This window comes from Rhizobium leguminosarum bv. trifolii WSM2297 (assembly GCF_000271845.1).
In genome coordinates, this window is the sequence record NZ_JH719395.1 from 3211813 (window position 1) to 3435507 (window position 223695).

A 223695-nucleotide genomic window follows, 5' to 3' on the forward strand; every position below is an offset into this window, starting at 1 on the left:
CCGCATGCCGTTGGCGTCGCGCGGCGCCACCGTCACATGGGTGAAATGCAGCGGCGCTCCGGAATAGGCCGGCTCTGCGGAAAAGCCGGAAAAGCCGCCCGCAAGCCCGAAGACGAGCACGGCGAGCGCCAGCACCAAGCCTGCGAAGCTCCGCATCGAAGCGCGCTGCAGGAAAGCTTCCACGTCGCGCAGAACAGTTGCCATCGCCGGCGCCTGCTGCGGCGGCGCTGCCTTTGCTTGAGCCGCGCGCCTGCGGTTGTCGTTATAGGTTCTTGCAGAAAATTCCGTCGGTCGGACTTTGCCGAGCGTTACGAATTCGGCGTCGGAAATATCGGCGGGACGCGCCGCCCGGTACTGGCGGGCGGCAGGTTCCGGCGGCAGGAAATCATAGGCCTGGCCCGGCGTCCGGCGGCTGAAGGAGGATGCTTCCATGGTGGCTGCCTCGCAGATGTCCACATGGTTTCGCTGCCAGGGGGAATCTTGGCATTGAAACGAATCCTCCTCAGTCGTAAATTTTAATGGTTAATGCTTCGCAAAGATCGCCATCAAACGGGCGTCTTTCCAGCAAAATTTACCGGCTGTTAACGGTGTTGGTTAACAAGTCACACGGTGAAACCAAGAACAGACTGAGCTGCCCGTTGATCCATTTCGAGAATGTCGGTTTGCGCTATGGCATGGGCCCGGAAATCCTCCGGGACCTGACCTTCGACATTCCGAAGAAATCTTTTCAATTCCTGACGGGCCCATCGGGCGCCGGCAAGACGTCGCTGCTGCGGCTGCTCTTCATGTCGCTGCAGCCGACACGCGGCCTGATCCGCATGTTCGGGCGTGACATTTCCGAAATCCCCCGTCCCGAACTGCCGCTGCTGCGCCGCCGCGTCGGCATCGTCTTCCAGGATTTTCGCCTCCTCGACCATCTGACGACCTATGAGAATGTTGCTTTGCCCTTACGCGTGCGCGGCAAGGATGAGAGTTCCTACAAGACCGACGTCTTGGAACTGTTAAAATGGGTCGGCCTCGGCGAACGCATCAATGTGCTGCCGCCGGTGCTCTCCGGCGGCGAGAAGCAGCGCGCCGCGATCGCCCGGGCGCTGATGGACCGGCCGGAAGTGCTGCTTGCCGACGAACCGACGGGCAATGTCGATCCGCCGATGGCCAAGCGCCTGCTCAATCTTTTCCTCGAGCTGAACCGCCTCGGCACGGCCGTTGTCATCGCCACGCATGACCTGGCGCTGATGGAACAGGTGGAGGCCCGCCGCATGATCCTCTCGGGGGGGCATCTCGATATCTATGACTGAGCCCCCATCCAGAAACCCGGGCAAGGCGCCCGATAAGGCCGAGCAGAAGCGGCCGGAAATGCGCGTGCGTCCGACCGCGCCGATCCTGCCGCCTTCCAACATCCAGGGCAGTGCGTTGATGGTGGTGATATCGATCATGGCCTTCCTCGCTTGCCTGACGCTCGGCGGCGTCAGCATGGTGCGCTCGACGGCCGCAAGCTGGGAGAGTCAGATCTCCCGTGAGATCACCATCCAGATCAAGCCGGACGACAATCTCGACATGGAAAAGGCGCTGACCCAGGCGCGCGACCTGGCGCTGACCTTCGTCGGCACCAAGAGCGGCCAGATCGTCGACGAGGCAGCGACCGCCCGCCTGCTCGAACCCTGGCTCGGCCCCGGTCTCGATCTCAAGGATCTGCCCGTTCCCCGCCTCGTCATCATTACCATCGACGAGAGCAATCCACCGGATTTCGATTCCATGCGGGCACTGCTGAAAGACAGCATCCCGCAGGCCACCCTCGACGATCACCGCACCTGGGTCGACCGACTGGTGTCCATGGCGCACACGACCGTCATGATCGGCACGGGCATCCTGCTCCTGGTCTTCTCGGCGATGGTGCTCACCGTCGTCTTCGCCACGCGCGGCGCGCTGTCGGGCAACCGCCACATTGTCGAAGTGCTGCATTTCGTCGGCGCCGAAAGCTCCTTCGTCGCCACCGAATTCCAGAAGCATTTCCTGAAGATCAGCCTCAAGGGCTCGGCGATCGGCAGCGCCCTTGCCTCTCTCTTCTTCGCCACCGCCGGTTTCTGGCAGAGCCGCACGCTGGCCACCCCGGAAACGGACCAGGCCACCGCGCTCTTCGGCACCTTCTCCGTCGGCGTGCTTGGTTATGCCGGCATCTTCGCAACGATGATCGTCGTCGCCCTTCTGACCACCTTCACCGCGCGCCTGACCGTCATGCGGACGATCTATGAAATCGATACATTGCGCTCGGACCCGACACGCACCGACGGCATTGCGAGTTGATCGTGACCATGCCGTTTTGTTGTGAAAGCGTCTGTTCCGCGCCGCAATCAGCGTATAGTCACGATTCATGACCATGGGCGATACCACACCCAACCCTTTTCATCAGGACCCGGGGCTTGACCGCCCGGCGGCTTTGCCGCCGCGGCGCGGGCTGATCCGCCGCCTGTTGCGCTGGGGCGGCTTTGCCTGCGTGTTGGCAATGGCGCTGGTGTTCGGCGGCTTCCTGCGGTTTGCCGATTCCGTCACGACGCTGAAGCCTCCGGCCGAGCCGAAGGCGGATGCGATCGTGGTGCTGACCGGAGGCTACCAACGCATCGATCAGGCCGTGGAGCTGCTACAGAAGGGCGCCGGCAAACGGCTGTTGATCTCCGGCGTCCACCCGACGACGACACCGAGGCAGATCCGCAAGATGACGCAGGGTTCGGCCGATCTCTTCTCCTGCTGCGTCGATATCGGCCACGACGCCATCGACACGATCGGTAATGCCGAGGAAGCCTCCAACTGGATCCACGCCAACGGCTACAGGAGCGTCATCGTCGTCACCAACAATTACCATATGCCGCGGAGCCTCGCCGAGCTCTCCTATGTCGACCCCGACATCGAGTTCATCGCGTATCCCGTGGTCAATTCGGATTTGAAGAGCCGCAACTGGTTCACCGACCCGAATGCGATGCGCGTCATGCTTGCCGAATATGCAAAGGTGCTGCTGGCCGGCGCCCGCAATATCACCGGCTTCGGCCGCCACACCGGGCTGCGCTCGACAGCGGCGGCCGGCCAGGACTGAAGCTTTTACATCGAGGCGTCATCAAACGCTTTTTATGACGGCCAATATCGTGTAGGCCGGTCGCGTGAGCATGCCTCGGGAAAGTTTCATGATCGCCCTGCGTTCCGTCCTCTTCAACACGATCTTCTACGCCAACCTCATCATCCGGATGATCGTGCTCTCGCCATATTATTTCCTGGCGCCGCGCCTGACCGCCTATGCGATCCCGAAGAACTGGGCGCGCTCCAACCACTGGCTGATGCGGGTGATCGTCGGCACGACCTTCGAGATCGAGGGTCTGGAGAACCTGCCTGACGGCAGCTACATCCTGGCGCCGAAGCACCAGTCCTTCTGGGATACCTATGCGCTGCTGCCCTGGCTGAAAGACCCGGTCTACATCCTGAAGCGCGAGTTGATGTGGATTCCGCTGTTCGGCTGGTATGCGAAGAAGCAGCGGGTGATCCCCGTCGATCGCGGCGCCCGCGGCAAGGTGATGGTGGAGGTGTTGAAGCGCACAAAGGAAGAGCTTTCGACCGGCCGCCAGCTGATCATCTATCCCGAGGGCACCCGCCGTCCGCCGGGCGCCGAGCCGGTCTATAAATACGGCATCGCCCGCATGTACCGCGATCTCGCCATTCCCGTGGTGCCGATCGTCATGCATCCCGGTCTGTTCTGGCCGCGCCGGAGCATTCGTCGTTATCCCGGCCATTTCAAGGTGAGGATCCTGCCGCCGATCATGCCGGGAATGGATCCGGACGCATTTTTCGCCCACCTGATCGAGATTTCGGAACGGGCAAGCGACGAGCTTCTGCTCGAAACCGTCGAGGCAAACCCGCATCTGCCGCTGCCGCCGACAGCTGTGGAAAGGCTGGCGGAACTGCGCAAGCTCAAGGCGGCGACCGCCTAAATCAAGCCGCGCGCAGCCGCTCCACTTCGTCGACGACCTGCTCCAGCCAATGGTCGCGAATGCCCATCTGCTTCAGATGCGTCAGCGTGTTGAAGACATAGGCATCGTTCGGGCCCGACTGGCCCTTGGCTTCGTTCACCACCCGTGCCGCGGAAAGCGCGTCGAGCGTACCGGCATATTGCTCATGGTCGCGATCAGCAATGTAGGTAACCGCCTCCATCCGCCGCCGGCCGGCAAGCTGCAGCTGCACGCGGCGCTCCAGGTAGACATTGGTCACCAGCTCGCGGGCGCGGAGATAATCGATCACCTCATCCCATTTTTCCGGGGAAATGCGGAAAGCCATGCCGCGGCAGGCACCGCCCCTGTCGAGACCGAGAACCAGACCCGGATTGTCGCGCGTGCCGCGATGGACGAAGGAGCGGACGCAGAGCGAGCGCCTGTAGCCGTAGATCAGAGCCTCTGCCCGCTCCATAAACTCGAAGCCCGGATTCCACATCAGCGAACCGTAGCCAAACACCCAAAATTCGTCCATATCGCACGCCAGACCGGAATCACATTTGCGATTCACCATTGGAGAACATCATGGCAGCGTCAAGCCAATCCGGCAGCAGCCAATCCGGCAGCGGCAAGAAATTCTGGCTGCTGGGCGGCGGCATCCTCCTGGTGATCGCGCTTTATACCGGCGGCTGGTTCTATGCGGCCTCGGCGTTGAAGACCACGGTGCTGAAGGCGATCGCGCCGCGCGACCAGGCCGGCGTCAGCGGCGAATGCTCCAATATCGAATTCCGCGGCTATCCCTTCCGCATCGGCCTGTTCTGCTCCAAGGTGGATGTCGACGACAATGTCAACGGCGTCTCCGCCACCTTCGGCGCGCTGCGCTCGGCAGCCCAGGTCTACGCACCCGGCAATATCGTCTGGGAACTCGATTCGCCGGCTGAGATCCGCACCAGCAACGGCCTTTCGATCTCGGCGCAATGGACGAACCTGCAGGCGAGTCTGGCGACCAAACTGCGGGGCATCGATCGCAGCTCGACCGCCATCGAGGGTCTGAAGGCGACGGCCGTCTCCTCCTACACCGGCCAGACCATCAGCTTCGATGCGGCTCGCACCGAGATCCATCTGCGCCAGAACGGAGGCGATCTGGACGGCGCGATCTCCGTGCAGGATGCGAATACGGCGATTAAGGACTGGCCGCAGATCTTCCCGAAATTCTCTGCCAGCATCGATCTGACCATCGCCGGCAAAGCAGGCTTGATCGACGGCAGCGATCCAAGCGGCCTCAACGGCGCCAGCGGCGAACTGCGCCGCATCGTCGCCGACATCGGCGACGGCAAGGTCATGACGCTGACCGGCCCCTTCTCCTTCGACGAGCAGGGGCTCCTCTCGGGAAAATTCAAGCTGGAGATCGAACAGCTCGGCCCCTGGGGCCACAGCCTAAAACAGGCCTTCCCGGATATCGCCTCGACCGTCAACACCGCGACGAAGCTGTTGCAGTCGCTGGCCGGCGGCAAGGACAAGGTCTCGGTCGATCTCGTCGTCGATCGCGGCAACGCCACCGTCAGCGGCTTCATCCCGCTCGGCCGGATTCCACCGATCTGACCCTCTCGCCTTTCAGGCTAAGCGCTTGATGAAAAAGACTTCCGGCACCGATTGCAGGCCGGGCAGCTCGATCGCGCCGGTGTCGGAAAATCCGTTGCGGCGATGCCAGTCCTGCGGCCGGCTCTCGTCGCATTCGCTTGAGGTCATCAGCAGGCGGGCGCCCTCGCGGCGCATCGCCTCTTCCCAAGCGAGAAACAGTGCCGTCCCGACACCCGCCCGCCGGTGGCCGGGCAGGACGCGAATCATTTCCATATAGGGAACCCTGCCCCAGAAGCGGGAGAAGCGCAGGAAGCCGACGATTTCGCCGGCCTGCCTGGCGATGAGATATTCGCCAAGCGCCACGCATCGCGATACCCATGCCTTGCCGGCACTGGCATCCTCGCGAACCAGCCAGTCGATATCGGCTTGGCTCGCGTTTGCCACCTCCACCATCTCAGCGGCTACTTCTTGTCCAGCGCGTGGGGACGACCGAAATCCGGTGCGTCGACATCCTGGCCGGCTTGGACGATCGAGCGGCGAATGGCGCGCGTGCGGGTGAAAAGTTCGAAGATCTTATCGCCCTCGCCCCAGCGGATCGCCCGCTGCAGATAGGCGAGATCCTCCGAGAAGCGCGCCAGCATTTCGAGGATCGCATCGCGATTGTGCAGGCAGACGTCGCGCCACATGGTCGGGTCTGAGGCCGCAAGTCGGGTAAAGTCGCGAAAACCGGAGGCCGAATATTTGATGACCTCGGACTCCGTCACCGTCTCGAGATCGTCGGCGGTGCCGACAATATTGTAGGCGATGATATGCGGCAGGTGCGAGACGATCGCCAGCACCTTGTCATGATGCTCCGCATCCATCTCGTCGACCTTCGAGCCGAGCGCTTCCCAGAAGCCGCGCAGCCGCTTCATCGCCGCCTCGTCGGTGCCTGCGACCGGCGTAAAGATGCACCAGCGGCCTTCGAAGAGACCGGGGAAGCCGGCATCCGGGCCGGATTTTTCCGTACCTGCCAGCGGATGGCCGGGAATGAAATGCACGCCGGCGGGAATATGCGGCAGCATCTGCGCAATGACCGAAGCCTTGGTGGAGCCGACATCGGTGACAATAGCCCCGGGCTTCAGGCTTGCTGCTATCTCTTTGGCTACACTTTCCGATGCGCCGACCGGCACCGAGACGATCACCAGATCCGCATCCCTGACGGCATCGGCCGAAGAGGTCGTGTAGCGGTCGCCGAGACCGAGTTCTTCGGCACGTTTCAGCGTATCGGGGCTCCGTGTGGCAACGACGATCTCTCTTGCCAGGCCGAGCCGGCGGATGTCGTAGGCAAGCGAAGAGCCGATCAGACCGATGCCGATCAGCGCGATACGATCGAACTGCACGTTCATACCTTGCGTCCCATGAATTCGCTGAGTGCGGCGATGACGCCGCGGTTGGCCTCTTCGGGGCCGACGCTCATGCGCAGCGCATTGGAAAACCCATAGCTGCGCACGGCGCGCAGGATGTAGCCGCGGCTCGTCAGCAGATCGTCGGCATCGGCGGCGCGCTTGCCGTCGATATCGGGAAAATGGATGAGGACGAAATTGGCGACCGACGGCGTCACCTTCAGGCCGATCGCCTCAAGCGCCTGGGTCAGCGTCTCCACCCACATCTGGTTGAAGGAGACGGCCTGCTGGACGAAGGCCTGGTCGCGGATGGCCGCGGCACCGGCGGCGATTGCCGCCGCGTTCAAATTGAAGGGCCCGCGTACGCGGTTCACCGCGTCGACGATCTCGGCGGGCGCATACATCCAGCCGACGCGCAGCGCCGCAAGTCCGTAGGCCTTCGAGAAGGTGCGGGTCATCACCACATTGGCATTCGAGGACACGACCTCGATGCCGGCTTCATAATCGTTGCGGCGCACATATTCGGCGTAAGCCGCATCGAGCACCAGGACGACATGTTTCGGCAACCCGGCCTGCAGGCGGCGGATCTCGCTGACCGGGACATAGGTGCCTGTCGGATTGCCGGGATTGGCGATGAAGACGATCTTCGTCTTCTCCGTCACCGCGGCAAGGATCGCATCGACATCGACGGTATGGTCCTTTTCCCTGACGACGACCGGCGTCGCGCCGGCGCCCTGGATCTGGATCTTGTAGACCAGGAAACCGTGCTCGGTGATGATGCCCTCGTCGCCGGCGCCGAGATAGACATGGCAGAGCAGGCCGAGCAGCTCGTCGGAGCCGTTGCCGCAGAGGATGTTTGCCGGGTTGAGTCCGTGCACGGCGGCAATCGCCTCGCGCAGTTCCACCGACTGCCCGTCGGGATAACGCCCGAGATCGTTGGCAGCCGCCTTGCAGGCTTCGATCGCCTTCGGGCTGGCGCCGAGCGGCGTTTCGTTGGACGAAAGCTTGTAGACGCGGGCAACCCCCGGCGCATGTTCCTTGCCCGGCACATAGGATGCGATATCGAGAATACCGGGACGCGGAACAGGCTTGCTCATCTCAACGCTCATGGGTCGACCTTGGAATTGCCGGAAATGACCACGTCGCATTAAAGCGGAATGCCGTTCTTGTCGAGAGCAGGCAACGGCGTCAGCGGTTGCGTGTGGTCGGCACGCCATGGGGGGCCAGAACCGGCACGAAGACGCGGCGGGAGGCGCGGGCGGCGACCGGCAGCCCTTGATAGAGCCGCTTCTGCGCCTCGACGATGATGACGCCCGAGAAGGCCGGCCACAGCGTCCGGCCGATCCGCTCGAAGGCGCGGCGAAGCCGCAGGATGGTCCTGAGCTTCGAGGGCGGGAAGAACAGCGCTTCGGCGGTCGCGCCCGGGGTGAAATTCGTCTCGCGCAGCAGATGCGTCAGCTGACCGCGGGAATAGGGCCGGCCCGAGCCGAAGGGCGTATGTTCCATCCGCGCCCAGACACCGCGCCGGTTAGGCACGACGATGACAAGCCGTCCGCCCGGCGCCAGCACCCGCCACAGCTCTTTCAGCGTTTCGCGCGGGCTTTCGGCAAATTCCAGCGAATGCACCATCAGCACCCGGTCGATCGACGAATCCGGCAGCGGCAATTCCTCGTCGAACACAAGTGTCGTCGACGACAGCGAGCCCATCGGCCAGTTCACCGCGCCCTGCCCGGCCGGCATGAAGGCAAAGGTGCGCTCGGTGTCGGCCTGGAAACGGTCGAGGAAGGGCACGGCATAACCGAGGCCGACCAGCCGCTCCTGCGGCAGCCGCACCCAGAGCGACGACAACGCCATGGCGATCGACTGCTCGGCAAGACGCCCGAGCTCGGAGTGGTAGAACTGGCGTAGGTCGACGATATCGGCGTGCATTGCGATAAATGTTATCAGCGGGCGGTTGGACTTCAAGGCCGGACCCTCTACATTTCCGCGAGACTCGCATGACAAGGGATTATTGCACGATGAAACCTTTGGAATTGGACGTTTTTCTCTGCCGCACCGACAATTTCGGCGTTCTCGTCCACGACCCGGAAACAGGATCTACCGCAGCGATCGACGCGCCGGAGGAGGCGCCGATCCTGGAAGCGGCGACACGCCGCGGCTGGAAGATCACCCATATCTTTACCACCCATCACCACACCGACCATGTCGCCGGCAATCTGGCGCTGAAGGAGCAGTTCGGCTGCGAGATCATCGGCCCGATCAACGAGGCCATTGCCATTCCCGGCCTCGACCGGACGATGGCCGATGGCGACAGCTTCCTGTTCGGCGATCACACGATCAACGTCATTGAAACACCAGGCCATACCGCCGGCCACATCTGCTATCACTTCGTCGACGACAAGCTGCTCTTTGCCGCCGACACGCTGTTTGCGCTCGGCTGCGGCCGGCTGTTCGAACGCCCGGCCGCCGACATGTGGCACTCGCTGCAGAAACTTGCGGTGCTGCCCGACGAAACCGCCGTCTATTTCGGCCACGAATATACGCTGTCCAACGCCCGCTTCGCGCTGACGGTCGATCCCGGCAATGAACGGCTGAAGAGCCGTGCGACCGAGATCGAGACCTTGCGCGCCGATGGCAAATTCACCATTCCGACGACGCTGGGGCTGGAAAAGGAAACCAACCCGTTCCTGCGCGCCGCCGATCCGGCGATCCGCCGCAATCTGCTTATGGAAGGCAAGACCAACGAGGAAGTCTTTGCCGAGATCCGCAAGCGCAAGGACAATTTCTGATGTCTGCCGAGGACATCATCCGCGAACTCGGCATGCAGCCGCATCCGGAAGGCGGCTGGTATGCTGAGACCTTTCGCGACACGGCGGGCGGAGAACGCGGCCATTCGACGGCGATCTATTACCTCCTGACCAAGGGACAGCGCTCGCACTGGCATCGCGTCCATGATGCGGTGGAGGTCTGGCATTATTATGCCGGCGCACCGCTCTCGCTGCATCGCTCCGAAGACGGAACGGCAAGCGAGACCCTGACACTTGGAACCGACCTGGCGGCCGGCGAGCGGCCGCAGGCGATCATCCCGGCCAATTGCTGGCAAGCGGCCGAAAGTCTCGGCGATTTCACCCTGGTGGGCTGCACCGTTTCACCCGGCTTCGAATTTTCGAGCTTCGAGATGGCGCCATCCGGCTGGACGCCCGGAAACTGAGATCATTCCGCCGCAACCGGCGGCTGGATCTTGCGGCGGAACATATCCCGGGCGGCCAGCACCGCCCCGCCGGTGACGAGCAGGCAGGCGAGAGCGATGCGCCAGCTCGGCTCGGCAAAGCCGAACAGCGTCAGGATCAGCGTCGAAAGCAGCGGTGCGGCATAACTGGCGGCGCCGAGGATCTGGATATCGCCGTTCTTGACGCCGTGGTCCCAGGCGTAGAAGGCAGCGCCGACCGGCAGCAGCCCGAGCCCGATGACGGCGAACCATTCGAAACCGGTTGCCGGCCAGACGGTTTTCTCCAGGCCGAGATGGCAGACGAGCGACAGGATCGAGGTCGCAAGGCAGAAGCCGGTGACGACATCGGTGGAGACGGCGTCGAAACGGCGGGTCAGCAGCGAATAACCGGACCAGGTGAAGGCGCAGAGCAAGGCGGCGCCATAACCGACGGCATAGGCGCCGTTGAAATCGATGCCGTTGCGGGCGACGATCAGGAAGGTGCCGCAAAGCCCGGCGAGCGCGCCGGTAACATGATACCAGCGCAGCCGTTCACCGGGCAGCAGCGCCGAGCCGACGACAATCAGCAGCGGCCAGAGATAGGCGATCAGCCCCGCCTCCACCGCCGGGGCGTTCCGGAGCGCGGTGAAATACAGGAAATGATAGCCGAACAGCCCGGCAATGCCGGTCAGCCAGACCTTGGCCGGCTGCTTCAGCAGCGCCAGGCGCGATGGGTTGAGGAACAGCACGGCGAGGCCGGGAAGGCTGCCGATCGCAAAGCAGACGGCCGAAAGCTGGAACGGCGGCATTTTGCCGGAGGCGGCCGTGAACAGCGCCAGGAACGACCACATCAGGATGGCGGCAAAACCGATCAATGTCGCACGAAGTTTCACCCGTCCCCCTTTGACGGAGGCATGAACTCCGTCAGCTGCTGCCGTATTTGACGGCGGTGATCGTCACCATCCCATATTCGGTGGGAATGCGCACATAGACGGGAGCGTATACATTTGCCGCATCCGACTTGGCAAACCAGATTTCCATCCGGTCGCTCTTGCTGAGATAGACGATGTCCTTGCGGCCCTTCTTGTAGCCCGAGCGCGGCACGAAGCGCACGCCGCAGACGACCGCCTTGCCCTTGAAGCCGTTGGTCGAAAAATCCTCGTCGCCCTTCGGCGACAGCACCAGATCCATGCGCGTCTCGCCGTCGAAGATCGGCAGCGTCTGCGAGCAGACCTTGGTGTCGCCGGTGAAGACCAGGCCGGAGATCGGATCGAGCACCGAGCGCATGTCGCGTGGCGTCACGTCGATCCAGTTCTTCGGACGTTTCGGCTGCGGTGTCGTCGTCGACGAAATAATGTTGCCGTCGCGGTAGCTGACCTCGTAGACACGGGCCTTCTTGCCGCTCTTATAGTAGAGCGAATACTTCTGCGCCTGCAGCTTGTCGTTGCGCACGACGCCGCTGACGCTGGTCTTGGCCGAAATCGTCGTGATCAGATCGGCAAGACCGGCCGAGTTGATGCTGCCGGCAATATTGTAGCTGTGATCGTCCTCGATCTTCGTCAGGAACGCGGCGCGCGCGATCGGCAGGCCGGCGAGCGTCACCTTATATTCCGTCCGATGCTGGATTTCGGCCGCCGATGCCGGTATGGCAAGCAGCGCGGTGATGGCCGAAATGAAAATCCGTCTGCCCGAATGAGCCATGAATGAAGCCTTGTCTTGCCGCGCGCCGGCAGCTCTTGCTCAGCGCTCTATACTCCTGCCGTGAAGCGAAGAAAACAGCAGCTTTTTGACAGAATTGCGGGAAAGCCCAAGGTTTGGCTTGACGCGCGCAGCCTGTCTGACTATAGAACCGCAACTTTCCAATCATGCCCGTTGGATTGCGCGCCTGGTTTTGACCGGGATGGCAATTCGATGGCCCGACCAAAACAAGAATAGGTGTTCCATGTCCCGCGTGTGCGAATTGACCGGCAAGGCCGTCCTGACTGGTAACAATGTCAGCCATGCCAACAACAAGACCAAGCGCCGGTTCCTGCCGAACCTGTGCCAGGTCACGCTGATTTCCGACGCTCTCAACCAGCGTTACCGTCTGCGCGTTTCGGCTGCTGCCCTGCGCTCGGTCGAGCATCGCGGCGGCCTCGATGCCTTCCTGATCAAGGCAAACGAAACGGAACTGTCGATGCGCGCACGCCTGCTGCGTCGTCAGATCGTCAAGAAGACCGCAGAAGCGGCTGTTGCTGCCTAAGCTTCCGCCCTTCTTTCATACGGCTTCGAAAGGCTTGCACGGATAATACCGGTCAAGCCTTTTGCTTTGCCTGAGCACTCCAACTGGTGGCATCTCCCAGGATAAAAAAATGCTGAAGACCCGCTACACCATCGCCTATGTCGCACTGATGACGCTCGTCGTCGTCGCCTCCAACTTCCTCGTCCAGTTTCCGCTGAACGCCGAAGTCGCCGGCATCAACCTTGCCGACATCCTGACCTGGGGCGCCTTTTCCTATCCGGTCGCCTTCCTGATCACCGATCTGACCAACCGCCAGTTCGGCCCGCAGGCAGCCCGCAAGGTCGTCCTTGCCGGCTTCGTCGTCGGCGTGACGCTGTCCTTCTTCACCTCGGCGCCGCGCATCGCCATTGCTTCCGGCTCGGCCTATCTCGCCGGCCAGCTGCTCGATATCGCCGTCTTCAACCGCCTTCGCCGCCAGGCCTGGTGGCGCGCCCCGCTCGTCGGCTCGCTGATCGGCTCGGCGCTCGATACGGTGATGTTCTTCTCGCTGTCCTTCGCGGCGTTTTTCGTCTTCCTCGGCCCGAACGAGCCCTTCGCGCTGGAAGCAGCCCCCGTCCTCGGCGTCTTGACCACTGAGGCGCCGCGCTGGATCTCCTGGGCGATCGGCGATTTCGCCGTCAAGATGATCGTCGGCCTCGTCATGCTGCTGCCCTATGGCGCGTTGATGAACGTGCTGCGGCCGATGCAGGCCGCCCGCGCCAGCTGAGCAACGAACTATGACCGACGCCGCCGGACCGCCCCGGCGGCGATCGCAGGATGCAGAAGAACCTCTGCAGCCAGATCGTCGATCTCTCGTGATGAATCGAGCCGCAACACCGGCGATGTCTGCATTTCCAGCCATTGCTCATGCGCGGCAAGACTGCGGCGTTCGGGACCTGCCGTATCGTAGCTTGCCGCCCATTCCAGGAATTGCCCGCTTTTCACTTCCATGTCGCCGCCGGGTCCTATCCTGTTTCCATAGCGGGCAAGCTCCCGGGCACGGATCCGCGCCATGCGAAGCTCCGGCTCGATCCTGAGGAACACGATCAGATCGTAGAGCGGCTCGAGCGGCCTGCCCCATTTCAGCGCCGATCCGGAAAGAACCCAGCCACCCGACCGGCCCGTCTCCTCGAGCAGCAGCCGGATGCGTTCGTCGGCATCCCTCGGCGTCGTGAACGGCGGATCGGTCGGCAGCCAGAAAAAGTCGTCGGTATCCAGATGGGCGATATCGAGCTTTTCGGCAAGCACGAGGCCGAGCGATGTCGTGCCGGAACCGGACGCGCCCATGACATGGATATGCACCATGATTCCCTCCGATAGCGGCGACAGGACACAGGCTCAAGCCGGCCGGCTGCGGCGCGTTCCGTCGATAGCCGAAGCATATGACGTCAGTCTGACGCCGCCTGCCTCACCCTCTCGGAAAGCCGGAATTCCAGCATCAGATTGCGCTGCAGGATCGAGTGGTTGTCGTCCGACACCAGAATGATATGGGTGGTGCCGTCGGCAGCCTGGAACGTGTCGAGCCCTTCCATATTGTCGATCTGCGAATTGAAATTGCCCTCGAGCAAGAGTTCGCCGTCGACGACGGCTCCCGGCCTGATATCGGCGCCCTTGATGCGCCGAAGCCGCATGCCGATACCTTCGGCCATGTTGAAGCGCCGCTCCAGCAGCAGCAGATCGCCGTTCGGCAGGAAGGCGCCGTCGGTAGCGTCGAAGCTGCCGTCGCGCGCGACCGCAAACCGCCCCTTCAGCGGCCCGCTCAGAATGGCCGCCAACCGGTTGCCGTCGCGATCGAGACCGCGCTCGGAGACGATGACGACGCCGCCCTTGAGCGGGCTGGATGCCGGCGCCACGGCGATGGTCTCAATGCCGCGGTTGTCGCTCAGCATCTTGCGCGGGATGAGGATCGGCAAAGTGGCGATCGCTCCCGATTGGGCAAAGCCCGGATCGGGATAGACATCGACGCGATGGTCCTGCTCGAAGGAGACCAGGATCCTGTCGCCATCAAACGCCAGGCCCTCGGCGTCCATATGCCCCTTGCCCTCGAAGCTGCGCCCGGCGCTGTTCTTCATTGGGGTGATCTCGACATTGGAAAGGCCGGAAAGCCTGCCCTTGACGTCGCGCTCGATACTGCCGGTCAGCCATTGGCCGGTGTCGAGCACCACGACGAAATGTTTCTGGTCCTGCCGGAAACGGATGGAGGAGAGCGAACCGAACAGCGCTTTGCTGGAAACCATCTCCAGCCCGCCGAGAAATTCCAGCGAACCGAAGCTCGTCTCCGAAGAGCCGATCCTGAAATCAGAGATTTGCCGGCTAATGACCGGCACGTCGCCCGCCCAAGAAGGGCACGCGCCGGCTGCGATGCAGAGGGCGAGCGACGCCGCACGGCAGAGGCGCTTGCCTATCATTCCCGTTTCCCTGGAGCAGCGTCAACCGGCACGGCGGAGCCGGCCGCCGCGCGGCTGTGAGGCTTGGTCTTCGAACAGCGAGGCAAGCTGCTCGGTCATCGCGCCGGCCAGTTCGTCGGCATCGACGATCGTCACGGCGCGGCGATAGTAACGCGTCACGTCGTGACCGATGCCGATTGCCAGCAGTTCCACCGGCGAGCGCGTCTCGATCTGTTCGATGACGGCGCGCAGGTGGCGCTCGAGATAATTGCCCGGATTGACCGACAGCGTCGAATCGTCGACCGGCGCCCCGTCCGAGATCATCATCAGGATGCGGCGCTGCTCGCGGCGTGCGAGCAGGCGGTTATGCGCCCAGATCAGCGCTTCGCCATCGATATTTTCCTTGAGCAAGCCCTCGCGCATCATCAGCCCGAGATTGGCGCGGGCCCGCCGCCACGGCGCGTCGGCCGACTTGTAGATGATGTGGCGCAGATCGTTGAGGCGGCCCGGCGTCTGCGGCTTGCCGCCGGCCAGCCAGCTCTCACGCGCCTGTCCGCCCTTCCAGGCCTTGGTGGTGAAGCCGAGGATCTCGACCTTGACGCCGCAGCGCTCCAGGGTGCGGGCAAGAATATCGGCGCAGGTAGCGGCAACGGTGATCGGCCGACCGCGCATCGAGCCGGAATTGTCGATGAGCAGGGTGACGACGGTGTCGCGGAACTGCGTGTCGCGCTCCATCTTGAAGGACAGCGCCTGCATCGGATCGATGATGATGCGCTGCAGCCGGGCGGGATCGAGATAACCTTCTTCCAGGTCGAAATCCCAGGAGCGGTTCTGCTGCGCCATCAGGCGGCGCTGCAGCCGGTTGGCAAGGCGGCCGACCGCGCCCTGCAGATGGGCCAGCTGCTTGTCGAGGAAGGCGCGCAGGCGCTCCAGTTCGGCGGCATCGCAGAGTTCCTCGGCGGTGATGATCTCGTCGAACTCCTCGGTGAAGACGTGATAATCAACCTTCTCGTTGAAATCGGCAAAAGGCGTGTTCGGACGGCGGGTCTCGCCCGGCGTTTCCGAATCGTCCTCACCCTCTTCCATCATGTCGTCGTCGGAGATTTCGGCGCCTTCGGTCTCGCCGTCTTCCATCTGCTCGTCGGCGACTTCGCTGTCCTCGACGGGGGCGGCATCGGTGCCGGCATCCTCGTCGACCTCGTCCTGATCCTGCTCGTCGCCGCTCGGCTGATCGTCCTGATCCGACTGGTCGTCATTGTCGGCGTCGCTGTCGTCGTCGCCGTATTCCTCGGCCATTTCCATGGCCGACAGCATGTTGCGGATGACCTTGGCGAAGGCCTGCTGGTCGTTGATCGCGCCCGACAGATTGTCGAGCTCGGCGCCGGCCTTGTCCTCGATGAAGTCGCGCCAGAGGTCGAGCACCTTGCCGGCGGTTTCAGGCGGGCGCTGGCCGGTCAGCTTCTCGCGCACCATCATCGCCACGGCTTCGCCGACCGGCGCGTCTTCCTGGCGCTCGATGCCGGTGAAATTCGCCTTGGAATATTTCTCTTCCGTCATGGAGCGCAGATTCGACGCCATGCCCTCCATGCGCAGCGCGCCGATCGATTCGACGCGCGCCTGCTCGACGACATCGAAGATCGCCCGGGCATCCGAGCCCTGCGGCGCCATCGTCGCATGCATCTTCTCGTCATGGCAGGCAAGGCGCAGCGCCATGGAATCGCCGAGCCCGCGGGTGACCGCCAGCTCATGCGCCGTCGGCCGCTTGGAAAGCTCCGGCAGCCGGATGCGTTCGCCGGTCATCCCCGGCCGTTCATTGGCGAAGGTCACCTCGACATCGCCGTCGCCGGCGATCGAGCGCACGCAGCCGGATATCGCCCGGCGCAATGGCTCGACGTCGACGGGCGCGCCGGGCTTTGCTTTCGAATTGTCACCGCGAGCTGCCATGATCGGTCGGGCCTCAGGCTCCGAGAACGATATTGGCGGCACTTTCCTTCAGCTCGACGCCGAAGGCCCGCTGATAATGCTCGGCGACCAGCGGACGCTCCAGTTCGTCGCACTTGTTGAGGAAGGTGACGCGGAAGGCGAAGGCGAGATCGCCGAAGATCTCGGCGTTCTCGGCCCAGGTGATGACCGTACGCGGGCTCATCACCGTGGAGAGATCACCATTCATGAAGGCGGCGCGTGTCAGGTCGGCGACGCGCACCATCTTCGAGACGGTCTCGCGGCCTTCCCGATCCTTGCCGAAGCTCTTCACCTTGGCAGCGACGATGTTCACTTCATGATCATGCGGCAGATAGTTCAGCGTCGTCACGATCGACCAGCGGTCCATCTGTGCCTGGTTGATCTGCTGCGTGCCGTGATAGAGGCCGGTGGTATCGCCGAGGCCGATCGTATTGGCGGTCGCAAACAGGCGGAAGGCCGGGTGCGGCCGGATGACGCGGCTCTGATCGAGCAGCGTCAGGCGGCCGGAGGATTCCAGCACGCGCTGGATGACGAACATCACGTCGGGGCGGCCGGCATCATATTCGTCGAAGACCAGCGCGACATTGTGCTGATAGGCCCAGGGCAGGATGCCGTCCTTGAATTCGGTGACCTGCAGCCCGTCCTTGACGACGATCGCATCCTTGCCGACGAGATCGATACGGCTGACATGGCTGTCGAGGTTGATGCGCACGCAGGGCCAGTTGAGGCGCGCCGCCACCTGCTCGATATGCGAGGACTTGCCGGTGCCGTGATAGCCGGAGATCATCACGCGGCGGTTATGGGCGAAGCCTGCAAGAATGGCGAGCGTCGTGTCGCGGTCGAACAGGTAGTCGGTGTCGAGGTCCGGCACATAGGCGTCGCCCTTGCTGTAGGCGGGAACGCGGATGTCGGAATCGATACCGAAGGCCTCGCGGACCGAAACGGTGGTATCGGGCAGTTCTGAAATATCGAGGTCGATCTTGCTCATCATGTCTCCAAGGCGGGTGATGCCACCCGGCCATACTGTCTCAGGCCATGTCGCAACCGTGACGCCGCGATTTTATTCCGCGCCCGTCCAGGTCGGAACGTCGGCGATGCTTCTCCGGGACTGAAACGAAACCTCGGCGGGATAATGACCGCGTGCGAGCATTCTTGAAGAGTCCCGGACAAGAAACGCCGCGTCCGGAAGGTCGGCGGAGGCGATGTCGGGAAAACGCACAAATATGAGCCGCGTTTGCCTGCGGCCTCAGCCGATTTGGACCATACCCGATTGAAGCCCAAGAGCAAGGACGGGAACTAACAAAAACCGTTCTGCTTCAACAATTGATAGGCCTGGATCACGGCGCGGAAACGCTCCTCCGAGCCGCGGTCGCCGCCATTGGCATCCGGATGGTGCTTCTTGACCAGTTCCTTGTAGCGGCTCTTGATCTCCGCCGACGTCGCATTGGCGTCGAGGCCCATCGTATCGAAGGCTTTGGTTTCCAGCGATTTCAATTTGCGCGCCTGGGGAAAACGCGGCCCGCTGCCCTTGCCGCCTTCCTTGACGAAGCCGAAGGGATCGCGAACGCGGGTATAGGCGCCGGAGCGTATCTCCGAATGCAGCGGACTGTCCTTCGCCGACTTGTTGACGCCGACGGTCCAGGTCGGCCGGTGGCCGGTGATCGCCTCTTTCTGGTAGCGGGCGATCTCGCCGTCCGAAAGACCGGAGAAATAATTGTAGCCCTTGTTGTAGTCCTTGACGTGCTCGAAGCAGAACAAAAAGAACTGGCCTTCCGCATTGCGTCCGACAGGAGCGCGATGCGAGCCTTTCTTGTCACAGCCGTCCCATTGACAGGTAGGCGGGGCCTGCTCTGTCTCCTGCTCGCGTTTGCGGCGTGTTCGGATGCGATCGAAATATTTGGAATCAAGTCTCATGGCGGCGCTAATTATGAAGCTGTCGCGAGGCGACAACAAGAATTGACAAACGGGTTTGTTGCTGGCTTGGTGGGAACCCTTTTCGCGAAGCAGCAAGACCGGACAATGACCCTGCGAACCCGCATCGAAGAAAAACTAGTCGAAGCCTTCGCGCCGGAGCGCGTGAGCGTCATCGACGAAAGCCATCTGCATGCCGGCCATCAGCCCGATATCACCGGCACGGGTGAAACCCATATGCGGGTGAGGATCGTCTCGGCCAAATTCGCCGGCATGTCGCGGCTGGCGCGCCACCGGGCGATCACCGACCTGTTGAAACCGGAACTCGATGCCGGCCTGCATGCGCTGGCCGTCGAACCGGCAGCACCTGACGAACCGACCCGCTGGTAGCACGGCCTATATGGAGATTGATCGGCCGCAATCCAAGGCGGTTCAGCCCGGTTTTGCGCCGTCTTCCCCGGCGGGGCGGATGCGCAGCTTGGTAATGCGGTTCTTTTCCCGTTTCATGACGACGAAACGTTTGCCATAAAAGGTGAAGGCCTGACGCTCTTCCGGGATGGTCATCGATTCATGGATGACCAGGCCGGCAATCGTCGTCGCCTCCTCGTCGGGCAGGTTCCAGTCGAGCGCGCGGTTGAGGTCACGGATCGGCACGCCGCCGTCGACGACGACCGAACCGTCGGCCTCCTGGCGCACGCCCTGGATCTCGATATCGTGCTCGTCGGAAATATCGCCGACGATTTCCTCGAGAATATCCTCCAGCGTGACGATGCCCTGCACCTCGCCATATTCGTCGACGACGACGGCGAAATGCTGCTTGCGCCGCAGGAAGGCGTTGAGCTGATCTTCGAGGTTGGTGCTGTCGGGCACGAACCACGGCTTCTGCGCGATCTTGACGATATCGAGGTTCTGCGGCTCCATGTTCGGCTCGGCAAGCGCCCGCAGCAGATCCTTGGCGTGGACGACGCCGATGATGTTGTCGATCGTGCCGCGCCACAAGGGCATGCGCGTATAGGGGCTTTCGAGAATGGCGCGCACCACCGCCTCGGGCGGATCGTCGGCGTTGATCGCCCGCATCGCCGTGCGATGGACCATGATGTCGGAGAGTTCGAGTTCGCCGAGATCGAGGACGCCGCCGAGGCGGTCGCGGTCGGCCTTCACCACCGATCCCTCGCGGTGCAACAGGTCGACGGCGCCGCGCAGCTCCTCATGCGCCGTCAGCATCGATACCTCGCGCGAGAGGTTGATGCCGAACAGCGCCAGGATCCGGCGGACGATCGCATTGACGAAGGAGGAAACCGGGCCGACGACGAGAACGAAGAGCCTGACCGGAACGGCGACGGCAAGCGCGAAGCGGTCGGGTGTCGAAATCGCCCAGCTCTTCGGCAGCACTTCGGCGAAGATGACCAGGATGACGGTCATCGCCAGGGTCGCCAGCGCCACGCCGGAACTGCCGAACAGGCCGAGGAACAGGCTGGTGGCGATCGAGGAGGACAGGATATTGGCAAGATTGTTGCCGATCAGCAGCGCGCCGATCAGCCGGTCGCGGCGCTCGATCAGCTGCCGGACGAGGCCGGCGCGTTCGTCGCCGTTGACCTCAAGCGTATGGATGCGGCTGCGCGACACGGCGGTCAGCGCCGTCTCCGAGCCGGAAAAGAAGGCGGACATCAGCACCAGCGCCGTGATCGAAAGGATCTCCGGCCAGTATGTCGCAAGAAATGCCAGAGCGCCTTCGATCGTCGTCAAGGATGTTTTTCCCGGAGAAAGCTGATCACTTCGGAGGCCGGAACGTCGTCGGCGACGAAGGACTGACCGATGCCGCGCGTCAGGATGAAGGTGAGCTTGCCGCTCTTGACCTTCTTGTCCTGGGCAATCGCATCCATCAGCGTTTCGGCCGGCGGCAACTCGCCTGGAATGTCGGACATGCGGGTCGGCAGGCCGACTTCCTGCAGATGCCGTTCGACGCGGCGCGCATCGTCGGGGCTTGCCAGGTTCATCCGCGCCGAGAATTCGTGTGCCAGCACCATGCCGATCGAAACGCCTTCGCCATGCACGAGGCGGGAGCTGTCATAGGCGGTCGCCGCCTCCAGCGCATGGCCGAACGTATGGCCGAGATTGAGCAGCGCCCGCTGGCCGTTCTCGCGCTCGTCGGCAACGACGACATCGGCCTTCGCCTGGCAGCTGGCGGCAATCGCTTCGATGCGGGCCGAGCCGCCCGTGAAAACCGCCTTCCAGTTGGCTTCCAGCCAGGCGAAGAAATCCGGCTTGTCGATCAGCCCGTATTTGACGACCTCGGCGTAACCGGCGCGGAATTCGCGTTCGCTGAGCGTATTCAAGACATCCGTATCGGCCAGAACCAGATCCGGCTGGTGGAAGACGCCGATCAGGTTCTTGCCATGGCGGGAATTGATGCCGGTCTTGCCGCCGACGGAGGAATCGACCTGCGACAGCAGCGAGGTCGGCACCTGCACGAAGCGCACGCCACGGCGCACGATGCCAGCCGCAAATCCGGAGAGATCGCCGATAACGCCGCCGCCGAGCGCGATGACGCAATCGTTACGCTCGACGCGGGCTTCGAGCACCTTGTCGCAGGCGGTCATCAGATGTTCGAAGCTCTTGGTCTTCTCGCCGGCCGGCAGCACGACCGCAGCCGAGGCGATGCCCGCTTCCTCAAGACTTGCAACAAGCGCCTTGAGATAGAGCGGCGCAACATTTTCGTCGGTGATAACAGCCGCCTTGCGGCCCTTGAGGCGGGAGGCGATTTCGGCGCCGGCCTGCGCGATCAGCCCCGGCCCGATCAGGATGTCATAGGCGCGCTCGCCGAGCGGCACATGCACGGTCTGGACTGATGAGGCGGAGGGTATCGCATTCATGACGCTGCATTTTCCTTCTGAGCTTCGATCACCGCTTTCAGCACCTCGTCGGCCATGATTTCCTTGCGCACGTCGCGCGACAGCACGGTGAGATCGGCCTGCGCATAGATCGGGTAGCGCGCATTCATCAGGCCTTCGAGCGTCTGTTTCGGATTTTCGGTCTTGAGCAAGGGCCGCGTGTCGCGCTTGTTGACCCGCTCCCAGAGCACGTCCAGATCCGCCTTCAGCCAGACGGAGACGCCGCCCTTCCTGATATGCCTGCGCGTCCGTTCGTTGATGAAGGCGCCGCCGCCGGTCGAGACGACCCGCGGCCCGCCCTTGAGGAGCCGCTTCATCACCCGCGTTTCCAGCGCCCGGAATTCCTCCTCGCCATAGGCCGCGAAAAGTTCGGCGATCGTCATGCGCGAAACGCGCTCTATTTCGTGGTCGCTGTCGATGAAGGGAATGCCGAGCTGGCTGGCGACGATGCGGCCGACGGCGGATTTTCCCGCTCCCATCAGCCCGACGAGGATCAGATTGCGTGAACCGAGCGCGGCGCGAGCTCTGTCTCTCAGGCTGTCAGCAACGGTCAGCAGTGGTTCACTCATCGGTCCATTCACACTTTGTTTGCAAACCGTATCGACAAATGCAGGTAGAGCGTCAAGTCGCGGACAAGGGAATCATGGCTTGAATACCGCTTCTTGCACTTGCAGATACGCTTCTTATAACAGAAGCAGAGCATGAAGGAGTTGCCGGATGCCGACCCTGTTCCGTTTTCTGTTCGTCTGCGCGATCCTCGCCGGGACGGTCTACGGAGCGATGTGGGCGCTTGTGACCTTCGTCGAGCCGCAGCCGCGTGACGTGACGATCCGTATTCCGTCCGAGCGGGTCAATCCGCCGGCGACGGGCACGATCGACACGACCAGGAAGTGACCGCCATGGTGGATCTTAGCCGCGTCCATGTGGAATCCTTCCTGGAGATGATGAGCGCCGAGCGCGGCGCGGCCGTCAACACGCTGCAATCCTATGAGCGCGACCTCGACGATATCCATTCGTTCCTGACCGGGCGCAGCGTGCGGCTGACCGAAGCCGCCTCCGCCGATCTGGCCGCCTATCTCGCCTCGCTCGCCCGAAAGGGTTTCAAACCCTCCTCGCAGGCGCGCCGGCTGGCGGCCATGCGGCAGTTTTACAAGTTCCTCTACGCCGAGGGCCTGAGGACCGACGACCCCACAGGCATTCTCGATGCGCCGAAGAAAGGCCGGCCGCTGCCGAAGACGATGGGCGTCGAGGAGGTCGGCAAGCTGCTTTCGCAGGCTGAGGCCGAGGCAGGCAATACGGCGCCGGGCCAGCTGCAGCGCCTGCGCATGCTGGCGCTGCTGGAGCTGCTCTACGCCACCGGCATGCGTGTCAGCGAACTGGTTTCGCTTCCCGCCCGCGTGCTCGACCAGGAAGGCCGTTTCCTGATGATCCGCGGCAAGGGCAACAAGGAACGGCTGGTGCCGCTGTCGCAATCGGCGATATCGGCGCTGAAATCCTACGGGCGCCTGCTGGCGGCGGAAAAAGCCGCGGCCAAGGAGCCGCGGGAAAGCCCCTGGCTGTTTCCCGCCGCCTCGAAGGAGGGCTATCTGCCGCGCCAGGTTTTCGCCCGCGACCTGAAGAACCTGGCGATCCGCGCCGGCCTGACACCGTCGATGATCTCGCCGCATGTCATGCGCCACGCCTTTGCCAGCCACCTGCTGGCCAATGGCGCCGATCTGCGCGTCGTGCAGGAACTCCTCGGCCATTCGGACATTTCGACCACACAGATTTACACGCATGTCCTCGAAGAGAGGCTGCAGCAGCTCGTCCAGACGCATCACCCCCTTGCCAAACAGGCGAAAAAGCACGAATAGGACCGGCGACAAGGGGCGGAGCCAGGAAAACGCCCCGTGGCACAAGGAACGGAAACGCACCTCATGCACAATTATCTCGACTTCGAAAAGCCGATCTCCGACCTCGAAGGCAAGATTATCGAGCTGAAGAAGCTCGCAACGGAAGACGAGAGCATCGACACCACCGATGAGATCGGCAGGCTGGAAGTTCGCGTCCGCGAGGCGATCGTCGAAATCTATTCCAAGCTCAATCCCTGGCAGAAGACCCAGGTCGCCCGCCATCCGCAGCGCCCGCATTTCGTCGACTACGCCAAGACGTTGTTCCAGGAATTCACGCCGCTCGCCGGCGACCGCAAATTTTCCGAGGACGCCGCGATCCAGGCGGGCCTTGCCCGCTTTCGCGGCCAGCCCGTCGCCGTCGTCGGCCAGGAAAAGGGCAACGATACCAAGACCCGCCTGAAGCACAATTTCGGCAGCCCCCGCCCGGAAGGATACCGCAAGGCGATCCGCATCCTCGAAATGGCCGATCGTTTCGGCCTGCCGGTGATTTCGCTGGTGGATACGGCAGGCGCCTATCCCGGCGTCGGCGCCGAAGAGCGCGGCCAGGCCGAGGCGATCGCCCGCTCGACGGAAATGTGCCTCGGCATCAAGGTTCCGCTGGTTTCCGTCGTCATCGGCGAAGGCGGCTCGGGCGGCGCCATCGCCATCGCCACCGGCAACAAGGTCTATATGCTCGAGCATTCGATCTACAGCGTCATCTCGCCGGAAGGGGCCGCCTCCATCCTCTGGCGCGATTCCACCCGTGCCCGGGAAGCGGCGACCAACATGAAGATCACCGCCGAAGACCTGAAATCGCTCGGCGTCATCGACGGCATCATTTCCGAGCCGCTCGGCGGCGCGCATCGCGACCCCGACAGCGTCATCGCCGCGACCGGCGACGTGATCGCCAATGCGCTCGGCGAAATGGCCTCCCGTTCCGGCGAGCAGCTGCGCAACGAGCGCCGCCAGAAATTCCTCAATATGGGCCGCAATCTCTAGAAGCCGAAAATCGCTCACAGTTTTCGGCCCCATATCCGAGACAAGTTCGGCTTTCATCGATTGGGGCCAAATCTTGGCCACATTGATATTATCTGTAACATTCGCGCTTGCGGGGATGTTCAGGGCACGTCATAGGCTGGTAAGGATTTGTAAAGTATAAGCCGCCTATGATTCCGTCTGATGCCCGAACTCCATAGGCGGACCGGGTCGCATTATCTTTATGGGCTAGTTTGGATGCGCATACGTTATTTTGCCTATGTTTCCCTCATGGCGCTGGCTCTGACCGGCTGCAATGACGCGTTGGAAACCGCGCAGGTCGATCTCTCCAAGGTCAAGAACAAGGTCGAGCAGCCGCTTCCCTCGCATATTCTCACCGCCATGGCCGCCAAGGGCATGGACCGCAATTCGCCGATCATGATCCGCATCTTCAAGGAAGAAGGTGCCATGGAGATCTGGAAGGCGAAGACCGACAACCGTTTCGACAAGATCGCCGATTACAAGATCTGCGCCTGGTCCGGCCGTCTCGGCCCCAAGGTAAAGACCGGCGACCGGCAGGCGCCGGAAGGTTTCTACGACCTGACGCGCGCCAACCTGAACCCCAACTCGAAATATTATCTGGCGATCAACACCGGCTTCCCGAACCGCTACGACGCGGTGAACGGCCGCTCCGGCTCGGATCTGATGATCCACGGCGCCTGCTCGTCCTCCGGCTGCTATTCGATGACCGACCAGCAGGTGCTTGAAATTTACGCCTTCGCCCGCGACGCCTTCAAGGGCGGCCAGGCGACGGTGCAGCTGCAGGCCTTCCCCTTCCGCATGACGGCGGAAAACATGGTCAAGCATCGCCTCGACACGAACTACGACTTCTGGAAGATGCTGAAAGTCGGCTACGACAATTTCGAAGTGACGAAGCGCCCGCCCGAGGTGAATGTCTGCGAGAAGAAATACGTCTTCAACCAGCAGGCAAGCGATGGCGGCGCCTTCAATGCCGGCGGCAAATGCCCGGCCATGTCGACACCGCCGGCGCTGACGGCAGCCCTTGCCTCCTACGGCAAGACCTATGATGCCGACTATGCCAAGGCGATGAGCAAATTCGACGGCATGGCCTGGTACGACCCGTCCGAAGCCGAGCGCAAGGCCGTCGTTGCCAAGACGCGCAAGGGCCGCGAACTGGCTTATGCCCCGACCGGCACCTCGCTGGAAGCAGGCCGCATGGTCAAGGTCGCCGAACTCGAAGACCTGATGGCCAAACGCACCGCCCAGGGCCTCGCCGCCAAGACCGCGCCGGGCGCCACGCCGGCAGCAGCTCCTGCCCAGCCGCAGGCAGCGGCGGAGCCGCAGGCAGTGGCAGTCGCTGCCGCGACCCCGGCGGCCGTGCCGGTGCCGACGCCGAACCCGCTGGCCTATACGGCGCCAGAGCCGCAGGAAACGGCGGAAGCCGCGGCAAAGAAGCCGTTCTGGAAATTCTGGGCGCGGAACTGAACGGCTTGAACCCCGTTCTCTACGATCTCCGCGGCCTGAAATGCCCCTTCCCCGTGATCAAGACGCGCAAGAAGCTTGCCGCCATGGCAAGCGGCACCCTCATTCGCGTCGACACCACCGACCCGCTGGCGGTGATCGACATGCCGCATTTCTGCAATGAGGACGGCCACGAACTGATCGAGACCGAAAAGACCGAAACCGGCCACCGCTTCCTGATCCGAAAGGGCTAAAGCTCTTTGTTTTTGCGCATGTCATTATCCCGGAACCGCTACACACTTCCCGGCGACATGCTTTAAATTCGCATTCCCGGAATGGCGAGCGGATTGTCGGCGAGCGCTGCGCGATCCGGCCTGTCGATGCGCGGCTTGCCGAGAAAGGCGTCGAAAAGATCCTTCACGAAGGCTTCGGGCAGATCCCTGGTGATCAGCACCATGCGCGTGCGCCGGTCTTGCGGATCCGGCCAGGCGGGAAGCCGCACCGGCGGATGGAAGATGCTTTGCACACCGTGCAGCACCAGCGGCCGGTTCGGGCGGTCGGAGACGGAAACGATCGCCTTCATCCTCAGCAGCTTCTCGCCATGGGCCGAACGCAGGAGATCGATGAACATGTCGAGCGCCATCGGATCGATCGGCTTCTCCTCGATGATCGAGAAAGAGCGGATCGAGGCATCGTGACGGTTGACGTCGTGCGCGTCCTGGTGGCCATGAGCGTGATGATCATGATGGTGGTGGCCGTGATGATGGCCATCATGATCGTGATCGTGGCCATGGCCACCATGATCGTGATGATGATGCGCCTCGTGGGCGTCCTCGTCGTGCAGCCAGCGGCCGACATCGGCGATCTTGGTCGTGGGATCATAGAGCCCGTTGACCAGCACCGCGGCACTGCCCGCCTCGGCGCTGTCGGCATCCATCATCGCCGCGCGCGGATTGAGCGCCCGCAGGCGCTTTTCCAAAGCATCCGTCCCGCCGGCCATCGCCTTTTTCGAGACGATCAGCCGGTCGGCGACCGCTGCCTGTTTGCGCGCTTCCTCGTGATTGTCGAGCGTCTGCAGCCCGTTCACCGCATCGATCACGGTGACGACGCCGTCGAGCTCGAAATTCGTGGCAATGACGGGATTGCCCATGATCGCCTGCATGACCGGTGCGGGATCGGCAAGGCCGGTCGTTTCGATGACGACGCGCTTCACCGGCTTGACGCGGCCTGTCTGCACGGCATCCATGAGGTTCGCCAGCGTATCCACCAGCTCGCCGCGCACGGTGCAGCAGAGGCAGCCGTCGGAGAGTTCGATGATCGAATCGCCTGAACTTTCGACCAGCAGATGATCGATGCCGACATCGCCGAATTCGTTGATGATGACGGCCGCATCCTTCATCACCGGATCTTTGAGGATGCGGTTGAGCAGCGTCGATTTGCCGGCGCCGAGAAAGCCGGTCAGAATGGTGACCGGAATCCTGTCGTTAAGCGCGCTCATGTCATTTGACCTTGAAACTTAAAAGGATGTCGGGCGCGGCATCGGCACCGGCACGTTGGCGATCCCTCCCGCCGTATCGCCGGTTGCCACCTTTTCCGGCTGTGCCGCCGGCTGCGGATCCTGACCGGGAATGAGGCCGGCAAAGACGAAGCGCGGATCGTGGTCCATTTCCAGGATATAGGGCGACTGCACCCGCATGCGGCCGACCTCGTCGCGCGTTTCGCTGCGCACCTTGGCGCCCTTGGCGCTGCAGATGTCGGCGGAGATGTCGGTCACCTGGTCCTGTCCCTGCCCGTAGGGCTTCAGCGAACCCAGCGTTTCACTGCCGGGAAATTGGGTGGTGAAGCCCTTCTGCAGAAGGTTCGCCGTTGCGTCGGCGCGCGCCGCAAGGCTCTCGGTGCCGAGCACGACGGAGACGAGGGTGCGGCCGTTGCGGGTTGCCGAACCGATCTGGTTGAAGCCCGAGGCGCAGATGAAGCCGGTCTTCATGCCGTCGGCGCCGGCGAAGCGGCCGATCAGCATATTGAGGCTCGGCACGTTCTGCTGGCCGTTGGTGAAACCTTCAAGCGCGAAATAGCCGGCATATTGCGGAAAATCGCGGCGCAGCGCCACCGTCAGCACCGCAAGATCGCGGGCCGTCGTATACTGCCCCTTACCCGGCAGGCCGTTCGGATTGACGAAATGCGAGTCCGTCATGCCGAGCTTCAGCGCCTCGCCGTTCATCCGGGTGACGAAACCTTCCTGCGTGCCGCCGATGGCTTCGGCGACCGCAACGGCAATGTCGTTGGCCGATTTCACCATCAGGATCTTCAGGGCGCTGTCGAGCGTCAGCTTCTGTCCCGGCTTGAAATACATCTTGGCGGCCGGCTGCGCGGCGGCGCGCTTGCTCATGACAATCGGGGTATCGAGGCTGATCTGGCCGGCGCGGATCGCGTCGAACACGGTATAGACGGTCATCAGCTTGGTCAGCGAGGCCGGATACCATTTGCGGAAGGCTTCGTCATGTTCGAGCACGCGGCCGGTCTGCACATCGACGAGAATATGCGGATTGGCCTGGGCAAGCGAAACGGAGGCCAGAAAAACGGCAGTCGCCGCTGATACGAAAGAAAGCGGCCGCATGGCAGCAAACAAACGGAAGTGGCTCGTCGACACGGTTCGTCCTTCAGATATCAGGAAAATCTCGAAATCTTCCCCTATTTAGCCTATATGGCTATGACATGGCAAAGGTCATTGACTAAGTAATTTCCAAAAGCCTCACAGCCCAGCCTCAACACCCTTGTGATGCGATGAAGATTGCCGGGATTTCATAACAGGAACGTCAGTATGCCGATTTTGAACAGAGCCGCGGAATTGCAGGACGAGGTCGCCGAATGGCGCCGCCACATCCATGCCCGGCCCGAGCTGCTTTTCGCGGTGGAAAACACCGCCGCCTTCGTCGCTGAAAAACTCAAGGAATTCGGCGTCGACGAGATCGTCACCGGCATCGGCCGCACCGGCGTCGTCGGCCTGATCAAGGGCAAGGGCGAAGGCCGCCGCACCGTCGGCCTGCGCGCCGACATGGACGCCCTGCCGCTCACCGAAATCACCGGAAAACCCTGGGCCTCGAAGACGCCGGGCAAGATGCATGCCTGCGGCCATGACGGCCACACCGCCATGCTGCTCGGCGCCGCGAAATATCTGGCCGAGACCCGCAATTTCAACGGCAATGTCGCCGTCATCTTCCAGCCCGCCGAAGAAGGCGGCGGCGGCGGCAACCTGATGGTCAAGGACGGCATGATGGAGCGCTTCGACATCGAAGAGGTCTACGGCATGCACAACCTGCCGGGCCTGCCCGTCGGGCAGTTCGCCACCCGCAAGGGCGCCATCATGGCGGCGACCGATGAATTCACCGTCACCATCAAGGGCCGCGGCGGCCACGCCGCCCAGCCGCACCGGACGATCGACCCGATCGCCATCGGCGCCCAGATCGTCGCCAACCTGCAGATGATCGCCTCGCGCACCGCCGATCCGCTCAGCTCGGTCGTCGTCTCGGTGACCAAGTTCAATGCCGGTTTTGCCCATAACGTCATTCCGAACGATGCGACTTTCGCCGGCACCGTCCGCACCCTCGACCCCGAGGTGCGCACGCTGGCCGAGACGCGGTTCCGACAGATCGTCGAGGGCCTGGTTGCCGCCCACGGCGCCGAAGCCGAGATCAGCTTCCACCGCAACTATCCCGTCACCGTCAACCATCCCGACGAGACCGAGCATGCGGTGGCCACCGCCGCCGCCATTGCCGGCGAGGCCAACGTCAATGCGGAGATCGACCCGATGATGGGCGGCGAGGACTTTTCCTACATGCTGAACGCCCGCCCCGGCGCCTTCATCTTCATCGGCAACGGCGACAGTGCCGGCCTGCACAACCCGGCCTATGACTTCAACGACGAAGCCATCACCCACGGCATCTCCTACTGGGTCCGCCTCGCCGAACAACGGCTCGGCCTCTGACAACAATTAAGGCTTGGCTTCGCGCCAAGCCTTTTGTATGCATGGCTTTAGTGGTCCCGTAGCTCAGCAGGATAGAGCACCAGATTCCTAATCTGGGGGTCACGCGTTCGAATCGCGTCGGGATCACCATTTATTTTCAAATACTTAAGGTGCTTCGTGAAGGCACTGAAACAATGAAAACGCGGCTCGGGCTAACGTCGGGCTTACTAAATTGAATTCTCGTCGCGACCATTCGGCCCCGCCAGCAAGTTTCGAGCGCTTCGGGAGGCGATGGATGCAAAGGTTCCGGAGCTATCGACTATAGCGCCGGGAACATTTCGACGGCCGAAGCCCGCGATTCGATCATCGAACGGCAAATGCACGCGGCCGATGTATTGCGCCTCTTTCACCGCGCTCTCGGCGATGCTTCCCGTTATGCTGAAGGGCGGCGCCGGACTATTGATTACCTTATGGAAATTTATAAGCTGCCCTCATTCCGAGAGCGGTTTGAGGACGCTCCATGGGGCATCCAGCATGAGGAGCATCCGATGATCCACGAATTGCGCATCTATACATGTCTGCCGGAGAGGCTGCCGGCACTGCAACAGCGTTTCGAGACCGCGACGCTGGCGATCTGGGAACGCCTCGGCATCCGTTCACTCGGCTTCTGGACGACGATGATCGGTTCTTCCAGCAACGATCTGACCTACCTGATCGAATGGCGTTCGCTGGCAGAGCGCGAGCAGAAATGGGCCGAGTTCATCGCCGATCCGGAGTGGCAGGAAGCGAAGGCGAAGAGCGAGGCGGATGGGCCCATCGTGGCCAACATCGTCAGTTCGCTGTTGAAGCCGACTCGCTTCTACCGCGGCTTTTCCAAACCGTCGGAAAACGGTTACGGCCGGCCCGAGACACCATGACGATGCCCGACATGTCCACCCCCTCGAAGACGCCGCCGATCGGATCGCGGATGTTTCTCGTGCTGATCTGCAGATCATGCTTCGCCGCGCGGCGCTGCTGTTGCGGAACTCGGGATCGATCGCCTTCGACGAGGACATCGAAGAAGCTCTGCGGGATCTTTCCGGCGACTTCGGCAAGACGCGCAACGATACCGTTAGGTTCATCGTCCGGGAGTGGATGGAGAAGAACACCTACCTGCCGGTGCACGTGCTCGATGAGGATGGCGCTGTTGATGGAAATGCATAGAACAGCCGGTTTTTGCGCTGCCGTAGCTCAGCGCGTCGAGTCTTTGCAGTGCGGAGGAGCATAACTTCAATGACACCAGAAGAAAGAACGATTTTGAAGGCTCTGGCTCACATGTGTCTTCAATACATGGACGACGGCGCGGAAGGCCTAGTTCACAAGTCAATGAGCGCCGGCGAAAGTGCGGTCGAAGTGTTGGCATCCTACGGCTTGGTCAAGCCGGAGCCAGGTGGCGGGTTCTGGACCGATGAAGGTTTGCGTCTGCTGGACGACGAATGGGCATCGGATCGTGCGAGTTTCCTGCAGCGCATGTCAAAGCCCTGAAAGCCTTGCTAATCGGCTCGGATGGCCCCGCTAACCGTGCAAGAGAGGTCGTTACTCGATCGTGCGTAAGGTATTGTTCGCGGCATTAGCCATCATAATCTTCTTCCCTGTACTGCTTTTTGTCGCATTTCCGGTCGAGTATCTCCGGGAGTTCGGACAATATGAGCAATCTCAATCTCTTAATCGGATGGCGGTCCCTATCGCCATATTCTATATTCGGCATGATATAAGATATGCTTGCGGCAACGAGACGTACTTCAGAAATTACAATGCTATGAACTTCTTCGATGATCTGCCGCTTTCGCGGGAAGACGAGCTCAGGCTTCAGTCACAAGACAAGATTGCGCGCCTCTTTTTAAGTGACGCGGTGTACGACGAGAACGAGTACCTCGACTCGCTTCGCACCGTGACGGCTTATAATTTGGTCGTGGCCTCCAAATGCTTGCGGAAGCCGGCGTCCTGAAAGCCTCAACTGGCGATCGGGCCAACCTTTGATAACCTGATACCGGCAGCTTCTCTCCGCGCCTCGACCAAAATGCTAGAGCGTCCAGCGAAAGGCGGTGAGACGTGAGTGATATTACGGTAGACAGCATGAAGGCGCGAACCACTGAGAGTGACTTCTATTCAAATCTCTCAACAGACGATCCGCCGTCCGAATTTCTTCAAATCATCGGAAGCATCACGATCCGGTGGAGCATGATCGAGTCTATTCTGACCGAGCGTTTAATTCTTGAGTCACGCGTGGAGGATGGAATTGGAAACTTCTTGGTGGCACCGATGGATGGCACGACGAGATTTCAAAGGCTCATCTCGATTCTAAAGTTTAGAAATGACCCGGCTTGGCAAAACTACAGCGCAGTCTTTAAGGCCTGTGGAGGAGCAAAATCGATGAGAAACATCTTCGCTCATTGGGGTTATATGGGCTTTGATGAAGAAACTGATCACGTCTTTTTCTTTAACAATAACGCTCCATCCGTAAGTGACGATGGTAAATTTTCCGTTCCGACCAAAGCGTACTCGTTACAGGCTCTGCGCCGTCTCGATTACGCTTCGAAAGCGATCTTGCACGTCATCCGATATGGGACACCTCCCGCCGACCTTGATCAAAGCTCAGTAGACAGCTTAGCCGCGGAGGATGGCGCCGACTGAATCGCAAACCTAATTCGGTCAACAATGTTCAGTCGTCGTGGACAGTGAGGCCTTAAAAGACGCAACTTCCCATCATGCGTCCACGCCCGGTATTCGATCTCAGCAACAAGCTCCGGGCGGACGAACACCGCATTTCGCTTCCTGTCGGTATCGACAGCGGGCTTGCCGGCGATCCGCTTCGGCCGCTGGCGAACAATAAGATTGTCTTGCTGCCGCCGCAGCCTACGCTGATTTGAGCAGGTGAAGCCAAGTTTGCAATTGCGAGAGTAGGGCTCAAACGGACGGACGTGATCAACCTATGTGGATCAGCAGTCTGCGCTCGCCGCCGTCAACTCACCCGACGAACGCCCTTCGGTCTCCGCACAACCCGCCGCGCACCCAATCCCAACAGCGCCGCCACAACCCAGCCACCGATAAAACCGATCGCGCCCCAGACAAGCCCTGCAAAGCTGACCGGCACGCCCGGCACAAAATCCCGCCAGGTATTGGCGAAAACGACGTCGTCCGGCTCCCGCAACAAGACGAAGGGCTTGGCGACGGGGGCGGCGGTGCCGAGTTTCAGTTGCTGCGACAGCAGCGTTTCGTAGCGCGTGATCGTGCTCTGCATCGACACGCCGCGGTCGCGCAGGAAATCGTCGGAGGATTGCGCATAGGTGTTCAGCGCCTGCTGGCGGTCGAGATGGTGGTCGGCTGCCTGGGTGTTGAAGTCCTCGACGATGACGCGCAATTCGTCGATCGCGCCGCCGATCCGCTGGCGGTATTGCTGCGCAAATTCCGGCGCCTGCGAAAAAACCGTACCGCCGGCAAGGCCGGCGACGATGGCGATGATCCTTGCAATCGGTCCCATTCTCGATGCCTCCGGCTCTCCTCAGCGCCAAGCGCGTTGCGATCTTTCAGATAGGCTGGTCGCGCTTCAGATCTTTGTTCTACGCATGTCGTTATCGCAAAACCGCGGACACTTTTGCACGACATGATTTAACGATCCGCAGCCGCAAAGGTTTCTCTTCGACACAATCGGTAATGCTATGTGATTGAACCGACAGCGCTTCCAGCGAGTTGCTCCCGTGAACAACTGAGAAAGAGAGGCTTGTCATGAAACAGATTATCATTGCCTGCACACTCGCTGCCGCATCCATTTTTTCCGCCGTGCCGTCCCAGGCGGCCAGCGTCACCATCACCACGGATGACGCCCGCCCCTACTATCGTGATGCGGAACGGCCCTATTACCATGCGGAGCGGCCCTATTACCGCGAGCGTATGCGGGCGCGCCACGTGTCCCGCGACTGCTTCACCAAGACGGAAAAAATCCGCCGCCACGGCCACACGGTCATCAAGGAAACCAGGGTCTGCCGATAAGCGATCCACCCACGAAGCCCGGCCGATCAGCCGGGCTTTTCATTTGATTGGGGGATGCGGAACTTCGGCCATATCGGCCGCGTTATGGGCGAAAGGAGAAGCGTCATGCGTATCAAGCTCAGTCTTTTGGCAATCGCCTATGTCGCCGTCAGCGCGGTGCTGCTCACCATCGCCTATCACCCGCAGGGATCGGGTGCCATGCAGAAAACCGATCGCCTGGCCGGTTCGTCCTTCCTGGTCGAACGTTTCGCCGGTTGATCGGCTGAGCGTTGGATTGAGAGACGCGAAAGCGCCCCCGTCAATGCCGCTCATTGATCGGAGGACCGCCGAGCAGTATCCGGTTCTGCACCGAATGCACGCCTTCGACGGCCATGGCAACCGCGGTCGCCCGCTCGATCTCGCCGACGGTGCCGACCGTACCGGTCAGCACGATCTGATCATTTTCCATCGTCACTTCGACATCGGCCGCATCGATGCCGCCGGCAATTGCCAGGGCATTGGCGACGGCCGCTTCGACCGATGCGCGATTGGAAATTTCCGCTTCCATCTCGGGCTCGAGCCCGTGAAATGTCTGTTCCTTGAAAACCATGATATTTTTTCTCCATAGCACCTGGGCGTCAAACCTGGGGAAGAAACGCCCGTCGGCTGGATTTGGTTTCAGGCCCGCTACCAATTGAGGCGATAGCGCAGATTGACGCTGCCGGCCTCAGCTGGTGAAAACGGATTGCTCACCGAGGCATCGAGATTGAGGTTCGGCAGGATCGCCTGGTTGACGGCAACCGAACTCGAAAAATCGCCGCTGGTATTGCTGATGCCGGCCCCCGCCGAAAGCGACGTTCCCGTCCAGGGATGGATCAGCTTTAGCGCCTGCGACGCCGTCACCGAGGCCTGTTTGATATCGACCGCGTCATATTGGACACTGATCGACCGGCTCGATTGCATGTCGAGCGAATCCGACAGAATCCAGCTGCGCGAGCGGCTGAGCGTCAGCGCGCCGCTGCCGCGCAGCGTATCGACACTGATCCTTGCGCCCCGCTGCGATTGGCCTGCCGGCGTGACGTTGGTCCTGACGATCCTGCCCCAGAGCATGGCCTGCTCGGAATCGGGCAGCGGCGCCCCGCCTGTGGTCGAGGCCAGCGCAATATCGGCACCAGCGCTGGTTTCCCATTCGGCCGGCAGGCGAAAACCCATCGTCGCCTTGTAGGAGCGGTCGGAGAGTTTTGCCGGGGACCAGATCACCAGGTCATCGGCCTTTGCAGCTGACGTAAGCGACGGCAGGACCGCCAAAAGAAAGCATGCTGTTTTGAATATCGTCATGAAATCCAACTTTTTGACCGGGCACAGGGCTGCAGCGCCGAAACCGCAACGACACGTATGAATGCGCTCGCAGCGAACGCGATGAGGGATCGCGGCCAAGCCGTCTATCCCGGTTTCATCCTCGATTTTCATGTTTGGCCGAAGGCCGCCGGGCACCTCAGTGCCTGTTCCTCGATGGACGCCGCGGCGCCCCGAATTGCCTCTGCGACCGTGAACGGCGCGGCGAATTTCGAATCCGCCAGCAACATGACAAGGATCACATCCAGCCGCGGCTCTGTAAACCCCTTGAGGGAGGAAATCTGCTGCACCGCACACTTGCCGCCCCCTGCAAAGCCTAGTAGAGCCTGAGCCTACAAGGGAAATTTTCGCGAAATTGCAGATAATGACCGGCAAAACCGCGCCGCGGCGCCTCAGCATCTTCGGCTCGACCGGCTCGATCGGCCGGAACACGCTCAATGTCGTCGATCATCTGGGCGGACGGGAGAACTTCGAAATCTCGGTGCTGACCGGCAACGGCAATGTCGAATTGCTGGCCAAGCAGGCGAAAGCCTCTAGCGCTGGGATGGCGGTGACGGCAAACGACCGGCATTACGAATCGCTCAAAAGCGCACTGTCCGGCAGCGGCATTGCGGTCGCCTCCGGAAAATCCGGCCTGATGGAAGCAGCCGACCGCGAAGCCGACTGGGTGATGGCGGCGATCGTCGGCACGGCCGGCCTGGCGCCGACGCTGGCCGCAGCCAAGCGCGGCGCCGATATCGCCCTTGCCAACAAGGAATGCCTGGTCTCGGCCGGCGATCTGTTCATCGCAGCGATCCGCAAGGGCGGCGGCCGTCTGCTCCCCGTCGATAGCGAACACAATGCGATTTTCCAGGTGCTGGAGGAAAACCAGCGCCATGCCATCGAGCGGGTTGTGCTGACGGCCTCGGGCGGCCCGTTCCGCACCGCTTCGCGGCAAGAAATGGCCGGGGTGACGGTGGAAACCGCGCGCGCCCATCCGAACTGGTCGATGGGATTGAAGATCTCGATCGACAGCGCCTCGATGTTCAACAAGGCGCTGGAGATGATCGAAGCCCGGCATCTGTTCGGCCTGACGCCCGAACAGATCGAGGTCATCATCCATCCGCAATCGATCATCCATTCGATGGTCGGCTATACCGACGGTTCGGTGCTGGCTCAGCTCGGCGCGCCGGATATGCGCACCGCGATCGGCTATGCCCTGTCCTTTCCGCTCCGGCCGAACCTGCCGATCGAGCGGCTGGATTTCGCCAAGCTCGCCAGGCTCGATTTCGAGGCGCCGGACGAAGTTCGGTTTCCGGCATTGCGGCTCGCCCGCCTGGCGATGACGCGCGGCGGTGTTCAAGGCGCGGTGCTGAACGGCGCCAAGGAAGTGGCGCTCGAAGCCTTCATCGAGGGGCGGCTGCCCTTCCTCGCCATGGCCGAGATCACCGAAAGGGTCATGGACGATCTGGCCGGCCTGCCGCCGGCAGCCGGGATGGACGATGTCTTTGCCGCCGACATCGAGGCCCGGCAGCGAGCTGCGGCGCTGATGAAACTGGACCTCGCCAGCTGAACCGCTTGGCGGTGATAGCGAGATCAGCGGTTACCGCAATCGGTTCCCGCCTTCGTCGAACAACCGGCAATCCGACGGCTCGAATAACAGGCTGACCTCTTCGCCCGCCGCGATGCTGATCGGTGAGCGGTGTTCGACGGTCAGCGACTGGCCATCAGCAAGCTGGCAGTAGAGATACTGCGTTCCCCCGAGATATTCCGAGAAATCGACCTTGGCCGTCAGCTTGCCCGACCGATCGGGCGCCACCTTCAGATGCTCCGGCCGCAGACCGAGCGTCACCGCGCCTCCGGCCGGCCGGGCCGTGCTGATCAAGGCGGTTTCGATGCGGGCGCCGGCGACCTCGACCGATCCCCCCTCGCCCCAGCGGGCATTCAGCAGGTTCATCCTCGGCGAGCCGATGAAACCGGCCACGAAGGTATTGGCAGGATCTTCGTAGATCTGCCGCGGCGTTCCGGCCTGCTCGACCCGGCCGTCGCGCAGCACGACGATCTTGTCGGCAAGCGTCATCGCCTCGGTCTGGTCGTGGGTGACATAGATCATCGTGTTGCCGAGCTCGCGGTGCAGGCGGGCGATCTCGATGCGCATCGACACCCGCAATTCCGCATCGAGATTGGACAGCGGCTCGTCGAACAGAAAGACATCGGGCTTGCGCACGATCGCCCGGCCGATCGCCACGCGCTGGCGTTGGCCGCCGGACAGCTGGCCGGGCCGCCGGTCGAGAAGATGGTCGATCTTCAGGATCGCCGACGCCGCCTTCACCCGTGTCTCGATCTCGGCGGCATGGGTGCGCGCCATCTTCAGCCCGAAGGCCAGATTGTCGCGCACGCTCATATGCGGATAGAGCGCATAGGACTGGAAGACCATGGCGATGCCGCGCTCGGAAGGGTCAAGATCGGTGACCATGCGGCCCTTGATCTCAACCTCGCCGTCGGTGACGTCTTCAAGGCCGGCGATCATGCGAAGCAGCGTCGATTTTCCGCAGCCGGACGGGCCGACGAAGACGACGAATTCGCCCTCTTCGATCGTCAGGTCGATCCCATGGACCACCTGCAGATTGCCATAGCTTTTTCGCACGTCCTGGAGCACGACGCTCTTGTTAGCCATACCGTTCGTCATCCCCAAACGACCTACTTGTCCGCCTGGACCCAGACGAGCATCTCTCCGGGCGCGCGGTTGTCCCAGAGATGATAGGGCACGAAACGCGCCGTGGCGACCTGCCTTTCAGCCGGCGCCTGGCGATAAAGCGGCGTTCCCCAGTTCGACGTCTCCTCGCGCTCGACCTTGAGATCGAGGGCAACGGCATCGTTGAGATCCTTCAGCACGACGGTCTCGGCGGCTGGGAGTTCGCGGGGCAGGACGATGGCGTTGAGGTCGGCGCCATTGTCCGTCGTCTCGACGCAGTAGACCAGCGGGCCGCGCATCAAGGCGACGCGGCCGGCATCCTGGCGCACCTTCGGATTGGCATATTGCGGGCGCAGCGAAAGCGGCAGGTGGAGAGCGACGCTATCGCCGTCGGCCCATTGGCGATCGATCCGGGCATATCCGTCGCGCATGGTGGCAGCGAGATCGAGCTTTTCTCCATTGACGCTGAGGGTGGCACCCTCCGCCCAATCGGGAATGCGCAGCGACAGCGCAAATCTTGCCGGCTTTTCCAGCCTGGTGGTAAAGGCGACCGCGCCGTCCCACGGATAGTTGGTCACCTGCTGCAGTTCCACTTCAGCGCCGTTGGCAAGCTTCAGCCGGGTGGTGCTTTCGCCATAGAGATGCACGGCGATTTCGTCGTCGGCAACGGCATACATGTAGGAGCCGATCGACGTCACCAGCCGGGCGATATTCGGCGGGCAGCAGGGGCAATGGTGCCATTTCCAGCGGTGGTGCTTGCCGGCGCTTTCGAGCGGATTGTCGTAGAAGAAGGTCTTGCCGTCGGTGGAAAGGCCGGGCAGCGCGCCGTTATAAAGCGCCTGTTCCATGATGTCGGCATAGCGCCGGTCCGGGCCGCGGCCGAGCATGCGGCTCGCCCAGAACACCAGGCCGACCGAGGCGCAGGTCTCGGCATAGGCCGTATCATTGGGCAGATCGTAATAGTCGGTGAAGCCTTCATTGGAGGCCGCCGGGCCGATGCCGCCGGTGATGTACATCTGCTTGGTGGTCAGATCATCCCAGAGCGTTTCCAGCGCTGCCGTCAGGCTGTCGTCCTTGTATTCGGTGGCGATGTCGGCCATGCCGGAATAGAGGTACATGGCGCGCACGGCATGGCCGACGACCTTGGTCTGCTCGCGCACCGGCTGGTGTGCCTGGCCATATTCATAGGTCTTCTGATGGAAATCGGCAGCGCTCCGGCCGTCGCGAGCCGCCTCGGCCGTGAAGAAGTGCGGCTCGGTGCCGCGCTCGTCGATGAAGAATTTCGACAGGTCGAGATATTTCTTCTCGCCGGTGACGCGGGCGAGCTTGACCAGCGCCAGCTCGACCTCCTCATGGCCGCAATAGCCGGGGAGCTGGCCTTCGCCATGGCCGAACATGGTGATCATGTAATCGGCAAAGCGGCTCATAATATCGAGCAGCTTGCGTTTGCCGGTCGCCTGGTAATAGGCAACCGCCGCTTCCATCAGATGGCCGGCGCAATAAAGCTCGTGATGATCGCGCAGGTTGGTCCAGCGGCGGGCGGGCTCGACGCGCTGGAACCAGGCATTGAGATAACCGTCCTTATCCTGCAGCCTCTCATACATGTCGATGATCTCATCGGCGCGCGCCTCCAGCTTCGGATTCGGCCGGCGATAGAGCGAATAGGCGATGGTCTCGATCGACTTGCCGAGGTCGGAATCCCAGAACATCTGCGTCGTCCCGCCCCAGGGCTGAATCGGAATGACGACGCCGGGGCTCGGCTGGTTGACGTCGATCGCCTTCAGCATGCCGGCCTCGACGCAGCGGTCGAGCAGGGTCTCGGCGGTGGAATTGCAGACGGCGTCCTGCCATTTGCCCCAGAAGCCGCCGAGCTCCACATCGGGAACGGCGACGGGGCGAAACTGGCGGTCGTTGCTTGATTTGGTCATGGGCTCGATTTTCCCTCGGTTATTTCACCGCGCCGGCCATCAGCCCGCGCATGTAGTAGCGTTGCAGGAGCAGGAAGACGATCAGGCAAGGGATCGTCATGACGACGACGCCGGCCTGTACCGCTCCCCAGTTGATGGCGCCGAGCCGTCCGGCGCGAACCGCCGTCATCAGCACCGGCAATGTGTATTTCTCATTGCTGGAGAGCAGCACCAGGGCGGCCAGAAACTCGTTCCAGGCATTGAGGAAGGCAAAGATCGCCACCGTCGCCACGCCTGGAAGCACCAGCGGCAGCAGCACGCGGGCCAGAAGCCGGAGGTCGCGCGCACCGTCGATGCGTGCGGCCTCTTCGATCTCCTTCGGCACCGCATCGAAGGCGTTGCGCATCATGAAAACCGAGAAGGGCAGCTGCAGCGTCACATAGACCAGCGTCAGCCCGAGCAGCGAATTGTTGAGGCCGAGCTTTGCCAGGATGATGAAGAGCGGCGTCAGGATCGACTGGAACGGGATCATCAGCGTGGCGATGATCAGCACGAAAAGCGCATTCTTCATCGGGAAGCGGTAGCGCGAGAAGCCGTAACCGGCGAGCAGGCTGACGGTGACGGTCAGCACCACGGTGGCGACCGAGACGAACAGCGAATTGATCATGTGCCGCCAGATGCCGGCGCCGAACGTATCGAGCAGCGCATAGGAATCGATGCTGACGCCCGAGGTCGGCCATGGCGGCAAGGGCGGCAGACTGGCCTCGGTGCCATGCCGGAAGGAGGACAGCAGCGTGATCGCGAAGGGCGCCAGGAAGAAGATCGAGATGGCGATGCCGGTGAGGTGATAGGCGGACTTCGTCCGGATGGCTTTGCGGGCGCGGCGTTGCCGTGAGGTGCTCATGAACGTTCCTCCCCGACGCGCAGCAGCCAGAGCTGCACGATGCTGATCGCCATCAGGATGGCGAGCAGCACGATCGAGAGTGCCGCGCCGTAACCGAGATTGAACGACACGAAGGACTGGTTGAAGATGTAGTAGACCACCGAGATCATCTTGTTCTGCGGGCCGCCCGAGGTCATGATGTAGAACTGGTCGAAGGCGAGGATCGAGCCGGTGACCGAGACGATCAGCGCCAGGGCGATCGTCTTGCGCATCAGCGGCAGCGTCAGATGCCGGAAACGCTGCCAGCGGCCGGCGCCGTCGATGCGGGCGGCCTCCGTCAGTTCGGACGGAATGGCCTGCAGCCCGGTGAGAAGAATGATCATGGTGAAGCCGGCGATCTTCCAGACGACCATCACCACGATCGTCAAAAAGGCGGTGTCGAAGGTCGCCAGCAAATTGGGGCTCTTTTCGACAAGACCGAGCGCTTTCAGGGCCGGGCCGATGAAGCCGCTATCGACATTGGCAAGCCAGACCCAGAGCAGCGAGGCGGTGGCAAGGCCGACGACGACGGGCAGGAAGATGATGGTGCGATAGGCGCCGACGAACTGCCGCTCCTTCTCGACGAAGATGGCGAGCGGAAAGGCAATGGCGAAGATGGCGATGGTGACGATGACGGTATAATAGGCGGTGAAATTCAGCGCCGTCACGAAGCGGCTGTCGTTGACCATGCGATAATAATTATTCAAGCCGATCCAGCGCGACGCCCCCATCAGCGGCCAGTTGTGCAGGCTCATCCATCCGGTGAACAGAACCGGCATGATGAAGAAGACGATGACCAGCGCCATGGCCGGCGCGATATAGGCAAGGCCGCGCCAGTTCGATTGGCGCCGTCGCCTGCGCCGAGGCAATAGAATCTCTGAACCGGAACCGGTCATCGAAACGCTCCGCATCTGTCGGTTGGGATTGGCCGGGAAGCTGCCACCGCTCCCCGGCCGCGGCCGGGAGAGAGTTATTGGCCGCTATCGATGATCGATTGCATTTCCGACTGGGCGCTCGAAAAGGCGCCGTCGACATCGTCGCCGAAGATCGCGGCGTTGGTGAAGCTCGCCCACGGACCGTTGGCGCTGTTGATCAGGTCGTTGAACTGCAGCGTATAGGGCGTCTTGGCGACACTGATCGCCTTGAGGCCGACCTGCATGCGCGGATCGAGACCTTCCAGCACCTTATCGGCAATATCGCCGCGCGTCGGCAGGCTGCCGTATTTCGCCATGATCTTCTGGCCGTCCTCCGAATAGACATATTCGAGGAAGCCCTTCACCGCGTCGATCTTCTTGGTGCCCTTGGTGATGACGAAATTGTCGCCGCCGGCAAAGGACGAAGGCTTGCCGTCGACGCCGGGGATGAGCGTCACGCCGAAGTTGATGTCGGGATGCTCGGTCACCAGCGTGCCGATGGCAAAGGCGCCGAGGCTCTGCTGGCCGATCTTGCCATTGGTGAAGGTCAGGAAGTTGGCGCCGGTGTCGCTGGCCGCACCCGCCGGCACCAGGTCCTTCTTGACCATGTTGCGGTAGATGTCGACGGCCTTGCGCATCTGCGGCGTATCAAGCGTCGCCTTCTTGCCGTCGGCCGACAGGATGTCGGCGCCGGCACCCCAGGTGAGCGGCGTGAAGGTGAAGATCATGCAGCCACCGCAGCCGCCGCCGGAGAAATAGAAGCCGTAGGTGTCGTCACCCAAAGCCCGGATCTTCTCGGCATTGGCGGTGATTTCGTCCCAGCTGACCGGCGCCTTATCGGGGTCGAGACCGGCCTTCTTGTAGAGATCCTTGTTCCAGGCAAAGACCGAGGTTTCCACCGAGAGCGGCAGGCCGTAGATCTTGTCCTGATAGGTGCCGAGGCGGACATGCGAGGGCGACAGCGAGTTGAAATAGGGCAGCGATTTCGCCCAGTCCGTCAGGTCTTCCAGCTGGCCGGCCGCAGCAAAGGCGGGGTTATAGATCAGATCCATCGACAGGGCGTCGGGCGCCTGTCCGCCGGCGATCGCCGTTGCGTATTTCTGCACCAGTTCGGAGAACGGCACCTCGGTCATCACGACCTTGTTCTCATGGCTGGAATTATAGGCTTCGACGACCTTCTTGAAGGCATCGCCGATGCCCGAACGAACCCACATTTCGACATTTTCAGCCGCCGACGCAGCCGAAAACAGACATAAGGTAGCGATGCTGGTCGCCGCCAATAGACGCTTGATCATGACACTCCTCCCGATATGGCGCATCTCCCTGCGCCCTTGCTCATTCCCTTGGTCTCACTCCGTGGGGGCATTGCCCCCGCATGACTGCCGGACGATCAGCCGGCACGGCAATTTCCTGACACCCGGCTCGACAGGCCGTCCTTCCGCAAGCGCCAGCACCGTCAATCCGGCCTGGCGCCCGAGCTCCTTCAACTCCATATCCACCGTCGTCAGCGGCGGCCGCGTCTGGGCGGCGACAATCTCCCAATTGTCGAAGCCGATCACGGAAACGTCCTGCGGCACCTTGACGCCGCGCTCGCGCAGCGCATCGACCGCGCCGCGAGCGATCTGGTCATTGCCGCAGAACAGCGCATCGGGTTTTTCTCCCGGCCGCTTCCAAAGCTGTTCGACTGCCTCATGGCCCCAGCTTTCCGACCAGACGCCGTAAAGCACCGGTTCGCGGTGGCCTGCCACCTCGTGATAGGCGCCGGCCCGCTCCCGCACCGAAAAGAAATCCTCCGGCCCGGTGATATGCGCAATCCGCCGCCGCCCGGCCTTCGCCAGCCATTCCACTGCCAGTCTCGCACCCTGCTCGTCGTCAGACCGAAAGGTAACGCTGTTCTGCGTCCCCTCGGTGAAGGCGTAGACCACAGGCACATGCAAGTTCGACAGATCGACGGGCAGACGCCTGTCCAGCCGCTTTCCCGTGGCGATGATGCCGTCGACCTGCTTGTCGAGCATCGCATCGACATGGATCTGGGCGAGCGCCGGATCGTCTTCGATGGCGCAGAGGAAAACCGAAACCCCATGATCGACGAGCGCGTCCGAAATACCTGCCATCACCGGCAGCGTGAAACGGCCGTAAGTGTCGTTGGTCAGCAGCCCGATGGTGAAGCTGCGCTTGCTGAGAAGACCTCTCGCCAAGGCATTCGGCCGATAACCGATTTCGCCGGCGATCCGCTTCACCCGCTCGCGCGTTTCCGCGCCCATCCGGCCGGTGTCGTTGAGCGCCTTCGACGCGGTCGAGATGCTCACCGCGGCAGCCGCCGCCACCTCATGGATGGTGATCCTGCCTCTTTTTCCTCCCGATATGTTCAGACCGTCCTCCTTCTGAAGTGGCTTGAGAAAAGCTTTTACCAACTGCGATGTCAAGTGAGAAAAGGTTTTCTCATGCAATTGGCAGGACAGGCCGGGGAGAGGAAGCTTCTAGCCAGCAAGGTGCGGAGAACCGGTCCGCATCGGCCGGATCGGATTACCACCGACACCGGTCGCAAGGACCGGCGCAGCTTCTCACAGCGCCAACGGCGGATGCTCTTGTTGGCGCGATGGGGGATTGTGGTGGGGTGTTGCGCAAGCAAAACCGATCGCGATCAGAACCTCCGGCGGAGGTCCTGATCGCGGCTTGAACCCAAGCGATCATCGAAAAATCAGGCGACGTGCCTTGCCAGCGCGCAGCGCGACCAGAGCGAATGCAGCGCCTCGACCAGATGGGCGATATCGGCATCGGAATGCAGCGGCGTCGGGGTGATGCGCAGGCGCTCGGTCTTCTTCGGCACTGTCGGATAATTGATCGGCTGGACGTAGACGCCGCAATTATCGAGCAGCAGATCGGAGATCCACTTGCATTTGGCGGCATCGCCGACCAGCACCGGCACGATATGGCTCGGATTGGGCACATGCGGAATGCCGCGCTGGTCGAGCAGCGCCCGCAGCTTGCGCACCCGGTCCTGATGCCTGGCGCGCTCGAACTGGCTGACCTTCAGGTGCTGGATCGAGGCGACCGCCCCGGCGGCAAGCGCCGGCGGCAGCGCCGTGGTGAAGATGAAGCCGGAGGCGAACGAGCGAATGAAGTCGCAAAGCGAAGCCGACGCGGCGATATAGCCGCCCATCACCCCGAAAGCCTTGCCAAGCGTGCCTTCAATGACCGTCAGCCGGTGCATCAGCCCCTCGCGCTCGGCAATGCCGCCGCCGCGCGGGCCGTACATGCCGACCGCATGCACTTCGTCGAGATAGGTCATCGCGCCGTATTTGTCGGCGAGGTCGCAGATTTCCTTGATCGGGGCGATATCGCCGTCCATCGAATAGACGCTCTCGAAAGCGATCAGCTTCGGCGCCCTCGGATCGGCGGCAGCAAGCTTGGCTTCGAGATCGGCGACGTCATTGTGCTTCCAGATCACCTTGCCGCACTTGGCATGACGGATGCCCTCGATCATCGAGGCATGGTTCAGCGCGTCGGAGAAGATGATCAGGCCGGGGATCTTGGCGCCGAGCGTGCCGAGGGCTGCCCAGTTGGAGACATAGCCCGAGGTGAAGATCAGTGCTGCTTCCTTGGCGTGCAGATCGGCAAGCTCACGCTCGAGCATGACGTGATAGTGGGTGGTGCCAGAAATATTCCGGGTGCCTCCCGCACCCGCGCCACAGTGGTCGATGGCGTTTTTCATCGCCTCGATCACCTTCGGGTTCTGGCCCATGCCGAGATAGTCGTTGGAGCACCAGACCGTGACTTCCTTTTCGCCATCGGCCGTATGGCGCGTCGCGCGCGGGAAATTGCCGCGATGACGCTCTAGATCGGCAAAAACGCGGTAACGGCCCTCGGCATGAAGCCCGTCCAGTTCGTTTTTGAAAAACGCTTCGAAATCCATCATCTGCTCCAGTATCGCGCGGCCGTTCTTGCCGACCGGACGTCCGCGCGTCAATGCTTACCCTTTGCTTTAACATCAACTGCGGCAAAAGGCCCAGTTTTTTGAATGATTCCAGAGAAAAAATCTGCGCGCCGCGATCATGGAATTGATGCCGCAAAACGCCGCCGGGTTTGCGATCCTGGCGAGGACGGCGATGGCCGATATCGCAAAAAAATCGGCGCAGCAGTGGACAACCCTTTCTTCCGACATAGTTTTCGCTCTAGCCTGACAAAAAACAAAAGGGACGGCCCTTGCCCGCTGGGCAACAACCTCGGAGAGAAAAATGAAGAAAGCTGTCATACTCGCACTGATCGGCCTGTCGATCGCAAGCTGCACCCCGACTCAGCAGGGCGCCGGCATCGGCGCTGCATCAGGTGCGGTCATCGGCGGCGCAGTGACCGGCAACGTCCGTGGCGCAGCCGTTGGCGCCGCTATCGGCGGCGTGTCCGGCGCCCTCATCGGCAGCGTCGCCGAACAGCCCGGCCAGTGCTACTATCGCGACCGCTACGGCCGCCGCTATATCGATACCTGCCCGCGCTGACATCGCCGGCAAACCGATACATCCAGGAAATCCCGGACACACCTCCGGGATTTTTTGTGCTAAATTAGTGCGCTGGCAATTTAAAATGGTACACCCCGCGCGATTTTGCCGCTAAGCTGTTCACGGCTGGGCAACGAAGCTTCATTGTAGACGTAACCAAAAGCGGCGTATGCGGATTAGAGGGACAGGCCCGAAAACAGGTATTGCGTATCGGCGAACAGGCACCATGATGGTGGTCGCAGCGGCAGCTGCGTTCTCACCGGTCCTGATCGGCGACGCTTACGCCTTCAAGCTTTTCGGCATCACCATCTTCGGCAAGGACGAGGACGAAAGTCAGCAGGTGCCCGATCCGGTGCGCTATAAGGTCGAGCTCAAAGCCGATACCGCCGATCCCGACCTGAAAGAAGCGCTGCAAAACAGCTCCCGCCTGCTCAGCGACCAGAAGCAGCCGGTTTCCGGCGATCTCGGCGTCGTCGTCAAGGCGCGCGACGATCGCGAGCGGCTGATCGCCGCCTTGTATGAAAAGGCCCGCTACGGCGGCGTGGTGACGATCACCATCGACGGCAAGGATATCGACGCCCTGCCGCCCAATCCGACATTCGACCGCTCCGGGCCGGTCCCCGTCACAGTCGACATAACCCCCGGTCCGATCTTCAAGGTCAGGGAGGTCCAGTTCGGCGGCGATGCCGCAAACCACAATCCCGCCGATTACGATCTCGCCCCAGGCGCCGAGGCCGGCTCGCTTGCCATCATCAAGGCCGGCGACAAGATCGTCGAGCAGTTGAAGAGCGAGGGCCGGCCGTTCGCCAAGCTCACCGAACGCAAGGTGGTCGCCGACCACAGGAGCGATACCGTCGATATCGTCCTTGCTGCCGAAGGTGGTCCGGTCGCCCCGATCGGCGATGTCGGCGTCACCGGCGAAAAGACCGTCAAGCCCGCTTTCATCCAGCGTTATTCCCGGCTGGACAAGGGCGAAGCCTACTCGCCGGAAGCGCTGAAGAAAGCCGGCGAGCGGCTTCGCGCCCTCGGCGTGTTTTCGAGCGTCACCATTCACGAAGGCGATGCGCTGGCCCCGGATGGCACGCTGCCGATGACGATCGAGGTGTCCGAAGGCAAGCAGCGCTATTTCGGCGTCGGCGCGCAATATTCCACAACCGACGGCTTCGGCGTTCAGGGCTATTGGGGCCATCGCAACCTGTTCGGCGAAGCCGAAACGCTCAGGATCGAGGGCTCGGTGTCGCGGCTTGGCGAAACCACCGATATCGGCAGTCTCGATTATTCCGCCGGCATCCTCTTCACCAAGCCCGGAGCCTTCTTCCCCGCCGCCACCCTGAAGGCCGGCATCGTCGCCAAGACCGAAAACCCGGATGCCTATAATGCGACGCTCGTCACCGCCTCGCTCGGCCTCTCCTACGAATTGACCGACCGGGACACCGTCTCGGCAAGCGGCGAGGTCAGCTGGGAGCGCGACGACGACGCCTTCGGCACCAACGACTATCTGACCTTCACCCTGCCGCTGCAATATGACCGCGACGCCCGCGACGACAAGTTCAACCCGACCGAAGGCTATCGCGCGACATTTTCGGCAAAGCCGGGTTACGAGATCTTCAACGCCACGCCCTATGCCGCCTTCCAGGGCTCGATCTCCGGCTATTTGCCGTTCGGCGCCGAGGCCGGCGTGGTGCTGGCCGGCAAGGTCGCCGCCGGTGTGCTGATCGGCGGCGATGGCATCGAGAACATTCCCGCCACGCAGCGCTTCTTTGCCGGCGGCGGCGGCTCCGTGCGCGGCTACAGCTATCAGGAAATCTCGCCCTATAACGACAATGGCGACCCCACCGGCGGCCGCTCCTATGTCACCGGTTCGCTGGAGGCCCGCATCAAGATCACCGATACGATCGGCGTCGTCCCCTTCCTCGATGTCGGCACCGTATCGGACAGCACTTTTCCCGGCTTTTCCGATATCCGCGCCGGTGCCGGCGCCGGAATACGATATGCCACACCTTTCGGCCCGCTGCGGCTTGATTTTGCCGTGCCGCTGAACAAGTACGAAGATGGCACAGATTATGGAATCTACGCCGGCATCGGCCAGTCCTTCTAGAAGGGCCGATGCCGATTTGTGCGCCATTATGAAAACGGGGTAGTGTCCGCGCCGATGCAAACGCTGGCAAAAATCATCAACTGGTTCCTGCGGCTCACCGCCTATGGCGTGGGCGCCATCTTGATTCTTGCCGTCATGGCACTGGCGATCTTCGGCTTCACCGCCTTTGGCGCCCGCATCGTCACCGAAAAGATAGCCTCGACGCTTTCCAACCGCGACATGACGATTACGGTGCGTGAACCGCAAGGTCTTTTGACCGGCGGGCTTCGCGCCGCCGACATCACCGTCTCCGACACCAGGGGCGTGTTTGCGGAAATTCATGGGCTGGCCATCGACTGGAATCCGCTGGCGCTGCTGACCGGAACCTTCCACGCCAAGCGCTTCGAGATCGAAGCCATCAACGTGCTGCGCAAGCCGGTGCGCACCCTGCCCTCGCGGCCCAAAGCAGACGATGCCGGCGGCTTCGCTCTTCCGATCAAGGTCGATATCGACCGTGTGGCGTTGCCCGATATCAAACTGGCCGAACCCTTCGCCGGCCGCGCCTTCGCGCTCGCCGCCGAAGGCAGCCTGTCGGCGAACCGCGATGGCGGCGAGGCAATCGTCAATGTCCGCCGTCATGCCGTTCCGGATGCACGGCTCGCCGCCGATATCGCCTATGCGCCGGCCGAAAACCGGCTGCGGCTGAAGGCGCAGCTTTCCGAGCCGAAGGGCGGGCTGCTGGCAGGCTTTCTCGGCCTGCCCGACAATCCCGCCGTCAACATCGATCTCGACGGTCAGGGGCCGATATCCGACTGGCGGGGCAAAGTGCAGGCCGCTCTCGACGGCCAGCAACGCGCCGCAATCGAGGCCCGGCATCAGATCAGCACAGACGGATTGCACCACCTCGACCTCAAGGGCGGCGGCGACCTGAGCTCGTTGCTTCCCTCGGCATTCCGGCCGCTTTTTGCCGGCCAGACCAATATCGATCTTGCCACCACGTTCGACGATCACGGCAAGATCGATATCCAGACCGGCAATATCGCCACCGGCAGCGTCGTCATCGCCGCCTCAGGCACGCTCGATCCGGCCGGCAATAACAGCCTGAACGCCAACCTGCTCGGCACCTCCGGCCCTGTCGATTTCCGCTGGCCGCTCGCCGAAGGCGAAGCTCGCTTTTTGATTTCCGGTCTCAACCTGGCACTGACGGGAGATGCGCGGGCGGCGCGGCTGAATGTCAGCGGCTCGCTCGACACCGCAACCCTGCCGCAGGGCAATATCGGCAATATCAAGCTGACGGCAAAGAGTGATGCCTTCAATCTCGCCGCCCGTTCCGGCAGCGTCCAGCTGCGTCTCGTTGCCGGCGACATGACCTTTACGGAGCCGAACCTCAATCGCGCCGTCCAGGGCCCGGTCACGATCGCCTCGCCTCTGCAGATAACGCCCGGCAGCATCGGCTTCAACGGCACCACCGTCGAAAGCGCCAATATCAACGGCGGCCTCAACGGTTCCTACCGGCTGACCGACCAGGCGCTGACCGGCAACGTCAAGCTCACCGTCGCGCCGGCAGCCCTGCCGGTTGCGGTCTCAGGCAGGTTCGACGGACCGATCGCGCTCGAGAGCCAGCTGACCGGCACCATCCCGTCGAAATTCGCACTGTCCAACCTCGTCTTGAACTCCGGCACGCTTGAGGCCGCCGGCAATGTCGCCCTCGACGGCTCGAAGTTGAATGCCGATCTCTCCGGCCGGCTGCCCGACATCGGCAAACTCATGACCGGCGCCAGCGGTGGGGCCGGCTACGCGTTGAGAGTTGGCGGCGAACTGCCGGCAATCTCGGTGACGGCCAATCTCAAGGCCCCCCGCCTTGAGATGGCCGACCGCGTGCTCGGCAATCTCAATATCGACCTGTCAGGTCTTGCCGATCCCAAGGCGCCGCAGGGCAAGATCGCCGCCACCGGCACGATCGATGGCCAGCCGATTGGCATCAACGGCGACATCCGCTCTGAAGACGGCAAGATCAGCATTCCGGCGCTGACCGCCGATATCGGCGGCAACCGGCTGACCGGCAATCTGCATTTTTCGCCGGCCCTGGAGCCGACTGGCGCCCTGACCTTCGACTTCCCCAATATCGGCCTGCTCGCGGCCCTCGGCGGTCAAAAGGCCGAGGGCGATCTGAAGGGGTCGCTCGGCGTCGAGAGCGACAGCGGCAAAATCGCCCTCAAGCTGCTGGCATCGGGCGCCTCGATCCGCCGCGATACACTTGCGATCGTCAAGCCGGATATCGATTTGACGGTCAGCGACCTCCGCGCCCTTGCGGCAAACGGGACAGTCAAGGCCGACGCGGTGGCGGCCGGAGAAAACAGGCTCGCCGGCCTTTCGCTCGGCTTCACCAAGCAGCAGAATCAGACCGATTTCGATCTGAATGCCGCCTATGACGGCAATCCGGTAGTGGCGGCTGGCAATGTCGCGGCGGCAGGCGGCGTGATCGACCTCAACCTCGATCGCTTCTCGGCAAGCCCCCGCAATATCCCGGTCGAGCTTGCCGCACCGACAAAGGTCGCCATCGGCGGCGGTGCCGCCAGTCTGGACGGGCTGACGCTGAAGACCGGCACCGGCTCTGTGAGCGTCACCGGTTCCGCCGGCGAGACGCTGAAGCTCAATGCCGACATCCACGAACTGCCGGCGGCGCTGGCCAATGGTTTCGTGCCGAACCTTTCCGCCGGCGGCACGATCTCCGGAACGATTGCCGTCACCGGAACGCCGGCAGCACCCGTCGCCGATTTCAAGCTCGACTGGAAGGATGCGACGACGGGTCAGACCAAGGGCGCCGGCCTGGCGCCACTCGGCATCACCGCCGGCGGCAAATTCGCCGACAACAAGCTCGATTTCGACACGACGATCGGCAGTGACGACGGCCTGTCGCTCAAAGCCGCCGGCAATGTCGGTCTCGCCGACCCGAAGACGCCGGTCCTCGATGTCAACGCCGATATCGTCAATCTGCCCGCCCGCATCGCCAATGGTTTCGTTGCCGATCTGGCCGCTGAAGGCATTGTTTCCGGAAAGGTCTCGGCGACCGGGCCCGTTTCCGCTCCGATCGCCAATTTCGATCTCGATTGGAAAGGTGCTGCGACCAGCCACACGAAACGGGCCGGCCTTGCGGATCTCGCCGTGAAGGCGTCGGGAAAATTCGCCGACAGCAAGCTCGATTTCGACACGGCGATATCAGGCGCCGACAAGCTGTCGCTGAAGGCAAACGGCAATGTCGCCATATCAGGTACGACAATCGGCAAAGCCAATGTCGATGCAGTGCTGGCGAATGTTCCGGCGGGTATCGCAAACAATTTCGTCGCCGATCTCGCCGCCGAGGGCACGATCTCCGGAAAGCTTTCGGCCGCAGGTTCCCTTGCCGCTCCGACCGCCAATTTCGACCTCGATTGGAAAAACGCGGCGACGAGCCATACGAAGCGTGCCGGCCTTGCCGCTGTCGATCTGACTGCATCGGGAAAATTTGCCGACAACAAGCTTGATTTCAACGCGGCGGCCAGCGGTGACGAAGGTCTCTCGCTGAAAAGCGTGGGCAATGTCGCCATATCGGGGACGACGGTCGAGAACCTCAAGGTCGATGCAACGCTGGCAAATATTCCAGCAAGGCTGGCAAACGGCTTCGTTGCCGATCTTGCAGCCGAAGGCATGATTTCCGGGACGGTTTCGGCAAGCGGTTCACTTTCGGCTCCAACCGCGGATTTCGATCTCGACTGGAAAGACGCCGCGACGAGCCACACGAAACGTGCCGGCCTTGCGGGCCTCGACGTGAGCGCATCGGGAAAATTCGCCGACAACAAGCTTGATTTCAATGCGGCAGCGGGCGGCGACAAAGGCCTGTCGTTGAAAGCCGATGGCAACGTCGCCCTCGCCGGCACGACGATCGACAGCATCAAGGTCGATGCAGAGATCGCCAAGGTTCCGGCCAGTCTCGCCAATGCCTTTGTCCCTGAACTGGCGGCAGAGGGCACGATTTCGGGCACGCTTTCCGCCGCCGGCAAAATCGCCGCACCGGCAGCCGAGTTCAAACTCGCCTGGACGGACGCCGCAACCAGCCACACAAGAACGGCTCATCTCTCCGGCCTCGCGCTTGCCGCATCGGGTCATTTGGCCGACAACCGGCTCGATTTCGATGCCGATCTCGGCGGCGAGAATGGCCTCTCGCTGAAAGCCGCGGGCAATGTCGCCATGTCAGGCACGTCGGTCCAGAACCTCGACGTCAAGGCCGATCTCACCAACCTGCCTGCCGCCCTTGCCAACGGCTTCGTCCCCGGTCTTGCCGCCGAGGGCACGGTGTCGGGAACGGCATCCGCCTCTGGCGCGCTGCCCAAACCGGCTGTCGATTTCAAGCTCGACTGGAAGAACGCTGCCACCGCCCAGACCAAAAGCAGCGGCCTTTCGGGCCTGAGTGCCGCGGCATCCGGAAAATACGCCAATGACAGGGTCGACTTCGACGCCAACCTGACCGGCAAGGACGGCGTGCTGGCCAAGGCGACCGGCGGCGTCACCATCGCCGGAACCGCTATCCGCGACCTTTCGGTCAATGCCGACATTCCCGCACTGCCGGCCAATATCGCCAATGCCTTCGTTCCCGGTCTCGGCGCTGAGGGCACGCTTTCGGCAAGCGCCGTCACCTCGGGAACGCCGACAGATCCGATCGTCGATTTCAAGCTCGACTGGAAGGATGCCGCAACCAGCCACACCAAGGCTGCCGGCCTCTCCCGCCTGGCGCTGGCAGCGACGGGAAAATACGCAAGCGACCGGCTCGATTTCGATGCCAATCTCAGCGGCGGCGGCGGCATAGCGCTGAAAGCCGCCGGCAATCTTTCGCTCGCCGGCACCTCGATCCGCGCGGTCGACGTCACGGCAAATGCCGCCAATGTCCCGGCTGCGATCGCCAACGGCTTTGTTCCGGGCCTTGCAGCCGAGGGCGCGGTCTCGGCGACCGCAAAGGCCACCGGCGCGCTGTCGGCGCCCTCGGTCGATTTCAAGGTCGACTGGAAGAACGCCGCAACCAGCCAGACAAAAGGCGCCGGCCTTGCGCCGTTCACCATCGGCGCAACAGGCAAACTTGCCGCAAACAAGCTGACCGTCGACACCAGCCTTGCCGGCGATGCCGGCATGTCGCTGAAGGGCGGCGGCAGCGTGGTGATCACAGGCAATCGCGCCCTCGACATGCACTTTAGCGGCAATCTTCCCTTCGCCGTGCTCGGCGCTCCGCTCGCGCAGCAGGGCCTCGTCGCCGACGGCGTCGCCACCGTCAACCTGCAGGTTGGCGGAACGGCCGCAGCACCCGTCATCAACGGCACCGTCTCGACCAATGGCGCGAAGCTCGTCGACGTCCGGCGCAATCTCGCCGTCAACAATCTTACGGCGGCCGTGACCTTCAACGGCAGCCAGGCCGTGATATCGCGCCTCAGCGGCAATCTCGGCGGCGGTGGCACGATTTCGGCGAGCGGCGCCATCGGCATCCAGCCGGCCGGCGGCTTTCCCGCCGATATTTCGATCAAGCTCGACAAGGCGGTCTATGTCGATGGAACGCTTGTCGTCTCCACGGTCAACGGCACGCTCGGTCTGCGCGGGCCGATCATGAATTCGACGTTGAGCGGCAAGCTTCGGCTGGACAAGACCTCGATCACCGTCCCGGAAAAATTGCCGACCTCGCTCAGGGAAATCGACATCCGCCACAAGAATGCGCCGCGAGCGGTGCTTGCGCAGTTGCGCGACGACGGCGAGCGAAAACCCGGCGAGAAATCCTCGACGATGACCCTCGATCTCGAAATCGACGCGCCTTCGCATATCTTCGCACGCGGCCGCGGTATCGATGCCGAGCTCGGCGGTAAGGTGACGATCCGCGGAACGGCGGCTGCACCCATCGTGACCGGCGGTTTTACCATGCGCCGCGGCCGCCTGACCATTCTCAACCGCCGTCTGGATTTTACCGACAAGAGCCGGATCACCTTTGCCGGCGACCTGACCCCGGCCCTCGATATGGAAGCAACCTCGGCCTCAGGCTCGACGACGCTGACCGTTGACGTCGCGGGCCTCGCCACCGACCCGGCAATCACCTTCTCCTCCTCGCCGCAGCTGCCGCAGGACGAGGTGCTGGCGCAGCTGATCTTCGGCCAGTCGATGTCAAAACTTTCGCCGGTGCAGATCGCCCAGCTCGCCGACGCCGTCAGCCAGCTGGCCGGCAACCGCTCGACCTCGCTTTTCGAAGGCCTGCGCAATCAGCTCGGCGTCGACGATCTCGATATCAGCACCGATTCCAAGGGCCAGACGAGCGTCAGCGTCGGCCGTTATCTCAACGACCGCACCTATTTCGAATTGCAGCAGGGCGGTGCGGCCGGCGCCAAGGCGATCATCAACCTCGACGTCGGCCGCGGCGTCAAGCTGCGCGGCGCGGCCGGCGGCAACGGTGCGGGCGAAGCAGGCATCGTCTACGAACGGGAATATTGAGCCGGCTTAGCGTAATGAAGGCTGCCCTCACCAGGGGACGTGCCCCGCGAGAGGTTGGCAGGGAACCGAGAGGGTGCGGCATATCCCCTTCGCCCCGCGAGCGGGGAGAAGGTGGCGGCAGGCGGATGAGGGGCTGATCTCGCCGGTCGCTTCGGCCGGAGATCGTCTGACAATGCGTTTAAAAACCCGTCTTGCTGGTCTTGAGCAGAATGTTGCTCTCGGTCGAGTTGATGCCGTTGATCAGCCGGATACGGCGCAGTGTCTCGTCGAAAGAGGCAAGGTCGCGATCCTCGAGTTCGGCGACGAAATCCCATTTGCCGTTGGTGCTGTGCAGGGCGCGGACCTGCGGCAGGCCGCGCAGCTGATCGGCCACCCTGTCGGCGAGTTTGCCGAGCACCTCGATCATGACGATGGCGCGCACGCCGGCGGACCGGGTCTCATGACCGGTGCGGATGGTGAAGCCGACGATGGTGCCGCCGGCGACCAGCCGGTCGATCCGGGCGGCAACCGTTGCCCGCGACGCGCCCGTCATCGCTGCAAGCGAGGAAACGGAAATCCGGGCATTGTGGCGAAGTGCACTCAGAAGTTCGGAATCGAGATCGTCCACGCTGATCACTTTGTCAAAATAGATTTATCAATTTGCGCAATCATAATCCATTTCTGACACTTTTCCATCTTTTTGCCGCCAGCGCTTTATCCCACTATCGGCCGAAACAGGCCTGAACACGGAGCCATCGAATGAATGCCCAATCGCGATCTCTCACCCTCATCGGCGCGCCGCTGGAAGAAGGCTCCGGCCGCAGGGGCGCTGCCATGGGACCCGCGGCCCTGCGCATCGCCGGCGTCGACCAGACGCTGATCGAGCTCGGCCATGACGTCGCCGATATCGGCGATCTCAGGATCGTGCCGGCGATGGACCTGCCAAACCACCCGAAAGCCCATAATCTGAGGATCGTTGGCGCCTTCACCCGTGCGCTGGAAAGCAGCGTCCATGACGTCGCCGACTCTGGCCGTTTCCCGCTGATTCTCGGTGGCGACCATAGCCTTTCCATGGGCACCGTCTCCGGCATGGCCCGTTATGCCGCCGGCAAAGGCCGGCCGCTTTTTGTGCTCTGGCTCGACGCCCATGCCGATTTCAACTCCCCGGCCACCTCGCCCTCCGGCAATATTCACGGCATGCCCGTCGCCTTTTTCTGCGGCGAGGCGGAGTTCGCCGAGATCCTGCCGAAAGACCGCCCCTTCGTCGATCCGAAGAATGTCTTCCAGGTCGGCATCCGTTCGGTTGATGCGCGCGAGCGCGAGGAAATCCACGAACACGGAGTCAACGTCTTCGATATGCGCGCGATCGACGAGCAGGGCATCGGCGCCATCATGCGGGAGATCCTCGATGCCGTCGCCAAGGCGAACGGGCTGCTGCATGTCAGCCTCGACCTCGATTTCCTCGATCCCGAAATTGCCCCCGGCGTCGGCACGACGGTGCCCGGCGGCGCCACCTTCCGCGAGGCGCATCTGGTGATGGAAATGCTGTCCGACAGCGGCCTCGTTTCGTCGCTCGATCTCGTCGAACTCAATCCGTTTCTCGACGATCGCGGCAAGAGTGCCCGCGTCCTGGTGGAGCTGACGGCAAGCCTATTCGGCCGCCGTATCTTCGATCGCCCGACACGTGCCGCATAAAAGGCACGCGCCGCCTGGAACTCATACTTTTCGGCCATGATCTAGAGGGGAAGAACCATGAACACTTCGGAAAAACTGATCGCCACCGAACAGCGTCTCGGCGCCAACAACTACAAGCCGCTCGACGTGGTGCTGACGCGCGGCGAAGGTGTTCATGTCTGGGATACCGACGGCAATCGTTACCTCGATTGCCTCTCGGCCTATTCCGCCGTCAACCAGGGCCATTGTCACCCAAAAATCCTCGCCGCCATGGTCGAGCAGGCGGGCAGGCTGACGCTCACCTCCCGCGCCTTCCGCAACGACCAGCTCGCCTACCTCTATGAAGAGCTCGCCGCTCTCACCGGATCACACAAGATCCTGCCGATGAATTCCGGCGCCGAAGCGGTGGAGACCGCCATCAAGGCGGTGCGCAAATGGGGATACGAGGTGAAGGGCGTGCCGGAAGGCCAGGCCGAGATCATCGTCTGCGCCGATAATTTCCACGGCCGGACGCTGAGCATCATCAGCTTCTCCACCGATCCCGACGCCCGCACCGGCTTCGGCCCTTACACTTCGGGCTTCCGCACCATTCCCTTCGGCGATGCCGAGGCCTTCGAGGCCGCCATCAACGCCAATACGGTCGCCGCGCTGATCGAGCCGATCCAGGGGGAAGCCGGCGTCATCATCCCGCCGGCAGGATATTTCACCCGCATCCGCGAGCTCTGCACTGATAACAACGTCACCCTCATCCTCGACGAGATTCAGACCGGTCTCGGCCGCACCGGCAAGCTGCTGGCGGAGGAACATGAAGGCATCGAGGCCGATGTGACGCTGATCGGCAAGGCGCTGTCCGGCGGCTTCTATCCCGTCTCGGCGGTGCTTTCCAATTCGGCGGTACTGGGGGTGCTGAAACCCGGCCAGCATGGCTCCACCTTTGGCGGCAATCCGCTCGCCTGCGCGGTGGCGCGCGCAGCACTCAAGGTGCTGACGGAAGAGGGCATGATCGACAACGCCGCAGCGATGGGCGACTATTTCCTCGAAGGCCTGAGATCGATCCGCTCGAACATCGTCAAGGACGTGCGCGGCCGCGGCCTGATGCTGGCTGTCGAACTGGAACCCGAAGCCGGCGGCGCGCGGCAATATTGTCATGCGCTGAAGGAACGCGGCCTGCTCGCCAAGGATACGCACGACCATACGATTCGCCTCGCGCCGCCGCTGGTGATCACCAGGGAGCAGGTCGATTGGGCAGTCTCGCAGATTGAAAAGACGATAAGCTGAAGCAAACCGAGACCTGAAAACCTTCGCAAAGCCGTTTCCGATTTAGATTTGGGCAACACTCTTCCGTTAATGTCTTCGCTAACCGTAACGATGCTACGCCGAAAGCAAAGCCATCGCGTGGTATGAAGGCAAAGCTCGTCCGCGCCAATGGTGGCGCGCCCGCTTCTGCCCTGGCTTACGACAGTTGGGAAGAATTCTATGACCACGATCAATTCCACTAGCTTCAGCGGCGATACGCTCGAGATCATTGCCTTCCGCCTGCATGATCAGGAATTCTGCGTCAAGACCACGACCATCCGCGAAATCCGCGGCTGGGCACCGTCGACGCCGATCCCGCATGCGCCGGCCGATGTCATCGGCGTCATGAACCTGCGCGGCTCCGTCATCCCGATCATCGACCTTGCCTATAAGCTCGGCATGAAGAGCACCGTTGCCAACGAACGCAGTGCCATTGTCGTCGCCGAAGTTCACAGCATGGTCATCGGCATGCTCGTCGACCGCGTCTCGGATATTCTGACCATCTCCTCCAGCCAGGTTCAGCCGGTGCCCGAAGTGACCGCCTCCTTCGACCGCGCCTATTGCGAAGGCATCATCGCTTCGGAAAATGGCATGATCTGCTTCCTGAACCTTGCCAAGATGTTCAAGGAAAACGAGACGGATGAACTGGCGGCCTGATCGCGCCGATACAACTCAATAGTGGAAAACCGCCCGTTTGGGCGGTTTTTTATTGCAGTACCAAAAGTACAACCGATGCAATTGTTATTTTTCAGCCATACCAACATATTATTAGCGATCGCTTTTATACTGATTGTTAACTGCGCTCGGTCAAATTGCTTGCGAAGCATTGGGGATGACGCGTTTTCCGATAGGCAAGGAATAGCAACCGGTTAGCGGATTGCATTCTCGGCCTCGGCATTCCTCGCCCGACCGGCTTCGCCTTTACCAGGCCGAATGCAGCGAAAGCTGTTCATCTCAAAGGGGGCGGGAATGTTTGGTCTATCACCTGATTCAAGATATATCCTCGATGCGATCTCCAAATCGCAGGCGATCATCGAATTCGATCTTAAGGGAAATATCCTCACGGCGAACGAGAATTTCTGCAAGGCGCTCGGTTATCGCCTGAACGAGATCGTCGGCAAACATCACAGCATGTTCTGCGAGTCGGCCTATACGGCGACCCCGGAATATCGTGCCTTCTGGGCCCGCCTCGGACGCGGCGAATATGATGCCGGCGCTTATAAGCGCCTCGCCAAAGGCAACAGAGAAATATGGATCCAGGCGTCCTATATCCCGTCTCAAAGGGCGGGAAGCCATTCAAGGTGGTAAAATTTGCCGCCGATATCACTGCTGCGAAGAAGCAGGCGGTCGAGGATGCCGGAAAGCTGGAGGCGATCTCGCGCTCGCAGGCAGTGATCGAATTCACCCCGAACGGCGAGATCCTGACCGCCAACGAGAATTTCTGCCAGGCCATGGGATATTCCCTGGCTGAGATTGCCGGCAAGCATCACAGGATGTTCTGCGATCCCGCCTATGTCAGCACCGAGGATTACAGCAACTTCTGGCGGCGTCTCGCCGCCGGCGAATACATCGCCAACGAATTCGTCCGCTTCGGCAAGGGCGGCCGTGAAATCTGGATCCAGGCGGCCTATAACCCGATCGTCGATGCCGACGGCAACGTCTACAAGGTCGTGAAGTTCGCAACCGACGTCACCCCGCGGATGAGCGCGATTTCCCAACTCGGGGGCGCGCTGCGCCTTCTCTCGGAGGGCGATCTGACGAAGACCGTGGATACACCCTTCGTTCCCTCGATGGAGCAGTTGCGCCACGATTTCAACACCACCATCCAGGGTCTTGCCGAGACGATGAAGACAATCGGCGAGAATGGCGGCGCGATCGCCGCCGGCTCGCGCGAGATTGGTGCATCGGCCGATTCCTTCTCCAAGCGAACGGAACAGCAAGCCGCGTCCGTGGAGGAGACGGCAGCAGCGCTCGAAGAGATCACCACCACGGTCAACGATTCCAGCCGCCGCGCCGACGAGGCAGGCCGCCTCGTCGCCAAGACCAAGCAAGGCGCCGAACAATCCGGCACGGTGGTCCGCAATGCCGTGGCGGCGATGGACCAGATCGAACAATCGTCACGCGAGATCACCAACATCATCGGCGTCATCGACGACATTGCCTTCCAGACCAACCTGTTGGCGCTGAATGCCGGTGTCGAGGCGGCGCGTGCCGGTGAAGCCGGCAAGGGTTTTGCCGTTGTCGCCCAGGAAGTGCGTGAACTCGCTCAGCGCTCCGCCAAGGCCGCCAAGGAGATCAAGGCGCTGATCAACACCTCGAGCGAGCTCGTCAAGAACGGCGTCGGCCTCGTCGGCCAGACCGGCAAGGCACTCGAGGAGATTGTCGTCCAGGTCGGCGATATCAACGGCAATGTCGTCGCCATCGTCGAAGCGTCGAAGGAACAGGCAACCGGCCTCAAGGAGATCAACCAGGCGGTCAACTCACTGGATCAGGCAACCCAGCAGAATGCCGCAATGGTCGAGGAAAGCACCGCCGCCAGCCATAAGCTTGCGATGGAAGCCGAAGCGCTGCGCGTCCTCCTGTCGAGGTTCCGCCTGCCGGGCGAAGTCCACAGCAGGCACGAAGTAAAACAAGGCTCGCCGGCGCTGCATCTCGTTTCCAGGGTGGCAAGGGCGCAGGGCGCGGCCGCGGCTGGCGCCAAAAGCTGGGAAGAGTTCTGACCCTGTCTTCCGTTCCCGGCGTAAGACGACAGCGTTTTAAAATAACAACAGCACGAAACAGGGATAGGCGCGCCGCATGAGGTTCATGCGGCGCGCTTTGATATGTCAGCCGAACAGCGCGAAGGTCGCCTGCAGAATGCCGACGACGGCCCAGGCAAGCATCGCCTTGGCGTCCAGCGCGGCGACCTCGTTGTCGGACATGAACCCCTTGTCCGGAAGCGGCCCGATCAGCGCATTGGCAACGGGGCCGAGCGGCAGCATGCCGGCGAGGATATACATAGTGCCGGTATGGAGGCTCGGACCGGACGCAACGCCGGCATGATTACCGGACCTGGTTTGCCTCCGCTTCCCGTTTGCGGATCATGGGAGCGGCCTGAAGGACGAGAGCATCCAGACCGTTTTCCTCCTTCTCGAGAATTTCGAACAATTGCCGCCGCATCCGCGGCTCCCAGAATTTGTTGATATGGTTGGCGACCCCCTCCACAGCCTCGCTTGCCGGCTGGCTCTTGAAGAAGGTGGCGATCTGGTTTGCCATGTAGACGAGTTTTGTCTTGGTATCATGCGACATCGGCAATGCTTCCGGGCGAGATGCGGTGCGGGTGGGTGAAAATCTCGAAATCCTCGCCGCGCACCAGCGCGACGAGTGTCATGCCGGCCGCTTCGGCCGTGCGGATCGCTAGAGCCGTCGGCGCTGAAATGGCAATGAGCACCGGGCTGCCGAGGATCGCCGCCTTCTGCACCATCTCGACAGACAGCCGACTGGTGACGACAACGGCGCCGTGTCCGCCACTTTCGCCGGCGCCGATGACGGCGCCGCAGAGCTTGTCCAGCGCATTGTGCCGGCCGACATCTTCGCGCACGGCAATCAGTCCGCTGCCGGGAAGATAAAACCCGGCGCCATGCACCGCCCGCGTCTCCCGATGCAGCGGCTGCGCCTCGTTCAGCAACGATACGGCCCCGACGATATCGGCATGCGACAGCGACAGCGGCGATGCCGAGACATCGGGCACCGGCCGCACCGCCTGCTCGATCGATTCGATGCCGCAGAGCCCGCAGCCAACCGGGCCCGCCATGCTGCGGCGGCGCGCCCGCAGCCGATCGGCGACGTCGTCGACCAGACTGACCTGCACGTCGATGCCCTGCTCACCCTCGACGATCTCGATGCCTGCGACCTCCGCCCGCTCGGTAACGATGCCTTCGGTCAGACTGAAGCCGACGGCAAAATCCTCGAGGTCAGCAGGTGTCGCCATCATCACGGCATGGGTACTGCCGCCATAGGAAAAAGCGATCGGCACTTCCTCCGGCACGATGCGCGAACCGCTATGCATGATGCCGTTGCGGCGGGCAGTTTCGGGTGCGCGGGCGCTGGTGGGGAAGATCATAATGCAAGCTCCCCCTTCTCCCCAGCGGGGAGAAGTGCTGAGCGAAGCGAGGCGATGAGGGGGGCGAGCGACGGTAGGAGCGAGCGAACCGAGCGTAAGCGAGGTGCATTGCCATTTGCAGCACCGTCCCCCTCATCCGCCCTACGGGCACCCAACGGGGTAGAGCCACTGGTCTCGACCCGTCCTTCGGACCCCCGCTGGGGAGAAGGGGGCGAGGCACCGCCACGAAGAACGGAATATCGTTCCCCCATCCTCACTCCGCTGCTTCGAGCTTGCTGGCGATGCGGCGTGATTGCCGCGCCTGCTCGTCATATTCGCGCTGCCATTCGCTCGGCCCGTTGGAGGGCGAGACCTGCACCGCCGTCACCTTGTATTCCGGGCAGTTCGTCGCCCAGTCGGAAAAGTCGGTGGTGATGACATTCGCCTGCGTATTGGGATGATGGAAGGTGGTATAGACGACACCCGGCGCGACGCGATCGGTGATCAGTGCCCTCAACGTCGTGTCGCCGGAGCGGCTGACGAGCTTCACCCAGTCGCCATCGCGAATGCCGCGCTGTTCGGCATCGTGCGCATGGATTTCCAGCCGGTCCTCCGCATGCCAGGTGACATTCTCGGTCCGCCGCGTCTGCGCCCCGACATTGTACTGGCTGAGGATACGGCCGGTGGTGAGCAGCAGCGGGAAGCGCGGACCGGTGCGCTCGTCGGTCGCCACATATTCGGTGCGGATGAACTTGCCCTTGCCGCGCACGAAACCGTTGATATGCATGATCGGCGAGCCGAGCGGGTTCTTTTCGTTGCAGGGCCACTGCACCGAACCCATCTTGTCGAGATAGTCGTAGGAGACCATCGCGAAACTGGGCGTCGTCATGGCGATCTCGTCCATTATCTCCGACGGATGGGCATAATTCCAATTAAGCCCCATGGCCTGGGCAAGTTTCTGCGTCACTTCCCAGTCGCCATAGCCGTTGCGCGGCGACATTACCTTGCGCACGCGGTTGATGCGGCGTTCGGCATTGGTGAAGGTGCCGTCCTTCTCGAGGAAGGTCGAGCCCGGCAGGAAGACATGGGCGTAGTTGGCGGTCTCGTTGAGGAACAAGTCCTGCACGACGACGCATTCCATCGCCGCAAGCCCGGCCGCGACATGTTTGGTATCCGGATCGGACTGGAGAATGTCCTCGCCCTGGACGTAGAGGCCCTTGAAGGAGCCGTCGACCGCCGCATCCAGCATGTTCGGAATGCGCAGGCCCGGCTCGTTGTCGAGCTTCACGCCCCAGAGCTTTTCGAAGATGTCGCGCGTCGCATCGTCGGAAATGTGCCGGTAGCCCGGCAGTTCGTGCGGGAAGGAGCCCATGTCGCAGGAGCCCTGCACATTGTTCTGGCCGCGCAACGGGTTCACGCCGACGCCCGGACGACCGATATTGCCGGTCGCCATCGCCAGATTGGCGATCGCGATGACCGTGGTCGAGCCCTGGCTGTGTTCGGTGACGCCGAGGCCGTAGTAGATTGCACCGTTGCCGCCCTTGGCATAGAGCCGTGCCGCACCACGCAGATCCGCCGCCGGCACGCCGGTGAAAATCTCCGTTTCTTCGGGACTGTGCTGCGGCTCAGCGACGAAAGCGGCCCAATCTTCGAATTCCGACCAGTCGCAGCGCTCGCGGATGAAGGTCTCGTCATAGAGCCCTTCGGTGACAAGCACATGCGCCAGCGCCGTCATGACGGCGACATTGGTGCCGGGCTTCAGCGGCAGGTGGTAGGAGGCCTCGATATGCGGCGACCGGACGATATCGGTGCGGCGCGGATCGATGACGATGAGCTTGGCGCCCTGGCGCAGCCGCTTCTTCAGCCGCGAGGCGAACACCGGATGCCCGTCGGTCGGATTGGCGCCGATGATGACGACGACATCGGATTGTTCGACGCTGTCGAAATTCTGCGTGCCGGCCGACGTGCCGAACGTCTGGCCGAGGCCGTAGCCTGTCGGCGAATGACAGACGCGGGCGCAGGTGTCGACATTGTTGTTGCCGAAGCCGGCACGGACCAGCTTCTGCACCAGGTAGGTTTCTTCATTGGTGCAGCGCGACGAGGTGATGCCGCCGACCGCCTCACGACCATATTGATACTGGATGCGGCGAAACTCCGACGCAACATGCGCGAAGGCCTCGTCCCAACTCACCTCGCGCCAGGGATCGCTGACCTTTTCGCGGATCATCGGGTTGAGGATGCGGTCCTTATGGGTGGAGTAACCGTAAGCAAAGCGGCCCTTGACGCAGGAATGGCCGCGATTGGCCTGGCCTTCCTTCCAAGGCACCATGCGCACCAGCTCCTCGCCGCGCATTTCCGCCTTGAAGGAACAGCCGACGCCGCAATAGGCGCAGGTGGTGACGGCCGAATGCTCGGGCTGACCGATCTCTATCACCGACTTCTCCGTCAGCGTCGCCGTCGGGCAAGCCTGGACGCAGGCGCCGCAGGAGACGCATTCGGAATCGATGAAGCTTTCGTGCGCACCCGCTGAAACGCGCGAGCCGAAACCACGGCCCTCGATCGTCAGCGCGAAAGTGCCCTGGACTTCCTCGCAGGCGCGCACGCAACGCGAACAGACGATGCACTTGGAGGAATCAAAGGTGAAATAGGGATTTGACTCGTCCTTCGGCGTCCATTGCAGATTGATGTCGCCGTTGTTGCGCGCCCTGACGTGGTTATCGCCATCATAGCCGTAGCGCACATCGCGCAGACCGACGGCGCCCGCCATATCCTGCAATTCGCAATCGCCGTTGGCAGCACAGGTCAGACAGTCGAGCGGATGGTCGGAAATATAGAGTTCCATCACGCCGCGGCGGATATCTTTCAGCCGTCCCGTCTGCGTGTACACCACCATGTTAGCGGCCACCGGCGTCGTGCAGGAGGCCGGCGTACCATTGCGGCCCTCGATCTCGACAAGGCAGAGCCGGCAGGAGCCGAAGGCGTCGATCATGTCGCTGGCGCAGAGCTTCGGCACCGTGATGCCGGCCTCCATCGACGCGCGCATGATCGACGTACCCTCAGGCACACTGATCTGCTGCCCATCGATGGTGAGCGTCACCATCGTTTCCGACGTCGAAGCGGGAGTGCCGTAGTCGATTTCATGGATGAGAGACAAGGTCGGCCTCCTGTATGGAAATAGAATTGAGCAGGTCAGGGCGGCGTTCGAGGCTCCCCCCCTCTGGCCTGCCGGCCATCTCCCCCACAAGCGGGGAGATCACAAGCGGCTCGCGCGTCCTGCCCATTTGGCGTTTCGCCGCGCTGACACGCGAATTGTCTGGGGAAACCAGCGCGCCCAGCCAATCTCCCCACCTGTGGGGGAGATGGCCGGCAGGCCAGAGGGAGGCTGGCGCGTGGAGAGTCATCACTCAGCCGCCTCCACCAGAGGTGCCGGCGAAAAATCTTCCGGGAAATGCGTCATGGCGCTCATCACCGGATAGGGCGTGAAACCGCCCAGCGCGCAGAGCGAGCCGAATTTCATCGTGTTGCAGAGATCGGCGAGCAGCGCCCGGTTCTTCTCCGGCTCGATGCCATTCGCGATCTTGTCGGCCGTCTCGACGCCGCGCGTCGAGCCGATGCGGCAGGGCGTGCACTTGCCACAGCTTTCGACGGCGCAGAATTCCATGGCGAAACGCGCCTGCTTCAGCATATCGGCGGTATCGTCGAAGATGACGATGCCGGCATGGCCGATCAGCCCGTCTTTGGCGGCGAAAGCTTCATAGTCGAACGGCGTGTCGAACAGCGCCCGCGGGAAATAGGCGCCGAGCGGCCCGCCGACCTGCACGGCCTTGACCGGCCGTCCAGTCGCCGTGCCGCCGCCGATCCTGTCGACAATATCGCCGAGCGAAAGACCGAAAGCGGTTTCGTAGAGACCGCCATATCGGACATTGCCGGCGATCTGCAGCGGAATGGTGCCGCGCGAGCGGCCCATGCCGAAATCGCGATAGAAGGCGGCGCCCTTCTGCATGATCACCGGCACCGAGGCGAGCGAGATCACGTTGTTGATGACGGTCGGACAGTCGAACAGCCCCTTATGCGCCGGCAGCGGCGGCTTGGCGCGCACGACGCCGCGCTTGCCTTCGAGGCTGTTCAGCAGAGCCGTTTCCTCGCCGCAGACATAGGCGCCGGCGCCGGTGCGCACCTCCATATCGAAGGCGCGGCCCGAGCCGAGCACCGATAGTCCGAGGATGCCTGCCTGCCTGGCGATGCCGATGGCCGCGGTCATCGCCGCAATCGCATGCGGATATTCCGAGCGCGTATAAACGAAACCCTTCGTCGCACCGGTCGCAAGTCCAGCGATCGCCATGCCCTCGACCAGCACAAAGGGATCGCCCTCCATGATCATCCGGTCGGCAAAGGTGCCGCTGTCGCCCTCGTCGGCGTTGCAGACGATATATTTGCGGTCGCCGCTAGCATCGAGAACGGTCTTCCACTTGATGCCTGTGGGGAAACCCGCACCGCCGCGGCCGCGCAGGCCGGAATCGGTGACTTCCTTGACAACTTCGGCGGATGTCATCGACACGGCGCGGCGAAGTCCGGCCAGACCGCCATGCGCCTCGTAATCGGCAAGCGAAAGCGGATCGGTGATGCCGCAGCGGGCGAAGGTCAGGCGGGTCTGTTCTTTCAGGAACGGGAGGTCTTCAACCTCCCCGAGACAGAGCGGGTGTTCGCCGCCATTGATGACCCCGGCGTCGAACAGCGCAGGTACATCTCTTGTCTTAACCGGTCCGTAGCCGATGCGCTTGCCGGCAATCTCGACCTCAACAAGCGGTTCCAGCCAGAACATTCCGCGCGAGCCGTTGCGCACGATCTCGGCATCGAGGCCGCGGGCGGCGATCTCCTGGGCAATCGCCATTGCCACCTTTTCGGCCCCGAGCGCCAGCGCAGCGGCATCGCGCGGAACATATATTCTGATCGTCATCGGCGTGCCTCCGCAACCAGTTCCGCCGCCAGCTCATCGTCGACCCGGCCATAGACCTCGCCGTCGAGCATCGCCGACGGGGCGCAGGCGCAGAGCCCGAGACAGTAGACCGGCTCCAGCGTCACGCTGCCATCGAGCGTCGTCTGGTGAAAATCGATGCCGAGCAGCGTCTTAATTCGCTCGGCCAGCGCATCGCCGCCCATCGACTGACAGGCTTCAGCGCGACAGAGCTTCAGCACGTGCCGCCCGGTCGGGTGGTCGCGGTAATCGTGATAGAAAGTCACCACGCCATGCACCTCGGCGCGGGAGAGGTTCAATTCCTCGGCGATCACAGGCAGGGCTTCCGCCGGCAAATAGCCGAATTCTTCCTGAACTTCGTGCAGAATGGGAAGCAGCGGCCCTTCGAGAAAGCGAAGATCGGCAATGATGGCACGAGTGCGCGCTGTGATATCGCCTTCGGCGATATGAATGGTCATAAGGCAGCCCTCCCAGCCGCTTGCTCGTTTACAGGAAATGGCAGGCTCCCCAGGCACGCACCATTCCATACACAGCATCTCAGGGAAGCCGCCGGCAATCAATAAAGCTATCCTGTGGATCGATAGGTTTTTTCTATCAGAGTTCTTCATCCCGCACCAGCACCCGCGCTTCGTGCAGCAAGGCCGAGACCAGCGGCGTAAAGGGTTCGCGGTAAGGCGCGACAAGACCGACCAGATGATGGGCCTCCGGCTCAACGATCGGTATCATCCGGATTTCCACCGGAAAACCAAAGGATTTCGCGACGTTGCGCGGCATAATGCTCGCCCAGCGGCCGGTCCTGACATGCGAGAACAGCACGATCATCGAATTGGATTCGAGCGTCGGATGCACCGTGGCGCCGGCTTCCGTCAGATGGCGGTTGATGATGCGGCGGTTCTGCATGTCGGCGGTCAATAGACAAAGCCGAAGATCGCCGACCTCCTTCCAGGTCACATTGTCGCGATCGGACAGCGGGCTGCCCGCAGCGGTAATCAGATGATAACGCTCGGCATAGAGGGGGACGCTGGTGACACGGCCGAGCGGCTCGTTTTCGAGATAGGTGATGCCGGCATCGATTTCGAGATTCTCAAGCATGCTCAGCACCTGCAGCGAATTGCGCGAGACGATCGAGAAGGTGACGCCGGGGTGCCGTTCCTGAAAGGGCGTGGTGATGCGCGACAGCATGGCGAGCGCCGTCGGAATGGCGGCAAGGCGAATGTGGCCGGAAAGGCCGCGGCGCGCGGCGCGCATCTCCTCACGCATGGTGCGGGCATCGCCGACGATACGCCGGGCCCATTCCAGTACGCGCTGCCCCTCCGGCGTCAGCCCCTGGAACCGCGAGCCGCGCTGCACCAGCATGACCCCCAATTGATCTTCGAGCTGCCGGATGGCGGCCGAAAGCGTTGGTTGCGAAATCCCGCATTCCTCCGCGGCACGGCCGAAATGCTTTTCATTGGCAAGGGCGATGAAGAATTCAAGTTTATCGATCATCCGGTCTCCCGCGACATTTCGCGTCCGGCCTTATCTTCGACGTAGCGGCCGTGCTCCGCAAGGGCGGCTCGCTAAAGCGCATCACGTAAGGCAAACTAATGCGACGCGCTTGAAGTCTTCGTTTCCAGCATGTCCTTATCGCAAAACCCGCCGCACGCTTTTGCGCGACGGGCTTCAACAGTTTTCTGCAATCGGAAAAAGATCGAACAGTGTTTCGAGGAAGGCAAGCACGCTGACATTGCCGATACTGTAATAAACCAGCCTGCCTTGGCGGCGCGTATTGACCAGGCCTTCGAGCCTCAAACGCGCAAGCTGCTGCGAAACCATCGCCTGCTGTATGCCAAGGATATTTTCGATTTCACCGACCGTCCGCTCCTCTTTTGCCAGTATGCAGAGGATCAGCAGCCGGGTGTGATGCGCCAAAGCTTTCAGCAGATCGCTCGCTTCATGGGCTTTTCCAGCGAGTATGTGCAAGTCCTGGCCGGTCATCCCCGGCTCCGGTTTAGGCAACGGCATTCGACATCTCGGAAGGGAAGCGGTGTAGTCGACCGGAACAATAGCATATTCGCAGAGGCGAGTTGATCAATAGTGATGAAATGCCAAAAAAGGTCCAAGTAAATCAGCAGATAAGCTGTCCGCCATTGATCTCGATCACCTGGCCGGTAATGTATCCCGAAAGTAAGGGAGCCGCCAGGAACAGATAGGCGGGAGCGCAGTCCTCCGCCGTGCCGAGCCGCTGCAGCGGGATGGATTTCCGGGTCTGCTCCAGCTTTTCTTTGGAGGAATAACGCTCGTGGAAATCCGTCTCGATCGTTCCCGGCGAGACGCAGTTGACGCGGATGCCATCCGGGGCAAGCTCGCGGGCAAGCGCCTTGGAATAGGTCGCAACGAAGGCTTTCGAGGCCGAATAGATCGACGAGCCGGGGCTGCCGCCGGTCAGCGCCGAAATCGAGACGGTGTTGACGATGGCAGCACCCTCGGCCGCCTTCAATGCCGACAGCAATGCGCGCGTCAGCGCCACCACCGACGTCTGGTTCAACCGTATGACCGCCTCATATTCCGCGTCGGTCAGCGTGGCAGCGGGAAAACGGCCAAGCATGGTGCCGGCATTGTTGACGAGCACGTGGACCCTGTCGAAGAAAGCGAGAACATCTTCGGCAAATTGCGCCGCCCCGCCCGCGGCGGAGAAATCGGCATGCAGCAGCAGCGCCCGTCTTTCCGATTCGGCCGTCAGCAGGAAATCCGGCAGGTCCCGCCCCGGCTTGCGCCCGGTATGGACGATGACCTTCGCGCCGCAATCCAGAAACTGCCGAGCGACTTCGAGGCCGATGCCGCGGCCGGCGCCGGTGACGACGACATTGCGATTTTCGAACAGTCTGGGATGAAACACGAAGCCGCCCTCTTAGAGCATGAGGCCGAAAAGTGTGAGCGGTTTTCGGACGACGTCATGCTCTAGCTCTAGAATTTAGAAGAGGATTCAGATTTTAGGCCGACACGGCCTAAAATCATCCTGTTCTAGCGGACAGTGCCGCCGGTTGCGTCACTCGCCCTTACATATGAGCGCGCCAGCCGAAAGAAAGGCAGGCATCGATCTTTCTGCGGAAAGCCAGGACGAAACAACCAGCTAGTTTTCGGTCTCCAGCAGCCGCGCACCCGGCCCTTCCTTGCCGAGCCGGTCGCAGGGATTGCGCAGCGGACAGCTTTCGATCGACAGGCAGCCGCAGCCGATGCAGCCGGTCAGGCGATCGCGCAGCGAACTGAGCCGGCTGATCCGCGCGTCGAGATCGTCCTTCCATCGTGCCGACAACGTCTGCCAATCGGCGACCGTCGGCGTGCGCCCCTGCGGCAGGGACTGGAATGCCGCCTGGATTTCCGCAAGCGGAATGCCGACACGCTGCGCCACCTTGATGATGCCGAGGCGGCGAAGCACATCGCGCCCATAGCGGCGCTGGTTGCCGCGGGAGCGGATGCTCGAGATCAAACCTTTGGTCTCGTAAAAATGCAGCGCCGAAACGGCAAGACCGCTGCGCTCGGCCACTTCGCCGACAGTCAGGAGCTTGCCGAGCGGGGCTGCCGGAATTGTATCCATCGCCTCTTGACCTCAATATTGGTTGAGGTTTTATACCCTTTGCTCCTGCAGTCGTAAAGCCCGATCGGGCGCTTTCCGGCGCTCGCGCCCCTTACGCCGATATTGCCGCCTGAGGCAGCAAGCTGCGGTCCCGTTCCCGGCAGGTACGGGCCCACCGAGGAACACCCGAGCGGGATCCCGCTCGGGTGTTTCCCTCACATCGGCTCTATTCCGGCCGCGCGGACGGCTTGGTAATTTTGCGGTTGCGGGAAGAAAACCCGGGTGATAGTTTCCGCCGAAATAACAGGGGAGCTCCGTATCGCCGGGGCTGAGATGTGAGGCGCAAGCCTCTGGACCCTTCAAAGCTGATCTGGGTAATGCCAGCGGAGCGAGGTTCAGATGTTCTCAGGCGCACAAGTGTCACTCTATCCGATGTCCGGCAATTTCGTCGGCATCATTCTCGATGCCGTCAAGACACTCGATCCCTATCGCGACCGGCTGCGCATCGAGACCGACGACATCTCCACCCTGCTGGTCGGCCCGCCCGATGTCCTCTTCGCCGCCATGCTCGACCTCTTTGTCGCCGCCGCAAAGACCGGCGAGCACTGCGTTTTGTCCGCCGCGGTTTCACGCGGCTGCCCCGGCGAGCCCGACGACGCCATCTGCGGCGTCAACCCCTCCCACGGCCAGGCCGACCCGCTTACCGGGCGGATTACAGCCGCGCTTGCCGCCGTTGAAACCACGGCAGAAACCGGACAGCCGGCGGCGGCGCAATTCTCGCTCTACGTGATGGGAACCGGCAGCCATATGGACGAGATCTATGGCTGCATCGATTTCCTGAAGCGCTCCGGCACCTTCGACCGCGCCAAGAATTTCTGCACCCGGCTGGGAGGCGATGCCGGCGCCGTCTTCGCAACCATTCGTGAGGCCTTCTATCGCTTCGGCGACCCGGACGGGCACGTGACCCTCGACATCACGGTGTCGGCCAATAGCCCAACGAAAGCCTGAAATCGAACGCTGATGACACCGTCGCAACCATCGGATTCGCGCCTTGCCGCGCTCCGCGCCGCTCTTTACCGGGGCCTGCCCGCTTTGATCGCGGGCTGCGCCTTTTTGGCGGCATGGGAACTCTATGTCGATCTTTCCGGGATCAAACCTTCCATCCTGCCGGCGCCTTCGCGCATCGTCATCCAGGGCTGGCTGAACCGCGACGCGCTGATATCAAACACCTGGCCGACGCTCGGCGCGACACTCGGCGGCTTTGCGCTGTCGCTGGCCTTCGCCTTCGTCTCATCGATCCTGATGGATTTCATGCCCTTCATGCGCCGGGCATTGCTGCCGATCTTCATCGCCAGCCAGACCCTGCCGCTGGTGGCGATCGCGCCGCTCGTCGTCCTCTGGTTCGGTTTCGGCCTGTTGCCGAAGATCCTGCTGGTGGCGCTCGTCACCTTCTTCCCGCTGCTCGTCGCCCTGCTGCAGGGCTATGAATCGACCGACCGCGACATCGCCGAATTGCTGCATTCGATGAAGGCGAGCCGCTGGCGGATTTTCCACCTGGCACGGCTTCCCTCGGCGCTGCCCTATTTCTTCGCCGGCCTCAGGATCTCGATCACCTATGCCGTCGTCGGCGCGATCTTTGCCGAATATGCCGGCGCCGCCCGCGGCCTCGGCATTTATATTCTCAACGCCAAGAACAATTTCCGCCCCGATCTCGTGCTCGCCGCCGTCGTCGTCAGTGCCGTGCTGACGCTCTGCCTCTTCGGGCTGACGCTATTGATCCAGCGCGTGGTGATGCCCTGGCAACCATCCGGGGAGCGGCGCCGATGAGCGATGCTGTGATCGAATTGCGCAATATCTCGAAGTCCTTCGACGACATGAAGGTCTTGGGCGATATTTCGCTCAGCGTCACAAACGGCGAATTCGTCTCGATCGTCGGCCCGTCCGGCTCGGGAAAATCGACGGTGCTGCGATTGCTGACGCAGGCGCTTCGTCCCGATTCCGGCGCGTTGCTTTTCAAGGGCGCGCCGCTGGAAGAGGCGCCGCATTCCTTCGCTTTCATGCCGCAGCGCGATGCGCTGATGCCCTGGCGCCGGATCATCGACAATGCGGCACTTGGCCTCGAGGTGCGGGGCATGAGCCGCCGGGCGGCCCGCGCCATTGTGGCGCCGCTGTTCGAGCGTTTCGGCCTTGCCGGTTTCGAACACCATTATCCCTCCGAACTGTCAGGCGGCATGCGGCAGCGCGCCGCGCTGCTGCGCACCGTCGTCCAGACCCAGGACATGCTGCTGCTGGACGAGCCATTCGGCGCGCTCGACGCGCTGACACGCACGCAGATTCAGGAATGGCTGCAGGGCATGTGGACCGAACACCGCTGGACGGCGCTGCTGATCACCCACGATGTTCGCGAAGCCGTGTTCCTCTCCGACCGCATCTACGTGCTTTCGGCCCGGCCGGCGCACATCATCCGTGAATTCCACGTTCCCCTGCCCCGCCCGAGAAGCCTTGCCGATCTCGGCTCGCCGGCGGCCCAGGCGATCGAAACCGAAATCCTGCAAACCCTGCTGCATCCGCTAGAACGGGATGATTTCAGGCCGGCCGGCCTAAAATCTGAATCCTGTTTCTAATTTAAAGAGTTAGAGCATGATGTCATGAGAAAACCGCTCACATCTTTCGGGACCATGCTCTAGAGACCTGAGGAGGTCACCATGCTGCTTCTCACCCGTCGCCAGACGATCTTCACTGCCATCGCGGCAAGCCTTGCCGGCCGTCCGGCCTTCGCCCAGTCGGCGCCCGCAAAGGCTCGCATCGCGCTCGACTGGACGCCCAACACCAACCATATCGGCATCTATGTCGCCAAGGCGAAGGGTTTTTATGCCGCCGCCGGCCTCGATGTCGAAATTCTTCCCTTTGCCGACACCAGCGCCGGAACCCTGGTATCGAACGGCGTCGCCGACTTCGGCATCAGCAGCGAGATCGAGGCCATCACGCAGCGCGCCGCCGGCGGCGACGTGAAGATGGTCTACGGCGTCGTGCAGACCGAAACAGCGCGGCTGATCTTCAAGGGCGGACGCGACGACATCAAGAGCCCCAGGGATCTCGACGGCAAGACCTATGGCGGCTTTGGCGGCACCTGGGAGAGCGCGCTGGTCTCCGCGATGATCCGCAACGATGGCGGCAAAGGCGAGGTCAAGACCGTCACGCTCGGCACCTCCGCCTACGAGGCGCTGGACAATGGCTCGATCGATTTCACCCTGGAGATCTATACCTGGGAAGGCGTTGCCGCCGAATTGGAAAACCGCAAGATTGCCCGCTTCCACTATTCCGATTATGGCATTCCCGACGAGCAGACCACGGTCATCGTCTCCAGCGACGCCTATCTCTCGACCAATCGGGACAATGCCCGTGCTTTCATTCAGGCGACGCGACAGGGTTATGCCTACTCAGTCGATCATCCCGACGAAGCCTGCGCGCTGCTGATATCAGAGAGCAACGGCGCGCTGATGAACACCGAATTGGTGAAAGCGTCGCAGAAGGCACTGATCGAAGGACACTTCCTGAAGTCCGAGGCGGGTGTGATCGGCACCCTCGATCCGGCAAAGGCCGATGCCATCGGCGGCTTCCTCCTCGAGAACGGCATCCTGGTCGATGCGAATGGCGCCGCACTCAAGGAGAAGCCGGACTTTTCCACCTATTATACCAACGAACTGCTGGACTGAGCCCGGCCTGATCTTGCCCGCCACGGCGTTCCGCGGCAAAGTCCTCGGGTACTGCATGATTTCTTAAATCGGAATCGGTTATAAGAAAAATGATGTGGTAATTCAAAGTGTTACAGCGCCTTTGCGCGTCGCTAAGACGCACGGCGCTGTAGGGCGAGGAACACGATGCGACAACAGGAACGACTGGCCGGAGCCGACTTTTTACGCGCGACGGCCTGTCTTCTGGTGCTTGCCCATCATCTGACGCTCCGGCTGGATATGCGCAGAATTCCCGACGAATTGGGACCGACCGCAAACATCCTCCGCTTCGGCAATTTCGGCGTCGCCATCTTCTTTGTGCTCAGCGGCTTTCTTCTTGCCCATCCCTTCTGGCGCTCGCTCGACGCGGGCGGCAATATGCCGAGCCTCCGCCATTACACCATCCGCAGAGCGGCGCGCATCGCGCCGGGCTTCTGGGTGGCCGCAACCGTCAGCTTCGCCCTCAGCCTGACGCTGCTTGCTCTGCCGCTGACGCCGGAGCTGACACTGCGCTACGTCTCCGGGATGCTGTTCATGAGCCAGTGGCATTGGCGCACATTGTTTCCCGTCGAAGCGGACGGGCCGCTCTGGTCCATTCCCTTCGAGGTCACCAGCTATGTGCTCCTGCCGGCCTGCTTTCTCTTGCTGTTTCGTTTGCCTCTCCTCAGGCAGCGTCCGCTGCTTGCCCGCTTGGCGTGGCTTTGCGTCATCTCAGGCGTACTCCTCGCCCATCTGCTGATCCTCATCGCCTTTCCGCTCGACGACATCGGACGCGGCTGGCAATACGGCCTCCAGGGCGGGGCGAAGGAGTGGATGCCGAGATATAATCCGATCGGCTTCTTTGCCGTCTTCGCTCTCGGTGCCTTCGCCGCCGGCGTCGAGGTCATGCTCAAAAGACGGTCCACCTTCTGGTTGGATGCCGCAGCACTGCTGGCCCTCGCCGTTGCCGGCTACCGCCTCGTCATATCGCCCGGCGGCACCCCCGAAGCCTACGGCTGGCTCGATATCCCCTATGGCTTTCCGGTCTTTCCGCTGGCGATCGCCACGGCGCTGGTTTCGCTCTGCCATTCGCAGCGCCTGGGCAGGCTGCTCGACAATGCGCCCGTCCGCTACATCGCAAAGATCTCCTTCGGCATCTATATCTGGCAGGAGATCATCCTGATCTCGATCCAGAGGCTCGATCCCGGTTCGTTCGGGGTGTCCACGGAAAATGTCGTCACCGGCTGGCTGCAGTCCTGCGGACTGGCGGCCACACTTATCCTTCTCGTCGCCAGCCTGAGCTACCACCTGCTGGAAAGACCGGCGATCGACTTCGGCAACCGCCTGACATCCACCCAACCCAATCGGGCTACTCCTTTCAAAGTATAAATTTTCACTCTTCTCAACTACAAGCATTAAGGTTAACGGCGAATACTCCCATTTTTGGTTTCTTTAGGGTTACAGAATTCTTATTTATACCGATGACAAACGATACGTGAGCATGTATCTGTCTCCCTGTAGTTCAGTATCGCAGCTAATCTTGTGGACCTTGCGTAATGAATGCTTTTACTTCGAAGACTAATTCACGCTTCGATCCGTCTCAGCGTCAGGACAAAACCAGGACCCTGGTTGTCGCGAACTCGAACATTCGCCAGCCGAGCAGCTTTTCGCCTGTCGACAGAAGGATGGCTATGCGACTGGGCGTGAAGCGGCTGTTCGACATCGTCGCCTCAGTCAGCGCCCTCACCGTGCTGGCGCCGTTTTTTCTGGCGATCGCTCTCTTCATCAAACTCGACGACGGCGGTCCGGTATTTTTTCGGCAGATCCGCTGGGGACTGAACGGCCGGAAGATCATGGTCTTCAAGTTCCGCTCGATGCGCGCCGAAGATTGTGATCCGAGCGGCATTCAACAGACCGTCAAGGGCGACAGCCGTATGACCTCCATCGGCGCGGTGCTTCGAAGGACCAACATCGACGAACTGCCGCAGCTTTTCAACGTGCTTGTCGGCGAGATGTCGCTGGTCGGTCCGCGCTGCCATGCGATCAATATGCGTGCAGCCGGCAGGCTCTATGAGGAACTGGTGCCGGACTACCACCAACGCCACATCATGCGCCCCGGCATCACCGGCCTCGCGCAGACGCGCGGCTGGCGCGGCCCGACGGCGCGACCGTTGCAAGCTCGCGCCCGCATCGCCTGCGACATCTACTATGTCCGGAATTTCAGCCTGTTGCTCGACTTGAAGATTTTATTGAAGACACTGGTCATCGAGCTGCGCGGCGGCACCGGCTTCTGAGGCATACCGGTCTCTGAGAGGCATCGGCAAAGCGGCCACTCTTTACAAGATGAAGCCGTCCGATGGCGCTGTCATCCGCCTGCCGATCAACGGACACAAAAAAGGCGGCTGTTGAGCCGCCTTTGATCATCGCAGTCGATTGCGATCAGTCCTGTTGAACGATGCCGCTCAGATGCGTCAGTTCCATGATGAAGTGCTCGAGCTTCGACTTGTGTTCGTGCAGCTCGGCATGTTCGAGCTCCAGGCGGGCAGCTTCAATGCGACGGGTCAGCTCGTCCTTGTGGAGTTCCTCGACCGGAACGGCGGATTCGGCAAGCAATGTGCAGCCGGTCGGCAGGATATCGGCAAAACCGCCGAATACGACATAGTCCTGCTTCTTGCCGGAGGCCGAACGCACGCTCACGACACCGGGCTTGACTGTCGTCATCGTCGGCGCATGGTGCGCCATGACGGTCATTTCGCCTTCCGTCGCGGGAATGACGACCTCGGTCACCATCTCCGACAGCAGCAGACGCTCCGGCGAAACGAGCTCAAAGTTGAAATTGTCAGCCATCAGTGACTTACCTTCTCGGCTATGGCTTTCGCATCTTGCAATTGGGTCCCGCAGAACGGGCAGTGCATTATCGCTTGGTCGAGATAACCGAGGCCTTCCTCGCTCTGGACCAGACCGACCACCATCATCAGCACGCCGTTATCGGCGCGATAGATGGTCGGCGCGGCTGGTTCCGGAAGATCCGCCACGACCCCTTTCAGGGAATCGCAGCAGAATATCTCGTCTAGCGCGTCGCTCATCAAGCAGCTGCGAGCTTCTTGGCCTTTTCGATCGCCTCTTCCATCGAGCCGACCATGTAGAAGGCAGCCTCCGGCAGGTGATCGTACTCGCCGCTGACGAGACCCTTGAAGCCCTTGATCGTGTCTTCGAGAGCAACCAGCTTGCCCGGCGAGCCGGTGAAGACTTCGGCGACGAAGAACGGCTGCGACAGGAAACGCTCGATCTTGCGGGCGCGGGCAACAGCGATCTTGTCCTCTTCGGACAGTTCGTCCATGCCCAGGATGGCGATGATGTCCTGCAGGGCCTTGTAGCGCTGCAGCGTCGACTGGACCTTACGGGCGACTTCGTAGTGCTCTTCGCCGACGACCAGCGGGTCGAGCATGCGCGAGGTCGAGTCGAGCGGATCGACGGCCGGGTAGATGCCCTTTTCAGCGATCGAGCGCGACAGAACCGTCGTCGCGTCAAGGTGCGCGAACGAGGTTGCCGGCGCCGGGTCGGTCAAGTCGTCGGCCGGAACGTAAATGGCCTGGACCGAGGTGATCGAGCCGGTCGTCGTCGTGGTGATGCGCTCCTGCATCTGGCCCATGTCGGTTGCGAGCGTCGGCTGATAACCGACGGCCGACGGGATGCGGCCGAGCAGAGCCGACACTTCGGAGCCTGCCTGGGTGAAGCGGAAGATGTTATCGACGAAGAACAGAACGTCCTGGCCCTGATCGCGGAAATGTTCGGCGACCGTCAGGCCGGTCAGAGCGACGCGGGCGCGAGCGCCCGGCGGTTCGTTCATCTGGCCGTAAACCAGCGCGGCCTTCGAGCCTTCGCCGCCGCCATGCTTGTTGACGTTCGATTCGATCATTTCATGGTAAAGGTCGTTGCCTTCGCGGGTGCGTTCACCGACGCCCGCGAAAACCGAATAACCACCATGCGCCTTGGCGACGTTGTTGATCAGTTCCATGATCAGAACGGTCTTGCCGACGCCGGCGCCGCCGAACAGGCCGATCTTGCCGCCGCGTGCATAGGGCGCCAGAAGGTCGACGACCTTGATGCCGGTGACTAGGATCTGTGCTTCCGTCGACTGTTCGACGTAAGAAGGTGCGTCCTGGTGGATGGCGCGCTTGTGGGCGGTGACCAGCGGACCGGCTTCGTCGACCGGCTCACCGATGACGTTCATGATGCGGCCGAGCGTCTCGTTGCCGACCGGAACCAGGATCGGTTCACCGGTGTCGGTCACTTGCTGGCCGCGAACGAGACCTTCGCTCGAGTCCATCGCGATGGTGCGGACTTCGTTTTCGCCAAGGTGCTGCGCAACTTCGAGAACCAGACGGTTGCCGTTGTTGGTGGTTTCCAGGGCGTTCAGGATCTTCGGCAGTTCGCCTTCGAAAGCAACGTCGACGACGGCGCCGATAACCTGGGTGACTCTGCCGACAGAGCCGATCTTGGGGGTAGCTGCCTCAGCCATTTTCTGACCCTCTTTTCCTAGCTTCAGAGCGCTTCCGCGCCCGAAATGATTTCAATGAGTTCCTTGGTGATCTGCGCCTGACGCTGGCGGTTGTAGCTCAGCGTCAGCTTATTGATCATCTCACCGGCATTACGCGTCGCATTGTCCATCGCGCTCATCTTGGCGCCCATTTCGCCGGCGACGTTCTCGAGGAGCGCGCGGAAGACCTGGACGGAGATGTTGCGCGGGATCAGATCGTCGAGGATCGACGCCGGATCCGGCTCGTATTCGTAGACGGCGCCGGCATGGGCTTCATCCTCGGCAACAACGTCAGGAGCCTGGGCGGGAATAAGCTGCTGCGCCGTCGGAATCTGCGAGATCACCGATTTGAACTCGGAGTAGAACAGCGTGCAGACGTCGAACTCGCCGGCCTCGTACATCTCAATGAGACGCTTGCCGATCTGGTCGGCATTCTCGAAGCCGATGCGCTTGACGTCGCGCAGTTCCTTGCGCTCGACGATCAGCGAAGCATATTCGCGGCGAAGGATGTCGTAACCCTTCTTGCCGACGGTGAAGATCTTCACCGTCTTGCCCTCGGCAATCAGCCTGCGGACGTGATCGCGGGCAAAACGCGCAATCTGCGAATTGAAGCCACCGCATAGACCGCGTTCGGCGGTGCAGACGACCAGCAGATGCACCTGGTCCTTGCCGGTGCCGGTCATCAGTGTCGGCGCGCCATCGGCATCGGTGACGGCATTGGCGATGTTCGCCAGAACCGCACCCATGCGCTGCGAATAGGGCCTGGCGGCCTCGGCCGCCTCCTGCGCACGCCGAAGCTTCGCCGCGGCGACCATTTTCATCGCCTTGGTGATCTTCTGCGTCGCCTTGACGGAGGCGATCCGGTTTTTCAGATCCTTAAGTGAAGGCATCCGTTATCCGTCCTAACTTAGGGCCCGATTACGAGAAAGACTTTGCGAAGCTATCGAGAGCAGCAGTGAGCTTGCCCCTGGTATCATCGCTGATTGCCTTTTCCGTGCGGATTGCGTCGAGGATGGCGGAGCCTTCCGAACGCAGGTACGAAAGGAAGCCCTGCTCGAACTTGCCGACCGATGCGACCGGCAGCTTGTCGAGATAGCCGTTGACGCCGGCGAAAATCACGGCGACCTGCTCTTCCGTCTTCAGCGGCGAGAACTGCGGCTGCTTCAGGAGTTCGGTCAGACGTGCGCCACGGTTCAGAAGGCGCTGCGTCGCAGCGTCGAGGTCCGAACCGAACTGGGCGAAGGCGGCCATTTCGCGATACTGGGCGAGTTCACCCTTGATCGAGCCGGCAACCTGCTTCATCGCTTTGATCTGCGCCGACGAACCGACGCGGGAAACCGAGAGACCGACGTTCACGGCCGGGCGGATACCCTGGTAGAACAGGTCGGTTTCGAGGAAGATCTGGCCGTCGGTGATCGAAATCACGTTGGTCGGAATGAAGGCCGAAACGTCGTTGCCCTGCGTCTCGATGACCGGCAGAGCGGTCAGCGAACCGGCGCCCTGATCGTCGTTCATCTTCGCAGCGCGCTCGAGCAGGCGCGAATGCAGGTAGAAAACGTCGCCCGGATAGGCTTCGCGGCCCGGCGGGCGGCGCAGCAGCAGCGACATCTGGCGGTAGGACACGGCCTGCTTCGACAGGTCGTCGTAACCGATCAGCGCATGCATGCCGTTGTCGCGGAAATATTCACCCATGGCGCAGCCGGCAAACGGTGCCAGATACTGCATCGGCGCCGGGTCGGAAGCGGTGGCGGCAACGATGATCGAATACTTCAGCGCGCCGCGCTCTTCGAGCACCTTGACGAACTGGGCAACGGTCGAACGCTTCTGGCCGATGGCGACGTAGACGCAGTAAAGCTTTTCGCCTTCCGGGCCGTTGTCGTGAATGGCCTTCTGGTTGAGGAAGGCATCGAGAAGAATGGCGGTCTTGCCGGTCTGGCGGTCGCCGATGACCAGTTCGCGCTGGCCGCGGCCGACCGGGATCAGCGCATCGATGGCCTTGAGGCCCGTCGACATCGGCTCATGAACCGACTTGCGCGGAATGATGCCGGGAGCCTTGACGTCGACGCGCGAACGGCGCGTCGCGTTGATCGGGCCCTTGCCGTCGATCGGGTTGCCGAGCGCGTCAACGACGCGGCCGAGCAGTTCCGGACCAACCGGAACGTCGACGATGGCGCCGGTCCGCTTGACGGTGTCGCCTTCCTTGATGTCGCGGTCGGAGCCGAAGATGACGACGCCGACATTGTCGGATTCGAGGTTCAGCGCCATACCGCGGATGCCGCCCGGGAACTCGACCATTTCACCGGCCTGGACATTGTCCAGACCGTAGACGCGGGCGATACCGTCACCGACGGAGAGAACCTGGCCGACTTCCGAGACTTCTGCCTCTTTGCCGAAATTTTTGATCTGGTCTTTGAGAATTGCGGAAATTTCCGCGGCGCGGATATCCATCAGCCAACCTCTTTCAATGCGAGCTTAAGAGTGGAGAGTTTGGTACGAAGAGACGTATCAATCTGGCGGGACCCGACCTTAACGATCAGACCACCAAGAATTGACGGATCAACCGTGACGGCAATCGTCACGTCTTTGCCGGTAACGCTCTTGAGTGCCACCTTCAATTCGGTTTCCTGCGCTTGCGAAAGCGCATGCGCCGAGGTGACCTCGGCGGAGATTTCACCGCGATGGTTCGCGGCGATCAGGCGGAAGGCCCTGATCATGCCCGGCAGGGCAAACAGGCGGCGGTTGCGCGCCACAACCTTCAGGAAATTGGCGAAGAAGCCGCTGATTCCGGCCTTCTCGCTGATGGCGATGATCGCCTTCAACTGGTCCTCGGCAGAGAAAACCGGGCTTGCGACGAAGCGCTTCAGATCGGCGCTCTCGTCCAGCATGGCCTGGAAACGGTCAAGATCGGCGGTTACGCTGTCGACGGCGCCCTGCTCGAGCGCCAGATCGAAAAGCGACGAGGCATAGCGCTCGGCAACACCAGATGTAAGCTGGGACGTGTCTGCCACTGGCACAAATTTCCCTGATTTCAATCCAAAATCCGGCTCTCGGCGGGCGCCGAACCTATGATCTTGAATTCGTTTTGATTTCCCCCAGAAATCACAAGAGAAGCCTCTTGCTTCTTCCGAAATTCGGGGTCCGTCTAACATAGGATGTTCGGACTCGCAACACGCGTAACGCCCGAATACGCCTTTCACATGAATTTCTGTTCGCAAAATTGCGCAATGGTCTGGAAGCAGGCCGGAGAAGCCGTCTGCGGACGGCAAGATTCACGTTTGGATGAAGCCGAAAACATAGAGCAGCGGTAACGCAGCCAAGGCAATTTGCACAACCAGGAGTAAATAGTTGACGAGATTACTCCCCTTATCGGACAGGATCGAGATAACACGGGCAAAGGCCGCCATCGCAAAGGAGGCGCCGAGCGCCATGTAAATCCAGTCCTGAGCGAGCATGATCGCCGACAGGCCGAAGCCGAGATAGAAACCGCCCATCGAGCGACCCTCGCCAAAACCTTCCGGCCGTCCCTCCTGCGCCTGGAGGCCGAGAAGACGGAAGGTCTGGCCCGGCGCAAACATCATGATGAAACCGGCGAGCGCCGTAAAAGCGGCAGAGCAAAAGGCAAGCTGCTCGCCAAGCTCGGTCGGAAAATAGAAATCCATGCATCAGCCCCAAATCGCCCGGATGATTCGGTGTTTTATGGCATGCGTGGGAAAAGGAGGAAATGGCGGCGTTATGTTTTAGAGAAAACTCTGCGGATCGATGTCGAGCTGCACCTGCACCGATCCGCGCTCCTTGGGCGATTGCGACAGCATCGCCCGCAGGAACCCCTGCATGTCGGCGTTGCGCCGGCCGTGCACCAAAAGGCGGAAGCGGTGGCGGCCGCGCACCAGCGCCAGCGGGGCTTCGGCCGGGCCGAGCACCGAGATGCCTGAAATCTGCGGCGCCGCATTGCGCATGCCGCGCGCATGGTTTTCGGCATCGTGGCGGGTTTCGGCCGAGACGATGATCGAGGCGAGCCTGCCGAAGGGTGGCAATATGGCGCGTTCGCGTTCGCTGATCTCGCGCTCATAAAAGGCGTCGGAATCGCCTGAGACAATCGCCTGCATGACCGGATGCTGCGGCTGGTAGGTCTGCAGCAGCCCATGACTTTTCAGGCCGGTGCGCCCGGCCCGGCCGGTCACCTGCGACAAAAGCTGGAAGGTGCGTTCGGCCGCGCGCGGATCGCCATTGGCCAGGCCGAGGTCGGCATCGACGATGCCGACCAGCGTCATCAGCGGAAAATTATGGCCCTTGGCGACGAGCTGGGTGCCGATGACGATATCGGCCTCACCCTTGGCGATCGCCTCCAACTCCAGCCGCAGCCGCTTCACCCCGCCCATGATATCGGAGGAGAGAACGATCGTTCGCGCCTCCGGGAAATGACGCTCCACCTCCTCGGCGATGCGCTCGACGCCCGGACCGCAGGCAACCAGATGGTCGAGCGTGCCGCATTCCGGGCATGCCTCCGGCGTGCGCTCGGCATGGCCGCATTGATGGCATTGCAGCTGTTTGCGGAAGCGATGTTCGACCAGCCAGCTCGAACATTGCGGGCATTGGAAGCGATGGCCGCAGACCCGGCAGAGCGTCAGCGGCGCATAACCGCGGCGGTTGAGAAAGAGCAGTGCCTGTTCGCGCTTCTCCACCGTCTTGCCGATCGCCCGGATCAGCACCGGCGACAGGAAACCGCCGCGCTCCGGCGCGTGCCGGCGCATATCGACCAGATGCAGGTCCGGCAGCGCCGCATCGCCGAACCGCGTCGGCAGGTGGACGGTGCTGTAGCGCCCGCTCTGCCCGTTGACCTGGCTTTCAACCGACGGCGTCGCCGACACCAGGATCACCGGAAAATCGCCGATGCGGCCGCGCACCACGGCCATGTCGCGGGCATTGTAGAAGACGCGATCCTCCTGCTTGTAGGCGGGATCGTGCTCCTCGTCGACGATGATCAGGCCGAGATCCTCGAAGGGCAGGAACAGCGCCGAGCGGGCGCCGGCCACGACGCGCACCTCGCCGGTCACCGCCTGGCGCCAGACCTTTTCGCGCATGCGCGGCGCGAGATCGGAATGCCATTCGGCCGGCTTTGCCCCGAAGCGATCCTGGAAGCGCTCCATGAAACTTGCCGTCAGCGCGATCTCCGGCAGCAGGATCAGCACCTGCTTGCCGCGTTTCAGCGTCTCGGCGATCGCCTCGAAATAGACCTCGGTCTTGCCGGATCCCGTCACCCCGTCGATCAGCGACACCGAAAACTCGCCCTTGCGGACGTCGGAAACGATCTCCGCTGCCGCCTCCTTTTGCGGCCCTTCGAGACGTGCGGCCGCAAATTCCGGGTCGGGCAATGCCACGACCGGCGGCGGCGACAAAAATATCGTTTCGAAGATGCCGAGCGTGATCAGCCCGTCGACGACGCTGGTCGAAACACCCGCCGCATGTGCCAGGCCGCTGCGTGTCCAGGACAACCCGTCGAAGGCCGTGTCGAGCACCCGGGCACGCGCCGGCGTCATCCGCTCCGGCTCGCCGCCGACGAATTTCAGTCCCTCGACCATCGGCTCCGGCTCGAAGGCGTTCGGTGCCCTCAGCGCCATACGGGCGACGAGGCCGGGCGGCGAGAGCGTATAGGCCGCAACCCAGTCGATGAAATCGCGCATCTCCCGGGAAAGCGGCGGGCAGTCGAAGACATGGCTGATCGGACGGAGCTTCTTCGGATCGACGCCGTCCTCGCCGCCCTCCCAGACGACGCCGATCACCTGCCGCGGCCCGAGCGGCACCTGCACGACCGAGCCCGGCTCGACCGCCATGCCATCCGGCACCGAATAGGAATAGGGTTTGGGCGCCGGCATCGGCACCAGCACGGGAACCGTTCGGTTCGCGGGCGGTGCCTCGAAAAGCGCGCCAAAGAGATCGGACGAATCTGTGCTCATCGGGCGAGACCATGCCCGCAAATCGATGCAATTGGAACCGCAAAGAAGAGGCGGCGCCTCTGGCATCGAGTGTGAACGACTGAGCTCTGTCGAGATCGAACGTACCCCGAACGAACGGGGTTGCCGGGCAAGCGATTGGCCGCATAGATTGCCGGAAGACCTTTCGAAATGCCGAAGCCGTGTTCTTCGGCCGCTGAAGTGGAGAGCACCAATGGCCAGACTGACCGAAGATGCTAAGGGCGTCTATGTGATTGCCGTTACCCCGTTCACCGATGACGGCGCGCTCGATCTCGATAGTATCGACAGCATGGTCGATTTCTACGAGGCCGCCGGCGTCGCCGGCCTGACGGTGCTCGGCCAACTCGGCGAGGCCCCGAAGCTGACCGCCGAGGAATCGCGGAAGGTGGTCGAGCGTGTACTTAAACGCCTCGACGGGCGGCTTCCCGTCGTCGTCGGCGTCTCGGCGCCGGGGCTTGCGCCGATGCGCGAACTTGCCGAAGCGGTCATGGGCGAAGGTGCTGCCGGCGTCATGGTCGCGCCGCCCTGGACCATCAAAACCGACGACCAGGCCTTCGCCTTCTACCAGTCGGTCGGCGAAGCCCTCGGCGATACGCCTTTCGTGCTGCAGGATTATCCGCTCACCACCAATGTGACGATCGCGCCAAAGGTTATCGAGCGCATCGTCAACGAGGTGCCAAATTGCGTCATGCTCAAGCACGAGGATTGGCCGGGCCTTGCAAAGATCTCAGCGCTTCGCGTCGCCAGGGACAACGGTGCCATGCGGCGCATCTCCATTCTCTGCGGCAATGGCGGGCTTTTCCTGCCCGAAGAGATGGGCCGCGGCGCCGATGGCGCAATGACCGGTTTTTGTTATCCCGAGATGATGGTCGGCGTCGTGGCGGCATATGCGGCCGGAAATCAGGATCGCGCCCACGAAATCTTCGACGCCTATCTGCCGCTCGCCCGCTACGAACAGCAGCAGGGCATCGGGCTTGCCTCCCGAAAATACGTTCTTGCCAAGCGCGGCGTGATCAGGTCCGCCACCCTGCGAAAGCCAGGCGCCAAGCTTTCGGCGCTCGATATTGCCGATGTCGAGCGGCTGCTGGCGCGTCAGGCCATTCGTCTCAAAGAGATCGGAGCCTGAAGCTTAAGGCGTAAAGAACGAGCCTGAAACAGGCCGAAAGGAGGGGATGTCTGCAATTTCGAGACAAAGCGTATCGCTGTCCGGCGCGCAGGGCTGAAACCCAAGAGCCTTCCAGAACCTGGCTGCGCCGGGATTACCCGGATGAACGGTGACGACACTGCAGAAATCCCGCCCGTGATTGAGCAGAGCCAGGGCCAGCAGCCGGCCGATGCCGTGCCCGCGCATCTCGGGACGGATGTAGAAACGCCGCATCCGCAACGCTCCGGATAGGCCGGGTTCGACGGTCATGCCGCCGATGCCGGCAAGCGCCTCCCCGACATAGGCGCCAAGCAGCCTTTCGCCGTCGCGCTCGAACCTGACGTCGCCGGCCGACCATTCGTCAATAAGACGAGCGATATGCAGATGACCCTCTTGCCGGGCCTCGCTTTCGAGGTCGGCAATCTCCCACGGCAATCGATCGCAGATCACTCGGATGTCGACCGACATGGCAAAACCTATTTAGACCACAGGAACGGCAAGCTCGCGAGGCGTTGCTGCAGCCGGAAGGCTGACCGGCACGAAGGTCGCGTCGCCATCCCTAGCCATATCGTGCACCGTATGCTTCTCCAGCGCCTTGGTCACCTCGTTGAGGTCGCCGTCCAGATGTTCGGCTGGAATAAGATTGCCGATCACGAAATCGAAGCGGTCGCCGCGTTTATTCAACAATTCGTGGAACACCGTCATGTCGCGAAGTTCCGTCGACCATTTCGCCAGCCAATAAAACAGGCCGGAATTGCGCGCCGTCATGTGCACGGGAAGGATCGGCAGATTGTATTTGCGCGCCAGCCCGACGGCCGAGGTCTTCCACGGGCGCTCGTTCAGCCGGCCGTTCGCCCAGTAGGCAATGCGGCCTGATGGGAAGAGTACCGTCGCCTTGCCTTCCCTGACCGCGTGGTTGGTCAATTGCAGCGTTTCGCGCGCCTTGAGCTTGCTCTTGTGCTCTTCCCGCCATTCGACGGGAATGATCATCTCGGCAAACCGCGGATTGACGCGGATCGCATCGCGATTGGCAAAGAACATCATATCCGGCCGGCGCGTCTTCAGGAGATCGAACACGGCGACACCGTCGGCAATGCCGGTCGGGTGGTTGCTGACCAGAATGAAGCCGCCGGCATCGGGAATGCGTTCGCCATTGGTGATGCCGATATCGAGTTTCAGCACGTCGCTCAGATATTCGAACGACTGGAAGCCCGGCATCTTGGCAACCGCATTGGCAAATTCGATCGCCTTGTTGTAGCGCAACAGCGTGTAGAGAAACGGCCGCATGACCGGCCAGAGCGGATTTTTCACGATCCTCTGGCCGCGTTCGGCAATCAGCGTATCGACGATATGACCGGGCTTTCCCTGTGAAACGAGAGCGATAGCTTCCGCGAGCTGTCCGAAAGCCGTCATGGAATCGCGCCGTGCCATGAAAGATCCTGTCTATGGGCTATAAGCTATCGCAGTGGAATATGATCTAAGGATGACAAAGGCTTGGCCGGCATTAGCAATTCCATAACCGTTCCTGCTTCAAATTGGCGGACTTGAAGGCAAATTCAAGGCCCCGCGACGTGAACGAACTGCTTGTTATAGCCGATCCCAGCCTGATGGCGGAACGGGCCGCATGGCTCGAAAATCTCGCCCGCGAGCGCCGTCTTTCCGAGCATACACTCGATGCCTATGAGCGCGACACACGCCAATTCCTGACCTTCCTGACTGGTCATCTCGCCGGTCCGGCGACGCTTGGCGATATCAGGGAATTGCGTCCCGCCGATTTCCGCGCCTTTCTGGCGGCCCGGCGCAAACAGGGCTCCGGCGCCCGCTCGCTTGGCCGCAATCTCGCCGGCCTTCGTTCGCTGTTGCGCCATCTTGAAAAGAAGGGCCTGGTCAATGCCGCCGGCGCCGGAGCGATCCGCTCGCCGAAACAGCCGAAATCGCTGCCGAAGCCGCTCTCGGATACGCAGGCGATCACCGTCGTCAGCAACGAAGCCCAGCTCCACGATGAACCCTGGATCGCCGCGCGCGATGCGGCTGTCATGACGCTGCTTTATGGTTGCGGCCTGCGCATCTCCGAAGCGCTGGATCTCATTCCTTCAGACCTGAAGAAGGGCGCCACAACGCTGCGCATTACCGGCAAGGGCAACAAGACGCGGCTGGTGCCGCTGCTCTCCGTCGTTTTCGACGCGGTCGAGAAATATCGCACGCTCTGCCCCTATGATCTCGAGCCCGGCGAGCCGCTGTTTCGCGGCGCCCGCGGCGGCAAGCTGCAGCCGGCGATCATCCAGCGCGCCATGCAGAAGCTGCGCAGCGCCTTCGGCCTGCCGGAGACGGCAACGCCGCACGCGCTTCGCCACTCCTTCGCCACCCACCTCCTTGCCGGTGGGGGTGATCTGCGCACCATCCAGGAACTGCTCGGCCATGCCAGCCTTTCCACGACACAGGTCTACACTGGGGTGGATGCCTCGCGGCTGCTGGAAGTGTATGATCGTGCCCACCCGCGCGCGTAAACCTTCGTTAACGTTTTCTCTTAAGGGAAAATGCGCAAGCCGGGCGTACAGCATGACACGTATAAGGCATGTGATCGGAACCATCATGACGACATCAATCGGCCGCCGGACGTTTCATTTCGTAGCGCCGGGCAATCTGCTGCTCTGGTTGATCGCAGCCTTTCATATGCTGCTGCTTGCGGCCTTGTTTGTCGCCTTCCTCACGGCAAGGCCGGCGGCGGCCGAAGAGGCAGCCTGCACCGGCCGCAACCTGATGGTCGAGCTGCAGCAGAACGATCCCGCACGCTACGCCGAAGCGCTGAAGGAAGCCGACGCGACGCCAAACGGCAAGGGCGTCTTCTGGAAGATCGAGAAAGCAGGCCTTCAGCCTTCATGGCTGCTCGGCAGCATGCATGTCACTGATCCGCGCGTGCTGGCCCTGCCGCCGCGCGCCCAGGCAGCCCACGACGCGGCCAATACGATCATCATCGAATCCGACGAGATCCTCGACGAACGCAAGGCGACCGCGGCCCTGCTCGCAAAGCCGGAACTGACGATGTTCACCGACGGCACGACGATCGACAAGCTGCTCTCCCCCGAGGACTACAAGCGCCTCGAAGCCGGCCTGAAGCAGCGCGGCATTCCGCTCGGTGCAGTCTCCCGCATGCGGCCCTGGATGATCTCGAGCGCCGTCGCCCTGCCGGCCTGCGAGATCGCCCGCAAGGCCAATGGCGTGCAGTTCCTCGACCAGAAGATTGCCACCGACGCCGTTGCTCAGGGCAAACAGGTCAAGGGGCTGGAAACGCTTGCCGAACAGATCCAGGCGATGGCCGACCTGCCGATCGAATTCCATCTGAAGTCGCTGATCGAGACGCTGGAGCTCGGCGACAAGATGAGCGATGTGGTGGAAACGATGACCGACCTCTATCTCTCCGGCGATATCGGCATGACCATGCCGATGCTGAAGACCGTGACGCCGGAGACGGAAGGCGAAGATAGCGACTACGCCGCCTTCGAGCAGCGCGTCATCCTCGACCGCAACAAGGTCATGGCCGAGCGCGCCGCCCCCATTCTCGACGGCGGCAACGTCTTCATGGCCGTCGGCGCCCTGCACCTGCCGGGCAAGGCCGGCGTCATCGAGCTGCTGCGCCAGCAGGGTTTTACCGTGACGGCAGTGAACTGACTGAACCGCCAGGCATTCAGCCGAGCGTCATCCGGCGCAGCACATTGGTTTTCCAATAGAACTGATGGACGAGCGCGCCGGCGACATGCGCCGCGATCAGCGCCCAGAGAATGATCTTCAGGACGTCCGCGTGGAATGACCCGGCGGGATTGATGCCGAAATAGTAAGCGGCGATGCCTGAAAGCGGCATGGCAAAGATCAGGATGTAAAGGCCGGCATGGGCAAGCTTCGCCGCAAGACGGAAGATCGCCGGCTCCTCCGCCACCTCGGCCGGCACGCCGTTGACGAAACGCAGTCCGAGCCTGACGACGGCGAGCAGCAGAATGGCGATGCCGACATAGGCATGGATATTCGCCGACGCAACCTGCTCCGGCGTCGGCACCTCGCCCCGGCGCATCAGCCGATGCCAGATGTTCATGCCGTCGGGAAACAGCAGATTGAAGAAGATCAAAAGCGCGATCGTCCAATGAAGGAAGCGGTGGCTGAGACTGTAAGCCATGGTGGACGGCTGCTGCATTTTCTTGACCTTCGTCAAATGTCTATCGCTGCGATTCACCATAGCTATAGGGTAATCCGGAGCTAGAGCAATTCCAGGATTGCGTAAAAACAAAAGGTTAGAGCGGCTGAGCGCTTCCGTGAAAAGCTGAACCGCTCTAAGTTGTTCCCTAGCGGTTTGTTTTCCGCCACTCTTCGTACTCTTCGCGGGCGTCGTCATGCAGCGGATAGTAGCGCTGCAACGACCCGCCCCCCATAAGCTTCACGCGCGAGAACTCCTCCCAATCGTGATGCTTTTGCGATTCTTCGATGACCTTCGGGGCCATAGCGACTGGAAGCATCACCACCCCATCATCGTCGGCGACGATGATGTCCCCGGGGATGACTGTGACACCGCCGCAGGCAATCGGAACGTTGACGGCGTTGGGATAGATGCCGGTCTGCACATGATAGTTGGGCGTCCAGCCGCGCAGCCATAGAGGGAGATCCAGCTTCTCGACATTGGGCCGATCGCGCATGCATCCATCGATCACGATGCCGGCGCCACCTCTGCCTTTGAAATACGTCGACATCATATCGCCGAAGACGCCCGAGGTCATGTCGCCGCGCGCGTCGACCACGACCACATCGCCCTCCTGCACGTGATAAAGCACGTGGCGATGTAACTGCGTCTCCGGATCTGCATATTCGCCCTCGGTGAAGAGGTCCGGCCGCTGCGGCATGAATTGAAGTGTCAGGGCCGGCCCGACGATCGACTTCCCGCGATTCTGCGACACGGGACCGACCATGTGCGGATTGCGGAAGCCCATGTGGCCAAGCGTGCCGGCAACCGTCGCGGCGCCGATTTCCTTCAGCGCGTCGATCAGTTCTTTGGGCGGTCGCGGAATGTCGGGCGTATGCGTCATTTTTGGCTCCGGTGTATGAAACTACCAGTTTGTGACAGAACCGTCGCGGCGCTTCAGGTGAGGCGCTTCCCAGAACCGAAAGCTCTCCGCCTTGACCGCCTCTTCGTTGACCTCGACGCCGAGCCCCGGCAGATCGCTGACCGGATAGTCGGGACCGTCGAGCCGTGGTTGCACGGGGAAGAAGTCGGAATTACCGAAGCCTAGCTTTGCTTCGGGCGCCCTTGTCTCGAGCCAGGCGAAATTCGGGACCGCGGCGGCGAGATGGATGGTCGCGGCCGTGCAGACGGGGCCGAGGGGATTGTGGGGCATCAAGTCCACATAGTGCGCTTCGCTCCAGCCGGCGACCTTCATCGCTTCGGTGAGCCCGCCCACATTGCAAACATCGAGCCGGTTGAACTGATGGATGCCACGCTCGATGTAGGGCAGGAATTGCCACTTGCTGGCAAATTCCTCGCCGATGGCGAACGGGATGTCGGTCATGGTGCGCAGGGATTCGTAGGCCTCGGGTGTCTCGTCTCGTATCGGCTCCTCGAGGAAATCAAGCACACCACGGCCGAGCTTGTTACAGAAGCTCGCGGCTTCCGCCACCGACAGCCGATGATGATAGTCGATGCCGAGGACGACGTCGTCGCCCAGCGCCTCGCGCGCTTTGTTCAGCATCGTTGCGGTGGCGCCGATCGACTCCCGCGGCTCAAAGATGTCCCTGCTGTTTTGCCCGATGGGGAAGAAGCGGATCGCCTGCCACCCTTGCGCTCGTAGTTCGCGGGCTCGTTCGATCGCAACATCGCCCTCGGCCTCGTCACCGGTCGAGGCGAAGGTAGGAATGCGGTCGCGCTGCTTGCCGCCCAAGAGGTCGTAGACCGGCACCCCCAGCGCCTTGCCCTTGATGTCGTGAAGGGCGATGTCGATGGCCGAAATCGCCGCCTGAAGAACGCGCCCGCCTTCGAAGTATTGGCTGCGATAAACTTCTTGCCAGACCCGACCGATCTGCATCGCATCGCGGCCGATGAGAAACTCGCGATAGTGCTCGATCGCCCCGGCCACGGCCTTCTCGCGACCGCTCAAGCCGCTCTCGCCCCAGCCGAAGATGCCGTTGTCGGTCTCGATCTTGACCAGCATCTGATTGCGCGTTCCGACCCATACTGGATAGGGTTTGATCGCCGTGATTTTAAGCATCGTCGTCATCCACGCCCTCGTTTCACACGCCTCCGCCTGGTCTCAGTTGGCCTTGAGGGCCATTTCTGTTTCGCCGTCGAACAGATGCATCCGCTCCTGATCGAACTCGAGCCAAATCTGTTCGTCGGGCGCGACGGCAATGGTCGGCGGTACGCTGACATTGACGATGGCGCCGGACAGGAACGCCTGTACGAAGGTGACGTCTCCGGTCGGCTCCACGGTATAGGCCTTGGCAGGGATGCTTCCAGGCATCGCACTCTTGTGCAGCTTGATCGTCGAGTGACGTGCGCCGAGCACGACTTTCCTGGTTGTTGCCCTCTCGACCTTCCGGGCGTTGATTGGCGAGAGCTCGAGGCGCCAGCCCTCCGCGCTGGTCAACACGGTGTTGCCGCCTGCCGTCGATGCCTCCAGCGGAACAAGGCTCATCGCCGGACTGCCGACGAAGCTGGCGACGAACATGTTCACCGGATGAGCAAAGACCTGCGCCGGTGAATCGTATTGCTGCAGGTAGCCGCCGTTCATCACCGCCATCCTGTCGGCCATGGTGACCGCTTCGAGCTGGTCGTGCGTCACGTAGATGATCGTCGCCTTGAGGTCCTGGTGGAAACGCTTGATCTCCGACCGCATCTGCACGCGCAGCTTTGCGTCGAGGTTGGAGAGCGGTTCATCCATCAGGAACACCGCCGGATCGCGAACCAGGGCACGGCCCAGCGCCACGCGCTGTTGTTGCCCGCCCGAAAGTTCGCGTGGCTTGCGCTCCAGCAGCTGCGTCATGTCGAGCACCCGCGCTGCTTCCTTGACCTTCTTGTCGATCTCGTCCCTTGGCAGTTTGCGCATCTGCAGCGGGAATGCCAGGTTTTTGTAGACCGATTTCTGCGGATAGAGCGCGTAGTTCTGGAACACCATTGCGATGTCCCGGTCCTTAGGGTCGAGGTCGTTGACCACCCGCTCGCCGATGACGATGTCGCCGGATGTGATGGGGATGAGCCCCGCCACAAGATTGAGCGTGGTTGTCTTGCCGCAGCCTGAAGGGCCGACGAGCGCAACGAATTCGCCGTCGTTGACCGTCAGCGAAACATTGTTGACAGCTTTGAAGCTGCCATAGGTCTTGACCAGATCTTTCAGGACCACGTGGGCCACCGGCAACTCCCCTTGAGCATGATGCCGAAAAGTGTGAGCGGTTTTCTCACGACATCATGCTCTAACTCTTTAATTTAGAACAGGATTCAGATTTTAAGCCACCGGCCTAAAATCATCCTGTTCTAGTGCTTGACTGCGCCTTCCGTGAGCGCCCGTACGAAGTATCGTTGCAGGACGAGGAACAGGACCACGACGGGCACGCTCATCATGAAGCTGGCCGCCATCAGGCCCGGAAAGTCCGTTGTATTTTCCGAGAAGAAGCGCTGGATGCCGACCGGCAGTGTCAACTGCTCGTTCTTGGAGAGGAAGGTGTAGGCGTAGATGTACTCGTTCCACGCGCCGATGAAGGAATAGATCGCCGTGGCGATGATTCCCGGCGCCGAGAGCGGCATCACGATCAGGATAAAGGCCTGGAACCGCGTTGCCCCGTCGATGCGCGCCGCCTGCTCGAGTTGCACCGGGATATTGTCGTAGAAGCCCTTGAGGAGCCAGATTGCCAGCGGCAGGCCGAATGTGAGGTAGGTGAGGACGAGCGACGCATGCGTGTTCACCAGCCCGATCGCGCGCATCAGTATGAAGAGCGGCACGAGAAAAATCACCGCCGGGAACATGTTGCGAAGCAAGACGGCGAAGAACAGAAAGTTCCGGCCCGGGAAGGTGAAGCGTGAAAACGCGTAGGCCGCAGGAACTGCCACGATCACCGAAAGGATGGTCGTGGCGGTGGAGACGAAAAGGCTGTTCCAGAAGAAGCGCAAGAAGTCCTGGCCGACGCTGTTTTGCGGATCGAGCAGCTTCTGGTAGCTGGCAAGGGTAGGTTGGTCCGGCCACCATTGCGGCGGGAACTGCATGGCCGCGAAGCCGGACTTGATCGAGGTGATCAGCATCCAGACCATCGGTAATGCGGTGTAAAGCAGCATGAACACAAGGAAAGCGCGTCCGCCCCACCGCCATCCATCGATGCGCATACGGCGACGTGCCTGGCCTCGATGGGCAGTCTCGGCAATCGTGCTCATTCGCTCCCGTCCTTCCGCTCGTTGCCGCTCAGCGCACGGACGTAGAAGTATCCGAGCGACATCAGGATCACGAACAGCAGCACAGAATAGGCCGATGCCACACCCCAGCGCTGGCGGCCGAAGGCGAGTTCATAAATATGGGTGATCCAGATGTGCGATGCGTTCGACGGCCCGCCGCCGGTCATGATCCAGGGGATGATGAAAGAATTGAAGTTGGCCACTGCCAGCAGAAGGATCGTCACCGTCGAGACGTTTCTCAAGTGCGGAAAGGTGACGTGCCAGAACCGCTGCCATGCATTGGCTCCGTCGACTTTTGCGGCGCGCAGCAACTGGTCGGGAACCGTCTGCAGGCCGGCCATCATCATGATCATGGCAAACGGAAATTCGCGCCAGATGTTGACGACGATCAGCGAGGGCAGCACGGTGCTGACGCTGTCGATGAAATTCGGCGGCCGGTCGGCCCATCCGAGGCCGACCAGCACCGCGCCGATGATCCCAAAGTCCGAATGGTAGATCCACTTCCAGATATAGGAGGCGGCAACCGCGCTGATGACCCAGGGAATGATCAGAACGGCGCGCAGAATGCCACGGCCGACAAAGTCACGATGGAGCGCCAGGGCGCAGGCAAACCCCAGGACAAATGAGATGAGCGTGGATCCCAGTGTCCAGATAAGAGTGTTCGAGGTGACCTTCCAGAACACCGGGCTTGTGAGGATGGAGATGTAGTTGTTGAGACCGATGAAAGTCTTGTCGCGGAGCTGCAGGCCAGGCGGTGTATTGAAGAACGACAGCTCGATCGTATAGTAGATCGGGTAGGCTATGACGATGAGCATCACGGCGATCGCAGGAAGCACATACGCGTAGTCAGCGCGATGCTCCCAAATCTTTCGCAGCACCCCCGGCCTGTCGGGTTGCAGTCTTCTGCGAGCCTCGGCCTTGCCAGTCAATATCGTCACTTTGCCGTGCCCTTATTCTTGGGAACAAACCGGCTGCAATCGAGCCGCAGCCGGTCAGATCTTCAGGCCTGGACTAAAGACCGCCGTCCATCAGGTCTTTTACCTTTTTGGCTGCGTCGTCCGCTGCCTGGTCGACGGTCATGGCTCCCGTCAGGGCATTCTGCAGCATATCCGGGACGATGATGTTCATGATCTCGGGGGACTGTGGCAGCGCCGGGAACGGGATGCCGTATGGCAGCATCGAAGTCGTGACATCAAGGAACTTGATGTTATCAAGACGTTCCTTCATCCATTTTGTCTTGAAGCCGTTGAGGTTTCCCGGGTTCGAGCCGGCATAGGCCATCTTCAGCGACCACTCTGGGCTCGTCCACATGCAGATGATGGCCTTTGCAGCCGGTTCGTCTACCTTGCCGCCCTCGACATATTCGGGCTTCAGGATGTGAATGTTGGAGCCGCCAAACACGACGGCACGCTTGCCGTCGGGACCAGTCGGAATCAGGCCGTAGCGCATGTTGTCGATGACGGTCTGCGCCTTGTCCTTGTCGGTAGCCGTTGCCTTTTTCTGCAGGTCGAGCATGACGTTGTAGTCGGACGGATGCGAGATCATCATGCCGAGCTGGCCAGCGAGGAAGAGGGGCTGGTTGTCGGCCTGCTGGTTGGTGAGCGCCGAAACCGGAACCGACTTGTCGCGAACATACATGTCGTAGGAGGCTTGCAACGCCGCCTTGCTCTGCGGGCTATTGAGCTCGACCTCCTTATAGGTCGGGTTGGCGGTCGCTTCGTCGAAGACGCCGCCGCCATAGGCCCACAACTGCGGCATGAAGCGGTAAGGGGTATTGCCGGCATTCTTGCGAGCCACGAGGCCGTAACCGGCAATGCCGAGCTTGTCGTGGATCTGCTTGGAGTATTTGACGACGTCGTCCCAGGTTGCCGGAGCCTTGTCCGGATCGAGGCCCGCACGCTTGAAGATGTCGGCGTTCCAGATGAACGCCATGGTCTCGTTGTTGGTTGGGATGCCGTAGGTCGCCCCCTCCCAGGTTACAGCCTTCATTGCACCGGGCCAGAAATCCTCGGTCGAATACCCTACATCCTCGGGTTTGAGCGGCTGCAAATAGCCCTTTGAAGCGAACTCGGTGCCGCCCAGGATCTGCAGGCGGACCGCCATGGGCGCTGCATTGCCAAGGAGTGCGGTCCGGAACTTGTCCAGCAGGTCGTTATAGGTGAGGGCCTGTTCCTCAAGCTGGATGTTTGGATAGGTTTTGCGGAAGGTCTCGAAGAACTCCTTGTAATACTGGCGCAGGAGGTCGGGGTCGCCCTCGAACACGCCCTGATACCAGAAAGTCAGTCGCCCCTTGTAGTCGAGCGGGGTGACCTTGCCGCAATCGGCCGCCGTGTCAAATTCCTGTGTGCCGGCAATGGAGCGCACATATTGCGGCGACCATTTGCTCAAGTCGACCGGCGCACCCAGCGCGGACGCGGACATCAACGATACCATCAAAGCAGTGCAGACAGTGCCGCGCAGGACGGCACCGCCGAGTGAAATCCTCGTCATAGGTATCCTCCAGGTTCTCTCCCATGCCGCTCTTCGTCGAGACGGGCGGTCTTTGCTCGTCGGCCGCGGGATGCTTTCATCCGATGTATCACTTCGAGCTTATCATACGTTTTCAGATCGCAGATTGCCTGTCAACTAGCGAAATCGTACATTGTTTATGGAAACCTTGCATGATATTTGAGCAATGCGTGTATTGATTGGGGACAGCCTTGGCCGAAACAAGTGATTTTAAAGCACAGCCACCCGAAGGGATCGACGCTACCGGGGCCTCCAGCGAGGGCGCCTCGCTTTATCAATTGATCAGGGAAGACATCATCGAAGGGCGGCTCGCTGCCAACGAACGGCTTGTGATCACCGATCTCGCCCGACGCCACGGCACCTCGACCAACCCCGTGCGCGAGGCTCTGCAACTGTTGCGCGGGGAGGGCTTTGTCACCTTCGTTGCCAACCGGGGAGCCCGCGTCCGGCCCATAGATCAGGATTTTGTGCGGGACATCTACGAGATAGGGGTTTTGATCGAGCCGGCACTGACGCGATGGTTCGTGAATATGGCCACCGTCGAGGACATTGCTGAACTCGAACGCATCCAAGGCCTGATTGAAGACAACGACTTCGCCGACACGTTGCGGCACAGTGAACTCGACACCGCCTTTCACACCGTAATGTACCAAAGGCACTACAATCGCCATGCCGCCGAGCTTTGGTGGAAGCATCGCGAGGTGCTGCGAGCCGTGAGCCGGCGTTTCAACTTCACGCTCGCCCGCCGCGCCGCGATCCTGAGCGAGCATCGCGAGCTCATCGAGCATGTCAAAGCGGGAAATGCGAACGAGGCTGGCGACCTCATTGCACGCCATGTCGAGGGCTCCGGCCGGCACATCCTCGAACACATGCGGGCGCGTAACGCCGCCCGGGCAGGATAGAATGCACGGCCTGGAACGTCGTATCGCGACCACTTCAGATAAAGGCAGTTGAGATGAAAATCACCAGCGTTCGGCCGTGGCTTATCAAGTCCGATGCTTCCTATTGGGGAGAGTTTCTGTTCGTCGAAGTGACGACCGACGAGGGGGTCAGCGGCTGGGGCGAGATCACGACGACGACCAGGCTCGCCAATCGCGCCCTCTGCACCATCCTGCAACAGATCGGGGCCGCTGTGACAGGCGAGGACCCAGCGCGCATTGAGTATCTGTGGCACAAGATATTCCGTAGCTTCACTTACATGGGCAGTCGCGGCGCCGCAGTCGAATGCGTGAGCGCCATCGACATCGCGCTCTGGGACATCCGAGGCAAAGTCCTGGGTAAGCCGATTTACGAGCTGCTGGGTGGAGCTGTGCGCGATGAAATTGCGCTCTACACCCACCCCAACCAGGCCAAATTTACCAGCAATGAGGCAGTGGTCCGCGAAATTCGAGATATCGTCGAGTCCGGCCACACTGCGCTCAAGTTCGATCCTTTCCCCTACCAAGGGCGCACCGCCGATGGCCTGCCTCGCGAACAGCGGGACGGCTATCTCGATGGCAGCATGACCCGCAAAGACGAGCGCGTAGCCGCCGAACTCACGGCCCTCATCCGCGAAACGGCGGGCCCGGATGTCGACATCCTTATCGATGCGCATGGCCGGTTCGATGTTCCCACCGCCATTCGCCTTTGTCGGAGCCTCGAGGAAGCTGGTCAGATCGACTGGTTCGAGGAGCCCTGTCCACCGGAGAGCCTCAACGCTCTCAGACAGGTCCGCGAGAAGGTCAGCGTCGCGATCTCGTGGGGCGAGCGCGGCCACACGAAGTGGGATTTCGTGCCCGTGCTCGAAAACAAGCTCGCTGACTACGTCATGCCCGATGTCACCTGGACCGGCGGCATTACCGAACTCAAGAAGATTTCTGCCCTATGCGAAGCCTACTACATCCCCGTCTCGCCGCATGACGCCGCGGGGCCGATCAACGTGGTCGCGGGGGCGCAGGTGATGATGACCGTTCCCAACTTCTACAAACTCGAAACGTCGGAGTGGAACCTGGGCAAATACGATCACCTCATCGACAGACCGCTCGATGTTTCGAACGGCAGCCTCAAGCTGACGCCCAAGCCTGGTCTCGGCGTCGAAATGAACCGCGACTACCTTCAAAGCCACGAGATAGAGCTGGACTAGCAAACGCTTTACGCCGTCCCCGCGTGCGCGGCGCCACCCCCCCGACCAAACGAGGATAAATCATGCCAGAGGCAGACGGAGCCGACGAGGCGCTCAATCGGGTGAACACGCATTCCAAGCCGTCCGACCTTCGCATCACCGACTTGCGGGTTGCCGAAATTGTCGGCGCCCCGTTCACCTCGGTGCTGCTTAAGATTTACACTAACCAGGGCATCGTCGGGCTTGGCGAGGTGCGCGACGGCGCCAGCGCCACCTACGCGCTGATGCTGAAGAGCCGGTTGCTCGGTGAGAACCCTTGCAACATCGATCGACTGTTTCGCCGGATCAAGCAGTTCGGCGGGCACGGCCGGCAAGGCGGTGGCGTATCGGCGGTGGAAATCGCGTTGTGGGATCTTGCCGGCAAGGCCTATGGCGTCCCCATCTACCAGATGCTCGGCGGCCGTTTTCGGGAGAAAGTGCGCGTCTACTGCGATACCGACGCCACCGTGCCAAGCGGCACCGAGACCGGCAAGCGCCTGAAGCAGCGCATGGAGCTCGGCTTCACCTTCCTCAAGATGGATTTGGGACTGATGCAGATCGCCGATGTGCCCGGTGCGGTGGTGTTTCCTGCCGGCTCACTGGAAGGATACCGCGATCCTCCCAATCGCGGGCCGCTGAAGACCATTGACGAGCGGCGTGTCCGCAATGCTGCCTACGATTTGCATAACGTCCAGCACCCGTTTACCGGCCTGCACTTTTCCGACAAAGGGCTCGACCTGCTTGAGCAATACATCGCCGAGGTTCGTGAGGTCATCGGCATGGATGTGCCACTGGCGATCGACCATATCGGCCATATTTCGATGCAGAACGGCATTCGCCTTGCCAGGCGAATTGAAAAATACGTGCCGGCCTGGCTCGAGGATGTGATCCCATGGCAGTATACCGAGCAATACCGACAACTGCAGGACGCCACCACGGTGCCGATCTGCACCGGCGAGGACATCTACCTCAAGGAGGGCTTCGAGCCTCTCCTCAACAGCGGCGGCGTCTCCGTTATCCACCCGGACCTGCTCACCAGTGGGGGCATCCTCGAGACCAAGAAGATCGGCGACATGGCGCAGGACCGCGGTGTCGCCATGGCCATCCACATGGCAGAAAGTCCGATCGCCGCCATGGCCGCGGCACATGTCGCGACCGCGACCGAAAATTTCATGGCACTCGAATACCATTCCGCCGATGTCGACTGGTGGGACGATATCGTCACGGGCCTTCCCAAGCCGCTGGTGAAGGACGGCTTCATCACCGTTCCGGACAAGCCGGGCCTCGGGATTGACGACGTCGTCGACGAGGTGATCTCGCAGCATCTGCAGCCGGGTGTCGCCGGCATTTGGCAGCCGACTGATCACTGGGACGATGAATATTCCTGGGATCGCACCTGGAGCTGAGGCGAAAAGGAACGAAGATGAAAATCACCGATCTGCGCTGCGCCGTTATCGGCAAACACCCGATCGTCCGCATCGTTACGGACGAGGGCCTCCATGGCTTGGGCGAAGTCGAATTCACCAAGTCCTACCTCAAGCCTTGGGTGCTGCATTTCCGCGAGGCGCTGATCGGAGAAGACCCGACTGACGTCGAGAGAGTCATGCTAAAGATCCGCCAACGCGGCTCTTTCAAGCCGTATGGCGCGGCGGTGAGCGCTATTGAGCATGCGCTGTGGGATATTGCTGGCAAGGCCGCGGGTGTGCCCGTCTATAAACTGCTCGGCGGCAAGGTCCGGGACAAGGTGCGCGTCTACAACGGCTCGATTCGCCAGAAACGCACCGGCGACCGCCCGGAGGACTACGCCGCTGACGTCAAATGGATGATGGAGCAGCCGCAGAACTTCTTCATGGTCAAGCAAGGAATCTCCTTCCACTCCAACATGAAGGACACCATCGAAGGCTTCCACTACGGCGTGACGCAGAAGAAGGCCGGCTATCACGGTGCCATGGATCAGGGCCTGATCAGCGAGCGCGGTTTCAATCACATGCTCGACTGCGTGATCGCGATGAAAGAAGTGCTGGGCGACAAAGTCAGCCTGGCGCTCGACTGCGGCCCCGGCTGGATGCTGCCCGACGCGATCAAGTTCGCGCGCGCGGTCGAGAAGTACAATTTGATGTGGCTGGAGGACATGCTGACTGGCGACTACGTGCCGTGGGTCAATCCGCAGGCCTATCGGGAACTGACAACCTCCACCTCGACGCCAATCCACACTGGTGAGCAGATCTACCTGCGGCACAATTTCAAGGAACTGATCGAGACGCAGGCGGTACGCGTCATCGGCCCCGATCCAGCCGACGTTGGCGGCATTGCCGAGCTCAAATGGGTCGCCGAGCACGCTTACATGCACTCGATCCTGATGGCGCCGCACGGCACCGCTAACGGCCTGCTCGGCCTCGGCGCGTTGATCAATGTCTGCGCCACCTTGCCGGCAAATTACATCGCTTTCGAATATCCGACCGCCTCCGACCCCTGGTGGGAGGATCTGGTAATCGGCTTGCCGTCGCAGATCGTCAAGGACAGCATGGTAGACCTGCTGGAAGCGCCGGGGCTGGGTCTCGATATCGACGCTGAAGGGGCCAGGAGATATCTCAGGGAAGAGGATGCTGGCTTTTTCGACTGAACTCCCTCCGCCCGTCGCGGCCAGCTGGTCGGGCGCCAAGTAGCCAATCAAAAACAAGGAAGAGCTCGGCAATCCGGAAGCGCTGCAGCGCGGGGCTAGAGCGGTTCAGGTTGAACTAAAACAGCCGCCTGCCTCGCGGCAAGCGGCTGCATGCTCATTACCAATATGTGAGATTACATGTGGATCGGCTTGAAGAAGGTCGCGAGTGCGGCTTCCTTGACCGCTTCCGACATCGTCGGATGCGCATGGCAGGTACGGCCGAGATCTTCCGACGAGCCGCCGAACTCCATCAGCACGGTGATTTCGTGGATCATCTCGCCGGCGCCGAAGCCGACGATATGGCCGCCGAGCACGCGGTCGGTTTCCTTGTCGGCAAGGATCTTGACGAAGCCGTCGGTTGCCAGCATGGCGCGGGCGCGGCCGTTTGCCGTGAACGGGAATTTGCCGACCTTGTAGGCGATACCAGCCGCCTTCAGCTCTTCCTCGGTCTTGCCGACCGAGGCGATCTCCGGCTGGGTATAGACGACGCTCGGAATGACGTCATAATTGACGTGGCCATGCTGGCCGGCGAGGATTTCGGCGAGCGCCACGCCCTCGTCTTCCGCCTTGTGCGCCAGCATCGGGCCCTTGACCACGTCGCCGATCGCATAGATGCCGGCGACATTGGTCTTGAAGTGACCGTCGATCTCGACGCGGCCGCGATTGTCGAGCGCGACACCGGCCTCTTCCAGGCCGAGACCCGCCGTATACGGCTTGCGGCCGGTGGCGATCAGAACGACTTCGGCGTCGAGCGTCACCTTGTCGCCGCCCTTGACCGGCTCGAACGTGACCTTGGCGCCCTTATCAGCCTTTTCGACGCCGGTGACCTTGGCACCGAGGTGGAAATCGATGCCCTGCTTGGCGAGCATGCGCTGGAACTGCTTGGAGACTTCACCGTCCATGCCGCCGAGGATGGTGTCGAGATATTCGACGACGGTGACCTTGGCGCCGAGGCGCGACCAGACCGAGCCGAGCTCGAGGCCGATGACGCCGCCGCCGACGACGATCAGCGTTTCCGGCACCTTTTCCAGCGCGATGCCGCCGGTGGACGAGATGATCGTCTTTTCATCGATCTCGACCTGAACACCGGGAATGCCGGCGACGTCGGAACCGGTGGCGATGACGATGTTCTTGCCTTCGATCTCCTGCACCGTGCCGTCGTCGGCGGTGACCGCAACCTTACCGGCCGAGACGATCTTGCCGCTGCCCTGGAGGGCGTCGATCTTGTTCTTTTTGAACAGGAAGGCGACGCCATCGACATTCGACTTCACCGTGGCGTCCTTGTGCGCCATCATATTGCCGAGGTTGAGCGTCGGCGCCGCAATATCGATGCCGAGCGCGCTCATGCCGTGGCCGGCCTGATGGAACATTTCGGAGGCATGCAGCAGCGCCTTCGACGGAATGCAGCCGACATTCAGGCAGGTGCCGCCAAAGGTCGCGCGCTTTTCGACAACGGCGACCTTGAGGCCGAGCTGGGCTGCCTTGACGGCGCAGACATAGCCGCCCGGGCCGGTTCCGATAATGATCACATCGTAGGACATTGCTTCTTTTCCTTTGGATTTTTCGTTTAGTCGGCCGCGCGCGTGAGCGCGAGGCGGAAGCCGAAGCCGACGAGTGCTGCTCCGGAAATGCGGTTGAACCATTTGCCGCCGGCGATGAAGCGGTCACAGATCGCCTTGACGGTGAAGAAATAGGAGACGCCGGCAAACCAGGCGACCAGCGCCGTCGCCATGCCGATGCCGTAGGAGAACTGGATCAGATCAGGCGTGTCGTGATGCACCAGCGTCGAAAACAGCGACAGGAAGAATAGCACCGGCTTCGGGTTCAGCGCATTGGTGATGAAACCCATGCCGAGGCATTTCAGCATCGAGACCGGCTTGCGGTCCTCGGCCGTCACTTCGATCTCCTGCACCTTGAAGCCCGGTTTGCGGAACGACTTGATGCCGAGATAGACGAGATAGGCGACACCCGCCCATTTGATGACCGCAAACAGCATCAGCGATTTCGAGACGATCAGCCCGAGGCCGAGGATCGTGTAGCTGATATGAAAGAGCAGCGAGAAGCCCATGCCGAGCCCGGTCATGATCGCGGCGCGCCGCCCATGCACGATGCTCTGGCGCAGAATGACGGCGAAATCGGCCCCCGGGACGACGATGAAGATCGAGAAAACCGCCATCAGGCCGAGAAATTCGAGAATATACTGCATGCTGTTTTTTCGCCCTGTCTTCTAGCGGCCGCCGCTCACATTGAGGATTGCGCCGGTTATATAGGAAGCCGAAGGGGAAAGAAGATAGAGGATCGCATCCGCCACCTCCTCGGCCGTGCCGGCTCGCTGCATCGGGACCAACGGCGCCATCTCGCGCGCCCGGTCCGGCAGGCCGCCTGAAGCATGGAGGTCGGTTTCGATGATGCCGGGCCTGACGGCGTTCACACGAATGCCCTCGGCAGCGACCTCGCGCGAAAGCCCCACCGTAAACGTGTCGATCGCCGCCTTCGAGGCGGCATAATCGACATACTGCGTCGCCGAACCGAGGATCGCCGCCATCGACGAGACGTTGACGATTGCGCCGCCCTGGCCACCCTGCCGGCTCGACATGCGGCGTATGGCCTCTGCGGCGCAGAGGATGGAACCGGTGACATTGACGCGCAGCATGCGCTCGATCCGCTCTGCCGACATCTCATCGACCCGCTGCGGATAGTCGACGATGCCGGCATTGTTGACGAGGCCGTCGAGCCGGCCGAAATGACGGTCGACCGCCGTAAACATCGCGGCGATATCCTGAGCCTTGCCGACATCGCCCTCAATCGCCACCGCCTCGCCGCCATTCTCGACGATCGAAGCCACGACCGCATCCGCGGCCTTGCGGTTGGACGCGTAATTCACCGCCACGCGCCAGCCCTGGCGCGCGGCGAGGCGGCAGACGGCAGCGCCGATGCCCCGGCTTCCACCGGTCACCAGAACAACAGGGGTATCGCTCATGTCGCACACTCCTTGAATGTCAGCACGTCCCAGGGCGCCACGGAAGCCTTGCCCTCGCCCCAGGCGCTGGATTCGCGAATGGCCGGACCGAGGCCGGGAAGCACCAGCTTTTCAGCCGCCTCGGCACCTTCCGGCTGCAGATTGTCCATCTGGCCCTCGGCATCGATGCCGTAGACGGCCCCCTGCCAGACCGTGCAGGCAATGAGATCGGCGCCGGTCGCATCACCCTCGGGGCAATTGAACATCAGGATGCCGATGGCACGCACCGGATCTTCCGATGGCATGACGTACCCTTCCATCACCACCGGCGCCTTGAGGGCACTGACTTTGAACTGGTTGCTGGCGGCAGCCGAGGCAGAATTCAGCGGTGTAAAGCGCAATTCATAGGCACCCTCACGATCGACGTAGACGGCCCGTTCCTGCTTGCAGGCGGCGCCGAAGGCGGCCACAGGAATGCCGAAGACTGCGGCGGCCGCGATGGCAGCCACGCCCTTCCGCCCTGCCGTGATCCCGATCCCCGCGTTCATTGCAGCTTAGGCTCCCTTCGCCCGTCGGCATTCTCGATCACGCTGAAATCCGTCAGCAGCACCAGCGCGCGGCCGTCCTTGTCGAGCCCCCAGAAAACCGGATAGAAACCGTCGCCCCAGCCGCTCCAGAACACTGCGACATTGCCCTTCTTGCCGGCAACCGGCCGGTGCAGCGCATAGGTGCCCTTGTTGGCATCGAGATCGGCGGCCAGCACGTCGTCGTAATAATTGATATCGGCGTCGGGCTTCTGCGCCTGCACCTCAGCTTGACGCTCGTCGATCAAAGCAAGCGTCCCCGCATCCATGTAGCAGCCGACGCCGGCATCGACCGGATAGCCGAAAATCTCGTCATCCTTCAGCGTCGCCGGATCCTGGCCGGGCAGGACCGCGAACTCCCAATGATCCGGCTTGCCCTCGGCAACGCGCATGCTGGCGGCGGCGACACGCCCGAAGGCCTGGTAGAGCGTCACCGGATATTCACCCGGCGCAACCGTTCTTGCGAGCGCCGGACGATCGGGCTGGGCGAGCGGGTCGGCCGCGACGATGCGCCCGGAGGTCAACTCGACATTGCCCATATGGATCACGTTGATCGACCGCCCGGAAAGCTCGGCGTCGCTGAGCGCCACCAGCTCGAAATTGCTGCTTGTCCAGCCCGCGGCCGACGCAGAGACCGGGACATGCGCGGCGGCAGCGCAAAGAACAAGGCGCGCCGCTCGCATGATCCGGTTCCGCATCGAAAGTGCTCCTTAGAGATCGAGAACCAGACGCTCCGGATCTTCCAGGCTTTCCTTGACGCGCACGAGGAAGGTGACCGCTTCCTTGCCGTCGACGATGCGGTGATCGTAGGACAGCGCCAGATACATCATCGGACGGATGACCACCTGGCCGCCGATCGCCACCGGCCGCTCCTGGATCTTGTGCATGCCGAGAATGCCGGACTGCGGTGCGTTGAGGATCGGCGACGACATCAGCGAGCCGTAGACGCCGCCATTGGTGATGGTGAAGGTACCGCCCTGCATATCGGCCATGGAGAGCGAGCCGTCACGGGCTGCCTTGGCAAGACGGCCGAGTTCCTTCTCGATTTCGGCGATCGACATCTGGTCGGCATCGCGGATGACCGGAACGACGAGACCCTTGTCGGTGCCTACGGCCATGCCGACATGGCAGTAGTTCTTGTAGATGACGTCGGTACCGTCGATCTCGGCATTGACCGCCGGCAGTTCCTTCAGCGCATGCGTTACCGCCTTGGTGAAGAAGCCCATGAAGCCGAGCTTGACGCCGTGCTTCTTCTCGAAAATGTCCTTGTACTTGTTGCGCAGATCCATGACCGCCTTCATGTCCACCTCATTGTAGGTGGTCAGCATGGCGGCGGTGTTCTGCGCATCCTTGAGGCGCTTGGCGATTGTCTGGCGCAGGCGCGTCATCTTCACGCGCTCTTCGCGCGAAGCGTCTTCGACCGTCGACGGGCCGCGGGCCGCGGCAGGAGCGGCGGGGGCTGCAGCCGGAGCGGAAATGCCCTTGGCGACGGCAGCGATAACATCGCCCTTCAGCACCTGGCCGCGCTTGCCGCTGCCATCGATCTGATCGGCCGAAAGGTTGCTTTCGGCAAGCATCTTCGAAGCCGCCGGTGCCGGCGGCATGGTCGAGACGGAGGCGCTCGACGACGATGCGGCTGCAGCGGCAACCGGCGCCGGCTGAGCGGGAGCAGCCGCGGCGGGCTGGGCAGGAGCGGCGGCTGGTGCAGCAGCAGCCGGTGCGGCGGCAGCGGCGGCACCTTCGGCGATCTGGCCGAGCAGCGCGCCGAGGCCGACGGTCTCGCCGGCTGCGACAACGATTTCCGAAAGCGTGCCGGAGGTGGGTGCCGGAACTTCGATGGTCACCTTGTCGGTTTCAAGCTCGAGAATCGGCTCGTCGGCCTTGATGGCGTCGCCGACCTTCTTGAACCAGGTGCCGACGGTTGCCTCGCTGACGGATTCACCGAGAGTTGGAACGCGGATTTCTGTGGCCATTGTTCAAATCCTGATTTCTTGTGTGTTCGTTTTATGCGTTTCAGACGGCGGGCGGCCGCAAGATGATCGAGGGCATCGGCAGGATATCGAAGCGGAAACCGAAACCGGAAGCGATGATCGGGTCGCCGTCGGCAAGAAGCTGTGCCGCCGCCTGATCCTCGACTTCGACGATTGCCATGCCGAAGGCGCCTTCACCCTCGAAGACGGGGCCGACCACGACGGCCGTTCCCGCAAGGGCATGCCGATGCCAGTATTCGACATGGCGTTTCATCGCCGCCATTTCCTCCCCGGTCCCGTCATGCGGGAAAGTGGGGCGCGGCGGCAGCAGTCTCAGAAAGAAATAAGCCACTTGCGCCCCCTTGTGTTAGCCGCCCAGTGCATCCTCGAGGAATGCTGCAAGCTGCGACAGATGTTTGGACATCAGGCCAGTCGCCGGCGAGGCGGCGGCCGGACGGCCGGTATAACGGACGCGCTGGTACTTTGCATCGATGTGGGCGAGCACCCATTCGAGGAAGGGATCGATGAACGACCATGCACCCATGTTCTTCGGCTCTTCCTGGCACCAGACCATCTCGGCATTGCGGAACCGCGACAGCTCGTTGATCAGTGCCTTTGCCGGGAACGGGTAGAGCTGTTCGACACGCAGCAGATAGATGTCGTCGATGCCGCGCTTTTCACGCTCTTCGAGAAGATCGTAATAGACCTTGCCGGAGCACATGACGACGCGGCGGATCTTGTTGTCCTTCTGCAGCTTGATCGGGCCGTCCTTGATCACCTCGGCATCATCCCAGAGCAGGCGATGGAAGGCGGATTCGCCGGCCATTTCGGCAAGCGTCGAGACCGCCCGCTTGTGGCGCAGCAGCGATTTCGGCGTCATCAGGATCAGCGGCTTGCGGAAGTCGCGCTTCAGCTGCCGGCGCAGGATGTGGAAGTAGTTCGCCGGCGTCGTGACGTTGGCGACCTGCATGTTATCCTCTGCGCAAAGCTGCAGGAAACGCTCGAGGCGGGCCGAGGAGTGCTCCGGACCCTGACCTTCATAGCCGTGCGGCAGCAGGCAGACGAGACCCGACATGCGCAGCCACTTGCGTTCGCCCGACGAGATGAACTGGTCGAAGACCACCTGCGCGCCGTTGGCGAAATCGCCGAACTGCGCTTCCCAGAGCGTCAGCGCATTCGGGCGGGCCAGCGAGTAGCCATATTCGAAACCGAGCACGGCCTCTTCCGAAAGCATCGAATTGATGACTTCGTAGCGACCTTGGGTCGGCGAGAGATTGGCGAGCGGGATATAGCGTTCTTCGGTTTCCTGATCGTAGAGAACCGAATGGCGCTGCGAGAAGGTGCCGCGCTCGCAATCCTGGCCGGACAGGCGGATCTTGCTGCCTTCGACGCAGAGCGCGCCGAAGGAGAGCGCTTCGGCCATCGCCCAGTCGATGCCCTCGCCGGTGGCGATCATATTGGCGCGGTTTTCCATGAAGCGCTGGATCGTGCGATGCGCATTGAAGCCCGCCGGGATCTCCGACAGCTTGCGGCCGATATCCTTCAGCGTTTTCATCGGCACGGCGGTCTTGCCGCGGCGCTGCTCGTCGGCATTGTCGGCCGCGCGCAGGCCCGACCACTCGCCGTCCAGCCAGTCGGCCTTATTAGGCTTGTAGTGCTGGCCGGCTTCGAACTCCTGTTCGAGATGGGCGCGCCAGTCGGCCTTCAGTTTCTCGACTTCACCCTCGGTGAGCAGGCCCTCGGCGACGAGGCGCGCCGCATAAATCTGCAGCACGGTCTTGTGGCCGCGGATGACCTTGTACATCTTCGGCTGCGTGAAGGACGGCTCATCGCCTTCATTGTGGCCGTAGCGGCGGTAGCAGAACAGGTCGAGCACCACAGGCTTGTGGAACTTCATGCGGAATTCGGTCGCCACCTTGGCCGCATAGACCACCGCTTCCGGATCGTCGCCGTTGACGTGGAAGATCGGCGCCTCGATCATCTTGGCGACGTCGGACGGATAGGGCGACGAACGCGAGAAGGCCGGATTCGTGGTGAAGCCGATCTGGTTGTTGATGATGACGTGCATGGTGCCGGCGACGCGGTGGCCGCGCAGGCCGGAAAGGCCGAGGATTTCGGCAATGACGCCCTGGCCGGCAAAGGCCGCGTCGCCATGGATCAGCAGCGGCAGAACCTTGGCGCGTTCGGAAAGTGGGATGATGTCGCCATCCCACACCGTAGCGCTCATGTCCTGCTTGGCGCGGGCCTTGCCCATGACGACGGGATCGACGATTTCCAGATGCGAGGGGTTTGCCGTCAGCGAGACATGCACCTTGTTGCCGTCGAATTCGCGGTCGGAAGAGGCGCCGAGATGGTACTTGACGTCGCCCGAACCTTCGACTTCGTCGGGTGCGTAGGAGCCGCCCTTGAACTCGTGGAAGATCGCCCGGTGCGGCTTGCCCATGACCTGGGACAGCACGTTCAGGCGGCCGCGATGGGCCATGCCGAAGACGGCTTCCTTGAGGCCGAGATGACCGCCGCGCTTGAGGATCTGTTCCAAGGCCGGGATCAGCGACTCGCCGCCATCGAGGCCGAAGCGCTTGGTGCCCTTGAACTTGACGTCGAGGAACTGCTCGTAGCCTTCGGCTTCGGCGAGCTTGGCGAGGATTGCCTTCTTGCCTTCCGCCGAGAAAGCCACGCCCTTGTCCGGCCCTTCGATACGCTCCTGGATCCAGGCCTTCTCTTCCGGGTTGGAGATGTGCATGAATTCGACGCCGAGGGTCGAGCAATAGGTGCGCTCGAGGATATCGATCATCTCGCGGATGGTCGCGTATTCCAAGCCGAGCACGTTGTCGATGAAGATCCTGCGGTCGTAATCGGCAGCCGTGAAGCCGTAATTCTCCGGCGAAAGCTCGCGATAGTCGTCGACAGAAGCGGCAATGCCGAGCGGATCGAGCTTGGCATGCAGGTGGCCGCGCATGCGGTAGGCGCGGATCATCATGATAGCGCGCACGGAATCGCGCGTCGCCTGCAGCACCTCGGTGGTGTCGGCAGGCTTGCCCTCAGCTTCGGCCTTGGCCTTGACCTTGGTCTCGATGACCTTCTCGACGATGCCCCAATTGCCATCGAGAGCCGACACCAGATCGCCGCTGGCCGGCAGCGGCCAGTTCTTCTTGCGCCAGGAAGCCCCCTTGGCCGCCCTTTTCACATCGCTGGGATCTTCCTCCAGCGCCTTGAAGAAGGCGCGCCACTGATCGTCTACCGACGCCGGATCCTCTTCGTAGCGCGCATAGAGCTGCTCGATATAGGCCGCGTTGGCGCCATCCAGAAACGAGGTGATCTGAAACTGCTCGTTGGCTTCTTGCCGTGCCATGGTGTTATGCGGACGCTTCCGTCCGCCTCCTGACTTTGATGAATTTGCCGGCTCGATCGCCGGCTGCCGCATTTCGATTGCCGCCTGTCCGCGGCGCATCTGCATGTCTCGTGTCGTCAAGACCGGGCGGAAGGCGCAGATGCCGTTCCTCCGCCCGGGTATAAGTTGGTTTAGCCCTTGAGGACTTCAACCAGCGTCTTGCCGAGGCGGGCCGGAGACGGCGACACCTTGATGCCTGCCGATTCCATCGCCGCGATCTTCGATTCCGCGTCGCCCTTGCCGCCGGAAACCACGGCGCCGGCATGGCCCATCGTACGGCCCTTCGGTGCGGTGCGGCCGGCGATGAAGCCGGCCATCGGCTTCTTGCGGCCCTTCTTGGCTTCGTCGATCAGGAACTGTGCGGCGTCTTCTTCAGCCGAACCGCCGATTTCGCCGATCATGATGATCGAGGTCGTGGCTTCGTCGGCCAGGAACATTTCCAGCACGTCGATGAACTCGGTGCCCTTGACCGGGTCGCCGCCGATGCCGACGGCCGTCGTCTGGCCGAGGCCTTCATTGGAGGTCTGGAACACGGCTTCATAGGTCAGCGTGCCCGAGCGGGACACGATGCCGACCGAACCCTTGCGGAAGATCGAGCCCGGCATGATGCCGATCTTGCATTCTTCCGGCGTCATGATGCCCGGGCAGTTCGGGCCGAGCAGGCGCGACTTGGAGCGGTCGAGGCGAGCCTTGACGCGAACCATGTCCGTGACCGGGATGCCTTCGGTGATGCAGGTGATGAACGGGATCTCGGCGTCGATCGCCTCGATGATGGCATCGGCTGCACCGGCCGGCGGTACGTAGATGACGGAAGCATTGGCGCCGGTCTTTTCCTTGCCCTCGGCCACGGTTGCGAAGATCGGCAGGCTTTCGCCCTTCGAGCCGGTCCAGGTTTCGCCGCCCTTCTTCGGGTGGATACCGCCGACCATCTGGGTACCATAGTAAGCGAGTGCCTGTTCGGTGTGGAACGTGCCGGTCTTGCCGGTCAGGCCCTGCACGAGAACCTTGGTGTCTTTGTTGACGAGAATGGACATGCGAGGCCTTTATTTAGGAGAGGTTGGAAGACGTGGAGGGCGCACGACGGTAAATGCCGCTGACGACCTCCTGCCAAGTATCGCTGCCTGCAGGCGAAAAGCTGACGCCCATCCGGTAGCAGTCTTCATTGTCAAATGCGAATGCGGTGCGCTGTCTGCCGCGCGGCGAAGTCTTCATCAGCACCAGCTCATTGCCGTTCCACTCGCCCGAAGCCGGCGACGGCGGCGCAAAACCCGCGCTATCGAACTGGTAGAGCTTGTAGGACTGGTCCGAAGCATCGAAGCCGAAAACATTTCGGGCCTCGAACGCAACGGCGCCACCGCGTGTCTGGCGATAGCGCTGTTCGAGGAAGAACCCGCCGAACAGCGTCTCGCCGAAAAGCTCGGCACTGGCCGGGCCTTCACTCGTCCACGCCGACGCCGCAATACGTTCTTCCCCTTCCCATACGCCGGTGAAGGCGTTGAGGCGGAAATGCGCAGCCGAGGGCGTGGACTGGAAGGCCATGACCGTTCTCAACCGTCGATCGCAGCGACGATCTTCTTGGCGGCATCGTCCAAATCGTCAGCCGCCGTGATCGCAAGACCGGACTCGTTCAGGATCTTCTTGCCGAGCTCGACATTGGTGCCTTCAAGGCGCACGACGAGCGGAACCTTGAGGCCGACTTCCTTGACCGCGGCAATCACGCCCTCGGCAATGACATCGCACTTCATGATCCCGCCGAAAATGTTGACGAGAATGCCTTCGACCTTGGGGTCCGCGGTGATGATCTTGAAAGCCGCAGCAACCTTCTCCTTGCCGGCGCCGCCGCCGACGTCGCAGAAGTTAGCCGGCTCCTTGCCGTAGAGTTTGATGATATCCATCGTCGCCATGGCAAGACCGGCACCGTTGACCATGCAGCCGATATTGCCGTCGAGCGCGACATAGGCGAGGTCCCATTTCGAGGCCTCGATTTCCTTGGCGTCTTCTTCGGTCTCGTCGCGTAGAGTCTTGACGTCGTCGTGACGGAAAAGCGCATTGCCGTCGAAGGACATCTTCGCGTCGAGAACGCGCAGGTGGCCGTCCTTCATGACGATCAGCGGGTTGACCTCGAGCAGCGCCATGTCCTTGTCGTTGAAGGCCTTGTAAAGCGCCGGGAACAGCGACTTGGCGTCTTCGGCGGCAGCACCCTCGAGCTGGAGAGCCTTGGAGATCGCGGCAACGTCGGCAGCCGTGACGCCGGCTTCCGGATCGATGGCGATCGTGTGGATCTTCTCCGGCGTGTCGTGGGCGACAGCTTCGATATCCATGCCGCCTTCGGTGGAAACCACGAAAGCAACGCGGCCGACCGAACGGTCGACGAGCAGCGAGCAATAGAGCTCGCGGGCGATGTCGGCGCCGTCTTCGATGTAGAGGCGGTTGACCTGCTTGCCGGCGTCGCCGGTCTGGGCCGTCACCAGCGTATGGCCAAGCATTTCCTTGGCATGGGCGACCACTTCGTCGATCGACTTGGCGAGACGCACGCCGCCCTTGGACTCAGGCGACAGTTCCTTGAACTTGCCCTTGCCGCGGCCACCGGCATGGATCTGGCTCTTGACCACGTAAAGCGGGCCGGGAAGTGACTTGGCGGCAGCCTCGGCCTCTTCGACCTTGAGAATAGCCACACCCTCGGCAACCGGCGCGCCATAGCCCTTCAGCAGAGCCTTGGCTTGATATTCATGAATATTCATGGGTCTATCCCTATTTCGATTACTTCAAGCGCCAATTACTTGAGGGCAGGCGCGATATTGATGCAGGCTTCGCAGAGACCGGCGACGGCGCCGACGGACTTGTCGAAGGCTTCCTTCTCGGTCTTGTTGAGGTCGATCTCGATGATGCGCTCGACACCGCCGGCGCCAATCACGGTGGGAACGCCGACATACATGTCCTTGACGCCGTACTGGCCGCTCAGGTGAGCTGCGCAGGGCAGAACGCGCTTCTTGTCCTTGAGGTAGGATTCGGCCATTTCGATCGCCGAGGCGGCCGGGGCGTAATAGGCCGAACCGGTCTTCAGCAGGCCGACGATTTCGGCGCCGCCGTCACGGGTGCGCTGAATGATCTCTTCGAGACGTTCCTTGGTGACCCAGCCCATGGTGACGAGGTCGGTGAGCGGAATACCGCCGACCGTCGAGTAGCGGGCAAGCGGCACCATCGTGTCGCCGTGGCCGCCGAGAACGAAGGCGGTCACGTCCTGGACGGAGACGTTGAATTCCTTGGCGAGGAAAAGGCGGAAGCGCGACGAGTCGAGAACGCCGGCCATGCCGACGACCTTGTTGGCCGGAAGGCCGGAAAACTTCTGCAGCGCCCAGACCATGGCGTCGAGCGGGTTGGTGATGCAGATCACGAAGGCGTTCGGCGCATATTTCTTGATGCCGGCACCGACCTGCTCCATGACCTTGAGGTTGATGCCGAGAAGATCGTCGCGGCTCATACCCGGCTTGCGGGCAACACCGGCGGTGACGATGCAGACGTCGGCGCCTTCGATCGCGGAATAGTCGCTAGCGCCCGTCAGATTGACGTCGAAGCCTTCGACCGGAGAGGACTGGGAAATATCGAGACCCTTGCCCTGGGGAATGCCGTCCGCAATGTCGAAGAGGACGATATCGCCCAGTTCCTTCAGGCCGGCGAGGTGAGCCAGCGTGCCACCAATCATGCCAGAACCAATGAGTGCGATCTTGTTACGCGCCATTTCGCTGTTTCCTTTGCGATCAAATTCGTCAAGCGACGCGCAGCAAGGCACCGCCCAATGACGCAATCGCATAGACTGAAAGCCTAAAAATGGCAACTCATTAATTTTGATGCAGCATTTTCAATCGTTTAGATACTAAAATTCTTACGTAAACGTAATATAATCTGTCACCGAATTGTTACTCGGCGGCGCGCTTCTCATGGTGCAGCGCAAGATATTCGGCGCTCCGCATCTCGAAAAGGCGCGATGCCGTGCGGTCGAATTCAAAACCCTCGGTGCCCCGCCGGTGCACCAACAGTTCCTCCGGCATCGCCGCGGCTGAAATGTAAAGGCGCACTGCATGATCGTAGAACGTATCGACCAGAATGATGAACCGCTTGATCTGGTTCCGCTTTTCCGGCCCCAGCAAGGGAACGTGATCGACGAAGACCATATCGAAACGCTCGGCGATGGCCAGGAAGTCGGCCGCCCCGAGCGGCTTCTCGCAAAGATCGGCGAAGGAGAACCGCGCCATGCGCTCGACGGCGAGCGGCACGTGGATGTGGCGCCCCTTCATCGGAATATCCAGCGGCTGCGCCTTGCGCCCGTGCAGCGCCTGCGTCCAGGACGCGTCCATCGCCATGTCGTTGTGATCGTTGATCGGCACCAGATAGACCGGCTGGCTGCTCAGCATCTCCATCCGGTAATCGGTGGGCGAATCCAGAGTGACGACGTCGACATGCTGCTTGAGCAGGGCGACGAAGGGCAGGAAGAGGCCGCGATTGAGGCCATCCATGTAGAGATTGTCAGGCTCGACGTTCGAGGTGGCGACCAGCACGCAGCCGCGCGCAAAAAGCTCGGAGAAAAGCCGCGACAGGATCATCGCATCGGCGATATCGGTGACGGTGAATTCGTCGAAGCAGAGCAGTTCCGCTTCGTCGTAGAGGGCGGCGGCAACCGGCGGCATCGGATCGGCCTGCTTGGTCTCGCCGTTCTTGAGCTTCAGCCGATGCGCGGCGATGCGGTTGTGCACATCCGCCATGAATTCGTGGAAATGCGCCCGGCGTTTCTTCCGGCACGGCGCCATCCCAAAGAACATGTCCATCAGCATGGTCTTACCGCGGCCGACGCTGCCGTGGATGTAAAGCCCCTTGGTGCCGTCGGCGGATTTCTTCTTGGCGGCAAACAGCCAGCCAAGCGCGCTCGATTTTGCCGCCGGCCGCCGCTGTTTCAGTCCGGCCAACACCTTGTCGAGGTTCTTTGCCACATCCATCTGGGCGGAATCGACCTGCAGCGCGCCCGAGGCGGTCAGCGCTTTAAGCTGTTCGCAGACGCTGAGCGCGTAATCCGGCATGGGTTGCATGAGGGCATATCCGCCTGTCAGTCATCGGCGGAGACCGCCGGATCGTTTGCCGCGCCGGTTGGTTTACCGCGCCGGTTGGTTTACCGGCTGAGGCTGATCTGCTGGCCCGTGCTGGTCTGGCCCTCGAAGCGGTTGTCAGCCGTCTTGTAGACGCTGCCGAGCTGGTTGCCCGAGCGGTCCTTGAGCAGCACCTGCTTGCCGGCAACCTCCCAGGATCCCATCGCCGTCAGCTCGCCGACGCAGCCGCGTGTGCCGCCGCGCGAACCACTGCCGAGATTGGTGAGCGTCAGGAACATGTCGCAGCTGCCATTGACGCGCCAGCTCCCGACCATCGATTCCTTGGTGATATCGAGCGCATTCGCGGCCATCGCGCCAGGCTGCGCTCCGCCCTGCATCGGCGCCGTCGTCGTCGGCGCCGCCGGAAACGACGAATTGTTGACCGGCGGAAGCTGCCCGCCCTGCACCGAGGGCACCGGCTGCGCCGTCAGCGGCGTCGGCATCGAATTGGGGCTGGAGTTGTAATTATATGCCGTCCGATCACAACCGGCTAGCGCGAGAGCCACCACCAGACCTGTCATCGCATATCGCAACTGCATCATCATACTCCTGAATTCGGCTATCGCCGCAAAGAAACGGGCGTGAGACAAGTCCGATTATCGTAATTCGCTTTGGTTAATCAAGTCGAACTGCATAAATTGCCCGTGACAACCACTAACCGAAAAACGATACAGTTCAACTGCCCCGCTGCAGAACTTCCTGCACATAGAATTTGTCAGCAAGGTGTTGCGTGCGTTGATCTCTGTCCGGATCCCTGTCGAACTCCCGCAATATCGGCGAATGGCGCTCGGACGAATGCTTGAGAAAGGATAGATCAGCGCTCAAGCCAGCCGTGGGCTGATCTCTCCGACGGCTTCGGGATCGAAGCCGTCTATTCCGCCACCGGCATGCGCGCCGGTCAGACCCGGCGCTCGACCATCATCTTCTTGATTTCGGCGATCGCCTTGGCCGGGTTGAGGCCCTTCGGGCAGGTCTGCGCACAGTTCATGATCGTGTGGCAGCGATAGAGGCGGAACGGATCCTCCAGATTGTCGAGACGTTCGCCGGTCGCCTCGTCTCTGGAGTCGATTAGCCAGCGATAGGCCTGCAGCAGAACGGCCGGACCGAGATAGCGGTCGCCGTTCCACCAGTAGCTCGGACAGGAGGTCGAGCAGCAGGCGCAGAGGATGCATTCATAGAGGCCGTCGAGTTTCTGCCGGTCCTCGTGGCTCTGCTTCCATTCCTTGGCGGGCGCCGGCGACACCGTCTTCAGCCACGGCTCGATCGAACGATGCTGGGCGTAGAAATTGGTGAGGTCGGGCACCAGATCCTTGACCACAGGCAGATGCGGCAGCGGATAGATCTTCACCGCGCCCTTGATATCGTCGAGGCCCTTGGTGCAGGCAAGCGTATTGGTGCCGTCGATATTCATCGCGCAGGAGCCGCAGATGCCCTCGCGACAGGAGCGGCGCAGCGTCAGCGTCGGGTCGATCTTGTTCTTGATGTAGAGCAGGCCATCGAGCACCATCGGGCCGCAATCGTCGACATCGATATAGAAGGTGTCGATCGACGGGTTCTGCCCGTCATCCGGGCTCCAGCGGTAGACGCGGAACTCACGGGTGTTTTTGGCACCCGCCGGCTTCGGCCAGACCTTGCCTTCGCGCATCTGGGAATTCTTGGGGAGAGCGAGTTCAACCATATCCGGTTCCTCTTGAGATCAGTACACGCGAGCTTTCGGCTCGATCTTGTGCGGATCGATGCCTTCGGCGATGAGCTCGGTGTGAACCGGCCGATAATCGAGTTTCACGTCGCCCGCCTCGCTTACCCAGGCAAGCGTGTGCTTGCGCCAGTTGACGTCGTCGCGGCCGGCAAATGCACCCTCGGTATAATCCTCGCGGGCATGCGAACCGCGGCTTTCCTTGCGGGCCTCAGCGCCGTAGATCGTCGTGATGGCATTGGCCATCAGGTTCTGCAGCTCCAGCGTCTCGACCAGATCCGAGTTCCAGATCATCGAACGGTCGGTTACCTTGATATCGCGCATCTCCTGCCAGATCGCCGAGATTCGCCGGCAACCGGATTCCAGCGATTCCTGCGTGCGGAAGACGGCCGCGTCTTCCTGCATGGCGCGCTGCATTTTCTCGCGCAGTTCCGCCGTCGGCGTGCCGCCGCTGGCATGACGCAGGCCGTCGAAACGGTCCATGATCTTGTCGCAGGCTGCGACATTGAGATGCGGAATCGGCGCTGCGCGGTCTATCACCTCGCCGGCGCGGATCGCAGCCGCGCGGCCGAAGACCACGAGGTCGATCAACGAGTTGGAGCCGAGGCGGTTGGCGCCGTGCACCGAGGCGCAGCCGGCCTCGCCGACAGCCATCAGGCCGGGGATGATCCGTTCGGGATTGGCGCTATCGGCGTTCAGCACTTCGCCCCAATAATTGGTAGGAATGCCGCCCATATTATAGTGAACGGTCGGCAGAACCGGGATCGGCTCGCGCGTGACGTCGACGCCTGCAAAAATCTTGGCGCTCTCGGAAATCCCCGGCAGGCGCTCGTGCAGAACTGCCGGATCGAGATGGTCGAGATGCAGGAAGATGTGGTCCTTGTTCTTGCCAACGCCGCGGCCTTCGCGGATTTCCAAAGTCATGCAGCGCGAAACGACGTCGCGCGAAGCAAGATCCTTGGCCGACGGCGCGTAACGCTCCATGAAGCGCTCGCCCTCGGAGTTGACGAGGTAGCCGCCTTCGCCGCGCGCGCCTTCGGTGATCAGACAGCCCGAACCGTAAATACCGGTCGGGTGGAACTGGACGAATTCCATATCCTGCAGCGGCAGGCCGGCACGCGCCACCATGCCGCCGCCATCGCCGGTGCAGGTATGGGCCGAGGTTGCCGAGAAATAGGCGCGGCCGTAGCCGCCGGTCGCCAGCACCACCATCTTGGCGGCGAAGCGATGGATCGTGCCGTCGTCGAGGCACCAGGCGACGACGCCGGTGCAGCGGCTGCCGTCTTCCGACATGATCAGGTCGAGCGCGAAATACTCGATGAAGAATTCGGCGTTGTTGCGCAGCGACTGGCCGTAAAGCGTATGCAGGATGGCGTGGCCTGTGCGGTCGGCAACGGCGCAGGTGCGCTGCACCGGCGGGCCTTCGCCGTAATTCTGCATGTGGCCGCCGAACGGGCGCTGGTAGATCTTGCCTTCTTCGTTGCGCGAGAACGGCACGCCGTAATGCTCGAGTTCATAGACCGCCTTCGGCGCTTCCATGGTCAGATACTGCATGGCGTCGACATCGCCGAGCCAGTCGGAGCCCTTGACGGTGTCGTAGAGGTGCCACTGCCAGCTGTCGGGCGTCATGTTGCGCAGCGACGCGGCAATGCCGCCTTGCGCCGCGACTGTATGCGAGCGGGTCGGGAATACCTTGGTGATGCAGGCGGTGCGGAAGCCCTGTTCGGCCATGCCGAGCGTGGCGCGCAAGCCGGCGCCGCCGGCACCGACGACGATCACGTCGTAGGAGTGATCGACATATTTGTAGGCCTTGCCGTTCTGAGCGGGTGAAGTCGGTGCCATATCGAGCTTATCCTACGAATGCGATTTTCAGAATGGCGAAGAGACAGAGGCCGGCGACCAGGATCGCAAAAAACGTGTTCAGCATCAGCAGAGCGATCTTACCGAACTCGCCGTGCACGTAATCCTCGATGATCACCTGCATGCCGAGCTTCATATGGATGACGCCTGATATCACCATCAGCCCCATGACGACCGCAACGAATGGGTTCGACAGCGCGCGGACCACATCCGCATAGGGCGCGCCGGCATAGGCGATCAGGAAGAAGAGGAAGAACAGGATGAGCGGAACATTGGCGACGGCCGTCAGCCGCTGGCGCCAGAAATGGTCCGTGCCGTCCTTGGCGGAGCCGAGCCCGCGAACCTTGCCGAGGGGGGTGCGCATATCCATGAGAGGACCTTCAGAAGCGAATGAGGAAGCCGATCACCCAGACCAGCACGGTCAGACAGAGCGACCCGATGACATTGGCGATGGCGAGCTTGGTCGAAAATTCCTTCTCGAAACCGTAGCCGAGATCCCACATGAAGTGGCGGAAACCGCCGAGCATGTGATGCAGCAGCGCCCAGGTATAGCCGAGAAGCACGAGCTTGCCGAGAAGGCTGCCGAGCACCCAGTTGGCCCAGTCATAGGAACCCTGGCCGCTTGCCGCTGCGATCAGCCACCAGGCGACCAGCAGCGTGCCGACGTAAAGCGCGCCGCCGGTAATTCGGTGGACGATCGACATGACCATGGTGGGAATGGGTTTGTAAATTTGCAGATGCGGCGATAGGGGCCGGTTATTTGTCACGTTCGCCATCAGAACCTCGCGGCGGCTTCTCTGCGCTCCCGGATTTCGGAGCATGCTCAGTCAACCACACGAATGACGAATTCTCTGTGTGCGTTGCATCAATTGCGACGTTTAATCACCGGAAACGCCGACGACAAGCACAATCGCTGTCTGCTTCTAATTTAATCGATTCGGGTTCTTGTAAAGTTTGCCGGCATGAGCAGCTTCTAAAAAATGCCAAGCTGCTTTTCCGAGCAAAGCGGGAAGCGATTTTGCCGGCAATTGGGTAAAAACAAATGATTAGAGGGTTTTTGCACCTCGACGAGAAACTGAACCTTTCTCACAAAACTGGCCTTTTGCGCTCAATATTTATGCCGTTCTCCCCCGGCACATGGACAAGCTGCGGTTTTTGGCGCAATCTGGCGTTAACGATTTGTTAACGATTGGCATTCTGGAGGCCGGCGCCCATGTTTCGCAGTCTGTCCGTCGTCACCCTGCTTGCCCTCTCCGCACTCGCCGCACTTCCCGCCACGGCGGGCGAGCGCCGTCATGATTATCGCCTTTCCGGCCATCGCCACGTTTTCCACAACGGATTGCTGCTCGGCCAACGCGTCGGCTGGCGTGATCGCGGCATTCGTGTCGACCACGCTTTCGGCTATCGATCCGGGCGAGACCGGATGCCGTTCCTGCGGCAATTTTCCTCGCCGGCGACAAATCGCGTGCGCTACGGCAATCTCATTATCGTTGCAGGCGCGGCACCGGCTGGAAGCGGCGACACCTATTCCGGCTCTTCCTATGCTTATCAGGTCGATGGCGGGACGTATGTCGGCGGCTATGGGTACAATGCGGCGACACAGCCCGAGCCGCGAGCGCCGAAGGCAAAGGTCATCGACGTCGCCGTCCAGGACGACCCTTGCGACTACGAGGCCAATGTTTGCGTCATCCGGCCTTGAAGGCATGATACCGAGTACGTCCGGCCCGGCTTCGCTGACAAGGGTGTGAAGATGACGAAAGCCGGCGGCTCAACTTTGCCCGGCCCCACTCTTCCGCGACGCGGCTACGTCAATACGGATGGCGCACATCGGCGGGAGATTCTTGTCCTCAAACGTCGCCCGCCGTGGCGTTCCGCCATCCGGCATCCAGGCATCCCAGGCTCTGTTCATTTCCTCGAATGAGGCAAGGTCGCTGAGCCAAATATTGGCGAGAATGATCTCCGACTTGTCGGTACCTTCGCGTAGCAGCATGTCATCGATGCGCTCCAATATTTCGTTGGTTTGCGCCGTCACGCTCGCTCCCCTCGTCAGGTTTGCGACCTGGCCGGGCAGATAGGCAGCATCTGCGAGCAGAGTTTCGTCAACTTTGGCTTGCCCCATCATCGTATTCGCAGACTTCCATGAATGCTTGAGAATTGGGCCCTCGGCCCTTCATTCGATCACTGTGGGGCTTCGCTCGCCATTCCGGAAGAGGGAATTAAATTGAGCCGATATAATGGAAGCTGAACGCTCACGCCCAGAACAGGATGATTTTAGGCCGGGTCGGCCTAAAATCTGAATCCTGTTCTAATTACAGAGTTAGAGCATGATGTCGTCCGAAAACCGCTCATACTTTTCGGCATCATGCTCTAGCTGGACAATATGGCCGTATGCCGCGAAATAAAGTCCACAAGATAGCGCGCCCCTTCGGCCGTCTCGGACTGAGCATACAAACCGATCTCGATACGCACCGGACCGGGCAGATCCGCCGATCTGTCGAGCGTTCGGCAGCCCTCTGGTTTCGTCGTGAGCATCATTGGTGCGATACCGATGCCGACGCGAACCGCGGTCGCCATGGCCACCAGCGTCGATGCCACGCACGCCGTCTTCCACTTGACGTTCCGCTGCGACAGGGCCGCAATCGTCGGGAGCGTCCAGGGACATTCCTCCTCGAACATAATGATGGGAAGCGGTTTTTCCGCATCCGCCACAAAGTCGGACCTGACCGTCCACATCAGATACTCGGTCCAGATCAGGGTCGGTTTTCGTGAGAGGCAGGTGATGTCGCAAACCACGAGATCCAGCTTCCTGTCTTCAAACAGGCTGGCGAGGCGGCGATTCGGCTCGACAATGATGTCGATCTCGACCTTCGGGTTCTGCGCTCTGAAGTCACTGAGAATGTCGATCAGGTGGCCAGCTGCAAAGTCCTCGACGACCCCGAGGCGAATGCGGTCCTCGATCATCTTGCCTGTCAGCCTTTTCTCGACCTCGTCGCTGAGGGCGACCATTTCGCGGGCATAAGCCAGCATGATCTGCCCATGGCTGGTAAGCTCGAGGCCTTTTGACGAACGCGAAAACAGCGCAACGCCGACAAGCTCCTCCAGCTTGCGGATCTGCATGCTCACGGCTGCCTGCGTTCTGTTCAGCTTGACGGCTGCTCCATTGACGGTGCCGATCTCCGCGACGGTCAGAAATGCACGAAGCAGATAGGAATCAAGATCAAGCATCAGAAGCCGCATCCATACTTGTGGCGATCGAGAACCTCGGGCCTCTTTGCCGATAAGTGGATATTGGACGAACCATGTTCTTCCGGCAACTGACGATCCTTACCCCCGGGGGCGCAGCGCAAGCTATGCCCCTGCCAGCCTATCGTGCGAAAAGAACACATGCCTCGGCGGGAATCGAAACGTTGACTTCCTGCCCGCGAGCGAAGGCTATGTCTGGACGGTTCGGGCAAGCCGAGATTATACGGTCGCCACTGACCAAGTCGAGAATGACATGCCTGAAGGCACCGAGTGTCACAACATCGGCAACGCGTCCGGGAATAGCCCCGGCACTCGGAGCGCCGGACGATATCTCGACGCTTTCCGGCCTCACGCAAATCTCGGCGGCCCCTGAAAGGCTTCCCCTGGACGCGACCGGAAATTCCCAGCCGGATTCGGAGCGAAATCTGCCGGCCGTTTCGCCCACGGCCGAAATCGAGCCATGAACCCAATTCGTCCGTCCCATGAAATCCGCGACGAAACGCGAATCTGGGCGCCAATACACATCATCCGGCTTGCCGGATTGCATGATTGCTCCACGATTCATCACGAATATGCGCTCTCCGAGGCTCATCGCCTCCTCCTGGTCGTGGGTTACCACGATTGCGGTCGAGCCAACCGCGGCGAGCACATCCTTCAATTCGGTGCGCAGCTCGTGGCGAAGTTTGGCGTCGAGGGCCGACAGGGGCTCATCCAGGAGAACAAGGCTCGGATGGGTGGCGAGCGCCCGCGCCAGCGCAACACGCTGCTGCTGGCCGCCGCTCAGCTGGTGCGGTCGCCGCTGTCCGAAACCGGTGAGCCGGACGAGCTCAAGCATCTCGGCAATGCGGCGAGGTATTTGCTCCGGCGGATGGTTGCGATGGCGAAGTCCGTAGCCGATGTTCTGCTCGACGGTCATATGCGGGAAAAGTGCGTAATGCTGGAACAGCAGCCCGACGTTGCGCTCATAGGGTTTCAATCCGGCCATCGGCTCGCCGTCGATGAGGATCGCGCCTTTGTCGGGCGGCTCGAACCCGGCAATGAGCCGAAGAATGGTGGTCTTGCCGCAGCCGCTTGGTCCAAGCAGTGCGATTGTTTCACCTGGATTCACCGAGAAGGAGATATTACCGAGGGCGACGGTGTCGCCGAAGCGCTTGCTGACCCCTTGAAATTCCATGGCAGAAATCATCGTATTGTCCTCAAGAACGAAACAAACCCTGACCGACGACAGTGTCGAAGCCGACGACACGGTCCAGCACAACGATGAGCAAGGCGGTGACGGCAATCAGGACCACGGCCGCCGCAGCGATCGTCAGATCGAAAGCCGCGCGCATGTTGCTGACCAGCGTCACTGGCAAGGTCGTTGCGGATGGGTCGCTCAGAAAGAGACTGATCGACACGTCATCTATCGAAATTGCGAAGGCGAAGATCGCGCCGGTGACGACGCCCGTCCGCATGAGCGGTAGGGTAATCGTCCAGAAGGCTTGTCGCTCGGTGGCGCCGAGAACCATCGCGGCCTCCGTCAATCGTCGGTCGCTGCCGAGGAGGCTGGCAAGACTGGTCCTTATGCAATAGGGCAATGTCACGATCACGTGGCCAAGGAGCAGACGCGCCATGCCGTTGGTAATACCGGCCTTGGAGAGGAAAAGCAGCAGGCCGAATCCGATGACGACCGGCGGGACGATGAGTGGCGAGAGAAAAGCCGACGTCAGCGTTGCCTTTCCCGGAAAATTGCCGCGGGCAAGGCCAACAGCTGCCGCAGTTCCGATCGTCACGGACAGAACCGTCGTGAGCACCGCCAAGATGAGGCTGGTACGCAGGCTGGCAAGGATATCCGCCTGGGAAACGAGCCGTTCGAACCAGTGAAGCGACAAGGCAGGTGGCGGCAGTGGACCGAGGTAAGTCCTGGCGTCGAAAGCCATGAGGCATGTTATCACCAACGGGATGGCGAGGAACGCCAATCCGAGGCCGATGACACCGTAGGCAAGGGAAACGGCGATCCGGTCTCCGGTTCGCGCTGCAAGAGACTGTCTGCTCATCGGGAAACCTTCCAGGCCTGCGCAAAGGTTATGACAGCGACGACCGCCAACGCCACGGCAAGCATGACCAGCGAGATCGCCGCGCCGCTCGGATAGTTGGCGATATCGCTGAACCGGGTGTAAATGACGTTCGAGATGAAAAGCACCCGGCCCCTCCCGAGCACCATGGGAATGACGAAGGCGCTGATCGCGAAAGTCAGCGAGACAAGCGTGCTTGAGATCAGAGCCGTGAAGCTCAGGGGAAGCGTGATCGACAGATGAGCTTTCCATCCCGGCGCGCCGAGCGACTGGGCTGCATCGAGCAGACGCGGATCGATCGATTGCATCGCACCAATCAACGTTAGCGTTGCGACCGGTATGATCGAGTGAACCAGACCCGCAGTAACGACGATATTGATATATTCGCGGCTGTTGGGCGAAAGGCCAAGTGTCAGGAGGAGGGGTCGGAAGATGCCGACCGACCCGAAGGTCAGTTCGATCGCATACGTCTTGATCAGGACGCTGGATAGAACAAGCGTAATCAAAAAGCCGAGGGTGAGCGCGCGCATTCGCGGCGAAATGCGCCGCACGATGAAGTAGGCCAGCGGGAATGCCACAAGCTGGCCGATGATCGCGGCAGTGCCACCGATCCAGAAGGTCGTCAACAGGACACTCGCAAACGCCTGGTTTGCAAGCTCGTAATAATTTTGAACTGTTGCCGCGGCATTTTCGACGGAACCGACGCGCCCCGGCGTAAACTCCTTCAAGCTTTCGATTGCCAGATTGACTAACGGTGACAGAAAACCGAATGCGAACACCAGGAGGGCTGGCCCGAGCGTCAGGGCCGCATCTCGGCGATCAGGAAACGAAATGGCAACGGATTGCCGCCTTGCTTTGGTCATGGTGGAACAGGCCTTTTTCCTCGCCCTTACGGGCCATGAGAAAGGGAGGTTATCGAAGCCCGCGCCTTCGACAACCTGCCGCGAGATCCCTCAGAGCAACGGGGCGATGTCCTGCTCCCAGCGCTTGGACCAGGCATCCTGCTGTTCGAGAACGACATTGTAGTCTGGCACATAGACGAAACTCGAAAACTCGTCCGACGTGAAGGACAGATGCTTGAGATTGTCGGGCGTCACCGCCTTGCTGTTCAACGGCGCTTCGCCCGCCACCTTGGCATAGAGCGAGTTCATGTCCGGGCTGATCGCGAAGTTGACGAAATCGAGCGTTGCCTTGGTGCTCGGTCTATTCTTCAATACGCCGAAGCCGCTCTGGTAGAGGAAGGCCTTGAAGTTGCTGTCCTTGGTGAAACGAGTAACCGGGAAGTTCTTCGCCACGGCCGCCCAGCCGGGCTCGGCGAAGAAGCCGACGGAGGTCTCACCCGACGTCAGCGAATTGGTGAAGTCGATATCGGTGATGGCGACGCGGCCGATATTGCCGGATTTCGCCAATTCCTTCATCAGCTTCCAGCCGGGCTCCATATTCGTTTCACTGCCGCCGGCGTGAAGGGCGAGCGCGACGATCTGGAGCATCATGCTCTGTGTCGGGCCTGGCCAGCAGATCGCACCCTTGAGATTGGGGCTCAGCAGATCGTCGATGGTCTTCACAGCGATCGGAGCCGTGTCGGTTCGGGAACCGAAATACATGCCGCCAACTGCGCGTGGGACCGCTTTGATATTACCCTTGCCATCACGAATGATGATTTTCTCGGGAATATTCGCAAGGTTGGGAACATCGGCGGGATTGATGGTCTCGAGCCAATCCTCCTTCACCATGCTGTTGAACGAGCCTTCCCAGCCGGCGACATAGTCGTAGTCGACATTCGGCCAGACGGCCTTGATCTTTGGAAGAATCGCGCCCGCGCCGCCCTGGTGAAGAACCCAATTGAACGTCGCCACATTCTGGTCGGCGGCAATCTGTTTCATGGCTTCGACGACATCGCCGCCCCATTCGACGGCGGTGAGACTGCTGCTGCCGGCTGCGGCGGGTCTCGCAAATCCCATCATCGTGCCGGCAATCCCCGCGGCAGCGGCGGATCCGAGGAAGCGGCGGCGTGTCATATCATGCAACATGGTAGGTTCCCTTTGTTGTCGGCCCTCTTCTGGACCGTTCGCATCGGAGACTGCTTGGAGGTTGCCAACCGCGGTAGTGGGAAAATTCTCGCCGGGTTATAAAGTTTTCTGATTATCCCGATGAACCCGCCTCCCGCATCGCGGAGCTTCGGCGGATCCAGGCTATCAATATTCGTTATATCCCCTCTCGAATTTTCGCGGTTCCAACGGAAGCGGGCGGCGCCGATGATGACGGCAGTATCACTACCGTGGGAGCCTGCCTTGACCATTGACCGGGATTTTCTGGAAGACTTGAGAAAGCGCTTCGGCAGCGCTGCAGGCGGGGAGATGGAAGACCCTCACTTCCGCGCCGTGGCGGCGAGCGTATTCAAGGACGGCGATAGCCGCAAATGGCCCTTCGCCGATCCCGCGACCTTTCTGGATGCCCGCTTCATCGAGAACGGCTTGCGGCCCGAGGTGCTTGAGGCGCTCGACGTGGCTCTGATCGGCGTGCCGATGGACCTCGGCGTCACCAATCGCGCCGGCGCGCGGCTGGGGCCGCGGGCTGTCCGAGCGATCGAGCGTGTCGGCCCCTACGAGCATGTTCTGCGTGTCGCCCCGATGGGAGGGCTAAAAGTCGCCGATGTCGGCGACGTGCCGATGCGCAGCCGGTTCGGCCTGGCCGAATGCCATGCCGATATCGAGGCTTGCTACCGGATGATCGCGGCAACCGGGGTCATCCCGCTATCGGTCGGCGGCGACCATTCGATCTCCGGCGCCATTCTCAAGGGCCTGGCGGCCAGCCAGCCGGTAGGCATGATCCACATCGACGCTCATTGCGACACCGCAGGTCCCTATGAGGGCTCCAAGTTCCACCACGGCGCGCCCTTCCGCGAGGCTGTCCTGGCGGGTGTGCTCGATCCGAAGCGGACGATCCAGATCGGCATCCGCGGCGGCGGCGAATATCTTTGGGAGTTCTCCTTTGCCTCCGGCATGACTGTCATCCACGCGGAAGAGGTGGCAGAGATGGGTCTCAAGGCCGTGATCGCAAAGGCTCTGGAGGTTGTCGGCGCCGGTCCAACCTATCTCAGTTTCGACGTGGACTGCCTCGATCCGGCTTTCGCTCCGGGAACCGGCACGCCGGAGGTGGGCGGGCTTCAGCCGAGGGAGGCCCTGACCCTGCTGCGCGGCTTCAAAGGCATCAACTTTATCGGCGGCGACGTCGTCGAAATCGCACCGCAATACGACAACACCACCAACACCGCGCAGATCGCCGCGCAGGTGTTGTTCGAACTCCTGTGCCTCGCGATGTTCAGTCCCGCGGTCAGGACGAAGCTGACCTGAGAACCAGATCCACAACGGCAGCGCGCCTCGTGCCCGCTGCCATCCATCACCTGTCGCATAACACGTCTCAAAAAGGGGAACGACATGACTGCTCTTATGAAATTGCGCTACACCGCCACTGCGGCAATTGCCGTGTTCGGCATCCTGGCAGGGGCCGCGCAGGCCGACGAACTTGCCGATATCAAAGCCGCAGGCGAGATCAACATCGGCATCTTCTCCGATTTCCCGCCCTTCTCTTCGGCAAGCGCCGATATGAGCATCAAGGGCTATGACGTCGACGTCGCCCAGAAGATCGCCGACGGGCTCGGCGTGAAACTCAATCTGGTTAGCGTTACTGGCCAGAACAGGATCGCCTACCTGAACGACGACCGCGTCGACCTGCTGATGAGCGTCGGCTATTCGAAGGAGCGCGCCGAGGTTATCGATTATGCCGCCCCGTACGCCCCCTACTATATCGCCGTCATCGGTCCGGCAGCCCTGAAGGTCAGCGGCAAGGAAGACCTTGCCGACAAGACCGTTGCCGTCAATCGTGGGACGCTAGAAGACACGTCGCTGACCGCCGCCGCCCCGGGCTCGGCCGCGATCCAGCGTTTCGAGAACTACAATTCAGTCATCCAGGCCTTCGTATCCGGCCAGACGCAGCTGATGGTCGTCGGAAACGATGTCGGCGCGCAGGTTCTGGCGCGACAGGACGAGCTTAAGCCGGAGCAGAAGTTCCAGCTCCTCAGTTCCCCCTCGCACATCGCACTCCGCAAGGGCGAGGACGGCCTGAAGAAGGCTATCAATGACAGCGTCGCCGCAATGATCGCCGATGGTTCACTCGACGCAAGTTCGAAGAGCTGGCTGAAAGCACCGCTCAATCCCGAAAACCTGAAGGATTGACGAGGCGGGTCTCCCGCTCACCGAGCATGATGTCGAAAACCGCAAGCGATTCCGGTGGCATCATGCTCCAATTCTTAGGTTGAGAGGCGGATCCAGATTTCGGACCAGCGCCGCTCAGGTCATCCGGCTCCAGAGGACAAGCGATGAGATACAGCCTCGATTTCAATTGGCTTTGGGACGGAATGGGAGCTCTGGCCTACGGCGCAGGCACGACACTTGCACTGACGGCCTCCACATCTGTCCTCGGGATCGTTCTCAGCGTTCTCGGCGCGGCCGCGCGCCGGGGACCTTATCCATGGTTGCGCAAGGCCGTCGGCCTGTACGTGGAAGTCATGCGCAATACGCCATTCCTGGTGCAGCTGTTCTTTATCTTCTTTGGCTTGCCTAGCCTCGGCATTCGCCTTGATCCGATCTCTGCCGCCGTTCTTGCCATGACCCTCAACATGGCGGCCTACACGATGGAGGTGGTTGGGGCCGGGCTCGATGCCATACCGAGAGGCCAGAAAGAGGCGGCACAGGCACTCGGCCTCAGGCCTCGGCTGGTGTTCTTCAAAATCGTCCTGCCGCAAGCCCTCGCCATCATTTTTCCGGCGCTGACAAGCCAGATCATCATCATGATGCTGGAATCGGCGGTTGTTTCGCAGATATCCGTCCGCGAGCTGGCGCAGGAGGCCGATCTGCTTCAGTCGCGCACCTTCCGCTCCTTCGAGACCTATCTGGTGGCAACGTTGATCTACCTTTCGATGTCCGCCGCACTTCGCCGGCTCCTTTTCGCCGGGAAACGTCGTTTTCTGGGAGCTGGCCTGGCATGATTGAGTTCACGTTCTGGGACATACTGCGCAATCTCGTCTTCGCGACACGCTGGACCCTGCTGCTTTCGCTCGCAGCCTTTGCCGGCGGCGCCATCGTTGGTCTGGCGATCCTCTCTGCACGGATATCGAAAACGCGCTGGCCGCGCAGCTTCGCGTCCGGCTACATTGCCCTGTTTCAGGGAACGCCGCTTCTCATGCAGCTCTTTTTGATGTTCTTCGGCCTGCCGATGCTCGGTTTCCGGATCGAGTCATGGACCGCCGCCGTCTGCGGCCTGACGTTTTACGCTAGCGCCTATCTTGCCGAAATCTGGCGGAGCGGCGTCGAGGCGGTGCCGCGCGGGCAATGGGACGCCGCAGCCAGCCTGGGCTTGCACCGTCTCCTTGAACTTCGCCTTATCATCCTGCCGCAGGCCTTCCGGATCACGCGCGCGCCGACCGTCGGGTTCTTGGTCCAGTTGATCAAGAGCACCGCACTGGCCTCGATCCTGGGCTTCGAAGAACTGCTGAAAACCGCGAACGCCATCAACAATGCGACCTTCGAACCTTTCAAGGTCTACGGTCTCGTCGCGCTGATCTTCTTCGCCCTGTGTTATCCGCTGACGCAATACGCCAGAGTTCTGGAGAAGAAAGCAGCATTTGGCTGAGCGGTGCCGAGTTGCTCAGCATTCCGATCGCAACGGCGTGTCCAAAAGGTCGATGCCGGCTGAAAAGCCGGTGCGCCGTGCAGCGCCGACCCGGCTCTCGTTCAATCACCCAGAACTCGCTTTATCCAGCAGTCAGAACTTACTGAGAGATCGCTTCCATGACCGACACACAAATCCGCATTCTCGATGCCAGCACAACGGCCGAGCTTCTACCTTTCGGCGCGCTGGTCGCGACCTTGCGGCAAGCATTTGCCGAAGGCTGTGTTGTGCCGGTGCGTCATCACCACACGATAACCAATAGCGGCGAGCCGGATGCGACGCTGCTTTTGATGCCGGCCTGGCATGAAAAGCAGCGATCGGAGCGCTACCTTGGCATCAAGATCGTTACCGTCTTTCCCGGTAACACGATGCGCGGCATTCCCGGCTTAACCTCGACTTACATCCTCTATGATAGCCGGACCGGGATGCAGCTTGCGCTGCTTGACGGAAACACGATCACGGCGCGCCGAACGGTAGCGGCATCGGCCCTTGCTGCGGACTATCTTGCCCGAACGGACGCGCGCCGTCTGCTGGTGGTCGGCGCAGGTCGCGTCGCGAGCCTGATACCCGATACCTACCGCGCCGTCCGGCCGATCGCGCAAGTCGACATCTGGGATATCGATCCCGCCAGCGCGGAACGGTTGGCGCAGAGCCTCCGCCAACGGGGACTCCGGGCTGCTGCCGTCGCGAATTTGGAAGCCGCGGTACGGCAAGCCGATATCGTCAGCGCGGCAACGCTGGCGACCGCTCCGCTTATCCACGGCGAATGGCTGAGGCCGGGCACCCATGTCGATCTGATCGGCGGCTTCACCCCGGCGATGCGCGAGGCCGATGACGAAGCGCTTCGGCGCTCCTCGATTTATATCGACACTCACGAAGCCCTTCACGAAGCAGGCGATCTGGTTCAGCCGATCAGGGCCGGCGTCATTTCTGCAGATGCGGTGCGTGCGACACTTGACGAGCTGTGCCGCCGGGATATTCCAGCCCGGACGTCCAACGATGAGATCACGCTCTACAAGACAGTCGGAACGGCCTTGGCTGATCTTGCCGCCGCGACGATGGTCTATGAAGCCGCCTTGATCGCCGGCTGACATAACATGGTCCGCTCCGGGCGATCGCGAATGATCTAATCTTGAATGTCGATCCAACCTAGGTAGCGAAGCGCCACACTGTCGTCTTCTTGATTTCGCTATCCTCCAGTGCCCGCGTGACCGGTACCTCGTAAACCGCGCAGGATTCCAGCCGATCCCGAGGAAGGTAGCTGCGGCCGGGATCGCCGACCAGCACCGGCGTACCGTCCGCCACCAGCCTCAGGAACCAGGGAATGAGCGCGTCGGCAAAAGCGCGATCATAGAAGACGTCGCCGGCAAGCACGATATCCGCATCAATCGCCTGCCCGATCAGGTCGGTGCCGGTAAATCCCAGGAGAACGCCATTGACCTCGGCATTCAGCCGGACGGCCGTCTCCGCCCAGGGATCGATATCGGCGGCGGTGACCTCGCGGGCGCCGGCCATGACAGCTGCAATGCCGACGAGGCCGGAGCCGCTGGCGAAATCCAGCACGCGCTTGCCGCGCACCATCTCCGGATGATCGAGGACGTAGCGCGCCAGTCCCTGGCCGCCCGCCCAGGCGAAAGCCCAGAAGGGCGGCGGCAGGCCGATCGCCTCCAGCTCCTCCTCCGTCTTCAGCCAGAGTTCATGCGCTTCGCTTGCCAGATGAAGCGAAATCTCCGGCACATGCGGCGGCGCCATCACGCTGGTATGGGCGCGGATGAAGGCTTGCGGATCGGTTTTCACCGCGGCGGTTCGTCCAGCCCGCCCATACGGCAGACTTCGGCCCATTCCTCATCCGTCACCGGCTGCACCGAGAGGCGCATGGAGGTAACGAGCGACATCTTGGCGAGCTTCTCGCTCGCCTTGACGTCCTTCAGCGTCACCGGCTTCGGCATGTCCATGACGGCGCGGATGTGGACGCAATCCCACTTCGGGTCGCCCTTGGCGGTGGAATCGGGCTGCGACAGGGCGCAGACTTCGACGATCCCGACGATCTCCAGCCCGTCATTGGAATGGTAGAAGAAACCCTTGTCGCCGATCTGCATCGCCCGCATGTTGTTGCGCGCCAGATAATTGCGGACGCCGGTCCATTCCGTGCCCTTTTCGCCGGCAGCTTTCTGCTGCTCCCAGGACCACGAGGCGGGTTCGGATTTATAGAGCCAGTGCGCCATGCTTATGCTTCCGGTTTGTTGAAGACCCAGTTGTAGGCCTTGACCTCGACGCTTTCGAACAGCCCGGCTTTGGCGTAAGGATCGGCATCGGCGAGCGAGCGCGCCGCCTCCTTTGTCGCAGCTTCGACGATGATCAGGCTGCCGCAGGCCTTGCCCTCATCATCGAGAAACGGGCCGGCGATCTTCAATGTGCCCTCGGCGTTCAGCCCGTTCAGATACTCAAGATGCGTCGGCCGTGTTTCCATGCGCACGTTCAGATGTCCCGGCTTGTCTTTGCAGAGAAGGGCGAAAAGCATGTCTATTCTCCTATTCGGTGGTGATCGGGCGCGTCATCAGCTGCTCGATCGCCTCTGATATATCGAGCTTGCCGTCGATGATGGCGGAAATGGCATCGGTAATCGGCATGCTTATCCCAAGCTCGGCCGCAAGCCGCGAGGCGACGGAGGCGGCAAGCGCGCCTTCCACCAGCGCGCCCTGCAGCGGGTCGGCCTCTTCGCCGCGCCCGAGCGCAATGCCGAAGCGCAGGTTTCGCGATTGATGGCTGGTTGCCGTCAGCACCAGGTCGCCGAGGCCGGAAAGCCCGCGCACCGTATCGGCCTGTCCGCCCTTGGCGACGACGAAACGCGACATTTCCGCAAGCCCGCGCGCAATCAGCGCCGCACGGGCGGAATCGCCGATGCCGCCGCCTTCGACGATGCCGCAGGCAATCGCCAGCACGTTCTTCAGCGCGCCGCCGAGCTGCACGCCGATGCGGTCGTTGGAGGCATAAAGCCGGAAGGTTCGGCCTGATATCGCCTGGGCGAGCCGCTCCGCGGTCTCGATGTCACTAGCCGCGATCGCCATCGCCGTCGGCAGGCCCTTGGCGATATCGGCGGCAAAACCCGGGCCGGAGAGCACGGCGACGGCATGGTCCGGCAGCTCCCGTTCCAGCATGTCGGTCAAAAGATTGCCGGTCGCCCGTTCGATGCCCTTGGCACAGGTGACGACAATGGCATCCTTTGAAAGATAAGGGCCATATTGTCGGGCCGCATCGGCCTGCGCCTGCGACGGCATCGCAAAAAGCACGATGGAGGCACCGGCAATCGCATCCGCCTCGGCGGCAAATTCCAGCGTATCGGGCAGCAGAATGCCGGGCAGCGCCGCATCATGCAGCCGTTCGGCCTTGAGGTCGGCGATCAGCGACGGATTGCGCCCGACAAGCGTCACCGCGCTGCGGCCGGCAAGGGCGATGACGGCGGCGAGCGCCGTTCCGAAAGCCCCCGACCCGACGACGGCGATGTTTTCGCTCATGCCTTGGCCCCTCTCTTTCCGAAACCGATCAGCGTTTTCGCATTGTCGTCGAGCGGCCAGCGCGAGCGCGGCTGGACGTCGAGCGGATCAGGCGCGACGCCGGTGGCCATCCGCTCCAGTCCCGCCCAGGCGATCATCACCGCATTGTCGGTGCAGAGGTGCAGCGGCGGCGCGATGAAGCGGAAGCCGTTCTTGTCGCATAGCGCCTGCAGCGTGCCGCGCAGTTCGAGATTGGCGGCGACACCGCCGGCAACGACGAGAGCCGGCTTTTCGCCAGTCGCCGGAAATGTCGCGGCAAATTCCGTCTTGAACCGCTGCAGACCACGGCCGATGCGGTCCTTCAGCGTGCGCGAAACCGCCTTCTGGAACGAGGCGCAGATATCCGCCACATCCTGATCGCTGAGCGGCGCGATATCCTGCGCCGCCTGCCGCACCGCCGTCTTCAAGCCGGAGAAGGAGAAGTCGAGCCGCGCCTCGCCGACCAGTGGCCGCGGAAACGCGAAGCGGTCGGCATTGCCGTCCCGCGCCATCCGCTCCACCGCCGGACCGCCGGGATAGGGCAGACCGAGCAGCTTTGCCGTCTTGTCGAAAGCCTCGCCGAGCGCATCGTCGATCGTCGTGCCCCAGCGTTCATACTCTCCGACGCCGCGCACCAGAATGAGCTGGGTATGGCCGCCGGAGACGAGCAGCATCAAATAGGGAAAGGAGAGCCCGTCCGTCAGCCGCGCCGTCAGCGCATGACCTTCGAGATGGTTGACCGCATAGAGCGGCTTGCCGGCGGCCTTAGCGATCGCCTTGCCGGTCATCAATCCCACCAGCAGCCCGCCGATCAGCCCCGGCCCGGATGTGGCGGCAATGGCGTCCACCTCGTTGAGCGACACATTGGCGCGCTGCAGCGCCTCCTCGATCAGCTCGTCCAGCGCCTCGACATGGGCGCGCGCCGCAATCTCCGGCACCACGCCGCCATAGGCGCTATGTTCATCGAGCTGGGACAGCACCACGTCGGACAGCACCTTGGAATGCCCCTCCGCATCGCGCTCGACGACGGCGGCCGCGGTCTCGTCGCAGCTCGTTTCGATGCCAAGGATGCGCAGAAAGGGAACCATGAGGCCTGTTCGTTGATTGCGATGGGATGGAAACCCGTTTACGAGAACTCCGGTAACAACGGAACTGAGCGGATGCAAACAAAACCTTTCCGGATCGGCACGCGGGGCAGCCCGCTGGCGCTTGCCCAGGCGCATGAGGCCCGCGACAGGCTGATGGCGGCGCATCATCTGCCTGAGGAAATGTTCGAGATCGTCGTGCTGACGACCAAGGGCGACCGCATCACCGACCGCTCGCTCGCCGAGATCGGCGGCAAGGGCCTGTTCACCGAGGAACTTGAACAGAAGCTTGCATCAGGCGAGCTTGATTTCGCCGTGCATTCCGCCAAAGACATGCCGACGAAGCTACCCGAGGGCCTCCATCTCTCCGCCTACCTGCCGCGCGAAGATATCCGCGACGCCGTCATCGGCCGGACCGCCCGCAAATTGATCGACCTGCCGCATGGCGCCACCGTCGGCTCCTCATCGCTCCGCCGCCAGGCGCTAATCCGCCGCATGCGGCCTGACATTAACGTCGTCACCTTCCGCGGCCTGGTGGAAACGCGGCTGCGCAAGCTCGAAGAGGGCCAGGTGGATGCGACCCTTTTGGCGCTTGCCGGCCTGAAACGCCTCGGCAAGGTCGAGGTGATCACCGATATCCTCGACCCCGACACCTTCCCGCCGGCGCCGGCGCAGGGGGCGATCTGCATCGAAAGCCGCATCGGCGATACAGGGATCGACGATCTGTTGGCGCCGGTCAATGATGCCGCAACCTTCGACGCCGTCTCCTGCGAACGCGCCTTCCTCGCCGCGCTCGACGGTTCCTGCCGGACGCCGATCGGCGGTTATGCCGTCTGCGAAGGTGATCTGATCCGCTTCTCCGGCCTCATTATTACCCCCGACGGCCGCAGCCAGCATGCGGTGACGACCGACGGCCACCGCCGCGATGCGGCCGCACTCGGCACCCGCGCCGGCCAGGACGTGCGCGCCAGAGCCGGCAGCGCCTTCTTCGACGACTGGCACTGAAGCGGCCATGCGCGTGCTCGTCACCCGCCCCGCGCATTCGGCGACGAAAACCGCACAACGTCTGCGCGATATGGGCCACGAGCCGCTGCTGCTGCCGCTGCGTCGGCCGGTGCATGACAGCGCCGCAGCCGCAGCCGCGCTTGCAAGAACCAGCGGCGCAATCGCAGTGACCAGTGCGGAAGCCGTCAAGGTCATTTTCTCTCTCGGTGAGACACTTCGTCCGCATCTTGCTCGCCGGCTTTTCGCGGTCGGGGAGATGACGGCGGAAGCAGCCCGCAGCCTCGGGTTTCGATCGGTGGCCTCCTCGTCGGGTAACGGCGGCGATCTCGCCGATCTCGTCGCCGCGCGGGGAACCGACGACTTGCTCTACCTTGCCGGCACGCCGCGCGCCGAAACCTTCGAAGCAGGATTACGTCAACGCGGCATCCGCTTTTCGATTGCAGAATGCTATCGCATGCAGCCGGTTGCCCCCGGCCCGGCCGAGATCGAAGCGATTTTTGCGGGCGGCCGACCGGATGCGGTTCTCTTCTATTCCCGGCAGACGGCCGACGATTTTTTTGGCGTAGCGGAACTCCGCTCAGCCCTGCCGGAGGAAAGCGGAATCCGCCTTCTCTGCCTCAGCGAGGCGGTGGCCGAGGCCATCCCGGCGGCTCTGAAAAAAAACGCGGCGATTGCGCCGATGCCGGATGAGAAAAGTCTTTTGTCGCTGCTTTGAATGCTTTAGCCGCCCAAATTTGATCTAACCTCTTCCCTTAATTGGCATCACTGTCTAGTTTCGTTGCAATGCAGGATAAAGAGGACCTCATGGTATCGGGAAACCCGCCACGCCATTCGAAGAGCGCCGACGAGCCGGTCACGATCGACCTCGAAGCACAGGATTTCGCCTCTGCAGCCGATATCGAAAAGCCGGTGGAGAATGATGTCGGCGACGCCGGCAACAGCGCCGCCGATGCCGGCGTGACGCCCGAAACCGACGCTGCGCCGCAGTTCGAACAGGGACGAGCCGAGGAAGAAGCCGAACACGCACAAGCCGACCACGAGGACCGGCCTGCCCCGGATGTGCCGGAGGAGCCGGCAGCCCCGGAGCCTGCCTTCACGTCTCCTCCCGAACAGCCGCGCCGCGCCGTCACCTCCGGTCTCATCGCCTCCGGCATATTCGGCGGCCTCGTGGCGCTGCTTGGCGCGGGCGCCATTCAATATGCCGGCTATCTCCCGGGTTCCTCCGCGCCGCAGACAACCTCGCCTGATGTCGCCGATCTCTCAGGCGAAATCGACGGCCTGAAACAGGCCGTCGCCAATCTCGCGGCCAACCCGCCGGCCACGAACGACGGCGCGCTTGAAAAGCGCATCGCCGCGCTGGAAACAACGGCGGGGGCATCCACCGCCGGCGCACCGGCCGATTCGGCAAATGTCGAGGCGCTTAACCAGAAGATTGTGGAGCTGAGCGGTCAGCTCGAGCAGCTGCGGTCGACCCTTGCCCAGTCATCGGAACAGCAGACGAGCAGCGGCGCCGATATCGCCAAGCGCCTCGACGAGGCCGAAAAGAAGCTGAACGAGCCGCGCGAGGATGTCGCCGTCGCCAAGGCGATCGCGGCAGCCGCCCTCAAGGCGGCGATCGATCGCGGCGGCCCGTTCCTGGCCGAGCTCGATACCTTCGCCGGGGTCGCACCCGACGATCCAGCTGTGGCCGACCTGCGCGGCTTTGCCGAAACCGGCATTCCCTCACGCGCCGAACTCATGCGTCAGGTTTCCGATGTCGCCACCGCGATCGTCGAAGCCGTCAACCAGCCGGATCCGAATGAGAGCTGGTCTGACCGGCTGATGTCGAGCGCCAAGTCGCTGGTATCAGTCCGTCCCGTCGGCAATATCGAGGGCGACAGCGTCGAAGCCATCGCCGCCCGCATGGAGGACAAGGTGAAGAGCGGTGACCTGCCGGGCGCTTCCGCCGAATGGAACAAGCTGCCGGCTCAAGGCAAGCAGGCTTCCGCCGCCTTCAAGCAATCGCTCGAAGCGCGCATCCGCGTCGAGGAAGTTGTCGGCGGGGCGCTGTCGAAAGCGGTTTCCGGCACCGGCAAGGAAGGATAAGACCATGCTGATCCGTCTTGTCGCCTTCGCCCTCTTCGTGTTGGCTCTCGCCTATGGGTTCTCCTGGCTTGCCGATCGTCCCGGCGACCTGTCGCTGATCTGGGAGGGCCAGATCTATCAGACGAAACTGATCGTCGCCGCCAGCGCGATCATCGCTCTGATCGCCACCGTCATGATCGTCTGGTGGTTCATCCGCCTGGTCTGGACCTCGCCGCATTCGGTGACCCGTTATTTCCGCGCCCGCAAGCGCGACCGCGGTTATCAGGCGCTGTCGACCGGCCTGATCGCCGCCGGCGCCGGCAATGCGCTGCTCGCCCGCAAGATGGCCGCCCGTTCCCGGGGTCTCATCCGCGCCGATCAGGAGCCGCTGATCAACCTGCTCGAGGCCCAGGCCGCCCTGATCGAAGGCCGCTATGATGAGGCGCGCGCCAAGTTCGAGGCGATGGCCAACGATCCCGAGACACGCGAGCTCGGCCTGCGCGGCCTCTATCTGGAGGCCCGCCGGCTCGGTGCCAACGAGGCTGCCCGCCAATATGCCGAGAAGGCTGCCGACAATGCGCCTTATCTGCCCTGGGCCGCACAGGCGACGCTGGAATATCGCAGCCAGGCCGGCCGCTGGGACGATGCGATCCGCCTGCTCGAACAGCAAAAGGCCGCCCGGGTCGTCGAAAAGGCCGAGGCCAACCGTTTGCACGCGGTCCTCCTGACGGCGCGCGCCGGCGAGAAGCTGGAAGGCAACCCGACCGGCGCCCGCGACGACGCGCAGCAGGCGCTGAAGCTCGCCTCCGATTTCATTCCGGCAGCCCTCATTGCCGCAAAGGCGCTGTTTCGCGAAGGCGGGGTACGCAAGGCCGCCTCGATCCTCGAGCAGGCATGGAAATCGGCCCCGCATCCCGAGATCGGCCAGGCCTATGTCAGGGCCCGCAGCGGCGATTCCACGCTCGACCGGCTGAAGCGCGCCGAACGGCTGGAAGGGCTGCGCCCGAACAATGTCGAATCCCTTCTCGTCGTCGCCCAGGCCGCACTCGACGCGCAGGAATTCGCCAAGGCCCGCGCCAAGGCGGAAGCGGCTGCCCGCATGCAGCCGCGTGAAGCCGCCTTTCTGCTTCTGGCCGACATCGAAGAAGCCGAGACTGGCGACCAGGGCCGCGTTCGCCACTGGCTCGCCCAGGCGCTGAAGGCGCCGCGCGATCCGGCCTGGGTCGCGGATGGTTTCGTCTCCGACAAATGGCTGCCGGTGTCACCGGTGACCGGACGCCTCGACGCCTTCGAGTGGAAGGCGCCCTTCGGCCAACTCGAAGGTCCGCTCGAAGACGGTTCGGCGCCCGCCTCGATCGAAACCGCTTTGAAAACGCTGCCGCCGCTGCGCGACGTCAGGCCGGAAAGCCCGGTCAACGACCATCGCATCATCGAGCTGGAGCGCGCCGCGACGATTGCCGAGGCGGTGCGTCCCACACCGGCGCCGGTGGCACCGGCAAAACAGAAGCCGGTCGAACCGACCGTTGGCGACAAGGCACCCGCATCAAGCGAGGCGAAACCTTTCTTTGGCGGCCTGCCGGATGACCCCGGCGTTCGCGATCCCAGGGGGGAACCGGAACCCAAGACACGGCTCCGCCTTTTCTGAAATGGAACGAAAACCGCATGTTCGAACGCTTTCAGGCATTCTTCCAGAAGCTCACCGCCGACCACCCGAAGAAGGGCTTTGCCCCCGACGATCCACGCATCGCCGTGGCAGCGCTTTGCATGCAGGTGATGGAGGCCGACGGTCAGATCAAAGCCAGCGAGAAGAAGCGGTTGCGCAAGCTGTTGAAGGAGCAATATGCACTCGACGGCAAGCAGCTCGATGCTCTGATAGCCGCCGGCCTCGAGGCCGAAAGTTCTGCCGTCGATTATTATCGCTTCACCGCCGACCTGAAACGCCACCTCAATACCGAGCAACGGCTGGAGTTGATCGGCATTCTCTGGGACATCGTCTATGCCGATGGCGAACGCAGCGAAATGGAAGACCATGTGATCTGGCGTATCGCCGATCTGCTCGGCGTCTCCTCGCGCGAGCGCATCCAGAAGCGGCAGGAGGCAGCAGCCAGGGTGACGGATGTCCGGGTTGCGCAAGATGATAGCGACTGAGCAAGATCCGAACCGCGACCGGCGCCCGATCCTCATCGTCCTGCACCAGGAGCGATCGAGCCCCGGCCGTGTCGGCCAATTGCTGGTCGAAAAGGGTTACCGTCTCGATATCCGCCGCCCGGTTCTCGGCGAGCCGCTGCCGACGACGCTCGAAGACCATGCCGGCGTCGTCGTCTTCGGCGGGCCGATGAGCGCCAATGACCCCGAGGAATTCGTCAAGAAGGAGATCGGCTGGATCGACATTCCCTTGCGGGAAAAACGCCCCTATCTCGGGATCTGCCTCGGCGCACAGATGCTGGTGCGTCATCTCGGCGGCAAGGTGCAGTCGAATGCGGACGGCTCGACGGAGATCGGCTGGTATCCGCTGCACCCGACCGAGAAGGGCCGGCTGCTGATGCATTGGCCGAAGATGGTCTATCATTTCCACCGCGAAGGCTTCGAACTACCGCACGGTGCCGATCTGCTGGCCGAAGGCGATGCCTACCCGAACCAAGCCTTCCGCTATGACGGCAACGCCTGGGGCCTGCAGTTCCACGCCGAACTGACCCGGGTGATGATGCACCGCTGGGTCGTGCATGGCGCGCACCGTTTCATTCTGCCGAACGCCCAGCAGGGCCGCGAACATCTCGAAGGCCGCATGCTGTTCGACGCGCCGCTGAAAGCCTGGCTGACCGAATTCCTCGATATCGTCTTCGAAGGCAAGCCGGCAAAGGCCGCATCCCCGATCACCCTTCCCGCATAGAGAGCTGCGCCTCCGGCGGCACGCCCTATCTCATGTGCTGGGCGCGTCGAGCGTATCGATCTGCCGCAATTTCGGGAAACTCGAAGCCCAGATCGCTGCCACCGCCAAAGTCCCGATCCCGCCGATAACAACCGCAGGCACCGCGCCGAAGATCGACGCCATCGTGCCCGCCCTGAATTCGCCGAGTTCATTCGAAGCGCCGACGAAGACCATGTTGACCGCGTTGACGCGGCCGCGCAGCTGATCCGGCGTCCAGAGCGCAATCAGGCTCTCGCGCACATAGACCGACACCATGTCGGCCGCCCCCATCAGCGCCAGCGCCGCGATCGAGACCTCGGTGTTGGTCGAGATGCCGAAGACGATGGTTCCCACACCGAACAGAGCAACACCGATGAACATATAGATGCCGGCGCGGTGTTTGAGCGGATAGGCGGCAAGGAAGATCGCCATGACGATGGCGCCAAGCCCCGGTGCTGCGCGCAGCAGTCCGAGCCCCCAGGGGCCGAGCGTCAGGATATCGCGGGCGAAGATCGGCATCAGTGCCGTAGCACCGCCGAGCAGCACGGCAAAGAGATCGAGCGAGATCGCCCCGAGCACGACCCTTTCGGCGCGGATGAAACTGAAGCCGCCGAGGATCATCGCCCAGCTCTTGGTCTCGCCTGTCGTCTTCTGCTCCGGCTTCGGGATCATGTAGAGGAGAGCCGCACCGAGCACCGAAAAGATCACCGCCACCGTGTAGGCGGTCGTCGCGCTGACGCCGTAGAGCAGACCGCCGATCACCGGACCGGTGATCGCGGCGAGCTGCCAGGACGACGAATTCCAGGCGATCGCATTGGAGAGATCCTGCTCCGGCACGAGATTGGGGGCGAGAGACTGCACCGCCGGCGACATGAAGGCGCGTTCGATGCCGAAGATCAAAAGCACCGCGAAAACCGGCAGCGGCGTGAAGGTTCCCATAACAGTCATGACAAGCAGCGCCAGCGTGCAAAGCGCACTCACCAGCGAGCAGAGCGCCGCGATCGCCCGGCGATTGTACCGGTCGGCCACCGAACCGGTAACGAGCATGAGCAGCAGCGACGGCAGGAACTGCACAAGTCCGATCAGGCCGAGATAGATCGCCTTGCCCGTCTGGTCGTACATCTGCCAGCCGACGGCGACGCTGACGATCTGCTGCGAGAAGGACAGCAGGAAGCGCGCGAAGAAGAACCGCGTGTAGGACGAATGCCGGAACGCGGCAAAACGGTCTCCGGTGGGCGAAAACGACATGGATGTTTTCCGAGGAGACGGGCGCCGGAATAGCTGCAAAGCCGCCCGTTAAACATGATTCACCGCGCGTTCCCACACGGCACTTGCTCGTTTAGTCGCCAATGTCTACATGTCTGTCAACAACGAATTGGAGAAGACGATGTTTGCGCTGTTTCAAACCATTGATTTGGCTTTGAATATTTACACTTGGATCCTGATTGCCAGTGCCATTTTTTCCTGGCTCTATGCCTTTAACGTCATCAACTCCAGCAATCAGTTCGTCAATTCGGTCGGCACATTCCTCTATAACGTCACCGAACCGGTGCTGAAGCCGATCCGCAGCCGGTTACCGAACCTTGGCGGCATCGACATTTCGCCGATCATCCTGCTGCTGATCATTTTCTTCCTGCGCACCTTGCTTTGGACAACGCTGTACCCGCTGGTCGCTTGAGCCGTCCCTGGAGACTTTTCGACGATCATCTGCGCCTCGCCGTCCGGCTGACGCCGAATGGCGGGCGTGACGCGATCGACGGCGTCGAGGCGGATGCAGAGGGCGAAACGCATCTGAAGGCGCGCGTCACATCAGTCCCGGAAAAGGGCAAGGCCAACAAGGCCCTCATCCTTCTGGTCGCGCAATCGCTGCGCATCCCCAAATCTTCGGTCAGCCTCATCTCCGGCGACACCGCGCGCAAAAAAATCCTCCGGATCGACGGCGACCCGGAGGATTTGGCAAAAAAGCTCGAAACATTATTGGGCTGAATAATCAGCCTTTCGTCTTCTTGGCGCGCTCGACCGCTTCGAGGATAAGCTGGCCGGCTTCCCTGGAATCGCCCCAGCCGAAGATCTTCACCCACTTGCCGGGCTCCAGATCCTTGTAGTGCTCGAAAAAGTGCTCGATCTGCTTCAGCGTGATCTCGGGAAGATCGGTGTAGTCCTTCACCTTCTCATAACGCAGCGTCAGCTTCGGCGACGGCACGGCGATGATCTTCTCGTCCTTGCCGGAATTGTCTTCCATCTTCAGGACGCCGATCGGGCGCACATTGATGACGCAGCCCGGAACCAGCGGGCGGGTGCTGGCGATCAGAACGTCGATCGGGTCGCCGTCCTCAGACAGCGTGTGCGGCACGAAACCATAATTGCCCGGATAGGTCATCGGCGTGTAGAGGAACCGATCGACCACCAGCGTGCCGGCTTCCTTGTCCATTTCATACTTGATGGGATGGCCGCCGACCGGGACCTCGACGATAACGTTGACGTCCTCAGGTGGATTATTACCGATGGAAATGGCGTCGATGCGCATAGGAACTCCCGCGAGGTTGAATTGCTGGCAGCCAGATAATCAGTTTCATGTCGCAACGCAACATTTGAGATCACCAATGCGTGATGGCGCCGGCGCAAAGAGCTCGAAACTATCGAATGGGAAACAGGCGATTGCCGACCAAGCCGGTCAGTTCCAGATGAAGCCGATCTTCTTCAACTGCTTGTGGTCGAAATTTTCCATGCCTTCGCAGAAATCGACACCGCCGTGATGGCGGTAGAAACGGCCGGCGGTCTCGTTTTCCTCGAGGCACCAGACGACCAGCCCGTTGCAGCCGAGCGACTTCAGCAGACGGCGCGCCTCGCCGAACAGCATCCGGCCGAGACCGATGCCCTGATACTCCGGCCGAAGATAAAGCTCGTAGATTTCGCCTTCCTGCGGCAAAGCGCGGGCGCGGTTGAGGCCGAGCGTCGCGTAGCCGGCAACCGTTCCGGCGACATCGAGAACCAACAGTGTCGCCGGTCCGCGCGTCGCCTTGCGCCACCAGTTTTCACCGCGCCGCTCGATCATCTGCGTCAGCGCCCGATGCGGGATAATTCCTGCATATGTGTGCTGCCAGGCAAGCCTGTGCGTTTCCGATATGGCTCTGGCATCGTGCGGTTCAGCCCGCCGAACATCGATCGACAACGTCTTCATAACGTTTACTCTGGTCCTGCCAGAGGCAATTAACCATATGCGGCCAGCGCATCGTGATCGATTGCCCACAGACTTGATATGTGGACGACAGATAAATTTTAACGCTTTTTTAACGATTGTCACCAGTCGGATTCAGCGCCGCGCACAATAAAAAACCCCGGCTTGAAGGCCGGGGTTTGTAAAGGCTATCTCTAAGCTCTCAGAGAGCCGCTTTGGACTTTTCGAAACGCTTGCGATCGTTTGCGTCGAGATACATCTTGCGCAGACGGATATTCTTCGGCGTCACTTCCATGAGTTCGTCTTCCTGGATCCAGGAAAGGGCGCGATCAAGCGTCATGCGGATCGGCGGCGTCAGCTTGACGGCTTCGTCCTTGCCGGCGGCGCGGATGTTGGTGAGCTGCTTGCCCTTCAGGACATTCACTTCAAGGTCGTTGTCGCGCGTATGGATGCCGATGATCATGCCGGCATAGACCTTTTCGCCCGGCTCGATGATCATCGGGCCGCGATCTTCCAGATTGAACATCGCATAGGCGACGGCTTCGCCGGCAGCATTGGCGAGCAGCACGCCGTTGACGCGGCCACCGATCGCACCCTTGTAGGGCTGGTAGTCGTGGAACAGGCGGTTCATGATCGCCGTGCCGCGCGTATCCGTCAGCAGCTCCGACTGGTAGCCGATCAGGCCACGGGTCGGTGCGTAGAAACGCAGACGAAGACGGTTGCCGCCCGACGGACGCAGCTCGACCATTTCGGCCTTGCGCTCGGACATCTTCTGCACGACGACACCGGAATGTTCTTCGTCGACGTCGACGACGACCTCTTCGATCGGCTCCAGAAGCTGGCCGCTTTCATCCTTGTGCATCACGACGCGCGGACGCGACACGGCAAGCTCGAAGCCTTCGCGACGCATGGTTTCAATGAGAACGGCGAGCTGAAGTTCGCCGCGGCCGGACACGTAGAACGAATCCTTGCCTTCGGCTTCTTCGATCTTCAGGGCGACGTTGCCTTCCGCTTCCTTGAAGAGACGGTCGCGGATGACGCGTGAGGTCACCTTGTCGCCTTCGGTGCCAGCCAGCGGGCTGTCGTTGACGATGAAGGACATGGTGACCGTCGGCGGGTCGATCGGCTGCGCCTTCATGGCTTCCGAGACGGCCGGATCGCAGAAGGTGTCGGCGACGGTACCCTTGGAGAGGCCGGCGATCGCGACGATGTCGCCCGCATGTGCTTCGTCGATCGCCGTGCGCTCGATGCCGCGGAAGGCGAGGATCTTGGAGATTCGACCGGTTTCGATCAGCTTGCCGTCCTGGCCGAGAACCTTGACGGCCTGGTTCGGCTTGATCGAACCCGATGCGATGCGGCCGGTGATGATACGGCCGAGGAAGGGGTTGGCTTCGAGGATCGTGCCGATCATCCGGAACGGGCCTTCTTCGACGGTCGGCTCCGGAACATGCTTGAGCACCAGGTCGAGAAGCGGTGCGAGACCCTCATCCTTCGGCCCTTCCGGATTGACGTTCATCCAGCCGTCGCGGCCCGAACCGTAGAGGATCGGGAAGTCGAGCTGCTCGTCGGTGGCGTCGAGATTGGCGAAAAGGTCGAAGACTTCGTTGATGACTTCTTCGTGGCGACCGTCCGGACGGTCGATCTTGTTGATCGCGACGATCGGGCGAAGGCCGACCTTCAGAGCCTTGGAGACGACGAACTTGGTCTGCGGCATCGGGCCTTCGGAGGAATCGACGAGAACGATCGCACCATCCACCATCGAGAGAATGCGCTCGACTTCACCGCCGAAGTCGGCGTGGCCGGGGGTATCGACGATGTTGATACGGACACCCTTCCACTCGACCGAGGTCGCCTTGGCGAGAATGGTGATGCCGCGTTCTTTTTCGAGATCGTTCGAGTCCATCACGCGTTCAGCGACACGCTGATTTTCGCGGAACGAGCCGGACTGCTTGAGAAGCTCATCCACCAGGGTCGTCTTGCCATGGTCAACGTGCGCGATGATCGCGATATTGCGAAGTGCCATATGTGAAATCTCTGAGGCTGCGGCGCACGCTCTTGAGGACGCGCCTATTGGTTTGGGGCGTCCATACAGTTTTTTTTGCGTTTGCGAAAGAGGGGAACGCGCAAAAGCTGCGGCATGGCTGCCGCCATGCCGCATCGAAGCGTGTCATCAAATTGTCTTAGGCGTCGCTGCCTGTCAATTCCTCGAAGTTCGAAAGTCCCTTTTTCAGAAGCATCGCATCCGGGCTCGGCAGCTTGCCACGGAAGGCCTTGTAGGCGTCCTCCGGATCGATCGAGCCACCGACGGAATAGATGTTTTCCTTGAGCTTGCGCGCCATCTCGCCGTTAAACGCGTCTCCCGTCTCTTCGAAAGCGGCAAAGGCGTCGGCATCGAGCACCTCCGACCACATATAGGAGTAATAGCCGGCCGAATAACCGCCGGAAAAGATGTGCTGGAAGTGCGGCGTCGCATGCCGCATGACGATCGATTTCGGCATGCCGATCTCGTTGAGAACTGCCGCCTGCACCGCCATCGGATCCTCGACGGCCTCGCGTGTGTGAAAGGCCATGTCGACCAGCGCCGACGAGGTGAACTCGACGGTGTTGAAGCCGGCATTGAAGGTACGCGCAGCCAGCACCTTGTCGAGCAGCGCCTGCGGCATCGGCTCGCCGGTTTCGACATGCACGGCATAGCGCTTCAGAATAGCGGGCACCGTCAGCCAGTGCTCGTAGAGCTGTGAGGGAAGCTCGACGAAATCGCGCGAAACGCCGGTGCCGGAGACCGAGGGGTAGGTGACATTCGAAAGCATGCCGTGCAGCGCGTGGCCGAATTCGTGGAACAGCGTGCGCGCATCGTCGAGCGACAGCAGCGCCGGCTTGCCCTCGGCTGGTTTGGCGAAGTTGCAGACATTGTAGATGATCGGCAGCTCGCCATGGCGGCCGTTCTTCAGCTCCAGCTTGTGCTGCGATTGCAACGAACTCATCCAGGCGCCGGATCGTTTCGAGCCGCGGGCGAAATAATCGCCGAGGAAGAGCGCGACCAGCCGGTCTTCGCCATCCCGGATTTCAAAAACCCTGACATCCGGATGATAGGCGGCCACATCCTTCTTCTCGACCGCGCGGATACCGAACAGCCGGCCGGCCACGTCGAAGCAGGCTTCGATGATTTTCTCGAGCTGCAGATAGGGCTTGAGTTCGGCCTCGGAGAAATCGAATTTCCGCGCCCGGATCTTTTCGGCGTAGTGGCGCCAGTCCCAGGGCATCACCTCGTGGTTACGCCCCTCCTCGGCGATCAGCGCCGCGATATCGGCCTCCTCCTCGCCGGCGCGCTTCACCGCCCGGGCCCAGACCGCCTTGAGTAGGTCGTTCACCGCCTCCGCCGTCTTTGCCATTGTGTTGTCGAGCTTCAGCTCGGCGAAATTGCCGTAACCGAGCAGCATCGCCACCTGATGGCGCAAGGCCAGGGTCTGCCGGATGACGGCGCGATTGTCCGTCTCGCCGTCATTTTCGCCGCGCGCCACCCACGCCTTGAAAGCCTGCTCGCGCAGGTCGCGGCGCTCCGAAAAGGTCAGGAACGGCTCGATGATCGAGCGGGACAGCGTCACCGCATATTTGCCCTCTTCGCCGCGTTCGCGTGCAGCTGCCGCCATTGCGTCGCGCAGGAATTCCGGCAACCCGTCGAGCTCGGCTCCATCCGAAAGCACCAGTGCCCAGGCTTTCTCGTCGGCGAGCACGTTCTGGCCGAATTGCGTGCTGAGGCCGGCAAGCTTTTCATTGATCGCCGCAAGTTTTTCCTGCTCGGCCTTCTCGAGCTTGGCGCCCGACTTGACGAAGCCTTTCCAGTGGCGCTCGAGCACGCGTGTCTGTTCGAGCGTCAGGCCGAGGCTCTCGCGTTTCTCCCAGAGCGTGTCGATGCGGGCGAAAAGTGCGGCATTCATGCCGATCTTCGAATAGTGGCGCGACATCTTCGGCGAGATCTCCCGCTCCAACGCCTGGATCACATCATTGGTATGGGCGCCCGCCTTGTTCCAGAACAGCGCCGAAACGCGCGATAGTGCATCGCCGGCGATCTCCAGCGCCGTGACCGTATTGTCGAATGTCGGCGCCTCGCCATTTCCGGCGATCTCGTCGATCTCCCGTTCATGGGCGGCAAGCGCCGCTTCGAAGGCGGCGGCGAAATCACCGTCATCAATGGCATCGAAACGCGGCAGGCCGTGAAGGCCGTCCCAAGTCACCAGCGCCGGATTGAAATCATGGGGAGAAGGCATCGGAGAGTTCCTTTTTGGCATGCACGGGGTTCGTTGATATAGGAGAGCCGTCGCAGAATTGGAATGTTGCCGGGAAGACCTTTTGCCTCGCCTGCTAAATCTGGTGGACAAAAATTGGTACGTGAAAATTAACTAATCGTTAACGATTGACGCGAATCACGGCCGAGCGCTAGTTTCCCCATGTTTCTTCTTCTACGGGGACATGCGCCATGGAAATTTTTTCTGTGCGGTCTTCTCAGAGTTTGCTATTTAAAAACAATCCTAATAACGCAAAAAGTTCGAAGACCTCTGATATTGAAATCGAGACCAGAGCTCCCGCCCCGGCCTCGTTCCAGATCGACGACAATCTCGACGAAGGGCCGGATTTCACCGCGGTCAGCCCTGGCGAATTGCGCAATTACGCGCGTCAGAGTTTCGACAGCGGCCTGATCGATCAGAGCACCTATGCGGCGATCTCCGAGCCGCTGCCGATGCATGCGATCGATCCGCTCGGCAACGTCATCGATCTCTCCGCCGTCACCGACGGCACTAGCTTCAATTTTCTCGATTATTACAAATGCCAACTCCAGGTCGCCATGTCGATCGGCAGTCCGGATGAAGTTCAAACGCTGAAATCGGTCGTCAATTTCCTGGATAGCTGAGTAAATCAGGCCCTGCGCCAACCGAGAAGGCCGGGCGTTGCATGCCAGAGTGCCTGGGCGGCAAACCCCATGAAGAGCACGCCGGAGCAGCGCACGATCAACCGCTCATGCGCGCGATAGAAACGCCGCACCGCGCCGGCGCCGATGACGCCGATCAGGATGATGTCGGCGGTCACGAAGCCGACGAAGGACACGCCGAGAAGCAGCGGCAACGCCTCGAAATCAAGCGCCCCGGCCGAGCCCGCAACCAGCGCGGTGAAGGTGGCAAGCGCCACCGGATAGCCCTTGGGATTGGTGACGCCGAAGATCAGTCCACGACGAAACGGCCGCTCGACCATCACGAGCGCCCGCCCCTCGGCTTTCGGCTTGGCATTGACGGCGCTCCAGCCGATCCAGGCGAGATAGAAACCGCAGGCAAGGCCGAGCAGATCGAAGACGAAGGTTCCGATCGTCTTTGCGCCGACGATCGCGATCAGCGCCAGCGACGACCAGATGATATCCCCGACCAGATGCCCCATCATGAAGAAGGCGCCGGCCTTGCGGCCCTGCCCGGCACCGATGCCGAGCAGTTGCAGAAAGGCGGGTCCCGGAATGAGCACGTAGAACAGCGCCGCCAGGAAGGCGCCGAAGACCAGGGACTGCGTCATGGAGAGCTCCGGAGGATGATCACGGCAGAGTAAGCCATCCCGGGCATCCGTCAAGGGCGGTTGAATAGCCATGAAAGGCGCGATGAGGTGGCAAACGCCACTGGCTGCAGCTGCCGGCTCAAAGCGGACGCCGCCGCAGCGGCCGCCCGTAGCGATCCATGCCAACGCTCCGATGAACCGCGAGTCGCTACGGCATATTGCCATAGTTGCTGCAAGCGGCGCGAAGCCGGGGCAGCGCCCAATCGATAAAGGCGCGCACCTTCAGGGCGAGTAAGCCCTGACGCGAATAGACGATGTTGATCGGCTTCGACTCGCCGCCATAGTCCTTCAAAATCTGCACAAGCGCGCCCGAGGACACTTCCTCCGGCACTTGATAGTCGAAGAGGCGGCCGATCCCGGCTCCATTGAGCGCGGCGGCGACGCAATTGGCGGCCGTGTTCACCTCGATCCGGCTCCGCGGCAAGACTTCGACGGACTTCCCGTCGATCTCGAAACTCCAAAAGAACGACCGCTTGTGGAACATGATCCCATCGTGATCGATAAGCTCGCTGGGATGCTGGGGCACGCCATGCCGTTCCAGATAGGCCGGGCTCGCGCAGGTCAACAGACGGAACTCGCCGGCCTTGACGGCGTAGAGCGAACTGTCGATCAAATCACCAAGCCGGATGGCGACATCGACCTGCTCATTGACGAGATGAACAGAACGGTCGAGAGAAAGAACGTTCAATATCACCTCCGGATGCTTGTCCATGAAGTCGAGTGCAATCGGCAGGACATACCGGTGGCCAAACTCGATCGGCATTGTGACGGTCAGCAATCCCCGCGGCGTCTGATACTCGCCTGACGCCCTGCGTTCGACCTCCTCCAGATCGGCGATAATCTTGCGCGCCGCGTCGACATAGTCGCGACCGGCATCCGTGAGCTGCAGGTTGCGGCTTGTTCGGATGATGAGGTTTGTGCCGAGATATCGCTCCAGATCGGCGACCTTGCGGCTGACGCTCGGCAGCGGTGCGTTCAGTTTCCGGCTGCCCGCCGACAAGCTCCCGGCGTCAACCACGGCAAGCAGAACCCGCATTGCATCAAGCCGATCCATAACGCCCCGACGATTAGAAGCCTGGATATTTGAGAATATGAGAAATCGCTTCTGGTGAATAGGCGGTACAGCGCGATGGCCGCCCAGAAGCGTTTCGGCCGCATCGCGGCGCGCGGCGGTTAGGAAACGCGGAGCAATGACCGGGCCATCGCGCCGCCATCACGCCGGACAGCCTCCTGCCGTTCAACTCGGCCTCGTCGAGGCAGAACTGGTTCGCGATTTCATGGATGAGCATCGAGAGGGTGGTTCTCAATTTCACTGGCTACCGGGCAGGGTTTTCGGCACGTAAATTTCGCCCATTCGATCAAGGATTTCCCTTGATTGTTAACCGACTGTCGGCGTCACGGGAGTTAAAGCTCAGCGGCGCAAATTCAAGAGGGTGAACATTATGGACAGACTCTTCTATGTCGGCGTGTCAGCCGCTCTCTTTGCGGCCTTTGCCTTTTCGCTCAACTTTGTTGTGCCCTTCATCATCGGTGATTATTCGACCTTTGATTTTGCCCTCATCCGTCATCTTGTCTCGGGTCTGGTCGGTCTATACATCCTGTTTTCGGAGAAGCGCGTAATGCGCCATCTCACGCTTCGGAACGGCTTGCAGGCCATCTGGCTCGCCTTCATCGGATATGTCGGCTACTTCCTGACGGTGACCGGGGCGGCCGTCTTTGCCGGGCCGGTCATCGCCCCGGCCTTTCTCGGTCTGGTACCGATCCTATTGATGGTTATTGGCAATCAGCGTCAGGGATCATTGCCGTGGCAATCGCTTATGGTGCCTTTGGCGCTGGTGCTGGTCGGCCTTGTCCTCGTCAATGGCACGGCATTCACGACTGAAGGATTGAACTCCGTTAAATCACTGTGGGTTGGCGTGCCGCTGGCGCTTGCTGCCGTGGGGCTTTGGGTCTGGTTCGCTCTCGCCAACCAGGCTGCACTCGCTGCCCGACCAGAAATGCCCTCCGGCGTGTGGTCGGCCCTGATACTGGTCGGAGGTGGCGTCTTGATGCTGGCCTTCTATCCTATCGGTGCCGCGATGGATCTCTTCCAGTTGCCAGCATTCGGATTCGGCTGGAGTGCCGCCGGCAACTTATATGTCTGGAGTGCATCTTTCGCGCTGCTGGCAACCGTCGGCGGCGTCTGGGCCTGGAACATTGCGTCACGGAGCCTGCCTGTTGCCCTGGCTGCGCAATTGATCGTGTCGGAAACAGCCTTCGGTGTCATCGGGGGACTTGTCGTGCATGCTCGTTGGCCAACCCCGATCGAAGTCGCTGGGGTAACTGTCCTGATCGCCGGCGTCGTTCTGTCAGTGCGGATTTTCTATGATCGCCAATTTGCCTCGGGTAAGACATCGTTTGCGCATGAGTGATCTGCTGGACGCAGGGACAGTAAGGGGCGCGTCCCGGTCGCTCAAATTCGTCGATCGAACACAGCGACCGGCGTCTTCAGCCGATAGAGCGTCGTCGGTCGCCGGGCCCGCTCGGTCTGCCGTTTTTCGCCCTCGACCACTTCGAGCAGATCCAGATCGTTGATTTTGCGACGAAAGGCACTTTGGTCCAGCCGTTCGCCCATCACCGTTTCATAGATGGCCTGCAGTTCCGACATCGTGAAGACCTCGGGAAGCAGCCTTGCCGGAATGGTCGAATAGGCGCCCTTGCCGCGCAACCGCGCCAGCGCGGCGGTGACGATCTCATTGTGATCGAAAGGCAGTTTGCCTGTTGCCTCGACCGGCCGCAATTCCAGAGGGCTAGCGGCGCTCTCCAACGCTACCTGGGGGACCAGCGCAAAATACGCAATCGACACCGACCAGTCGCGAGGGTCGCGCCGCGCCGAAGCGAAGGTGGCGAGTTGTTCGAAGAATATGCCCTCGATCCCTGCCTTGGCCTTGAGGATACGGCGCACGGCCGCCTCGGCATCGGCGTCTTCGTCGGTGTGCAGATAGCCGCCGATCAGCGCCGGAACGCCGGCAAATGGCTCGGCGGATCGAGGCAGCAACGCCGTGCACAATCGTCCATCGTGCAGCGTCAGCAGGACGATGTCGACCGTCACCATCGGCCGTGCGAATTCAGCCTCTGCCATCAGCATCTTCCTGGTTAATGCATGTCGCCCCGGAAATGTGCAGCGGTTCCGGGATAACGACGCAACGCGTTTTCGTGTTCTCCGGCTCTCATACGCGCCATCAGAAAAAATGACAATTTGCAAATAGCAACTTGCAACATGCACTTTGCAAGTCTATATAGGTGATGACGAAGGGCAGTAGGCAAACGCCTGAGCCTGATCGCCAAGGCAACAGCAAAGGAGTGAAACCATGGGTATGGGACGTTTCAGCACAGCCGACTGGGCGGCCTACAATGCACGCCATGTGGATGGCCGCAGCCGGTCGGAAGTATTCGGCGCCACCGGCATCGATCCGCAGTTCGACCCGGCGCGCTTTTCCACCCGCGAGAGCCGCGACAGCGCCTACAATCCGCAATCGACCCCGATTATTCTGGCCTCGGATGTGACCGGCTCGATGGGCATGATTGCCCACGAGCTCATGCGCGGCGGCCTCGTTACCCTGACATCGGAGATTTACGACCGCCGTCCGGTATCCGATCCGCATATCATGGTGGCGGCGGTAGGAGATGCATATACCGATGTAGCACCGCTGCAGGCCACCCAGTTCGAGGCCGATATCTCGCTTGCCAGCCAGATCCGCGCCTTGTGGCTGGAAGGCAATGGCGGCGGTAATGACGGCGAGAGCTACAGCGCCGCCCACCTTCTGGCAGCCCTCAAGACGTCGACCGATGCCTTCGAAAGGCGCGGCCGTAAGGGCTATCTCTTCACCATCGGCGACGAGCCGGTTCACAATGGCCTGACCGCCCCTCAGATTGCCCGCATCTTCGGCATCGAACCGCCGCGCGGTCTGACCGCCCGAGAATGCCTGGCGATGGCGCAGAGATCCTATGAGGTCTTCCACATCGTCATCCGCGAGGGCTATGCAGCCACGCGGCTCGGCCGGGTGCTCGAGAGCTGGCAGCCGTTGCTGCCCGACCGGACCTTCGTGCTCGATGACCACAGGCGCATTGCCGAACTGGTGGTTTCGATCATCGAGATCACCGAAGGCCGGGACCCCGGCGACGTGGCAGCCAGCTGGCCGGGTGCGGCGGCCGCAGTCGTCGCCAAGGCCATCGGCGAACGCCCGAAGCGGCGCCTGCTGCCGTTCTTCTGAATCCAGGAAAAGTGCTAGGCGCTTTCCCCGGGAAACAAAAGGTTGGAGCGGTTCTGAGCTGCCACAAAGAGCTGAACCGCTCTGGCTCCATATCTTCCAGAACAAAAGCCCCCGGCGCGCTCCGGGATCCATTTTGAGGAGCAGAACATGAGCACTCGAGCACAGGCCGTGATCGGCGCGCTTTATGGCGACGAAGGCAAGGGACTGATGGTCGATCGCCTTGCCGCAGCCACGCCAGAAGCCGTGGTGGTTCGCAGCAATGGCGGTGCTCAGGCCGGCCACACCGTGGTTGATCCCGCCGGCCTCCGCCATGTCTTCCATCATATCGGCTCGGGCAGCTTTGCCGGGGCCGCCACGCATTTCAGCCGCTTTTTCGTCGCCCATCCGATGCTGCTGCTCGACGAGTTGGCGGCCCTCGGTGAGCTTGGTGTGAGACCTCAGATCAGCAGCGACCCGCGTGCCCCGGTCACCACACCGTTAGACGTCATCCTCAACCAGGCCTTGGAGCTGGCGCGCGGCACTGCCCGTCATGGCAGCTGCGGCCTCGGCTTCGGCGAGACCATCGAGCGCAATCTGCACCCGGAATTCGCTCTCTCGACGAAGGATCTGTTCCGCCTCGATCTGCACGCCCGCCTTGTTTCCATCCGCGATGCCTGGGTGCCTGTCCGGCTGGCAGCGCTCGGCATCACCGCCCTGCCCGCAGAACTGGCCGCCGCACTGGCTGACGACATCACCATCGCCCGCTTTGAGGCCGATTGCGCCGCCTATCTCGAGCGCGTCACGCTCTGGCCCGACCGGCGGCTGTGCGAACGCGGCACTGTCATCTTCGAAGCGGCGCAGGGCCTCGCGCTTGATCAGGACCGTGGAGCATTTCCCCACGTCACCCGTTCGAATACCGGGCTCGCCAACATGCTCGCGATCTCAGCCGAGGCCGGCATTAGCGAACTCGACGCAACATATGCGACGCGCTGCTACACCACCCGGCACGGCGCAGGGCCGCTCAAGGGGGAAGTCCCCGCACTGCCCGGCATCCATGTCATCGACCCCACCAACGCGCCAAACGAGTGGCAAGGGACTTTGCGGCTCGCCCCGCTCGATCTCGGCACGTTGCGCAACGCCATTGCACACGATCTGACCTTGGATCGCGGCGGCATCATGGTCAGGGCCGGGCTGGCGGTGACCTGTCTCGATCAGGCGGAGGATGACTTTGCCGTCACGGATGACGGAGCGGCAATACGGCTTGATCCTGCCCACGCGGCATCACGCATAGCCGATCTTGCCGGCCTGCCGCTCTGGGCCGAAAGCTGGGGACCGCGTCGCGGTGATGTCAGGCTCTGTACGGATGCAGCCGCCGCGTGAATCCCTGGTAATCAAAAGAGCCCGCGCGGCAATGCCGGCGGGCTCATATCCGGTGCGGAGACGACCGGGATTACTTCTTGAGATTGCGCTTGCCGAGCGTGCGCAGGCGCAGCGCGTTGAGCTTGATGAAGCCGGCCGCGTCCTTCTGGTCGTAGGCGCCCTGGTCGTCCTCGAAAGTAACGAGCTTGTCGGAATAAAGCGACTTTTCGCTTTCGCGGCCGGTGACCATGACATTGCCCTTGTAGAGCTTCAGCGTCACTTCGCCTTCGACATGCTCCTGGCTCTTGTCGATCAGTGCCTGCAGCATCTCGCGCTCCGGCGAGAACCAGAAGCCGTAATAGATCAGCTCGGCATAACGCGGCATGATCTCGTCCTTGAGATGGGCGGCCCCACGGTCGAGCGTGATCGATTCGATGGCGCGGTGCGCCGAGAGCAGGATCGTGCCGCCGGGCGTTTCGTAGACGCCGCGCGACTTCATACCGACGAAGCGGTTCTCGACGAGGTCGAGACGGCCGATGCCGTTGTCGCGGCCATAATTATTGAGCGTTGCGAGCAGCGTCGCCGGTGACATCTCGACACCGTTGATCGAGACGGCATCGCCCTTGCGGAAGCCGACCTTGATGGTGGTCGCCTTGTCAGGCGCTGCCTCAGGCGAGATCGTCCGCATATGCACATATTCCGGCGCCTCCTGGGCGGGATCTTCCAGAACCTTGCCCTCGGAAGAGGAATGCAGAAGGTTGGCGTCGACGGAGAACGGCGCCTCGCCCTTTTTGTCCTTGGCAACCGGGATCTGATGCTGTTCGGCGAAGGCGAGCAGGTCGGTGCGGCTCTTGAACGCCCAGTCGCGCCACGGCGCGATGATCTTGATGTCGGGATTCAAGGCATAGGCGGACAGTTCGAAACGAACCTGGTCGTTGCCCTTGCCGGTGGCGCCGTGGGCGATCGCATCCGCGCCCGTCTTGCGGGCGATATCGATCAGATGCTTGGAAATCAGCGGACGGGCGATCGAGGTGCCGAGCAGGTAGACGCCCTCGTAAACAGCATTGGCACGGAACATCGGGAAGACGAAATCGCGTACGAATTCCTCGCGCACATCCTCGATGTAGATCTCCTTGATGCCGAGCATCTCGGCCTTCTTGCGGGCCGGCTCCAGCTCTTCGCCCTGGCCGAGATCGGCGGTGAAGGTGACGACTTCGGCGCCGAGCTCGGTCTGCAGCCACTTCAGGATGATCGAGGTGTCGAGGCCGCCGGAATAGGCGAGAACGACTTTCTTCACGTCTTTGTATGATGCCATGATGATGAGGTCCGTTGCATAAAAGGCCGGCGAAAACCCGGTATCGCGGCACTTTTAGCGAGATTGGCGCGTGACGCAAGGGCAAGTGCGGCACCGCCGGCGCGATAGCGTTGACAGCGCGAAAGCGGAGCCCATATTCGCCAACGTCCGAACAATGATCGAGGAGGGGCTCCCCGTGACCAATATTCAAGACATTTTCAAGAAATCCAATGTTGCAGTCGTCACCGGCGGCGCGTCCGGCATCGGCCTGGCGGCCGCGAAATATTTCGCCGGGCGCGGCATGAGCGTCGCCATTGCCGATCTCGGCGGCGATCGGCTGGCCGCGGCCGCCGACGAACTCAAGGCCGTTGCCGGCGAAGAAAATGTGATGGCGGTCGAAACCGACGTCGCAGCCAGAGACTCGCTGGAGGCGCTCGAACGCGCCGTGCTCCAGCGTTTCGGCCGCGTGCACGTGCTGATGAACAATGCCGGCATCGGCCCGGAAACCTCGATCTTCAGCCCGCAGGCGAACTGGGACCACATCTTCGCCGTCAATCTGATGGGCGTCATCAACGGCACGCGCACCTTCGGCCCGAAGATGCTGTCGCACGGCGAGCCCGGCCTGATCATCAACACCGGCTCCAAGCAGGGCATCACCACGCCGCCCGGCAATCCCGCCTACAATATCTCAAAGGCCGGGGTGAAGGTCTTTACCGAAGCGCTCGAGCATGAGCTTCGCAACATCGACGGCGGGAAGATCTCCGCCCATCTTCTGATCCCGGGCTTCGTCTTCACCGGCCTCACCAAGGGCGACCGCGCGGAAAAGCCGGCCGGCGCCTGGACGCCGGAGCAGACCGTCGATTTCATGGTCGAAAGCCTTGAGCGCGGCGATTTCTATATCCTCTGCCCCGACAACGACGTGGCCCGGCCGGTCGACGAACGCCGCATGGCCTGGGCTGCCGGCGACGTCATCGAGAATCGCCCGCCGCTGTCGCGCTGGCACAAGGACTATGCCGACAAGTTCAAGGCCTTCCTGGAACAGAAGTGATCGGCACGACCAAGGCATCTCATCGCAAAGCTGCGCGGCGGGTTTGCGATGACATCGCATAAAAGGCTGATGCGCTTCACGTGAATCAAGTTTAGTGCGACGTGCATGAGAAGCTTTGATTGGTAATTTTCTGAAAGCTGGATAAAAAATCGTCCGATCTTTCCGGCTTTCAGAGTGTGCCATGGATTTCCTGCCCAGCCTGTCGACCCTTTTGGCCTTTGCCGCTGCAACCCTGCTGCTCGCGGCGACCCCGGGTCCCGACATGACGCTGTCGATCAGCCGTTCGCTGGCCCAGGGCAAGAAGGCGGCCCTCTTCGTCGTCGTCGGCACCAGCCTCGGCATCGTCGTTCACACGATGCTGGTCGCCTTCGGCATTTCGGCGCTGATCACCGCCTCGCCGACCGCCTTCCTCATCCTGAAGACCGGCGGCGCCGCCTATCTGCTCTGGCTGGCGGTCCAGGCGATCCGCTTCGGCTCGAAGCTCACGGTCGCCAAGGTCGAGGCGCAGAAGGGAACGGCGCTTGCAAACATTTCGTCGGGCTTCTGGGTCAATCTTCTGAACCCCAAGGTCATCATCTTCTTCATGACCTTCCTGCCGCAATTCGTCAGCGCCGGCGATCCCGCCGTGACGCAGAAGCTGCTTTTCCTCGGGTTTTGCTTCATCCTGATCGGCATGCCGGTCAATGCCGGCGTGGTCTTTGCCGCCGACTGGCTGGCCTCCTGGCTGCAGAACAACAAGAAGGTGCTGCGCGGCATCGACTATACCTTCGCCGGCGTCTTCTCGATCTTCGCCGCAAAGATCCTGCTCACCCAAGCCAGATGACCAGCCGCTCCCGGTCGGCTAAACCGACAGCACGCTGTCGGCGCTAGCCGATCAGCAAAGCATCGTCGTCGAGCGTCTGGCCGCGCATCTTGCGGAACATGGCGATCAGGTCCTCGACCTGCAGGTTCTTTCTGTTGTCACCCGCGACATCGAGAACGATCTCGCCGCCATGCAGCATGATCGTGCGGTGGCCGTAGTCCAGCGCCTGGCGCATGGAGTGCGTCACCATCATCGTCGTCAGTTTGCGCTCGGCAACGATCTTCTGCGTCAGGTTCATCACGAACTCCGCCATTCCCGGGTCGAGTGCTGCCGTGTGTTCGTCGAGCAGCAGCACTTCGGAGCCGGCAAGCGTCGCCATGACGAGCGAAACGGCCTGCCGCTGCCCGCCGGAGAGCAAATCCATGCGGTCCTTCAGCCGGTTTTCCAGCCCGAGATTGAGCTCGGCGATCCGCTCCTTGAAATAGTCCCGGCGTTTGCCGCCAAGCGCCGGCGCCAGCCCGCGCTTCTCGCCGCGGCGAGCCGCCAGAGCAAGATTTTCCTCGATCGACAGCGAACCGCAGCTTCCCGTCAGCGGATCCTGGAAGACGCGCGCAACCAGACCGGCGCGCGATGCCGTCGACTTGCGGGTCACCTCGTTCTTGCCGATCAGCACCTGCCCCTCACTCGGCAGGACGTCGCCGGCGAGCACACCGAGCAAAGTCGATTTGCCGGCGCCGTTGGAGCCGATGACGGTGACGAAGGAGCCTTGCTCGATCGTCAGGCTAACGCCGTTCAGCGCCTGCTTCTGCAGCGGCGTGCCGCGCCCGAAAACGACCTTGATATCCTTAACGCTGATCATGATGCGGCACCTCCACGAAGACGGGGAAGGATGAGCGCCACGGTCACCAGCACCGCCGTCACGAAATTGAGGTCGGACGCCTGCAGGCCGATGACGTCGCTGGAAAGCGCCAGCTGGATCGCGATGCGATAAAGGATCGAGCCGAGCACGCAGCCGATCAACGCGATCAGCAGGCCACGGCGTCCGAGCAATGTCTCGCCGATAATGACGGCGGCAAGCCCGACGACGATGGTGCCGACGCCGGAAGTGACGTCGGCAAAGCCGTTGGTCTGGGCAAACAATGCACCGCCGAACGCCACCAGCGCATTCGAGATCGCCATGCCGAGATAGATCTGCCGGCTGGTATCGACGCCCTGGGCCCGGGCCATCCGCGCATTGGCGCCGGTCGCGCGCATGGCCAGCCCGGCATCGCTTTCGAGGAAACGCCAGACCAGGATGAGCGCGACGATCACAAGAACGCCGACGAACAGCGGCCGCACATAGAAATCGCGAAGACCGTGGCCGAAGAACGGGCTGATCATCGTATCGGCATTGATGAGGGCGACATTGGGTTTGCCCATCACCCTGAGATTGACCGAAAACAGCGCGATCATCGTCAGGATCGAGGCCAGCAGGTTGAGGATCTTGAAGCGCACATTGAGCAGCGCCGTCACCATGCCGGCGCCGGCACCGGCCGCCATCGCGACCACAGCTGCAAGCCAGGCATTGACGCCGGCAATGATCAGGACGGCGGTCACCGCCGCGCCGAGCGGAAACGAGCCGTCGACCGTCAGATCGGGAAAGTCGAGAATGCGGAAGGCAAGATAGACCCCAAGGGCGACGAAGGAATAGACCAGTCCGAGTTCGACGGCCCCCCAGAATGCGATTTGGCTCAAGGCTTTCAGCACCTTTTTGATGTCCGTTCCGCCCGTCGCGAAACCGCAGCTTTTTAATACGAAGAGCCGCCCCCGTGCAAACGGGAGCGGCTGTATCCGACTAAACGTTGACGTGACGGCCGATTATTCAATGACCTTGTTGGCGCGCGAAAGTACGCTCTGCGGCAGGGTGACGCCCATCTTGGCCGCAGCCGCCTTGTTGACGACGAGATCGCTGCCGGCGGCGGTCTTGACGGCGATATCGCCCGGGTTTTCGCCCTTCAGCACACGCACGACAATGTCGCCTGTCTGCTTGCCGACATCGTAATAGTTGAAGCCGAGGGCGGCGATCGAACCGCGCGAAACCGAATCCGTATCGGCGGTGAAGAGCGGCAGCTTGCTCTCTTCGGCAACCGCGACGGCGCCTTCCAGCGCCGAGATGATCGTGTTGTCGGTCGGGATATAGATCGCATCGGCACGGCCAACGAGGGCGCGGGCCGCACCCTGGACCTCGGCCGATTTGGTGGCGGCTGATTCCACAACCTTCAGGCCGGCCTTTTCGGCTTCGGCCTTCAGCACGGTGAGCAGCGAAACGGAATTCGCCTCGCCTGAGTTGTAGAGATAGCCGATGGTTTTCACTTCAGGCAGGATTTCCTTGATCAGCGCGAGGTGCTCGGCGACCGGCGACATGTCGGAAAGGCCGGTGACGTTGCCGCCGGGCTTGTCCATGTTCTTGACGAGCTGGGCGCCGAGCGGATCGGACACCGCGGTGAAGACGACCGGAATGTCGCGCGTCGAGGAGACGACCGCCTGGGCCGAGGGCGTGGAGATCGGCACGATGACATTCGGCTCGTCGCCGGCGAACTGGCGGGCGATCTGAGCTGCCGTCGCCGGATTGCCTTGCGCCGACTCGAACACGAATTTCAGGTTCTCGCCTTCCTTGTAGCCGGCGGCCGTCAGCGCATCGAGAACGCCCTTGCGCGCTGCATCCAGCGCCGGATGCTCGACGATCGCCGTCACGGCGACCGTCACATTATCAGCCCTCGCGGGCAGGGAAAGCGCTAAAGTGGCGGCGAGAGCGAGTAAAATCGAGCGCATGGGTGTCCTCCTGAATGATTTTGGCGGCACTATTAGGAAAAGCGCATGCTTAAATCAATGCAGGAGAATTGTAGCGAGGATCAAACTTGCTGATCAGTCGTCGGCGCCGTGATTGGCGATCATCATCGCCTCGAAGGCCAGGCGCTCGGTCTTGCGCATGCGTTCGGACTCCGATTTCAGCTGGCCGCAGGCCGCAAGAATGTCGCGGCCGCGCGGCGTGCGGATCGGCGAGGCGTAACCGGCCGAGTTGATGAAATCGGCGAACTTCTCGATCTGCTCCCAGTCGGAACACTGGTAATTGGTGCCGGGCCAGGGATTGAACGGAATGAGATTGATCTTCGCCGGCACGCCATTCAAGAGCTTGATCAGCCCCTTGGCGTCTTCCAGGCTGTCATTGACATCCTTCAGCATCACATATTCGAAGGTGATGCGCCGCGCATTGGAAAGGCCGGGATAGGCCTTGCATGCCTCGATCAGCTCCTTCAGCGGATACTTCTTATTGATCGGCACCAGAATGTCGCGCAGGTCATCGCGTACCGCATGCAGCGAGATCGCCAGCATGACGCCGATCTCCTCGCCGGTGCGGAAAATCTCCGGCACGACGCCGGAGGTGGAAAGCGTCACGCGCCTCCTCGACAACGACAGGCCGTCGCCATCCGTGGCGATCAGCAATGCCTGCTTGACGGCGTCGAAATTATAGAGCGGCTCACCCATGCCCATCATCACGATATTGCTGACCTTGCGGCCCTCGGCAGGCATGATCGTGCCCTGCGGCGCTTCGCGATCCGGGAAGTCGCCAAGCCGGTCGCGGGCAAGCAGCAACTGTGAGAGGATCTCTTCGGCCGTCAGGTTACGCACCAGACGCTGCGTCCCGGTGTGACAGAAGGAACAGGTAAGAGTACAGCCGACCTGGCTGGAAATACACAGCGTGCCGCGGCCCTCTTCCGGAATGTACACGGCTTCGATCTCGACCGGGCGGCCTGCGCCGCGCGGGGGAAAACGCAGCAGCCATTTGCGGGTTCCGTCGTTCGAAACCTGCTCCTCGACGATCTCCGGACGCGCGATGGTGAAATGCTGCTTCAGCATCTCCCGCATGTCCTTGGCGACATTGGTCATATGGTCGAAGTCGGAGACGCCGCGCACATAGATCCAGTTCCACAGCTGCGCGACGCGCATCTTGATCTGCTTCTCGGCCACACCCTTTTCCCGCAGTGCCGCCGCCATTTCCTGGCGCGACAGCCCGATCAGGGACGGCTTTTCGAGGCTGGCTGGCGTGCGCGCCTGTGGCTTGGTGACAGTGATCGCATCCATGACGGACATTGGTATCATCCCGAATTCGAACATGTACCGCCCTAAGGGCCCGCGGACTTCAGGGGGTAAGCCGGAAGACTTGCGAGCGCATGGCGGCACATGGGCAGAAATTGAATGGCGGAGCGGCGACTGATATCGCGAGCTGCCTGCTGTTGGCGCGGGCTTTAGCATCATTTTGGCCGCGCGTCACTAGAGATAGAAATGGTGAGGGCCGGCGCAAGGCCGGCCCTCTGAAACTCTGCGGTTGGAAAGACCGCTTACTTGCAGCTTTCGATCTGCTTCAGCGCCGCCGAGATGCCCGAGAGCGAATAGCTGTAGGAGGTGCCGGTACCCTTGCGCGAAACGGCATTGACCGTCATCGAATGACCCGTCTTCATCGCCGCGACCAGGGCCGGCTCCTGCGCCGCATTCTCGACCCAGCCGGCCTTGTCCTTGGTGAACATCACGAAGGTCTTGTTGTCGATGACGACGTTGATCTTCGAATTTTCCTTCACCGTGTAGCCCATCATCGCCTGCGGTTCGTAGGAGATGTTCTGGCCCGGACGCTGCGAGACGATGAAGAAGTTGTCGCCGTGGTCGACGCTGGCCGGCTGCTTTGCCGTCGGAACGGACAGCACATAGCAGACGGTGCTGCTGCCCGCCTTGTAGGAGTAGGCGCCCCATGCCTGGAACTGCTGGATGCGGTTCGGCGCGGCCTGCTGCGCTGCCGCAACTCCGGCCATGACAAGGGTGAGTGCGAGAGCGGATACGATACTTTTTACAAACATGGATTCCTGCCGGTTCTTGCGATCAAGGCCCGAAGCGATCATAGCGGGCGCCGCATAATCACGATCTGCTTTATTTTGACTTAATTCAGGTTACCAAATGGTCAACAATAGCTGCGATTTGTATCTGCCTGTGTCATTTCAGCTCGAGTGTCAATTTTCGACCCTTTGACGGTATCGGCCGCGACACCGTGACCCGATGGCACTGGCCGTCCGTTCGGCTGAATTTAAGACACAAAGATTCAGGCAAGAGTTTGACCTTTCCCAATTCCGTTGTACCTCATTAACACTTGGAAATACGGTACGAAATTATTGCCGCAGGGGGCTCGTGAGGAGACATGGATGCCGAGGAAAGACAGCGTTTCGCTGCCCTCGCGAAGGCCGTCGCCAGAGATCGCGACCAGCAGGCCTTTTCCGTCCTGTTCGACTATTTCGCACCCCGGCTGAAGGCGTGGCTGATGCGCCAGAAAATGACATCGGCCGAGGCCGAGGAACTGGTACAGGAGATCATGATCGTGCTCTGGCACAAGGCGGATCTCTATGATGCCACCCGATCCTCGCTCTCGACCTGGCTTTTCCGCATTGCCCGCAACCGCCGCATCGACCTGCAGCGCCGCACCAACACCCGCATCTTCGACGAGACCGATCCGGCCCTGCAGCCGCCGGCCGAGATCGGCGCGGAGGAAATCATCGCCAATGACGATCGCGACGCCAAGATCCGCGCCGCCGTCGGCCAACTGCCGGAGGAGCAGCGCGACATGCTGCGTGCCGCCTTCTTCCTCGGGCAATCGCATTCGGAAATCGCCGAAGCGACCGGGCTGCCGCTCGGTACGGTGAAATCGCGTATCCGGCTTGCCTTCGGCAAGCTCCGCAAGGTGCTGGAGCGAGAAATCGCCTAGATGGTTTTCATCGTTTCTTCACTCCGGTCGGCCAGAACACGGTCGGCTGCCTCGTAATGGCCGGGCCGGATATGGCCGCGCACCATGGCGAAGGCGGCCGAGAGCACGGCGATGTCGTCGGAAAAGCCGATGACGGCGAAAACATCGGGAATCATGTCGATCGGCATGACGAAATAGGCGAGTGCCGCAAGCAGCACGCCGCGCACCTTTGTCGGCGTCTGCGGATCGAGCGCGCAGTAGAAACCGGCGACCACATCGCGGGAGAAGGGAATTTGCCGAACTGCCCGCCGGAATGTCGGCCAGAATTTCTGCCTTACGGTCTTCTCCCGTCGACTCTGGGTGTCCTCGTCGCCCGGCAACAGGATTTCCCCGAATTTGACCTCATCCATCCCTGCATCCCTTTCGTCCAAGCGAACATATGGTGATGGCGGCCGGGCTTTCAATCGGCCTCGCTTTCAAACGATACGTCGCGCCGCAGCCTTCTCCATGGCTTTGGCCAGCTTGAAATCCAACTCCGTCAGTCCCCCCGCATCATGCGTGTTCAGCGTCACATCTACCCTTGAATAGACGTTGAACCATTCGGGATGATGGTTGAGCTTCTCGGCCGTGATCGCTGCCTCCGTCATGAAGCCGAACGCCTCGATGAAATTTGAAAACTTGAATGTCTTCGATATCGAAGAGGCCGCATCATTGAGCACCCAGCCGGCAAGCCCGACCAGTTGCGCCTCGACCGCCGCCCGTTCCAGTTTTTCCATTTTCATGCGATCGTCCTCTCATCTGTCCAACAGGCCTACCGATGAAACGCATCAGCATCCTCTTCGTTTGCATGGGCAATATATGCCGTTCTCCGCTCGCCGAGGGAATTTTTCGTTACCTCGTTGCCGAGGCGGACCTGGCCGGCCAGTTCACCATCGATTCCGCCGGCACCGGCGGCTGGCATGAAGGCAAGCCGCCCGACCGGCGTTCGATTGCCACCGCCGAAAGCCACGGCATCGATATTTCAGGGCAGCGTGCCCGCCGAATCCGCTCCAGCGATTTCAAGGATTTCGATCTGATCGTGGCAATGGACCGCGACAACTTGGCGGCGCTCGAAAAGATCGCGCCGCCTGAGACGACTCTTCGCCTGTTCGGCGATCTCGCGCTGGGAACGGGAGAGAATATTCCCGATCCCTATTATGGCGGCCCGGCAGGTTTCGAGCTGGTTTACACCAGGCTCTTGACCGGCTGCAGCAGCCTGCTCGAAGCGCTGGGCGCCGAGCGCGCCTCGTGGAGAGGGAACACTTCCTCGGTGAGGTAAGGCCCGCCGCCGACCGATTCGCGCGACGACAGCAGCACGAAGCGCGGCGCTGTGAAGGTTGACGTGTGGAAATTGCCGCGTCCGGCCAGATATTGCACGACATCGTCGAGCCGCGACGATTTGAGCCGTGCCAGCGTCACATGCGGCGTAAATTTGCGCGGATCCGGCGGCAGGCCGATGCGCTGGCAGATGCGCTCGATCTCGCCCTGCAGGGCGTACATCTCCGGCGATTGCGAGACGCCGGCCCAGACCGAATGCGGCTTCTTCGAGCCGAAGGAACCGATGCCTTCGAGCCGGAACTGGAATTCCGGCCGGTCGATCCGGTCGAGGCGTTCTACGATTTCATCGGCCGTGCGGCCGTCGACATCACCGATAAAGCGCAGGGTGATGTGGTAATTCTCCACATCGATCCATCGTGCTCCGGGGAGGCCACCGCGCAGCAATGAAAGGCTCATCGCCGCATTGCGCGGAATTTCGAGGGCGGTAAACAGTCTCGGCATAACGAGCACTCCCCGAATCTTTTGCAGGTGCTTACACGGAATCATGCAATCAATGACTGCGCAAGCCCCTATTTCTTCACAGTAGAAATCGTTCCGACGAAATTTGTGACATCGGCTTCCATCTTTCCGACCATGACGTTGATGCCTTGCGTATTGGGATGCATCCCGTCCTCAAGTTTCAGCCCCGCATCCAGCGCCACGCCGTCGAGGAAGAAGGCATAAAGCGGAACCCCATGTTTTTCCGAAAGCTTCCGGTAGATCGGATTGAAGCGTGCGGCATAATCCGCGCCCATATTGGGCGGCGCCATCATGCCGACGAGCAGCACGGCGATGCCACGCTCTTTCAGCCGGGCAATCATCTGGTCGAGGTTCTTCTCGCTTTCCGCAGGCGGAATGCCGCGTAGCGCATCGTTGGCGCCGAGCTCCAGAATGACGCCGTCGGTGCCGTCGGGCACCGACCAGTCGATCCGCGCAAGGCCCGCCGTCGTCGTGTCGCCGGAGACCCCGGCATTGGCGATCGTGACGTCGAGCCCCTTCGCTTTCAGCGCTGCCTGCAGCTTTTCCGGAAAGCCGTCGCCGGGCGGCAGCTGATAGCCCGCCATCAAACTGTCCCCAAAACCGACGAGATTGATCGTCCGGGCATTCGCTCCAGCGGCGAACAACAGTGAGACGGCAATGACGGTGAATTGAAGCGCGGCAACTTTAAATCTCATTCTGGCTTCCCTAGATTGGCGAAGTGCCGTTATGCGGCCATTCGATTATGGATTTATATAGGGCGATTTCTGTTGGCTAAAACCATCATCGAGTTGAAGGGTGCCGATCTGACGCTTGGCAGTGCGGCCGCTTCCGTGCATGTGCTGAAGGGCATCGATCTCGATATCGCGTCAGGCGAATCCGTCGGCATCGTCGGTCCGTCGGGTTCCGGCAAGTCGACCCTGCTGATGGTGCTCGCCGGGCTGGAGAAGCTCGACAGCGGCGAGATCAACATCAACGACACGCCGCTCCACGCGCTGAGCGAGGATCAGGTGGCGGATTTCCGCGGCCGCAACATCGGCATTGTCTTCCAGTCCTTCCACCTGATTGCCAATATGACGGCGCTGGAAAACGTCGCCGTGCCGCTCGAACTCGCCAATGTCGGCAACGCCTTCGAGATCGCCCATCGCGAGCTGAAATCGGTCGGACTCGGTGAACGGCTGAACCACTATCCCGGCCAGCTTTCCGGCGGCGAACAGCAGCGCGTGGCGATCGCCAGGGCGCTTGCCCCGTCGCCGGCCCTGCTGATCGCCGATGAACCCACAGGCAATCTCGACACCGAGACCGGCCGCCAGATCGCCGACCTCTTGTTTTCCAAGCAGGCCGAACGCGGCATGACCCTGCTTCTCGTCACCCACGACGTCTCGCTGGCAAACCGCTGCTCGCGCCAGATCCGCGTCCGTTCCGGCAGGATCGAAGGCGACAGCGCCACCCGCCACAGCGAGGCAGCGATCGCATGAGGATCATCACGCCGCGCGTCTCGCTCGCTTTTCGCCTGGCGCTCCGCGAGCTGCGCGGCGGCATCCGCGGCTTCTACATTTTCCTCGCCTGCATCGCGCTCGGCACCGGTGCGATTGCCGCCGTCAATTCCGTTTCGCAGTCGATCACCGATACGATCGCCTCGCAGGGGCAGGAGCTGCTGGCCGGCGACGTCCGCTTCGAACTCAACAACCGCGAAGCGACGCCTGAGGAAATGGGCTTCCTCGAAAGTCTTGGCAGCGTTTCGGTGTCGACGGGCCTGCGCTCGATGGCCCGCAAGCCTGACGGTTCCGATCAGGCGCTGGTCGAGGTCAAGGCCGTCGACGACGCCTACCCGCTCTACGGCAAGTTCTTGGCCGAGCCGGATTATCCGCTCGCAGCCCTGCTATCGGGCCAAGGCGGCACCTATGGCGCGGTTGCAGCCCCGCTGCTTCTCGATCGGCTCGGTCTTGCGGTCGGCGACGAATTGCTGCTCGGCAATGTCAAGCTCAGCATCACCGGCACTGTGAAAACCGAGCCGGATGCGCTGTCGGAAGGTTTCGGCTTTGCGCCGCGTCTGCTCGTCAGCCGCCGGGCGCTCGAAGCCTCCGGGCTGATCCAGACCGGAAGTCTGGTCGAACATGCCTATAAGATCCGGCTGGAAGATAAGGGTGCGACGTCGGGCATCCAGGCGCGCGCCGCCAAGGAATTCCCCTCCGCCGGCTGGGCAGTCCGCACCAGCGACCGGGCCGCACCCTCGCTCACCGAAAACATCACGCGTTTCTCGCAGTTCCTGACACTGGTCGGCCTCACCGCCCTGATCGTCGGCGGCGTCGGCGTCGCCAATGCCGTGCGCGCCTTCCTCGATTCCAAGCGCACCACCATCGCCACCTTCAAATGTCTCGGGGCGCCGGCGCAGGTCGTCGTTCTGATCTATCTTTTCCAGATCGCCATGATCGCGCTTGGCGGCATCCTGATCGGTCTTATTATCGGCGCCCTGTCGCCGATCTTCGCCGCGCAGTTCCTGGCGCAATTCCTGCCGGTTTCCACATCGCCGACGCTTTATCCCGGCGCCCTGCTGCTGGCGACGCTGTTCGGCATCCTGACGACGCTCGCCTTCGCCATCCTGCCGCTCGGCCATGCCCGCGAGGTGCCGGCGACGGCGCTCTTCCGCGAGCAGGGCTTCGAGGCCCGCCACCTTCCCTCCTGGCCCTATATTCTGCTGGCGACCCTCTTCATGGCGGCCCTTGCCGGCCTTGCCGTCCTCACCGCCTATGACCGCTTCATCGCTGTCGTCTTCGTCGGTGCGATCGTTTTCGCCTTCGTCGTGCTGCGCCTCGTCGCAGCTGCGATCGCCTGGCTTGCGCGCCGCAGTCCGCGGGTGAACTCGCCGGCATTGCGGCTTGCGATCGGCAACATCCACCGTCCCGGCGCCCTGACGCCCTCGGTCGTGCTCTCGCTCGGCCTCGGCCTGGCATTGCTGGTGACGCTGACCCTGATCGACGGCAATCTGCGCCAGCAACTGACGGGCCGCATGAACGAGGGCGCACCGAACTTCTTCTTCGTCGATATCCAGAGCGCCGAGGTCGATGCTTTCCGTGATCTCGTCAAGGCGCAGGCGCCGAAGGGCAAGCTGATGGAAGTGCCGATGCTGCGCGGCCGGATCGTTGCCTTCAACGGCGAGGACGTCAGCAAGATGAACGTGCCGGCCGCCGGCCGCTGGGTGCTGAACGGCGATCGCGGCATCACCTACGCCGACACCCTGCCTGAGAATGCCGCTCTCACCGAGGGCGGTTGGTGGGACAAGGATTACAGCGGCGAACCGCTCGTCTCCTTCTCCTCGGAAGAAGCGCATGAACTCGGCCTGAAGATCGGCGACAAGGTCACCGTCAACGTGCTCGGCCGCAATATCACCGCGAAGATCGCCAATCTGCGCCGCGTCCAATGGGAATCGCTGTCGATCAATTTCGTCATGGTCTTCTCGCCGAACACCTTCCGCGGCGCCCCGCATGCGTGGCTGGCGACGCTGACCGATCCCTCCTCGACGCCGGCCGAAGATGCGGCGATCCTGAAATCCGTCACCAACACCTATCCGACGATCACCAGCGTCCGCGTCAAGGACGCGATCGACATCGTCAACCAGCTGGTTGCGCAGCTTGCGACCGCAATCCGCGCCGCCGCCTCCGTCGCCCTCATCGCCTCGATCCTCGTCCTTGCCGGGGCGCTTGCCGCCGGAAACCGGGCGCGCACCCATGATGCAGTGGTGCTGAAGACGCTCGGCGCCACCCGCGCCATGCTGATTCGCGCCTTCAGCTACGAATATCTGATCCTTGGGCTGGCGACCGCCATTTTCGCGCTGATCGCCGGCAGCGTTGCCGCTTGGTTCATCGTCGCCCGCATCATGCGACTGCCCTCGACCTTCCTGCCCGATGTCGCAGGACTGACGCTATTGACCGCGCTCGTCCTCACCGTCGGCATCGGCCTCATCGGCACCTGGCGCATCCTCGGGCAGAATGCCGCGCCCGTCCTGCGCGAGCTTTGACCGGAGAACGGCGCTCAAACCCTTCACCTTACGGCGATTTAACCGGCCCGGCCTTTGCAAGCCTCTTGTTTGCAAAGGGCGAAAGCCTCATATTGTCTGCAGGCATGCTGGAGCTCCGCAGCGGCGCCCGGGTCGAAAACCCCGACACCGTATCTCCATCGGAGCTTGTAAGAGGAAACTATGGCTGACCTTCGTAACTATCAAAGCCGCGCTCAGACCGGCGAGATGATTGATCAAGGCCTGCGCGCTTATATGGTCAAGGTTTACAACCTGATGGCGCTGGGTCTGGCGATCACCGGTGTGGCCGCCTATCTCGGATTCAACTTCGCTGTTCAGGACGGCCAGCTCACCCAGTTCGGCGTGCTCCTGTTCCAGTCGCCCTTGCGCTGGGTCGTCATCCTTGCGCCGCTTGCGGCCGTGTTCTTCCTGAGCTTCCGCATCAATAGCATGAGCGTGGCCGCCGCACAGACGACCTTCTGGGTCTATGCCGCACTGGTCGGCCTGTCGCTCTCGTCGATCTTCCTGGTCTACACCGGCCAGAGCGTCGTCCAGACCTTCTTCGTCACCGCCGCCTCCTTCGGCGCGCTGTCGCTTTACGGCTACACCACGAAGCGTGACCTGTCGGCGATGGGCTCGTTCCTGATCATGGGTCTTTTCGGCCTGATCATCGCTTCGATCGTCAACATCTTCCTGGCTTCGTCGGCCATGCAGTTTGCGATCTCGGTGATCGGCGTTCTGATCTTTGCCGGCCTCACCGCCTACGACACGCAGCGGATCAAGGAATTGTACCTGGAAGCCGATGACGTTGCCGTGGCCGGTCGCAAGGCGATCATGGGTGCGCTGACGCTCTATCTCGACTTCATCAACCTCTTCATGTTCCTGCTGCAGTTCATGGGCAACCGCAAATAAGCAGGCAGACTGAGATCGAAAAGGCGGCTTCGGCCGCCTTTTTTGTTGCGCTGATTTTCCTGGGATGGTTTTAGGAGAGCCTTGCCCTCCTATGGACCCGCCGCCGAAATGTCCTTTCTTCTGCGCGATGGCTCTGAAGCCGATATTCCCGCCATTACCGGTATCTACCGGGAATCCGTCCTGAACGGCACGTCGAGCTACGAGATCACGCCGCCATCCGAGGCCGAGATGGCGCAGCGTTTTTTGGCGATCGTCGGCCAGCAATATCCCTATATCGCCGCAACCGGTGCGGATGGAGGCCTGCTCGGCTATGCCTATGCCTCGGCCTTTCGCGTCCGCCCGGCCTATCGGTGGATGGTCGAAGATTCGATCTATCTGGCGCCCGAAGCCCGCGGCCGCGGCATCGGCAAAGCGCTGATGACCGAGCTCATCGACCGCTGCACAGGTCTTGGCTTTCGTCAGATGATCGCCGTCATCGGCGGCGCCAGCCCCGCCTCGATCGCACTTCATCTCAAGGCGGGCTTCGTGGAGGTCGGTCTGATGAGGGGCGCCGGCTACAAACATGGCCGCTGGCTGGATACGATGCTCATGCAGCGCACCCTCGGCGAGGGCATGACGACCGATCCGGATCCCTCCGCCTACCCCGGCACGCTGTTTAGCGCATAACCCCGAAAAATCAGAATCGATTTTCGGAAAGGATTATGCGTAAATTCAAAGTGTTAGAGCGCCTTCAGCGAGTCTTGTTAGACGCGCGACGCTCTAACGGCTGATAGGGCCTACTTGTCGACCAGCTTCAGCGCCTTGTCGAACACCTTCAGCACCTGGTTCAACTCGTGACCGCGCTTCAGGATGGTGCCGTGGACGTTGATCACCGAATAGGCGCCCTGTTTGGCGGCGAGTTTGGGATTTTTCTCGATGCGGAAGAGCGGCATTTCACCGGAGCGTTTGAAGACGGAGAAGACCGCCCTGTCCTTCAGGTGATCGATGGCGTAGTCGCGCCATTCGCCATCACCGACCATACGGCCGTAGATCCAAAGGATCGCATCCAGTTCGCGCCGATGAAAGGTCACCGGAAGCGGGTCCTTGCTCTGCTTGTATTCCCTGAGATCGACGACGACTGAAGAACTATTGTCGACGGAACGGCTTTCGCCGTGTCGTAAATCCGGCTGATCTGTCATTCAGTCTCCAAGGCCTCTGCATGTGACAGGTGGGTGACAGTGTGCCCGAGCCGCCGCAAATTGCAAGAGCACCGACCGTTACATTCGGCCGCGCCTGACAGCGCTGTCGCTTTCTCGGCAGCGCCGCATTTCAGTCAAAACAGCGCCTCATTTGCAGGAGAATTATCAATCCCGGTTTGGCGCCAGCGCGCCAAAGGGCCCGGCGGAGCGTATCGACCTTAACCCCAGCCCCGAATACGCTCAGCCGGGCCGCCCGGTACTTCATCCGCAAGCGGATGAAATCTCAGATATTTTTTCCAGCCATCACCACTGTCGCGCCAAGGATCGCAGCCGGATCGCCGTTATCGGTCGCCGATTGCAGCAGGATCGCGCAGCCCTCGAGCTGCGGCCGCTGCAGGACGCTGGCCGGCAGTGTCAGACTGGTCGCCTTGCCGTCCCACATGCCGACCGTTTCGACATTGGTGACGCTGTGCAGATAGGACAGCTTCTTTCCGCTGTTCTCGCCTTTTTCGACCTCGATCGTCTTTTCCTTGTCGAAATAGACCATCACCACATTGGCTTTGCCCTGTCCCGCGCCGATCTTGATCTCCAACTCGTCGCCGCGCATCGACGCGCTGATCGGAACGGTCAGCCCGTTGCCTTCACCGCTATAGGTGTCGATCTTGCTGTTGATGCCGCTGAGATCGGCGCCGGCCAGATGGCCGCGCCCGTTAACGATCGCCTGCGGCGTATACACGTTGCTGCGGCCCATCGTCCTGGCATAGCCATACTGCCGCTCGGTGTTTTCCTTGGAGCTCAGCGTATCGGCCCAGCCGAGATAGTTCCAGTAATCGACATGATAGGCGAGCGCGATGACATCGCCCTGGCTCACCAGTTTGCGGAAAGCGGCGTCAGCGGGAGGACAGGAGGAGCAGCCCTGCGCCGTGAAGAGTTCGACGACACCTTTCGGCGTGCCGTCTTCGGCATGCAACGAGCTTGCGAGAGCAACACCGGCGATCAGCGGAATCAAGAAACGGGGGGACATTCACCTGCACCTCTTTTTCAGCGCCGGCGGTGTTTGAACCGAAGGCTCTGACATATGAACGTACGAATAATCCTTCCGGGTCCAAACGAAAAATCACGAAGGGGTGAGACGCAGCGCGACCGGAAGGCGTGGAAGACAAATCATCGTGAGCCCCTCGAAACCGTCGCCCGCAAAGAAAAACCGCCGGAAATTGCTCTCCGGCGGCCATTATCATACGAGGCTATTAACAATCAGGCAGCGAGGTCGCGCAGAACCGTCTGCAGGATGCCGCCATTGTTGAGGTAGACCACCTCGTCGAGCGTATCGACGCGCGACAGCAGCGGAACTTCCTTCACGGTGCCGTCGCTATAGGTGATCCTGGCGATCTTCTTCTCGCGCGGCTTGATCTTGTCGAGGCCTTCGATGGTGACGAGTTCGTCGCCCTTGAGGCCGAGGCTCTGCCAGGTCGTGCCCTCTTCGAAGACGAAGGGGATGACACCCATGCCGACCAGGTTTGAGCGATGGATACGCTCGAAGGACTGGGCGACGACAGCCTTGACGCCGAGCAGGTTGGTGCCCTTGGCAGCCCAGTCGCGCGAGGAGCCGTTGCCATATTCGACACCGGCGAAGATCACCAGCGGCACGCCTTCGGCCTTGTACTGCATGGCGGCGTCGTAGATCGAGGTCTCTTCCTTCGACGGATAGTGGATGGTGTAACCACCTTCCTTGCCGTTCGGGCCGAGCATGTGGTTGCGGATGCGGATATTGGCAAAGGTGCCGCGCATCATCACTTCATGGTTGCCGCGGCGCGTGCCGTACTGGTTGAAGTCGGCAACGGCGACCTCATGGCCGAGCAGATAGGCGCCGGCCGGCGATGCCGCCTTGATCGAACCGGCCGGAGAGATGTGGTCGGTGGTGATCTTGTCGCCGAACAGGCCGAGGACGCGGGCGCCCTTGATGTCGGAGACGCCGGTGCCCTTCTTGCCCATGCCGACGAAGTAGGGCGGGTTCTGCACATAGGTCGAATCGTCGTCCCAGGCATAGGTCTGGCCCGGGGGAACCTGAACGGCCTGCCAGTTGACGTCGCCCTTGAAGACGTCGGCATACTTGCTCTCGTAAAGCTCGCGGGTCACGTATTTCTGGATGAACTCCTGCACCTCGTGCGATGTCGGCCAGATATCCTTGAGGTAGACCGGGTTGCCGTTCTGGTCTTCACCGATCGGCTCCTTGGTCAGATCCGTCTGCACCGTGCCGGCAAGCGCATAGGCAACGACCAGCGGCGGCGAAGCCAGATAGTTCGCCTGTACGTCGGGCGAAATACGGCCTTCGAAGTTGCGGTTGCCGGAGAGCACGCCCGAAACGATCAGGCCCTTGTCGTTGATGGTCTTCGAGATCGGCGCCGGCAGCGGGCCGGAATTGCCGATGCAGGTGGTGCAGCCGAAGCCGACGAGGTTGAAGCCGAGCTTGTCGAGATCGGCCTGCAGGCCCGACTTGGCGAGATATTCGCCGACGACCTGCGATCCCGGCGCCAGCGAAGTCTTCACCCACGGCTTGGTCTTCAGGCCCTTGGCAACGGCGTTGCGGGCGAGAAGGCCGGCAGCGATCAGCACCGACGGGTTCGAGGTGTTGGTGCAGGAGGTGATGGCGGCGATCGCCACGTCGCCATGGCCGAGATCGAAATCCGTGCCTTCGACCGCGTAGCGGTTGTTGAGCTGGCCGGGCTTCTTGTAGTCGGCATCCATCGAGCCGGCGAAACCGGAAGCGATATTCTCAAGTGCGATACGGCCTTCCGGACGCTTCGGGCCGGCCATCGACGGCACGACGTCGCCGAGGTCGAGTTCCAGCGTGTCGGTGAAGACGAGCTCGGAACCGTCGCCGTCACGCCACATGCCCTGCGCCTTCGAATAGGCTTCGACCAGCGCAATCCGGTCATGCGTGCGGCCGGACATGGTGAGGTAGTTGATGGTTTCGCCGTCGACCGGGAAGAAGCCGCAGGTGGCGCCGTATTCCGGGCCCATATTGCCGATCGTCGCGCGGTCGGCAAGCGGCATATTGTCCATGCCGGGGCCGAAGAATTCGACGAATTTTGAAACGACGCCCTTCTTGCGCAGCATCTGCACGACGGTGAGAACGAGGTCGGTCGCCGTGACGCCTTCCTTGAGCTTGCCGGTCAGCTTGAAGCCGATGACTTCGGGCAGCAGCATCGAGACCGGCTGGCCGAGCATCGCCGCCTCAGCTTCGATCCCGCCGACACCCCAGCCGAGAACGCCGAGGCCGTTGATCATCGTCGTGTGGCTGTCGGTGCCGACGCAAGTATCCGGATAGGCGATCGTCTCGCCGTCCTCTTCCTTGGTCCAGACGGTCTGGCCGAGATATTCGAGATTGACCTGATGACAGATGCCGGTGCCGGGAGGCACGACGCGGAAATTCTTGAAGGCCTGCTGGCCCCATTTCAGAAAGCGGTAGCGCTCGCCGTTGCGCTGGTATTCCAGCTCGACGTTTTTGGCGAAAGCCTGCGGCGTACCGAATTCGTCGACGATAACCGAGTGGTCGATGACGAGATCAACGGGAACGAGCGGGTTGATCTTCTCGGGATCGCCGCCGAGCGACACCATCGCGTCGCGCATCGCGGCAAGATCGACGACCGCCGGTACGCCGGTGAAGTCCTGCATCAGCACGCGCGCCGGGCGATAGGCGATTTCGTTTTCGACCGCGCCCTTATTGTTCAGCCATGCGGCAACGGCCAGGATGTGCTCCTTGGTGACCGATTGGCCGTCTTCGAAGCGCAGCAGGTTTTCGAGCAGCACCTTCATCGAATAGGGAAGCTTCGAGACGCCGGCCAGACCGTTTGCCTCAGCCTTGGGCAGGCTGTAATAGACATAGTCTTTCCCGTTCACGGAAAGCGTGGAACGACAATTGAAACTGTCAAGAGATTTAGACACGAGAGACCCCGTTTCTGATAGCCAACACAGTCGTGCGAACGCCTATGCACTTAATGCACATCAGGATGCGGGTACGGCCATTTCCGCTGTCCGCACGTGGAACAGACGCTCCAAGTTCGGCGCAAGGATGAAATTCACGCCGACCGCTGGCGTGGTTGCGGGTCTTATAGATAATTTCCTAAAAACTTGCCATACCCGAGCACGGTCAAAATCGGAGATTTTTTGAGCCCTCCGCCAGCGAAACGAAGAAAGAGCCGACGCATGCATCTCACCGCCGAAAATCTGGCCGCAAGGCGGGGTGAGGATTTAATTTTTGCTAATATTTCCTTTCACTTGGCGGCAGGCGAGGCGCTCATTCTGACCGGCAGAAATGGATCGGGAAAGTCCACTTTACTGCGTGTTGTTGCCGGCCTCCTGAGGCCGGAAAAGGGCACCGTCATATTTCGCGACGAAGAGAGCGGCGAAGACCGTCATCCCGGCGAAGTCGGCCACTACCTTGGCCATCGAAATGCAATGAAGAATGAACTTACGGTTGCAGAGAACCTCGATTTCTGGCGCCGCTTTCTCGGCAATAGCGGCCTATCCGTCGAGGACGCCGCCGAGGCCGTCGGCCTCTCAGAAATCACCCATCTTCCCTTCGGTTATCTCTCCGCCGGCCAGCAGCGCCGTTTCGCCTTCGCCAAGCTGCTCGTCGCCCACCGCCCCGTCTGGATCCTCGACGAACCGACAGCGGCACTGGATGCCAGCGCCGAGCGGCTGTTGGCAGGATTGATCGAAGCGCATCGAGCAAAAGGCGGCATCGTGCTGGCGGCAACACATCAGCCGCTGGGGTTGAAGAATGCGCAGGAGTTGCAGATGACCGGTTTTGCCGGCGTGGATCAGGGAGTGTGGGGGTGATGGTTTGGGGTAATCCACTGGCATGTGATGCCAAGACCCCTCCCCAACCCCTCCCCACAAGGGGGAGGGGCTACGTTGCCGCACGGTCTCAGATAAAAAGCAGCCTATTCGATTGCGGAAGCATGGCTTTAGAGCGTGATCGGCAGCCGCGGTTTAGTCCCTCCCCCTTGTGGGGAGGGGTTGGGGAGGGGTTTTCCTCCGCCGATGGAAATGGGTCTTCTGCACCCGCCAAGGAAAAATCTGCCGCATGACCGCCCTCTTCCTCCGCGATCTCAAACTCTCGATCCGCGCCGGCGGTGGCGCGCTGATCGGCGTGCTGTTCTTCCTCACCGTCGTCGCCGTCATCCCCTTCGGCGTCGGTCCCGATCTCAAGCTGCTCTCCCGCATCGGCCCCGCCATCGTCTGGATCGGCGCACTGCTTGCCGCGCTTCTCGGCCTCGACCGCCTGTTCCAGGCCGAGCGCGACGACGGATCGCTCGACCTGATGCTGATGCAGGACACGCCGCTCGTCCTCACCGTGCTGGTCAAATGCTTCGCCCACTGGACGGCGACCAGCCTGCCGCTGGTGATCGCCTCGCCGCTGCTCGGCCTCTTCATGAATATGGATGAGACGGCGATCGGCGCGACCGCGTTGACGCTGCTTGTCGGATCGCCGGCCATCACCTTCATCGGCGCCGTCGGCGCCGCAGTCGCCGTGGCGCTACCCCGCGGCAGCCTGCTGGTCTCGATCCTGGTGCTGCCGCTGACCATCCCGGTGCTGATCTTCGGCGTCAGCGCCACCTATGCCGCGGTCGAGGATCCCGCGCCGTTTCTGCCGCCTTTCCTCATCCTGATCGCGCTGACACTGTTCTTCGCGGTCATCGGCCCGGCGGCGGCGGCGCTGGCGCTACGAAACACGGCGGATTGACCAGCCATTCGATTGCGGGAAAAGCCGGATCAAGGTAAGGAAGCGGACATGAGCCAAACGAGCCTTGCCATCAGCAAATTCAGCGATCTCGCCAACCCGACGCGGTTTCTGGCGCTGGCGGCGCGCGTCATTCCCTGGCTGGCCGGCATTACCGCCCTCTGTTTCGCGGTTGGCCTCTATCTCAGCTTCTCGACCGAGGGTGACTACCAGCAGGGCGAGACGGTCCGCATCATGTATATCCATGTGCCCGCAGCCTGGCTGTCGATGATGTGCTACACGATCATGAGCCTTTCGGCGATCGGCACCCTGGTCTGGCGCCATCCTCTCGCCGACGTCTCGGCCAAATCAGCAGCGCCGCTCGGCGCCGCCTTCACCTTGCTTGCGCTCGTCACCGGCTCGCTCTGGGGCAAGCCGATGTGGGGCACCTGGTGGGTCTGGGATGCGCGGCTGACCTCCGTCTTCATTCTCTTCCTGATGTATCTCGGGCTGATTGCACTCAGCCGCGCCATCGATGACCCGTCGAAGGCCGCGCGCGTTTCCGCGGTGCTCATCCTCGTCGGCTTCGTCAACATTCCGATCATCAAGTTCTCGGTGGAATGGTGGAATACGCTGCATCAGTCGGCAAGCGTGTTGCGCCTCGATGGCCCGGCGATCGATCCGGAATTCCTGCGGCCGCTCTTCGTCATGGCGATCGCCTTCACGCTGCTGTTCTTCACCCTGCATATCATGGCGATGAGGAACGAGATCTGGCGCCGCCGCATCGCCGCCCAGCGCCGTCTCGCCGCCCGCATGGCCAGCCGCGAGGAATAGGCCATGACGCACGCCTTCTATGTCTACGCCTCCTATGGTTTCGCTGCCCTCGTGACGGTCGCCGTCACGCTCTGGACCTGGGCCGACGGCCGGGCGCGCCGCCGCGAACTCGCATTCCTCGAAGCCGCGGGCATCCGCCGCCGCTCGGCACGCGCGAAGGGCGGCGAATGAGCGAAGCCCCCGAAACGACGACCGCCAAACCGCGCCGGCTCGGTCACTACGCTCTGGCGCTTCTGCCGCTGATCGTCTTCGGCGGTATCGCGGCAACGGCCGCAAAGATGCTCTATGACCAGGATTTCCACGGCAAGAATATCGCTGAAATCCCCTCCGCCCTGATCGGCACCAAGGCGCCGGCGCTAAACCTTCCGCCGCTCGACGGCGCGAACCTGCCGGCGCTGACCGATGCGGCAATCAAGGGCAAGCTCACCCTTGTCAATGTCTTCGCCTCCTGGTGCATTCCCTGCCGGGACGAGCATCCGGTTTTGAAAGAACTGGCGAAAGACGGACGGCTGAACATCGTTGCTATCAATTACAAGGACCAGAGCGACAACGCCCTGCGTTTCCTCGGCGAACTCGGCAACCCCTTTCAGGCGATCGGCATCGACCCGAACGGCAAGGCGGCGATCGACTGGGGTGTCTACGGCATTCCAGAAAGTTATCTTGTCGGCCCCGACGGCACGATCCTCTACAAGCGCGTCGGCCCCTTCGACGACATCAGCCTGAAGGAAGGTTTGTTCCCAGCGATGGAAAAGGCGCTGGGGAAGCCGGCTTCGTAAATCATATCAATGAAGACCCCTCCCCAACCCCTCCCCACAAGGGGGTGGGGCTAACGCGTGGCGCCCACTGCGGCAAAGCATCAACCTTTCTGCGGATGAAACGGTGAAATGGAATGCAGCGGAAGCGGCATCCAAGAGGGGTTGGGGAGGGGACTTTCCGTGACCCTAGACTAGCTAAATCCCGCCTTGCCAGACCTTGATCGCCTCGACCGGCCAGATCAGCATCACCACGTTCAGCGTCAGATTATCGCGGATCACATAGCCGGTGAAAATCTCGAAGAAGATGGCGATCGCCACCGTCAGCGCCACCGGCGCACGCGATGCGAAGAAGAAGCCGACGCACATGAAGACGGTGTCCATCGCCGAATTCAGAATGCTGTCGCCGTAATAATCGAGCGCGATCGTCGCCGTACGGTAGCGGTCGATGATGAGAGGCGAATTCTCCAGCAGTTCCCAGCCGGATTCGATGAACAGCGCGAGCAACAGCCGTGCCGCCAGCGGCTTGCGGCGCAGGACGAGATGCCCGAGCCCGTAAAACAGGAAGCCGTGGATGATGTGCGACGGCGTGTACCAGTCGGACAGATGCTGCGAATTGCCGCTGGTATTGACCCCGCCTCCCCACAGCTTGACATAACCGCAGGCGCAGATCGGCACGCGGCCCATCAGGTATTCGGCGACGATCTGGGCGACCAGCACCGCAAGGCAGGCGACAAACCAGTAGGTCTGGTGTCTGACACGATACTCGACGTCTGCAGCGCTCACTTCTCGCCGTCCGTTTCCAGGTTGATGCTATGTTTGAGCACCAGCGGCATCTGCGCCAGCGTGAAGATGATGGTGATCGGCATCGTACCCCAGACCTTGAAGGCGACCCAGGTATCGTCCGAAAAATTGCGCCAGACGACTTCGTTCAGCACGGCGAGAAACAGGAAGAATATGCCCCAGCGGATGGTGAGCTTGCGCCAGCCTTCGGCATCGAGCTGGAAGGCGGCGTTGAAGACGTAGCCGAGCAGCGATTTGCCGAAGGCAAGCCCGCCGAGCAGCGCCACCCCGAAGAGCGCGTTGACGATGGTCGGCTTCATCTTGATGAAGGTCTCGTTCTGCAGCCAGATCGACAGCGAGCCGAAGATGACGACGACGATGCCGGACACGAACGGCATGATCGGCAGATGGCCGAGCACGATCTTCGAAACCACAAGCGAAATGATCGTCGCCGCCATGAACAGCCCGGTCGCGACGAACAGTGGACCACCAAGCTCAGAAAGTGCCGGAAACTTCTCCACCAGCCACGGACCGCGCAGATTGGCAAAGAAGAAGATCAGGAGCGGCCCGAGCTCCAGCGCCAGCTTCAGCAGCGGATGATGCCGGTCGGCCGTGGTCGGGGTGATATCGCTTTCGGTGGTCATGCGTTCTTCGAACCTGCTATTCCTGAAAACTTGGTTGCCGGCCGTGCCTTGCCGGCTTTCGGCGGCATATCTGTGGCATCATTGGGGAAGTCCGGCAATGGCGTGGGCAAAATCCTCTGCCTCGAACGGCTCGAGATCGTCGACGCCCTCACCGACACCGATGAAATAAACCGGCAGTTTGTGCTTGGCGGAAATGGCGACGAGGATGCCGCCCCGCGCCGTGCCGTCGAGCTTGGTCATGATCAGCCCGTTGACGCCGGCAACATTGCGGAAGATTTCGACCTGGCTCAACGCATTCTGCCCTGTCGTCGCATCGAGCGTCTGCAGCACGGTGTGCGGTGCATCGGGATCGAGTTTGCCGAGCACACGGACGATCTTTTCGAGCTCGGCCATCAGTTCGGCCTTGTTCTGCAGGCGGCCGGCAGTATCGACGATCAGCACGTCGCATTTGCGGGCCTTCGCCTGTTCGAAGGCATCATAAGCAAGGCCGGCGGCATCGGCGCCGAGCTTGGTGCCGATGAATTCGGACTGCGTCCGGTCGGCCCAGATTTTCAGCTGCTCGATCGCCGCGGCGCGGAACGTGTCGCCGGCGGCCAGCATCACCTTCAGCCCGGCGCCGGAAAGTTTGGCCGCGAGCTTGCCGATCGTCGTCGTCTTGCCGGTGCCGTTGACGCCGACGACGAGGATGACATGCGGCTTGTGCGAGAGGTCGAGCTGCAGCGGCTTGGCGACCGGCTTCAGAACCTTGGCGATTTCGGACGCCATGATCCGGCTGACATCCTCGCCGGTGACATCCTTGCCATAGCGCTCGGAAGCGAGCGTATCGGTGACGCGCAGCGCCGTCTCGACGCCGAGATCGGCCTGAATCAGCAGGTCTTCGAGATCCTGCAGCGTCTCGTCATCGAGCTTGCGCTTCGTGAAAAGGGCGGTGATCTGGCCGGTCAGCTGCGAGGAGGTGCGCGCGAGCCCGTTGCGCAGGCGCTGGAACCAGCTGAGTTTCGGCTGCAGAACAACGGGCTGCGGTGCGACGATTGCGGGGCCGGTGGCGAAGCCTTTGGGCAGGATCGGCTCAACGGCTGGCGCTGGCTCCATCGGCTCCGATGACGGCAGGGGCGTTTCGGCCGAAATGTCGCGATCCGCAGCTTCCCCCCCTACCCTGCCGGGCATCCCCCCCACAGGTGGGGGGAGACCCGTGGAAGCATCTTCCGCCCCATCTACGGAATCATGTGGGACAGCGGGCTCACTTTCGACATCCATTGTCTGGCGGGGAGCATCCAGCTGCTCAGTCCCCCCACCTGTGGGGGGGACGCCCGGCAGGGTAGGGGGGGCATCTTCCGCAATGCTCTCAGCCTCAGCCTCCAGCAATGAAAGCGGCACGATACCCATGTCGCTCAGTTGATCAGCAGCTGGCAGGATTACAGCTTCTTCCGGGATCGTCAGTTCATCGACAACCTCAATTCCACCCTGCCCGATATCCGCCGCCGGCCCGCCGGCCGTATCCATCTCCTCGGGAAGAACCGGATCATCCGCGACCGGCAGATCTTCTTCGCGCGAATGCGGCTCGAGCTCCGTTTCGATCGCCTTTAGTTCGGCAAGCTCCGGCGCGTTCGTCTCCGCCGGCTTGTCCTTGCCGAAGGTGAAGACCTTTTTGATGAAACTGAGCGCCATGGGGATTCCGTGAAAGTCAGGCCGCTGCGGCCGTCAATTGCATGTCGAGGTGCTTGCCATTGTGGCCGGTGATCGTGGCCGGCACAAGTTCGCCGGGACGAAGGCCTGGCGCGGCAACCAGCGTGAAGTTTTCCGTATGCGCCAGACCGTTGTTTTCAACAAGCAGCCATTGCCGGCTTCCGATCATGCCGTCGAGATGGGACTGATGCAGCCTCTGTCCAGTGGCGCGCAGCCTGGCGGCGCGATCCTTGATGAGCGAGCGGTCGAGCTGCGGCATGCGGGCGGCCGGCGTGCCGGGACGCGGGCTATAGGGAAAGACATGCAGATGCGCGATATCGGCCTCTTCGGCCAGTCGCACCGCATTCCCGAACATCTCTTCCGTCTCTGTGGGGAAACCGGCGATCATGTCGGCGCCGAAGCTCATCTCGGGACGAAGCCGGCGTGCATCCTCGATGAAACGCAATGCATCGGCACGCGAATGCCGCCGCTTCATCCGTTTCAGGATCATGTCGTCGCCGTGCTGCAGCGACAGATGCAGATGCGGCATGAAGCGCGGCTCGTCGGCGATCAGATCCATCAGATGAGCGTCAGCCTCGATGCTGTCGATCGAGGAAAGCCGCAGACGACGGATTTCCGGGAGCTGTTTCAGCAGCGTCTTTGCCAGAAGCCCGAGCGTCGGCGCGCCCGGCAGATCGCCGCCGTAGCTGGTGGCATCGACGCCGGTCAGCACGATTTCGCGATAACCGCTGTCGACCAGCTTGCGGGCCTGGTCGACGACCGCTCCCATCGGCACGGAGCGGGAATTGCCGCGGCCATAGGGGATGATGCAGAAGGTGCAGCGATGATCGCAGCCGTTCTGCACCTGAATGAAGGCGCGCACATGGCCGTCGATGTGTCTGACCATCTGCGGCGCCGTCGCCTTGACGCTCAGGATGTCGTTGACGCGGAGCTTCTCTTCGGCCGACACGCCGAAATCCGGCAGGCTGCGGTAGGAAGCGCTCGTCAGCTTCTCCTCGTTGCCGAGCACGGCATCGACCTCCGCCATCGCGGCGAAGGTTTCCTTTTCCGTCTGCGCGGCGCAGCCGGTGACGATGATGCGGGCATGCGGATTGTCGCGCCGTGCCCGGCGGATTGCCTGGCGGGCCTGACGCACGGCCTCGCCGGTCACCGCACAGGTGTTGACCAGGATGGCATTGTTGAGCCCGGCCTTTTCAGCCTGCGCCTTCATCACTTCGGATTCATATGTGTTGAGGCGGCAGCCGAAGGTAATGACCTCGACGCCGCTCACTGCGCCCCCGCCTCTTGGGTACCCTCGCGCGACCAGAGACCGGTCGACGGATCGAGCCTGCCCGACCATTCCCATTCGGCCGGACCGGTCATGATCACGTGATCGTCGCGCTCGCGCCATTCGATTGAAAGCGTGGCCGGCGGCTTGGCGCTTGCCACATTGATCGTCACCTTGCGGCCGGTGCGGCCGGTGCGCGCACCGCTGACGGCGGCAGAGCAGGCGGCAGAGCCGCAGGCAAGCGTCAGGCCTGCGCCGCGCTCCCAGGTCCGCGTCGTCACCGAGGTCGGCGACGTCACTTGCGCCAGGGTGATATTGGCGCGTTCGGGAAACATCGGATGGTTTTCGAGCAGCGGGCCGAAGCGGGCGAGATCATAGGACATCACATCCCTGTCCACCCAGAAGATCGCATGTGGATTGCCCATCGACATGGCAGATGGCGAATGCAGCACCGGATTGTCGATCGGGCCGATCTGCAGTTCGATGCGGCTGGTGTCGTGGAATTCCTCCGCCAGCGGGATCCTGTCCCAATCGAACACCGGTCGGCCCATATCGACGGAGATCGTCCCGTCCTCATGCTCGACGGCGTTGAGGATGCCGGCGACGGTCTGGAAGGTGAAGGCCTTCCGGCCGGTCTCGGCGGCCAGCGCCTGCACCACACAGCGCGTGCCATTGCCGCAAGCCTGCGCCTTCGAGCCGTCGGAATTCAGGATATCGATGAAGGCATCGGTGCCGTCGGCCTTCGGATCATGGATCGCCATGATCTGGTCGAACTCGGTCTGCGGGTCGGCATTGAGTGCGACGGCCGCAGCCGGCGTCACCTTGTCCGGCCGGCCGCGCATGTCGACGACCAGGATCTTGTTGCCAAGCCCGTTCATCCTCGCGAATTCGACCGTTGCGCTCATGAGATCATCCCGTCCGTGTTTCCGCTGTATATGGCGGAAACACGAGGGAATTACCAGTGGGTGCCGGGCAGACGCTGCGCTTGGAGCCGGTCCGGCTTTACCGCTCAGCGCCGTCGGAAGCGAAGGACGCCGCATGCGCTTCGAGGATGGCGGCGGTGATGACCTTTCTCAGCTCGTAGACCAGCGAGCGGGACCGCTTGCGATCCAGATCCTGTGCCGCCTTGGCAAGACTAAGGCCTTCGTTCAGAACAATATGATGGGCCCGTGCCAGTGCCCAGCTCTCAATATCAGGATTTAACATTCGATATCTCCGCCGATTCATTCGGCATCAAGGATATTTACGAATCATTTTACAGGACGCACTTAAGTAGAAAATAGAATCATAAGCGGAATATTTTGCAACTGGCCTCTATCGCGAATTCAGGCCGTTAGCCGGAAATTTAACCAGCGACGTTTGGACCGAACGGGCATCCGAAACGCCCGCATGCGGTGATCTGTCCGCATTCGCCTTGACTTTCACGCGACTTTCCTGTTTATCGCGCCCAATCCGCGACGAGCCGCATGACTCCGAGCCGCCGACCGGGACCTGAGATCCCGGAGGTCAACACCCGACAGCGCGATGCGCCCTCGGGTGCTTTTTGGCTTTGCGTCTTGTTTTCGTCACGGAAAAGCACGACGTTTCCGGGCATATCGAACCCGCCCGAAACGTATCAAGGAAGAGCCGATGTTTGAAAACCTCCAGGACCGTCTTGGATCCATTCTGAATGGACTGACAGGCCGTGGCGCGCTTTCGGAAGCCGATGTTTCCGCAGCGTTGCGCGAGGTTCGCCGGGCGTTGCTGGAGGCCGACGTCGCCCTCGACGTCGTGCGTTCCTTCACAGACCGCGTGCGTGAAAAGGCTGTCGGCGCCGAGATCCTGAAGTCGATCAAACCCGGCCAGATGGTCGTCAAGATCGTCCATGACGAACTGATCGAGATGCTGGGCGGCGAAGGCGTCGGCATCGACCTGCATGCAGCCGCCCCTGTCGTCGTCATGATGGTCGGCCTGCAGGGCTCGGGCAAGACGACGACGAGCGCCAAGATCGCCAATCGCCTGTCGACGCGCGACAAGAAGAAAGTGCTGATGGCGTCGCTCGACACGCGCCGTCCCGCCGCCCAGGAGCAGCTGCGCCAGCTCGGCGCCCAGGCCAATATCGATACGCTGCCCATCATCGTTGGGCAGTCGCCGACCGATATTGCCGCGCGCGCCGTGCAGGCAGCCAGGCTCGGCGGCCATGACGTCGTCATCCTCGACACCGCCGGTCGCACCCATATCGACGAGCCCTTGATGGTCGAGATGGCCGACATCAAGAAGCGCTCGAACCCGCATGAAATCCTGCTGGTCGCCGACTCACTGACCGGCCAGGACGCCGTCAACCTCGCCCGCAATTTCGACGAACGCGTCGGCATCACCGGTCTGGTGCTGACCCGCATGGACGGCGACGGCCGCGGCGGTGCTGCCCTTTCGATGCGCGCCGTCACCGGCAAGCCGATCAAGCTGATCGGTGTCGGCGAGAAGATGAGCGAGCTCGAGGAGTTCCATCCCCGCCGCATCGCCGACCGCATTCTCGGCATGGGCGATATCGTCTCGCTCGTCGAGCGCGCCGCGGAGAATATCGACGCCGAGAAGGCGGCGGCCATGGCCGCCAAGATGGCCAAGGGCAAGTTCGACCTCGACGACCTCGCCGATCAGCTGCGCCAGATGCAGAAGATGGGCGGCATGGGCGGCATCATGGGAATGATGCCCGGCATGGCCGGCATGAAGGACAAGATGGCCGCAGCCGGCCTCGACGACAGGCTTTTCGGCCGCCAGATCGCCATCATCCAGTCGATGACCAAGGCCGAACGCGCCAATCCCGACCTGCTCAAGCATTCCCGCAAGAAGCGCATCGCCGCCGGCTCCGGCACCGATGCCGCCGCCATCAACAAGCTTCTGAAAATGCACCGCCAGATGGCCGACATGATGAAGATGATGGGCGGCAAGGGCAAAGGCGGCATGATGAAGCAGATGATGGGCGGCCTTGCCGGCAAGATGGGGCTCGGCGGCGGCATGGGTGGCATGGGGGGCATGCCCGATCTCTCGAATATCGATCCCCGCCAGCTCGAGGCCCTGCAGAAGCAGGCCGAAGCGGCGGGGCTTGGAAAACCGGGTGGGGGTATGCCCGGTCTCGGCGGTCTGCCGGGTGGTTTGCCTGGCCTCGGCGGCGCCAAACTGCCGGGCCTCGGCGGTGGTTTCCCGGGATTGCCCGGATTGCCGAAGAAGAAGTGAAAGGATCGCTTGCCCCATGATTGATCCAAACGTCAAAGCCCAGCTCGCGAGCTATCGTCAGTCGATCGACAATATCGATGCCGCTCTCGTGCACATGCTGGCCGAACGCTTCCGCTGCACCAAAGAGGTCGGCGTGCTGAAGGCCAAATACAATCTGCCGCCGGCCGACCCGGCGCGCGAGGAATACCAGATCGAACGCCTTCGCCAGCTGGCGAAAGCCGCCAATCTGGACCCGGATTTCGCCGAGAAGTTCCTGAACTTCGTCATCAAGGAAGTCATCCGGCATCATGAGCAGATCGCTGCGGATCACGCTGAACAAAGCGCCGCAGCCCGATAACCACACCGCCCACGAAGCGGTCAAGGAAAGCCTAAGGAGTAAAGAACATGGCACTGAAAATTCGTCTCGCCCGCGGTGGCTCCAAGAAGCGCCCGTATTACCACGTCGTTCTCGCCGATGCGCGCAGCCCGCGTGACGGCCGTTTCCTCGAGAACCTCGGTTCCTGGAACCCGATGCTCGCCAAGGACGACGAAAAGCGCGTTCAGCTGAACGCCGAGCGCATCAAGCACTGGATCGAAAACGGCGCCCAGCCGACCGACCGTGTTCTGCGCTTCCTCGCTGAGGCCGGCGTTGCCAAGCGCGAAGTCAAGAACAACCCCGAGAAGGCAAAGCCGGGCAAGCGCGCCCAGGAACGCGCCGCAGAAAAGGCTCAGAAGGTCGCTGACGCCGCCGCTGCTGCTGCCGACGCCGCGGAATAATCGGGATAGTCCCTATCGAACGGGCGGCATGGCGACATGCCGCCCGTTTTCGTTTCCAATCCTCCGCACTTCGTTTATGAGAAATCTGTCTTTCCGGCTTCACATGAAGGGACCCATGACAAAGCTCGAAAACCCCGTTCTGATGGCGACGATCGGTGGCGCGCAAGGCCTCCGGGGAGAAGTGCGCGCCAAGGCCTACACGGCCGATCCGAGCGCCCTTGGCGACTACGGCCACCTGCACAGCATGGACGGCCGCAGCTTCGAAGTCCTCGAAATCCGCGAAACGAAGAATGTCGTCGTCGTCCGTTTCCGCGGCATCAACGACCGCAACGCCGCCGAGGCGCTGAACGGCCTGGAACTCTATATCGAACGCGACAACCTGCCCGACGAGGAGCTGGAGGACGACGAGTTCTACTACGCCGATCTCGAGGGTCTCGAAGCGCGGGACGACAAGGGCGTCAGCTATGGCACGGTCACCGGCGTCTTCGACTTCGGCGCCGGTGATTTGCTGGAGCTCAAAGGTCCGGGCAAGCGCCCGGTGCTGATCCCCTTCTCGGAATCCTCGGTGCTGGAGATCGACCTCGAGGCCGGCACGCTGCTGATCGATCCGCTGGCGGCAGGGCTGGTCGACGATCCGGAAGAGCTTTCGAAATTCACCGCGGACAAGCCGAAAAAGAAGAAGTGATGGCCTTCCGGGCGAGCGTGCTGACACTCTATCCAGAGATGTTTCCGGGACATCTGGGCTTCTCGCTCGCCGGCAAGGCGATGGAGCGCGGCCAATGGTCGCTTGATGCGGTGCAGATCCGCGACTTCGCCACCGACAAGCACCGCACCGTCGACGACACCCCGGCCGGCGGCGGCGCCGGCATGGTGCTGAAAGCCGATGTTCTCGCCCGAGCGATCGACAGCGCCAGTGAAAACGATACCCGCCCGCGCCTGCTGATGAGCCCACGCGGCCGACCGCTGACACAGGAACGCGTGCGCGCGCTTGCGGCCGGCGACGGCGTCATCATCGTCTGCGGCCGCTTCGAGGGCGTCGACCAGCGGGTGATCGAGGCGCGCGGATTGGAAGAGGTTTCGATCGGCGACTATGTGCTATCAGGCGGCGAGCCGGCGGCGCTGATCCTGCTTGATGCCATCATCCGCATCCTGCCCGGGGTCATGGGCAACGATCTTTCCGGCCTGCATGAAAGCTTCGAAGGCGGGCTGCTGGAACATCCTCATTATACCCGGCCGCAAATGTGGGAAGGCCGGGAAATCCCTTCGATCCTGACGTCGGGCAATCACGGCGCCATCGAGAAATGGCGGCAGGAAGAGGCGGTGCGACTGACGCGGGAGCGACGGCCGGACCTCTTCGAAAGGGCTAAAACCGAGAAAAGCGGCTGATTCCACCCTCCCTTTCACAAAAATGTCGTGCGAGGGATGACAAGCCCTGGCCTTTCGTGTATTGGCGCACGCGGAAATGGGGTTATCCCCGTCTGCCAGCAAACAAAGAATGGCGAACCCGCTCCCGCCCGGAAGGGCAAAGTCCTGAGGCAAGTTCCAAAGGATCAGTGTCGAGCGCTCTGGCTGTTTCAGAAGAACCAAAGGTTAAGACGATGAACATCATTCAACAGCTTGAGGCCGAACAGGCCGCCAAGATCGAAGCCAAGCGCACGCTTCCCGAATTTTCCCCGGGCGACACCGTCCGCGTCAATGTGAAGGTCACGGAAGGCACCCGTACCCGCGTTCAGGCCTATGAAGGCGTCTGCATCGCCCGCTCCGGCGGCGGCCTGCAGGAAAACTTCACGGTCCGCAAGATCTCCTACGGCGAAGGCGTCGAGCGCGTATTCCCGGTTTACTCGCCGATGATCGAAAGCGTCGACGTCGTTCGCCGCGGTAAGGTCCGTCGCGCCAAGCTCTATTACCTCCGTGACCGTCGCGGCAAGTCTGCTCGTATCGTTGAAGACACCGGCGTCCGCGCCCGCAAGCTCAACGACGCCGAGCGCGCCGCCATTGCCGAGGAAAAGGCCCGCATCGAAGCTGAAAAGGTTGCAGCAGCTCAGGCGCTCGCCGCCGAGAAGGCAGCAGCCGAAGCAGCGGAAGCCAAGGCCGCTGCTGAAAAGGCCGCCGCAGAAGCAGCAGCCGCTGCAGCGGAACCGGCAGCAGAATAAGATCTGCGCAAAATTCTGTGCTTGGAAAGGCGGCCTTTGGGTCGCCTTTTTTATTTTTTGCTCGGGCGCACAGCCGGCGACCTTGCCATGGGCATATCTTCCGTGACAATTTTCGCGTTCAATTTTGGAGCCGTTCAATGTTGTTTCGTCGTACCGTCCTTGCGGGCTTCGCCGCCCTTGCTCTAACACCCCTGGCCGCATCGGCGGCCGAACTGCCGGATCTCGGCGGCAAGAGCGTCGTCGTCGTCACCGAGAATGCCTATCCGCCGCTGCAGTTCGTCGATCCGAAATCCGGCAAGGCGATCGGCTGGGAATATGATGCGATGAACGAGATCGCCAAGCGGCTGAATTTCAAGGTCGAATATCAGAACACCAGCTGGGATGCGATGATCCAGGCGGTTTCCGACGGCCAGTACAATATCGGGATGACCGGGATCACCATCAAGGATGACCGCAAGCAGAAGGTCGATTTCTCCGACCCCTACATGCGCTCGCAGCAGTTCATGTTGGTGCGCGGCGACGAGAAGCTTTTCACCGATGGCAAGTCCTTCGCCGCATTCAAGGATGGCCTGGTCGGCGCCCAGCCGGGCACCACGCCTTTCTATACCGCTGTCTATGAAGTGCTCGACGGCAACGAGCAGAACCCCCGCATCAAGCTCTTCGAAACCTTCGGCGCCACCGTCCAGGCGCTGAAGGCCGGCGACGTCGATGTCGTGCTGACCGACGGCACCGCCGGCAAGGGTTATGTCGACGCCTCGAACGGCGCCCTGAAGCTGATCGGCGAACCGCTCGGCACCGAGGATTTCGGCTTCATCTTCCCGAAGGGCTCCGATCTCGTCGCCCCCGTCAATGCCGCCATCGCCGCTCTCAAGGCCGACGGTACGCTGGATGCGCTGAACAAGAAATGGTTCCTCGACTACAAGATGGGCGAATGACGCCGAGCCATTGCTGATGGCTTTGCGACCATCTTCCGACAGACAGGTCAAGGACGACTATCCCTGGTGGCTGGTCGCGCTCGTCGCGATCGGCGTTATCCTTGCCGTCGTCATCGTCACCAACGATATCTACGCCCAGGTTTTCCGCACCGTCGTCAACGGTGTCGGCATCACCGTCTTCGTGACGTTGGTCGGCTTCGTGCTCGCCACCGTGCTCGGCCTCGGCATCTGCCTGCTCGGCATGGCCGACAGCCAGGCGCTGCGCCAGATCGCGCGATTCTACATCGAGATCATCCGCGGCATCCCGATCCTCGTGCTCCTGTTCTACGTCGCCTTCGTCGGCGCGCCGGCTCTGGTCGCCGCCTATAACTTCCTGATTTCACCGCTGGTGAATGCAGGCATGGCGGAGCCCATTCTGGTGCGCGATCTCTCGCTGATGTGGCGGGCGATCATTGCGCTGACGATCGGTTATTCCTCCTTCATCGCCGAAATCTTCCGGGCCGGTTTCCAGTCGGTCGATCTCGGCCAGATCGAGGCGGCCAAGGCACTCGGCCTTTCCCGCTACCGCCGCTTCCGCTCCGTCGTCTTTCCGCAGGCGATCCGGGTGATCTTCCCGCCGCTTTCCAACGACTTCGTCTCGATGGTCAAGGACAGCTCGCTCGTCTCGGTGCTCGGCGTCGCCGACATCACGCAGATGGGCAAGGTCTATGCCGCCGGCTCTTTCCGCTTCTTCGAGACCTATTCGATCGTCACCTATATCTACCTGATCCTGACGATCGGCCTGTCGCTGGCGCTGCGGCGCACGGAGAAGTGGCTGAAATCGCAGTGACCAGAACCAACTTTTGTTTGCGCTTTGTCCAGCAGCAATTTTCAGTTTGCGCAGTCCCGGAGTCTTTTAGATGACCACGCCTATCCCATTTTTCTTGGCGATCGTTGTTTTTGCCAGCACGATATCATTTCCGGCTGAAGCCACCGATTTTCCTGCGTTTCAAGGGGAATTTTGCACGGAAGTCGCAAAAAAGCCGATTAAGCCCGCCGACCGTTTCCTTACTCTTTTAGAATGCAATCGTTCCGAAAATCGCTTTAAGGAGCAATTGCAGAAACATTGGTTCCTGGTCACCGACGACGACATGAAAATCTGCATGAAATCTAAAGGAACCATGGATGAGATTAAATCCTATATGCAGCTTATGGGATGCCTTTCAGATATTATTGGTCGCAAATGCTATTCGGGAACCCTGGCTTGTCGCGGAAAAACGCTATGAGGATACCGCTCCTAAAATTTTCGGCCGCCACGCTTCTTTTGGTAGCCGCTATTGCAGAACCGTATTCTGCGGAAGCAGCAGAGTTGCCTGAATATGACGGCTCATACTGTGTCCGGCTGACCTCAAAGATGCTGAATGCGGATGAAAAAAACATCGAGACAAAAAAGTGTCTTCAGGATGAAGCTGACGCAAAGAGGAAGCTCTCTGAGCACTGGGGGATCGTCTCCGAAAAATCATTTGCCTACTGCCGCACTTTGGGTGAGGGATCTTATCGACCGCTCCTACGCTGCTTAGCAGGCAATGTTGGCTATCGTTGCTTTCAAGACGAACTCAGTTGTAATTGGAATTGAGGCCGACGGTACATCCCAGGAATATTCGACTTTCTAACCCGCTTTATCCCCTGGCCCACGTGACTTTGCAGAACATTGCTCAGGCGGTGGAAAGTTGATATATGCAGGCGATGGAATCCAAGTTTAGATGCATTGGCGCGCATATTTTCGTGCTGCAGGACCATTATCGCCTGCCGGCGCGGTTCTTTGCCTGCGTGTCCGGTGCGCTCAATAGCCGACTTCGTTGATCGAATGACGGCCGGCGGAGCTTGATCCGCTTTTTTCTCGATTTTCCAAAAGCATCCAAAAACGGACTTAACGCCATGAGCGCACCGCGTACCCTCTACGACAAGATCTGGGACGATCACCTGGTCGACGAACAGGCAGACGGCACCTGTCTTCTCTACATCGACCGCCATCTGGTCCACGAAGTCACCTCGCCGCAGGCGTTCGAAGGCCTGCGCATGACCGGCCGCAAGGTTCGCGCGCCGGAAAAGACGCTTGCTGTCGTCGACCATAACGTTCCGACCTCGCCCGATCGCCATCTCGGCATCAAGAACGAGGAAAGCCGCATCCAGGTGGAAGCGCTGGCAACCAACGCCGCCGAATTCGGCGTCGAATATTATTCGGCAAGCGACAAGCGCCAGGGCATCGTTCACATCGTCGGCCCGGAACAGGGTTTTACCCTGCCGGGCATGACCATCGTCTGCGGTGACAGCCACACCTCGACGCACGGCGCCTTCGGCGCGCTGGCCCACGGCATCGGCACCTCCGAGGTCGAGCATGTGCTGGCGACCCAGACGCTGATCCAGAAGAAGGCGAAGAACATGCTGGTGCGTGTCGACGGAAAGCTTCCGCCGCACGTCACCGCCAAGGACATCATCCTTGCCATCATCGGCGAAATCGGTACCGCCGGCGGCACCGGCCACGTTATCGAATTTGCCGGCGAAGCGATCCGCGCGCTGTCGATGGAAGGCCGCATGACCATCTGCAACATGACGATCGAGGGCGGCGCCCGCGCCGGCCTGATCGCGCCCGATGAAAAGACCTTCGAATATATCAAGGGCAAGCCGCGCGCGCCGAAGGGCGAGGCGCTGGAACAGGCAATCGCCTACTGGAAGACCCTGCAGACCGACGAAGGCGCCCATTATGACCGCGTCGTCGTGCTCGATGCCGCCAGCCTGCCGCCAATCGTCTCCTGGGGTTCCTCGCCCGAGGACGTCATCTCCGTTCAGGGCATCGTTCCGAACCCCGACGAGATCCAGGACGAGACCAAGCGCACCTCCAAATGGCGCGCGCTCGACTATATGGGCCTGAAGCCGGGCACCAAGATGACCGACATCACCCTCGACCGCGTCTTCATCGGCTCCTGCACCAACGGCCGCATCGAGGATCTGCGCGAAGTCGCCAAGGTGGTCGAAGGCAAGACGGTTGCCGCGACCGTCGACGCGATGATCGTGCCGGGCTCCGGTCTCGTCAAGGAACAGGCGGAAGCCGAAGGCCTCGACAAGATCTTCAAGGCCGCCGGCTTCGACTGGCGCGAGCCGGGCTGCTCCATGTGTCTTGCGATGAACGACGACCGGCTGAAGCCGGGCGAGCGCTGTGCTTCGACCTCGAACCGCAACTTCGAAGGCCGTCAGGGTTTCAAGGGCCGCACACACCTCGTCTCGCCGGCAATGGCCGCCGCCGCCGCGATCGCCGGTCACTTCGTCGATATTCGCGAGTGGAACTGATCCCGTTCGCCGGATGAGAATTAAAGCCGCCCGATGCGTCCTGCGCATCGGGCGGTTTCGTATTCGTGGCGCCTCTGCCGACCACAAGATTCAGCGGGTGAGCCCGTTTGTGCATGGCCCCCTTCCCAATTTTCATCCGTTCGGGCAATCGACATCGGGAAACGCGTGTGGCCTCATCGATTTGGGGGCGATACGCGACTGATACCGTTCAGGCTCCGGCGAACACCGCGCCATCGAGGTATGGCCATGAGGCAGACCATAGTACGGAGTTTACTGCGAGTCAGCCTGATCGTGTTTGCATCGCAGGCATCGATCGCCGCCGCCGCGCCGACAACGATACCGCCGGTCATGGCCTCTTCCGGCCTGCTGCACCAGATCGCGCAAAGCAAGATGATACCGTATCTCAATGGATATCGCGGCTATAGCAGCGCCCGGTCCGGTTATATCAAGAGTTCGAACGGCTATTGGTATCCGGCGCGCGCTTTCAACGATTATTATACCGGCTCGATCGGACGGTCGCAGCGTCTGAACGGCAGCTGCAACCACGGCTTTGCCCCGACCAACGGATCCTCGAACTGCAATTATTGACAGGATCGCGGCGCGCCTCCTTCAAACGGCCGCCGCCGCGGGTTGAATCATCAGAGCATGGTGTCCGCAAACCGCTCGCACGTTCGGCATCACGCTCTGATGATCCCGGGCGGTCAGAAGGTTGCCGTCATCGGATCCGGTCCCATGCGGGCGCCGGCGCTGTCGAGCCTGGCGATCGCCGCCATGTCATCGGCATCGAGCTTGAAGTCAAACACCTGCAAATTCTCCTCGATACGCGACGGCGTCACCGATTTCGGGATGACGACGAGGCCGCTGTCGATGTGCCAGCGGATGATGACCTGGGCCGGCGTCTTCCGATGCTTGCCGGCGATCTCGCCGATAACGGGATTGGAAATGAACTTGCCCTGGCCGAGCGGGCTCCAGGATTCGGTGGCAATGTTCAGCTTTTTGTGGGCTTCCTGCGCCGCCTTCTGCTGGAAATCGGGATGCAGTTCGATCTGGTTGATGACGGGAACGACGCCGGTTTCGCCGATGATGCGCTCCAGATGTTCAGGATTGAAATTCGACACGCCGATCGAGCGGGCGCGGCCCTCCTCGCGGATTCGCACGAAGGCCTTCCAGGTCTCGGTGTAGAGGCCGCGATGCGGCGACGGCCAGTGAACGAGATAGAGGTCGACATAGTCGGAGCCGAGCTTCTTCAGGCTGCCGTCGAAGGCGCGCAGCGTATTGTCGTAGCCCTGGTCGGTATTTCGGAGCTTGGTGGTGACGAAGATATCCTTGCGGTCAAGACCGGAGGACATGATGCCTTCGCCGACACCCTCCTCGTTGTCGTAGCCGGAGGCCGTATCGATATGGCGATAGCCGGCAGCGATTGCGGTGCGCACCGTCGGGGCGGCAATCTCCTGCGGCGTCTGCCAGACGCCGAGCCCGACCTGGGGAATGGAATGTCCGTCATGGAAAGTGATGATGGGTTGAGCGGTCACAATATTTCTCCGGGAGTTTGAAGAATTGGACGAGGCATGAATTGCGCCCGCGCATGCGCGGACGTCCCGGAACGCATTTCAGCCGCAGCGTTCGGTCACCGGAAACATATAGGCGGCCTCGTCCGGAAGACAATCAGAGAACCCGGACGATCGTTCCCTTTCGAATGTGCGGCAGAAGCCGGCGCATGTCGCTGAGGCTGACTGCCACGCAGCCGGCCGTCGGCTCGTAGCCCGGCCTGATGAGATGGAAGAAGATCGCCGAGCCGCGATAACGCGCACGCGAGGAAATATTCCAGTCCATCACCAGGCAGATATCGTAGAGCCCGTCGCCGCGCCGCATCTCTTCATGGCTTGCACCGAAGGGCGCCCTGACGAGGCGGTTATAGCCGGCATTGTCAGGCTGATCGCACCAGAGCATGTCGGCACGGATGCGGCGGATGGGAAGAGAGGTGGCGAGCCGGCCGTTCCGCTCGCCGCGCCGGAAGCCGGATATCAGCCGCATCGAGGCGATCGGCGTGGCGCCGTCGCCCTCGCGTTTGATCACGGTCCGACCGGACCGGCCGATCGCCGCAGGCACGGTTATCGCACCGAGCCGGACGATCGCCCGGCTCTTCTTGCCCGGGGCGGGCCGCACCACGATCGTCGACGGCTTCATCCCCGGCGCCCGCCTTGTTTTTTCCATTTTTCTCGCATGTCTTGGATTGTCTGGGGTTCCAATTGAAATCATATGAAATCCTGTGCGGCAACAGTCCGCCGCCCGATCCTTGCCAAAACAGGAATTTGGCGTAGGACTAGGGAACTTAACATGAGGACGCAACGGCATGACCGCACGCACCATTCTTCTGGTGGATGACGACGATGATCTTCGTCAGACGCTGACGGAGCAATTGTCGCTGTATGAGGAATTTTCGGTTCTGCAGGAAGCCAACGCCGGCAAAGGTGTTGCGACCGCTCGCTCGACACCGGTCGACCTGCTGATCATGGATGTCGGTCTTCCGGATATGGATGGCCGCGAGGCGGTGAAGCTGCTGCGCAAGGGCGGCTTCAAGGCGCCGATCATCATGCTGACCGGCCACGATACCGATTCGGATACGATCCTCGGCCTCGAAGCCGGCGCCAACGACTATGTCACCAAGCCTTTCCGCTTCGCCGTGCTGCTCGCGCGCATTCGCGTGCAATTGCGCCAGCACGAACAGAGCGAGGATGCGACCTTCACCGTCGGCCCCTACCTGTTCAAGCCGAGCCAGAAGCTGCTCACCACCGATAACGGCCAGAAGATCCGGCTGACGGAAAAGGAGGCGGCGATCATCCGCTATCTCTACCGCGCCGAACAGAAGGTCGTCACCCGCGACGTGCTTCTCGAAGAGGTCTGGGGCTATAACTCCGGCGTGACGACCCACACACTGGAAACCCACGTCTACCGCTTGCGCCAGAAGATCGAGCGCGATCCTTCCAATGCCGAAATCCTCGTGACCGAAAACGGCGGCTACAAGATCATACCCTAGGCATTTCGGTTTTCTCCGAATCACGGAAATGCTCTATCTCTTTGTATTCACGTAATTCCAGCAAAACCCGCTCTGCGCTTTTGCTGGAATTGCTCTAAGGCGAAAAGCCCGCATGGCGCTGACCGACGACATCCGCATGCTCGCGCAGCTTCCTTTGTTCAAGGACATGAACGAGGATCAGCTGCGGTTGATCGCCTTCGGCGCCGACCGGCGGATGATTGCCGCCGGCCAGATGCTGTTTCGCCAGGGCTCGCCGGCCGAAAGCGCCTATGTCATCCTCAGCGGTAGCCTGGAGCTGAGCGCAACGAGCAGCGACGGCATCCAGCGGACAGGGGGGATCGCCGGTCCCGGAACACTGGTTTCCGAGCTCGCCCTGGTCACGCTGGTGGAACGAAAATTCACTGCGATCGCCCGCGAGGACACCAGCATCATCCGCATCACCCGTGCCCTCTTCCACCGGCTGATCGAGGAATATCCGGAGGCGGCCCGGCTGATCGAGAACCGCATCCGCGACAATCTCGCCGAACTTGCGGCAAAGGCCGCAAGCCAGTTCTACCGCTTCAGCTGATTGCTGTCAGAAATCGAAATGCGCCGTCACCGGCACATGGTCGGAGGGCCGATCCCAGCCGCGCGCTTCCTTGAGGATCTCGATGCGCTTGAGATGTGGCCCGAGCTCCGGTGACGACCAGATGTGGTCGAGACGGCGGCCGCGATCGGCAGCCTCCCAGTCCTTGGCGCGGTAGCTCCACCAGGTATAGAGCTTTTCGCTTTCCGGCACATGCTGGCGCATCAGATCGTGCCAGCCTCCGCGCTTCATCACCTCGAGCAGCCCGTCGGTCTCGACGGGCGTATGGCTGACGATCTTCAGCAGCTGCTTATGCGACCAGACATCATGCTCCAGCGGCGCGATGTTCAAGTCGCCGACGAGGATCGAAGAGGTATTTGCCTCACCATTGGCTTTCAGCTGCTTCATCTCCTCGATGAAATCGAGCTTGTGGCCGAATTTCGGATTGATCGTACGGTCCGGCTCGTCGCCGCCGGCCGGAACGTAAAAATTATGCAGCCGGATACGACGATTGCCGCGCTCGACGATCGCCGAGATGTGGCGGGCATCGCCGACCCCGCAATAATCCTGCCGGTGATCCTCCGTCAGCGGAAGGCGCGAGGCAATCGCCACGCCGTGATAGCCCTTTTGGCCATGGATGATGATGTGATCGTAGCCCATCGCCCGCAAGGGTGCGGCAGGAAACAGCTCGTTCGGCACCTTGGTTTCCTGCAGGCAGAGAATATCCGGCCGGTGTTTGAGAACGAGCTGCTCGACGATCGGCATGCGCAGCCGCACCGAGTTGATGTTCCAGGTAGTGATCGAAAAGCTCATGCCCCATGCCCTCTCACGCGTTCATGAAAGGGCTTTAGAACAAAGGCGGACCGGAGGGAACCGCCCGTATAAGGCGATCAACCGAAAACGACTCAATCACGCGATTGAGGCGTGCCCGGAATGGTCTCATAGGGCACGCGGAACACACGATCGTCGAACTGCATGCCCGTCTTGACGTTGAAGATCATCACCGACGTGTCCTTGCCCTGGTTGTCGGTGATCGTCCACTGACGCAGGTCGTAGGTCTTCGGGTCGAACATCATGGTGATCGTCGAATTGCCGAACACCGTATTGTTGCCGAGCGCGATCGTCGTCAGATCAGACTCTTCCTTCACGCCCTTCACCATACCGGCAGACAGGTCGATATGCTGTGCCAGCAGCAGGCTGAGCGGCGTCTTGGAGAGCGGATAAAGATCCCAGGTTTTCAGCTTGGTATTGCCGATGGCGACGTTTTTGCCATCGGCGATCACCCGCATCGGCGACGGGTCGTCATAGTTGAAGCGCAGTTTGCCGGGGCGCTGGATAAAGAACTTGCCGCCGGTCTGCTCGCCGCGCGGACCGAACTGCACGAACTCGCCCTGCATCGTCGTGACGCCGGAGAAATGATCGGCGATCGCCTGCGCCGTGCCCGAGGCGGGAGCCGCCGCCTGCGCATGAGCACCCAGGGGAATGGCGCTCGCCATCGCAGCGATGGCAAAAGCGCCGAGCAGATCGCGGCGCGTCATCGTCAGGCCGGAGAGGAAGGTGTCGGAGTTACTCATCTAAATCTCCTTTATGCGATCTGCATGCTGCCGAAAGGCGGCGTCTTCAAGGCGTTGCGATCGGCCCCGCGAAAGCTAACGGCTTGTCTGCCGTCAGGTTTCCGCAAAAGCGGTCCTCATGGGAAATATATGCCGATTATTTCAGCGGTCGAGGATGTCGCCTTCGGTGGGAACGAGAATTTCGCGTTTGCCGGCATGGTTGGCCGGCCCGATGATGCCTTCCTTTTCCATCCGCTCAATGAGCGAGGCGGCCCGGTTGTAGCCGATACCGAGCCGGCGCTGGACATAGGAGGTCGAAGCCTTGCCGTCACGCAGCACGATGGCGACGGCCTGATCGTAAGGATCTTCCGAATCCGAAAGGTTCGACGTGCCGGCCGGGCCGCCGCCGCCGTAATCGCCATCCTCGTCGTCATCGGCGGTGATCGCATCGAGATATTGCGGCGAGCCCTGGCTCTTCAGGTAGGAGACGATCTCTTCCACCTCGACATCCGAGACGAACGGGCCGTGCACGCGCTGGATACGTCCGCCGCCCGCCATGTAGAGCATGTCGCCCATGCCGAGCAGCTGTTCTGCGCCCTGTTCGCCGAGAATGGTGCGGCTGTCGATCTTCGAGGTCACCTGGAAGGAGATTCGGGTCGGGAAGTTCGCCTTGATCGTGCCGGTGATGACGTCGACCGAGGGGCGCTGTGTCGCCATGATCACGTGGATGCCGGCCGCGCGCGCCATCTGCGCCAGGCGCTGCACGGCGCCTTCGATATCCTTGCCGGCGACCATCATCAAATCGGCCATCTCGTCGATGATGACGACGATATAGGGCATCGGCCTGAGGTCGAATTCTTCTGTCTCGTACATTGCCTCGCCGGTATGGCGATCGAAGCCGGTCTGCACCGTGCGCGAGATCGCCTCGCCCTTCGACAAGGCCTGCTCGACGCGGGTGTTGAAGCCGTCGATGTTGCGCACGCCGATCTTCGACATCTTCTTGTAGCGCTCTTCCATCTCGCGCACGGTCCATTTCAGCGCGACGACGGCCTTTTTCGGATCGGTGACGACAGGCGAAAGCAGATGCGGAATGCCGTCATAGACGGAAAGTTCGAGCATCTTCGGGTCGATCATGATCAGTCGGCATTGTTCCGGCGTCATGCGGTAGAGCAGCGACAGGATCATCGTGTTGATGGCGACCGATTTGCCCGAGCCGGTGGTACCGGCGACGAGCAGATGCGGCATCTTGGCGAGATCGGCGATGACGGCTTCGCCGCCGATCGTCTTGCCGAGCGCCATGGCGAGTTTTGCCTTGCTACCTTCGAAGTCGCGGGAGGCGATAAGTTCACGCAGGTAGACGGTCTCGCGCGTCTGGTTCGGCAATTCGATGCCGATCGCGTTGCGGCCGGGCACGACGGCGACGCGGGCGGCAATGGCGCTCATCGAGCGGGCGATGTCGTCGGCAAGGCCGATGACGCGCGACGACTTGATGCCGGGCGCCGGCTCCAGTTCATAGAGTGTGACGACGGGGCCGGGGCGGACATGGATGATCTCGCCCTTGACGCCGAAATCCTCGAGCACGCCTTCGAGCATGCGGGCGTTCTGCTCCAGCGCATCGGCTGAAAGCGTGGAGTCGCGCACGACATTCCGCGGTTCGGCAAGCAGATGCATCGAGGGAAGCTGGAAACCCTCTGGGCGGATGAACGAGCCCTGCGCCTCGCGCTCGATGCGGGCGCTGGGCTTCGGACGCGCGACCACGGGTACGACGCGCGGTTCCGGCTTGCCGGCAGCCTTTGCCGGTGCGCGGATCATCCAGTCGTCGTCATCATCGTCGGGCAGGATATCGGCCGGGCGCGGCGGCATGTCGGCATCGAAGGGCAGATCGTCGTCGTCATCCTCGTCATCGACAGACAGCGACGGCGCAGAGACGATGCGCCGCGGCGAAGTCGCCCGCGTCTCCATCGACGGCTCCATCCGCTCGCCGCGGACGGTGGACGCCTTGGCGCGCACCGGTTCGTTCAGCGTCCCGAACTCGTCATCGTTGAAATCATAGGGGGATTCGAAATCACCCTGGCGGCGCTTGCGCGGCCCCATGCCGAAGAGCCGGCGCAGCCGGCCTTGGCTCATGTACCAGGCATGTGTCATCGCACCGCTGAGAGCGACCCAGCGCGACTCGTCGTCCTCGTCCTCGTCTCCGACGACGCGGGCCTTGCTTGTTCTATCGACGTAATCTTCCTCGATCTCCTCCTCGGCATCGCTGCGGCCGACGAGGCCCGACGCAAACAGCATCATCCAGGCGGTCGGTGCCGCAAAGATGCAGCCGACGACCATGGCGAATGTGCCGGTGGGATAGGCGCCGACGAAGAGCGCAGGAAAACGCAGGATCATATCGCCGACGACGCCGCCGATGCCGTTCGGGATCGGCCAGGTGAGCGGTGGCGGAAAACAGCCGATCACGGCGCAGGATAGCACCGTGCCGGCAAGCCAGGCCCCGGCACGGGCGGGAATGCGGCTGAAGCGACGGCCCGAGATCAGCGTCAGCGCCCAGGCGACGATCGGCAGCATCGAAACGACGCTGGCAAGGCCGAGGAACTGCATGACGATATCGGCAAAGGCAGCGCCGCTGTAACCGAGGATATTTGTCGGCAGGTTGGCCGTGGCATAGGAATAGCTCGGATCCGCGACGTTCCAGGTCGCCAGCGCCGCCACGCAGAGTGCCAGCAGCAGAAAGATCGCAAAGCCGATGAGCGCCTGGATCTGCCGCAGCATGAATGCCGAGAAGGAGAACCGATCCGGACGGCCATCCATCGCCGGCGACGTGCTTCTTGCCATGTGTCTAACCCGTCCAATGCCTGAGGGCATGCGAATCACCGAAGCTTCGCCATGCCAAAATGCGTCCGCTCTACCTAATCAGAGCCGGGTTAAAGTGATGTTAACCATGCATGCTTGGGCGTGCATTCCGGACAGGGAAATGAAAAAAGGCCCGAACTTTGAAAAGTCCGGGCCAAATGCGGTCTATGGCAGCTTTTCCGGGTCTAACCCGGAAAAGCTCTAGATAGGCCGCGACGGGCCGTGAAGCGGCGCCCTTGTGCCGGGCGCCGCAAACCCTGTGATCAAGAAGAGTGGTAGGCAGCTTCGCCGTGGGTCGAAAGGTCGAGACCTTCGCGCTCGGCTTCGACGCTGACACGCAGGCCGATGACGACGTCGACGATCTTGTAGAGGATCGCCGAGCCGATGCCCGACCACAGCAGCGTCGTCAGCACGCCCTTGGCCTGGGCGAGCACCTGGGTTGCCGTGCCGGCATAGGAGGCAGCGAAATCGGCCGTCGAATAATCGACGATGCCTGCACCGCCGAGAGCCGGGTTGACGAGGATACCGGTGCCGAGAGCGCCGATGATACCGCCGACGCAATGCACGCCGAAGACGTCGAGGCTGTCGTCGTAGTTGAACTTGTTCTTCACGACGTCGACGAAGAAGTAGCAGACCGGCGAGACGATGAGGCCGAGAACGATCGAGCCCATCGGGCCGGCAAAACCTGCGGCCGGGGTGATGGCAACGAGACCGGCAACCGCACCGGAAGCGCCACCAAGCATCGAGGCCTTACCGCGGGTGAGGCTTTCGACAATGCACCAGGACACGGCGGCGGCAGCCGTCGCGACGAAGGTGTTGATAAAGGCAAGCGAGGCGTAGGCATTGGCTTCGAGGTTGGAGCCGGCGTTGAAGCCGAACCAGCCGACCCAGAGCAGCGAGGCGCCGACCATGGTCAGCGTCATCGAATGCGGAGCCATGATTTCCTTCTTATAGCCCGTGCGCTTGCCGAGCATGATGGCGCCGACGAGACCGGCAATACCGGCATTGATGTGGACGACCGTGCCGCCGGCGAAGTCGATTGCGCCATAGGAGAAGATCAGGCCAGCCGGCGAGGTGTAGGAGCTCGGACCGCCCCAGAACCAGACCATATGCGCCATCGGGAAGTAGATGAAGGTGACCCAGAGCACGACGAAGAGCATGACGGCCGAGAACTTGACGCGTTCGGCGAATGCGCCGACGATCAGGCCGGGCGTGATGCAGGCGAAGGTCATCTGGAAGACGATGAAGGTGTATTCCGGAATGGCGACGCCCTTCGAGAAGGTCTCGGCGAGCGACGAAGTGTTGACGCCGGCGAGGAACGCCTTGGAGAAGCCGCCGACGAAGCTGTTCAGCGAGCCGCCGTCGGTAAAGGCGAGCGAATAGCCGTAGGTCACCCAGATCAGCGCCACGACGGCGGTGATCATGAAGACCTGCATCAGCACGGAGAGCATGTTCTTGGCGCGGACGAGACCGCCGTAGAAAAGCGCCAGGCCGGGGATGGTCATCAGCAGGACGAGCGCCGAGGAGACGAGCATCCAGGTATTGTCACCCTTGTCCATGGTGAAAGCAGGAGCAGCGGCAGCGGCAGCGGCTGGCGCAGCCTCCTGCGCGAAAGCGACGGCCGGCGCCAGAAGCGCGGCAGAAGCTGCGCCCATCAGCGCAAAGCTGGAAGAAAACTTCGAAATTGACATTGGATAAAGCTCCTTGATCTGCCGTTCTTACAGCGCTTCTGAATCGGTTTCGCCCGTACGGATGCGCACGGCATGATCGATCGAATAGACGAAAATCTTACCGTCGCCGATCTGACCGGTCTTGGCCGATGCCGCGATGGCCTCGACCGCCCTGTCGACGAGTTCCGATGCAACGGCGATCTCGATCTTCAGCTTCGGCAGGAAGCTGACCGCATATTCGGTACCGCGATAGATTTCGGTATGCCCCTTCTGGCGCCCGTAGCCCTTCACTTCGGTCACGGTCAGCCCCTGAATGCCGATCGCTGTAAGAGCTTCGCGGACCTCATCGAGCTTGAACGGCTTGATAATAGCCATCACAATTTTCATCTGGTTTCCCATCCTTCGTTATCCTCGGCGCGGAGCCGACTCTCCTTGCCGCTGACGTTCCTGAACAGCGACCGGCACTGTACATTCAAGGGACGTGCCAGATTCGATGCACTCCATAACTTGTTGAAATATAACAATTATATTAATTAGTGCCAATAAACAGGCAAATGACCGACCGATAAGCGCACAAATAAAGCGCAAATTTGCAAATATGCCTATTATTTATTCATTTGCCTTTTTCCGAATCAGACCTTCCTGCGCGACAGAGGCGATCAGCTCACCCGATCGGGTAAAGAGGCTGCCCCGGGTCAGCCCTCTGGCACCCGAAGCCGAGGGGCTGTCCTGGGTATAGAGCAACCAGTCGTCGAGTTTGCAGGGTCTGTGGAACCACATGGAATGATCAAGGCTTGCCACCTGCAGGCTCTGGTCGAAGATCGAGGTGCCGTGTGCATAGAGCGAGGTATCGAGCAGCGTCATATCGGAGAGATAGGCAAGCACTGCCGCCTGATAGAGCCGGTCGTTGGGAACCGGGCCGGTGGCCCGCACCCAGACGTCCTGTTTGGGGTCGAGCTTCTTGTCGGAAAAATAATGTGTCAGCGAGACGGGACGGATCTCGATCGGCCGCTCGCGCTGCCAGTATTTTCGGATCGCCTCTGGCGCATGCGTCAGATACTGCTCCTTGATCTGCTGTTCGCCGAGCAGCGCTTCCGGCATATCGACCGCAGGCATTGCGATCTGGTGGTCGAAACCCGGCTCCTCCACCTGGAAGGAGGCCGACAGCGTGAAAATCGCTTTGCCGTGCTGGATGGCGACGACGCGCCGCGTATTGAAGCTCGATCCATCGCGAATGCGCTCCGCCTGGTAGATGATCGGCACCGAGGGGTCGCCGGGCCGCATGAAATAGGCATGCAGCGAATGCACGAAACGCTCGCCCTCGATGGTGCGCTGCGCCGCCATCAGCGCCTGGCCGATCACCTGGCCGCCGAAGACCCGCTGCCACCCGGCCTGCGGGCTGCGGCCGCGAAAAATGTCGACCTCGATCGGCTCCAGATCGAGCGTCGAAAGCAGTGTCTCCATTGCCGAAGGCCCTGATGTCTCGCGCGTCATTTTGTATGACTCCTGGCGGTAGGAAGTGAAGTGGCGATGAACTATATAGATCACATCTGAGGCACAAGGTACGGGAGCGGCGCGATGCTTGATATGCTGGTTGTGGGCGGGGGTTATGTCGGCCTTTCCGCCGCTGTCGCGGTCAAGCAGGCGGCACCGCATCTGAATGTCGCCGTTGTCGAGGCCGCCCCCGAGCATGTCTGGAAAAACGATACGCGCGCTTCAGCCGTGATCGCGGCAGCGGCAAAGATGCTCGAAGTCTTCGGCATCTGGAACGAGATCGAGCCGGAAGCCCAGCCGATCACCAAGATGATCGTCACCGACTCCAGGACCTCCGATCCGGTGCGTCCGGTCTTTCTGACCTTCGACGGCGAAGTGGCCGAAGGCCGGCCCTTCGCCCATATGATCCCGAATGTCGCGATGGTTGCAGCACTGCGCGGCGTTTGCGACCGGCTCGGCATCGAGATCAGCCACGGGCTTGGCGCCACCGAACTGAAGACCGACGACACCCATGTCACCGTGACGCTTTCGGACGGCAGCACACTGGAGAGCCGGCTGCTGGTTGCCTGCGACGGCGTGCGCTCGACGCTGCGCGATCTCGCCGGCATCAAGACCGTCACCTGGGATTACGGCCAGTCCGGCATCGTTGCGACCGTCGAACACGAGCGGCCGCATGAGGGCTGCGCCGAAGAGCATTTTCTGCCGGCCGGCCCTTTCGCCATTCTGCCGCTCAAGAACAACCGCTCCTCGCTGGTCTGGACGGAGCGCACGCATGATGCCGACCGGCTTGTCGCCGCCGACGATCTCATATTCGAGGAAGAGCTCGAACGCCGCTTCGGCCACAAGCTCGGGGCGCTGAAGGTGATCGGCGACAAGCGCGCCTTCCCGCTCGGCCTGACGCTCGCCCGCGCCTTCGTCGCACCACGTTTTGCTTTGGCCGGCGACGCCGCCCACGGCATTCACCCGATCTCAGGCCAGGGCCTCAATCTCGGCTTCAAGGATGTGGCGGCGCTTGCCGAAACGATTGTCGAGGCCGATCGCCTCGGCCTCGATATCGGCTCGATCAATATTCTCGAGCGATACCAGACCTGGCGGCGCTTCGACACGTTCCGGATGGGCATGACCACCGACGTGCTGAACCGGTTGTTCTCCAACGACGCAACGCCGATCCGCATCGCCCGCGACGTCGGCCTCGGCATCGTCGACCGGCTGCCGCGCCTCAAATCCTTCTTCATCAGCCAGGCGGCCGGGACGACGGCAAAGGACAATCCGCGCCTGCTGGCCGGACAGACGATTTAAAGGCGTTCTAAAAAGGCGTCATTCGTCGAGGCGACGGGCTTCGGAGACCAGCATGATCGGAATGCCGTCGCGGATCGGATAGGCGAGCTGCGCCTTTTCCGAAACCAATTCATTGTGTTCGCGATCATAGGAAAGCCGGCCCTTGGAGAGCGGGCAGACCAGAAGTTCGAGCAGTTTCGGATCGACGCGGCTGAGTTTTTCGTCCATGGCCGAAGTCTACTGCAGAACCGTGTCTGAGTCACCGAAGACCCGCGCCAGCACGATCTCGGTAATGGCGATCAGCGTTTCGGCCCGCGTCTTCAAATCGGGCGCCTCCAGCAGCGCCTGTTTTTCGGCCGGTCCGAACGGCGACATCATCGCCAGCGAATTGACTAGCGTCAGATTGCTCGCCCGCTCGACGCTCTCCCAGTCGGCTTCCAGCTTGTTCGCATCGAGATAGGCCTTGAAGGCGGTCAGAAGTGCGGCGCGGTCGACCGCCTCCTCCTCGTTCGCGGCCGAGAGATCAGCGATGAACGGGGCGATACGAAAGGTGCGGAAGGGATCGCTGGTGGCTTTCTCCTCCAGCAGCCGAAAGCGGCAGACGCCGGTCAGCGACACGATATAACGCCCATCGCCGGTTTCGGCGAAGGAGGTGATGCGGCCGAGGCAGCCGACAGCGGCAAGGTGGGGATCGCCGCCCTTGTCCTCATGTTCGCCGAGCGCCGGCTGGACCATGCCGATCAGCCGGTTTCCCGTCAGTGCAGCATCCAGCATCGCCAGATAACGCGGCTCGAAAATGTTGAGCGGAAGCTGTCCGGCCGGCAGAAGCAGGGCACCGGTCAGGGGGAAGACGGCGATCGTATCAGGCAGATCGCCCGGTTTCAGGTATCTGGCATTCCCGACTTGCATGAAACCGTCCCGCATTCTTGTAACGGGCATGCCCGTCCTCACGAGAATGTGGTGCCCTCGTCCAAAAACGCAAGGGCAGATATTCGAAACTTAATGCATCTCGGCCGGAATGGGGGGGCGCGCGGTTACGAGAACAGCATCGCCGAAAGCTTGCGCCGGGCCGAAACCGTCGCCGGATCCTTGAAACCCCAGACCTCGAAGAACTGCAGCAGCTGGCGGCGGGCGCCGTCATCGTCAAAGGCGCGGTCCTTGCGCATGATCAGCAGCAGATGCTCGGCCGCTTCGTCGCGCCGGCCTTCGACATTGAGGATCTTGGCAAGCTTCAGCCGCGCCTCGTGGTCGTCGGGATTGCTGGCAAGGTCGCGTTCGAGCGCAACGGGATCGCCGAGCTTGCGGGCCTCCTCGATCTGCTCGAGCTTTTTCAGCACCGCCTGGATGCCGGCGTCCTTCGCCAGCTCTTCCGGCAGATCAGCCAGGGTTTCGCGCGCCCGCTCATGCTGGTTTGCGGCAATCATGCATTCCGCCATTCCGGCAATCGCCTTGGCGTTTTCGGGATCGGCCTGCATCACGGCGGCGTAGAGCTGAGCGGCCTCATTGATATTGCCGGCGGCCAGCAATTCTGCCGCTTCGGTCAGCACGGCCTCGATCTCGGCCGCCTCGTCGGCGCCGGCCGGGCCGGCGATCCGGTCGATGAACTGCTGGATCTGGCTTTCCGGCACCGCGCCCATGAAGCCGTCGGCGGGGCGGCCGTTGACGAAGGCGATGACGGCGGGGATCGACTGGATACCAAGCTGGCCGGCGATCGAGGGATGGTCGTCGATGTTCATCTTGACCAGCCGGACGCGACCGTTGGCTTCGTTGACCACCTTCTCCAAGACCGGCGTCAGCTGCTTGCACGGGCCGCACCAGGGCGCCCAGAAATCGACCAGCACCGGCTGCTTGCGCGATTCCTCGATGACGTCCTTGCCGAAATTCGCGGTCGTCGTGTCGGTGATGAAACTGCCGGCCGCAGCCGCAGCCGCGGGTGCCGGCGTAGCGCCGAAGCTTGTCGTCGCCGTCATCTGATTTCCGAAGGAACCGTTATAGGGGTTGTCGCTGCCGCTCATAGGTATCTCCCGCCGCGCCGATCCTGCCGGCATCATTGTAGCGCTAAAATCGTATGTCAGGACGTCAGTTTCAAGACAAGCGGCTTGTGTCCGGTCGCCTCCATGAAACGGACGAGATCGCTGCTCGCAATCGAGGTCGTCGCATCGTTGGACAGCGGATGGCAGTTGACGATCTCCTCGCGCATCAGATCGGCATCGAGCACGAAGGTGACATTCCCTGCCGTATCGTTGATCGCGCCGAAGGCGGTGACCGCGCCGGGGATGACGCCGAGATAGTCCATCATCTTCTCCGCCCTGCCGAAGGAGACCCGGCCGGACCCCCCGATGATATTATGCACCTGCTTTAGGTCGACCTCGGCATTTTCCTCCACGGTCAGCAGGAAATACCTGTCCTTCTTGTCCTTGATAAAGAGATTCTTGGTGTGGCCGCCGGGGATTTCGTCGCGCAGCGCAATCGATTCGGCCACCGTGAAAACCGGCGCATGATCGACCGTCTTGTGGGCAATGCCGAGCCCATCGAGAAAGGCGAACAATTCTTCTCGGGTCTTGGGGGCATGTTCGGACATTGGGCAATCCATCTGGACAGGAAGGGAAAAGACGAGGCGTCCTGATTAAGTCCGTCCACATCGTTTGGCAATCTTCGCCACCGACGCTCACCCCCACATTTGCGGCCTTTCCGCCTGCCTCATGCGACCTTGCGAATTTTTCTTCGCCTCTTCGTCATTTCCCTGTTGCATTTGAAAATCCGTTAGGCCATATAGCGCCCGTCGCCGCAAGGCGCCGCCCACGGTCCAACAACTACCCCGGACCGATGTGGATTGAGCGGGTGTAGCTCAGGGGTAGAGCACAACCTTGCCAAGGTTGGGGTCGAGGGTTCGAATCCCTTCGCCCGCTCCAGTTTCTCTTTTGTCCATACCGAAGACATAGGTAGCGAAACCTACCTAAGACATAAGTGACAACCTCACGCTTGTTGGTCGAGGCTTGGCTTATTCGTTCTGCAATTCCAGAGAAAAATAACGGCGGATGCTTTTACTGCTTGAAGCAGTGTTCGCGGTGCCATTGCAGGAAATGCGCATGCGGTCGTTCAAACGCGCGCCGGGGCGCAATCGCGCGACCGGTCTTGTTGATAAAGCCCCGTACTGCGTCGCGATCATTGACCTGTCGTGAAATCAGAATCTCCAGATCATCCGTCAGACCAATCAATCCTCGATCGAACATCCAATGGGCAGTGCCGGATAGAGCAATCCCGTTGCTGACAATATCGGGACCGTTCGCCTCGACGGGTCGAACATGCGCTGCGTCGACCTCTGCCCGGCCTCCCCCATTGATCAGCTTGAGCCCAGTAATTGCGCAGCGTTTATCATAGGCGTTCAGAACGACTTGACGGAATACGCGGTCTCGCACTATCCGGGACGCGATAAAGCTCACACGGTTGCGGCTCTGCTCCAATTGGAACGGCGCTTGCTCTTCCTCAAAGCTCATAGGGCGCACGTTCGTGTCGACGCGCGGCAGTAGTGGCTCGCTCTCATCAAGGCCGAGCGCAATGATACGGCTGAAATCGTCCGGCGAGATCGGGCGAACAGCCGACTGCGCACGACCAGAAATCCGACCTTGTGCGTTCAGCACACCGCGCTCGGCGATCCCGTCGACGCCATTGAAGGGAACAGGGCGGACGAAGTCGAGATAACTTCCAGGCTCGATTAGCGCAAGGTACATGCCCGATGTGGCAGGATCTGGAATGACCTGCTCAACCTTCGCCACGGCAAAGTAGCCTCGAGTCTCAGCGACCTTTCGGGGCTCATAGTAGATGATCCAGTCGCCAACGCATGCTTGGACACGCTGGAGATACTGGCTGGGAAACTGATATCGCTCAGCTGGGCTGTCATCATAAATCGAATCTGAGCGGTGGATGAAAACCCCGAATCCCATGATCGTCGTATAACATATCCGTTTTGGCCGCACAGGCACCGACTCGCCTCGCCGGCGGACCTAAATCAAGTTTGTAATTTATTTCGGTTGATTGGTTCGTTTGGAAACTTATTGTCGAGGTTAAAATGGGTGCGCCTTCGGATCGGGACCTTCATGTTCAATTTATCGCAGCGGGAACTCCTTCTTACGACGCGGACTCCAACTGGCGGGTTGATGCGGGCGTCCCGGTCAAAGGTGCAGCCAGTATCGCCGTCCAAGATTTCTTGACTCCTCCCAACATCAACCGAGGTTTCCATGCGCATCGCCGTCGGTGGCATTCATATCGAATGCAGCACATACAATCCCGTCCTGAACGAGGAGAAAGATTTTCGCGTGGTGCGCGGCGAGGCGCTGCTGGCGGCGCCCTATTTCGCTTTCCTCGGGGATTATGACGCCGAGTTCCTGCCGACGATCCATGCCCGCGCCATTGCCGGCGGTCCGGTTTCGCGCGCCACCTATGAGGCGTTCAAGAGCGAATTCCTTGAGCGGCTGAAGCCGATGCTGCCGCTTGATGGTCTCTACCTCGCCATGCACGGTGCGATGTATGTCGAGGGCATGGAGGATGCCGAAGGTGACTGGATCTGTGCGGCCCGCGCCCTCGTCGGCGAGGAGTGCACGGTTTCGGCCAGCTACGACTTGCACGGCAACGTCACCCAGCGCATTATCGATGCGCTCGATATCTATTCGACCTATCGCACGGCGCCGCATATCGATGTCGAGGAGACGATGCGCCGCTCGGTCTCGATGCTGGTGAAGAGCCTGACATCGGGCGTGAGGCCGGTCGTTCTCTGGGCGCCGATCCCGGTCGTGCTGCCCGGCGAGCGCACCAGCACCGTCGATGAGCCGGCTAAGAGCCTTTATGCGCTGCTGCCCGAGATCGATGCGATCGACGGCGTCTGGGATGCATCGCTGATGGTCGGTTACGTCTGGGCCGACGAACCACGCGCCACCGCCGCCGCCATCATGACCGGCACCGACCGCGCCGTGCTGGAGCGTGAAGCCAAACGTCTCGCAAGGGCCTATTGGGATGTGCGCGAAGATTTCGTCTTCGGCTGCGAAACCGGCTCGGTCGAGGAATGCGTCGTGAGAGCCATCGCAAGCCCGACCGGCCCCGTCGTACTCGCCGAATCCGGCGACAACCCCACAGGCGGCGGCGTCGGCGACCGGGCCGACGTGCTGGCGGAACTGATCGCCAGGGGTGCCACCGGAGTCGTCTTCGCAGGCATCGCCGACAAGGCGGCGACCGAAGCCTGTTATGCCGCGGGCCGTGGCGCGGAACTCACTCTCAGCGTCGGCGCCTCGCTCGATTCCAAGGGCAGCAAGCCGGTCACGGCGAGCTTCAGCGTCAAGTTCCTGCACGAAACGTCGGATCTGGCCGATCGCCAGGCGGTGGTTTCGACCGGCGGCATCGATCTCGTGCTCTCGGCCAAACGCCGGCCCTACCACAACATCGTCGATTTCACCCGGCTCGGGCTTGATCCGCACCGGGCGAGGATCATCGTCGTCAAATCGGGTTATCTCTCGCCGGAACTGGCGCCGATCGCCAATCCCAACCTGATGGCGCTGTCGACCGGTGTCGTCGATCAGTTCGTCGAGCGCCTGCCGCGGCTGCGCAAACAGCATCCGACCTACCCCTTCGACAAGGATTTTGCCTTCGAACCGCAGGTCTTCCTCTCCGCGCGCTCGGCGCGGGCCTGAGCTTTGACCGATCGAACGAGAGCTGATTTCCCGGAAAGGTATCTGCGATGACCGCATTCACGACCCGTCCCGAAATCCTCGGCACCTTCGGCGTCGTCAGCTCGACGCACTGGATCGCATCGGCGGTCGGCATGAGCATTCTCGAAAAGGCGGCAACGCCTTCGATGCCGCGGTGGCGACGGGCTTCGTGTTGCAGATCGTCGAACCGCATCTCTGCGGTCCGGGCGGCGACCTGCCGGCGGTGATCTATTCGAAGAAGAAGGACAAGGTCGAGGTCATCTCGGCGCAGGGACCCGCACCCACCGGCGCAACGATCGAGCATTATACCAGGGAAGGCCTGACGCTGATCCCCGGCGACGGCTTGCTTGCAACCGTCATTCCCGGCTCCTTCGACGGCTGGATGCTGATGCTGCGCGATTACGGCACGATGAGCGTGCGCGACGTGCTGGAACCGGCAATCTACTACGCCGAGCACGGCCATCCCCTGCTGCCGAGCGTCTCCGCCACCATCAAGGGGCTCGCTGCCTTCTTCGAAAAGGAATGGCCGACGTCGCATCGAACCTGGCTGCCTGATGGCAGCGTCCCCGAACCGTATTCGAATTTCAGGAACCCGATGCTTGCCGAAACCTGGAAGCGCGTCATTGCCGAAGCCGAGGCAAAAGGCGGCCGTGAAGCGCAGGTGGAGGCAGCGCGCGATGCCTTCTATCGCGGCTTCATCGCCGAGAAGATCGATGCGTACCTGAAGACCGCCGAAGTGACGGACGCGAGCGGCAGCCGCCACAAGGGCGTGCTGACCGCCAAAGACATGGCGAACTGGTCGGCAACGATCGAAGAGCCGCTGACCTATGATTATCACGGCTGGACGATCGCCAAGACCGGTCCCTGGTGCCAGGGCCCGGTCTTCCTGCAGGCGCTGTCGATCCTCAAGGATTTCGATCTCGCCGCGATGAACCCGGCCGGCGCCGATTTCGTCCATACCGTTACCGAGGCGATGAAACTCGCCTTCGCCGATCGCGAGGTCTATTACGGCGATCCAGATTTTTCCGAGGTCCCCATCGCGCACCTGCTGTCGGAGACCTATGCGACCGAACGACGCAAGCTCATCGCCGCCGACGCCTCCTTCGATCTTCGCCCCGGCATCATTCCGGGATTCGAGGCGCAGCATGATCTGACGATGAAGATGCTTGGCGCCGATTCCAGGACAGGCGCCGTCTACGAGCCGACCATGGCGCATCTTTCCGAGAAGCGCGGCGACACCGTGCATATCGACGTGATCGACCGCGACGGCAACATGGTCTCCGTCACACCCTCAGGCGGCTGGCTGCAGTCTTCGCCGACCGTTCCCGGCCTCGGCTTCTGCCTCAATTCCCGCGCCCAGATGTTCTGGCTGAAGCCGGGCCTGCCGACCTCGCTTTCGCCGGGAAAGCGGCCACGTACGACGCTGACGCCTTCGCTCGGCCTTTACGAGGGTCGCCCGACGCTCGCCTTCGGCACGCCGGGCGGCGATCAGCAGGAACAATGGCAGCTCTCCTTGTTCCTGCGCCATATCCACCACAAGCTGAATCTGCAGGCGGCGATCGATCAGCCGCTGTTTCATACTGCCCATTTTCCGAGTTCCTTCTATCCGCGCACCCGCGAACCCGGCAGCCTGATGGCGGAAGCGAATTTCGGCCCTGATGTGCTCGATGCGCTGGCCGGCAGGGGCCACAAGCTGACGGTCACCGATCCCTGGACCATCGGCCGGCTGACCGCCGCGCGGCGCGATGCCGATGGACTGCTGCGCGCCGCAGCGACCCCGCGGCTCATGCAGGCCTACGCGGTCGGACGGTAGCGTGACGAGGAACAAGTATTGCCTGAGATAAGCTGTGCCGGCGCGGCGCGGCGTGGCTTTTTTGCTGCACCGCTTATATGACTTCTGCTAGATATTATTTCACCAATAATTATTAACGACCAGTTCCGCCCATTCGTGTTCTCTTATCCCTGCGAATCAAAAAGGTTTGATTTGCCCGGGGACGGCCACCATGTTGAGCATGGGGCGATGCAACAGTTGGGTAGGAGCCTATGCTGCAACGGATTGAAGACATTGATGCAGCACTCGTCGACAGGCTGCAGCATTCGGCGTTCAAGTACTTCCTGAAATATTCCAATCCCGAAAATGGTCTGGTGGCCGATACCTCGATCGGCGGCGTGCCGGCGAGTATCGCAGCCGTCGGCTTTGCGCTTTCCTCCTATCCCGTCGGTGTCGAACGCCACTGGATCAGCCGCGAGGAAGCGGCCGAACGCACGGTCAATACGCTGCGTTTCTTCGCCGAAGCGCGCCAGGGTGAGGAACGCCACGCCACAGGCCATCGCGGTTTCTTCTACCACTTCCTGCACATGGATACCGGCCATCGCGCCTGGAACAGCGAGCTTTCGACCATCGACACGGCGCTGCTCGTCGCCGGCATCCTGACGGCAGCGCAGTATTTCAACCGCGAAGACGATGAAACGGAAACGGAAATCCGTGAACTCGCGACCTTTATCTACGAGCGCGTCGACTGGCGTTGGGCACTGAACAAGGGCGACACGATTTGCATGGGCTGGAAGCCCTCTTCCGGCTTCCTGCGCTGGCGCTATCATGGCTTCGACGAGGCGATCATCCTCTATGCGCTGGCGCTCGGCTCGCCGACGCACCCCATCCCGCAGTCATGCTACGACGCCTTTACGTCGAGTTATTCCTGGATGCTGCACGGCGAGCAGTCCTATCTCTATGCCGGGCCGCTGTTCATCCATCTCTTTTCGCATGCCTGGATCGATTTCCGCGGCATTCGGGACAGACCGATGGCGGAGCGGGACTGGGATTATTTCCGCAACACGCAGGTCGTCATCAACGTCCAGCGTGATTATGCCGAGCGCAATCCCGGCCAGTTCGTCGGCTATAACAGGAATATCTGGGGTTTCTCCGCCTGCGACGGCCCGCCGCCGACGCGACGCATGCGCGGCGGCCGCCAGCCGAAGGTTCTGGGTTATGCCGCACGCGGCGCCCCGCTAGGGCCCGATGACGGCACGATCGCACCCTGGGCGGCCCTTGCCTGCCTGCCCTATGACAAGCAGGCGGCTCTCGACGGTACCAAGGCGCTGCTGACCACCTATCCGAACCTGCTGTTGGAAGGCGGCTTCCCCGGCGGCTTCAACCCGACGGTCAAGACCAAGCGGCCCGAAGGCTGGGTCGACGACCGCACCGTCGGCATCGACCAGGGTCTTGTCGTCATGACGATCGAGAACGAGCGCTCGGACTTCATCTGGAAGCTGATGCGGCAATCGCCGGTCATCCGCCTCGGGCTTGAGCGCGCAGGCTTTACCGGCGGCTGGCTCGAAGGCATCGAGCCGGCAGAAGTGGTACGCAAGTTCGGCTGAACTGAATGCATGTCGCCCGGAAGTGTGCAGCGGTTCCGGGATAACGACATGCATAAAACAGAGAGCTTCAGCTTTCGAAGACATGCGCCTTGCCGGCGATATCGAGCCGAACGAGATCGCCTCGCGCCGGCAACGCGACGCTCGATGTCTTGATCAGGATCGGTGGCAGGGCGACGCCATCGAGCGAAACAGCAACGGCGCAGACCGCGCCGCCGAATTCAACTTCGACGACACGCCCGCCATAGCTGCGATCGCTATCATCGGCAACGACGCGTATTTGCTCAGGCCGCAGCATGATCTCCGCCTTGCCCTGACGACTGCCCTCGACGGCGACGCGGCCGAGCGCGCAGTCCGCCTGGCCGTTTCGGATGATGGCGGGAAGCAGCACGGCATCGCCGAGGAACAGCGCCGTTTCGCGATCCCTGGGATGCAGATACAAGGATTGCGGCGAGCCTGCCTGGATCAGCCGCCCTTCTCTCAGCACCGCGACCTGATCGGCAAAGGTCAGCGCCTCTTCCTGGTCATGGGTGACGAGAATGGTGGTGATGCCGGCCGCCTGCAAGACGCGCGCAACCGCCTTGCGCATATTCTCGCGCAACCCGGTGTCGAGGGCCGAGAAAGGTTCGTCGAGCAGCATCAGCCGCGGCTTGCGGCCGAGCGCGCGCGCCAGCGCCACACGCTGCTGCTGGCCGCCGGAAAGCTGATGCGGGCGCCGCACCAGCATGCCGCGGTCGAGTTCGACCATATCGAGCAGCTCGACGATGCGCTTGTCGCGATCAGCAGCCCCCCGCTCGAAACCGAAGCCGATATTTTCGGCAACGCTCAAGTGCGGAAACAGCGCGCCGTCCTGCGAAACGATGCCGATGCCGCGCTTATGGGCCGGCATCGCCGCCGGGCCGTTGGCAAGCACCTCACCGCTAAGCGTCACCCTGCCGGCATCGGGTTGCTCGAACCCGGCAATGATGCGCAGCAGCGTCGTCTTGCCCGAACCGGAGGGGCCGACGACGGCGGTGCGGCTGCCCGCCGGGACATCGAGCGAAATATCCTTCAGCGCCTGTACGGGGCCGTAGCGCTTGCTGATGTTTTCGATCGTAAGCAGCGTCATTGGCCGACGGTCCGTTTCGATTGGGTATAGAGTGTCAGGGTGAGCGGCAGCGACAGCACGACCATCATCAGGGCATAGGGTGCGGCCGAGACGTAGTCGATCTCGCTGGTCAGCGACCAGAATTTCGTTGCCAGCGTATCGACGCCGTTGGGCGACAGCATCAGTGTCGCGGTCAACTCATTGGTGATGCCAAGCGCGACCAGCGCGACGCTGGCGGCCGCTCCCGGTGCTGCAAGCCGCATGGTGATCTGCCGTACCGCCTGACCCGGCGTGCGGCCGAGGCCCATCGCGGCACGCTCGAGTTCCACCGGCGCCTGGGCGATGCTGGCGCGCAGCCCGACCATGGCGCGCGGCAGGAAAAGCATCACATAGGCGACAATCAGCGTTGCAAACGTTTGGTAGAGCGGCAGCACGAGGCGCACGGTGATCGTCACCAGTGCCAGCGCCACGACGACACCCGGCAGCGAGCCGACATAATAATGGCAGGCTTCGAGCACGCGCTGGACGCGGCCGGGAGCGCGCACCGAAAGCCAGGCCATCGGCGCTGCGGCAATCGTCGCCAGCACGCCGCCGGCAATGGCAAGCACGATCGTCTGCAGAAAGGCGCTGCCGACTTCGATCCGCCAGATCTCGGCGCCGCCGAGATAGAGCCAGCGACCAAGCGTCACCAAAGGCACGCCGAGTGTCAGCACCGCCAGGCTGGCGGGCAGCAGAACGGCCGGCACCACAAACCAGCCGAGCCGGCGGCGGTCCGTGGGACGCGGCGAACCGGAGCCGACGCGGGCATAACGTTCGTTGCCACGCACCAGCACTTCGAGGCCGAGCAGAAAAAGACAGCAGGCGACGAGCACGCCGCCGAGCATGTTGGAGGCGGGGCTGTTATAGGAGGACTGGAACTGGTCGACGATCGCCGTCGCGAACGTGTCGAACCGGATCATCACGAACAGGCCGTATTCCGAAAGCAGATGCAGCCCGATCAGCAGCGAACCGCCGCAAAGGGCAAACCTCAACTGCGGCAGCACGGCGCGGAAGAAGACCCGCCAGGGATTGAGGCCAAGCGAGGCGGCCGCATCCTCGATCGCCGGATCGAGACGGCGCAACGCAGCGGCAAGCGGCAGGTAGAGGAACGGATAATAGGCGATCACCGAGACAAAGACGCCGCTCTGCAGGCCGCGCATGCCGGGAACGAGGCTGACCCAGGCATAGCTGTGCACGAAGGCGGGCACGGCGAGCGGGGCGATGGCCAGCCAGGCCCAGAGCCTGGCCAATGGAATATCGGTCCGCTCGGTCAGCCAGGCAAGCGTCACGGCAAGGGCGATCGACAGCGGAATGGTGAGCGATTCCAGGAGAACCGTATTGACGAGCAGTTCGCCGACACGCGGCCGGAAGACCAGGGCCTTTACCGTTTCCCAACCGACATCATAGGTCACCCAGCCGATGAAGCCGAGCGGCACGAGACTGAAGATCGCGACGATGGTTGCCAAGAGCACCACGGAAGCGTGCGGCATGCGCGCGCGCGGCAAACCCATGCGCGCGGCCCTTGGCGCCACCGGCGCCTCGTTGCCGGATGCGAGCAATCTGTTGTCCTGCAGCAAGGCCGATGCCTTCATACGCCGAAAAAGGAAGGCAACCGCCTTTGAGGAGCGGTTGCCGGATTTCGTCATGCCCTAAGGTTTTCTTGAGCCAAAAGCAATAGTTTTGGCCCGATGAGGCCTGCGGCAGAAGTGTCAGATAAGCCCGGCCGCCGTCATCAGCTCCACGACTTTCTTGCTATCAAGCGTCGAAGCTTCGACTTTTGGGGCGTTGAGATCGACGAGCGGCGTGAGTTTGTCGTTCGAGGGCGCATCCTTGCCGACGGCATATTCATAGGAATCGCCGTCCTTCAGAACGGCCTGGCCGGTCTTGCTGGTGAGGAATTTCAGGAAGGCCTGAGCTTCCTTCATGTGCTGTGTCGACTTCAGGATACCGCCGCCGGAAACGCTGACGAAAGCGCCCGGATCCTGGTTCTTGAAGTAATGCAGGCCGACATTCTTGCTGTTCTCGCCGGTTTTGGCCTGATCGCCGAACCAATAATAGTGATAGATAACAGCACCTTCGACTTCGCCTGCGTTGACCGCCTTCATCGCGACGCTGTTGCCCTTGTAGGGTGTGGCGTTTTCCTTGAGGCCCTTCAGCCAGTCGGCGGTCGCCTGCTCACCGTTGAGCTGCAGCAGCGCGGCGACGATCGCCTGGAAGTCAGCGCCGGCGGGTGACGCGCCCCAGCGGCCCTTCCAGGCCGGATCTGCAAGGTCGAGCATCGACTTCGGCAGCTTGTCTTCGCTGAGCTTGGTCTTGTCATAGGCAAAAACCGTGGTGCGGGCGGCGATGCCGGTCCACATACCGTCAGCCGGGCGATACTGATCGGGAACCTGATCCAGCGTTTCCTTTTCGACGGGGGCGAAAAGGCCCGCGCCATCGACCAGCGTCATCGCCGGCGAATTCTCGGTCAGGAATACGTCTGCCGGAGAGGCGTCGCCTTCCTGAATGATCTGGTTGGCGAATTGCATGTCGCTGCCCTGGCGCATGGTGACCTTGATGCCGGTCTCCTTGGTGAAAGCATCGATCCATTCGCGGCCGAGGCTCTCGTGCTGGGCGTTGTAGACGACGATGCCTTCGTCCTGCGCATTGGCGCTACCGGCGAGCGCGGTGGCGGAGAGAAACGAAGCGGCAAGCGCAAGGGAAAAACGGTTAAGAGCAAAATTCATGATGACCTCCGTGGCGATGTCGCCCCAGCTCCGCAAGGACGATCAGAGGCGTATATTTTTCCTGACTGCGCATTTCAAGTTTGGCCTGCGCAGAAAAGACATCACAATATCTTGACCGAAAATTTCATATTAACAGGAATAAATTCCATTCAGTCGAAAAAGGCGACGCTCCTCGAGCGCCGCCTCTCTTTTGCAGCAGGCTTATTCGACGTCGAACTTGACGCCCTGGGCAAGCGGCAGCGTCCTGCCGTAATTGATGGTGTTGGTGGAGCGGCGCATATAGGCCTTCCAGGCATCCGAGCCGGATTCACGACCGCCGCCGGTCTCCTTCTCGCCGCCGAAGGCGCCGCCGATTTCGGCGCCCGACGGCCCGAGATTGACGTTGGCGATGCCGCAATCCGAACCGCGCGCGGAGACGAAGGTTTCGGCCTCGCGCATGTCGTTGGTGAAGATCGACGAAGACAGCCCCTGCGGCACGGCATTGTGCAGGGCCAGCACTTCATCGAAATCGCTGTACTTCATCACATAGAGGATCGGCGCGAAGGTCTCGTGCTCGACCGGGCCGGTCTGCGCAGGCATTTCGACGAGTGCCGGACGGACGTAGAAGGCATCGGCCGAACCATTCTCGACGCGATCGCCACCGGTCACCTTGCCGCCGGCCGATTTCGCCTCACCGAGTGCCGACTGCATTTTCTCGAAGGCCTGGCCGTCGATCAGCGGTCCGACAAGCGTACCGGTTTCGAGCGGATTGCCGATGGTGACGGAGCCATAGGCCTTCTGCAGGCGCGGCACCAGCTGCTCGTAGACGCTTTCATGCACGAAGAGACGGCGCAGCGTCGTGCAGCGCTGACCGGCCGTACCCATGGCGGAGAAGGCGACGCCGCGCAGCGTCAGGTCGAGATCGGCGCTCGGGCAGACGATCGCCGCATTGTTACCGCCGAGTTCGAGAATGCCACGGGCAAAACGCTGCGACAGGCGCGGACCGACGGCGCGGCCCATGGCAGTCGAGCCGGTGGCGGAAACGAGCGGGATCTTCGGATGATCAACGAGCACTTCGCCGACGTCGCGGCCGCCGATGATCAGCGTCGACAGATTGGCCGGCGCCGTGCCGCCCTCGGCGATAAAACGCTTCAGGGCCTTCTCGAACAGCGCCTGCACGGCAAGTGCGGTCAACGGCGTCTTTTCCGAAGGCTTCCAGACGGTGGAATTGCCGCAGACCATCGCCAGCGCCGCATTCCACGACCAGACGGCGACCGGGAAGTTGAAGGCGGAGATGATACCGACCACACCGAGCGGATGCCAGCTTTCCATCATCCGGTGCTCGGAGCGCTCGGTGGCGATCGTCAGGCCGTAGAGCTGGCGGGAAAGGCCGACGGCGAAATCGCAGATATCGATCATTTCCTGCACTTCGCCGAGACCTTCCGAGGTGATCTTGCCGACCTCGATCGAGACGAGACGACCGAGTGCGGCTTTGGCAGTGCGCAGCTCTTCGCCGAGCAGGCGAACCAGTTCGCCGCGCTTCGGCGCCGGAACGGCACGCCATTCGAGGAAGGCCTTGTGCGCCTCTTCAATCGCCGCTTTCGTTTCGGTAACGGAATGTTCCCTCAGTTTGCCGATTTCCTTGCCTGTCACCGGCGAGGAAACGGAGAGCGTGCCGCCGTGATAGCGGCCGGCATCGACGCCGAGGTCAGCAAGCAGCTTGGCGGTTTCGGTGGCGAGATCGAGGACGGCGATGGTCATTGTCGTGGTTCCAATCTTATTTGTTCTGCTTGTCGGTTCTCAGAAGCGGGCATCGGCGATATGGGCGACCTGCGCGCCGGCTTCGTACCATATTTCTTTCAGCGCCCGGAAGCTCGGCTCGGTGGGTGATGTCAGCGGCAACGGCAGGTCGGCTTCCGGAAGTCGGCCGAGAATATGCTCTGCGAGCGTCCGGCCGAAGACCGTGCCCGGCGCAATGCCGCGGCCATTGTAACCCGAAAAGCCGATAACGTTCGGCGCGAATTTGTGAAAGCGCGGCAGCGCATTGTCGGTCATGCCGATCTGGCCATACCATTCGCACTCGAATTCGACATCGCCGATGACGGGAAATAGCCGCTTCAGGGCGCGCTTGGCCCAGCCCTTGTGCACGGCAAGCCCGGTATTGCGCAGCGCCCCGACACTGCCGAAAACAAGACGTCCGGCCTGGTCCATGCGGAAGGAGGAAAGAATGTCCTTGGTATCCCAGACGCCTTCCCGCCCCGGCAGGATCGACTGACGCAGATTGTGGCCGAGCGGCACGGTGGCGAAATTGAAATAGGGCAGATAGACCTGCTCGTTGCGCACTTGCTCGAACGGGCCGGTGCTATAGGCATCGGTCGCGACGATGATCCAGTCTGCGCTGACTTCGCCGCTTTCCGTATTCACGGTCCAGCGGCTGCCATTGCGCTCCGTTGCGATGACGGGGCTCGACGTATGGATGGCGACACCAGCCTTGACGGCGGCATGAGCAAGGCCGCGCGCATAGGCCAGCGGCTGCAGCGTGCCGGCGCGCAAATCGAGTAGCGAACCGGTATAGGCATCGCTGCCGATGCGTCTGGCCGTCTCGCCCGCATCGAGCAGCTTCACGGGCGCGCCGCGGGCGGACCATTGCGCCGCGCGCTCCTCGATCTCCTTCAGCCCGTCGGCGCCGACCGCGCAATGCAGCGTGCCGTTGCGTTCGAGTTCGCAGGCGATCCCATGCCTGTCGATCAGCTCCATGACCAGCTTCGGCGCATTGCCGAGCAGTTCGAGCAGCCGTTCGCCATGCACCGGGCCGAGCACGCCGGGCAGATCGTCGGGCATCACCCACATGCCGGCATTGATCAGGCCGACATTGCGCCCCGCGCCGCCGAAGCCGATCTCCTTGGCCTCCAGCAGCACCGCCTTCGACCCGGATTCGGCAAGATGCAGGGCGGAGGAGAGACCGGTGTAACCGCCGCCGACGATGACGACATCGGCCGATACCGCGCCTTCGAGAGGTGCGGTGGCCGGAGGTTCGCCGGCGGTCTTTTCCCAGAGGCCGTGGGAGCGCGGATCATTCAGCATGGCTCAGTCCGATCGGATCGAAATCGCACTACTCTAACGCATAAGGCAAACTGTTGAAGCGGCCTTTTCACGCCACGGTCTTCAGCTGCAGGTCCGCGAGGCCGAGGGTCTCCATTGCCGAACCCAGCGATGCCGCCTGGCGATCGGCATAAAGCGCCAGCTCGTCCTGAACGGTGGCGCCGAGTGCCGCCTCGAAGGCGTCGCGGTTCGAATGCGTTGCATAATTCTGCTGCTGGTCGGTGCCGAGGTTCGACTGGAAGATGCCGGCCGCGCTGACGGGCAGGAAGTCTTCGTAGACGATCGGTGCGAAGGCGAGATAACCCTTGGCGATCAGCGCCTCCGGATCGCCGGCCAGCCTGCCGCCGACCGCCGCGGCAATGCCCGCAGGCGTCGCCGAATAACGGAAGAAGGCCAGACCCTCCTTGCGCAACTCGTCCCAGCTGTCCGGCAGCGCCTTGAAGCGCTCGGCGAGTTCCTGGTCGTAGGCGCCGGCTTTGGCGCCGCCGGCGCCGACCTGCACTTCGCCACGAACCGAGGCAAGCAGCCGGTCGTAAAGCGCGCGGCCCTTTGCCGTCAGCGCCACACCGCGCTGTTCGATCTCGCCGAAACGCGCGGTATGCGTCCCTTGAACGGCATCCTCGTCACCGGCAAAGATGATCGTTTCCTCCAGCGCCTTGAAGCTCGTCTGCCGCAGCAGGATATCGCAATGGCGGCGCGGCGGCCCTTCGATGACGGCCTTCGGCGTGATGCCGCGTTCCGGCATGCGGGCCTGGACCGCGTCGATATCGAGGGTGCGCGGCGTCAGATGGTTGATATGCGGCCCCTTGAAGCTGACGACGTCGGCGATCAGCCGGTGCGCATCGTGCAGGCGCTTGTAGGTCTCGGCACTGACCGTCGCCTCGCCGTGCCAGCGGAAGGTTTCGAGCGCCTCGGCGACAAATTCCGTTGCCTCAGCCTCGGTCAGGCCGCCGTTCCGCTCGTGACGTTCGATCAGCGCGATAGCCCGCGGCGTATAGATGCGCCGTGCGGCCAGAATGGCTTCAGCTTCGGCGCGCAGTTCTTCGTCTTCGATCAGCTCCAATCGCAACAGCGACGTGAAGACGCGGAACGGATTGATGTTGAGTGCGGCCTCATCGATCGGCCGGAAGCTGGTGGAATGAACCGGCACGCCGGCGACGGAGAGATCGTAATAGCCGACCGGTCGCATGCCCATGACCGCAAACAGCCGGCGGATGGTGAAAAGCTCGTCGGCCGTGCCAAGCCGGATGGCGCCGTGGCGCTCGACATCGATACGCTCCAGCTCGCCGGCGCGGGCTAGCCGCTCACGCAGATCGGGATCGCTTTCCAGGCAGCCGGCATTCACATCCGCCACCAGTTCGATCAGCGTGCCGTATTGCG

General features: G+C 61.8%; 221 protein-coding genes, 2 tRNA genes, 5 pseudogenes and 1 riboswitch (2 of these 229 cut by a window edge). Of the genes and pseudogenes, 95 read left to right on the forward strand and 133 right to left on the reverse strand.

The genetic code is table 11. The features are described from left to right. Positions 1–432, reverse strand: the 5' portion of a protein-coding gene (locus RLEG4DRAFT_RS30745) for a hypothetical protein (protein ID WP_003582629.1). The gene continues 219 nt to the left of window position 1, outside the view; only the first 432 of its 651 coding nucleotides appear in the window; it begins with the start codon at positions 430–432; its stop codon lies off the left edge, out of view. Positions 433–638: 206 nt separating this feature from the next. Here RLEG4DRAFT_RS30745 and ftsE point away from each other — a divergent pair, with 206 nt between their 5' ends. From ftsE to RLEG4DRAFT_RS30765, 4 genes are all read left to right on the forward strand, one after another. After that, complete coding sequence (gene ftsE / locus RLEG4DRAFT_RS30750; RefSeq protein ID WP_003567051.1) at positions 639–1298, forward strand: cell division ATP-binding protein FtsE; 660 nt, start codon at positions 639–641, stop codon at positions 1296–1298. After that, on the forward strand, positions 1291–2304 hold the full coding sequence (locus RLEG4DRAFT_RS30755; protein WP_003582631.1) for a cell division protein FtsX: 1014 nt from the start codon (positions 1291–1293) through the stop codon (positions 2302–2304). Before ftsE ends, RLEG4DRAFT_RS30755 begins: the two co-directional genes overlap by 8 nt. A 67-nt stretch (positions 2305–2371) precedes the next feature. Next, positions 2372–3088, forward strand: a complete 717-nt coding sequence (locus tag RLEG4DRAFT_RS30760; RefSeq protein WP_003582632.1) for a YdcF family protein — start codon at positions 2372–2374, stop codon at positions 3086–3088. 88 nt (positions 3089–3176) lie between these two features. Further along, complete coding sequence (locus tag RLEG4DRAFT_RS30765) at positions 3177–3974, forward strand: lysophospholipid acyltransferase family protein (protein ID WP_003582634.1); 798 nt, start codon at positions 3177–3179, stop codon at positions 3972–3974. A 1-nt stretch (position 3975) separates the two neighbouring features. Here the strand turns inward: RLEG4DRAFT_RS30765 and RLEG4DRAFT_RS30770 are convergent, their stop codons facing one another. Further along, the gene (locus tag RLEG4DRAFT_RS30770; RefSeq protein ID WP_003582637.1) at positions 3976–4506 is read right to left on the reverse strand and encodes a gamma-glutamylcyclotransferase; all 531 of its coding nucleotides are present in this window, start codon (positions 4504–4506) and stop codon (positions 3976–3978) included. Positions 4507–4556: 50 nt separating this feature from the next. Here RLEG4DRAFT_RS30770 and RLEG4DRAFT_RS30775 point away from each other — a divergent pair, with 50 nt between their 5' ends. Next, positions 4557–5573, forward strand: coding sequence for a DUF2125 domain-containing protein (locus RLEG4DRAFT_RS30775; RefSeq protein WP_003582639.1), 1017 nt, complete (start codon positions 4557–4559; stop codon positions 5571–5573). A 12-nt stretch (positions 5574–5585) separates the two neighbouring features. On the opposite strand, the gene RLEG4DRAFT_RS30780 is transcribed toward RLEG4DRAFT_RS30775, so the two are convergent. From RLEG4DRAFT_RS30780 to RLEG4DRAFT_RS30795, 4 genes are all read right to left on the reverse strand, one after another. After that, positions 5586–6005: a GNAT family N-acetyltransferase gene (locus RLEG4DRAFT_RS30780; RefSeq protein WP_003582641.1), complete on the reverse strand. Its 420-nt coding sequence runs from the start codon at positions 6003–6005 to the stop codon at positions 5586–5588. A gap of 8 nt (positions 6006–6013) precedes the next feature. Beyond that, the gene (locus RLEG4DRAFT_RS30785) at positions 6014–6940 is read right to left on the reverse strand and encodes a prephenate/arogenate dehydrogenase family protein (protein WP_003582643.1); all 927 of its coding nucleotides are present in this window, start codon (positions 6938–6940) and stop codon (positions 6014–6016) included. After that, positions 6937–8034 (reverse strand): histidinol-phosphate transaminase, encoded by a 1098-nt coding sequence (gene hisC, locus RLEG4DRAFT_RS30790; RefSeq protein ID WP_171898246.1) that lies wholly within the window; start codon positions 8032–8034, stop codon positions 6937–6939. The genes RLEG4DRAFT_RS30785 and hisC overlap by 4 nt, the downstream gene beginning before the upstream one ends. 91 nt (positions 8035–8125) lie before the next feature. After that, complete coding sequence (locus RLEG4DRAFT_RS30795; RefSeq protein WP_003582647.1) at positions 8126–8902, reverse strand: class I SAM-dependent methyltransferase; 777 nt, start codon at positions 8900–8902, stop codon at positions 8126–8128. A 53-nt stretch (positions 8903–8955) separates the two neighbouring features. Between RLEG4DRAFT_RS30795 and gloB the strand changes: the two genes are divergently transcribed. Both gloB and RLEG4DRAFT_RS30805 read left to right on the forward strand, forming a co-directional pair. Further along, complete coding sequence (gene gloB / locus RLEG4DRAFT_RS30800; RefSeq protein WP_003582648.1) at positions 8956–9726, forward strand: hydroxyacylglutathione hydrolase; 771 nt, start codon at positions 8956–8958, stop codon at positions 9724–9726. Beyond that, on the forward strand, positions 9726–10148 hold the full coding sequence (locus RLEG4DRAFT_RS30805; RefSeq protein ID WP_003582649.1) for a cupin domain-containing protein: 423 nt from the start codon (positions 9726–9728) through the stop codon (positions 10146–10148). The genes gloB and RLEG4DRAFT_RS30805 overlap by 1 nt, the downstream gene beginning before the upstream one ends. 2 nt (positions 10149–10150) lie before the next feature. Here the strand turns inward: RLEG4DRAFT_RS30805 and yddG are convergent, their stop codons facing one another. Both yddG and RLEG4DRAFT_RS30815 read right to left on the reverse strand, forming a co-directional pair. Continuing rightward, entirely contained in the window at positions 10151–11038 is an 888-nt protein-coding gene (gene yddG / locus RLEG4DRAFT_RS30810) for an aromatic amino acid exporter YddG (protein ID WP_003582650.1), read from the reverse strand. A 31-nt stretch (positions 11039–11069) separates the two neighbouring features. Then, entirely contained in the window at positions 11070–11846 is a 777-nt protein-coding gene (locus RLEG4DRAFT_RS30815; RefSeq protein WP_003582651.1) for a DUF3108 domain-containing protein, read from the reverse strand. Between the two features lie 241 nt (positions 11847–12087). On the opposite strand from RLEG4DRAFT_RS30815, the gene rpmB reads away from it, so the two are divergent. Beyond that, positions 12088–12387 carry a 50S ribosomal protein L28 gene (gene rpmB, locus RLEG4DRAFT_RS30820; protein ID WP_003582653.1) on the forward strand — a complete coding sequence of 100 codons (300 nt, stop codon included), beginning with the start codon at positions 12088–12090 and terminating at the stop codon, positions 12385–12387. A 109-nt stretch (positions 12388–12496) separates the two neighbouring features. Next, positions 12497–13132, forward strand: a complete 636-nt coding sequence (locus RLEG4DRAFT_RS30825) for a VUT family protein (protein WP_003582654.1) — start codon at positions 12497–12499, stop codon at positions 13130–13132. A gap of 8 nt (positions 13133–13140) precedes the next feature. Here RLEG4DRAFT_RS30825 and RLEG4DRAFT_RS30830 read toward each other — a convergent pair whose 3' ends face one another. From RLEG4DRAFT_RS30830 to RLEG4DRAFT_RS30850, 5 genes are all read right to left on the reverse strand, one after another. Continuing rightward, on the reverse strand, positions 13141–13710 hold the full coding sequence (locus RLEG4DRAFT_RS30830; protein ID WP_003582656.1) for an ATP-binding protein: 570 nt from the start codon (positions 13708–13710) through the stop codon (positions 13141–13143). 83 nt (positions 13711–13793) lie between these two features. After that, a complete protein-coding gene (locus RLEG4DRAFT_RS30835; protein WP_003582658.1) occupies positions 13794–14813 on the reverse strand; it encodes an esterase-like activity of phytase family protein in 1020 nt (339 codons plus the stop codon). Between the two features lie 21 nt (positions 14814–14834). Then, positions 14835–16736, reverse strand: coding sequence for a cobaltochelatase subunit CobT (cobT, locus tag RLEG4DRAFT_RS30840; RefSeq protein WP_003582659.1), 1902 nt, complete (start codon positions 16734–16736; stop codon positions 14835–14837). A 13-nt stretch (positions 16737–16749) separates the two neighbouring features. Next, entirely contained in the window at positions 16750–17742 is a 993-nt protein-coding gene (gene cobS, locus RLEG4DRAFT_RS30845) for a cobaltochelatase subunit CobS (protein WP_003582660.1), read from the reverse strand. 308 nt (positions 17743–18050) lie between these two features. Then, positions 18051–18668, reverse strand: a complete 618-nt coding sequence (locus RLEG4DRAFT_RS30850; RefSeq protein ID WP_003582661.1) for a J domain-containing protein — start codon at positions 18666–18668, stop codon at positions 18051–18053. A 105-nt stretch (positions 18669–18773) separates the two neighbouring features. Between RLEG4DRAFT_RS30850 and RLEG4DRAFT_RS30855 the strand changes: the two genes are divergently transcribed. Then, the gene (locus tag RLEG4DRAFT_RS30855) at positions 18774–19055 is read left to right on the forward strand and encodes a BolA family protein (RefSeq protein ID WP_003582662.1); all 282 of its coding nucleotides are present in this window, start codon (positions 18774–18776) and stop codon (positions 19053–19055) included. Between the two features lie 42 nt (positions 19056–19097). Here RLEG4DRAFT_RS30855 and RLEG4DRAFT_RS30860 read toward each other — a convergent pair whose 3' ends face one another. The 3 genes from RLEG4DRAFT_RS30860 to RLEG4DRAFT_RS30870 are packed head-to-tail and all read right to left on the reverse strand — an operon-like array spanning position 19098 to position 22125. After that, positions 19098–20411, reverse strand: a complete 1314-nt coding sequence (locus RLEG4DRAFT_RS30860) for an HlyC/CorC family transporter (RefSeq protein WP_003582671.1) — start codon at positions 20409–20411, stop codon at positions 19098–19100. Next, positions 20408–21538, reverse strand: a complete 1131-nt coding sequence (gene aroB, locus RLEG4DRAFT_RS30865) for a 3-dehydroquinate synthase (RefSeq protein ID WP_003582672.1) — start codon at positions 21536–21538, stop codon at positions 20408–20410. The genes RLEG4DRAFT_RS30860 and aroB overlap by 4 nt, the downstream gene beginning before the upstream one ends. Continuing rightward, entirely contained in the window at positions 21535–22125 is a 591-nt protein-coding gene (locus tag RLEG4DRAFT_RS30870) for a shikimate kinase (protein ID WP_003582674.1), read from the reverse strand. Before RLEG4DRAFT_RS30870 ends, aroB begins: the two co-directional genes overlap by 4 nt. Positions 22126–22273: 148 nt before the next feature. Between RLEG4DRAFT_RS30870 and RLEG4DRAFT_RS41045 the strand changes: the two genes are divergently transcribed. The 5 genes from RLEG4DRAFT_RS41045 (at position 22274) to RLEG4DRAFT_RS30895 (ending at position 26138) form a co-directional block, all read left to right on the forward strand. Then, complete coding sequence (locus RLEG4DRAFT_RS41045; protein ID WP_003582676.1) at positions 22274–22450, forward strand: hypothetical protein; 177 nt, start codon at positions 22274–22276, stop codon at positions 22448–22450. Between the two features lie 5 nt (positions 22451–22455). Beyond that, positions 22456–23409 carry a site-specific tyrosine recombinase XerD gene (xerD, locus tag RLEG4DRAFT_RS30880; protein WP_003582679.1) on the forward strand — a complete coding sequence of 318 codons (954 nt, stop codon included), beginning with the start codon at positions 22456–22458 and terminating at the stop codon, positions 23407–23409. 63 nt (positions 23410–23472) lie between these two features. Next, positions 23473–24426, forward strand: coding sequence for an acetyl-CoA carboxylase carboxyltransferase subunit alpha (locus RLEG4DRAFT_RS30885; protein ID WP_003567102.1), 954 nt, complete (start codon positions 23473–23475; stop codon positions 24424–24426). A gap of 234 nt (positions 24427–24660) precedes the next feature. Then, positions 24661–25908: a L,D-transpeptidase family protein gene (locus RLEG4DRAFT_RS30890; protein ID WP_037094390.1), complete on the forward strand. Its 1248-nt coding sequence runs from the start codon at positions 24661–24663 to the stop codon at positions 25906–25908. Between the two features lie 5 nt (positions 25909–25913). After that, positions 25914–26138: a sulfurtransferase TusA family protein gene (locus tag RLEG4DRAFT_RS30895; RefSeq protein WP_003582682.1), complete on the forward strand. Its 225-nt coding sequence runs from the start codon at positions 25914–25916 to the stop codon at positions 26136–26138. A 62-nt stretch (positions 26139–26200) separates the two neighbouring features. Here the strand turns inward: RLEG4DRAFT_RS30895 and RLEG4DRAFT_RS30900 are convergent, their stop codons facing one another. Together RLEG4DRAFT_RS30900 and RLEG4DRAFT_RS30905 are read right to left on the reverse strand one after the other, a co-directional pair. Next, a complete protein-coding gene (locus RLEG4DRAFT_RS30900; RefSeq protein ID WP_003582683.1) occupies positions 26201–27382 on the reverse strand; it encodes a CobW family GTP-binding protein in 1182 nt (393 codons plus the stop codon). 18 nt (positions 27383–27400) lie between these two features. After that, complete coding sequence (locus RLEG4DRAFT_RS30905; RefSeq protein WP_003582684.1) at positions 27401–28534, reverse strand: D-alanyl-D-alanine carboxypeptidase family protein; 1134 nt, start codon at positions 28532–28534, stop codon at positions 27401–27403. Positions 28535–28705: 171 nt separating this feature from the next. Here RLEG4DRAFT_RS30905 and RLEG4DRAFT_RS30910 point away from each other — a divergent pair, with 171 nt between their 5' ends. From RLEG4DRAFT_RS30910 to RLEG4DRAFT_RS30940, 7 genes and pseudogenes are all read left to right on the forward strand, one after another. Beyond that, complete coding sequence (locus RLEG4DRAFT_RS30910) at positions 28706–29869, forward strand: M20 aminoacylase family protein (RefSeq protein ID WP_003582688.1); 1164 nt, start codon at positions 28706–28708, stop codon at positions 29867–29869. A gap of 52 nt (positions 29870–29921) precedes the next feature. Beyond that, positions 29922–29998 (forward strand) — tRNA-Arg (locus RLEG4DRAFT_RS30915). Between the two features lie 398 nt (positions 29999–30396). Next, positions 30397–30765, forward strand: a complete 369-nt coding sequence (locus RLEG4DRAFT_RS30920; protein ID WP_003582690.1) for an NIPSNAP family protein — start codon at positions 30397–30399, stop codon at positions 30763–30765. Then, positions 30762–31051: pseudogene (locus tag RLEG4DRAFT_RS30925) on the forward strand (CopG family transcriptional regulator). The gene RLEG4DRAFT_RS30920 and the pseudogene RLEG4DRAFT_RS30925 overlap by 4 nt, the downstream one beginning before the upstream one ends. A 69-nt stretch (positions 31052–31120) precedes the next feature. Continuing rightward, positions 31121–31372 (forward strand): hypothetical protein, encoded by a 252-nt coding sequence (locus RLEG4DRAFT_RS30930; protein ID WP_003582694.1) that lies wholly within the window; start codon positions 31121–31123, stop codon positions 31370–31372. Positions 31373–31646: 274 nt separating this feature from the next. Beyond that, the gene (locus tag RLEG4DRAFT_RS47315; protein WP_245277997.1) at positions 31647–31835 is read left to right on the forward strand and encodes a hypothetical protein; all 189 of its coding nucleotides are present in this window, start codon (positions 31647–31649) and stop codon (positions 31833–31835) included. A 104-nt stretch (positions 31836–31939) separates the two neighbouring features. Next, positions 31940–32521, forward strand: coding sequence for a hypothetical protein (locus RLEG4DRAFT_RS30940; RefSeq protein WP_125869669.1), 582 nt, complete (start codon positions 31940–31942; stop codon positions 32519–32521). Here the strand turns inward: RLEG4DRAFT_RS30940 and RLEG4DRAFT_RS39465 are convergent. After that, positions 32476–32769: pseudogene (locus RLEG4DRAFT_RS39465) on the reverse strand (hypothetical protein); the annotation flags it as partial. The gene RLEG4DRAFT_RS30940 and the pseudogene RLEG4DRAFT_RS39465 overlap by 46 nt on opposite strands. An 80-nt stretch (positions 32770–32849) precedes the next feature. Continuing rightward, positions 32850–33368, reverse strand: a complete 519-nt coding sequence (locus tag RLEG4DRAFT_RS30945; protein ID WP_003582699.1) for a DUF2937 family protein — start codon at positions 33366–33368, stop codon at positions 32850–32852. 245 nt (positions 33369–33613) lie between these two features. Between RLEG4DRAFT_RS30945 and RLEG4DRAFT_RS30950 the strand changes: the two genes are divergently transcribed. Both RLEG4DRAFT_RS30950 and RLEG4DRAFT_RS41050 read left to right on the forward strand, forming a co-directional pair. Then, positions 33614–33877 (forward strand): hypothetical protein, encoded by a 264-nt coding sequence (locus RLEG4DRAFT_RS30950; protein WP_003582700.1) that lies wholly within the window; start codon positions 33614–33616, stop codon positions 33875–33877. A 105-nt stretch (positions 33878–33982) separates the two neighbouring features. Beyond that, a complete protein-coding gene (locus RLEG4DRAFT_RS41050) occupies positions 33983–34135 on the forward strand; it encodes a hypothetical protein (protein WP_003582702.1) in 153 nt (50 codons plus the stop codon). 40 nt (positions 34136–34175) lie between these two features. On the opposite strand, the gene RLEG4DRAFT_RS30955 is transcribed toward RLEG4DRAFT_RS41050, so the two are convergent. The 3 genes from RLEG4DRAFT_RS30955 to RLEG4DRAFT_RS30965 form a co-directional block, all read right to left on the reverse strand. After that, positions 34176–34466 (reverse strand): BON domain-containing protein, encoded by a 291-nt coding sequence (locus RLEG4DRAFT_RS30955; protein WP_003582704.1) that lies wholly within the window; start codon positions 34464–34466, stop codon positions 34176–34178. 77 nt (positions 34467–34543) lie between these two features. Then, on the reverse strand, positions 34544–35194 hold the full coding sequence (locus RLEG4DRAFT_RS30960) for a hypothetical protein (RefSeq protein WP_051040943.1): 651 nt from the start codon (positions 35192–35194) through the stop codon (positions 34544–34546). 128 nt (positions 35195–35322) lie between these two features. Continuing rightward, positions 35323–35502, reverse strand: a complete 180-nt coding sequence (locus RLEG4DRAFT_RS30965; protein WP_037094394.1) for a hypothetical protein — start codon at positions 35500–35502, stop codon at positions 35323–35325. A 71-nt stretch (positions 35503–35573) separates the two neighbouring features. Between RLEG4DRAFT_RS30965 and dxr the strand changes: the two genes are divergently transcribed. After that, the gene (dxr, locus tag RLEG4DRAFT_RS30970) at positions 35574–36764 is read left to right on the forward strand and encodes a 1-deoxy-D-xylulose-5-phosphate reductoisomerase (RefSeq protein ID WP_037094937.1); all 1191 of its coding nucleotides are present in this window, start codon (positions 35574–35576) and stop codon (positions 36762–36764) included. A 30-nt stretch (positions 36765–36794) separates the two neighbouring features. On the opposite strand, the gene RLEG4DRAFT_RS30975 is transcribed toward dxr, so the two are convergent. The 7 genes from RLEG4DRAFT_RS30975 to hemA all read right to left on the reverse strand — a co-directional run bounded on the left by RLEG4DRAFT_RS30975 (position 36795) and on the right by hemA (position 45545). Next, positions 36795–37880: an ABC transporter ATP-binding protein gene (locus tag RLEG4DRAFT_RS30975; RefSeq protein ID WP_003582713.1), complete on the reverse strand. Its 1086-nt coding sequence runs from the start codon at positions 37878–37880 to the stop codon at positions 36795–36797. Between the two features lie 11 nt (positions 37881–37891). Next, entirely contained in the window at positions 37892–39814 is a 1923-nt protein-coding gene (locus RLEG4DRAFT_RS30980; RefSeq protein ID WP_003582715.1) for a glycoside hydrolase family 127 protein, read from the reverse strand. Positions 39815–39833: 19 nt separating this feature from the next. Continuing rightward, a complete protein-coding gene (locus tag RLEG4DRAFT_RS30985) occupies positions 39834–40697 on the reverse strand; it encodes a carbohydrate ABC transporter permease (protein WP_003582717.1) in 864 nt (287 codons plus the stop codon). Continuing rightward, positions 40694–41611: a carbohydrate ABC transporter permease gene (locus RLEG4DRAFT_RS30990; protein ID WP_003582719.1), complete on the reverse strand. Its 918-nt coding sequence runs from the start codon at positions 41609–41611 to the stop codon at positions 40694–40696. The genes RLEG4DRAFT_RS30985 and RLEG4DRAFT_RS30990 overlap by 4 nt, the downstream gene beginning before the upstream one ends. 74 nt (positions 41612–41685) lie before the next feature. Further along, positions 41686–42924 (reverse strand): ABC transporter substrate-binding protein, encoded by a 1239-nt coding sequence (locus RLEG4DRAFT_RS30995; RefSeq protein ID WP_003582720.1) that lies wholly within the window; start codon positions 42922–42924, stop codon positions 41686–41688. Positions 42925–42978: 54 nt separating this feature from the next. After that, complete coding sequence (locus tag RLEG4DRAFT_RS31000; protein WP_037094398.1) at positions 42979–43956, reverse strand: LacI family DNA-binding transcriptional regulator; 978 nt, start codon at positions 43954–43956, stop codon at positions 42979–42981. A gap of 374 nt (positions 43957–44330) precedes the next feature. After that, positions 44331–45545 (reverse strand): 5-aminolevulinate synthase, encoded by a 1215-nt coding sequence (gene hemA, locus RLEG4DRAFT_RS31005; RefSeq protein WP_003582725.1) that lies wholly within the window; start codon positions 45543–45545, stop codon positions 44331–44333. A 322-nt stretch (positions 45546–45867) separates the two neighbouring features. Between hemA and RLEG4DRAFT_RS31010 the strand changes: the two genes are divergently transcribed. From RLEG4DRAFT_RS31010 to RLEG4DRAFT_RS31020, 3 genes are all read left to right on the forward strand, one after another. After that, positions 45868–46125 carry a YMGG-like glycine zipper-containing protein gene (locus tag RLEG4DRAFT_RS31010; protein WP_003582726.1) on the forward strand — a complete coding sequence of 86 codons (258 nt, stop codon included), beginning with the start codon at positions 45868–45870 and terminating at the stop codon, positions 46123–46125. Between the two features lie 169 nt (positions 46126–46294). Then, positions 46295–48223 (forward strand): autotransporter assembly complex protein TamA, encoded by a 1929-nt coding sequence (locus RLEG4DRAFT_RS31015; protein ID WP_171898247.1) that lies wholly within the window; start codon positions 46295–46297, stop codon positions 48221–48223. Between the two features lie 54 nt (positions 48224–48277). Further along, the gene (locus tag RLEG4DRAFT_RS31020; RefSeq protein WP_003582732.1) at positions 48278–54700 is read left to right on the forward strand and encodes a translocation/assembly module TamB domain-containing protein; all 6423 of its coding nucleotides are present in this window, start codon (positions 48278–48280) and stop codon (positions 54698–54700) included. A gap of 178 nt (positions 54701–54878) precedes the next feature. Here the strand turns inward: RLEG4DRAFT_RS31020 and RLEG4DRAFT_RS31025 are convergent, their stop codons facing one another. Beyond that, positions 54879–55316 (reverse strand): Lrp/AsnC family transcriptional regulator, encoded by a 438-nt coding sequence (locus RLEG4DRAFT_RS31025; protein ID WP_003582734.1) that lies wholly within the window; start codon positions 55314–55316, stop codon positions 54879–54881. A gap of 122 nt (positions 55317–55438) precedes the next feature. On the opposite strand from RLEG4DRAFT_RS31025, the gene rocF reads away from it, so the two are divergent. The 4 genes and pseudogenes from rocF to RLEG4DRAFT_RS31045 all read left to right on the forward strand — a co-directional run bounded on the left by rocF (position 55439) and on the right by RLEG4DRAFT_RS31045 (position 60369). After that, on the forward strand, positions 55439–56374 hold the full coding sequence (gene rocF, locus RLEG4DRAFT_RS31030) for an arginase (protein ID WP_003582735.1): 936 nt from the start codon (positions 55439–55441) through the stop codon (positions 56372–56374). Positions 56375–56431: 57 nt separating this feature from the next. Then, positions 56432–57631 carry an ornithine--oxo-acid transaminase gene (rocD, locus tag RLEG4DRAFT_RS31035; RefSeq protein ID WP_003582736.1) on the forward strand — a complete coding sequence of 400 codons (1200 nt, stop codon included), beginning with the start codon at positions 56432–56434 and terminating at the stop codon, positions 57629–57631. 198 nt (positions 57632–57829) lie between these two features. Beyond that, entirely contained in the window at positions 57830–58306 is a 477-nt protein-coding gene (locus tag RLEG4DRAFT_RS31040; protein ID WP_003567163.1) for a chemotaxis protein CheW, read from the forward strand. A gap of 312 nt (positions 58307–58618) precedes the next feature. Then, positions 58619–60369, forward strand: a pseudogene (locus RLEG4DRAFT_RS31045) (methyl-accepting chemotaxis protein). Positions 60370–60474: 105 nt separating this feature from the next. Here the strand turns inward: RLEG4DRAFT_RS31045 and RLEG4DRAFT_RS39470 are convergent. The 10 genes and pseudogenes from RLEG4DRAFT_RS39470 to soxR all read right to left on the reverse strand — a co-directional run. Then, positions 60475–60687, reverse strand: a pseudogene (locus RLEG4DRAFT_RS39470) (MFS transporter); the annotation flags it as partial. 4 nt (positions 60688–60691) lie between these two features. Then, positions 60692–60937, reverse strand: a complete 246-nt coding sequence (locus RLEG4DRAFT_RS31050) for a formate dehydrogenase subunit delta (RefSeq protein WP_003582738.1) — start codon at positions 60935–60937, stop codon at positions 60692–60694. Continuing rightward, on the reverse strand, positions 60927–61751 hold the full coding sequence (gene fdhD / locus RLEG4DRAFT_RS31055; RefSeq protein ID WP_003582739.1) for a formate dehydrogenase accessory sulfurtransferase FdhD: 825 nt from the start codon (positions 61749–61751) through the stop codon (positions 60927–60929). The genes RLEG4DRAFT_RS31050 and fdhD overlap by 11 nt, the downstream gene beginning before the upstream one ends. A gap of 253 nt (positions 61752–62004) precedes the next feature. Continuing rightward, complete coding sequence (gene fdhF, locus RLEG4DRAFT_RS31060; protein ID WP_003582740.1) at positions 62005–64884, reverse strand: formate dehydrogenase subunit alpha; 2880 nt, start codon at positions 64882–64884, stop codon at positions 62005–62007. 246 nt (positions 64885–65130) lie between these two features. Then, complete coding sequence (locus RLEG4DRAFT_RS31070) at positions 65131–66687, reverse strand: formate dehydrogenase beta subunit (RefSeq protein WP_003582742.1); 1557 nt, start codon at positions 66685–66687, stop codon at positions 65131–65133. Further along, positions 66684–67163, reverse strand: coding sequence for a formate dehydrogenase subunit gamma (locus RLEG4DRAFT_RS31075; protein ID WP_003582743.1), 480 nt, complete (start codon positions 67161–67163; stop codon positions 66684–66686). Before RLEG4DRAFT_RS31075 ends, RLEG4DRAFT_RS31070 begins: the two co-directional genes overlap by 4 nt. A 136-nt stretch (positions 67164–67299) precedes the next feature. Beyond that, entirely contained in the window at positions 67300–68193 is an 894-nt protein-coding gene (locus tag RLEG4DRAFT_RS31080) for a LysR family transcriptional regulator (RefSeq protein WP_003582744.1), read from the reverse strand. 174 nt (positions 68194–68367) lie between these two features. Continuing rightward, complete coding sequence (locus tag RLEG4DRAFT_RS31085; RefSeq protein WP_003582745.1) at positions 68368–68709, reverse strand: ArsR/SmtB family transcription factor; 342 nt, start codon at positions 68707–68709, stop codon at positions 68368–68370. 103 nt (positions 68710–68812) lie between these two features. Then, positions 68813–69583, reverse strand: a complete 771-nt coding sequence (locus tag RLEG4DRAFT_RS31090) for an SDR family NAD(P)-dependent oxidoreductase (RefSeq protein ID WP_003582748.1) — start codon at positions 69581–69583, stop codon at positions 68813–68815. A 234-nt stretch (positions 69584–69817) separates the two neighbouring features. Continuing rightward, entirely contained in the window at positions 69818–70282 is a 465-nt protein-coding gene (soxR, locus tag RLEG4DRAFT_RS31095) for a redox-sensitive transcriptional activator SoxR (RefSeq protein WP_003582750.1), read from the reverse strand. A gap of 274 nt (positions 70283–70556) precedes the next feature. Beyond that, a riboswitch (TPP riboswitch) is annotated at positions 70557–70670 on the forward strand. Here soxR and RLEG4DRAFT_RS31100 point away from each other — a divergent pair. The 6 genes from RLEG4DRAFT_RS31100 (at position 70661) to RLEG4DRAFT_RS31125 (ending at position 76268) form a co-directional block, all read left to right on the forward strand. Then, a complete protein-coding gene (locus RLEG4DRAFT_RS31100; protein ID WP_003582751.1) occupies positions 70661–71269 on the forward strand; it encodes a YkoF family thiamine/hydroxymethylpyrimidine-binding protein in 609 nt (202 codons plus the stop codon). Its footprint overlaps the riboswitch before it by 10 nt. Before the next feature lie 12 nt (positions 71270–71281). Then, entirely contained in the window at positions 71282–72088 is an 807-nt protein-coding gene (locus RLEG4DRAFT_RS31105; RefSeq protein ID WP_003582752.1) for an ABC transporter permease, read from the forward strand. Continuing rightward, entirely contained in the window at positions 72085–72885 is an 801-nt protein-coding gene (locus RLEG4DRAFT_RS31110) for an ABC transporter ATP-binding protein (RefSeq protein WP_003582753.1), read from the forward strand. Before RLEG4DRAFT_RS31105 ends, RLEG4DRAFT_RS31110 begins: the two co-directional genes overlap by 4 nt. Positions 72886–72966: 81 nt before the next feature. Next, positions 72967–73977: an ABC transporter substrate-binding protein gene (locus RLEG4DRAFT_RS31115; protein ID WP_003582755.1), complete on the forward strand. Its 1011-nt coding sequence runs from the start codon at positions 72967–72969 to the stop codon at positions 73975–73977. Between the two features lie 165 nt (positions 73978–74142). Continuing rightward, complete coding sequence (locus RLEG4DRAFT_RS31120) at positions 74143–75363, forward strand: acyltransferase family protein (RefSeq protein ID WP_003582756.1); 1221 nt, start codon at positions 74143–74145, stop codon at positions 75361–75363. A gap of 167 nt (positions 75364–75530) precedes the next feature. Continuing rightward, positions 75531–76268, forward strand: coding sequence for a sugar transferase (locus RLEG4DRAFT_RS31125; RefSeq protein ID WP_003582757.1), 738 nt, complete (start codon positions 75531–75533; stop codon positions 76266–76268). Positions 76269–76413: 145 nt separating this feature from the next. Here the strand turns inward: RLEG4DRAFT_RS31125 and RLEG4DRAFT_RS31130 are convergent, their stop codons facing one another. The 8 genes from RLEG4DRAFT_RS31130 to RLEG4DRAFT_RS31165 form a co-directional block, all read right to left on the reverse strand. Beyond that, positions 76414–76821, reverse strand: coding sequence for a F0F1 ATP synthase subunit epsilon (locus RLEG4DRAFT_RS31130; RefSeq protein WP_003567194.1), 408 nt, complete (start codon positions 76819–76821; stop codon positions 76414–76416). Next, positions 76821–77060, reverse strand: a complete 240-nt coding sequence (locus RLEG4DRAFT_RS31135; protein WP_003567196.1) for a hypothetical protein — start codon at positions 77058–77060, stop codon at positions 76821–76823. The genes RLEG4DRAFT_RS31130 and RLEG4DRAFT_RS31135 overlap by 1 nt, the downstream gene beginning before the upstream one ends. Then, positions 77060–78496, reverse strand: a complete 1437-nt coding sequence (gene atpD / locus RLEG4DRAFT_RS31140) for a F0F1 ATP synthase subunit beta (protein ID WP_003582758.1) — start codon at positions 78494–78496, stop codon at positions 77060–77062. Before atpD ends, RLEG4DRAFT_RS31135 begins: the two co-directional genes overlap by 1 nt. Positions 78497–78519: 23 nt before the next feature. Continuing rightward, positions 78520–79404 (reverse strand): F0F1 ATP synthase subunit gamma, encoded by an 885-nt coding sequence (locus tag RLEG4DRAFT_RS31145; RefSeq protein ID WP_003582759.1) that lies wholly within the window; start codon positions 79402–79404, stop codon positions 78520–78522. 28 nt (positions 79405–79432) lie between these two features. Continuing rightward, on the reverse strand, positions 79433–80962 hold the full coding sequence (atpA, locus tag RLEG4DRAFT_RS31150) for a F0F1 ATP synthase subunit alpha (protein WP_003567202.1): 1530 nt from the start codon (positions 80960–80962) through the stop codon (positions 79433–79435). Next, positions 80962–81528 carry a F0F1 ATP synthase subunit delta gene (locus tag RLEG4DRAFT_RS31155; protein WP_003582760.1) on the reverse strand — a complete coding sequence of 189 codons (567 nt, stop codon included), beginning with the start codon at positions 81526–81528 and terminating at the stop codon, positions 80962–80964. Before RLEG4DRAFT_RS31155 ends, atpA begins: the two co-directional genes overlap by 1 nt. Positions 81529–81783: 255 nt before the next feature. Further along, positions 81784–82173 carry a DUF4345 family protein gene (locus tag RLEG4DRAFT_RS31160; RefSeq protein WP_003582762.1) on the reverse strand — a complete coding sequence of 130 codons (390 nt, stop codon included), beginning with the start codon at positions 82171–82173 and terminating at the stop codon, positions 81784–81786. Between the two features lie 78 nt (positions 82174–82251). Continuing rightward, positions 82252–84468, reverse strand: a complete 2217-nt coding sequence (locus tag RLEG4DRAFT_RS31165; protein WP_003582763.1) for a primosomal protein N' — start codon at positions 84466–84468, stop codon at positions 82252–82254. Between the two features lie 211 nt (positions 84469–84679). Here RLEG4DRAFT_RS31165 and RLEG4DRAFT_RS31170 point away from each other — a divergent pair, with 211 nt between their 5' ends. Then, positions 84680–85612 carry a dihydrodipicolinate synthase family protein gene (locus tag RLEG4DRAFT_RS31170; RefSeq protein WP_003582764.1) on the forward strand — a complete coding sequence of 311 codons (933 nt, stop codon included), beginning with the start codon at positions 84680–84682 and terminating at the stop codon, positions 85610–85612. A gap of 3 nt (positions 85613–85615) precedes the next feature. Here the strand turns inward: RLEG4DRAFT_RS31170 and RLEG4DRAFT_RS31175 are convergent, their stop codons facing one another. Both RLEG4DRAFT_RS31175 and RLEG4DRAFT_RS31180 read right to left on the reverse strand, forming a co-directional pair. Beyond that, positions 85616–86098: a GNAT family N-acetyltransferase gene (locus RLEG4DRAFT_RS31175; RefSeq protein ID WP_003582765.1), complete on the reverse strand. Its 483-nt coding sequence runs from the start codon at positions 86096–86098 to the stop codon at positions 85616–85618. A gap of 12 nt (positions 86099–86110) precedes the next feature. Continuing rightward, the gene (locus RLEG4DRAFT_RS31180; RefSeq protein WP_003582766.1) at positions 86111–87061 is read right to left on the reverse strand and encodes a GNAT family N-acetyltransferase; all 951 of its coding nucleotides are present in this window, start codon (positions 87059–87061) and stop codon (positions 86111–86113) included. Between the two features lie 140 nt (positions 87062–87201). Here RLEG4DRAFT_RS31180 and RLEG4DRAFT_RS31185 point away from each other — a divergent pair, with 140 nt between their 5' ends. Next, the gene (locus tag RLEG4DRAFT_RS31185) at positions 87202–88137 is read left to right on the forward strand and encodes a tyrosine recombinase XerC (RefSeq protein WP_003582767.1); all 936 of its coding nucleotides are present in this window, start codon (positions 87202–87204) and stop codon (positions 88135–88137) included. 85 nt (positions 88138–88222) lie between these two features. Then, on the forward strand, positions 88223–89299 hold the full coding sequence (locus RLEG4DRAFT_RS31190) for a TraB/GumN family protein (protein WP_003582768.1): 1077 nt from the start codon (positions 88223–88225) through the stop codon (positions 89297–89299). A 16-nt stretch (positions 89300–89315) separates the two neighbouring features. On the opposite strand, the gene RLEG4DRAFT_RS31195 is transcribed toward RLEG4DRAFT_RS31190, so the two are convergent. The 7 genes from RLEG4DRAFT_RS31195 to RLEG4DRAFT_RS31225 form a co-directional block, all read right to left on the reverse strand. Then, positions 89316–89816 carry a cytochrome b gene (locus RLEG4DRAFT_RS31195; RefSeq protein ID WP_003582770.1) on the reverse strand — a complete coding sequence of 167 codons (501 nt, stop codon included), beginning with the start codon at positions 89814–89816 and terminating at the stop codon, positions 89316–89318. A 148-nt stretch (positions 89817–89964) separates the two neighbouring features. Then, complete coding sequence (locus RLEG4DRAFT_RS31200) at positions 89965–90699, reverse strand: ribonuclease activity regulator RraA (RefSeq protein ID WP_003582777.1); 735 nt, start codon at positions 90697–90699, stop codon at positions 89965–89967. A 21-nt stretch (positions 90700–90720) separates the two neighbouring features. After that, positions 90721–91884 (reverse strand): mandelate racemase/muconate lactonizing enzyme family protein, encoded by a 1164-nt coding sequence (locus RLEG4DRAFT_RS31205; RefSeq protein WP_003582779.1) that lies wholly within the window; start codon positions 91882–91884, stop codon positions 90721–90723. Between the two features lie 33 nt (positions 91885–91917). Further along, on the reverse strand, positions 91918–93015 hold the full coding sequence (locus RLEG4DRAFT_RS31210) for an ABC transporter ATP-binding protein (RefSeq protein ID WP_003582781.1): 1098 nt from the start codon (positions 93013–93015) through the stop codon (positions 91918–91920). A 122-nt stretch (positions 93016–93137) separates the two neighbouring features. Then, positions 93138–94028, reverse strand: a complete 891-nt coding sequence (locus RLEG4DRAFT_RS31215) for a carbohydrate ABC transporter permease (RefSeq protein ID WP_003582783.1) — start codon at positions 94026–94028, stop codon at positions 93138–93140. Next, entirely contained in the window at positions 94025–94984 is a 960-nt protein-coding gene (locus RLEG4DRAFT_RS31220; protein WP_003582785.1) for a carbohydrate ABC transporter permease, read from the reverse strand. The genes RLEG4DRAFT_RS31215 and RLEG4DRAFT_RS31220 overlap by 4 nt, the downstream gene beginning before the upstream one ends. A 73-nt stretch (positions 94985–95057) precedes the next feature. Beyond that, on the reverse strand, positions 95058–96536 hold the full coding sequence (locus RLEG4DRAFT_RS31225; RefSeq protein WP_003582786.1) for an ABC transporter substrate-binding protein: 1479 nt from the start codon (positions 96534–96536) through the stop codon (positions 95058–95060). A 209-nt stretch (positions 96537–96745) separates the two neighbouring features. Between RLEG4DRAFT_RS31225 and RLEG4DRAFT_RS31230 the strand changes: the two genes are divergently transcribed. The 4 genes from RLEG4DRAFT_RS31230 (at position 96746) to RLEG4DRAFT_RS31245 (ending at position 101317) form a co-directional block, all read left to right on the forward strand. Beyond that, positions 96746–97456: a GntR family transcriptional regulator gene (locus RLEG4DRAFT_RS31230; RefSeq protein WP_003582788.1), complete on the forward strand. Its 711-nt coding sequence runs from the start codon at positions 96746–96748 to the stop codon at positions 97454–97456. Between the two features lie 53 nt (positions 97457–97509). Then, positions 97510–98676: a mandelate racemase/muconate lactonizing enzyme family protein gene (locus tag RLEG4DRAFT_RS31235; protein ID WP_003582789.1), complete on the forward strand. Its 1167-nt coding sequence runs from the start codon at positions 97510–97512 to the stop codon at positions 98674–98676. A gap of 62 nt (positions 98677–98738) precedes the next feature. Next, a complete protein-coding gene (locus tag RLEG4DRAFT_RS31240) occupies positions 98739–100100 on the forward strand; it encodes a mandelate racemase/muconate lactonizing enzyme family protein (protein WP_003582791.1) in 1362 nt (453 codons plus the stop codon). A gap of 17 nt (positions 100101–100117) precedes the next feature. After that, positions 100118–101317, forward strand: a complete 1200-nt coding sequence (locus RLEG4DRAFT_RS31245; protein WP_003582792.1) for a mandelate racemase/muconate lactonizing enzyme family protein — start codon at positions 100118–100120, stop codon at positions 101315–101317. A 173-nt stretch (positions 101318–101490) separates the two neighbouring features. Here RLEG4DRAFT_RS31245 and lpdA read toward each other — a convergent pair whose 3' ends face one another. From lpdA to sdhC, 18 genes are all read right to left on the reverse strand, one after another. Next, positions 101491–102897 (reverse strand): dihydrolipoyl dehydrogenase, encoded by a 1407-nt coding sequence (lpdA, locus tag RLEG4DRAFT_RS31250; RefSeq protein ID WP_003582796.1) that lies wholly within the window; start codon positions 102895–102897, stop codon positions 101491–101493. 26 nt (positions 102898–102923) lie between these two features. Beyond that, on the reverse strand, positions 102924–103562 hold the full coding sequence (locus RLEG4DRAFT_RS31255) for a LysE family translocator (RefSeq protein WP_003582797.1): 639 nt from the start codon (positions 103560–103562) through the stop codon (positions 102924–102926). 21 nt (positions 103563–103583) lie between these two features. Further along, the gene (locus RLEG4DRAFT_RS31260) at positions 103584–104336 is read right to left on the reverse strand and encodes an SDR family oxidoreductase (protein WP_003582798.1); all 753 of its coding nucleotides are present in this window, start codon (positions 104334–104336) and stop codon (positions 103584–103586) included. Beyond that, positions 104333–104863, reverse strand: a complete 531-nt coding sequence (locus RLEG4DRAFT_RS31265; RefSeq protein ID WP_003582799.1) for a hypothetical protein — start codon at positions 104861–104863, stop codon at positions 104333–104335. Before RLEG4DRAFT_RS31265 ends, RLEG4DRAFT_RS31260 begins: the two co-directional genes overlap by 4 nt. Next, positions 104860–105597, reverse strand: a complete 738-nt coding sequence (locus RLEG4DRAFT_RS31270) for a DUF4241 domain-containing protein (protein ID WP_003582801.1) — start codon at positions 105595–105597, stop codon at positions 104860–104862. Before RLEG4DRAFT_RS31270 ends, RLEG4DRAFT_RS31265 begins: the two co-directional genes overlap by 4 nt. A 12-nt stretch (positions 105598–105609) precedes the next feature. After that, the gene (gene odhB, locus RLEG4DRAFT_RS31275) at positions 105610–106872 is read right to left on the reverse strand and encodes a 2-oxoglutarate dehydrogenase complex dihydrolipoyllysine-residue succinyltransferase (protein WP_003582803.1); all 1263 of its coding nucleotides are present in this window, start codon (positions 106870–106872) and stop codon (positions 105610–105612) included. Between the two features lie 40 nt (positions 106873–106912). Continuing rightward, a complete protein-coding gene (locus RLEG4DRAFT_RS31280) occupies positions 106913–107221 on the reverse strand; it encodes a YciI family protein (RefSeq protein WP_003582805.1) in 309 nt (102 codons plus the stop codon). A 15-nt stretch (positions 107222–107236) separates the two neighbouring features. Beyond that, positions 107237–110221 carry a 2-oxoglutarate dehydrogenase E1 component gene (locus RLEG4DRAFT_RS31285; RefSeq protein WP_037094942.1) on the reverse strand — a complete coding sequence of 995 codons (2985 nt, stop codon included), beginning with the start codon at positions 110219–110221 and terminating at the stop codon, positions 107237–107239. A 170-nt stretch (positions 110222–110391) separates the two neighbouring features. Further along, a complete protein-coding gene (gene sucD / locus RLEG4DRAFT_RS31290) occupies positions 110392–111294 on the reverse strand; it encodes a succinate--CoA ligase subunit alpha (RefSeq protein WP_003582808.1) in 903 nt (300 codons plus the stop codon). 13 nt (positions 111295–111307) lie between these two features. Then, entirely contained in the window at positions 111308–111799 is a 492-nt protein-coding gene (locus RLEG4DRAFT_RS31295) for a DUF1579 family protein (protein WP_003582809.1), read from the reverse strand. A gap of 8 nt (positions 111800–111807) precedes the next feature. Continuing rightward, entirely contained in the window at positions 111808–113001 is a 1194-nt protein-coding gene (sucC, locus tag RLEG4DRAFT_RS31300) for an ADP-forming succinate--CoA ligase subunit beta (RefSeq protein WP_003582810.1), read from the reverse strand. A gap of 35 nt (positions 113002–113036) precedes the next feature. Continuing rightward, positions 113037–113999, reverse strand: coding sequence for a malate dehydrogenase (mdh, locus tag RLEG4DRAFT_RS31305; RefSeq protein ID WP_003543522.1), 963 nt, complete (start codon positions 113997–113999; stop codon positions 113037–113039). A gap of 178 nt (positions 114000–114177) precedes the next feature. Then, positions 114178–115341 carry a cell division protein ZapE gene (zapE, locus tag RLEG4DRAFT_RS31310; RefSeq protein WP_003582813.1) on the reverse strand — a complete coding sequence of 388 codons (1164 nt, stop codon included), beginning with the start codon at positions 115339–115341 and terminating at the stop codon, positions 114178–114180. An 80-nt stretch (positions 115342–115421) separates the two neighbouring features. Next, entirely contained in the window at positions 115422–115937 is a 516-nt protein-coding gene (locus RLEG4DRAFT_RS31315; RefSeq protein WP_003582816.1) for a protease inhibitor Inh/omp19 family protein, read from the reverse strand. Between the two features lie 359 nt (positions 115938–116296). Then, positions 116297–117076 carry a succinate dehydrogenase iron-sulfur subunit gene (locus tag RLEG4DRAFT_RS31320; RefSeq protein ID WP_003567268.1) on the reverse strand — a complete coding sequence of 260 codons (780 nt, stop codon included), beginning with the start codon at positions 117074–117076 and terminating at the stop codon, positions 116297–116299. A gap of 18 nt (positions 117077–117094) precedes the next feature. Continuing rightward, positions 117095–118936 carry a succinate dehydrogenase flavoprotein subunit gene (sdhA, locus tag RLEG4DRAFT_RS31325; protein WP_003582818.1) on the reverse strand — a complete coding sequence of 614 codons (1842 nt, stop codon included), beginning with the start codon at positions 118934–118936 and terminating at the stop codon, positions 117095–117097. 7 nt (positions 118937–118943) lie between these two features. Further along, complete coding sequence (gene sdhD / locus RLEG4DRAFT_RS31330) at positions 118944–119324, reverse strand: succinate dehydrogenase, hydrophobic membrane anchor protein (RefSeq protein WP_003582819.1); 381 nt, start codon at positions 119322–119324, stop codon at positions 118944–118946. A 10-nt stretch (positions 119325–119334) separates the two neighbouring features. Then, positions 119335–119730, reverse strand: coding sequence for a succinate dehydrogenase, cytochrome b556 subunit (sdhC, locus tag RLEG4DRAFT_RS31335; RefSeq protein WP_003582820.1), 396 nt, complete (start codon positions 119728–119730; stop codon positions 119335–119337). 437 nt (positions 119731–120167) lie between these two features. Here sdhC and RLEG4DRAFT_RS31340 point away from each other — a divergent pair, with 437 nt between their 5' ends. Then, positions 120168–120653 (forward strand): hypothetical protein, encoded by a 486-nt coding sequence (locus RLEG4DRAFT_RS31340; RefSeq protein ID WP_003582821.1) that lies wholly within the window; start codon positions 120168–120170, stop codon positions 120651–120653. Between the two features lie 69 nt (positions 120654–120722). Here the strand turns inward: RLEG4DRAFT_RS31340 and RLEG4DRAFT_RS31345 are convergent, their stop codons facing one another. The 6 genes from RLEG4DRAFT_RS31345 to RLEG4DRAFT_RS31370 form a co-directional block, all read right to left on the reverse strand. Beyond that, positions 120723–121076: a RidA family protein gene (locus RLEG4DRAFT_RS31345; RefSeq protein ID WP_003582822.1), complete on the reverse strand. Its 354-nt coding sequence runs from the start codon at positions 121074–121076 to the stop codon at positions 120723–120725. A gap of 245 nt (positions 121077–121321) precedes the next feature. Next, positions 121322–122191 carry a LysR substrate-binding domain-containing protein gene (locus RLEG4DRAFT_RS31350; protein WP_171898248.1) on the reverse strand — a complete coding sequence of 290 codons (870 nt, stop codon included), beginning with the start codon at positions 122189–122191 and terminating at the stop codon, positions 121322–121324. Positions 122192–122318: 127 nt separating this feature from the next. Beyond that, positions 122319–123383: an ABC transporter ATP-binding protein gene (locus RLEG4DRAFT_RS31355; RefSeq protein ID WP_003582824.1), complete on the reverse strand. Its 1065-nt coding sequence runs from the start codon at positions 123381–123383 to the stop codon at positions 122319–122321. Between the two features lie 10 nt (positions 123384–123393). Further along, positions 123394–124233, reverse strand: a complete 840-nt coding sequence (locus tag RLEG4DRAFT_RS31360; protein WP_003582825.1) for an ABC transporter permease — start codon at positions 124231–124233, stop codon at positions 123394–123396. After that, the gene (locus tag RLEG4DRAFT_RS31365; RefSeq protein ID WP_003582826.1) at positions 124230–125114 is read right to left on the reverse strand and encodes an ABC transporter permease; all 885 of its coding nucleotides are present in this window, start codon (positions 125112–125114) and stop codon (positions 124230–124232) included. The genes RLEG4DRAFT_RS31360 and RLEG4DRAFT_RS31365 overlap by 4 nt, the downstream gene beginning before the upstream one ends. A 90-nt stretch (positions 125115–125204) precedes the next feature. Then, a complete protein-coding gene (locus tag RLEG4DRAFT_RS31370) occupies positions 125205–126281 on the reverse strand; it encodes an extracellular solute-binding protein (protein WP_003582828.1) in 1077 nt (358 codons plus the stop codon). 261 nt (positions 126282–126542) lie between these two features. Between RLEG4DRAFT_RS31370 and speB the strand changes: the two genes are divergently transcribed. From speB to RLEG4DRAFT_RS31395, 5 genes are all read left to right on the forward strand, one after another. Then, positions 126543–127604: an agmatinase gene (speB, locus tag RLEG4DRAFT_RS31375; protein ID WP_037094416.1), complete on the forward strand. Its 1062-nt coding sequence runs from the start codon at positions 126543–126545 to the stop codon at positions 127602–127604. 84 nt (positions 127605–127688) lie between these two features. Beyond that, positions 127689–128486: a transporter substrate-binding domain-containing protein gene (locus tag RLEG4DRAFT_RS31380; RefSeq protein ID WP_003582832.1), complete on the forward strand. Its 798-nt coding sequence runs from the start codon at positions 127689–127691 to the stop codon at positions 128484–128486. Between the two features lie 143 nt (positions 128487–128629). Next, the gene (locus RLEG4DRAFT_RS31385; RefSeq protein WP_003582834.1) at positions 128630–129298 is read left to right on the forward strand and encodes an amino acid ABC transporter permease; all 669 of its coding nucleotides are present in this window, start codon (positions 128630–128632) and stop codon (positions 129296–129298) included. Continuing rightward, the gene (locus tag RLEG4DRAFT_RS31390) at positions 129295–129942 is read left to right on the forward strand and encodes an amino acid ABC transporter permease (RefSeq protein WP_003582835.1); all 648 of its coding nucleotides are present in this window, start codon (positions 129295–129297) and stop codon (positions 129940–129942) included. The genes RLEG4DRAFT_RS31385 and RLEG4DRAFT_RS31390 overlap by 4 nt, the downstream gene beginning before the upstream one ends. 158 nt (positions 129943–130100) lie before the next feature. Then, positions 130101–131072, forward strand: coding sequence for an ornithine cyclodeaminase family protein (locus RLEG4DRAFT_RS31395; RefSeq protein ID WP_003582836.1), 972 nt, complete (start codon positions 130101–130103; stop codon positions 131070–131072). A gap of 58 nt (positions 131073–131130) precedes the next feature. On the opposite strand, the gene RLEG4DRAFT_RS31400 is transcribed toward RLEG4DRAFT_RS31395, so the two are convergent. The 5 genes from RLEG4DRAFT_RS31400 to tsaD are packed head-to-tail and all read right to left on the reverse strand — an operon-like array spanning position 131131 to position 134602. Then, a complete protein-coding gene (locus RLEG4DRAFT_RS31400) occupies positions 131131–131778 on the reverse strand; it encodes a class I SAM-dependent methyltransferase (RefSeq protein WP_037094419.1) in 648 nt (215 codons plus the stop codon). After that, the gene (locus RLEG4DRAFT_RS31405) at positions 131775–132206 is read right to left on the reverse strand and encodes an EVE domain-containing protein (RefSeq protein WP_003582840.1); all 432 of its coding nucleotides are present in this window, start codon (positions 132204–132206) and stop codon (positions 131775–131777) included. The genes RLEG4DRAFT_RS31400 and RLEG4DRAFT_RS31405 overlap by 4 nt, the downstream gene beginning before the upstream one ends. A gap of 2 nt (positions 132207–132208) precedes the next feature. After that, a complete protein-coding gene (locus RLEG4DRAFT_RS31410) occupies positions 132209–132502 on the reverse strand; it encodes a YciI-like protein (RefSeq protein ID WP_003582842.1) in 294 nt (97 codons plus the stop codon). Positions 132503–132512: 10 nt separating this feature from the next. Then, on the reverse strand, positions 132513–133496 hold the full coding sequence (locus RLEG4DRAFT_RS31415; protein WP_003582843.1) for an NAD(P)H-dependent glycerol-3-phosphate dehydrogenase: 984 nt from the start codon (positions 133494–133496) through the stop codon (positions 132513–132515). Next, positions 133493–134602, reverse strand: a complete 1110-nt coding sequence (gene tsaD / locus RLEG4DRAFT_RS31420) for a tRNA (adenosine(37)-N6)-threonylcarbamoyltransferase complex transferase subunit TsaD (protein ID WP_003582844.1) — start codon at positions 134600–134602, stop codon at positions 133493–133495. The genes RLEG4DRAFT_RS31415 and tsaD overlap by 4 nt, the downstream gene beginning before the upstream one ends. 72 nt (positions 134603–134674) lie before the next feature. On the opposite strand from tsaD, the gene hemC reads away from it, so the two are divergent. The 6 genes from hemC to RLEG4DRAFT_RS31450 all read left to right on the forward strand — a co-directional run bounded on the left by hemC (position 134675) and on the right by RLEG4DRAFT_RS31450 (position 140558). After that, positions 134675–135604, forward strand: coding sequence for a hydroxymethylbilane synthase (gene hemC / locus RLEG4DRAFT_RS31425; RefSeq protein WP_037094422.1), 930 nt, complete (start codon positions 134675–134677; stop codon positions 135602–135604). A gap of 7 nt (positions 135605–135611) precedes the next feature. Further along, positions 135612–136319 (forward strand): uroporphyrinogen-III synthase, encoded by a 708-nt coding sequence (locus RLEG4DRAFT_RS31430; protein ID WP_003582846.1) that lies wholly within the window; start codon positions 135612–135614, stop codon positions 136317–136319. 68 nt (positions 136320–136387) lie between these two features. Continuing rightward, positions 136388–137689 (forward strand): COG4223 family protein, encoded by a 1302-nt coding sequence (locus tag RLEG4DRAFT_RS31435; protein ID WP_171898249.1) that lies wholly within the window; start codon positions 136388–136390, stop codon positions 137687–137689. 4 nt (positions 137690–137693) lie between these two features. Next, the gene (locus tag RLEG4DRAFT_RS31440; RefSeq protein WP_003582848.1) at positions 137694–139313 is read left to right on the forward strand and encodes a heme biosynthesis protein HemY; all 1620 of its coding nucleotides are present in this window, start codon (positions 137694–137696) and stop codon (positions 139311–139313) included. Positions 139314–139330: 17 nt separating this feature from the next. Then, entirely contained in the window at positions 139331–139816 is a 486-nt protein-coding gene (locus RLEG4DRAFT_RS31445; RefSeq protein WP_003582851.1) for a TerB family tellurite resistance protein, read from the forward strand. Further along, entirely contained in the window at positions 139785–140558 is a 774-nt protein-coding gene (locus RLEG4DRAFT_RS31450; protein ID WP_003582853.1) for a glutamine amidotransferase, read from the forward strand. The genes RLEG4DRAFT_RS31445 and RLEG4DRAFT_RS31450 overlap by 32 nt, the downstream gene beginning before the upstream one ends. A gap of 30 nt (positions 140559–140588) precedes the next feature. Here RLEG4DRAFT_RS31450 and RLEG4DRAFT_RS31455 read toward each other — a convergent pair whose 3' ends face one another. Then, positions 140589–141824: an MFS transporter gene (locus RLEG4DRAFT_RS31455; RefSeq protein WP_003582855.1), complete on the reverse strand. Its 1236-nt coding sequence runs from the start codon at positions 141822–141824 to the stop codon at positions 140589–140591. Positions 141825–141963: 139 nt separating this feature from the next. Between RLEG4DRAFT_RS31455 and RLEG4DRAFT_RS31460 the strand changes: the two genes are divergently transcribed. Next, complete coding sequence (locus tag RLEG4DRAFT_RS31460) at positions 141964–142254, forward strand: YggT family protein (protein ID WP_003543619.1); 291 nt, start codon at positions 141964–141966, stop codon at positions 142252–142254. After that, positions 142251–142562 (forward strand): DUF167 domain-containing protein, encoded by a 312-nt coding sequence (locus tag RLEG4DRAFT_RS31465; protein WP_003582857.1) that lies wholly within the window; start codon positions 142251–142253, stop codon positions 142560–142562. The genes RLEG4DRAFT_RS31460 and RLEG4DRAFT_RS31465 overlap by 4 nt, the downstream gene beginning before the upstream one ends. A gap of 4 nt (positions 142563–142566) precedes the next feature. Here the strand turns inward: RLEG4DRAFT_RS31465 and ppa are convergent, their stop codons facing one another. From ppa to RLEG4DRAFT_RS31485, 4 genes are all read right to left on the reverse strand, one after another. Next, entirely contained in the window at positions 142567–143103 is a 537-nt protein-coding gene (gene ppa, locus RLEG4DRAFT_RS31470; RefSeq protein ID WP_003582858.1) for an inorganic diphosphatase, read from the reverse strand. Between the two features lie 147 nt (positions 143104–143250). Further along, a complete protein-coding gene (locus RLEG4DRAFT_RS31475; protein WP_003582861.1) occupies positions 143251–143757 on the reverse strand; it encodes a GNAT family N-acetyltransferase in 507 nt (168 codons plus the stop codon). Between the two features lie 199 nt (positions 143758–143956). Then, a complete protein-coding gene (gene typA / locus RLEG4DRAFT_RS31480; protein WP_003582863.1) occupies positions 143957–145777 on the reverse strand; it encodes a translational GTPase TypA in 1821 nt (606 codons plus the stop codon). 157 nt (positions 145778–145934) lie between these two features. Then, positions 145935–148022: a M3 family metallopeptidase gene (locus RLEG4DRAFT_RS31485; RefSeq protein ID WP_003582864.1), complete on the reverse strand. Its 2088-nt coding sequence runs from the start codon at positions 148020–148022 to the stop codon at positions 145935–145937. 209 nt (positions 148023–148231) lie between these two features. Here RLEG4DRAFT_RS31485 and RLEG4DRAFT_RS31490 point away from each other — a divergent pair, with 209 nt between their 5' ends. After that, a complete protein-coding gene (locus RLEG4DRAFT_RS31490; protein WP_003582866.1) occupies positions 148232–148663 on the forward strand; it encodes a hypothetical protein in 432 nt (143 codons plus the stop codon). 5 nt (positions 148664–148668) lie between these two features. Here the strand turns inward: RLEG4DRAFT_RS31490 and RLEG4DRAFT_RS31495 are convergent, their stop codons facing one another. Both RLEG4DRAFT_RS31495 and RLEG4DRAFT_RS31500 read right to left on the reverse strand, forming a co-directional pair. Further along, on the reverse strand, positions 148669–149310 hold the full coding sequence (locus RLEG4DRAFT_RS31495) for a LysE family translocator (RefSeq protein WP_003582867.1): 642 nt from the start codon (positions 149308–149310) through the stop codon (positions 148669–148671). A gap of 187 nt (positions 149311–149497) precedes the next feature. Further along, positions 149498–150403, reverse strand: a complete 906-nt coding sequence (locus RLEG4DRAFT_RS31500; RefSeq protein ID WP_003582868.1) for a LysR family transcriptional regulator — start codon at positions 150401–150403, stop codon at positions 149498–149500. Between the two features lie 388 nt (positions 150404–150791). Between RLEG4DRAFT_RS31500 and RLEG4DRAFT_RS31505 the strand changes: the two genes are divergently transcribed. Beyond that, positions 150792–151760 carry a DMT family transporter gene (locus RLEG4DRAFT_RS31505; protein ID WP_003582869.1) on the forward strand — a complete coding sequence of 323 codons (969 nt, stop codon included), beginning with the start codon at positions 150792–150794 and terminating at the stop codon, positions 151758–151760. Positions 151761–151801: 41 nt separating this feature from the next. Here RLEG4DRAFT_RS31505 and RLEG4DRAFT_RS31510 read toward each other — a convergent pair whose 3' ends face one another. Next, complete coding sequence (locus tag RLEG4DRAFT_RS31510; protein ID WP_003582870.1) at positions 151802–152470, reverse strand: NUDIX hydrolase; 669 nt, start codon at positions 152468–152470, stop codon at positions 151802–151804. A 229-nt stretch (positions 152471–152699) separates the two neighbouring features. Between RLEG4DRAFT_RS31510 and RLEG4DRAFT_RS31515 the strand changes: the two genes are divergently transcribed. Both RLEG4DRAFT_RS31515 and RLEG4DRAFT_RS31520 read left to right on the forward strand, forming a co-directional pair. Next, a complete protein-coding gene (locus RLEG4DRAFT_RS31515) occupies positions 152700–153602 on the forward strand; it encodes a hypothetical protein (RefSeq protein ID WP_003582872.1) in 903 nt (300 codons plus the stop codon). A gap of 147 nt (positions 153603–153749) precedes the next feature. Next, the gene (locus RLEG4DRAFT_RS31520; protein ID WP_003582873.1) at positions 153750–154961 is read left to right on the forward strand and encodes an adenylosuccinate synthetase; all 1212 of its coding nucleotides are present in this window, start codon (positions 153750–153752) and stop codon (positions 154959–154961) included. A gap of 70 nt (positions 154962–155031) precedes the next feature. On the opposite strand, the gene RLEG4DRAFT_RS31525 is transcribed toward RLEG4DRAFT_RS31520, so the two are convergent. After that, the gene (locus tag RLEG4DRAFT_RS31525) at positions 155032–156255 is read right to left on the reverse strand and encodes an argininosuccinate synthase (RefSeq protein WP_003582876.1); all 1224 of its coding nucleotides are present in this window, start codon (positions 156253–156255) and stop codon (positions 155032–155034) included. Positions 156256–156430: 175 nt separating this feature from the next. Here RLEG4DRAFT_RS31525 and RLEG4DRAFT_RS31530 point away from each other — a divergent pair, with 175 nt between their 5' ends. After that, positions 156431–157282 carry an SDR family NAD(P)-dependent oxidoreductase gene (locus RLEG4DRAFT_RS31530; protein WP_003582878.1) on the forward strand — a complete coding sequence of 284 codons (852 nt, stop codon included), beginning with the start codon at positions 156431–156433 and terminating at the stop codon, positions 157280–157282. A 181-nt stretch (positions 157283–157463) separates the two neighbouring features. After that, positions 157464–158105: a LysE family translocator gene (locus tag RLEG4DRAFT_RS31535; protein WP_003582879.1), complete on the forward strand. Its 642-nt coding sequence runs from the start codon at positions 157464–157466 to the stop codon at positions 158103–158105. Positions 158106–158148: 43 nt separating this feature from the next. Here the strand turns inward: RLEG4DRAFT_RS31535 and RLEG4DRAFT_RS31540 are convergent, their stop codons facing one another. The 5 genes from RLEG4DRAFT_RS31540 to RLEG4DRAFT_RS31560 all read right to left on the reverse strand — a co-directional run bounded on the left by RLEG4DRAFT_RS31540 (position 158149) and on the right by RLEG4DRAFT_RS31560 (position 162973). Next, complete coding sequence (locus RLEG4DRAFT_RS31540; protein WP_003582880.1) at positions 158149–158943, reverse strand: ABC transporter ATP-binding protein; 795 nt, start codon at positions 158941–158943, stop codon at positions 158149–158151. Further along, complete coding sequence (locus tag RLEG4DRAFT_RS31545) at positions 158940–159818, reverse strand: ABC transporter permease (protein ID WP_037094945.1); 879 nt, start codon at positions 159816–159818, stop codon at positions 158940–158942. The genes RLEG4DRAFT_RS31540 and RLEG4DRAFT_RS31545 overlap by 4 nt, the downstream gene beginning before the upstream one ends. A 123-nt stretch (positions 159819–159941) precedes the next feature. Next, on the reverse strand, positions 159942–160895 hold the full coding sequence (locus tag RLEG4DRAFT_RS31550; RefSeq protein ID WP_003582884.1) for an ABC transporter substrate-binding protein: 954 nt from the start codon (positions 160893–160895) through the stop codon (positions 159942–159944). Positions 160896–160988: 93 nt separating this feature from the next. Beyond that, entirely contained in the window at positions 160989–162215 is a 1227-nt protein-coding gene (rlmN, locus tag RLEG4DRAFT_RS31555) for a 23S rRNA (adenine(2503)-C(2))-methyltransferase RlmN (protein ID WP_037094947.1), read from the reverse strand. Positions 162216–162463: 248 nt separating this feature from the next. After that, positions 162464–162973, reverse strand: a complete 510-nt coding sequence (locus RLEG4DRAFT_RS31560) for an invasion associated locus B family protein (RefSeq protein ID WP_003582887.1) — start codon at positions 162971–162973, stop codon at positions 162464–162466. A 335-nt stretch (positions 162974–163308) separates the two neighbouring features. On the opposite strand from RLEG4DRAFT_RS31560, the gene RLEG4DRAFT_RS31565 reads away from it, so the two are divergent. Continuing rightward, positions 163309–163869, forward strand: a complete 561-nt coding sequence (locus tag RLEG4DRAFT_RS31565) for a sigma-70 family RNA polymerase sigma factor (protein ID WP_003582889.1) — start codon at positions 163309–163311, stop codon at positions 163867–163869. Here the strand turns inward: RLEG4DRAFT_RS31565 and RLEG4DRAFT_RS31570 are convergent. Then, positions 163866–164258 carry a YkvA family protein gene (locus RLEG4DRAFT_RS31570; protein WP_003582891.1) on the reverse strand — a complete coding sequence of 131 codons (393 nt, stop codon included), beginning with the start codon at positions 164256–164258 and terminating at the stop codon, positions 163866–163868. The two genes, RLEG4DRAFT_RS31565 and RLEG4DRAFT_RS31570, sit on opposite strands and share 4 nt — an antisense overlap. Before the next feature lie 66 nt (positions 164259–164324). Next, positions 164325–164630, reverse strand: coding sequence for a 4a-hydroxytetrahydrobiopterin dehydratase (locus RLEG4DRAFT_RS31575; RefSeq protein WP_003582894.1), 306 nt, complete (start codon positions 164628–164630; stop codon positions 164325–164327). 35 nt (positions 164631–164665) lie between these two features. Here RLEG4DRAFT_RS31575 and RLEG4DRAFT_RS39485 point away from each other — a divergent pair, with 35 nt between their 5' ends. Next, positions 164666–165166, forward strand: coding sequence for a low molecular weight protein-tyrosine-phosphatase (locus RLEG4DRAFT_RS39485; protein ID WP_003582896.1), 501 nt, complete (start codon positions 164666–164668; stop codon positions 165164–165166). Here the strand turns inward: RLEG4DRAFT_RS39485 and thpR are convergent. Further along, on the reverse strand, positions 165073–165666 hold the full coding sequence (gene thpR / locus RLEG4DRAFT_RS31585) for an RNA 2',3'-cyclic phosphodiesterase (RefSeq protein ID WP_003582897.1): 594 nt from the start codon (positions 165664–165666) through the stop codon (positions 165073–165075). The genes RLEG4DRAFT_RS39485 and thpR overlap by 94 nt on opposite strands. A 68-nt stretch (positions 165667–165734) precedes the next feature. After that, complete coding sequence (locus tag RLEG4DRAFT_RS31590) at positions 165735–166379, reverse strand: arylesterase (RefSeq protein ID WP_003582899.1); 645 nt, start codon at positions 166377–166379, stop codon at positions 165735–165737. A gap of 72 nt (positions 166380–166451) precedes the next feature. Here RLEG4DRAFT_RS31590 and RLEG4DRAFT_RS31595 point away from each other — a divergent pair, with 72 nt between their 5' ends. From RLEG4DRAFT_RS31595 to RLEG4DRAFT_RS31610, 4 genes are all read left to right on the forward strand, one after another. After that, positions 166452–167159, forward strand: coding sequence for an ABC transporter ATP-binding protein (locus tag RLEG4DRAFT_RS31595; RefSeq protein WP_003582901.1), 708 nt, complete (start codon positions 166452–166454; stop codon positions 167157–167159). Next, positions 167156–169699 (forward strand): ABC transporter permease, encoded by a 2544-nt coding sequence (locus RLEG4DRAFT_RS31600; protein ID WP_003582903.1) that lies wholly within the window; start codon positions 167156–167158, stop codon positions 169697–169699. Before RLEG4DRAFT_RS31595 ends, RLEG4DRAFT_RS31600 begins: the two co-directional genes overlap by 4 nt. A 180-nt stretch (positions 169700–169879) precedes the next feature. Continuing rightward, positions 169880–170608 carry a Bax inhibitor-1/YccA family protein gene (locus RLEG4DRAFT_RS31605; RefSeq protein WP_003582906.1) on the forward strand — a complete coding sequence of 243 codons (729 nt, stop codon included), beginning with the start codon at positions 169880–169882 and terminating at the stop codon, positions 170606–170608. 108 nt (positions 170609–170716) lie between these two features. Beyond that, positions 170717–171274 (forward strand): GNAT family N-acetyltransferase, encoded by a 558-nt coding sequence (locus RLEG4DRAFT_RS31610; RefSeq protein ID WP_037094426.1) that lies wholly within the window; start codon positions 170717–170719, stop codon positions 171272–171274. 110 nt (positions 171275–171384) lie between these two features. On the opposite strand, the gene RLEG4DRAFT_RS31615 is transcribed toward RLEG4DRAFT_RS31610, so the two are convergent. The 3 genes from RLEG4DRAFT_RS31615 to acnA form a co-directional block, all read right to left on the reverse strand. Then, positions 171385–171786, reverse strand: coding sequence for a DUF2794 domain-containing protein (locus tag RLEG4DRAFT_RS31615; RefSeq protein ID WP_003582910.1), 402 nt, complete (start codon positions 171784–171786; stop codon positions 171385–171387). A gap of 283 nt (positions 171787–172069) precedes the next feature. Continuing rightward, complete coding sequence (locus RLEG4DRAFT_RS31620; RefSeq protein ID WP_003582913.1) at positions 172070–172810, reverse strand: DUF1223 domain-containing protein; 741 nt, start codon at positions 172808–172810, stop codon at positions 172070–172072. 230 nt (positions 172811–173040) lie between these two features. Then, positions 173041–175731, reverse strand: a complete 2691-nt coding sequence (acnA, locus tag RLEG4DRAFT_RS31625) for an aconitate hydratase AcnA (RefSeq protein ID WP_003582914.1) — start codon at positions 175729–175731, stop codon at positions 173041–173043. A 261-nt stretch (positions 175732–175992) separates the two neighbouring features. Here acnA and ccmA point away from each other — a divergent pair, with 261 nt between their 5' ends. The 5 genes from ccmA (at position 175993) to RLEG4DRAFT_RS31650 (ending at position 179121) form a co-directional block, all read left to right on the forward strand. Beyond that, the gene (gene ccmA, locus RLEG4DRAFT_RS31630; RefSeq protein WP_003582916.1) at positions 175993–176628 is read left to right on the forward strand and encodes a heme ABC exporter ATP-binding protein CcmA; all 636 of its coding nucleotides are present in this window, start codon (positions 175993–175995) and stop codon (positions 176626–176628) included. A gap of 247 nt (positions 176629–176875) precedes the next feature. Next, positions 176876–177535 carry a heme exporter protein CcmB gene (ccmB, locus tag RLEG4DRAFT_RS31635; RefSeq protein ID WP_003582918.1) on the forward strand — a complete coding sequence of 220 codons (660 nt, stop codon included), beginning with the start codon at positions 176876–176878 and terminating at the stop codon, positions 177533–177535. Between the two features lie 48 nt (positions 177536–177583). Continuing rightward, the gene (locus RLEG4DRAFT_RS31640; protein WP_003582920.1) at positions 177584–178345 is read left to right on the forward strand and encodes a heme ABC transporter permease; all 762 of its coding nucleotides are present in this window, start codon (positions 177584–177586) and stop codon (positions 178343–178345) included. Positions 178346–178348: 3 nt separating this feature from the next. Next, positions 178349–178516, forward strand: coding sequence for a heme exporter protein CcmD (gene ccmD, locus RLEG4DRAFT_RS31645; RefSeq protein WP_003582922.1), 168 nt, complete (start codon positions 178349–178351; stop codon positions 178514–178516). Next, a complete protein-coding gene (locus RLEG4DRAFT_RS31650; RefSeq protein ID WP_003582924.1) occupies positions 178513–179121 on the forward strand; it encodes a DsbE family thiol:disulfide interchange protein in 609 nt (202 codons plus the stop codon). The genes ccmD and RLEG4DRAFT_RS31650 overlap by 4 nt, the downstream gene beginning before the upstream one ends. Before the next feature lie 174 nt (positions 179122–179295). Here RLEG4DRAFT_RS31650 and RLEG4DRAFT_RS31655 read toward each other — a convergent pair whose 3' ends face one another. From RLEG4DRAFT_RS31655 to RLEG4DRAFT_RS31680, 6 genes are all read right to left on the reverse strand, one after another. Beyond that, positions 179296–179883 carry a DUF2585 domain-containing protein gene (locus tag RLEG4DRAFT_RS31655; protein WP_003582926.1) on the reverse strand — a complete coding sequence of 196 codons (588 nt, stop codon included), beginning with the start codon at positions 179881–179883 and terminating at the stop codon, positions 179296–179298. After that, entirely contained in the window at positions 179880–180524 is a 645-nt protein-coding gene (locus RLEG4DRAFT_RS31660; protein ID WP_003582928.1) for a septation protein A, read from the reverse strand. The genes RLEG4DRAFT_RS31655 and RLEG4DRAFT_RS31660 overlap by 4 nt, the downstream gene beginning before the upstream one ends. Positions 180525–180602: 78 nt before the next feature. Then, positions 180603–182192, reverse strand: a complete 1590-nt coding sequence (ftsY, locus tag RLEG4DRAFT_RS31665; RefSeq protein ID WP_003582929.1) for a signal recognition particle-docking protein FtsY — start codon at positions 182190–182192, stop codon at positions 180603–180605. Positions 182193–182208: 16 nt separating this feature from the next. Then, on the reverse strand, positions 182209–183480 hold the full coding sequence (mtaB, locus tag RLEG4DRAFT_RS31670) for a tRNA (N(6)-L-threonylcarbamoyladenosine(37)-C(2))-methylthiotransferase MtaB (protein WP_003582932.1): 1272 nt from the start codon (positions 183478–183480) through the stop codon (positions 182209–182211). Continuing rightward, positions 183477–184382: a diaminopimelate epimerase gene (gene dapF, locus RLEG4DRAFT_RS31675; RefSeq protein ID WP_003582933.1), complete on the reverse strand. Its 906-nt coding sequence runs from the start codon at positions 184380–184382 to the stop codon at positions 183477–183479. Before dapF ends, mtaB begins: the two co-directional genes overlap by 4 nt. Positions 184383–184479: 97 nt before the next feature. Continuing rightward, complete coding sequence (locus RLEG4DRAFT_RS31680) at positions 184480–184704, reverse strand: hypothetical protein (RefSeq protein ID WP_171898250.1); 225 nt, start codon at positions 184702–184704, stop codon at positions 184480–184482. 402 nt (positions 184705–185106) lie between these two features. On the opposite strand from RLEG4DRAFT_RS31680, the gene ffh reads away from it, so the two are divergent. From ffh to RLEG4DRAFT_RS31740, 12 genes are all read left to right on the forward strand, one after another. Continuing rightward, entirely contained in the window at positions 185107–186690 is a 1584-nt protein-coding gene (gene ffh, locus RLEG4DRAFT_RS31685) for a signal recognition particle protein (protein WP_003582938.1), read from the forward strand. Between the two features lie 16 nt (positions 186691–186706). Next, positions 186707–187027 carry a chorismate mutase gene (locus tag RLEG4DRAFT_RS31690; RefSeq protein WP_003543666.1) on the forward strand — a complete coding sequence of 107 codons (321 nt, stop codon included), beginning with the start codon at positions 186707–186709 and terminating at the stop codon, positions 187025–187027. 47 nt (positions 187028–187074) lie between these two features. Next, a complete protein-coding gene (gene rpsP, locus RLEG4DRAFT_RS31695) occupies positions 187075–187446 on the forward strand; it encodes a 30S ribosomal protein S16 (RefSeq protein ID WP_003582940.1) in 372 nt (123 codons plus the stop codon). A 115-nt stretch (positions 187447–187561) separates the two neighbouring features. Then, a complete protein-coding gene (gene rimM, locus RLEG4DRAFT_RS31700; RefSeq protein ID WP_003582941.1) occupies positions 187562–188131 on the forward strand; it encodes a ribosome maturation factor RimM in 570 nt (189 codons plus the stop codon). Continuing rightward, the gene (gene trmD / locus RLEG4DRAFT_RS31705) at positions 188131–188832 is read left to right on the forward strand and encodes a tRNA (guanosine(37)-N1)-methyltransferase TrmD (protein ID WP_003582943.1); all 702 of its coding nucleotides are present in this window, start codon (positions 188131–188133) and stop codon (positions 188830–188832) included. The genes rimM and trmD overlap by 1 nt, the downstream gene beginning before the upstream one ends. 212 nt (positions 188833–189044) lie before the next feature. After that, on the forward strand, positions 189045–189599 hold the full coding sequence (gene rplS, locus RLEG4DRAFT_RS31710) for a 50S ribosomal protein L19 (protein ID WP_003582945.1): 555 nt from the start codon (positions 189045–189047) through the stop codon (positions 189597–189599). Positions 189600–189736: 137 nt separating this feature from the next. Next, positions 189737–190534, forward strand: coding sequence for a basic amino acid ABC transporter substrate-binding protein (locus tag RLEG4DRAFT_RS31715; RefSeq protein WP_003582947.1), 798 nt, complete (start codon positions 189737–189739; stop codon positions 190532–190534). 16 nt (positions 190535–190550) lie between these two features. Next, positions 190551–191363, forward strand: coding sequence for an amino acid ABC transporter permease (locus tag RLEG4DRAFT_RS31720; protein ID WP_003582950.1), 813 nt, complete (start codon positions 190551–190553; stop codon positions 191361–191363). Between the two features lie 70 nt (positions 191364–191433). Continuing rightward, entirely contained in the window at positions 191434–191799 is a 366-nt protein-coding gene (locus tag RLEG4DRAFT_RS31725; RefSeq protein ID WP_003582953.1) for a hypothetical protein, read from the forward strand. Beyond that, positions 191796–192149 carry a hypothetical protein gene (locus tag RLEG4DRAFT_RS31730; RefSeq protein WP_037094431.1) on the forward strand — a complete coding sequence of 118 codons (354 nt, stop codon included), beginning with the start codon at positions 191796–191798 and terminating at the stop codon, positions 192147–192149. The genes RLEG4DRAFT_RS31725 and RLEG4DRAFT_RS31730 overlap by 4 nt, the downstream gene beginning before the upstream one ends. A 302-nt stretch (positions 192150–192451) precedes the next feature. Further along, positions 192452–193861 (forward strand): 3-isopropylmalate dehydratase large subunit, encoded by a 1410-nt coding sequence (leuC, locus tag RLEG4DRAFT_RS31735; protein WP_003582956.1) that lies wholly within the window; start codon positions 192452–192454, stop codon positions 193859–193861. Between the two features lie 246 nt (positions 193862–194107). Next, the gene (locus RLEG4DRAFT_RS31740) at positions 194108–194449 is read left to right on the forward strand and encodes a hypothetical protein (protein WP_003582958.1); all 342 of its coding nucleotides are present in this window, start codon (positions 194108–194110) and stop codon (positions 194447–194449) included. 113 nt (positions 194450–194562) lie between these two features. On the opposite strand, the gene RLEG4DRAFT_RS31745 is transcribed toward RLEG4DRAFT_RS31740, so the two are convergent. Both RLEG4DRAFT_RS31745 and RLEG4DRAFT_RS31750 read right to left on the reverse strand, forming a co-directional pair. Beyond that, positions 194563–195393, reverse strand: a complete 831-nt coding sequence (locus RLEG4DRAFT_RS31745; RefSeq protein ID WP_003582961.1) for an aldo/keto reductase — start codon at positions 195391–195393, stop codon at positions 194563–194565. A gap of 133 nt (positions 195394–195526) precedes the next feature. Next, the gene (locus RLEG4DRAFT_RS31750; protein ID WP_003582962.1) at positions 195527–196048 is read right to left on the reverse strand and encodes a L,D-transpeptidase family protein; all 522 of its coding nucleotides are present in this window, start codon (positions 196046–196048) and stop codon (positions 195527–195529) included. A gap of 166 nt (positions 196049–196214) precedes the next feature. On the opposite strand from RLEG4DRAFT_RS31750, the gene RLEG4DRAFT_RS31755 reads away from it, so the two are divergent. Further along, the gene (locus tag RLEG4DRAFT_RS31755) at positions 196215–196898 is read left to right on the forward strand and encodes a response regulator transcription factor (protein WP_003582964.1); all 684 of its coding nucleotides are present in this window, start codon (positions 196215–196217) and stop codon (positions 196896–196898) included. A 112-nt stretch (positions 196899–197010) separates the two neighbouring features. Then, entirely contained in the window at positions 197011–197466 is a 456-nt protein-coding gene (locus tag RLEG4DRAFT_RS31760) for a cyclic nucleotide-binding domain-containing protein (RefSeq protein WP_003582966.1), read from the forward strand. Positions 197467–197472: 6 nt separating this feature from the next. On the opposite strand, the gene RLEG4DRAFT_RS31765 is transcribed toward RLEG4DRAFT_RS31760, so the two are convergent. The 6 genes from RLEG4DRAFT_RS31765 to tesB form a co-directional block, all read right to left on the reverse strand. Beyond that, positions 197473–198276 carry an exodeoxyribonuclease III gene (locus tag RLEG4DRAFT_RS31765; protein WP_003582968.1) on the reverse strand — a complete coding sequence of 268 codons (804 nt, stop codon included), beginning with the start codon at positions 198274–198276 and terminating at the stop codon, positions 197473–197475. A 92-nt stretch (positions 198277–198368) separates the two neighbouring features. Beyond that, positions 198369–199037, reverse strand: a complete 669-nt coding sequence (locus tag RLEG4DRAFT_RS31770; protein ID WP_003582969.1) for an outer membrane lipoprotein carrier protein LolA — start codon at positions 199035–199037, stop codon at positions 198369–198371. A 141-nt stretch (positions 199038–199178) separates the two neighbouring features. Then, entirely contained in the window at positions 199179–201848 is a 2670-nt protein-coding gene (locus RLEG4DRAFT_RS31775; protein ID WP_003582971.1) for an FtsK/SpoIIIE family DNA translocase, read from the reverse strand. 281 nt (positions 201849–202129) lie between these two features. Further along, on the reverse strand, positions 202130–203557 hold the full coding sequence (locus tag RLEG4DRAFT_RS31780; RefSeq protein ID WP_003582973.1) for an ammonium transporter: 1428 nt from the start codon (positions 203555–203557) through the stop codon (positions 202130–202132). A gap of 27 nt (positions 203558–203584) precedes the next feature. Beyond that, the gene (locus tag RLEG4DRAFT_RS31785; RefSeq protein WP_003543684.1) at positions 203585–203935 is read right to left on the reverse strand and encodes a P-II family nitrogen regulator; all 351 of its coding nucleotides are present in this window, start codon (positions 203933–203935) and stop codon (positions 203585–203587) included. Positions 203936–204145: 210 nt separating this feature from the next. After that, positions 204146–205030, reverse strand: a complete 885-nt coding sequence (gene tesB, locus RLEG4DRAFT_RS31790) for an acyl-CoA thioesterase II (RefSeq protein WP_003582975.1) — start codon at positions 205028–205030, stop codon at positions 204146–204148. A gap of 84 nt (positions 205031–205114) precedes the next feature. Here tesB and RLEG4DRAFT_RS31795 point away from each other — a divergent pair, with 84 nt between their 5' ends. Then, positions 205115–206329: a ubiquinone biosynthesis hydroxylase gene (locus tag RLEG4DRAFT_RS31795; protein ID WP_003582976.1), complete on the forward strand. Its 1215-nt coding sequence runs from the start codon at positions 205115–205117 to the stop codon at positions 206327–206329. Between the two features lie 18 nt (positions 206330–206347). Here the strand turns inward: RLEG4DRAFT_RS31795 and RLEG4DRAFT_RS31800 are convergent, their stop codons facing one another. The 4 genes from RLEG4DRAFT_RS31800 to RLEG4DRAFT_RS31815 form a co-directional block, all read right to left on the reverse strand. Continuing rightward, entirely contained in the window at positions 206348–206536 is a 189-nt protein-coding gene (locus RLEG4DRAFT_RS31800) for a Trm112 family protein (RefSeq protein ID WP_003567459.1), read from the reverse strand. 9 nt (positions 206537–206545) lie between these two features. Further along, on the reverse strand, positions 206546–207232 hold the full coding sequence (locus RLEG4DRAFT_RS31805) for an LON peptidase substrate-binding domain-containing protein (RefSeq protein ID WP_171898278.1): 687 nt from the start codon (positions 207230–207232) through the stop codon (positions 206546–206548). Between the two features lie 110 nt (positions 207233–207342). After that, entirely contained in the window at positions 207343–208323 is a 981-nt protein-coding gene (gene trxA / locus RLEG4DRAFT_RS31810; RefSeq protein WP_003582979.1) for a thioredoxin, read from the reverse strand. Between the two features lie 56 nt (positions 208324–208379). Beyond that, positions 208380–208889 carry a prolyl-tRNA synthetase associated domain-containing protein gene (locus RLEG4DRAFT_RS31815; RefSeq protein WP_003582981.1) on the reverse strand — a complete coding sequence of 170 codons (510 nt, stop codon included), beginning with the start codon at positions 208887–208889 and terminating at the stop codon, positions 208380–208382. Between the two features lie 256 nt (positions 208890–209145). Between RLEG4DRAFT_RS31815 and RLEG4DRAFT_RS31820 the strand changes: the two genes are divergently transcribed. Further along, positions 209146–209220, forward strand: a tRNA-Gly gene (locus RLEG4DRAFT_RS31820). A gap of 132 nt (positions 209221–209352) precedes the next feature. Here the strand turns inward: RLEG4DRAFT_RS31820 and RLEG4DRAFT_RS31825 are convergent. Then, a complete protein-coding gene (locus tag RLEG4DRAFT_RS31825) occupies positions 209353–210252 on the reverse strand; it encodes an HNH endonuclease (RefSeq protein ID WP_037094435.1) in 900 nt (299 codons plus the stop codon). A gap of 294 nt (positions 210253–210546) precedes the next feature. Between RLEG4DRAFT_RS31825 and RLEG4DRAFT_RS31830 the strand changes: the two genes are divergently transcribed. The 3 genes and pseudogenes from RLEG4DRAFT_RS31830 to RLEG4DRAFT_RS31840 all read left to right on the forward strand — a co-directional run bounded on the left by RLEG4DRAFT_RS31830 (position 210547) and on the right by RLEG4DRAFT_RS31840 (position 215385). Continuing rightward, positions 210547–211989, forward strand: a complete 1443-nt coding sequence (locus RLEG4DRAFT_RS31830) for a M81 family metallopeptidase (protein ID WP_003582984.1) — start codon at positions 210547–210549, stop codon at positions 211987–211989. Between the two features lie 47 nt (positions 211990–212036). Then, a pseudogene (locus RLEG4DRAFT_RS31835) lies at positions 212037–213820 on the forward strand (gamma-glutamyltransferase family protein). A gap of 230 nt (positions 213821–214050) precedes the next feature. Then, entirely contained in the window at positions 214051–215385 is a 1335-nt protein-coding gene (locus tag RLEG4DRAFT_RS31840) for a glucoamylase family protein (RefSeq protein WP_003582988.1), read from the forward strand. Between the two features lie 67 nt (positions 215386–215452). On the opposite strand, the gene RLEG4DRAFT_RS31845 is transcribed toward RLEG4DRAFT_RS31840, so the two are convergent. The 6 genes from RLEG4DRAFT_RS31845 to hglS form a co-directional block, all read right to left on the reverse strand. Continuing rightward, positions 215453–216490, reverse strand: a complete 1038-nt coding sequence (locus RLEG4DRAFT_RS31845; protein WP_003582990.1) for an ABC transporter ATP-binding protein — start codon at positions 216488–216490, stop codon at positions 215453–215455. Continuing rightward, positions 216487–218154 carry an ABC transporter permease gene (locus RLEG4DRAFT_RS31850; RefSeq protein ID WP_003582992.1) on the reverse strand — a complete coding sequence of 556 codons (1668 nt, stop codon included), beginning with the start codon at positions 218152–218154 and terminating at the stop codon, positions 216487–216489. The genes RLEG4DRAFT_RS31845 and RLEG4DRAFT_RS31850 overlap by 4 nt, the downstream gene beginning before the upstream one ends. Before the next feature lie 63 nt (positions 218155–218217). Further along, positions 218218–219234, reverse strand: a complete 1017-nt coding sequence (locus tag RLEG4DRAFT_RS31855; protein ID WP_003582994.1) for an iron ABC transporter substrate-binding protein — start codon at positions 219232–219234, stop codon at positions 218218–218220. A 201-nt stretch (positions 219235–219435) separates the two neighbouring features. Next, positions 219436–220974: an L-piperidine-6-carboxylate dehydrogenase gene (gene amaB / locus RLEG4DRAFT_RS31860; RefSeq protein WP_003582996.1), complete on the reverse strand. Its 1539-nt coding sequence runs from the start codon at positions 220972–220974 to the stop codon at positions 219436–219438. Positions 220975–221013: 39 nt separating this feature from the next. Beyond that, entirely contained in the window at positions 221014–222297 is a 1284-nt protein-coding gene (locus RLEG4DRAFT_RS31865) for an NAD(P)/FAD-dependent oxidoreductase (RefSeq protein ID WP_003582997.1), read from the reverse strand. 67 nt (positions 222298–222364) lie between these two features. Further along, positions 222365–223695, reverse strand: partial view of a 2-oxoadipate dioxygenase/decarboxylase HglS gene (hglS, locus tag RLEG4DRAFT_RS31870; protein WP_003582999.1) — the 3' portion only. The gene runs 82 nt beyond the window's last position; only the last 1331 of its 1413 coding nucleotides appear in the window; the start codon falls outside the window, past its right edge; the stop codon is at positions 222365–222367.

Coding starts and splice junctions, on each gene's coding strand:
- RLEG4DRAFT_RS31015 (WP_171898247.1), top strand. CDS start 46,295: ATGCGGATTAGAGGGACAGGCCCGAAAACAGGTATTGCGTATCGGCGA.
- RLEG4DRAFT_RS31010 (WP_003582726.1), top strand. CDS start 45,868: ATGAAGAAAGCTGTCATACTCGCACTGATCGGCCTGTCGATCGCAAGC.
- ftsY (WP_003582929.1), bottom strand. CDS start 182,192: ATGGCGCTCAGTTTCATCAAAAAGGTCTTCACCTTCGGCAAGGACAAG.
- RLEG4DRAFT_RS31795 (WP_003582976.1), top strand. CDS start 205,115: ATGCTTGATATGCTGGTTGTGGGCGGGGGTTATGTCGGCCTTTCCGCC.
- RLEG4DRAFT_RS31490 (WP_003582866.1), top strand. CDS start 148,232: ATGGAAATTTTTTCTGTGCGGTCTTCTCAGAGTTTGCTATTTAAAAAC.
- RLEG4DRAFT_RS31775 (WP_003582971.1), bottom strand. CDS start 201,848: ATGGCAAGAAGCACGTCGCCGGCGATGGATGGCCGTCCGGATCGGTTC.
- rocD (WP_003582736.1), top strand. CDS start 56,432: ATGAACACTTCGGAAAAACTGATCGCCACCGAACAGCGTCTCGGCGCC.
- RLEG4DRAFT_RS31780 (WP_003582973.1), bottom strand. CDS start 203,557: ATGTCAATTTCGAAGTTTTCTTCCAGCTTTGCGCTGATGGGCGCAGCT.
- soxR (WP_003582750.1), bottom strand. CDS start 70,282: ATGGATACAATTCCGGCAGCCCCGCTCGGCAAGCTCCTGACTGTCGGC.
- RLEG4DRAFT_RS31255 (WP_003582797.1), bottom strand. CDS start 103,562: ATGCAGTATATTCTCGAATTTCTCGGCCTGATGGCGGTTTTCTCGATC.
- zapE (WP_003582813.1), bottom strand. CDS start 115,341: ATGCAACCCATGCCGGATTACGCGCTCAGCGTCTGCGAACAGCTTAAA.
- RLEG4DRAFT_RS31160 (WP_003582762.1), bottom strand. CDS start 82,173: ATGGATTTCTATTTTCCGACCGAGCTTGGCGAGCAGCTTGCCTTTTGC.
- RLEG4DRAFT_RS31085 (WP_003582745.1), bottom strand. CDS start 68,709: ATGCCGTTGCCTAAACCGGAGCCGGGGATGACCGGCCAGGACTTGCAC.
- RLEG4DRAFT_RS31590 (WP_003582899.1), bottom strand. CDS start 166,379: ATGAGATTTAAAGTTGCCGCGCTTCAATTCACCGTCATTGCCGTCTCA.
- RLEG4DRAFT_RS31235 (WP_003582789.1), top strand. CDS start 97,510: ATGAAAATCACCAGCGTTCGGCCGTGGCTTATCAAGTCCGATGCTTCC.
- RLEG4DRAFT_RS30900 (WP_003582683.1), bottom strand. CDS start 27,382: ATGAGCGCGCTTAACGACAGGATTCCGGTCACCATTCTGACCGGCTTT.
- RLEG4DRAFT_RS31285 (WP_037094942.1), bottom strand. CDS start 110,221: ATGGCACGGCAAGAAGCCAACGAGCAGTTTCAGATCACCTCGTTTCTG.
- RLEG4DRAFT_RS30980 (WP_003582715.1), bottom strand. CDS start 39,814: ATGACCAAATCAAGCAACGACCGCCAGTTTCGCCCCGTCGCCGTTCCC.
- RLEG4DRAFT_RS31450 (WP_003582853.1), top strand. CDS start 139,785: ATGTCCGGGTTGCGCAAGATGATAGCGACTGAGCAAGATCCGAACCGC.
- RLEG4DRAFT_RS31750 (WP_003582962.1), bottom strand. CDS start 196,048: ATGAAGCCGTCGACGATCGTGGTGCGGCCCGCCCCGGGCAAGAAGAGC.
- sdhD (WP_003582819.1), bottom strand. CDS start 119,324: ATGGATATGCGCACCCCCCTCGGCAAGGTTCGCGGGCTCGGCTCCGCC.
- RLEG4DRAFT_RS31640 (WP_003582920.1), top strand. CDS start 177,584: ATGAGCCAAACGAGCCTTGCCATCAGCAAATTCAGCGATCTCGCCAAC.
- RLEG4DRAFT_RS30995 (WP_003582720.1), bottom strand. CDS start 42,924: ATGATCAAGCGTCTATTGGCGGCGACCAGCATCGCTACCTTATGTCTG.
- RLEG4DRAFT_RS31650 (WP_003582924.1), top strand. CDS start 178,513: ATGAGCGAAGCCCCCGAAACGACGACCGCCAAACCGCGCCGGCTCGGT.
- RLEG4DRAFT_RS30805 (WP_003582649.1), top strand. CDS start 9,726: ATGTCTGCCGAGGACATCATCCGCGAACTCGGCATGCAGCCGCATCCG.
- RLEG4DRAFT_RS31560 (WP_003582887.1), bottom strand. CDS start 162,973: ATGTTTGTAAAAAGTATCGTATCCGCTCTCGCACTCACCCTTGTCATG.
- RLEG4DRAFT_RS31165 (WP_003582763.1), bottom strand. CDS start 84,468: ATGAGCACAGATTCGTCCGATCTCTTTGGCGCGCTTTTCGAGGCACCG.
- RLEG4DRAFT_RS30930 (WP_003582694.1), top strand. CDS start 31,121: ATGACACCAGAAGAAAGAACGATTTTGAAGGCTCTGGCTCACATGTGT.
- RLEG4DRAFT_RS31110 (WP_003582753.1), top strand. CDS start 72,085: ATGAGCGATGCTGTGATCGAATTGCGCAATATCTCGAAGTCCTTCGAC.
- dapF (WP_003582933.1), bottom strand. CDS start 184,382: ATGAGCGCAACGGTCGAATTCGCGAGGATGAACGGGCTTGGCAACAAG.
- RLEG4DRAFT_RS31130 (WP_003567194.1), bottom strand. CDS start 76,821: ATGGCTGACAATTTCAACTTTGAGCTCGTTTCGCCGGAGCGTCTGCTG.
- RLEG4DRAFT_RS31800 (WP_003567459.1), bottom strand. CDS start 206,536: ATGGACGAAAAACTCAGCCGCGTCGATCCGAAACTGCTCGAACTTCTG.
- RLEG4DRAFT_RS31170 (WP_003582764.1), top strand. CDS start 84,680: ATGGCCAGACTGACCGAAGATGCTAAGGGCGTCTATGTGATTGCCGTT.
- rocF (WP_003582735.1), top strand. CDS start 55,439: ATGAATGCCCAATCGCGATCTCTCACCCTCATCGGCGCGCCGCTGGAA.
- RLEG4DRAFT_RS31080 (WP_003582744.1), bottom strand. CDS start 68,193: ATGATCGATAAACTTGAATTCTTCATCGCCCTTGCCAATGAAAAGCAT.
- RLEG4DRAFT_RS31865 (WP_003582997.1), bottom strand. CDS start 222,297: ATGCTGAATGATCCGCGCTCCCACGGCCTCTGGGAAAAGACCGCCGGC.
- RLEG4DRAFT_RS30910 (WP_003582688.1), top strand. CDS start 28,706: ATGCCGATTTTGAACAGAGCCGCGGAATTGCAGGACGAGGTCGCCGAA.
- leuC (WP_003582956.1), top strand. CDS start 192,452: ATGAGCGCACCGCGTACCCTCTACGACAAGATCTGGGACGATCACCTG.
- RLEG4DRAFT_RS31225 (WP_003582786.1), bottom strand. CDS start 96,536: ATGACGAGGATTTCACTCGGCGGTGCCGTCCTGCGCGGCACTGTCTGC.
- RLEG4DRAFT_RS31180 (WP_003582766.1), bottom strand. CDS start 87,061: ATGGCACGGCGCGATTCCATGACGGCTTTCGGACAGCTCGCGGAAGCT.
- RLEG4DRAFT_RS31620 (WP_003582913.1), bottom strand. CDS start 172,810: ATGTCCCCCCGTTTCTTGATTCCGCTGATCGCCGGTGTTGCTCTCGCA.
- RLEG4DRAFT_RS30785 (WP_003582643.1), bottom strand. CDS start 6,940: ATGAACGTGCAGTTCGATCGTATCGCGCTGATCGGCATCGGTCTGATC.
- RLEG4DRAFT_RS31270 (WP_003582801.1), bottom strand. CDS start 105,597: ATGCGGAACCGGATCATGCGAGCGGCGCGCCTTGTTCTTTGCGCTGCC.
- RLEG4DRAFT_RS30985 (WP_003582717.1), bottom strand. CDS start 40,697: ATGAGCACCTCACGGCAACGCCGCGCCCGCAAAGCCATCCGGACGAAG.
- RLEG4DRAFT_RS31720 (WP_003582950.1), top strand. CDS start 190,551: ATGGCTTTGCGACCATCTTCCGACAGACAGGTCAAGGACGACTATCCC.
- ccmD (WP_003582922.1), top strand. CDS start 178,349: ATGACGCACGCCTTCTATGTCTACGCCTCCTATGGTTTCGCTGCCCTC.
- RLEG4DRAFT_RS31410 (WP_003582842.1), bottom strand. CDS start 132,502: ATGCTTTTCGCCCTTCTCTGCAAAGACAAGCCGGGACATCTGAACGTG.
- ccmB (WP_003582918.1), top strand. CDS start 176,876: ATGACCGCCCTCTTCCTCCGCGATCTCAAACTCTCGATCCGCGCCGGC.
- RLEG4DRAFT_RS31840 (WP_003582988.1), top strand. CDS start 214,051: ATGCTGCAACGGATTGAAGACATTGATGCAGCACTCGTCGACAGGCTG.
- RLEG4DRAFT_RS31725 (WP_003582953.1), top strand. CDS start 191,434: ATGACCACGCCTATCCCATTTTTCTTGGCGATCGTTGTTTTTGCCAGC.
- sucC (WP_003582810.1), bottom strand. CDS start 113,001: ATGAATATTCATGAATATCAAGCCAAGGCTCTGCTGAAGGGCTATGGC.
- RLEG4DRAFT_RS31205 (WP_003582779.1), bottom strand. CDS start 91,884: ATGACGACGATGCTTAAAATCACGGCGATCAAACCCTATCCAGTATGG.
- trxA (WP_003582979.1), bottom strand. CDS start 208,323: ATGAGCGGCAGCGACAACCCCTATAACGGTTCCTTCGGAAATCAGATG.
- RLEG4DRAFT_RS30885 (WP_003567102.1), top strand. CDS start 23,473: ATGCACAATTATCTCGACTTCGAAAAGCCGATCTCCGACCTCGAAGGC.
- RLEG4DRAFT_RS30975 (WP_003582713.1), bottom strand. CDS start 37,880: ATGACGAACGGTATGGCTAACAAGAGCGTCGTGCTCCAGGACGTGCGA.
- RLEG4DRAFT_RS31660 (WP_003582928.1), bottom strand. CDS start 180,524: ATGACCACCGAAAGCGATATCACCCCGACCACGGCCGACCGGCATCAT.
- RLEG4DRAFT_RS30890 (WP_037094390.1), top strand. CDS start 24,661: ATGCGCATACGTTATTTTGCCTATGTTTCCCTCATGGCGCTGGCTCTG.
- RLEG4DRAFT_RS31690 (WP_003543666.1), top strand. CDS start 186,707: ATGATTGATCCAAACGTCAAAGCCCAGCTCGCGAGCTATCGTCAGTCG.
- RLEG4DRAFT_RS30775 (WP_003582639.1), top strand. CDS start 4,557: ATGGCAGCGTCAAGCCAATCCGGCAGCAGCCAATCCGGCAGCGGCAAG.
- RLEG4DRAFT_RS31510 (WP_003582870.1), bottom strand. CDS start 152,470: ATGGCAGAGGCTGAATTCGCACGGCCGATGGTGACGGTCGACATCGTC.
- RLEG4DRAFT_RS31295 (WP_003582809.1), bottom strand. CDS start 111,799: ATGGCCTTCCAGTCCACGCCCTCGGCTGCGCATTTCCGCCTCAACGCC.
- RLEG4DRAFT_RS31715 (WP_003582947.1), top strand. CDS start 189,737: ATGTTGTTTCGTCGTACCGTCCTTGCGGGCTTCGCCGCCCTTGCTCTA.
- RLEG4DRAFT_RS31535 (WP_003582879.1), top strand. CDS start 157,464: ATGGATTTCCTGCCCAGCCTGTCGACCCTTTTGGCCTTTGCCGCTGCA.
- RLEG4DRAFT_RS31600 (WP_003582903.1), top strand. CDS start 167,156: ATGAGGATCATCACGCCGCGCGTCTCGCTCGCTTTTCGCCTGGCGCTC.
- RLEG4DRAFT_RS31040 (WP_003567163.1), top strand. CDS start 57,830: ATGACCACGATCAATTCCACTAGCTTCAGCGGCGATACGCTCGAGATC.
- sdhA (WP_003582818.1), bottom strand. CDS start 118,936: ATGGCACCGACTTCACCCGCTCAGAACGGCAAGGCCTACAAATATGTC.
- RLEG4DRAFT_RS31570 (WP_003582891.1), bottom strand. CDS start 164,258: ATGGATGAGGTCAAATTCGGGGAAATCCTGTTGCCGGGCGACGAGGAC.
- RLEG4DRAFT_RS31125 (WP_003582757.1), top strand. CDS start 75,531: ATGAATGCTTTTACTTCGAAGACTAATTCACGCTTCGATCCGTCTCAG.
- sucD (WP_003582808.1), bottom strand. CDS start 111,294: ATGTCCATTCTCGTCAACAAAGACACCAAGGTTCTCGTGCAGGGCCTG.
- aroB (WP_003582672.1), bottom strand. CDS start 21,538: ATGAATGCGATACCCTCCGCCTCATCAGTCCAGACCGTGCATGTGCCG.
- tesB (WP_003582975.1), bottom strand. CDS start 205,030: ATGACGCGCGAGACATCAGGGCCTTCGGCAATGGAGACACTGCTTTCG.
- mdh (WP_003543522.1), bottom strand. CDS start 113,999: ATGGCGCGTAACAAGATCGCACTCATTGGTTCTGGCATGATTGGTGGC.
- RLEG4DRAFT_RS31755 (WP_003582964.1), top strand. CDS start 196,215: ATGACCGCACGCACCATTCTTCTGGTGGATGACGACGATGATCTTCGT.
- RLEG4DRAFT_RS31370 (WP_003582828.1), bottom strand. CDS start 126,281: ATGTTGCATGATATGACACGCCGCCGCTTCCTCGGATCCGCCGCTGCC.
- RLEG4DRAFT_RS31050 (WP_003582738.1), bottom strand. CDS start 60,937: ATGTCGCATGATACCAAGACAAAACTCGTCTACATGGCAAACCAGATC.
- rimM (WP_003582941.1), top strand. CDS start 187,562: ATGACAAAGCTCGAAAACCCCGTTCTGATGGCGACGATCGGTGGCGCG.
- RLEG4DRAFT_RS30780 (WP_003582641.1), bottom strand. CDS start 6,005: ATGGTGGAGGTGGCAAACGCGAGCCAAGCCGATATCGACTGGCTGGTT.
- RLEG4DRAFT_RS30920 (WP_003582690.1), top strand. CDS start 30,397: ATGATCCACGAATTGCGCATCTATACATGTCTGCCGGAGAGGCTGCCG.
- RLEG4DRAFT_RS31605 (WP_003582906.1), top strand. CDS start 169,880: ATGGCTGACCTTCGTAACTATCAAAGCCGCGCTCAGACCGGCGAGATG.
- RLEG4DRAFT_RS31380 (WP_003582832.1), top strand. CDS start 127,689: ATGACTGCTCTTATGAAATTGCGCTACACCGCCACTGCGGCAATTGCC.
- RLEG4DRAFT_RS31195 (WP_003582770.1), bottom strand. CDS start 89,816: ATGCAGCAGCCGTCCACCATGGCTTACAGTCTCAGCCACCGCTTCCTT.
- RLEG4DRAFT_RS31485 (WP_003582864.1), bottom strand. CDS start 148,022: ATGCCTTCTCCCCATGATTTCAATCCGGCGCTGGTGACTTGGGACGGC.
- RLEG4DRAFT_RS31575 (WP_003582894.1), bottom strand. CDS start 164,630: ATGAAAATGGAAAAACTGGAACGGGCGGCGGTCGAGGCGCAACTGGTC.
- RLEG4DRAFT_RS30835 (WP_003582658.1), bottom strand. CDS start 14,813: ATGATAGGCAAGCGCCTCTGCCGTGCGGCGTCGCTCGCCCTCTGCATC.
- RLEG4DRAFT_RS31825 (WP_037094435.1), bottom strand. CDS start 210,252: ATGGGATTCGGGGTTTTCATCCACCGCTCAGATTCGATTTATGATGAC.
- RLEG4DRAFT_RS31120 (WP_003582756.1), top strand. CDS start 74,143: ATGCGACAACAGGAACGACTGGCCGGAGCCGACTTTTTACGCGCGACG.
- cobT (WP_003582659.1), bottom strand. CDS start 16,736: ATGGCAGCTCGCGGTGACAATTCGAAAGCAAAGCCCGGCGCGCCCGTC.
- RLEG4DRAFT_RS31200 (WP_003582777.1), bottom strand. CDS start 90,699: ATGACGCATACGCCCGACATTCCGCGACCGCCCAAAGAACTGATCGAC.
- xerD (WP_003582679.1), top strand. CDS start 22,456: ATGGTGGATCTTAGCCGCGTCCATGTGGAATCCTTCCTGGAGATGATG.
- RLEG4DRAFT_RS31855 (WP_003582994.1), bottom strand. CDS start 219,234: ATGAATTTTGCTCTTAACCGTTTTTCCCTTGCGCTTGCCGCTTCGTTT.
- RLEG4DRAFT_RS31550 (WP_003582884.1), bottom strand. CDS start 160,895: ATGCGCTCGATTTTACTCGCTCTCGCCGCCACTTTAGCGCTTTCCCTG.
- RLEG4DRAFT_RS31460 (WP_003543619.1), top strand. CDS start 141,964: ATGTTTGCGCTGTTTCAAACCATTGATTTGGCTTTGAATATTTACACT.
- RLEG4DRAFT_RS31240 (WP_003582791.1), top strand. CDS start 98,739: ATGCCAGAGGCAGACGGAGCCGACGAGGCGCTCAATCGGGTGAACACG.
- RLEG4DRAFT_RS31540 (WP_003582880.1), bottom strand. CDS start 158,943: ATGATCAGCGTTAAGGATATCAAGGTCGTTTTCGGGCGCGGCACGCCG.
- RLEG4DRAFT_RS31395 (WP_003582836.1), top strand. CDS start 130,101: ATGACCGACACACAAATCCGCATTCTCGATGCCAGCACAACGGCCGAG.
- cobS (WP_003582660.1), bottom strand. CDS start 17,742: ATGAGCAAGATCGACCTCGATATTTCAGAACTGCCCGATACCACCGTT.
- RLEG4DRAFT_RS31360 (WP_003582825.1), bottom strand. CDS start 124,233: ATGAGCAGACAGTCTCTTGCAGCGCGAACCGGAGACCGGATCGCCGTT.
- RLEG4DRAFT_RS31455 (WP_003582855.1), bottom strand. CDS start 141,824: ATGTCGTTTTCGCCCACCGGAGACCGTTTTGCCGCGTTCCGGCATTCG.
- RLEG4DRAFT_RS31525 (WP_003582876.1), bottom strand. CDS start 156,255: ATGGCATCATACAAAGACGTGAAGAAAGTCGTTCTCGCCTATTCCGGC.
- amaB (WP_003582996.1), bottom strand. CDS start 220,974: ATGACCATCGCCGTCCTCGATCTCGCCACCGAAACCGCCAAGCTGCTT.
- ffh (WP_003582938.1), top strand. CDS start 185,107: ATGTTTGAAAACCTCCAGGACCGTCTTGGATCCATTCTGAATGGACTG.
- hemA (WP_003582725.1), bottom strand. CDS start 45,545: ATGGATTTCGAAGCGTTTTTCAAAAACGAACTGGACGGGCTTCATGCC.
- RLEG4DRAFT_RS31785 (WP_003543684.1), bottom strand. CDS start 203,935: ATGGGAAACCAGATGAAAATTGTGATGGCTATTATCAAGCCGTTCAAG.
- rpmB (WP_003582653.1), top strand. CDS start 12,088: ATGTCCCGCGTGTGCGAATTGACCGGCAAGGCCGTCCTGACTGGTAAC.
- RLEG4DRAFT_RS30825 (WP_003582654.1), top strand. CDS start 12,497: ATGCTGAAGACCCGCTACACCATCGCCTATGTCGCACTGATGACGCTC.
- rpsP (WP_003582940.1), top strand. CDS start 187,075: ATGGCACTGAAAATTCGTCTCGCCCGCGGTGGCTCCAAGAAGCGCCCG.
- RLEG4DRAFT_RS31565 (WP_003582889.1), top strand. CDS start 163,309: ATGGATGCCGAGGAAAGACAGCGTTTCGCTGCCCTCGCGAAGGCCGTC.
- typA (WP_003582863.1), bottom strand. CDS start 145,777: ATGGCACTTCGCAATATCGCGATCATCGCGCACGTTGACCATGGCAAG.
- RLEG4DRAFT_RS31135 (WP_003567196.1), bottom strand. CDS start 77,060: ATGAGCGACGCGCTAGACGAGATATTCTGCTGCGATTCCCTGAAAGGG.
- RLEG4DRAFT_RS31765 (WP_003582968.1), bottom strand. CDS start 198,276: ATGAGCTTTTCGATCACTACCTGGAACATCAACTCGGTGCGGCTGCGC.
- hisC (WP_171898246.1), bottom strand. CDS start 8,034: ATGAGCAAGCCTGTTCCGCGTCCCGGTATTCTCGATATCGCATCCTAT.
- RLEG4DRAFT_RS31245 (WP_003582792.1), top strand. CDS start 100,118: ATGAAAATCACCGATCTGCGCTGCGCCGTTATCGGCAAACACCCGATC.
- RLEG4DRAFT_RS30945 (WP_003582699.1), bottom strand. CDS start 33,368: ATGGGACCGATTGCAAGGATCATCGCCATCGTCGCCGGCCTTGCCGGC.
- RLEG4DRAFT_RS30830 (WP_003582656.1), bottom strand. CDS start 13,710: ATGGTGCATATCCATGTCATGGGCGCGTCCGGTTCCGGCACGACATCG.
- RLEG4DRAFT_RS31435 (WP_171898249.1), top strand. CDS start 136,388: ATGCAGGATAAAGAGGACCTCATGGTATCGGGAAACCCGCCACGCCAT.
- RLEG4DRAFT_RS31390 (WP_003582835.1), top strand. CDS start 129,295: ATGATTGAGTTCACGTTCTGGGACATACTGCGCAATCTCGTCTTCGCG.
- hemC (WP_037094422.1), top strand. CDS start 134,675: ATGCAAACAAAACCTTTCCGGATCGGCACGCGGGGCAGCCCGCTGGCG.
- RLEG4DRAFT_RS30755 (WP_003582631.1), top strand. CDS start 1,291: ATGACTGAGCCCCCATCCAGAAACCCGGGCAAGGCGCCCGATAAGGCC.
- sdhC (WP_003582820.1), bottom strand. CDS start 119,730: ATGGCGAACGTGACAAATAACCGGCCCCTATCGCCGCATCTGCAAATT.
- RLEG4DRAFT_RS31105 (WP_003582752.1), top strand. CDS start 71,282: ATGACACCGTCGCAACCATCGGATTCGCGCCTTGCCGCGCTCCGCGCC.
- ccmA (WP_003582916.1), top strand. CDS start 175,993: ATGCATCTCACCGCCGAAAATCTGGCCGCAAGGCGGGGTGAGGATTTA.
- RLEG4DRAFT_RS47315 (WP_245277997.1), top strand. CDS start 31,647: ATGAACTTCTTCGATGATCTGCCGCTTTCGCGGGAAGACGAGCTCAGG.
- RLEG4DRAFT_RS31495 (WP_003582867.1), bottom strand. CDS start 149,310: ATGACGCAGTCCCTGGTCTTCGGCGCCTTCCTGGCGGCGCTGTTCTAC.
- RLEG4DRAFT_RS31845 (WP_003582990.1), bottom strand. CDS start 216,490: ATGACGCTGCTTACGATCGAAAACATCAGCAAGCGCTACGGCCCCGTA.
- RLEG4DRAFT_RS30855 (WP_003582662.1), top strand. CDS start 18,774: ATGACCCTGCGAACCCGCATCGAAGAAAAACTAGTCGAAGCCTTCGCG.
- RLEG4DRAFT_RS31760 (WP_003582966.1), top strand. CDS start 197,011: ATGGCGCTGACCGACGACATCCGCATGCTCGCGCAGCTTCCTTTGTTC.
- RLEG4DRAFT_RS41045 (WP_003582676.1), top strand. CDS start 22,274: ATGCCGACCCTGTTCCGTTTTCTGTTCGTCTGCGCGATCCTCGCCGGG.
- RLEG4DRAFT_RS31475 (WP_003582861.1), bottom strand. CDS start 143,757: ATGAAGACGTTGTCGATCGATGTTCGGCGGGCTGAACCGCACGATGCC.
- atpA (WP_003567202.1), bottom strand. CDS start 80,962: ATGGATATCCGCGCCGCGGAAATTTCCGCAATTCTCAAAGACCAGATC.
- RLEG4DRAFT_RS31520 (WP_003582873.1), top strand. CDS start 153,750: ATGAGCACTCGAGCACAGGCCGTGATCGGCGCGCTTTATGGCGACGAA.
- ppa (WP_003582858.1), bottom strand. CDS start 143,103: ATGCGCATCGACGCCATTTCCATCGGTAATAATCCACCTGAGGACGTC.
- RLEG4DRAFT_RS31500 (WP_003582868.1), bottom strand. CDS start 150,403: ATGGATCGGCTTGATGCAATGCGGGTTCTGCTTGCCGTGGTTGACGCC.
- RLEG4DRAFT_RS30850 (WP_003582661.1), bottom strand. CDS start 18,668: ATGAGACTTGATTCCAAATATTTCGATCGCATCCGAACACGCCGCAAA.
- RLEG4DRAFT_RS30950 (WP_003582700.1), top strand. CDS start 33,614: ATGAAACAGATTATCATTGCCTGCACACTCGCTGCCGCATCCATTTTT.
- RLEG4DRAFT_RS31115 (WP_003582755.1), top strand. CDS start 72,967: ATGCTGCTTCTCACCCGTCGCCAGACGATCTTCACTGCCATCGCGGCA.
- RLEG4DRAFT_RS31070 (WP_003582742.1), bottom strand. CDS start 66,687: ATGACGATCAGAATATATGTTCCGCGCGATGCCGCTGCGCTGGCGCTC.
- RLEG4DRAFT_RS31355 (WP_003582824.1), bottom strand. CDS start 123,383: ATGATTTCTGCCATGGAATTTCAAGGGGTCAGCAAGCGCTTCGGCGAC.
- RLEG4DRAFT_RS31350 (WP_171898248.1), bottom strand. CDS start 122,191: ATGCGGCTTCTGATGCTTGATCTTGATTCCTATCTGCTTCGTGCATTT.
- RLEG4DRAFT_RS31365 (WP_003582826.1), bottom strand. CDS start 125,114: ATGACCAAAGCAAGGCGGCAATCCGTTGCCATTTCGTTTCCTGATCGC.
- RLEG4DRAFT_RS31610 (WP_037094426.1), top strand. CDS start 170,717: ATGTCCTTTCTTCTGCGCGATGGCTCTGAAGCCGATATTCCCGCCATT.
- RLEG4DRAFT_RS39485 (WP_003582896.1), top strand. CDS start 164,666: ATGAAACGCATCAGCATCCTCTTCGTTTGCATGGGCAATATATGCCGT.
- RLEG4DRAFT_RS31405 (WP_003582840.1), bottom strand. CDS start 132,206: ATGGCGCACTGGCTCTATAAATCCGAACCCGCCTCGTGGTCCTGGGAG.
- RLEG4DRAFT_RS31805 (WP_171898278.1), bottom strand. CDS start 207,232: ATGCGGGACGGTTTCATGCAAGTCGGGAATGCCAGATACCTGAAACCG.
- thpR (WP_003582897.1), bottom strand. CDS start 165,666: ATGCCGAGACTGTTTACCGCCCTCGAAATTCCGCGCAATGCGGCGATG.
- RLEG4DRAFT_RS31145 (WP_003582759.1), bottom strand. CDS start 79,404: ATGCCTTCACTTAAGGATCTGAAAAACCGGATCGCCTCCGTCAAGGCG.
- RLEG4DRAFT_RS30770 (WP_003582637.1), bottom strand. CDS start 4,506: ATGGACGAATTTTGGGTGTTTGGCTACGGTTCGCTGATGTGGAATCCG.
- rplS (WP_003582945.1), top strand. CDS start 189,045: ATGAACATCATTCAACAGCTTGAGGCCGAACAGGCCGCCAAGATCGAA.
- RLEG4DRAFT_RS31505 (WP_003582869.1), top strand. CDS start 150,792: ATGGACAGACTCTTCTATGTCGGCGTGTCAGCCGCTCTCTTTGCGGCC.
- RLEG4DRAFT_RS31830 (WP_003582984.1), top strand. CDS start 210,547: ATGCGCATCGCCGTCGGTGGCATTCATATCGAATGCAGCACATACAAT.
- lpdA (WP_003582796.1), bottom strand. CDS start 102,897: ATGTCCTACGATGTGATCATTATCGGAACCGGCCCGGGCGGCTATGTC.
- fdhD (WP_003582739.1), bottom strand. CDS start 61,751: ATGATCTTCCCCACCAGCGCCCGCGCACCCGAAACTGCCCGCCGCAAC.
- RLEG4DRAFT_RS30815 (WP_003582651.1), bottom strand. CDS start 11,846: ATGGCTCATTCGGGCAGACGGATTTTCATTTCGGCCATCACCGCGCTG.
- RLEG4DRAFT_RS31175 (WP_003582765.1), bottom strand. CDS start 86,098: ATGTCGGTCGACATCCGAGTGATCTGCGATCGATTGCCGTGGGAGATT.
- RLEG4DRAFT_RS41050 (WP_003582702.1), top strand. CDS start 33,983: ATGCGTATCAAGCTCAGTCTTTTGGCAATCGCCTATGTCGCCGTCAGC.
- RLEG4DRAFT_RS31260 (WP_003582798.1), bottom strand. CDS start 104,336: ATGAGCGATACCCCTGTTGTTCTGGTGACCGGTGGAAGCCGGGGCATC.
- RLEG4DRAFT_RS31680 (WP_171898250.1), bottom strand. CDS start 184,704: ATGAATCGGCGGAGATATCGAATGTTAAATCCTGATATTGAGAGCTGG.
- gloB (WP_003582648.1), top strand. CDS start 8,956: ATGAAACCTTTGGAATTGGACGTTTTTCTCTGCCGCACCGACAATTTC.
- RLEG4DRAFT_RS30870 (WP_003582674.1), bottom strand. CDS start 22,125: ATGAGTGAACCACTGCTGACCGTTGCTGACAGCCTGAGAGACAGAGCT.
- RLEG4DRAFT_RS30760 (WP_003582632.1), top strand. CDS start 2,372: ATGACCATGGGCGATACCACACCCAACCCTTTTCATCAGGACCCGGGG.
- RLEG4DRAFT_RS31430 (WP_003582846.1), top strand. CDS start 135,612: ATGCGCGTGCTCGTCACCCGCCCCGCGCATTCGGCGACGAAAACCGCA.
- RLEG4DRAFT_RS30955 (WP_003582704.1), bottom strand. CDS start 34,466: ATGGTTTTCAAGGAACAGACATTTCACGGGCTCGAGCCCGAGATGGAA.
- RLEG4DRAFT_RS31415 (WP_003582843.1), bottom strand. CDS start 133,496: ATGAGCGAAAACATCGCCGTCGTCGGGTCGGGGGCTTTCGGAACGGCG.
- RLEG4DRAFT_RS30990 (WP_003582719.1), bottom strand. CDS start 41,611: ATGACCGGTTCCGGTTCAGAGATTCTATTGCCTCGGCGCAGGCGACGG.
- odhB (WP_003582803.1), bottom strand. CDS start 106,872: ATGGCCACAGAAATCCGCGTTCCAACTCTCGGTGAATCCGTCAGCGAG.
- trmD (WP_003582943.1), top strand. CDS start 188,131: ATGGCCTTCCGGGCGAGCGTGCTGACACTCTATCCAGAGATGTTTCCG.
- RLEG4DRAFT_RS31740 (WP_003582958.1), top strand. CDS start 194,108: ATGAGGCAGACCATAGTACGGAGTTTACTGCGAGTCAGCCTGATCGTG.
- RLEG4DRAFT_RS31770 (WP_003582969.1), bottom strand. CDS start 199,037: ATGAGTAACTCCGACACCTTCCTCTCCGGCCTGACGATGACGCGCCGC.
- RLEG4DRAFT_RS31385 (WP_003582834.1), top strand. CDS start 128,630: ATGAGATACAGCCTCGATTTCAATTGGCTTTGGGACGGAATGGGAGCT.
- RLEG4DRAFT_RS31315 (WP_003582816.1), bottom strand. CDS start 115,937: ATGCAGTTGCGATATGCGATGACAGGTCTGGTGGTGGCTCTCGCGCTA.
- RLEG4DRAFT_RS31515 (WP_003582872.1), top strand. CDS start 152,700: ATGGGTATGGGACGTTTCAGCACAGCCGACTGGGCGGCCTACAATGCA.
- RLEG4DRAFT_RS31075 (WP_003582743.1), bottom strand. CDS start 67,163: ATGACCATTCATATCGCCGAAGGCGATATCACAGCGCGCACTCGTGCC.
- RLEG4DRAFT_RS31615 (WP_003582910.1), bottom strand. CDS start 171,786: ATGACAGATCAGCCGGATTTACGACACGGCGAAAGCCGTTCCGTCGAC.
- RLEG4DRAFT_RS31730 (WP_037094431.1), top strand. CDS start 191,796: ATGAGGATACCGCTCCTAAAATTTTCGGCCGCCACGCTTCTTTTGGTA.
- RLEG4DRAFT_RS31265 (WP_003582799.1), bottom strand. CDS start 104,863: ATGAACGCGGGGATCGGGATCACGGCAGGGCGGAAGGGCGTGGCTGCC.
- RLEG4DRAFT_RS31320 (WP_003567268.1), bottom strand. CDS start 117,076: ATGGTTGAACTCGCTCTCCCCAAGAATTCCCAGATGCGCGAAGGCAAG.
- RLEG4DRAFT_RS31340 (WP_003582821.1), top strand. CDS start 120,168: ATGTTTCGCAGTCTGTCCGTCGTCACCCTGCTTGCCCTCTCCGCACTC.
- RLEG4DRAFT_RS31815 (WP_003582981.1), bottom strand. CDS start 208,889: ATGTCCGAACATGCCCCCAAGACCCGAGAAGAATTGTTCGCCTTTCTC.
- RLEG4DRAFT_RS31020 (WP_003582732.1), top strand. CDS start 48,278: ATGCAAACGCTGGCAAAAATCATCAACTGGTTCCTGCGGCTCACCGCC.
- RLEG4DRAFT_RS30765 (WP_003582634.1), top strand. CDS start 3,177: ATGATCGCCCTGCGTTCCGTCCTCTTCAACACGATCTTCTACGCCAAC.
- RLEG4DRAFT_RS31445 (WP_003582851.1), top strand. CDS start 139,331: ATGTTCGAACGCTTTCAGGCATTCTTCCAGAAGCTCACCGCCGACCAC.
- rlmN (WP_037094947.1), bottom strand. CDS start 162,215: ATGTCCGTCATGGATGCGATCACTGTCACCAAGCCACAGGCGCGCACG.
- RLEG4DRAFT_RS31345 (WP_003582822.1), bottom strand. CDS start 121,076: ATGATGGGGCAAGCCAAAGTTGACGAAACTCTGCTCGCAGATGCTGCC.
- RLEG4DRAFT_RS30960 (WP_051040943.1), bottom strand. CDS start 35,194: ATGACGATATTCAAAACAGCATGCTTTCTTTTGGCGGTCCTGCCGTCG.
- RLEG4DRAFT_RS31190 (WP_003582768.1), top strand. CDS start 88,223: ATGACGACATCAATCGGCCGCCGGACGTTTCATTTCGTAGCGCCGGGC.
- tsaD (WP_003582844.1), bottom strand. CDS start 134,602: ATGGTTCCCTTTCTGCGCATCCTTGGCATCGAAACGAGCTGCGACGAG.
- RLEG4DRAFT_RS31100 (WP_003582751.1), top strand. CDS start 70,661: ATGTTCTCAGGCGCACAAGTGTCACTCTATCCGATGTCCGGCAATTTC.
- RLEG4DRAFT_RS31440 (WP_003582848.1), top strand. CDS start 137,694: ATGCTGATCCGTCTTGTCGCCTTCGCCCTCTTCGTGTTGGCTCTCGCC.
- RLEG4DRAFT_RS31215 (WP_003582783.1), bottom strand. CDS start 94,028: ATGAGCACGATTGCCGAGACTGCCCATCGAGGCCAGGCACGTCGCCGT.
- RLEG4DRAFT_RS31850 (WP_003582992.1), bottom strand. CDS start 218,154: ATGACGAAATCCGGCAACCGCTCCTCAAAGGCGGTTGCCTTCCTTTTT.
- atpD (WP_003582758.1), bottom strand. CDS start 78,496: ATGGCTGAGGCAGCTACCCCCAAGATCGGCTCTGTCGGCAGAGTCACC.